159 protein-coding genes, 1 tRNA gene, 6 pseudogenes and 1 riboswitch (1 of these 167 only partly in view) are annotated in these 194017 nt (G+C 67.8%); of the genes and pseudogenes, 94 read left to right on the top strand and 72 right to left on the bottom strand.

Annotated elements, in window-relative coordinates; translation table 11 throughout:
* Window positions 1-434 precede the first annotated feature (434 nt).
* Window positions 435-1412 (top strand): hypothetical protein, encoded by a 978-nt coding sequence (locus tag BS329_RS30640; protein ID WP_143253271.1) that lies wholly within the window; start codon window positions 435-437, stop codon window positions 1410-1412.
* 316 nt (window positions 1413-1728) lie between these two features.
* Here BS329_RS30640 and BS329_RS30635 read toward each other — a convergent pair whose 3' ends face one another.
* The 5 genes from BS329_RS30635 to BS329_RS30615 form a co-directional block, all read right to left on the bottom strand.
* Window positions 1729-2244 carry a Mov34/MPN/PAD-1 family protein gene (locus tag BS329_RS30635; protein WP_076164994.1) on the bottom strand — a complete coding sequence of 172 codons (516 nt, stop codon included), beginning with the start codon at window positions 2242-2244 and terminating at the stop codon, window positions 1729-1731.
* The gene (locus BS329_RS30630) at window positions 2229-3527 is read right to left on the bottom strand and encodes a HesA/MoeB/ThiF family protein (RefSeq protein ID WP_076164993.1); all 1299 of its coding nucleotides are present in this window, start codon (window positions 3525-3527) and stop codon (window positions 2229-2231) included. The genes BS329_RS30635 and BS329_RS30630 overlap by 16 nt, the downstream gene beginning before the upstream one ends.
* Complete coding sequence (locus BS329_RS30625; RefSeq protein ID WP_076164991.1) at window positions 3524-4114, bottom strand: ubiquitin-conjugating enzyme family protein; 591 nt, start codon at window positions 4112-4114, stop codon at window positions 3524-3526. The genes BS329_RS30630 and BS329_RS30625 overlap by 4 nt, the downstream gene beginning before the upstream one ends.
* 8 nt (window positions 4115-4122) lie before the next feature.
* Window positions 4123-5103 (bottom strand): nucleotidyltransferase family protein, encoded by a 981-nt coding sequence (locus BS329_RS30620; protein WP_076164989.1) that lies wholly within the window; start codon window positions 5101-5103, stop codon window positions 4123-4125.
* A 184-nt stretch (window positions 5104-5287) separates the two neighbouring features.
* Entirely contained in the window at window positions 5288-6373 is a 1086-nt protein-coding gene (locus tag BS329_RS30615; RefSeq protein ID WP_076164988.1) for an SAVED domain-containing protein, read from the bottom strand.
* A gap of 417 nt (window positions 6374-6790) precedes the next feature.
* On the opposite strand from BS329_RS30615, the gene BS329_RS30610 reads away from it, so the two are divergent.
* The 11 genes and pseudogenes from BS329_RS30610 to BS329_RS30560 all read left to right on the top strand — a co-directional run bounded on the left by BS329_RS30610 (window position 6791) and on the right by BS329_RS30560 (window position 25272).
* On the top strand, window positions 6791-7090 hold the full coding sequence (locus tag BS329_RS30610; RefSeq protein WP_244197350.1) for a hypothetical protein: 300 nt from the start codon (window positions 6791-6793) through the stop codon (window positions 7088-7090).
* Window positions 7091-7104: 14 nt separating this feature from the next.
* Window positions 7105-7898: pseudogene (locus tag BS329_RS30605) on the top strand (hypothetical protein).
* Between the two features lie 409 nt (window positions 7899-8307).
* Window positions 8308-9264 (top strand): alpha/beta hydrolase, encoded by a 957-nt coding sequence (locus BS329_RS45580; protein ID WP_084750371.1) that lies wholly within the window; start codon window positions 8308-8310, stop codon window positions 9262-9264.
* 325 nt (window positions 9265-9589) lie between these two features.
* Window positions 9590-10618 carry an aminotransferase class I/II-fold pyridoxal phosphate-dependent enzyme gene (locus tag BS329_RS30595; protein ID WP_076164985.1) on the top strand — a complete coding sequence of 343 codons (1029 nt, stop codon included), beginning with the start codon at window positions 9590-9592 and terminating at the stop codon, window positions 10616-10618.
* Between the two features lie 228 nt (window positions 10619-10846).
* On the top strand, window positions 10847-12478 hold the full coding sequence (locus BS329_RS30590; RefSeq protein WP_084750365.1) for an MBL fold metallo-hydrolase: 1632 nt from the start codon (window positions 10847-10849) through the stop codon (window positions 12476-12478).
* 32 nt (window positions 12479-12510) lie between these two features.
* Window positions 12511-14316, top strand: coding sequence for a carbamoyltransferase family protein (locus BS329_RS30585; protein WP_158075840.1), 1806 nt, complete (start codon window positions 12511-12513; stop codon window positions 14314-14316).
* Window positions 14317-14321: 5 nt separating this feature from the next.
* Complete coding sequence (locus BS329_RS42890; RefSeq protein WP_076164980.1) at window positions 14322-15113, top strand: type 1 glutamine amidotransferase family protein; 792 nt, start codon at window positions 14322-14324, stop codon at window positions 15111-15113.
* Window positions 15110-16987 carry a non-ribosomal peptide synthetase gene (locus BS329_RS30575; RefSeq protein ID WP_076164979.1) on the top strand — a complete coding sequence of 626 codons (1878 nt, stop codon included), beginning with the start codon at window positions 15110-15112 and terminating at the stop codon, window positions 16985-16987. Before BS329_RS42890 ends, BS329_RS30575 begins: the two co-directional genes overlap by 4 nt.
* Window positions 16984-21426 (top strand): AMP-binding protein, encoded by a 4443-nt coding sequence (locus BS329_RS30570; protein ID WP_076164977.1) that lies wholly within the window; start codon window positions 16984-16986, stop codon window positions 21424-21426. The genes BS329_RS30575 and BS329_RS30570 overlap by 4 nt, the downstream gene beginning before the upstream one ends.
* Complete coding sequence (locus BS329_RS30565; protein ID WP_076164975.1) at window positions 21423-24233, top strand: condensation domain-containing protein; 2811 nt, start codon at window positions 21423-21425, stop codon at window positions 24231-24233. Before BS329_RS30570 ends, BS329_RS30565 begins: the two co-directional genes overlap by 4 nt.
* A gap of 22 nt (window positions 24234-24255) precedes the next feature.
* The gene (locus BS329_RS30560; protein ID WP_076164974.1) at window positions 24256-25272 is read left to right on the top strand and encodes an ornithine cyclodeaminase family protein; all 1017 of its coding nucleotides are present in this window, start codon (window positions 24256-24258) and stop codon (window positions 25270-25272) included.
* A gap of 9 nt (window positions 25273-25281) precedes the next feature.
* Here BS329_RS30560 and BS329_RS30555 read toward each other — a convergent pair whose 3' ends face one another.
* A complete protein-coding gene (locus tag BS329_RS30555; protein ID WP_076164972.1) occupies window positions 25282-26229 on the bottom strand; it encodes a pyridoxal-phosphate dependent enzyme in 948 nt (315 codons plus the stop codon).
* A gap of 679 nt (window positions 26230-26908) precedes the next feature.
* Between BS329_RS30555 and BS329_RS30550 the strand changes: the two genes are divergently transcribed.
* On the top strand, window positions 26909-27190 hold the full coding sequence (locus tag BS329_RS30550) for a hypothetical protein (RefSeq protein ID WP_076164970.1): 282 nt from the start codon (window positions 26909-26911) through the stop codon (window positions 27188-27190).
* Window positions 27191-27229: 39 nt separating this feature from the next.
* A complete protein-coding gene (locus BS329_RS30545; RefSeq protein WP_143253269.1) occupies window positions 27230-29986 on the top strand; it encodes a hypothetical protein in 2757 nt (918 codons plus the stop codon).
* Here the strand turns inward: BS329_RS30545 and BS329_RS30540 are convergent.
* Both BS329_RS30540 and BS329_RS30535 read right to left on the bottom strand, forming a co-directional pair.
* Window positions 29964-30923: pseudogene (locus BS329_RS30540) on the bottom strand (IS30 family transposase). The gene BS329_RS30545 and the pseudogene BS329_RS30540 overlap by 23 nt on opposite strands.
* 489 nt (window positions 30924-31412) lie before the next feature.
* Window positions 31413-32363 (bottom strand): hypothetical protein, encoded by a 951-nt coding sequence (locus tag BS329_RS30535; RefSeq protein ID WP_076164967.1) that lies wholly within the window; start codon window positions 32361-32363, stop codon window positions 31413-31415.
* Window positions 32364-33712: 1349 nt separating this feature from the next.
* Between BS329_RS30535 and BS329_RS42885 the strand changes: the two genes are divergently transcribed.
* From BS329_RS42885 to BS329_RS30495, 7 genes and pseudogenes are all read left to right on the top strand, one after another.
* On the top strand, window positions 33713-34069 hold the full coding sequence (locus BS329_RS42885) for an SAV_915 family protein (protein WP_143253268.1): 357 nt from the start codon (window positions 33713-33715) through the stop codon (window positions 34067-34069).
* A gap of 4 nt (window positions 34070-34073) precedes the next feature.
* A complete protein-coding gene (locus tag BS329_RS30520) occupies window positions 34074-34421 on the top strand; it encodes a hypothetical protein (RefSeq protein ID WP_076164964.1) in 348 nt (115 codons plus the stop codon).
* A 59-nt stretch (window positions 34422-34480) separates the two neighbouring features.
* The gene (locus tag BS329_RS30515; RefSeq protein ID WP_076164962.1) at window positions 34481-35485 is read left to right on the top strand and encodes a WXG100 family type VII secretion target; all 1005 of its coding nucleotides are present in this window, start codon (window positions 34481-34483) and stop codon (window positions 35483-35485) included.
* Complete coding sequence (locus tag BS329_RS30510; protein ID WP_076164961.1) at window positions 35485-36360, top strand: hypothetical protein; 876 nt, start codon at window positions 35485-35487, stop codon at window positions 36358-36360. The genes BS329_RS30515 and BS329_RS30510 overlap by 1 nt, the downstream gene beginning before the upstream one ends.
* A gap of 179 nt (window positions 36361-36539) precedes the next feature.
* Window positions 36540-36695, top strand: a pseudogene (locus BS329_RS30505) (IS256 family transposase); the annotation flags it as partial.
* A gap of 67 nt (window positions 36696-36762) precedes the next feature.
* Complete coding sequence (locus BS329_RS30500; protein WP_084750349.1) at window positions 36763-36927, top strand: site-specific integrase; 165 nt, start codon at window positions 36763-36765, stop codon at window positions 36925-36927.
* A 298-nt stretch (window positions 36928-37225) separates the two neighbouring features.
* The gene (locus BS329_RS30495) at window positions 37226-37735 is read left to right on the top strand and encodes a hypothetical protein (protein WP_143253266.1); all 510 of its coding nucleotides are present in this window, start codon (window positions 37226-37228) and stop codon (window positions 37733-37735) included.
* Window positions 37736-37896: 161 nt separating this feature from the next.
* Here BS329_RS30495 and BS329_RS30490 read toward each other — a convergent pair whose 3' ends face one another.
* Entirely contained in the window at window positions 37897-38244 is a 348-nt protein-coding gene (locus tag BS329_RS30490; RefSeq protein ID WP_076164957.1) for a hypothetical protein, read from the bottom strand.
* 368 nt (window positions 38245-38612) lie between these two features.
* Between BS329_RS30490 and BS329_RS30485 the strand changes: the two genes are divergently transcribed.
* Window positions 38613-39179: a hypothetical protein gene (locus BS329_RS30485; RefSeq protein ID WP_143253265.1), complete on the top strand. Its 567-nt coding sequence runs from the start codon at window positions 38613-38615 to the stop codon at window positions 39177-39179.
* Window positions 39180-39244: 65 nt separating this feature from the next.
* Here BS329_RS30485 and BS329_RS30480 read toward each other — a convergent pair whose 3' ends face one another.
* Entirely contained in the window at window positions 39245-39433 is a 189-nt protein-coding gene (locus BS329_RS30480) for a hypothetical protein (protein WP_076164954.1), read from the bottom strand.
* A gap of 335 nt (window positions 39434-39768) precedes the next feature.
* Here BS329_RS30480 and BS329_RS30475 point away from each other — a divergent pair, with 335 nt between their 5' ends.
* The 3 genes from BS329_RS30475 to BS329_RS30465 all read left to right on the top strand — a co-directional run bounded on the left by BS329_RS30475 (window position 39769) and on the right by BS329_RS30465 (window position 41684).
* Window positions 39769-39957, top strand: coding sequence for a hypothetical protein (locus BS329_RS30475; protein ID WP_076164952.1), 189 nt, complete (start codon window positions 39769-39771; stop codon window positions 39955-39957).
* 256 nt (window positions 39958-40213) lie between these two features.
* Window positions 40214-40417, top strand: coding sequence for a cold-shock protein (locus BS329_RS30470; RefSeq protein ID WP_076164950.1), 204 nt, complete (start codon window positions 40214-40216; stop codon window positions 40415-40417).
* 211 nt (window positions 40418-40628) lie between these two features.
* Window positions 40629-41684 (top strand): hypothetical protein, encoded by a 1056-nt coding sequence (locus BS329_RS30465; protein WP_143253264.1) that lies wholly within the window; start codon window positions 40629-40631, stop codon window positions 41682-41684.
* A gap of 779 nt (window positions 41685-42463) precedes the next feature.
* Here BS329_RS30465 and BS329_RS30460 read toward each other — a convergent pair.
* From BS329_RS30460 to BS329_RS45225, 3 genes are all read right to left on the bottom strand, one after another.
* On the bottom strand, window positions 42464-42763 hold the full coding sequence (locus tag BS329_RS30460) for a hypothetical protein (protein ID WP_143253263.1): 300 nt from the start codon (window positions 42761-42763) through the stop codon (window positions 42464-42466).
* Window positions 42764-43167: 404 nt separating this feature from the next.
* Window positions 43168-43240 (bottom strand) — tRNA-Ala (locus BS329_RS30455).
* Between the two features lie 229 nt (window positions 43241-43469).
* The gene (locus BS329_RS45225) at window positions 43470-43595 is read right to left on the bottom strand and encodes a hypothetical protein (protein WP_279628208.1); all 126 of its coding nucleotides are present in this window, start codon (window positions 43593-43595) and stop codon (window positions 43470-43472) included.
* Window positions 43596-43720: 125 nt separating this feature from the next.
* Between BS329_RS45225 and BS329_RS30445 the strand changes: the two genes are divergently transcribed.
* The gene (locus BS329_RS30445; RefSeq protein WP_076164943.1) at window positions 43721-44275 is read left to right on the top strand and encodes an HdeD family acid-resistance protein; all 555 of its coding nucleotides are present in this window, start codon (window positions 43721-43723) and stop codon (window positions 44273-44275) included.
* Here BS329_RS30445 and BS329_RS30440 read toward each other — a convergent pair.
* On the bottom strand, window positions 44262-44990 hold the full coding sequence (locus BS329_RS30440) for a hypothetical protein (protein ID WP_076164941.1): 729 nt from the start codon (window positions 44988-44990) through the stop codon (window positions 44262-44264). The genes BS329_RS30445 and BS329_RS30440 overlap by 14 nt on opposite strands.
* A gap of 32 nt (window positions 44991-45022) precedes the next feature.
* Between BS329_RS30440 and BS329_RS30435 the strand changes: the two genes are divergently transcribed.
* From BS329_RS30435 to BS329_RS30405, 7 genes are all read left to right on the top strand, one after another.
* A complete protein-coding gene (locus BS329_RS30435) occupies window positions 45023-46678 on the top strand; it encodes an NAD(P)/FAD-dependent oxidoreductase (protein WP_076164939.1) in 1656 nt (551 codons plus the stop codon).
* The gene (locus BS329_RS30430; protein ID WP_076164938.1) at window positions 46675-48096 is read left to right on the top strand and encodes an ATP-binding protein; all 1422 of its coding nucleotides are present in this window, start codon (window positions 46675-46677) and stop codon (window positions 48094-48096) included. The genes BS329_RS30435 and BS329_RS30430 overlap by 4 nt, the downstream gene beginning before the upstream one ends.
* A gap of 460 nt (window positions 48097-48556) precedes the next feature.
* On the top strand, window positions 48557-49645 hold the full coding sequence (locus BS329_RS30425) for a hypothetical protein (protein WP_076165040.1): 1089 nt from the start codon (window positions 48557-48559) through the stop codon (window positions 49643-49645).
* Complete coding sequence (locus BS329_RS30420; protein WP_076164936.1) at window positions 49645-50811, top strand: toxic anion resistance protein; 1167 nt, start codon at window positions 49645-49647, stop codon at window positions 50809-50811. The genes BS329_RS30425 and BS329_RS30420 overlap by 1 nt, the downstream gene beginning before the upstream one ends.
* Window positions 50808-52433 carry a substrate-binding domain-containing protein gene (locus tag BS329_RS30415; protein ID WP_076164935.1) on the top strand — a complete coding sequence of 542 codons (1626 nt, stop codon included), beginning with the start codon at window positions 50808-50810 and terminating at the stop codon, window positions 52431-52433. The genes BS329_RS30420 and BS329_RS30415 overlap by 4 nt, the downstream gene beginning before the upstream one ends.
* Entirely contained in the window at window positions 52430-53023 is a 594-nt protein-coding gene (locus BS329_RS30410; RefSeq protein ID WP_076164934.1) for a hypothetical protein, read from the top strand. The genes BS329_RS30415 and BS329_RS30410 overlap by 4 nt, the downstream gene beginning before the upstream one ends.
* Before the next feature lie 134 nt (window positions 53024-53157).
* Window positions 53158-54249, top strand: coding sequence for a peptidase inhibitor family I36 protein (locus tag BS329_RS30405; protein ID WP_076164933.1), 1092 nt, complete (start codon window positions 53158-53160; stop codon window positions 54247-54249).
* A 30-nt stretch (window positions 54250-54279) separates the two neighbouring features.
* On the opposite strand, the gene BS329_RS30400 is transcribed toward BS329_RS30405, so the two are convergent.
* From BS329_RS30400 to BS329_RS30370, 7 genes are all read right to left on the bottom strand, one after another.
* Window positions 54280-55074 (bottom strand): hypothetical protein, encoded by a 795-nt coding sequence (locus BS329_RS30400; RefSeq protein WP_076164932.1) that lies wholly within the window; start codon window positions 55072-55074, stop codon window positions 54280-54282.
* A 45-nt stretch (window positions 55075-55119) separates the two neighbouring features.
* Complete coding sequence (locus BS329_RS30395) at window positions 55120-55374, bottom strand: hypothetical protein (protein ID WP_076164931.1); 255 nt, start codon at window positions 55372-55374, stop codon at window positions 55120-55122.
* A gap of 111 nt (window positions 55375-55485) precedes the next feature.
* A complete protein-coding gene (locus BS329_RS30390) occupies window positions 55486-56394 on the bottom strand; it encodes an ornithine cyclodeaminase family protein (RefSeq protein ID WP_076164930.1) in 909 nt (302 codons plus the stop codon).
* 225 nt (window positions 56395-56619) lie between these two features.
* Window positions 56620-57210 carry a maleylpyruvate isomerase mycothiol-dependent enzyme family protein gene (locus BS329_RS30385; RefSeq protein ID WP_076164929.1) on the bottom strand — a complete coding sequence of 197 codons (591 nt, stop codon included), beginning with the start codon at window positions 57208-57210 and terminating at the stop codon, window positions 56620-56622.
* A 6-nt stretch (window positions 57211-57216) separates the two neighbouring features.
* Window positions 57217-58626 carry a M20/M25/M40 family metallo-hydrolase gene (locus BS329_RS30380; protein ID WP_076164928.1) on the bottom strand — a complete coding sequence of 470 codons (1410 nt, stop codon included), beginning with the start codon at window positions 58624-58626 and terminating at the stop codon, window positions 57217-57219.
* A 74-nt stretch (window positions 58627-58700) separates the two neighbouring features.
* On the bottom strand, window positions 58701-59345 hold the full coding sequence (locus tag BS329_RS30375; RefSeq protein WP_076164927.1) for a TMEM175 family protein: 645 nt from the start codon (window positions 59343-59345) through the stop codon (window positions 58701-58703).
* Entirely contained in the window at window positions 59342-59857 is a 516-nt protein-coding gene (locus BS329_RS30370; RefSeq protein ID WP_076164925.1) for a DUF6790 family protein, read from the bottom strand. The genes BS329_RS30375 and BS329_RS30370 overlap by 4 nt, the downstream gene beginning before the upstream one ends.
* 56 nt (window positions 59858-59913) lie before the next feature.
* Here BS329_RS30370 and BS329_RS30365 point away from each other — a divergent pair, with 56 nt between their 5' ends.
* Complete coding sequence (locus tag BS329_RS30365; RefSeq protein WP_076164924.1) at window positions 59914-60333, top strand: MarR family winged helix-turn-helix transcriptional regulator; 420 nt, start codon at window positions 59914-59916, stop codon at window positions 60331-60333.
* Window positions 60334-60589: 256 nt separating this feature from the next.
* Here BS329_RS30365 and BS329_RS30360 read toward each other — a convergent pair whose 3' ends face one another.
* The 5 genes from BS329_RS30360 to BS329_RS30340 form a co-directional block, all read right to left on the bottom strand.
* Complete coding sequence (locus BS329_RS30360) at window positions 60590-61822, bottom strand: RNA polymerase sigma factor (RefSeq protein ID WP_076164922.1); 1233 nt, start codon at window positions 61820-61822, stop codon at window positions 60590-60592.
* On the bottom strand, window positions 61819-62142 hold the full coding sequence (locus BS329_RS30355) for a YciI family protein (protein WP_076164920.1): 324 nt from the start codon (window positions 62140-62142) through the stop codon (window positions 61819-61821). Before BS329_RS30355 ends, BS329_RS30360 begins: the two co-directional genes overlap by 4 nt.
* A gap of 40 nt (window positions 62143-62182) precedes the next feature.
* On the bottom strand, window positions 62183-62803 hold the full coding sequence (locus tag BS329_RS30350; RefSeq protein ID WP_076164919.1) for a dihydrofolate reductase family protein: 621 nt from the start codon (window positions 62801-62803) through the stop codon (window positions 62183-62185).
* A gap of 126 nt (window positions 62804-62929) precedes the next feature.
* On the bottom strand, window positions 62930-65296 hold the full coding sequence (locus BS329_RS30345) for a helix-turn-helix transcriptional regulator (protein ID WP_076164917.1): 2367 nt from the start codon (window positions 65294-65296) through the stop codon (window positions 62930-62932).
* Window positions 65293-66432 (bottom strand): Hsp70 family protein, encoded by a 1140-nt coding sequence (locus BS329_RS30340; protein WP_076164916.1) that lies wholly within the window; start codon window positions 66430-66432, stop codon window positions 65293-65295. The genes BS329_RS30345 and BS329_RS30340 overlap by 4 nt, the downstream gene beginning before the upstream one ends.
* A gap of 290 nt (window positions 66433-66722) precedes the next feature.
* Between BS329_RS30340 and BS329_RS30335 the strand changes: the two genes are divergently transcribed.
* The 5 genes from BS329_RS30335 (at window position 66723) to BS329_RS30315 (ending at window position 72868) form a co-directional block, all read left to right on the top strand.
* Window positions 66723-67766, top strand: a complete 1044-nt coding sequence (locus BS329_RS30335) for an IniB N-terminal domain-containing protein (protein ID WP_076164914.1) — start codon at window positions 66723-66725, stop codon at window positions 67764-67766.
* 120 nt (window positions 67767-67886) lie between these two features.
* On the top strand, window positions 67887-69650 hold the full coding sequence (locus tag BS329_RS30330) for a dynamin family protein (protein ID WP_076164912.1): 1764 nt from the start codon (window positions 67887-67889) through the stop codon (window positions 69648-69650).
* Window positions 69647-70852 carry a P-loop NTPase family protein gene (locus BS329_RS30325; protein WP_076164911.1) on the top strand — a complete coding sequence of 402 codons (1206 nt, stop codon included), beginning with the start codon at window positions 69647-69649 and terminating at the stop codon, window positions 70850-70852. The genes BS329_RS30330 and BS329_RS30325 overlap by 4 nt, the downstream gene beginning before the upstream one ends.
* A 91-nt stretch (window positions 70853-70943) precedes the next feature.
* Entirely contained in the window at window positions 70944-71504 is a 561-nt protein-coding gene (locus BS329_RS30320) for a TetR/AcrR family transcriptional regulator (protein WP_076165039.1), read from the top strand.
* Window positions 71501-72868 carry an MFS transporter gene (locus BS329_RS30315; protein ID WP_076164909.1) on the top strand — a complete coding sequence of 456 codons (1368 nt, stop codon included), beginning with the start codon at window positions 71501-71503 and terminating at the stop codon, window positions 72866-72868. The genes BS329_RS30320 and BS329_RS30315 overlap by 4 nt, the downstream gene beginning before the upstream one ends.
* Window positions 72869-73110: 242 nt before the next feature.
* Here the strand turns inward: BS329_RS30315 and BS329_RS30310 are convergent, their stop codons facing one another.
* On the bottom strand, window positions 73111-73512 hold the full coding sequence (locus tag BS329_RS30310) for a PPOX class F420-dependent oxidoreductase (RefSeq protein ID WP_076164908.1): 402 nt from the start codon (window positions 73510-73512) through the stop codon (window positions 73111-73113).
* A 139-nt stretch (window positions 73513-73651) separates the two neighbouring features.
* Between BS329_RS30310 and BS329_RS30305 the strand changes: the two genes are divergently transcribed.
* The 5 genes from BS329_RS30305 to BS329_RS30285 all read left to right on the top strand — a co-directional run bounded on the left by BS329_RS30305 (window position 73652) and on the right by BS329_RS30285 (window position 79376).
* Entirely contained in the window at window positions 73652-74869 is a 1218-nt protein-coding gene (locus BS329_RS30305; RefSeq protein WP_076165037.1) for a family 8 glycosyl hydrolase, read from the top strand.
* Window positions 74870-75043: 174 nt separating this feature from the next.
* On the top strand, window positions 75044-76006 hold the full coding sequence (locus BS329_RS30300; protein ID WP_076164906.1) for an ABC transporter substrate-binding protein: 963 nt from the start codon (window positions 75044-75046) through the stop codon (window positions 76004-76006).
* A complete protein-coding gene (locus BS329_RS30295; protein ID WP_076164904.1) occupies window positions 75993-76892 on the top strand; it encodes an amino acid ABC transporter permease in 900 nt (299 codons plus the stop codon). Before BS329_RS30300 ends, BS329_RS30295 begins: the two co-directional genes overlap by 14 nt.
* Window positions 76885-77652, top strand: coding sequence for an amino acid ABC transporter ATP-binding protein (locus tag BS329_RS30290; protein ID WP_076164902.1), 768 nt, complete (start codon window positions 76885-76887; stop codon window positions 77650-77652). The genes BS329_RS30295 and BS329_RS30290 overlap by 8 nt, the downstream gene beginning before the upstream one ends.
* Window positions 77649-79376 (top strand): aminotransferase class V-fold PLP-dependent enzyme, encoded by a 1728-nt coding sequence (locus tag BS329_RS30285; protein WP_076164901.1) that lies wholly within the window; start codon window positions 77649-77651, stop codon window positions 79374-79376. Before BS329_RS30290 ends, BS329_RS30285 begins: the two co-directional genes overlap by 4 nt.
* Before the next feature lie 77 nt (window positions 79377-79453).
* Here the strand turns inward: BS329_RS30285 and BS329_RS30280 are convergent, their stop codons facing one another.
* Entirely contained in the window at window positions 79454-80626 is a 1173-nt protein-coding gene (locus BS329_RS30280; protein WP_143253262.1) for a macrolide family glycosyltransferase, read from the bottom strand.
* Window positions 80627-80912: 286 nt separating this feature from the next.
* Between BS329_RS30280 and BS329_RS30275 the strand changes: the two genes are divergently transcribed.
* The 7 genes from BS329_RS30275 (at window position 80913) to BS329_RS30245 (ending at window position 87855) form a co-directional block, all read left to right on the top strand.
* Window positions 80913-82469, top strand: a complete 1557-nt coding sequence (locus tag BS329_RS30275) for an alpha/beta hydrolase (RefSeq protein WP_076164898.1) — start codon at window positions 80913-80915, stop codon at window positions 82467-82469.
* A 144-nt stretch (window positions 82470-82613) separates the two neighbouring features.
* The gene (locus BS329_RS30270) at window positions 82614-83516 is read left to right on the top strand and encodes an ABC transporter ATP-binding protein (protein ID WP_076164896.1); all 903 of its coding nucleotides are present in this window, start codon (window positions 82614-82616) and stop codon (window positions 83514-83516) included.
* Complete coding sequence (locus tag BS329_RS30265) at window positions 83513-84244, top strand: ABC transporter permease (protein WP_076164894.1); 732 nt, start codon at window positions 83513-83515, stop codon at window positions 84242-84244. Before BS329_RS30270 ends, BS329_RS30265 begins: the two co-directional genes overlap by 4 nt.
* A gap of 20 nt (window positions 84245-84264) precedes the next feature.
* Window positions 84265-84894 (top strand): hypothetical protein, encoded by a 630-nt coding sequence (locus BS329_RS30260; RefSeq protein ID WP_084750347.1) that lies wholly within the window; start codon window positions 84265-84267, stop codon window positions 84892-84894.
* A complete protein-coding gene (locus BS329_RS30255; protein WP_076164893.1) occupies window positions 84891-85214 on the top strand; it encodes a transcriptional regulator in 324 nt (107 codons plus the stop codon). Before BS329_RS30260 ends, BS329_RS30255 begins: the two co-directional genes overlap by 4 nt.
* Window positions 85201-86517, top strand: coding sequence for a DNA polymerase IV (locus BS329_RS30250; RefSeq protein ID WP_076164891.1), 1317 nt, complete (start codon window positions 85201-85203; stop codon window positions 86515-86517). The genes BS329_RS30255 and BS329_RS30250 overlap by 14 nt, the downstream gene beginning before the upstream one ends.
* Before the next feature lie 192 nt (window positions 86518-86709).
* A complete protein-coding gene (locus tag BS329_RS30245; protein WP_076164890.1) occupies window positions 86710-87855 on the top strand; it encodes a CapA family protein in 1146 nt (381 codons plus the stop codon).
* 61 nt (window positions 87856-87916) lie between these two features.
* On the opposite strand, the gene BS329_RS30240 is transcribed toward BS329_RS30245, so the two are convergent.
* A complete protein-coding gene (locus BS329_RS30240; RefSeq protein WP_076165034.1) occupies window positions 87917-88942 on the bottom strand; it encodes a family 2 encapsulin nanocompartment cargo protein polyprenyl transferase in 1026 nt (341 codons plus the stop codon).
* A gap of 487 nt (window positions 88943-89429) precedes the next feature.
* Here BS329_RS30240 and BS329_RS30235 point away from each other — a divergent pair, with 487 nt between their 5' ends.
* The gene (locus BS329_RS30235) at window positions 89430-90194 is read left to right on the top strand and encodes a bestrophin-like domain (RefSeq protein WP_076164888.1); all 765 of its coding nucleotides are present in this window, start codon (window positions 89430-89432) and stop codon (window positions 90192-90194) included.
* 14 nt (window positions 90195-90208) lie between these two features.
* Window positions 90209-91459 carry a DUF6923 family protein gene (locus BS329_RS30230; protein ID WP_244197347.1) on the top strand — a complete coding sequence of 417 codons (1251 nt, stop codon included), beginning with the start codon at window positions 90209-90211 and terminating at the stop codon, window positions 91457-91459.
* 1 nt (window position 91460) lies between these two features.
* Here the strand turns inward: BS329_RS30230 and BS329_RS30225 are convergent, their stop codons facing one another.
* Window positions 91461-92477 (bottom strand): autoinducer 2 ABC transporter substrate-binding protein, encoded by a 1017-nt coding sequence (locus BS329_RS30225; RefSeq protein ID WP_208619297.1) that lies wholly within the window; start codon window positions 92475-92477, stop codon window positions 91461-91463.
* Window positions 92478-92746: 269 nt separating this feature from the next.
* On the opposite strand from BS329_RS30225, the gene BS329_RS30220 reads away from it, so the two are divergent.
* Window positions 92747-93172: a DUF4396 domain-containing protein gene (locus BS329_RS30220; RefSeq protein WP_208619301.1), complete on the top strand. Its 426-nt coding sequence runs from the start codon at window positions 92747-92749 to the stop codon at window positions 93170-93172.
* A gap of 464 nt (window positions 93173-93636) precedes the next feature.
* On the opposite strand, the gene BS329_RS30215 is transcribed toward BS329_RS30220, so the two are convergent.
* Window positions 93637-94863, bottom strand: coding sequence for a hypothetical protein (locus tag BS329_RS30215; protein ID WP_076164883.1), 1227 nt, complete (start codon window positions 94861-94863; stop codon window positions 93637-93639).
* A gap of 123 nt (window positions 94864-94986) precedes the next feature.
* Window positions 94987-97926 (bottom strand): BTAD domain-containing putative transcriptional regulator, encoded by a 2940-nt coding sequence (locus BS329_RS30210; RefSeq protein ID WP_143253261.1) that lies wholly within the window; start codon window positions 97924-97926, stop codon window positions 94987-94989.
* Window positions 97927-98069: 143 nt separating this feature from the next.
* Here BS329_RS30210 and BS329_RS30205 point away from each other — a divergent pair, with 143 nt between their 5' ends.
* Entirely contained in the window at window positions 98070-98726 is a 657-nt protein-coding gene (locus BS329_RS30205) for a hypothetical protein (RefSeq protein ID WP_076164880.1), read from the top strand.
* Between the two features lie 42 nt (window positions 98727-98768).
* On the top strand, window positions 98769-100340 hold the full coding sequence (locus BS329_RS30200) for an alkaline phosphatase D family protein (protein WP_076164878.1): 1572 nt from the start codon (window positions 98769-98771) through the stop codon (window positions 100338-100340).
* 682 nt (window positions 100341-101022) lie between these two features.
* On the opposite strand, the gene BS329_RS30195 is transcribed toward BS329_RS30200, so the two are convergent.
* Together BS329_RS30195 and BS329_RS30190 are read right to left on the bottom strand one after the other, a co-directional pair.
* Window positions 101023-102027: a winged helix-turn-helix domain-containing protein gene (locus tag BS329_RS30195; protein ID WP_076164877.1), complete on the bottom strand. Its 1005-nt coding sequence runs from the start codon at window positions 102025-102027 to the stop codon at window positions 101023-101025.
* A gap of 50 nt (window positions 102028-102077) precedes the next feature.
* Window positions 102078-103268: a glycoside hydrolase family 88/105 protein gene (locus BS329_RS30190; protein WP_076164875.1), complete on the bottom strand. Its 1191-nt coding sequence runs from the start codon at window positions 103266-103268 to the stop codon at window positions 102078-102080.
* Window positions 103269-103492: 224 nt separating this feature from the next.
* On the opposite strand from BS329_RS30190, the gene folP reads away from it, so the two are divergent.
* Window positions 103493-104359, top strand: a complete 867-nt coding sequence (folP, locus tag BS329_RS30185) for a dihydropteroate synthase (RefSeq protein ID WP_084750386.1) — start codon at window positions 103493-103495, stop codon at window positions 104357-104359.
* Between the two features lie 110 nt (window positions 104360-104469).
* Here the strand turns inward: folP and BS329_RS30180 are convergent, their stop codons facing one another.
* On the bottom strand, window positions 104470-105990 hold the full coding sequence (locus BS329_RS30180) for a sensor histidine kinase (protein WP_143253260.1): 1521 nt from the start codon (window positions 105988-105990) through the stop codon (window positions 104470-104472).
* A gap of 258 nt (window positions 105991-106248) precedes the next feature.
* Between BS329_RS30180 and BS329_RS30175 the strand changes: the two genes are divergently transcribed.
* The 4 genes from BS329_RS30175 to BS329_RS30160 all read left to right on the top strand — a co-directional run bounded on the left by BS329_RS30175 (window position 106249) and on the right by BS329_RS30160 (window position 110046).
* Window positions 106249-107310 (top strand): ABC transporter substrate-binding protein, encoded by a 1062-nt coding sequence (locus BS329_RS30175; RefSeq protein ID WP_076164874.1) that lies wholly within the window; start codon window positions 106249-106251, stop codon window positions 107308-107310.
* A gap of 16 nt (window positions 107311-107326) precedes the next feature.
* On the top strand, window positions 107327-108109 hold the full coding sequence (locus tag BS329_RS30170) for an ABC transporter ATP-binding protein (RefSeq protein WP_076164872.1): 783 nt from the start codon (window positions 107327-107329) through the stop codon (window positions 108107-108109).
* Window positions 108096-108998, top strand: coding sequence for an ABC transporter permease (locus BS329_RS30165; RefSeq protein WP_076164869.1), 903 nt, complete (start codon window positions 108096-108098; stop codon window positions 108996-108998). Before BS329_RS30170 ends, BS329_RS30165 begins: the two co-directional genes overlap by 14 nt.
* Window positions 108999-109113: 115 nt before the next feature.
* Complete coding sequence (locus BS329_RS30160) at window positions 109114-110046, top strand: acyl-ACP desaturase (RefSeq protein ID WP_076164866.1); 933 nt, start codon at window positions 109114-109116, stop codon at window positions 110044-110046.
* Window positions 110047-110177: 131 nt separating this feature from the next.
* Here the strand turns inward: BS329_RS30160 and BS329_RS30155 are convergent, their stop codons facing one another.
* A complete protein-coding gene (locus BS329_RS30155) occupies window positions 110178-111869 on the bottom strand; it encodes a DEAD/DEAH box helicase (RefSeq protein ID WP_076164864.1) in 1692 nt (563 codons plus the stop codon).
* A 274-nt stretch (window positions 111870-112143) separates the two neighbouring features.
* Here BS329_RS30155 and BS329_RS30150 point away from each other — a divergent pair, with 274 nt between their 5' ends.
* Together BS329_RS30150 and BS329_RS30145 are read left to right on the top strand one after the other, a co-directional pair.
* A complete protein-coding gene (locus BS329_RS30150) occupies window positions 112144-113424 on the top strand; it encodes a serine hydrolase domain-containing protein (RefSeq protein WP_244197346.1) in 1281 nt (426 codons plus the stop codon).
* Between the two features lie 80 nt (window positions 113425-113504).
* On the top strand, window positions 113505-115235 hold the full coding sequence (locus tag BS329_RS30145) for an acyl-CoA dehydrogenase family protein (protein WP_076164863.1): 1731 nt from the start codon (window positions 113505-113507) through the stop codon (window positions 115233-115235).
* Window positions 115236-115304: 69 nt separating this feature from the next.
* Here the strand turns inward: BS329_RS30145 and BS329_RS30140 are convergent, their stop codons facing one another.
* Entirely contained in the window at window positions 115305-117692 is a 2388-nt protein-coding gene (locus tag BS329_RS30140) for a Tex family protein (RefSeq protein ID WP_076164861.1), read from the bottom strand.
* Window positions 117693-117854: 162 nt separating this feature from the next.
* On the opposite strand from BS329_RS30140, the gene BS329_RS30135 reads away from it, so the two are divergent.
* Window positions 117855-119351: a chitinase gene (locus BS329_RS30135; RefSeq protein WP_076164859.1), complete on the top strand. Its 1497-nt coding sequence runs from the start codon at window positions 117855-117857 to the stop codon at window positions 119349-119351.
* 111 nt (window positions 119352-119462) lie between these two features.
* Here BS329_RS30135 and BS329_RS30130 read toward each other — a convergent pair whose 3' ends face one another.
* Complete coding sequence (locus tag BS329_RS30130; protein ID WP_076165027.1) at window positions 119463-120563, bottom strand: winged helix DNA-binding domain-containing protein; 1101 nt, start codon at window positions 120561-120563, stop codon at window positions 119463-119465.
* A gap of 78 nt (window positions 120564-120641) precedes the next feature.
* On the opposite strand from BS329_RS30130, the gene BS329_RS30125 reads away from it, so the two are divergent.
* Entirely contained in the window at window positions 120642-121670 is a 1029-nt protein-coding gene (locus tag BS329_RS30125) for an AraC family transcriptional regulator (RefSeq protein ID WP_076164858.1), read from the top strand.
* Here the strand turns inward: BS329_RS30125 and BS329_RS30120 are convergent.
* Window positions 121597-122277 carry a TetR/AcrR family transcriptional regulator gene (locus tag BS329_RS30120; protein WP_076164856.1) on the bottom strand — a complete coding sequence of 227 codons (681 nt, stop codon included), beginning with the start codon at window positions 122275-122277 and terminating at the stop codon, window positions 121597-121599. The two genes, BS329_RS30125 and BS329_RS30120, sit on opposite strands and share 74 nt — an antisense overlap.
* Window positions 122278-122402: 125 nt before the next feature.
* Between BS329_RS30120 and BS329_RS30115 the strand changes: the two genes are divergently transcribed.
* The gene (locus BS329_RS30115; RefSeq protein WP_076164854.1) at window positions 122403-122672 is read left to right on the top strand and encodes a hypothetical protein; all 270 of its coding nucleotides are present in this window, start codon (window positions 122403-122405) and stop codon (window positions 122670-122672) included.
* An 85-nt stretch (window positions 122673-122757) separates the two neighbouring features.
* On the opposite strand, the gene aztA is transcribed toward BS329_RS30115, so the two are convergent.
* The gene (gene aztA, locus BS329_RS30110) at window positions 122758-123468 is read right to left on the bottom strand and encodes a zinc ABC transporter ATP-binding protein AztA (protein WP_076164852.1); all 711 of its coding nucleotides are present in this window, start codon (window positions 123466-123468) and stop codon (window positions 122758-122760) included.
* 47 nt (window positions 123469-123515) lie between these two features.
* Here aztA and aztB point away from each other — a divergent pair, with 47 nt between their 5' ends.
* The 4 genes from aztB to aztD are packed head-to-tail and all read left to right on the top strand — an operon-like array spanning window position 123516 to window position 127655.
* Complete coding sequence (gene aztB, locus BS329_RS30105) at window positions 123516-124367, top strand: zinc ABC transporter permease AztB (protein WP_076164850.1); 852 nt, start codon at window positions 123516-123518, stop codon at window positions 124365-124367.
* A complete protein-coding gene (locus BS329_RS30100; RefSeq protein ID WP_076165025.1) occupies window positions 124364-125560 on the top strand; it encodes a hypothetical protein in 1197 nt (398 codons plus the stop codon). The genes aztB and BS329_RS30100 overlap by 4 nt, the downstream gene beginning before the upstream one ends.
* Window positions 125557-126456, top strand: coding sequence for a zinc ABC transporter substrate-binding protein AztC (gene aztC / locus BS329_RS30095; RefSeq protein WP_076164848.1), 900 nt, complete (start codon window positions 125557-125559; stop codon window positions 126454-126456). The genes BS329_RS30100 and aztC overlap by 4 nt, the downstream gene beginning before the upstream one ends.
* Window positions 126457-126482: 26 nt before the next feature.
* Window positions 126483-127655 carry a zinc metallochaperone AztD gene (gene aztD / locus BS329_RS30090; protein WP_076164846.1) on the top strand — a complete coding sequence of 391 codons (1173 nt, stop codon included), beginning with the start codon at window positions 126483-126485 and terminating at the stop codon, window positions 127653-127655.
* A 73-nt stretch (window positions 127656-127728) separates the two neighbouring features.
* Here the strand turns inward: aztD and BS329_RS30085 are convergent, their stop codons facing one another.
* From BS329_RS30085 to paaI, 3 genes are read right to left on the bottom strand one after another with little or no spacing between them, the layout of a single operon-like run.
* Window positions 127729-128322: a TetR/AcrR family transcriptional regulator gene (locus BS329_RS30085; RefSeq protein ID WP_076164844.1), complete on the bottom strand. Its 594-nt coding sequence runs from the start codon at window positions 128320-128322 to the stop codon at window positions 127729-127731.
* Window positions 128319-129605, bottom strand: coding sequence for a phenylacetate--CoA ligase PaaK (paaK, locus tag BS329_RS30080; RefSeq protein WP_076164842.1), 1287 nt, complete (start codon window positions 129603-129605; stop codon window positions 128319-128321). Before paaK ends, BS329_RS30085 begins: the two co-directional genes overlap by 4 nt.
* Window positions 129602-129991, bottom strand: a complete 390-nt coding sequence (paaI, locus tag BS329_RS30075) for a hydroxyphenylacetyl-CoA thioesterase PaaI (RefSeq protein WP_076165023.1) — start codon at window positions 129989-129991, stop codon at window positions 129602-129604. The genes paaK and paaI overlap by 4 nt, the downstream gene beginning before the upstream one ends.
* 201 nt (window positions 129992-130192) lie before the next feature.
* Between paaI and paaZ the strand changes: the two genes are divergently transcribed.
* Genes paaZ through paaE form a run of 6 tightly spaced genes read left to right on the top strand, consistent with a single transcriptional unit; the run spans window position 130193 to window position 135880 of the window.
* On the top strand, window positions 130193-132232 hold the full coding sequence (gene paaZ / locus BS329_RS30070; RefSeq protein ID WP_076164841.1) for a phenylacetic acid degradation bifunctional protein PaaZ: 2040 nt from the start codon (window positions 130193-130195) through the stop codon (window positions 132230-132232).
* The gene (gene paaA, locus BS329_RS30065; RefSeq protein WP_076164839.1) at window positions 132229-133188 is read left to right on the top strand and encodes a 1,2-phenylacetyl-CoA epoxidase subunit PaaA; all 960 of its coding nucleotides are present in this window, start codon (window positions 132229-132231) and stop codon (window positions 133186-133188) included. Before paaZ ends, paaA begins: the two co-directional genes overlap by 4 nt.
* Window positions 133185-133469: a 1,2-phenylacetyl-CoA epoxidase subunit PaaB gene (paaB, locus tag BS329_RS30060; protein WP_005168080.1), complete on the top strand. Its 285-nt coding sequence runs from the start codon at window positions 133185-133187 to the stop codon at window positions 133467-133469. The genes paaA and paaB overlap by 4 nt, the downstream gene beginning before the upstream one ends.
* A gap of 1 nt (window position 133470) precedes the next feature.
* Complete coding sequence (paaC, locus tag BS329_RS30055; protein ID WP_076164837.1) at window positions 133471-134328, top strand: 1,2-phenylacetyl-CoA epoxidase subunit PaaC; 858 nt, start codon at window positions 133471-133473, stop codon at window positions 134326-134328.
* Window positions 134322-134810: a 1,2-phenylacetyl-CoA epoxidase subunit PaaD gene (gene paaD / locus BS329_RS30050; protein WP_076164834.1), complete on the top strand. Its 489-nt coding sequence runs from the start codon at window positions 134322-134324 to the stop codon at window positions 134808-134810. The genes paaC and paaD overlap by 7 nt, the downstream gene beginning before the upstream one ends.
* Window positions 134810-135880, top strand: a complete 1071-nt coding sequence (gene paaE / locus BS329_RS30045) for a 1,2-phenylacetyl-CoA epoxidase subunit PaaE (RefSeq protein ID WP_076164833.1) — start codon at window positions 134810-134812, stop codon at window positions 135878-135880. Before paaD ends, paaE begins: the two co-directional genes overlap by 1 nt.
* Before the next feature lie 401 nt (window positions 135881-136281).
* Here paaE and BS329_RS30040 read toward each other — a convergent pair whose 3' ends face one another.
* Both BS329_RS30040 and BS329_RS30035 read right to left on the bottom strand, forming a co-directional pair.
* Window positions 136282-137847 (bottom strand): ATP-binding cassette domain-containing protein, encoded by a 1566-nt coding sequence (locus tag BS329_RS30040; RefSeq protein WP_076164831.1) that lies wholly within the window; start codon window positions 137845-137847, stop codon window positions 136282-136284.
* 588 nt (window positions 137848-138435) lie between these two features.
* Entirely contained in the window at window positions 138436-138690 is a 255-nt protein-coding gene (locus tag BS329_RS30035) for a hypothetical protein (protein WP_076164829.1), read from the bottom strand.
* Between the two features lie 170 nt (window positions 138691-138860).
* Here BS329_RS30035 and BS329_RS30030 point away from each other — a divergent pair, with 170 nt between their 5' ends.
* Window positions 138861-139949, top strand: coding sequence for a dihydrofolate reductase family protein (locus BS329_RS30030; protein ID WP_076164827.1), 1089 nt, complete (start codon window positions 138861-138863; stop codon window positions 139947-139949).
* Window positions 139950-140159: 210 nt separating this feature from the next.
* Here the strand turns inward: BS329_RS30030 and cobN are convergent, their stop codons facing one another.
* The 4 genes from cobN to BS329_RS30010 form a co-directional block, all read right to left on the bottom strand.
* Window positions 140160-143741 carry a cobaltochelatase subunit CobN gene (gene cobN / locus BS329_RS30025; RefSeq protein ID WP_076164826.1) on the bottom strand — a complete coding sequence of 1194 codons (3582 nt, stop codon included), beginning with the start codon at window positions 143739-143741 and terminating at the stop codon, window positions 140160-140162.
* Between the two features lie 53 nt (window positions 143742-143794).
* Window positions 143795-143869, bottom strand: a riboswitch (cobalamin riboswitch).
* 202 nt (window positions 143870-144071) lie between these two features.
* The gene (locus tag BS329_RS30020; protein WP_076164824.1) at window positions 144072-144314 is read right to left on the bottom strand and encodes a helix-turn-helix transcriptional regulator; all 243 of its coding nucleotides are present in this window, start codon (window positions 144312-144314) and stop codon (window positions 144072-144074) included.
* Window positions 144315-144317: 3 nt separating this feature from the next.
* A complete protein-coding gene (locus BS329_RS30015; protein WP_076164822.1) occupies window positions 144318-145169 on the bottom strand; it encodes an ABC transporter permease in 852 nt (283 codons plus the stop codon).
* A complete protein-coding gene (locus BS329_RS30010; protein WP_076164820.1) occupies window positions 145166-146074 on the bottom strand; it encodes an ABC transporter ATP-binding protein in 909 nt (302 codons plus the stop codon). The genes BS329_RS30015 and BS329_RS30010 overlap by 4 nt, the downstream gene beginning before the upstream one ends.
* A gap of 98 nt (window positions 146075-146172) precedes the next feature.
* Between BS329_RS30010 and BS329_RS30005 the strand changes: the two genes are divergently transcribed.
* The 5 genes from BS329_RS30005 to helR all read left to right on the top strand — a co-directional run bounded on the left by BS329_RS30005 (window position 146173) and on the right by helR (window position 152266).
* On the top strand, window positions 146173-147270 hold the full coding sequence (locus tag BS329_RS30005; protein ID WP_076164818.1) for a precorrin-3B synthase: 1098 nt from the start codon (window positions 146173-146175) through the stop codon (window positions 147268-147270).
* Window positions 147267-147890, top strand: coding sequence for a precorrin-8X methylmutase (locus BS329_RS30000; RefSeq protein WP_076164817.1), 624 nt, complete (start codon window positions 147267-147269; stop codon window positions 147888-147890). The genes BS329_RS30005 and BS329_RS30000 overlap by 4 nt, the downstream gene beginning before the upstream one ends.
* Window positions 147887-149395 carry a precorrin-2 C(20)-methyltransferase gene (locus tag BS329_RS29995; protein ID WP_076164815.1) on the top strand — a complete coding sequence of 503 codons (1509 nt, stop codon included), beginning with the start codon at window positions 147887-147889 and terminating at the stop codon, window positions 149393-149395. Before BS329_RS30000 ends, BS329_RS29995 begins: the two co-directional genes overlap by 4 nt.
* On the top strand, window positions 149395-149985 hold the full coding sequence (locus tag BS329_RS29990) for a WD40 repeat domain-containing protein (protein ID WP_076164813.1): 591 nt from the start codon (window positions 149395-149397) through the stop codon (window positions 149983-149985). The genes BS329_RS29995 and BS329_RS29990 overlap by 1 nt, the downstream gene beginning before the upstream one ends.
* A 109-nt stretch (window positions 149986-150094) precedes the next feature.
* Window positions 150095-152266: an RNA polymerase recycling motor ATPase HelR gene (gene helR, locus BS329_RS29985; protein WP_208619296.1), complete on the top strand. Its 2172-nt coding sequence runs from the start codon at window positions 150095-150097 to the stop codon at window positions 152264-152266.
* Between the two features lie 358 nt (window positions 152267-152624).
* Here helR and BS329_RS29975 read toward each other — a convergent pair whose 3' ends face one another.
* The 5 genes from BS329_RS29975 to cbiE are packed head-to-tail and all read right to left on the bottom strand — an operon-like array spanning window position 152625 to window position 159407.
* Window positions 152625-155744, bottom strand: a complete 3120-nt coding sequence (locus BS329_RS29975) for an arabinosyltransferase domain-containing protein (RefSeq protein WP_076164809.1) — start codon at window positions 155742-155744, stop codon at window positions 152625-152627.
* Between the two features lie 33 nt (window positions 155745-155777).
* Entirely contained in the window at window positions 155778-156521 is a 744-nt protein-coding gene (locus BS329_RS29970; protein WP_076164808.1) for a cobalt-precorrin-6A reductase, read from the bottom strand.
* The gene (locus tag BS329_RS29965) at window positions 156518-157513 is read right to left on the bottom strand and encodes a Gfo/Idh/MocA family protein (RefSeq protein WP_076164806.1); all 996 of its coding nucleotides are present in this window, start codon (window positions 157511-157513) and stop codon (window positions 156518-156520) included. The genes BS329_RS29970 and BS329_RS29965 overlap by 4 nt, the downstream gene beginning before the upstream one ends.
* Window positions 157510-158271: a precorrin-4 C(11)-methyltransferase gene (cobM, locus tag BS329_RS29960; RefSeq protein ID WP_076164804.1), complete on the bottom strand. Its 762-nt coding sequence runs from the start codon at window positions 158269-158271 to the stop codon at window positions 157510-157512. The genes BS329_RS29965 and cobM overlap by 4 nt, the downstream gene beginning before the upstream one ends.
* Window positions 158268-159407, bottom strand: a complete 1140-nt coding sequence (gene cbiE / locus BS329_RS29955; RefSeq protein WP_076164803.1) for a precorrin-6y C5,15-methyltransferase (decarboxylating) subunit CbiE — start codon at window positions 159405-159407, stop codon at window positions 158268-158270. The genes cobM and cbiE overlap by 4 nt, the downstream gene beginning before the upstream one ends.
* 61 nt (window positions 159408-159468) lie before the next feature.
* On the opposite strand from cbiE, the gene BS329_RS29950 reads away from it, so the two are divergent.
* The 4 genes from BS329_RS29950 to cobC are packed head-to-tail and all read left to right on the top strand — an operon-like array spanning window position 159469 to window position 164387.
* The gene (locus tag BS329_RS29950; protein WP_076164801.1) at window positions 159469-161433 is read left to right on the top strand and encodes a putative cobaltochelatase; all 1965 of its coding nucleotides are present in this window, start codon (window positions 159469-159471) and stop codon (window positions 161431-161433) included.
* Window positions 161433-162047, top strand: coding sequence for a cob(I)yrinic acid a,c-diamide adenosyltransferase (gene cobO, locus BS329_RS29945; RefSeq protein WP_076164799.1), 615 nt, complete (start codon window positions 161433-161435; stop codon window positions 162045-162047). The genes BS329_RS29950 and cobO overlap by 1 nt, the downstream gene beginning before the upstream one ends.
* Window positions 162041-163375, top strand: coding sequence for a cobyrinic acid a,c-diamide synthase CobB (locus BS329_RS29940; RefSeq protein ID WP_076164797.1), 1335 nt, complete (start codon window positions 162041-162043; stop codon window positions 163373-163375). Before cobO ends, BS329_RS29940 begins: the two co-directional genes overlap by 7 nt.
* Window positions 163368-164387: an Rv2231c family histidinol phosphate aminotransferase CobC gene (cobC, locus tag BS329_RS29935; RefSeq protein WP_076164795.1), complete on the top strand. Its 1020-nt coding sequence runs from the start codon at window positions 163368-163370 to the stop codon at window positions 164385-164387. The genes BS329_RS29940 and cobC overlap by 8 nt, the downstream gene beginning before the upstream one ends.
* Here cobC and BS329_RS29930 read toward each other — a convergent pair.
* The gene (locus BS329_RS29930) at window positions 164368-164697 is read right to left on the bottom strand and encodes an imine reductase family protein (protein WP_341866347.1); all 330 of its coding nucleotides are present in this window, start codon (window positions 164695-164697) and stop codon (window positions 164368-164370) included. The two genes, cobC and BS329_RS29930, sit on opposite strands and share 20 nt — an antisense overlap.
* 156 nt (window positions 164698-164853) lie before the next feature.
* Between BS329_RS29930 and BS329_RS29925 the strand changes: the two genes are divergently transcribed.
* Window positions 164854-165480 (top strand): hypothetical protein, encoded by a 627-nt coding sequence (locus BS329_RS29925; RefSeq protein ID WP_076164793.1) that lies wholly within the window; start codon window positions 164854-164856, stop codon window positions 165478-165480.
* A 168-nt stretch (window positions 165481-165648) separates the two neighbouring features.
* On the opposite strand, the gene BS329_RS42865 is transcribed toward BS329_RS29925, so the two are convergent.
* The 6 genes from BS329_RS42865 to BS329_RS29900 form a co-directional block, all read right to left on the bottom strand.
* On the bottom strand, window positions 165649-165939 hold the full coding sequence (locus tag BS329_RS42865; protein ID WP_143253257.1) for a hypothetical protein: 291 nt from the start codon (window positions 165937-165939) through the stop codon (window positions 165649-165651).
* 396 nt (window positions 165940-166335) lie between these two features.
* On the bottom strand, window positions 166336-169422 hold the full coding sequence (locus tag BS329_RS29920; protein ID WP_158075839.1) for an RHS repeat-associated core domain-containing protein: 3087 nt from the start codon (window positions 169420-169422) through the stop codon (window positions 166336-166338).
* A 188-nt stretch (window positions 169423-169610) separates the two neighbouring features.
* Complete coding sequence (locus BS329_RS43540; RefSeq protein WP_279628204.1) at window positions 169611-170168, bottom strand: RICIN domain-containing protein; 558 nt, start codon at window positions 170166-170168, stop codon at window positions 169611-169613.
* A 557-nt stretch (window positions 170169-170725) separates the two neighbouring features.
* Complete coding sequence (locus tag BS329_RS29910) at window positions 170726-171472, bottom strand: adenosylcobinamide-GDP ribazoletransferase (RefSeq protein ID WP_244197345.1); 747 nt, start codon at window positions 171470-171472, stop codon at window positions 170726-170728.
* Window positions 171469-172488, bottom strand: coding sequence for a nicotinate-nucleotide--dimethylbenzimidazole phosphoribosyltransferase (gene cobT, locus BS329_RS29905; RefSeq protein WP_076164787.1), 1020 nt, complete (start codon window positions 172486-172488; stop codon window positions 171469-171471). The genes BS329_RS29910 and cobT overlap by 4 nt, the downstream gene beginning before the upstream one ends.
* A gap of 9 nt (window positions 172489-172497) precedes the next feature.
* On the bottom strand, window positions 172498-173103 hold the full coding sequence (locus tag BS329_RS29900; protein WP_076164785.1) for a bifunctional adenosylcobinamide kinase/adenosylcobinamide-phosphate guanylyltransferase: 606 nt from the start codon (window positions 173101-173103) through the stop codon (window positions 172498-172500).
* 36 nt (window positions 173104-173139) lie between these two features.
* Here BS329_RS29900 and BS329_RS29895 point away from each other — a divergent pair, with 36 nt between their 5' ends.
* Both BS329_RS29895 and BS329_RS29890 read left to right on the top strand, forming a co-directional pair.
* Complete coding sequence (locus BS329_RS29895; RefSeq protein WP_076164783.1) at window positions 173140-174072, top strand: cobalamin biosynthesis protein; 933 nt, start codon at window positions 173140-173142, stop codon at window positions 174070-174072.
* Window positions 174069-175526 (top strand): cobyric acid synthase, encoded by a 1458-nt coding sequence (locus BS329_RS29890; RefSeq protein ID WP_076164781.1) that lies wholly within the window; start codon window positions 174069-174071, stop codon window positions 175524-175526. Before BS329_RS29895 ends, BS329_RS29890 begins: the two co-directional genes overlap by 4 nt.
* Window positions 175527-175565: 39 nt before the next feature.
* Here BS329_RS29890 and BS329_RS29885 read toward each other — a convergent pair.
* Window positions 175566-176120, bottom strand: a pseudogene (locus BS329_RS29885) (TetR/AcrR family transcriptional regulator); the annotation flags it as partial.
* 59 nt (window positions 176121-176179) lie between these two features.
* Here BS329_RS29885 and BS329_RS45575 point away from each other — a divergent pair.
* Window positions 176180-176458: pseudogene (locus BS329_RS45575) on the top strand (SDR family NAD(P)-dependent oxidoreductase); the annotation flags it as partial.
* 329 nt (window positions 176459-176787) lie between these two features.
* Here the strand turns inward: BS329_RS45575 and BS329_RS29875 are convergent.
* Both BS329_RS29875 and BS329_RS29870 read right to left on the bottom strand, forming a co-directional pair.
* Window positions 176788-177570, bottom strand: coding sequence for a CbtA family protein (locus BS329_RS29875; protein ID WP_076164777.1), 783 nt, complete (start codon window positions 177568-177570; stop codon window positions 176788-176790).
* Between the two features lie 14 nt (window positions 177571-177584).
* Window positions 177585-177791 (bottom strand): CbtB domain-containing protein, encoded by a 207-nt coding sequence (locus tag BS329_RS29870; protein ID WP_076164775.1) that lies wholly within the window; start codon window positions 177789-177791, stop codon window positions 177585-177587.
* A gap of 207 nt (window positions 177792-177998) precedes the next feature.
* Here BS329_RS29870 and BS329_RS29865 point away from each other — a divergent pair, with 207 nt between their 5' ends.
* Window positions 177999-178892, top strand: coding sequence for an ROK family protein (locus BS329_RS29865; RefSeq protein WP_084750339.1), 894 nt, complete (start codon window positions 177999-178001; stop codon window positions 178890-178892).
* On the opposite strand, the gene BS329_RS29860 is transcribed toward BS329_RS29865, so the two are convergent.
* The 4 genes from BS329_RS29860 to gltB all read right to left on the bottom strand — a co-directional run bounded on the left by BS329_RS29860 (window position 178882) and on the right by gltB (window position 187624).
* Window positions 178882-179667, bottom strand: a complete 786-nt coding sequence (locus BS329_RS29860; protein ID WP_076164772.1) for a DeoR/GlpR family DNA-binding transcription regulator — start codon at window positions 179665-179667, stop codon at window positions 178882-178884. The two genes, BS329_RS29865 and BS329_RS29860, sit on opposite strands and share 11 nt — an antisense overlap.
* 300 nt (window positions 179668-179967) lie before the next feature.
* The gene (locus BS329_RS29855; RefSeq protein ID WP_076164770.1) at window positions 179968-181380 is read right to left on the bottom strand and encodes a Dyp-type peroxidase; all 1413 of its coding nucleotides are present in this window, start codon (window positions 181378-181380) and stop codon (window positions 179968-179970) included.
* 258 nt (window positions 181381-181638) lie between these two features.
* The gene (locus tag BS329_RS29850) at window positions 181639-183090 is read right to left on the bottom strand and encodes a glutamate synthase subunit beta (RefSeq protein ID WP_076164768.1); all 1452 of its coding nucleotides are present in this window, start codon (window positions 183088-183090) and stop codon (window positions 181639-181641) included.
* Complete coding sequence (gltB, locus tag BS329_RS29845) at window positions 183083-187624, bottom strand: glutamate synthase large subunit (protein WP_076164766.1); 4542 nt, start codon at window positions 187622-187624, stop codon at window positions 183083-183085. The genes BS329_RS29850 and gltB overlap by 8 nt, the downstream gene beginning before the upstream one ends.
* A gap of 550 nt (window positions 187625-188174) precedes the next feature.
* Here gltB and BS329_RS29840 point away from each other — a divergent pair.
* Entirely contained in the window at window positions 188175-188843 is a 669-nt protein-coding gene (locus BS329_RS29840) for a YigZ family protein (protein WP_076164764.1), read from the top strand.
* Between the two features lie 21 nt (window positions 188844-188864).
* Here BS329_RS29840 and BS329_RS29835 read toward each other — a convergent pair whose 3' ends face one another.
* The 3 genes from BS329_RS29835 to BS329_RS29825 form a co-directional block, all read right to left on the bottom strand.
* Window positions 188865-189434 (bottom strand): GNAT family N-acetyltransferase, encoded by a 570-nt coding sequence (locus BS329_RS29835; RefSeq protein WP_076164762.1) that lies wholly within the window; start codon window positions 189432-189434, stop codon window positions 188865-188867.
* A gap of 41 nt (window positions 189435-189475) precedes the next feature.
* Window positions 189476-189745: a hypothetical protein gene (locus tag BS329_RS29830; protein WP_076164760.1), complete on the bottom strand. Its 270-nt coding sequence runs from the start codon at window positions 189743-189745 to the stop codon at window positions 189476-189478.
* Between the two features lie 131 nt (window positions 189746-189876).
* Window positions 189877-190356, bottom strand: a complete 480-nt coding sequence (locus BS329_RS29825; RefSeq protein ID WP_076164758.1) for an Lrp/AsnC family transcriptional regulator — start codon at window positions 190354-190356, stop codon at window positions 189877-189879.
* A gap of 111 nt (window positions 190357-190467) precedes the next feature.
* On the opposite strand from BS329_RS29825, the gene BS329_RS29820 reads away from it, so the two are divergent.
* Entirely contained in the window at window positions 190468-191526 is a 1059-nt protein-coding gene (locus tag BS329_RS29820; protein ID WP_076164756.1) for a Glu/Leu/Phe/Val dehydrogenase dimerization domain-containing protein, read from the top strand.
* 227 nt (window positions 191527-191753) lie between these two features.
* Here the strand turns inward: BS329_RS29820 and BS329_RS44785 are convergent.
* Window positions 191754-191861 (bottom strand): annotated as a pseudogene (locus tag BS329_RS44785) (DNA-binding response regulator); the annotation flags it as partial.
* A 184-nt stretch (window positions 191862-192045) separates the two neighbouring features.
* Between BS329_RS44785 and BS329_RS29815 the strand changes: the two are divergent.
* Window positions 192046-194017 carry the 5' portion of an FAD-binding and (Fe-S)-binding domain-containing protein gene (locus BS329_RS29815; RefSeq protein ID WP_244197344.1) on the top strand. Its footprint extends 809 nt past the window's final position, so 1972 of the gene's 2781 nt are visible here — the first part of the coding sequence; it begins with the start codon at window positions 192046-192048; the stop codon falls past the right edge of the window.

Genomic DNA, 194017 nt, shown 5'->3' with positions numbered 1-194017 from the left:
CACTGTCTGGGATCAGGGTGTCCGGTCCACAGGGGCAACCTCACCCTGGGCACGAAACTCGAACTGGCCACCGCCACCGCAACCAGAGCAGAGGCGGCCGAACGCGTCGCCACGCTCGCGCCCAAAGTGACTGAACAAGAGAAACTTCTCGCCGATCATCGAAGTGAGATCCTTCTCCGCTTGAACAAAAACGCGACGAAGCCTGGAAGTCCCACGAGACCGCGAAACGTGTCCTAGCCGACCGGGACAGCAACTTCAATCGCCTCGGCGACACCATTCGCGGAACAGGCGATCGCCTTGGTAAGAAGGACGCGGAGATCGAGCGTCTGACGCAAGCAGCTCGACCAGAAGACGCCGTACTGGCCGCCTGGGGCCGAGGCAGGGATGCCGCACGTACCGAGCTAGGCTGGCCGCCAGGGGTGCCGGAATCGGCAATGCCGGATCGACTGATCGAGGAGGCCACAGCTCCTCCAATCTCGGCAGAATTGGTCACGGTCGAGCGCCGCCGAGCCATCACGCTGGCGGAAGCTGCGCGCACGCAGCTAGCAACGGCGCTAGCAGCGTTCGAATACCACGCAGAAGGAGTAGGAGGCCCACCGTCAGACCTTCGTCTTGCGGCTGATTTGTACCTGAAGGCACGCGAGGCCGGAGAGGAGGATCCGGCGGGCGACCTGTTCGAGACGACGTTGGCCAATCTACAGGCGTGGCTCGATGACGATGACGATCGAGACCGAAATGCGCACGAACAAGTTCATGCAGCCAGAGCTAGCCGAGCGGCGACCACTGAATTCGTCACCTCCCAGACGAGACAGCTTCAGGAGGCGTTGAACCAGACACAGGAAGCGATCACCCAGCGCGCGGCCAGCGCCCTTGACGGAATCAGCGCGGCACTTGACAACCTCAACCGAGGTTCAGGCGGTATCGGTGCTCAACTTGCCTACGACGTAATTCCTCCCGGTGCGCCGGATCAAGACTGGACATGCCGCGTCACCCCCCGGTGGCGCAGGAATCCGGGTGGCCCCCTGCTTCCCTACGACAATGTCACCAACACGGCGCAGGAGAAGCTGTTTTCGATCCACCTTGTCCTTGCGGCTCTGCTCGCCGCGCCTCACCCGCGTGGACGGGTACTCATTCTTGATGAACTCGCCGATTCACTCGGAGCAGAACATCGGCGCGAGGTCCTTGACGCTATTGCCACCGTGGCCAAAGATCACGGCATCACCATTCTGGCGACCTGTCAAGACGCAATCATGACAGAGGCGCGCCCCTACTGTGGCGAGGTTCTCTACTTCCACTATCCCTCGAAATCCGCACCCCTGAACCGTCCGACGCGGATGTTCGGCTTCGACCCGAACGGAAGCCGCGTCGAACTCACTGCCGAGGCCCTTACCGAGGGCCGTAACCCAGTTTAGCGCGCCCAGCCAGACCCAAATGACAGTGAGCACCAGACGTGGCTTGGGATCGTAACCTTCCCATGTCGTGAACTGGGCTGTCGAGCGCGTGGCTCACCGGCCAACCGCGCATCGTGCCGCGCACCAGAAGCCGATTCGGTGAAACCCTCCGTGTTCAGTTAGGCATAGGCGCGACTCCGGCGCGGCGACTGGTCAAGGCCGTACGCTCCGAGTACCAGGAACCTATTGAAGGCGATCAACGGCTGAGCCGTTCACCGCGTGACGCAGAGTAGGGCAACCCCTTGCAGCCTGATCTACAGACCGCCCCGAACGTCGCTCATCGGTTGGGTCGATCGTCGTTGGCTACACCGCCGTAATCTGCTATTACGGCTTGGGCCTGGGCGGATGTGATGAGCCATGTTGCTATTTGTGGTTGCTCCCATTCGTTTGTTGGATCAGCGAGGATGATCGCTACGAAGACGTCGAAGGCGAGCTCGGGGTCGGCGAGCAGGCCCTGGTAGGTAGCGAGATCTCGGGAGCTCGGCACTGCCGGAACTCGGAGGTGGGTGTGCCATTCTCCGACCCACACGCTTCCGTCCTGTTCGAAGGCCCAATCGCCGAGCGTCTGGGCATAGTTGAGATCGCGTTCGAAGGATGTCGCTCGTCGAGTGGCATGTCGACCGGGTCCACCGGCATGACGGATAACGAGGCCGCTGCGCTCTGTCGTGCCGAGTAGAATCCCGCCAGTTTCGGTGCCGTCACGGGAAGCTCGTGCCTCGTGGGCGATGGCGTTGACGGCAGGCGTGGTAACGATGATGGCGGCGGGGACGGCGTCTGTCACGGCTTGCCGCACGTAGGACAGTCCTCACGCGGCGGCGCGATGGCGGATGCCCAGCGAGCGTTGCCGGTGTAGCCGAGATCGAAGGGGCCGGTCCATCCGCGGCGAGCTTGGAGGGCAATGGTCAGCTGTTCGCCGGGAAGGCGGTGTGCGTAGTGGCCAGCCGTTTCCAGCGCAGTTGCGGTAGTGATCTTGGCGGCGAGATCGCCCACGAGGGAGAGGTCAGAGCCTACGGCCGTCATCGGTTGATGCAAGGTTCCCGTGCCGTAACCGGCTTCGAGCGCGGGTTCGGGATCGAGGGTGCCGTCGTCGATGAGCGCCTGACGCCGGCATAGGAGGCAGCCGTGGTCTGGGAACGGGCGCAGCCGGATGATCTCTCCGACGCCGCCATCGGCGAGGACACAGGCTAGGACTGCTGGCTTTCCGGCGCGGCGTGCGAGGTGGCTGACTGTTCTTCGCGGAGCAACGCCATCGGCGCAGCAGAGGACGATGTCTGTTGCGGACAGTAGGCCGCGGATTTCGTGCGCGTCATCGACGACGTCGTAGCGGTACGGAACGATCCTCGTGTCGCTGCGCTGGTCTGCGAGGTGCTCGCGGAGCGCATCGACTTTGAAATGGCCTACATGGCGGTCGGGAAGTACGTGGCGGATCAGGTTGTGCCACATCAGTCGATCTGGGTCGACCAGCAAGAGTCGACCGACGCCGTAACCTGCGAGCGCCGTAACGGCTGCGCCGCCGATGCTGCCGACGCCGACAACCATGACCGTCGTCTTGGCGAGATCATCTATCGGCCAGTGGGCCGCGAGTTGTCCCGTGCCGACTTCTGCGGGTTCGACGGCCACGCTGACGCCGAAAACGCCGTCGCGCGTGACCCACCACGCTGCGAACGTCGGAATGGGTGTGACGTCGTATGGTGGGAACTCGGCGCCGGGGGCGTACGTGAGGACGACGTAGCCGAGTGCACCCGGATCGGTCAGGGGTTTGGGAAGTCGCTTGGCGAACTCGTCGCGCGGCACGCCGAACTGATCGCCACGCCGGACGAGCTCGTACCACCAGCCGTGCAGTTCCACCGGTGCCTGGAACCAAAGCCCGTCACCGCCGGCCTCGCCCTGATTGATTCGGTGCGTCTTGGGAGCCAGAGTGACCTGGTAGCCGGCCTCACCGATCTTGACGTAGCTCAGCAACATCAGATCGTCGGTTGACGAGCGCTTGAACTTGATCGCCCCCGACGTCCCAGCGTTCGGGGCCATGAGGCGCCGGAGTCCGTTGCGCGGAAGCAGGAGGACGGTACTTGTCATCGTTCCTCCCCAGAGTCGACGCTCTCCGCGGATTCGGCACCCTTCGGGTGCGCGTCGGTGCTATCGAGATGCTGGCCGGTGATCGTGATCAAGTCGTCCAGGGACGAGTCGCTCACGATTCCGTGCAGGGTCATTTGGTCCAGCGCACCGGCTTTCATGAGCGCGTACTCGATGCGCCACGCCGCCGCCTTGACGATGAGGTCGCAGACCGAGTCGCGGGGATCCCAGGCGGTGTCGGTTTGGAACTGGCACAAGCTGCCGTCGCCGTTCACGTGCCATCGGTGCTGGGTGCACTCCACGGGTTCCGGTCGTGGATCGACGGGAAAGATCCGCGGCGGCACCATCGGGTACGCCTGGCGATAGGCGATCTCGATTTGCATGCCATGCCCGCCGAGGAGGAATGTCAGCCCGGCTGGTTCGGGCCGCTGCAGCGGCCACATGGACAGTCGGCCGCTCCACACGCCGGCCCCGGCGCCGTGCCAGTCCAGCTCAGGAAAGGAGTCGGCGATCTCGCGTTGATCCCGGGCGAACCGCGAGGGTTCGGCCTCCCACCAAGGAATTGCCGCGAACTCCGGTCGATCGATCATGTCGGTAGTCAGCCTTGGGGCGCGTCCTTAATCGGCCGCTTGGTGACTGCGGGAACGATCAGTACGGGGCCGGTGGTGGCCTTGCCCTTCGGCGCGGGGAAGTCGCTGCCGAAGACGTCCCGCCAGAGCTTCTTCGCGTCATCGGTGTAGCCGTTTGCCGCGGCGTCGCACGCTTGATCGGCGAGGTCAGCGGCATCGAGCAGCGACTCGCGCAATCCCACACGGTCGAGGTCGGGCTGGATTTCCCCGCAGACGTCGGCAGGATCAGTGACCGGCCCGTTGCCGACCGCGGTCGCCGCCGCGGTGAAGAACCGGCGAAGTGCGTTGGGCCGGGTGTCGACGGGGAGGTGGTGAAGGGCGAGAACCTCCATCACCAACGACTTGACCTTACCCTCCACCTCGGCGCGTTTGCGCCACTTCTTGACCACGCGCACCAGACGGAGGAAGTAGTCCCAGTCCGCGCTGCGCTGTGCGATCTCCCGCACCAGGTATTGAGGGTTGGAAGGAACCCACAGCGAGGTGTCGCCGTCGGTTTTCTCGGGGATGAGGAGCGCGCCGTTGTCGTCCAGCGCAGGCATGGCGTCCACGGTGAACCCCTCGGGGGCGCCCGGGAGGTCAATGAAGCACTTCACCGCGTGCCGGCGCGGGTCGGCGCGTCGGACTAGCTTCTCGACCGTGCCGCTGTTGCCGAGCAACTTGGTGATCTTGTCGTGCAGCACATCGAGCGAGTCGGCGGCGGTGTTGTTGCCCGGCTCGCCCCAGCCGGGGTGGTCGTCACGGTCGAACACGACCACGAGGTCGACGTCGTGGATCAGCGGTCCGGTGTGCGTGCTGCGGCGCAGGGAGCCCGATCCCCACACCTCGACAACGTCGGCCTCGGCGCCGAGGGCCACCTTGAACGTGTCGCGGCGGTCCCGTGCCTCCTTGACCTGGGTAGGGTCAGCATCGACCGTCTTCTGGTATTCGTCGAACGCCTCGGTCAGACTCATCGGGCTCTCCTTATCGCCTCGGACAACCGCGCCGCTACGAAGCAGCAGGTCACAGCGCTGCCGTGACCTGCTGGTCCCGCTGAGCGGAGCCCTTCTCGACAGCGTAAGCGTCACCACCGACAATTCCGCGCGTCCAGGGGCGTGGCCCTCGACGTGTCGACCGCGATCCGCACTGCGCGGTGCGTCAGGCAGGAGCCAGGGCGGGGAACGGCTCGTAGGTGTTTGTGGCGGCGTCGAAGGTGAACGCGGTCCACCGACCGTGCTCCGGTGAGGCCAAGCGAGCACCCAACGCGACTGCAATGGCGACTGGGCCGCTGAGGAAGATGACGTGGCGACCGGTCCTCGCGGATGCCGCCAGCGGGGCGTCGCGCCACGCTTTGCAGGTCTGCTCGACCACCGCGGTGAAGGTGTCCTGGTTCTCGGCGAGCCTCGACGATGTCGTCCGCATCCCGAGGAGCAGGCCGACACCATGCTGACGACACGCCGCCTTGACGTGGTCGAAGAACTGATCGCCGCGTCCCTGCAGGTCCAGCGCCAATGCGACCACGGTCGGATCTCCCTCATCGAAGGCTTCGGGTCGATCGACGATCAACGGTTGATCGATGGACTCCACGGCACGCAACGCCGTCGCCGGGAAGTAGGCCGGAGCGCCGTCGGCCTGCCGAATGGCGTGCACGGCGACCTCACGCGCGTGGGTGTAGCCCAGGCGGGCGCCGAACCAGAACGCGACGTGCAGTGGCATCGTCGGGACCAGGTTGATCCGAGCCGCATCCGGGGTCAACCGCTCTGCCATGGTGGTCGCGGAGAGCGTTTCGTCGGCCAAGGCGTTGACCAGTTCCTGGTCCCATCGACCGTCGCCTGGCAGTTCGATACTCGTCTTCAGCGTTACCGTGCACGTGCGCCGGCAGAACATCTCTGCTTGCTGGTCGAGTTGAAGTGCCCGCGCTTGGCCTCGGCGAGCGTCGCTCGCGGTCACGACAATCCCGACGCGAACGCGTCGACGAGCCCGTTCGCGCAGCAAGATTCCGATACCTACCAGCGCAAGACCCACCGCGAGGCCGACAACAAACCACCACCGACCCGCCGTCTCGCCGGTGACGAAGGACTTCACCGCTTCGACTCCGAACCCACCCGAGACGATGCCGCCGATCGCAACGGCTGCGGTGCCGTCGAGCACCGCCTGCCAGCCCTGACTCTTCGCGGGCTCCGCGGATCCGACCACGGTGAGCCGCGGCTTGCCTGGCTGTTCCTGTCCGACCACGACAACCATCCACCATCTGTTCGTAACCGCCTCACCGCCGACCGGCAGGAAGCAGCACAACTCTAGGTGCGACTGCGTTGGGACAAAGCGCGCCGAGGGTAGCGACACGCGGGCTTCCGTTCATCGTGGCCGGCCTTGGCCGCGCACCCGCTCATCGCAAGACGAGTTCTAGTTGGACCAAAATCGACAACAACCGATCGGTAGCCCCCCAACCTGGCAAAAACGCAGGTCAGAGATAGTGAGGGGGCTACCGATGCTTCGGTCCCGGTGGAGGTTAGGGGACCTTACTCGAACATAAAAGACCAGGTCAGAGCCCTAGAGGAGCTCCGTGAGAAGCTCCCCAGCCTCGATACCCCCGAGCCGACCTTGATCAAGCGCGACCGACCTCGCCGGGCCCGGCAACTACGTGCCGATCAAGTCGAGCAGTTGATCGCTGACTACCGGTCCGGCGCGACGGTGTACGAACTCGGTGACCGGTTCGGCATCGAGCGGCGGACGGTCAGCACCATCCTCCACCGACACGGCGTGCCGATGCGCCGCCGCGGCCTCTCCCCCGAGCAGGTCGACGACGCCATCCACCTCTACAACCTCGGCTGGTCACTGGCGCGAGTCGGCGACCACCTGGGCGTCAACCACACGACAGTGCTGAACAAGCTCCGTGAACGTGGCATCCCCACGCGAGACTCCCACGGGCGTCCGCGAGTCGAAGCCGGCGGTGGTCGATGACCAGGCGCGCAGATATGTCGACGCAATCAGCTTCGGACGAGGCTTCCGTCGTGCGGCCCGTCACCGTGATCATGGGCGTCGTCGTCGGCCTCACCTTCCTCTTCGGCTTCGGCAACGTCCTCAACCTCGCCCTCCGGCTCGGAGTCCCGATCTGGGTCGCACCGCTCGTCGCACCTGCGGTCGATCTGTCGATCTTGGTCTGCTGCTGGGTACCCGGCACCTGGCGCTCGCAGGCGCGTCCGCGGACGTACTGCGGCCGGCTCGCCGCCTCCTGATCTTCGCGAGCGTGGTCACGTTGGCGTTGAACGTGGCCGACCCGATAGTGGCGGGTGAGTACGGAAAGGCAACTTTCTACGCCGTCGGCCCGTTTCTCTTGATCGGCTGGGCTGAAGTGGGCCCGAGCTTCCTCCAGGCGCTCGGTGAGTTCAGTACTTCGACGGCCACGCGCAGTGCGGTTGCTGAAGAGCAGTTGGAGGAGCTCGTGCGAGAGAAGCAGGAGGCGAGCTCGGTGGGCAGTGGGACCAAGCGGGACGAACCGGCCGGTCGGAGTAGGCCCCACCTGCCGCGGAAGAAGCGTTCGTCGGAGACGCTCTTGGGATTGGCGCGGGAAGCGGACGCTGCGCATCGAGCTGTGCACCAGAAGCCGATTTCGGCGGACACGCTTCGTGTTCAGCTGGGCATAGGTGCGACTCAGGCCCGGCGGCTGGTCAAGGTTGTGCGCTCTGAGTTCCAGACTCGGACCGAAGGCGGTCAGCAACTGAACAGCGATCAGCAAGACGCACAGCGTAGCGAACCTCTTGCAGCCTGATCCGGGGTGTCGGCGCGGGCAAGGAGGTACGGCAGGCGTCGGGTCTTCTCGGCGTGCACTGACGGGTGCAGGGACCCGCGCGCCATCCAAGAAAGGACTACAAGAAAACCGGGACATGGCGACGTCGGGTGATTGGCGATCCGAAAATGGATGCCGAACTTTCTAACATCGAAGAGCGTCTTCCGTTCGTACTAGGCAAGCGGGCGGCGGCACTCGGAATTGCATTCTAGAGTACTGTGGCGCCCATGGAGGGCGTAGCTAAGCGGTCACCGTGCGTCTGACTCAAATAATTATCGATCAATTCGAAAGCTTTATGCCACTGGTGGGAACGTTGCGTGTTCTATGGGAAATCAACCGCTACGATCGCCAAAACTGGTTTCGCCGATAATTTCAACCTTGTGTAGAATGTATGAGTATGGCAGAACTAAGCCCACATGCGGCAGCATTTCTCCAAGAGGAAGCGGTGAGTCGGCCAACGGTTGGCGACGCAGAGATCTGTAGGGCCGCACTCCGACGTAATTCGGCTATTATCTCCGGCGAACCGCCAACGGTGGCCACGATCAGGGATTATGTGATAGATGGCGATACACCCGTCCCTGTTAGGATCTATAACGAGCCTTCCAAAGGGTCATCGCCTGTAATAGTCTATTTCCATGGGGGCGGCTTTGTAATCGGCGATCTTGATACTGTTGACACATTGTGCCGCCACTTAGCTCTCGCGGCTAGTTGTGTAGTGGTGAGCGTGGATTACCGTCTCGCACCAGAGTACCCTTACCCGGCCGCTATTTCAGATTCCGACTCAGTAGTGCGCTGGATTTTAGGCGGCGGATTAGCCTCGTGTGACACAACGCGGCTCGCCCTCGGCGGCGATAGTGCAGGTGCCAACTTGGCAACCGTGACAGCATTACGTATGCGCGATCGCGGCGAAGCCGCCGCGGTAAACTTTCTGGCGTATCCTTTTGTTGACCTAAGGGTGGACAGTCGCCCCTCACGTGTTCGATACGGGCAGGGATACGGTCTCGACGGCGAAATGATCGACTGGTATAAGTCGTGCTACTTGCCGTCCGAAGATTTATCGAAATCACCATTTGTCAGCCCAGTTTGTGCAAATTTGAAGGGGTTGCCGCACACGCTAATTATGACAGCTGAGTGCGACCCACTTAGGGACCAAGGCGAGGACTATGGAAGATTGCTCGCAAATGCTGGCGTAACGGTTACCCTAGTCTGCTATGCCGGCGAATTGCATGGGTTTCTCAGAGCGATTTCTGTGACACCCGCCGCGTCGGCGGCAATAAGTCAGATCGCGTCAACCGTTAAACGGTCTTGGAATCTCGGGGCGCACATCGAATACGGCCTTCACGAATAGGGTGACACTGTCATCTAAATGACGTTTCTACCTGCTGCCATCTGGAACTCTCCGACTGTAACCTGACGGCATTCTGAGTCGCCTACCGAAGAACATCTCGGCGTGTCCAAACTGCCAGGGCGCGGACCCTGCAATGCTATCAATCTACATCGCCAGCAATTTGATGTATACTGGCTGAGTGTCCACTGGCGGCGATGGCTTGGCCGCCAGGTCGACGTAGCCGATCGGAGGAATTTCGTTGTCGTTGGGGTCAAGACCGTCTCAAGGTTCAGACGACCGCGAGCTTCTGTATTCTGAACTCGCAGCACATGACCGCCTTGGCGAGGTGTTGCGAAAGGACCCTGAGCGGACGTTCGTATCCGATTGGAATGGCGACCACCCCTTCACACAGATCTTCCTTGGCGAATTTGCCCAAGTATCGATCAGCTCTCTCGGCCGACTCGGTGCATACAGCCACATGGACGAAGATCCCGACCTGGCGGCGGCGATAGCCGACCTACACGTGCATCGATACGGTGAACATTCGGTCACCGCACATCGATGTGTGCCAGGGGCTGGTGCGACCAGCTTCCTGACGACACTTCTAATGTATCAATTCCTCGACGGAGTCAGGGAGCTGGCTTACCTGCCACCGGTCTACTACAACGCCGGCTGGTGGATCCGAAAGCTGGGCTTCACCGTGCGCCGGGTGGCTTCGGATGTCGACTTCGCCGAGGATGTACGCCTGTCGCTTCCATCGGGTCGATGCTTGTTGTGGCTGACCGATCCGGTGTGGTTCGCTGGCGTGCCGGTCCGTCGCGAGACAGTTAACGCCATAGCGGCCTGGCAACACCGGACCGGTTCGACGGTCATCGTGGATGGCACATTCCAGTACATGGGGTGGGACGGCGCGAGTACAGAGGCGACCGAGCAGCTGGATCCTGATCTGACTTATAGGCTCGTGTGCCCGACCAAAACATTGGCACTGCATGGGTTTCGCTTCGCGTACACGCTCGTTCCCGAGCAGCATGCATCTGCGTTCTCGGAGTTGCACGGCAGGTTGCACGGGGCCGCCGGGCTGGCTGATCGAAGATTTGCCCATCGAGCGATTGCTGCGCTTAGTACCGATGACGGAGCATTGCCGCTGATGAACTTCGCACATACTCGGTACCTCCGGTTGTGCGCGTCAGACGCCGTACCGAATGCCATTGAGCCGTTCAGCGGCTATTTTTTGTTCGGCCGTCCGGCCGTACCTGCTAATCGATTTGCCGGAATGGACATTGCTTGTTTTGGCGGAACTGGGCATCCGGGGTTTGTGCGAATCAACCTCCTGAATTCGGCGGCTGTGGAGTGTCTCATAGGCCATGAGGGCTAAGCCCGATGCCGGGCGGTTAAGCCCGCACGAGATCAACCTTGCATCCGGCGATCAGGACAAACAGGTGGGATCAAGATCAATGGGGGACATTCTGGTATTTAAACGACCAGCATTGGGTTTAGGCCGTCCGGGCATGACTGACGACTGACTGTTGACTGTACTGGCGAGCATCGAGTTCGCTGATGAGTAGAAGGCGAACCGACGTGGCTGCGTCGGCGGTTGAGTCCCATGCACACCCCCGGCCTGTCGACAGGATGTGAGCTGATGGTCCGCCCGTCCACCGTCGCAAGGGCCGGAACTGGAATGGTCCGCGGGCGCCAGGTCGTCCTCGCCCCAGATGTACGGATCGAGCCGCTGATCCGCCAATGGGCAGCGTGGCTCATGACGCTCGATCCGGTGAACGCCGCCATGTACCTGGTAGGACACCAGCGGCCGATCCTGCAGTCCTTCCTACGTCACCGAGACCGGCACGTTGCGGCGGCGAAGGACGACCGTACGGCAGGCGGATTGTTCGCCAATCTCAGCGCCCAACAAGGTGGAAATGTTCAGCGGTGGCTTGACGATGGTGAAGTCACCGATTCTTCCACGCTCGTAGTCGGCGCGGCGCTGCTGGACCTAGTGAAATCTGGTGGTGGGTCAGCCGCATCGGTGCTAAGCGGCGGAGTCGAGCGCGTACACGACCCGACGGGAGGTGAGTCCAGCCAGTCCATCCGACTACTCCGTCCCGTCCTGCAGCGATCCATCGAGCCGGGTACGGAGAGTGTGGCGGTCTGGCCGGGGGTAGCACGGCCGCACTTCCTCAACACGCCCCGGTTGACCGACGACCAGCGCCTACTGCACGTGGACTCCGCCTTCGATAGTGACCAACTCGGCGAACTCCTACGCCTGCGGCACTCCCCAGCCCCCATCGAGGTGGCGCTTGCCGCCCTCGGGCTCGACCGGGCGGGTGACCACTCGGCCGTGGCGGCGCTGCTCCGGCCTGTCGAGGCGCCGGCCGCGGAGGGCGAGCACATTGCTCAGACGTGCATCGACTTCTTGGGGCATTGCAGCGTGCTCTTCCGCGACAGCGGCACAACGCTCCTGGCTGATCCGATCACACCGCCGGTGCAGGACCATGTCGGGCTGCCACAGCGGCTCGATGCGGTGTTGATCTCGCACGGACACCCCGACCACCTCGTTGCCGAAGCGTTGCTGGCACTGCGAGATCGAATCGACCTGGCCCTCGTTCCCGCAACCCGCTCCGACAGCTTCGCGGATCCCAGCCTGCGCGACTGCTTGCTCCGGCTCGGCATACGCAACGTCGTCGAACTCCGACCCTACGATCAGGTCGCGGTCCGGTCCGCCACCGTGACGGCGCTGCCGTTTCAAGGTGAACACGGCGGTCTCGATATCGGAGGCAAGACCACCTGGCACATCCGGATGTCCACCACAACCCTTATGCTCGCTGCCGACTGCGCGTGCCAGGAACCGGCAGCGTTCGACGGCGTCGCAGACCAGTTCGGCGCCGTGGACATCCTGCTGACCGCAATGGAACCGCGCGGAGCTCTGGCACGGTGGCTCTATGGTCCACTCGTAGGACGTTCGGGCATTCAGGACCGTCTCGACGGCGCCGACGCTGACGCAGTGTTGCGGTTGGCCGCCGCGGTAGGCGCCCGGCAGGTGGGCATCTACGGCTGCGATGGGCCTACGGACGCTGGGCACCTGTTCGGTCGGCCGGCTCCGCAAGGCGGATACGAGCGTACCCTCGACACTGGCGAGCGCGAGGTCGACCGTTTACGGCGCCTTGCCGCCGCCCGGAAGCTACCGATTTTCACTCTCGACAGGCCCCGCAGAATTACGCCTCCGCCGGGTGAACGGTGACCGGCCGGCTTGTTGGGCCCCCGTATCCGAGGGTGGTCGTCGGTTACAGCGGCTTGCACGGCAGCGCCGAACATTATCGTTGGTCGTTTCCTGGTGCCAGTGCCGCCGAGCACAGGCATTTCCAGGGATACGACGCCGCGGCTGCGGTGTTCGTCGACGGGCACTTGGTCGCCGCCGGTCAGCAGGAGCGATGGTCCGGGCGCAAGTTCGATCATGCGTTCCCCGGTACCGCGGTCCACCAGTGTCTGCGCCTGGCGGGGCTGTCGATCACGGACGTCCACGCTGTGGCGCACAATTTCGACCATGGTGGGTTGCGCAAGCTGTACGCGCGCAACCCGCTGGCAGTCGACCGGTATGACGCGGTGCTCGATCCATGCCTGCAGGGCCGTTGGTTCGGTGAGCATTTCGGTCACGTCCCGCCCTTTTTCCCCGTGCGTCACCACATCGCACACGCCACATACGCAGTCGCCGCAGCGGGCCGAGACCGACTGACTGTGGTCATTGCGGACGGCCTGGGTGAGACGGATGCGCTCACTGTCTTCGCCTACCGCGATGGTCGGCTGGACCGGGTCCGCTCCTGGCCTTGGCGAGCCTCACTCGGGCTCTACTACAGCCTTGTCACCCAGCACCTCGGATGGCTGGCTAACAGCGACGAGTACAAGGTGATGGGCTTGGCCGCCTATGGCGATCCCGACCGTTACCGGCAGGTCTTCGACGATGCTGTTGTGCTGCGCGACGACGGCGGCGTCGACGTAACGTTTCTCGGCCTGCCTGACGAGCCTGCCCTGCGGGGACTGCATCGCCCGGCCAGCGCTTGGCTCATCGACCACCTCGGCACTACCCGCATGCCAAACGTTTCCGTGGAGCAACGCCACGCCGATGTGGCAGCCGCAGCCCAGCAACGCCTAGAACAAGCTCTCCGACATGTCATCACCGCAGCGGTGACGGAGACCGGAATCGGAGATGTCGCGTTCGGTGGCGGAGTAGCCCTCAACTGTCTGGCCGTCGGGCGCCTCGCTGGCCGTGCCTGTGACACCCTGCTGGTGCCACCCGCCCCAGGTGACGACGGCACCGCCATCGGGGCCGCCCTCGCCGTGCTCGATCTCGATGCGGCCAGCGCGTCATGGCCACCACTGCCCCTGCTCGGACCGGCACCGAAAGCCCCGATTGCCCTGGCTAATCGCTCAGACCACATTGCCGCTGTCGCTGACCCACAGGTCCGAGCACACGTGGGCGCCCAAGTCTTGGCTGCAGGTGCCGTGGTTGGGTGGGCGCATGGGCCGATGGAGTTTGGACCACGGGCCCTGGGCAACCGCTCGATCTTCGCCGATCCGCGCACGAAAGCCAGCCGAGAGCGGGTCAACCGAGCGATCAAGCAGCGCGAAGATTTCCGCCCATTGGCTCCCGTGGTCAAGGCCGAAGCCGCGCCGCGGTACTTCGATCTCCCCCCGGCGCAACTGCGACACATGACCGCCGTGGCACGCGCGCGGCCGACAGCCTTGCACGACGTGCCAGCAGTGGTGCACGCCGATGGCACGGCCCGAGTCCAGATCGTCCACCGGGCCGAGCATGCCGTTCTGTGGCATCTGCTCGACGCGTTCGAGGAGTTGACCGGCGTCCCGGTATTGCTCAACACATCACTCAACGTCAACGGTCGGCCAATGGCGTGCACCGCCGAAGACGCTGTCGCGACCTATGAGGCCGGGGCTCTCGACTTGCTGGTGGTCGACAATCACATTCTGGCGACCACGGCATGGCGCCCGCGCGTGATGGACGCCCTGCGGCGGGCGGTTACCGGAGCCGAGCGCCAGCCGCGCGCCAGCCGCGGTGAGGTGTGACCGCAATGGCGGGTACATATCTAATCGGCGGCGGCTGGCCACCCGACCCGCTGCACGACGTGTACGCGGCGTTCGCAGATGAGGTGTCTGATCGCCCAGGCGACTTGGTCTACCTGCTCCAGACTGGCGTCAACCCACGGGGGTGGCGTCGTCACTTCAGGGATCTCGGCCTGCCTCCCGCCCGGCAGGTGACGGTGCGTACGGGCAGGGCTGTTCAGCTTGACGATATCGAAGCTGCCGCCGGCGTGTTCGTGTGTGGCGGGGACAACCCGCTGTACCAAGCCGCGCTGTCCGAGCACACCCACGCGATACGTGCTTACCTCGCCGAACATGACATCCCGTATGCCGGGTTCTCTGCCGGCGCTGCTGTGGCCGGTGCCGATGCGGTCGTCGGCGGTGCCGTGAGGATCCGACCGGACGGCAGGCAGGTACCGGTCGCGCCGAGTGAGCGGGATGAGGGCGTACCGCTCCTTACGATCGTCCCCGGCTTGGGGCTCGTGCCGTTCGGCGTGGACGTCCACGCCACTCAATGGGGGACTCTCACCCGGTTAATTCACGCCGTCGCCAGCGGCGTTCTCGATGACGGATGGGGGCTGGATGCCCACGCCGCAGTTCGTATCACCGCCGACGGCCGAACCGACATCTTCGGGCCAGGCAACGTCTACCGCGTCCGTTCTGCCGGGACGGGCAGCGCCGATGTCAGCGTCGACCGCAGCGTGCAAGTCGAGATCCTGGCGTCGGGGAAAGGACCTGTCGTGTCACCGCGCCTGACGAAGGACAGGAGGACCTTGCCATGACAAGTGTGGTGCTGCCGTCGCCGCATACGCAGATGCAGTGGTTGTTTGACCATCTTTCGGCCCGAAGCCCGGGCAGCGGCGCGCTTGTCGGAGTGGCGTACGAATGGACCGCCAGCGAAATCCGCGCCGCCATGGAGGCCTGTGCGGCTGCACTGTGGCCGAGCTTGGCCGCCTGCCCAATCGGGGCCCCCGTTGTACTCAGGGCGCCTCGCAGCCGACCAGACGCTGTCGTGGCACTCCTGTCGATCTGGCGGCTCGGCCTCGTGCCCGTGCTGAGCGAAGCGGACTGCACGTGGACACAGGACGGCACGCTGGTCGAACCACCCATCCTGTCCCCTGCAAGTCCCGCTCGCACTGTGCAAGCGGACGAGACTGCCGAGTTCGAGGTTCTTGGGCAACACTGGATGCTCAACGGCACGCCAGTGTCGACGCCCTTGCCGTGCGCCCGGCCTGGGTACGTCATCGGCACCAGCGGCACGACAGGCCCATCTGCTCCAGTGCTCAACCACGCCGACGGATTGCAGGGCACCGTCACCGGGCTCGTAGAGCGATACCACCTGAGCGCGAACAGCAGGGCCCTGCTGTTCGCACCATTCGGCTACGACGCTGCGCTGGCCGATCTGCTCCCAGTTCTGCTGGCCGGAGGTGCCGCTGTCTGTTGCGACGACGGGTCATGGCAGCGGCCGTCCGCGCTTGCCACCCGAATTCGATCAGCCGGCGTGACCCACGCGGTCGTCCCCCCGAGTGTGCTACGCAGCGTGCTGCCTGCCCTGGAAGCCGCCGACATCCGATTCAAAGTGCTGGTCAGTGCCGGAGAGCCGCTTGAGCCGGCACTGGCTGATCGACTGACGGCACTCGCGGAAACGGTAGTCAACGCCTACGGACCGTCAGAGGCAGCGATCTGCGCAACCACGTTCGAGGTGGGGCCGGAGGTGGCGAAAAAGATCGACCATGGCGCTGTGCCCGCGTCCGTCCCAGTCGGTCAGCCCCTGCCTGGCGTCGCAGTGCAGGTGATCGACGATGCCGGCACACAGGTCGGTCCGGGTGTGGTCGCGCGGGTCATGGTGCGTGGAGCCAGCGTGGCGCACGGTTACCTCGATCCGGTGGGCGGCAGGGCTAGGCCTGAGCGGTTTCAGCCGCAAGGCCCGTCATCCGACCTGTGCCCGCCACAGGTGCTCGACACGGGCGACATCGGGCTGCTGTCCGGCAATGGCGATCTCGTGCTGGTGGGGCGCTCCGACGACGAGACCAAGCTGCACGGTCGCAGGATCCGGCTGACCGCGATCGAGGCCGCGCTGCGCACGCTGCCCGACGTTGCCGACGCAGTGGTCGCAGTCCATGAGGACCTTCTGCACTGTCTGTGGGTCTCGGCACCGAGCGACACGACCGACCGCGGATCCGCCCATGGCGCGATCGCCCACGTCGGTCCACCTGCCCAAGTGGGCGCGCTGCCACCACCGGTGCCCTCTATCTGGCATCGGGTCGCCACCCTGCCAACCACCGCGAGCGACAAGATCGACCGTGCTGCTGTGCTCAGCCAGATAATGGCGTTGACCGGCTCGCATGTGAGTACGGTTCGACCAGTAACCGAGAGCTCGCTTTGGTCGGACGGCGATGCTGTTGGTGCCGTGGTCGAACGGCTGTGGCGACGGCACACGTCCTCACCCGGTGAGTTGGACGAGGACTTCTTTGCCGTCGGCGGTGACTCGCTGCGGGCGATGGAGCTGCTCGACGACATTGAGACCGAGACCGGTCGCTACATCGACCTCGCCGACTTCCTAGAGGCACCGACCATGCGCCACCTCGTGACCCTGCTGCATGCACGTGAGCTGGCTAGCTCAAGGCCCAAGTCAGCTGGCGAGGAGATGCGGTGAACACGGTCACCCTTACACCGGCCCAGCGTGACATCTGGGCCGCTCAGCGGTTGGGTCCCCAGCCCGCCCACCACCTGTGCCGGGTGCTCGACCTGACCGGCGCTGGTACACCTGCGGCGCTCCAGGGTGCCGTGGACAGGCTCGTCGCCACCTGGTCAGCGCTGCGGCTAGGAGTAACGGATCAGGGCGGCCAGCCACACCCATTCGTCCGATCCGAAGCCTCGGTCGTCGTGCATGTGGATCGACTGCCGACAGATGGTGATCTCCCGGCCACCGTAGCTGCGGCCATGGCGGAGCCCTTCGACCTCGGCGAACCGCCACTCCTACGGGTCCAGCTACTTGAGGGCCAGCGCGACGGCCGGTCCGCGTCCATTCTGGTCGTGGTAGCCCACCATTTGGCCGTGGACGGGGTTGGCTTCAACCATCTGGTGTCGTGCCTCGTCCGAGATTGGGCATGCCATCAGCAGGGAGTGGACGCCGTGGCGGTCCCGCCACACGTCGCCATCGAGCACAGCACCGACGTCGATGTGGCGTACTGGACGTCCGAGTTCGGTGATGCCCTTGAACAAAGCCTGCCTGACCGGGACTGCCGGACACCACCGGGAGGTCGGCTCCACCGACGCGACGTCGTCAACGGTGACCTCGATGCGCAGGTGCGGATCTGGGCGCGGCAACACGGGCACAGCCACGCCTCGGTTCTGCTGACCGTATTCACAGCCGCGCTACATCGCTGGTGCGACACCGACAATGTGATCCTCACCAACCAGGCCAGCCTTCGCCGCCGAAGGGACGCCGAGATCTCGATGGCGACCACGACGGTCCCGTTACGTAGTCGGCTCCACGACGAGGACGGCCCCATATTCGCTCGCCGGACCCGTGAACGTTTCGTCGCCGCGTTGCGGCATCGGGATGAGCCGTTCGCCGACGTCCTTGGCGTACTGCGACCAACCCGGCGGACCGATGGTACGAGCGTGTTCAGCGACTACGAGTTCAACCACATGGTCGCGTGGCGTCCACCGGTGGAGCTCAAGCAGGTCGGTTGGCAGGTCACCGACGTGCCAGTGCCCGACCCGGCGACTCAATATGCCGTCACGCTGTCTGTAGTCGACGGTGGGGACCACACCGTGCTTCGCTGGCACGCCGACGGAAGGCGGCTCGACCAGGTCGACCTGGACAGCGTGGCCGCAGTCTTCACCGAACTACTCGGCGCCATAGTCCATGGAAACGCTGACACGACCCCGCTGGCGGCACTGCAAGTCGTGGACCAGGCCCAGCATGACGCCCTGCACCGACTGGGAGCCGGCCCAGTCGCAGCGGTATCGCCGATGACCGTGACCGAGCAATTCCTGAGCCAGCCCGCCACGCGAACGGCTGTCCGTCTTGGTGCCGACAGCCTCACCTACCAAGTGTTGGCAGGCATGGCTGGCGGCGTGCAACAGGCGCTGACCGAGCACCGAGTTGCTGCGGGAGACCGGGTTGCCGTCCACCTGCACCGCGGACCGACATTGATCGCCACGCAGCTGGCGATCTGGGGCCTGTGCGCCGTGTACGTACCGATCGACATCGCCAACCCCGGAACACGGATACTCCGGATGCTCGACCAAGTCCGACCCAAGGTACTGATCACCGACCAGCAGCTTGATGCCGACGTACAGACGTGGCTTCAGTTGGCCGGGGTGACGGCGTTGGCGGCCGACCAGCCACCCGCAACGCTGGTCGCCCGACCCGCACCGACCCCAAGGCACCCCGCTTATGTCGTGTTTACGAGCGGGTCGACGGGCGCACCGAAGGGAGTCGAGATCGGGGTCACCGCCATGAACAACCATCTTGAGATGATGCTCGAAATCGGCATCGGTGCTGGCGACTGCGTTGCACAGAACGCGCCCCTTGGCTTCGACGTGCATGTATGGCAGTGCGTGGCGGCACTAACCGTCGGTGCGGCAGTGCGTATCGTTGACGACGCCGAGGCGCGCGACCCGCCACTGCTGGCGCAGGCCGTGGCCGCCGACCAGATCACCGTCCTGGAGGTCGTGCCTTCCCTGCTCGACGTTCTCGCCGCGCTAGCCGCCGCCGGTGCGTTGAACCCGACGATGCTGCGCCCACTGCGGCACCTGCTGCCCACGGGGGAGGCAATGCCGATGGCACTGGCCCGCCGCTTGCTGAAACTGCTCCCCGGAGTCCAGATCACCAACGCGTACGGTCCCGCCGAGGCTGCCGACGATGTAACTCTGCACCGGGTTCGTGGCGACGAACCACAACACACAGCACCGCTGGGACCCGCTGGCCGCAACGTGCACCTCGCCGTGCACGACCGGTGGCAGCGGCACCGCCCGCACGGATATGTGGGTGAGATCGCCGTTGCCGGGCTCTGTGTCGGCAACGGCTACGTCGGACCCGGCACCCTGCCGGCCTTCAGCGTCGATCCCTGCGGCGCCGGACCGATGTACCGCACCGGCGACATCGGCTTTCTCGACGACGGCGGGGTGGTCCATTACCTGGGCCGACGCGACCAGCAGGTCAAGGTGGGCGGTCGGCGGATCGAGATCGGCGAGGTGGAGGCCGCCCTGCGGACTGTAGCCGGGGTCGACGCCGCCGCAGTCGTGTGCGTTCAGCGCCGGGGCCATGCCACTCTGGTCGCCTTCGTGGCGACCGACGCCTCGCCATTGGAAGGTGACCTCAAAGCCGACCTGGCCGCCAGGCTGCCCGCCTACATGGTCCCAGCCAGGGTGCTCGTTGGCTCGGATCTGCCGACAACCGACAACGGCAAGCTTGATCGTCGGACGCTGCAGGAGCGCGCCGCGGCCATCGTCGACACCGACACCGCCCCGACGGATCAAACGGGCCTTCATGCCTCGTCGGCGGAGGCGTCAACGGTCGAAGCCGTATGGCGAGTGGTGCTTGGGATCGACGGAGACCTTGACCGCGGGGCAGGCTTCTTCGCCCTTGGCGGCGACTCCTTCACAGCCCTGGAGCTGATTGCCCGCCTTGACGCTCGCGGTGTTACCACTGACCTCGCCACCCTGTACGCCAACCAGTCCCTAAATGCCTTCGAGCGGGTCGTCGCCACGCCGACCACGGTCCTGTCATCACCAGTGCCGACACAGGGCCTCCTGCCGTCCGCGGTGCTCCAGACTGCCACCGCATCGGCGACCATTTGCCCGCCAGTTGTGGCCGTCCGGTTCGACCCGTGGATGGTTGACGTGGACACGCTCGTTGCGGCGCTGAATCGGGTCGTGACCAAGATCGTCGCACTGCGACTGGCAATCGGGCGGCGCCCCGACGGTCGGTGGCACTACGCGCTGCTGGACCATCCAGCTTCGGTGCCTGTCGTCGAAGCTGACGTTGACGAAGACGGTGTCCTGCTGCACGTTGCAGCGGGCGCACTCAATGCAGCGGCTGGGGTCAACCTCGCAGTCGCGTACTGTCAAAGCGCGGACGGCCGCTTGGAGATCGTGCTCGCCGCCAGCCACGTGGTGGTAGATGTCGCCGCCGTTCCGCAGCTGGTTCACGCACTCGGGGACGCCTTGTGTGATGACGCGCAGGACGCTCAGGAACCTATAGCCCATGTCGATGCGCATTCAGGATTTCTGAGCTGGCTCGCCGCCCTCCACGACGCGGAACTGGCCCGGAAGGCAGCGTCCGACGCCAACACGGCAGCGGTCGGAGGAAAACCGAGTATCTACAACAGCTCCTCCGACCGGGAGCCGCCGCTACCGGTCACGCAGCTGCAGGTTGAGATTCCGGCCTCGCTGAATCTGGACGACCTCGACGCTGCGGTGCTCACGGCAGCAGTTCTCCTGTCCGGTCAGCCCGCCACCGCGGTCGATGGGATCTGGCGAGAATTCGACGGGCGTCCACTCGTTGCCAACCGTTCTGGTCACATCGACGTCGGCTGCTACACGTTGTTGACGCCCGCACTGGCCCGGACCGAACTGATCAATCATGTCCGGGAGCTGCCGCCGGCCCAAGCCCTGCCCTTGGTGCGCGACGCCAGGGTCGCCGGAGTGGACCGTGGCCGCCTGTTCCAGGCGGTTGAGTCTCCGCAGGGTGCCGGCGCTGTGGTCAACACCCTGCATCAACCGATTCGGTTCGGTGCAGCTGCGCTACCGGCAGCTAGGCTGGTGCCAGCAGTCGCCGCTCACAACGCGGTGACGAGCCCGCATCTTGTCCACGTCGACGCCCATCTCGACACCGCAGGGCAGACCCTCACACGGCGGTCAGCGACGCTAACCGTCACATTCCATCCCGCCACGACCGCCCAGTTCCGGCAGGCGTGGATCGACGGGCTGCGCGACTGCGTGACCGACGGGCTGGCCGCCGCCTCGCCGCAATCGGCGTCGGCGGGCACAGTCGCGGTGCCACCCGGCGCCGAACTGCTGAACCTCAGCCTGGCGTCACTGGAGGACTTGGTGGACGAGCTGGAGAACCGAACACCGTGACCGCGGCAGCCAAAAATAGTATCGAGGCGTTGCTGCCCTGCACGGCGGCGCAGGCCGCCATTGCTGAGGCGAGTCAGGATGCGTACCGGGAACAGACCGTTGTGCGTGTTACAGGACCGTTGGAACCAGGCCGAATGCGGTTGGCATGGGCGCAGGTGCAGCACGATCACCAGGTCACTCGTCTGACGTTGCACCGCCATGACGGTCGCTGGGTCCAGGTCGTCCGGACCGAGGCCCACCCAGCGAGCTGGGCCGTCCACGACCTCCGCCGCATCCCGGCGGCCCAGCACAGGCTGATCGTCACTGAGTTGACACACACAGCAGGGCAGGCACTCGACATGCGGGCCGGGCCGCTGCTGCGGCTCGATCTGCTGATCGAATCCGATAATACCGCGCTGCTAGTGCTGACCCACCACCACGCCGCAGCGGACGGCAGCACCATCGGGCTCCTGCTCCAGGCCCTGGTAACCGGATACGCCGGACAGCCCGACCCGCCACGACTAGATCTCGTGTCGGCTACCCGCCGGCTATGGGCCAGGACGAGCGGCTCTCCGCTCGCAGATTTCGCCGACGACATCGCCGACATGCCCGCGCTGTTGCCGACCTGGTCGGAACCAGTCGGCCTGACCGAACTCGTCACCGAACACCGCACCGTGCCGATCGACATCACCCAGATCAAGTCGGTCGCCGCTACCTATGACGCCACACTCGCTATGGTGGTCCAGGCTGCGCTGCTGGCAGTTCTCGCCCACGGCCGGAGCGAGCCGTCGGCATGCCTTAGCCTGGCAGTCGACCTGCGTGCACTGGTTCCCGAGGCGTTACACACCGGAGGGCTGTTTCTGACCACCCTGCCGATCACCGCGCGGATCGGTCCCACCGACACCGGCCTCACCATCGCCGCGCAGCTCGGACAACGGGGCGGGCACCGGCGGCTCCATCCTGACATCTCGCTGCCGCAGGTGCTGATGGCAGCGTCAGCCGCTGGCCATCAAGGCATGCCGGACACGCTGCTCACCATCCAGGGTTCAACACGCCTGCCGCCCGCGCCACCTGGGCTGTCGTGGCATCGAGTCCGGAGTACCGAGCGCACCGAGTTCGCGTTGAATGTCGACGTCGAGTGGAGCGACGACATCGTGCTGCGGGTGCAGTTCGACCGTGCCCGAGTCCCTGTCCACCAGGTCAGCGAACTGCTTGACCGTGTCGTCGCTGTGCTCACCGAACCGTCCCGACCGGTGGCCACACTGCTGCGCGAGCCTGGATGGCTGCGGATGGTCCGCAGTCAGTCCGAGGTTGGCAGCCCTGAGCTTTCTGACCTGCTCCCTCGGGTCTTGACCACTATCCGGCGAGTCACGCAGGAAGAGGTCGGCCCCGACGACGACCTGCTTCGAGCCGGGCACAGCTCGCTGACTCTGATGTCGATCGTCGTGGGCCTCGCCGAGCAAGGCGTTCCATGCACGGTTGGTGCGCTGCTCGACCAGCCGACCGCGCGGGCGGCGGCGGCATACTCGGCCCAGCGACTGAAGAAGAACCAGGTGCTGACAACAGCAGACGGTATTGCGGCGTCGGCCTTCACCCCGATCGAGGCGGGCCTGCTGGCGCGAACCGACCGCATCGAATGGGGACCACAGCCCATGCACGAGCAGTCGGTCCTGACCTTCGCAGAGGTGCTGGAGCCGATAGCCGCCCGGCAAGCATGGCGGTGGGTCATCGAACGATACCCAGCGCTAGGGCGCAACTGGAGCGAAACCGTCCAGCTGACAGTGCCGGAGCTGGCCACCGCCAAGGCCGCAGACGCCCACGCCGCTGCCCGCAGCTGGCTCACTGCCCAGCTTGGTACCCCATTCCGGCCTGACGCCCCGCTTCTGCGGGCTGCGTTGTTCGTCGATGCGCGCAGCAGCAGCCTTGCGCTGGCCTTCCACAATGCCTTGCTGGACGGATGGTCGTTTCCGACACTGATCCGTGAGCTACAACGGTCCTACGCGGCCGTGGCCGCTGGCACCGAACCTCCTCCGCCGCTGGGGGACGACGGCCACGTGTACCGGAGGTGGCTCGCCGGACGGCAAGACGGTGATCACGAATTCTGGGGTCAGGCGCTGGCCGGATCGGTGTTCCCGCCGCGTTGTGAGACACCACCACCGGGCGAACGGGCCGTCGCACGGTGCCGGCGGGCCCTGCCAGACCTGGCCGCCGTAGCCAGCGAAGTGGGCAGCACCCCAAACATGGTCGCCGCCGCACTTACTGCCGCCGCATTCGCCCACGTTACCGGGCAACCGCCGGACGAACCGCTCGGAGTGCGGACCTCCGCGCGCCCGACCGAGCTTCCTGGCGCGATGCGCATGGTCGGCCAGTTCACCGCTGAGCTGCCGATGCCCCAGCTCACCAGTACACCCCAGCCGTGGTCGGAGGCGATACGACACCTTGCCGCTTCCATCGAGGCCGCCCGCCGCCACTCCCATCTCGGAGAAACCGGTATCCGATTCGCCGCAGCATGTCCGCCAGAGGCGGACCTGTACCGCAATCTGCTGGTCGTCGAGGAGTACCTCCCGATCGACGAGTGGGCCGCGCAGGCGGGACCTGATGCCTGGACCCACAGGAACCAGTGGCGCCGGGAGGTGTCTCCCTCGGTCCGGACGCTGTACGTCGAGCCCACCGTCGGCGGATACGACCTGGTGCTGTCCACTTCGGCCCGTGAGAACTCAGCCGATCTGCTTGCCGCCGTCGCCGCCCAGGCGAGCGCCATGCTCGACTCGCCTGCTCGCACCATGCCTACCGTCTTCGGTCTCGCTCCCGCTCTCACCACATCCTGACCCCACCAATTCGGGAGGTCCTGTGCCCGACGAGATCTGCTACATCGACACGCGCACCGTCGCAACCCTGCTCGAAGAAATCGCCGTCGTCGACGTAGTGGAGGAGGCGTTGCGCAGCCACGCGCTCGGACGAACGGTCCTGCCCGCCGAGGCATACCTGCGCTGGACCACCGACGACGGGTGGGCCAGGAGTCTCACGTTGCCAGCCGCACTTGGCATGCCAACCGGGACGGCTGGGATCAAGGTGATCAACGGCAACGTGGCTAACCCCGGCAGGGGCGTCGCCCGCGCCAGCGGCCTTGTCCTTCTGTTCGACGTGCTCACGGGGCAGGTGAGGACGGTGATGGCAGCGGCGAACCTGTCGGCGATGCGGACTGCCGCGGTCAGCATCATTGGAGTCCGTCGGCTCGCCCCACGCCCAGTCGAGCAGGCGCTGGTGATTGGTGCCGGGCCGATCGGCGCGGCACATGTCCGACTCCTGTGCCAAGAACCCACGGTCCGCACTGTGTGGGTGCATGACCTCGATGGCGATCGGGCTGCTGCGGTCGCGGCTCTCACCAGCGACGTTCGGGTCCGCGTTGATCCGGTCCGGGACCGGGCGTCGGTGATTGGCGACGCTGACGTCATCGTGGCGGCCACCACCAGCGTCAACGCCCACCTGGGGCTCCGGCATATTCGTCCTGGCACGCTAGTGGTCAATGTAGGTCTGGACGACTGTGCGCAAGACCTCCTGCTCGGTGCTGACCACTTGGTGGTGGACAGTTGGGCGCTAGTGGCTGACGACGACAAACGCCTGCTAGGCCAGCTCATCCGCAGCGGGCGGGTGACCGCGGCGGGGGATTCGACGTCGGCAAGGGCAGAGCAGGTGGTTCGAGCTGAACTCGGACAGCTCATTGCAGGTTCGGTGATGGTAAGCCCAAGACAGGACGACCGGGTGGTGCTCAATCCCTTCGGCATGGCCGTGAATGACATCGCCTTGGCAACGGCAGTCGAGCAGTCGACCGCAGCCAAGGGCTTCGGTCTGCCGTTACCGCGGTAACCGAAGGTCTCACGGCACGTATCGCATCGCGGGCAGCAGGTCCGCATCACTGATCAGCACGTCGCGGTCGGCAAGCCAGTGGTCGTCGTAGATCGTGTTGGCGTACCGGTCAGCGCCGTCGGCGCAGAGGCAGACTACTGTCACATCGTCGGTGGCAGTGGCCAGATAGCGGGCGCATGCGGCGAGGATCGCCCCCGCCGACCCACCCACGCCTACACCGGTCTGGTCCCTTAGCCGGCGCGCGTGGGCGAAGGCTTGTCGGTCGTGGACCCGGGACACAATCACATTATCTGCCAGGGGGAACCCGATCCGTCGACTGCTGCCAATCCCGGTAAGCAAGCGAGGCCCCGGTTCACCTCCAGTGGCCAGCGAACCTACGACATCAACAGCGACCACCGTCGTCTGCGGACTGAGTAAAGCTAGACGTCTGGCGAGCCCGCTCACAGTACCGCCCGTGCCAACAGCAGCGAACACCACGTCTGGAGGCTTGGGGCACTGAGCGAGGAGCTCCGGCGCAGTCTCAGAGTAGTGGGCTAGCGGATTGTCCGGGCTGTCGTATTGGTTGGTCCAGACGGCTCCAGGCAAGGAGTCCCGCCACTCGAACACACGCTCCAGGCGGGCAGATAGGTGAGAACCATCGTCGTCACAGCAGTCAACGATGTCGACCCGAGCTGGCGTGGTGGCCAACAGGGCGTGGATCGCCGAGGTGGTCTTGGAGTCGACAACGACGGTGAACGACACACCAAGTTCGGCCGTTAGCAATGCCAACGCGACCGCGAGGTTGCCCGATGAGGACTCCACGATATGATTGCCAGCATGCAGGCGCCTGCAGCGAAGCAAACCCAGCAGCAAGGCCCGGGCCGTGCGCCCTTTCGTTGATCCGGAAGGCGAGCGACCTTCCAACTTGAGCAGCAAGGGGAAGATCCGAGCTCCCACTTGCACTCCGACCTGCACCATTGGGGTAACATGCTGGCGGTTCAGCGCACGTGCCGCGTGGGCGCGCCATGCCGTGTCAATCAACGGCGGCTCGGAGTCACGCGATCCATAGCACGAGGGCGAAAACCTGGACTTGCGGCGTAGTCCCATCGCCCCGTTCCTCCCCTGCCAGCCTGCCTGCCAGTGGGGTGCATTCTCTCAGCATCACCCTCCGACCCGCTAGCGGCGCGCTGCGGCGGTCGGCGCGGGGGATGCGCCTGTCAAAAGTGCTGTCTCCTCTTGATCGGCTGCGCCGAAGTTGCCTCAGGCCTCCGACAGTCGATCGCCGAAACCAGCGCACTGGTCGGTGCCGAGGGCGATGCGGGTGTCGAACAACCGGCGCCGGCACGGCGGCTAGTCAAGATCATTCGTGCCGAGCTTCAGGCAGAGATCGCAGGCCACCCAGCTGCTGGGACGCATAAATTGAGTTCGTGATCGCGCTGCCACGTTGGCGGCTTGACGTTGGCAACGACCTGTGCAGCAGCACGGGGGCCTCGTCAACGCCGCCTCGCCGCTGCTCCCGACGGTCAGGTGGATAAAATACGGAGCTCAGCCTCTGCGGTTGATCTTGAAGCGGCCCTTGTCAAGTCGCTGCGACGAGGCGCCTCATGACGCGTGGGTTGTACTGGAAGCGCGGTGTTCGGAAGCTCGGGGTAAGCAGATGCCAGGAGTCGAGGAGACGAGGGCGGAGATCCGCTTCGCTCTGAGCCAGTTGAGTGCTCAGAACCGCCATCATGAGTTCGAGCATCTTGCTCGTGCTCTCGCACGCATGACGATCAGCGTGAACATTATTCCGGCGACCGGCCCGGTTGCCGCCGGCGGTGATCAAGGGCGCGACTTCGAGACATACCGAAGCGAGCTACCTGAGCAGGTCCAGCTACTCGGCCGCGAGCTCGGCATCCGAGATGAAGACGGCGTGGGTTTCTGCTGCACGCTTCAGTAGGACAACGTCTCGTCGAAGTTCGCTGAGGACGTCGCGACGATGGCGTCCAAAGGTACACAACTGTCGTTCGTCGTCGCATACTGTGAGGCGAACGTTCCGACAGCTGCCCAACATCGACTTCAGGAGCGCGTGTCGGCCGAATATGGCATTCACGTTGAAGTGTTTGACGGGACCACCATTTCAGAGCTGCTCGCACAGCGGCACACCTTCTGGATCGCTGAGCAGTACCTGCATCTTTGCGCGCGGGTCATGCCCGCCAATCCGGACCGGCCCGAGTGGTACGAGGCGGATTTGGACCGCTGGCGGTCCGACGATGAGCCACTCATTAGCATGGGACAGTTCGTCGATCTGGCAGGGTGTCTACGATACGCAACCTCTCATCGAGAAGTGGTAGAGGACCTGCCATTCTGGATTGCGAAAATGGAGCCGCTGCTGGATGGAACGCCACTTCTAATCAAACGCAAGGCTCAATACGAGATCGTCGTCGCCAGGTTGCGTGGTCTAGGTGACATGCGTCCTGTCGATCCCCTTGCGGCCGACTTCATCGAGAGTGCCCTTGAGACAGATGAAGCCCCTGTTCTGCGCGATGCAGCCGTTCTTCTCATGTACTGCATTGGCGCACGGGCCAGGGGAGTAACAGCCCATTCCGACGAGCGACTCATGACTTGGAACAGGCAGCTGACCGACCTGGTTCAAGTGCTCCTGGGCCACGACCCGACACCGAGCCGTAGGTGCGCCTTGCTCGACGTTCTAGCCACTCTCAAGCTCCAACCGGATCTGGACGCAATCAGGGAATCCGGTGCCACGTACGCACTGGGGCCCAGTGTTCCTCGGTGGTCCACCGCTGACTGGAACGCAGCGGTCAGCAGTGGCGAGGTTCGGGTAGTCGACGTTCTTGCTGTTGACCGGACAGGGGCACTCGACGCATTAGCCGAACTCGTCACCTACCTCGACCAAGCACCTCTGTTTCCGGTAGCAACCATCGCAGAAGAGCTGCGTCTGCGCGCAACTCAGTTAGTCGATGACAGCCGATACGACGCAATCGTCATGGCAATTGACGGCCGTAGCGCCGAAGTCGAGGGAGGTCATGCGACTGCCGAGCGGGCACGCGACCGGGCGATAACGTTCTTAAATGCCGGCCGATTGCTGGAATCCCTGCGCGACATTCATCGTGCCCGATCGGGCTGGTTCTCCGGCGAGAACAGTCGCGGCATGCTCCTTTCCGCATTGATGACGTCGGAAATTTACGGTCGACTACGCCTGCATGCGGCATCAAAATACTACGCTCTTGTTGCGGCGGCAATCGTTCAGCATGGCGATCTTTATCTATTTCCTCAAGCCTTGGTCAAAGCTGCTGCCGCCGACTATCACCAGGGAACATGGTTCGCGGCGACACATCTCAACCAGGCGGCGATCATCGCACACATGCACTTGACGGAACAGCCGTTCGACCTGAGCAGGCATGTCCCCCTTCAGCACGCGTTGTTCGAGCTGAGCATTATCGAAGCATTGGCCACCAAGGCCGGACCGCCGTACGAACAATTTGTGAAGGATGCAATTGCGAATGCTGGCGTCGAAGAGCTCCATCGGGAAATAGTCGCCGACATACAAGATGGACCTTGGTGGACCGACCTCAGTGCCGACGAACTCAGCTCGAAGATCTTCAGCGAACTTGAGCGTCCGCCGTTTGCAGACTCGGGCACTAAGCGGTCAATCAAGTGGAGCGCTCTTGGTGTCCGTTGGTCGGTTGAGTTCGACAACACATACGCCGACACTCTCGTAGGAGAGCGACTTGCCGCCACCGCACAGATCATGCTTGCCGATCTCGCGCTTCGCGACCCGGTTCTTCTGCCTGGAGCTGTAACCTTCAGCGTCGCCGCCGGCACGCCGGCCAGCGAGATGGACTTCCAATATCAGAAGGGCTCCGACGGCGCACGGTGGGAAGTTGTACTGCCGAGTATCCACATGCGCGACCGAGATGAATACGATCGGATCGCACGGGAGACGCTCACTGTTGTCCACTGCGCCGTGCGCGAAGCTTCCGTTCTGCCCGACGAGCGCCTCGAAAGCATGCTCTTTGAGGCACTCGATGCCGGAGTGCTCAGCAACATCCTCTTTGGCGTCCCGTTCGCTATTGCATATGCCGACTCGGTTAAGGCCGACGATTTTGCCCGAATTCCTCGGAGCGAGCGTGCGCTTGTGGTTGACGACGGCCGCACCCCGGCGCCAGTGTCGATTCTCTCGTTTCCGGAGACGGCAGGCCCCGGGCACTCCCTCGAAGAGGGCGCTAACCAGGCAGCTAATCGTTACGAGGCAATTCCTCGATTGTTGAGGTCGACACTGCCGAGCTTGCGCCGTGATCGTCAGTTCCAGGAAACAGTGCGGACATTGCGCGCGGACGGATGGCTGGATTGGCAGATCCTTGTCGCAGTCTTCAATGTGGCAGCCAACGCCCGCATGAAGGCGACGCCTCCGCCGCGGTCTGCGGAGGAAGCGCAGCGCTTACAGGAGCGCTTTCTTGCACCAGAACCTGTCGACGATCCGCTTGACCCGAGCATCTTCGCGCCAGAGCTTCTTCATGAAGCGTTGATGAGGTCGCTCGGTTCCACCTTGCACAATTGGGGACTGGAAATTCCCGTAAACGGGGTCCACTTCGAGGCACTTCGTGAGTTACTTACTCGCAGATACAACTACGGCGTCGACGACGTATCGCATATCGATCCTTTCGAGCCTTCATCCAACTGGGTGGTTTCAACTGGTGAGTGCACCACCTCTAGTCTAGCAACACTTTGCTGAACGCTTCGATCGGCTTAAGCCAGCCCAGCGTCTGCCGCGGCCGGTCGTTGAGTTCGTCTGCGATGGCATCGAGTTCGTCCTGTGAATACCCGGATAGGTCGGTTCCTTTAGGCAGGTACTGGCGCAGCAATCCATTGGTGTTCTCGTTGCTGCCGCGTTGCCAGGGCGAGCGCGGATCACAAAAATACACCGACATGCCGGTGGCCATGGTGAACTTCCTGTGGCCGCCCATCTCGCCACCCTGATCCCAGGTGACGCTGTTCTTGAAAACGTCAGGCAAGGTGTTCATCTTGGCGGCCAGCCGTGGGGCCACATTCTCGGCCGTGCGATCGTGAGGAATGCGCACCAGCATGACGAATCGAGTGCGTCATTCGACCAAAGTCGCGATCTGCGATTGATTGTTCGCACCGACGATCAGATCGCCTTCCCAGAACCCAGGCACGGCACGGTCCTCGGCCTCGGCCGGCCGCTCGCTGATCAGGACCATGTCCTTGATCTTGCCCCGCAGTTCCGCCCCTCGAGACCAGGCCCGTCGCTTGATCCTGCCTTGGCGTAGCCCATCGGCCACCTCCGCCCGCAACGTCCCCTTCGCCTGCACGAACAACGCCTGGTAAATCGCTTCATGTGACACCCAGCGAGAATGATCCATCGGATGGTCGAGCCGCAACCTGTACGCGATCTGCATCGGCGACCACTTCTTCCGCAGCCCCTCATACACCACGCGAGTCAGAAACGGCGATTTCAGCACCTTGCGTACCTTCGGGCGCTTCCGCAGACGATCAGCCCGGCGCTGCGCGACCAACGGCGAATATTTCTCCCGCCCACCGTTTCGATCAACCTCGCGGGACACCACCGAATGATCCCGCCCAATCCAAGCCCCGATCTCCCGAAACGACTTCCCCTGCCTCAACCCGAGCGCGATTAACTCGCGCTCCACCGACCGCAACGGAACACCACGCGACACGGAACACCCCTTCGCTACCCAGAACGATCATTATCCCCCAGCCGGTGCACTGACCATCTGAAGCCAAGAGGTGAACACATTGACAATGCGTACGGGCAGCTCTTGCGTCGAATATCGCGCAACTCTCCTCGGGACGGTCGGGCTGTTAACGTCGATGTTTACTATGCACTCGTGATCGAGAAGACAGATGCATGTATCAAGGCGGCTCGACGGGTATCGCAAGCTGTTCGGGAACTTCTCCGCATCACAGTCTTCACCGTAGATGGCGATGGCGCGGTCTATGAGATGACTGATGACGATCTCATACGACGGTAGACGGGCTCCAGCTAGTTCGGGGGCGACCTGCTTTACGCCGTCCAGAGCGCGGTCTCACTGGACCGCAAGCGCTCAACCTTGATGTGACATCCGGCCCGAGCGAACCTGGTAGCCCAGCTCGCGCAGAGCCCTACAGCGCCAGTAGTCTCACCACTCCCAGTAAAAGCCAACGACTGTCCTTTCGATAGCTTCGACGTATCGGTGCACGGCGGAATGTTCATCAAGCGCGTGTTCATCGCGGTCAATCAGTTTGTTGCCAGGGCCCGTGTAGTGAGCCCACTCGCCCCAAAAGGCGCCGCTAGGCAGCTTCTCCGGATGGAATTCGACGCGTATGTCCAGGTGTTCTACGCGCTCATGACTGCCGCGTCGCATCTCCGGCGGAGGTGCGACGTCGTACTTCAGGAGTGTCCAGAACTCGATATAGTGATCCTCCCCGGCCTTCAGCGCATGGGGAAATTTGAGATCCACTGCCCAGATACCTGGTCCCAACTGGTGAAGGACTCCGCCTTCTCCGCCGCGAACTGATCTAACGCGAGCATGGGGAGTATCGATGCGGTACTGATATACCGACAGCCCGTCGACACGCGCCCGAATCATGATCTCCGTGCGGTGGCGCGACGGAAGTCCGTCTGCCCCTAGCCAGTGGTGCTCTTGCAACTTGAGCGTGTCGTAGTCGTGTGCCCGATACTCAGGCATCTGCTCAGGTGACGGTAGCGTCCCCACGATGACAGCCGGCCGCTGATCTCCTCGATACAATGCGCGGACATGTGTCACCGCCTTGTCCGAGAACATGAAGGCACCAAGGAAGCACCGCAGCAGCCGTGGACTAAACCCGAGACCGCGAAGCGCCTTACTCACGGGGTCCTTGAGCCTGCGTGGCAAGCTCTGATCCGTCTCTGGCTCGATCGCCTGGTCCCACATGTGCAGTGCGAGCACTTGACAGATGGCGGACTGGGTGATGTCTCCGGGCTTGATCTCATCGGCGACCTCTTCCCACTGGTCACGTGCTGGGCCCGGCTCAGTCAGAAGCTCCCTGAGGTACAGGCCGGTTGCCTGCTCCGCACGTCGCTGTCGAGCCGTTTTGCCTGTTCGGGGCATATGAAGCCGGTCTCCTCGTTTCGAGCGACATCCGCGCGACAGGGCGTCCGTACCGTCTACCTACGAAGGTACTGGATCGAGTGAGCGAAGGAGGTGGCAAACATGAGCAGCCCTGGTTACGGCCTTCGTCCCAACGAAACCGGTTGTCGATTACTTCCTGGGACGGCCTGTGCGACAGGGACGCCGGCCGTGTGTCGTGGCGTCCGGGGGACACACTATGGATGTTTGTAGGAATAGATCCGGTGTTATTCATCCAGCTCATGCTCAGCGAAGGGCAGACTTGCTCTCGATCCGTGAAGGGGCTGGAAATTGAGGCGACAGGAGGTCCTAACATGGGTGTTCGGAATTGGTTGAGCGCAGCGGCCGTCACGGTCATGATCACGTCAGGATTGGCCGTCATGGCTCCGCTGGCCTCGGCGGCCACCCGCCTCGGCGGCATCGACCTGGGCGCCTACTGTCAGAAAACAGTCAATCCGGGGGACGGCAGTGTCGCCTACTTGGTTGAGAACCACGCGAGGGGATGGCCCTGCGTGGACTCGACGTGGGTGGGCCCGCCCTTTGGCTGGGCGACCTACCGCGTGCGAGACATGGATCTCAACCACGCCTGTAGTTTGCAGTACGGGGGCGGGGCGTATGCAGTACTTGAGCAGAACCACGCGCGAGGCTGGGCGTGCTATCGATAGCACACGCGGACACATCGACTGGATGAGGCTGACCGGCTCGACCGCCCTTTGAAGGCTCGGGTGCGGCGCTCTCCTGATCGCCGCTCCGGTCTACTTGCCCCTCCAGTCAGGCCGCTGGCCGCCGCACGAGCGGCGTCGGCCTTGCCTCGATCACCCGTTGGTGTCGGCACCGTGGCTGGCTACGCGCGGTGAGGAGGCCATCTGCCATCTCCAGCAAGCCCTCATCCTGTTCCGCGATCTCGGAACGCCTACGAACTCGCCCAAACTCTCGACGGGCTGGGCAGTCCGCACATCACTCTCGGCCAGCACGCACACGCCGGCGCGGTGTGGAGGGAGGCGCTGGAGCTGTTCCGGGAACAAGGCCGCGACGCCGCCGCCCGCCTGCGACTGCAACTCGACGACCTTGATTCGGCCGCGGACAACGACCCAGTGCGTTCATGCTGAGTCCAGAAGAAATTTGATCTTCATGGTGGTTGAGCCGGGCGTATTCGTACTGGTAGCAGGACTTTAGTCAGCCTGTTGACAGGGAAAGAGGATCTTGCCCTGCCTGGCTGTGTGACTGATCAGTAACCTTAAATCTTCCCTTAGGACGCGCTAATCAAATAGCGGTGCCGCCTGGCTGCGTCCATGATGGCACCACACACTTAGACTGGTCGGAGTTGACCGATGAGCCAGCGGGATCAGACATTTTGGGATGAAGGCTTGCCCAAGGCTTTCGACCCTGCGGAATTGGAACGTGTAGCCGAAGACCCGGTCGTTTTGGTTGCTGGCTCAACGTTTCTTCCTGGAACCATCGGCGCGGACGGCAACGCCGTAGTGGAAATTTTCCCCCTGGAGGACGGACGCTCGGCTCTGCTGGCTTTCTCATCGCTAAATTGCCTGGTGTCCTGTATGGGGCAAGCCCAACCGTGGATTGCCGTCAAAGCCGAACTTCCCGTAGAGCGGTTGCAGATGATGGCCCACGCGGATTTGATCATCTGGGACACCGAACTTCCGCCTGAATCCCGTCGAACTGAGGTATAGGAAAATGAGTCACGGCTTCGAAGTTGACATCAGTGAATTGCATGCGATCTCGGAGCGGCTTCGCGGCGCCGGTGACATGCTGAACCAGCAGAGAAACCATCTTCCGCCGGGGCCGGCTAACGCGGGGATCAGCACTGAGAGCCTCAGCGAGGCTATGGTCCGCGTCATCGCGAGGGCTTCGGCGCAGCTTGACGACCTCGAGGACCTGATCGGCAGCCTCGGGCACTCCCGCGCTTGGTACGAAAGCGCCGATGCGCGAGCCCGAGGGGATGTGCTGCGGACGCTCACCGGCGCTAGTTCGCCGCCAGGGCTCTATCCGGCCCCTAATGATCCCGAGAGGCAGCTTCCGTGACCCAGCCCGCCAGTCTGTTCCATGTGCCTGCCGCGCCACGCGGTGCCCAGAGTCTTAGCGTGATCGTCGACGGCGACGCGGGCCAGCTCCACACCGCGGCGGCCTGGCTCGCCGCTCTCGCGCGGGCCGCCGCCACGCTCGTCGACGACTTGGCAGCCTCGGCCCGTCAATCGGAGTCCGGGTGGCGCGGTGCCGCCGGCGACGCCTTCCGGGGCAAGCTCGCGCGTGACCGCGAACGCGCCGATCAGCTCCACTGCGCCGCGGCCGATTACTCGAGGGCGATCCACACCTTCGCAGACGAGATCACAGCGGTCCGAAACGCCATGGCGGACGCGAAGGCCCTCGCCAATAGCACCGGAGCCCGCGTCACCGACACGGCCATCCAGTTCCCGATCCCGCTGGCGAATCCCGCGCTCGGTGGCCCCAGCGGCGCCGTGACTGCGCTCGTCTCGGCCGCCCGGGTCCGCGAACAGGCCGCGCACCACGCGCTGACGGCGGCACTGAAGAAGCATCAGACGTTCCTCGACGCACTGTTTTCCGCGACACGGCCCTACAACGTCGGCAAGAGCATCTTCACTCTGTCCACGGGCACGCAGACCTATCTGGATGAGGTCACGGACCGCGCTCGGTCGCTGCGCGCCGCAGCGTTCGTCGCCGACAACTCCGAGGGCGTCCTGCGTTCGGCGTCCTACGACTCTATTTTCTCCACCACCCCCGCTGCCGCCGCCGACGAGGCCGCCCGGGCGGTCCGCGGGCCCTTGACCTATGGGCTGGGCAACTACGTCGAACCCGCTGGAGCCGGGCTAAAGTCCCTCGCCGGGTCCGTGTCGGTCTCCAACGGGGCGCTGGCGGCGGTGGGTGTCGGCCTCGACGTCGCCTCCGGCACTCCGCCGGTCAAAGCCGGTGTCAAGGGCGGCGCCAGCTTCGCCGCCTCCAGCCTGGCCACCGCAGGGCTCGTCGCGCTCGGTGTCGGTACCGGTCCAGTGGGGATCGCAGTGCTGATCATCGCCGGTGCAGTCGCCGGTGCCGGCACCGGATACGCCATCGACCAGGTCTGGAAGTAATGGCCGACGAGCAGCACCCAGCCACGCCACCCGTGGGTGTCCCGGACAATGCCGAGGCACTCACGACCGATCAGGCGGAGCGATCCAGGCTCGACAAGATCAAGGAGATCGCCCCGATCGTCACGGTACTGGGAGCTTTTCCGGGTGCCGTGACCTGCCTCAACTTCGCCTCAGCCCACAACATCTATCCCTACAGCAGCAACCCACTTCATGGGTTGTTCGTCGGCACCGGACTGGTGATCACCAGCCTCGGCTTCGCGATGTGGGCGATCGTGAGAAAGACGCTGAAGATCTGGAAAGTGCTTGGCTGTCTTGTCGCGGGATCCGTGGGCAGCGTGCTGGCCACGGCGGCGATTATCGGCCTCGGCGCGACCCCAACGCCGGTCCCCGGGGCCAGTCTCAGCGCACAGACCGCTTTGAAGATCGAATCGCCTACGGACAATCAGCGGATGACCGGCGGCTTCGAACTGTGGGGCAGGCTCCTGAACCCCTTGCGCACCGGAGACACCCTGTGGGTGTTCGCCAATGACGGAGGCAACCCCGACGCCGATCGATCCGGCAAGTTCACCCTCCTACGCGGGCCGTGCACCGTCGACGCCGGCAGCAACCTCTCCACCTGCCCCGTCAACCTGGCTCAGGATGCGAACAACAACCGCCTGGTCACTCTCACGGTGCTCAGCGTCACCGCGGCCCAGGCACGACACTTCGTGGAAGATCTGTACGCCGGGGCGCAACTTGACCAGAACCGACGTGACTGCGGAGACGGCCGGTGCCCATTGGTGAGCCGGCCTGACCCCCGAAACAAGAACGGTTTACCCGGAGGTAAGGAAATTACTGTTACTGATCACCGAACTGTCACCATTCCCAAACCCTGACCGGGTCGGTGATCCACCAGCTAGATCGAGACATGCTCGCAGACAAAACCGGTAGATCTGGCAAGTGCCGACGTACAGGTCGGCCGTACTTGACACCCGTGGAACGAATGACGGCGCGAATCCGGTGTTCCGGGACTGTAAAACGAGCGGTGTAACTCCCAATCATGGAAGTGCACCTGATGACCGACATGATGTGCGGCGTGGAGAACGCCGAGGACCCGAAGCCGGTGACCGGCCTGGACGGCCTGGACGGCCTGGATGAGCAGCTCGTCGCGCAGTTGCTGAGCCGCGCCAAAGCCAGCGGGCTGAAACTGACCTGTGAGGGCGGGGTGCTGCAGCTGAATGCGTGAGTGAGCCTGTGAAAACCACTGCGCTCATCGGGATGGCTGCGGCCGCGACCGGGTGCTGTGGGCGCTGCTGTACGAGACCACCGCCCGCGCCGACGAGATCCTCGCCCTCAACGTCGAGGACCTCGACCTCCGGAACTCCCGGGCCGGCGTTATCCGGAAGGGCAGCGCGCCGGACATCGTCACCTGGGACCGTGGCGGGCTGGCCGCCCGGCTGTAGATGTCCGGAGTCGTCTGCACCGATGTCCTGAAGTCCTCTGCACGCCCCGGTGGATACGGCTCTTCCCCGCTGCAGCTTGACCGCTCCTTGGCGTTGAGGCTGCCTGGTCGCTGGCGGCTCTCGCTCCACGAGAATTGGTGGTCGGGTAGTGCCTGGTAGAGGGCTCTAGAGACCTTTAGAGCCGGTGGGACGACGACGCGGCCCGCGCGGTGCTACTCCGCATCGATCCGGCCCAGACATCCCTGTTCTGAGGGTTCACGCGCGCCGCTGCCGATAGCTCGGCCGGTACCGTTTCGACGTGAGCACATCTAACGAGCACCACGTGCGGCAGGGCCCGAACCTCAATTGGCTGGCCGACATCGTGCTGCAGGTCCACGGCAAGTCGAACGAAGTGGTGCTGCGGGTTACCCCAGCCCATGTCGACGAGCTCCGCGAGCTACTCGAAGCCGAAGGTCTTCGTGCGTACCCCGCGCTCGAACATTCGATGGTCAACGGCCCCATGCTGGAGATGCTGACGGTGCCGGCCGCCGTGACCGGAGGGTCTGTGGTGTGGGCCATGCGGGGCGTCGTGCTGGCGTTCATGGCGCGGAACAAGGATAAGGAAATCACCTTCGGCACCGCGAACTTCATGGCCACGTTCAAGGGGACGTCTGTCAAGGAAGCCGAGCGCTTCACCGTGGCAACGTTGGAGAAGGTGGAACAGCAACGGATGAAGTTGGAGCCGTTGCCACAGGCGAGGAAGTCCGACGATGAAGTGCCTGACACGGAAGCCAAAGAAGAGGTCGAAGCGAAGCAGGACACCGAGTAACCCGGAAGGCGGCAGTAAAGCGAAGTGGGCCAAAAGATCAAGAACCTCATCGGATAGGAATAGTCAGGCCCGCGCTCTCCGGGGAACCAGTGGGTGCGGGTCTGGGTGGGCTCGGAGGAGGAATTCCCAGCTGGCGCTATGCGGCTCGTCCGCGCGATCGCTCAAGGTGTTGGTGACGCGAGTTGGCTCAAGGCGTGAGCGAGCGCTGTTGCGGTGAGGTGCCACGACGTTTCTGCGCTTAGGCTCGGGCCGTTCGCCAGTTTCGGTGTCCACAGGACGTGAACCCGGTCGACAGCGGGATCACCGTCGATGAGGAATTGTGGTTGCACCTCGCCGACGACGATATTTCCGCGTCGCGCGGTGATGCGGCCGCGGTCGTGGTCGGGCCACGCGGTGAGCTGGTGTGTGCCCCAGGCGGCGCCGGCGCCGCTCATCGCGGTGGTGAATCCGGGTGCGTCGTCGGTGGGGAACCATTGGCGGGAGGGCACGAGGATGTGCGCCTCGGCCATCACCAGCGCGTGTTCACGTATGCGGCCGAGACTTGGACCGCACGAGGCGGCGCCGGGCTCATGGTGGATCAGGTGCCAACCCGGAGAGGTGCCCTGCTCGTCCGCGCCGCGCCAGCTTCACCATCTCGTGCAGTTGCCCGCCGTGCCGGGCTTGCCAGCTCTCTGCGCCGCGCCGCCACGACAAGATCGCCCCGAACCACTGAACTCGTCATCGCGGGATTCCCTTCAGTGTGTAAATCAGTTGGAGCAACGGGCAGAGGGTAGCTGCGGGCGCCGACAATCGCGGTGGTCTCACGCGGCCAACTCGGCAAGGGCCGACGGCGGACGGAGTTGACGGTGCCCCTGGCTACAATTCGGATGCTCACGCGATGAGAAGGTCCGGAATGCCGGAGTACCAGGGGATCGAGATTTACGCCGTCGGGAAGATCGAGCACAAAGGCTGGCGCAACCAGCTGCTACCGGTCTTCGACGATTACGACTACAGCAACGATCAGACGGGAGTGCAGTGGCCTTGGCCAGCGAACCCGATCCGTGACCTTCCGGGCGCGATGTACGTCGGCCCCCACTTCCTGGGCGACGACCACGGCTGTTTCCACGGCGAGAACACCCACGGCGTGGCCGCCGGAGATGCCGCCTGTGGCGGTGCATATCGAGGTCTCACACGCCCGGACGTGGTCAAACGATGCCTGATGGCAATCGAGCAGGCCACGCATGTGTTCGCGTGGATCGACAAGGGCGACGCCTACGGCAGTCTCGTCGAACTCGGCTACGCCCGCGCGCTGGGCAAGCACATCTACCTCTACCTGGCCGAGGATCTGCCGGAAGAGAACGACCTGTGGTTCGCCACGCAGGTCAGCAGCTTCGCCGGCCGCGCGAAAACCGCCCGCGAAGCCTGGGAAGACCTCACTCTGCGGTTGCCCGGATCCCGACTCTGATCAGTAACTGCCCCACATGACACTGCCCGGCCGCCTGCAGAGGAGGCCGGGCAGTTTCGTGAGGGTCAGTAGGTCGGGGGCTCCCAGCTGCCGGGCCGACAGAAGCGAAGGTTGCTGCCGTCGCTGTCGGAGGTCTTCCTGATCCCCGCTGAGATACCGCCGTCGCGGTGCCCGGAACGGGTGCGCGTATCTACGCCGCAGGCCTCCGCGAACTCGTACACGTCGAATTCCGCCAAGAGCTTGAGATTGATCATGGTGGAGTGACCGCGAGACAACCGAGAACGCCCAGGTCGTGCAAGATCGACATGTCACGAGCGGCGAGACCCTACAGGCGCACCCTGGAGATCCCGATCCGCCCCCGCACCGGGACACCGGCACGATGCCCGTGGGGCCACGACCTCGCGATCGCCGGAGTCCGGCAGAGCTGGTCCCAGGACCACCGAGCACCGGAATGGCTCTGCGAAGCCTGCTACGCCCTCCCCGGCCGATCGGGCACCTGGGCGCTTATCGATCCGTCGCCGACGCGACACGTTACTAAGGACCAGGTCGATGAGTACGGACTCCGCCTCGTCCTGCTCCGTCCACCAACGTGGCCGGGATCGGATCCATCCAGCTGCGACTGGGACACACGACCTTCGGTGAAGTCGAGCTCTCGCTCTGCTCGATCGACCGGCGCGCGATCCTCGTCCACGTCGACATCGAAGAGAAACACCGCCGACGGGGAGCGGGCTCCGTTCTCGTCGCCGCGGCTGCCGCACGAGGTCCGCGCTACCAGTAGACGACCCTGCCGGTCGGCGACCCCACGTCGCTCGCGTTCTGGGCCCGGACCGGTGCGCCAGGGCCAGCGACGCCGCACCCCTGCGCGCATCAATTGAGGCGAATGTGGTGCGCCCTGCCGCGCGATGGTCCAAGTGGTGGTGATCGCGCCAGCCTCGGCTCTGACGGGTGTCCTGATGATTTGGTGCCTGCGAGAATCGCTCGCAAGATCAGGGCATCGTCAGAGCTCTGACACGATGAAGAGCAGGTAGAGAAGTATGGCTCAGGGCAGTGTGAAGTGGTTCAACAGCGAGAAGGGCTTCGGCTTCATCGAGCAGGACGGTGGCGGGCCGGACGTTTTCGTGCACTACTCGGAGATTCAGGGCAGCGGCTTCAAGTCCCTGGACGAGGGGCAGCGCGTCGAGTTCGAGATCGGCCAGGGGCAGAAGGGCCCGCAGGCCCAGCGCGTCACCGCCATCTGACGCTTCGGTACCGACGGTCCTGGTCTGAATCAGGCCAGGACCGTCGGGCGCCTGAAGGCATGGAGCACGGCACGACGGGAACTCTGTTCCAGCGCGGCCCGCCGACTCGTCCGCTGCTCGGGGTGGAACCAGTTTCGAAAGAATTTTGACAGTTGGTGCGTCTGACCCGGCTAGTAGGTGAAGGCACCTGCAACCGAGAAGGAACATGATCATGAAAGCCGCACCTGACACCCCTGAACCGATGTATTGGGAACTGCTAGCTCGGCCTCCTCACTACGAGTGCAGCCGTATAACGTGGGCGATGATGCGCAGCCAGAACGAGACATCGTCGCTCGAGAAGTCAGCGCATTCGTTCGATCCGGCGGAGGCGACTCGTCGGGCGACGAAGCTGTTTCTCAAGAATCAGCCTGGGGTGTGGCTACCGGCGAAGCTGGCCAGGTACGCGGGCTTCACGCGTAAGAATGCAATATGGCGCTGGCGTAAACGCTCCGGCTCGGATCCCGTCATCGAGGCCCTGGTTCCGCTCGAGTACACACACGTCGGCACGGACGCGCCACGGCAGCATGTGCATCGCTGCGGCAGTGGTAAGTCATCGATCATCCTCGCCCTTCAAGAGCTGCTCGGCCACTGGGAGGAAGTGGCGAAAGCCTCGCCTGCTGACGACGTTCCTCGAGATTCGATTCTGGCTGCACGCGACGTAACTGCGGCTGCGCGAGAAGTGCGCCGGTCGATGTTCCTGGATCCGCCGGAGGTCAGTGAAGCGAGCATCGGAGCCTTCGCCGTGACGTGGCTGGGGCGGAAGAAGAACCCGAGGACGATCGCCGACGTCGGGGACGCGATCCTGTTCGCCGACCTTGATGGAGAGCTCACGGTCGACCTCCTCCGAAAGCAAGCCGAGCTCTACGGGCGCCGAAACGAACTGCTGACCGCGAGACCGTTTTGCCGTCGGCGGGTGGAGTCGCTGGAACAGGTCGGGCGACTCGACATCACCAGGTGCGTGGTTGTCGGCAGCTCGGGCCCGATTTCGCCGGACGTCGAAGTTGAGCGTCGTCTGGAGCCCTTCGCCGACGACCGGATCGGCCGAGTGCTTGCCCAACTTCAGCCCGACGAACTCAAAGTTGCCCAGGCATGGGCTCATGACCCGAAACTGAGTTGGGTCGGCGCAGCCGAAGCATGCGGCCGGGTAGCTGCGTTCGGGACTCGAGTCCAGCGCAAACTCACCCGCCTTGGCCATCAGTTCCGAAGTCGAACGGCGGCACTTGCCTGACTGGTTCGTCTCCACCGGTCGACAACATGCTCGCGGGGCTCGACACGCCGGTGTCCGACCACCAATCTCAGTTTTTCTTACCGAGAGCCTACGCGCGCGCTCGCGCGCGTGTGCGCGTGACGCGCGCGCTCGCGCGCGTAGCGGTCCGGCTCCGACATCCAGTAATACATGTCTTTGCTGGTCAAGGCCTGATCGGCGGAGGTGCGGCGGCTTGGTTCGCCTGCAACGCCAGCAGGTGTCCCGGCGAGTTGACTTCCACGTGTTCGTCGGCGTGCGCGGCTATGGTTCTTGCCAAGGCCTTACGGGTGTCGTCGGCGCGATCCGCCGGCGCCACCCAGCCAGCCGGACGCGGCTGGAGACCATCAGGACTTCACACATCCGTGGAGGACAAATGGCCAAACGGCCGAAACGAAAGAAGAAGGTCCGGCACCACCAGGTGAGAAGCGCAGTAGTGGCAACTGCCGCGCTTCTCTTCGGCCTGGCGGCGCTGGTACACGAGGTCGTCAGCCTCGTGCAGCTGATGGTTGGGTAACCACCGAATGAGGGGTCGGGCCAGAAGGTCCGGCCCCTCTTTCGTGCACGGCCACTGTGTTGCAGTCCGGCACTGCAACGCAGTATCGCACGCTTGACGCCGGTGGCAAGGGCTCATACGAGGCGGCTGCCTGCGGAAACACGTGGTCAGTGGGCACTTATCTGCGCAGATATTCACGCATGGGAGACATGTTCCTGGCGTGTCGAGCCATGACACCCCACCACTTCACGGCTGCCAGCTCAACTCATCACCCGCAAGGACCTCTGCCAGAACCGGAGCGGATCGCGCTGCTGGGCCGGTTACTCTCCGGCCATGACCTCAATCGCGGGGTCAGCCGGGCGCGCCGATTCGAGCGCTGCAACGCCACGACCTCGTTCGCGGCCCGGGCCTGCTCCTCGGCGGCGATACGCGACTCTTGCGCTTCGGCGGCCTGCGACTGCGCGGCTTTACGGGATGCCCGAGCTTCCCGCGCCTGCCAGATCGCGATGCCCGCCGCAATCACGGCGACCGCGGCTGCGGTCCAGCCGGCGTGGTCGCTGATGGCCATGAGCACAGCAGGAAGAACGGAGACATAACGGAGACCAGAACTCGCGCTGGCAGTCGCAAACTTGATCTAGAAGTCAATGAAACCGCAGGTAGGGGCCCTGCGTTCGACTGCCGGTTCAAGATCACTGCGATCGAACCCGCTGGCTTTTAATCCGAGGGAATCTGCAACTTATCGGCGTTGACGGGTTCGTACGGCTGCGGGGTCATGGGTAGACCACCCGGTCGGGTTACATAGCTGGAGCAGACGGTGTGACCCCATTTGGCGGGGGTGGGACGTAGTGCTCCAGATTTGCTCCAACTACTGAACAGTAACTGAAGTTCGGCGTGCCAATTCTCAAAGTGAGGTGGAACGAAAAAACCGCCCTACCTTGGCTGATCTGCCAGGTGGGCGGTGCTTCGTCACTGTGGAGCTAAGGGGACTCGAACCCCTGACCCCCTCACTGCCAGTGAGGTGCGCTACCAGCTGCGCCATAGCCCCGGAGCGAAGTTGTACTCCGCATCTCGTGTTTCCATACATTACACCGCCCTTGTAGGCCGTTCGCGCGGGGGTCGTTCTGTGCGGTCTCGTTCGACGTCGTGACGTCTACCTGCATCTTTGAGCCTTATTTTTAGTCATTTATAGATCCTGACTATGACTGCCGTTACGTTTCGACCCTCGTGACACCGAGGTCCCCATCCGCTACGCCGCGTCTCCACTGGACTCCGCCTCAGCTCGCCCGCCCGCCGAACAACCCGAACGTGCGGTTCCGCAGCTTGGTCGCCGTCTCGCTCGGCGGGAACGGGACCATCAGCCGGGTCGTCAACGACCGCGGCGTACCGGCCAATTCGGGCACGAACGTGGCGTACCTGGTCGCGTATCCCTGACCAGGCCCCGGTGCGCGCCGTGATGGCGGTCGCGGCGTCACCCCAAAGGGTGGCGTGCCGCGCGGGCTCTCGCTGACGCTTCGATACTCGGCACATGCCTCTCGTCGGACTCACCGTCGTCGAACCTCGCCTGGCCTGGCCGCTCGCCGCCGTCCGCGGGGTTTTCGCCATCCTGTTCGGCGTGCTCGCGCTGATCTGGCCGGGAGCGACCGTCCTCGCCCTGGCGATCATCTACGGCATCTACGCGATCTTCGACGGCATCGGCGCCCTGATGCAGGCCTTCCGGCCGGGCGACGCCGCCCATCGCGCCGCCTACGGAGTTCTCGGCGCGTTCGGCATCATCGCCGGGGTGCTGGTCCTGATCTGGCCTGGCATCACGGTGCTCGTGCTGGCCCTGCTGGTCGGTTTCTGGGCGATCTTCACCGGCATCATGGAGATCGTCGCCGCGATCCGGCTGCGTAAGCAGATCGAGGGCGAAGCCTTCCTCATCGCGGCAGGCGCGCTCTCGCTCGTCGCGGGCATCGTGATCGTGTTCAACCCGCTGGCCGGCGCGTTCGGAATCGCGTTGCTGGTCGGGATCTATGCCCTGCTGCACGGCGCGATGCTGCTCGTCCTGGCCTTCCGGCTGCGGAAACTCACGCAGGCCTGAAAGCCTGTCGCAGGTGGACCTGTGCCCCGGCGCAGCGCAGGTTCGACAGGCTCGGTGACCCCTCGACCGCGGTCGCGACGGCGAAGCGATGACCTCCCCGGGAGGCCTCGGCCAGACCGTGGAGCAGCAGCCGTGCCTGCGCGCCCTTGCCACGATGTGCCCGTGGCGTGGCCGAGCCGCCGAGGAGGACGCCGGGTCCGTGCGAACTCAGGGCCGCCGCGGACACCGGCACACCGTCCTCGATCAGGAGCGACCGCCGGATCCGCGGATCGGCGTGCTCGGCGGCGATGAACGCGGTCACGGCGTCGCTGGTTTCGTAGCCGTCCAGCAGGATCCTCAGGAACACGTCGACGTCCGGAGAGTCGTCGACATCGGCGCCCGACGGAGGGAATCCGGTGAGCGGGAGGACCGCGACCGGGCGGACGCCGTCGGGGACGAGTCCCGTGTCGCGTGAGATCAGGTCTGGCGGGAGTACGAGCGTCGGCCGGTCTCCGTCCCAGCACGACGCCGTCGTGAACCGGACGGCCTGCGCCAGGTTCGCCTCGGTGACGCCGGAGATCGTGCGCAGGAACCGCAGCTCCGGCGCCGTCGCCAGCACCGCGAGCAGACCGTCTTCTCGCCACGCTTGGAAGGTGCCGGGAAGCCCCGCCGTGGTGGCCGCTTCGCACGCGACGACGGTACGGTCGTGGATCACTTCTTCGGTTTCGGACAGCATGACCCGAACGTAGGAGGACGTAGGCTGGGCCGGTGAGCCAGCCGATCCTGTTGACCGTCGACGACGATCCCGCCGTATCCCGTTCGGTCGCCCGCGACCTGCGCAAACGGTACGGGAAGGACTACCGGATCATCCGGGCCGATTCCGGTGCCGACGCGCTCGACGCGCTGCGCGAGATCAAACTGCGCGGTGATGCCGTGGCCGCGATCCTCGCCGACTACCGCATGCCGCAGATGGACGGCATCGTCTTCCTCGAAAAGGCGATGGACCTGTTCCCGAACGCCCGCCGCGCGCTGCTGACCGCCTACGCCGACACCGACGCCGCGATTCAGGCGATCAACGTGGTCGACGTCGATCACTACCTGCTCAAACCGTGGGACCCGCCGGAGGAGAAGCTCTACCCGGTCATCGACGCGCTGGTGGAGACCTGGCGCGCGGTGGGGGAGCGGCCGGTCGACGAGATCAAGCTCATCGGCCACCGGTACTCGTCGCCGTCGTTCCACCTGCGAGACTTCCTGGCGCGCAACGCCGTGCCGTACCGCTGGTACTCCGTGGACGACGACGAGGGCCGCCGGATCCTGGACGCGGCGGACGCCGCGCCGCACGACATCCCGGTGCTGGTCACGCCGGACGGCACGGTGCTGCGCCAGCCGTCCGGGCCGGAACTCGCCGACGCGGTCGGCCTGTCCACGCGGCCCGCGCAGGAGTTCTACGACCTGATCGTCATCGGTGGCGGGCCGGCCGGGCTCGGGGCGGCCGTGTACGGCGCGTCGGAGGGGCTTCGGACGGTCATCGTCGAGCGCAAGGCCACCGGCGGGCAGGCGGGCACCAGTTCCCGCATCGAGAACTACCTCGGCTTCCCCGACGGCGTCTCCGGCGCGCAGCTCACCGACCGCGCGCGGCGGCAGGCGTTGAAGTTCGGCGCCGAGGTGCTGACCACGCGTGACGTCGTGGGCCTGGAGGCGCGCGGTTCGGCGCGGGTCGTGCTGTTCGGTGACGGGACCGAGATCGCCGCGCATTCCGTGGTGCTCGCCAGCGGCGTCACCTACCGGGCGCTGGAGGCCAAGGGCATCGCCGACCTCGCCGGCCGCGGCGTTTACTACGGCTCCGCCGCCACCGAGGCGCCCGAGTGCAAGGGCGAGCACGTCTACATCGTCGGCGGCGCGAACTCGGCAGGCCAGGCGGCCGTCTTCTTCTCCAAGCACGCCGCCGAGGTCACCATTCTCGTCCGCGGCCAGTCGCTCGAAGCGTCGATGTCGCACTACCTGATCGAGCAGATCGCGGCGATCGGGAACATCCACGTCCGCACCCGGACCACGGTGGTCGAGGCGCACGGTGAAGACCACCTCGAACTGCTGACCCTGTGTGAGAACGGCGGCGCGACCGAGACCGTGCCCACCGGTCACCTGTTCATCTTCATCGGCGCGGCGCCGCGCACCGACTGGCTCGGCACGGAAATCCAGCGTGACGACCACGGTTTCGTCCGGACGGGACCGGATCTGCTCACCGACGGAACCCCGCCGCCGGGCTGGCCGCTGGACCGCGACCCGCACTACCTGGAGTCGTCCGTCCCCGGGGTGTTCGTGGCGGGCGATGTCCGTGCGGCGTCGGTGAAACGCGTCGCCTCGGCCGTCGGTGAAGGCGCCATGGCGGTCACTTTGGTACATCGCTATTTGGAGGAGCAATGAGCGTTCTGCCCAGGGAGGAACTGCGCGGGCTCTTCCTTTTCGAGCACCTCGGCGAGGACCAGCTCGACTGGATCGACGAACACGCCGTGCTGGAGCAGTACGACGGCGGCACCACGGTCATGCGCGAGGGTGAACCGGCCACCTGCTTCTACGTCCTGCTGTCCGGCGCGCTGAGGATGACGCGGCTCGTCGGCGGTACCGAGGTCGAGACGATCCGGTCCGACCAGCGCGGCGCGTACTGCGGCGCGACCCAGTTCTTCGTGCACCAGGAGACCGAACACACCTACGGCGGTTCGGTGCACGCGGTCAGCGACCTCACCTTCCTCACCCTGCCCGCGGCGGAGTTCGCCACCGAGTTCCGCCGCTGGTTCCCGATGGCGACGCATCTGCTGGAGGGCATGTACCTCGGCTGGCGCAACAGCGACACCGTGATCGGCTCACGGCGGCGGCTGCTCGCGCTCGGCGAGCTTTCCGCCGGGTTGACCCACGAACTCAACAATCCGGCCGCGGCCGCCGTCCGGGCGACGGCGTCGCTGCGGGAGCGCGTCGCGGGGATGCGGCACAAACTCGCGATGCTGGCGAAGAAGAACGTCGACCCCACGCTGCTGGAGCAGCTGCTCGAGATCCAAGAACAGCTGGTCAAGCAGGTCGCGTCGGCGCCGAAGCTGACCGCGATGCAACAGGCCGACCGCGAGGACGAGATCGGCGACTGGTTCGACGACCACGGCATCGACCAGGGCTGGGATCTCGCCGACATCTACGTCCGCGCCGGGCTGACCGTGCCCGATCTGGGCAGGCTGCTCGACTCGGTCGGGGAGACCTTTCTCGACGGCGCCGTCCGCTGGCTGGCGTACGCGCTCGAGACCGAGATGCTGATGGGCGAGATCGAGGATTCGACGACGCGCGTCTCGGTGCTGGTCGGCAAGGCCAAGCAGTACTCGCAAATGGACCGCGCGCCGCATCAGTGGATCGACGTCCACGAAGGACTCGACTCCACGCTCGTCATGCTGGCCGGCAAGATCGCGCCGGGGATCCGTGTCGTGAAGGAGTACGACCAGACGGTGCCGAGGATCCCGGCGTACGCGGGCGAACTGAACCAGGTCTGGACGAACATCATCGACAACGCGCTCGGTGCCATGGGCTCCGAGGGCTCGCTGACCCTGCGGACGTCCAAAGTGGACGATAACGTGCACGTCGAGATCGGCGACACCGGGCCGGGGATCCCGGCGGAGATCCGGCAGCGGATCTTCGAACCGTTCTTCACCACGAAACCGGTGGGGCAGGGGACCGGCCTCGGCCTGGACATCTCCTGGCGCATCGTCGTCGAACGGCACCAGGGCGATCTCCGGGTCGACTCGGCACCCGGGGAGACGCGGTTCACCGTCTGCCTGCCGGTCTCGGAGCAGTCCGTGATCTGACGGGGGAGCCGGGCGAAGTCGTCTGAAGTACATGAAGGCCTCCTTGCTTGCGCCTAGCGCAGGGAAGGGGGCCTTCATGTACTTGCGGAAGGTGTGAAGGTCGAGTTACTTCGGCTGAGCCGAGGGAGGGGCCGTCACGCGCCCTCGTCGCGACTGGTGAGGCTCCCGGCGAGTGTTCCACCCGCCGTAGGTATCTAGAACACTGTTGGCCCTCACCCGAATCGTCACTCACCACTCGGACCGAGTCGCTTCGCGTGACTGGATGGACGGCACGCGGACACAACGGGGCCCACCCCGAGATGTCCCGCCAACCGCGCCGGTTTCCTTCTGTCTCACCATTTCGTCAGGATCTGACGACGTCTGCCGTTCATGGACCGTTCACTTCGAAATGGCTCGCCCGCGCGTCAAAAGAGGTGAACGGGCTGAAGGATCGGGCCTGTGAACGAGGGGGGTGGGGTCGGTGAAACGCCGTCTGTCGATCGGCCTGGCTGTGGTGCTGCTGCTGGCCGTGGTGGCCGTGATCGTGTGGGGCCCGGGCGGTGACGACGACACCGCGCAGGGTACCGATCTGACCACGGTGCGTGGGGTCATCGGCTCGGAGAAACTGGCGTTCTTCGCCGACAAGCGGGTGGCGGACGCCTTCGCCAAGCACGGGCTGAAGGTGGAGGTCGACACCGCGGGCTCGCGGCAGATCGCGAGCATGGACCTCGGCGAGTACGAGTTCGCGTTCCCGTCCTCGTCGCCCGCCGCACAGCGGATCCAGCGTGACCACAAGGTGACCGGCGTCCACACGCCGTTCCAGTCGCCGATGGCGATCGCGACCTTCGAGCCGATCGTGAACCTCTTGAGCGCCAACGGGATCGTGCGCAAGGGCGCCGGGGACTACCAGGTGCTCGACATCGCGAAGTACCTCGAACTCACGCAGAAGGGCACGCGCTGGGACCAGCTTCCCGGCAACACCGCGTTCCCGGCCCGCAAGAACGTGCTGGTCACGACCACGGATCCGCGTGAATCGAACTCGGCGGCGATGTACCTGTCGATCGTTTCCTTCGTCGCCAACGGGAACAACGTGGTCAGCACACCGGAAGCCGAGGCGAAGGTGCTGCCCGGGGTGTCGAAGCTGTTCATCGACCAGGGGTACACGCAGAACAGCACCGAAGGCCCGTTCGAGGACTACCTCGCCGCGGGGATGGGCAAGACGCCGATGGCGCTGATCTACGAGTCGCAGTTCGTCGACAGGCTGGTGCGCGCGGACGGCTCGATCCGGCCCGACATGCGCCTGCTCTACACCGCGCCGACGGTGTACTCGAAGCACACGCTGGTCCCGCTGAAGCCCGCAGGAGACCAGGTGGGCAGGCTGCTCGCGACCGACCCGGAGCTGGGGAAACTCGCCGCCACCTTCGGTTTCCGCACCGGCGACCCCCGGTTGTTCGCCGACGTCGTCGCCGCGGCCAAGGCGCCGGTGCCCGCCGATCTGGTGGACGCCGTCGAACCGCCGTCGTTCGAAACCCTGGAGCGCCTGCTCGACGCCGTGAAGAAGCAGTACTGATGGACGATTTCACCCTCACTCCCCCCGAACCGGTGGAGGCGATCCCGGCCGAGCGGGCCGCCGGGCTGGTCACCCTCGGCCCTGAGGTGCACGCCGAGTTCGCGAAGCGCGCCGAGAGTTTCGCCGCGCGGCTCGAAGCGCTCGACGTCCGATCGCCGGAGTTCACCCGCGTCCTGGACGAACTGCTCGCGGTCGGCGAGTCCGACATGCGTGCGGCGGCGTCGGTCGCGGGGGCACTGCTCGACCGGTCGACGCGGGCGCTCGCCGGGACTCGCGGGGAAATCTCGTCGCCGCAACAACAAGCGACGGTGAGCCTGGCCGGATTGCGGCGGGCCGTCGCGGAGATCGACCCGGCGAAACTGCCGATCACCGGCCGCAAGCTGATGGGACTGATCCCGGTCGCGGGCAGCGCGAAGAAGGCGCTGGACCGTTATCGCGCGGCCGGCGAACCGGTGAACGCGCTGGTCTTGGACTTGCGTGCGCGGCAGGACGTGCTGCGCCGCGACAACGCCGCGCTCAAGGGCGAGCGGGAACGGCTGTGGGGGACGCTCGGCAAGCTGTCCGAGGCGGCCGCGTTCGCCGAGGCCGTCGACACGGCGATCGACCGCCAGGCGGGGATCTTCGACTTCACCGATCCCGCGCGGGCCAAGTCCCTGCGGGCCGACGCGCTGCACCCGATCCGGCAGCGGCACCAGGATCTGCTGACCCAGCTCGCGGTCAGCGCGCAAGGCTATCTGGCGCTGGATCTGGTGCGGCGCAACAACGACGAGCTGATCAGGGGGATCGAGCGGGCGGTGTCGACCACGGTCGCGGCGCTGCGGGTCGCGCTGCTGGTGAGTGGCGCGCTCGCCGGTCAGCGTGACGTCCTCGACGAGATCCAGGCCGTGCGGTCCACCACCGACGGGCTGATCCGGGCCAACGCCGGGATGCTGGAACTGCACAGCGCCGAGATCCACCGCGCGGGCAGCGATCCGGCGGTGGCGGTGGCGACGATCCGCGAGTCGTTCGAGCGGATCTACCGCAGTATCGACGCGATCGACGAGTTCAAGGCGGGGGCCGTCTCGACGATGGCGGCGACCGTGGAGGCGTTGTCCGGCGAGATCCGGCGGGCCGAGGACCATCTGCGCCGGTCTCACGAGACGGCGACGGCCGAGGGGGCATCGTGAAACGCTGGGCGGTTTCGGCGATCAGCGCGATCTGCGCGTTGTCGCTGGTTTCCTGTGACGCGAGCGAAGGCGACACGCGGATCCTGGGGGAGGCCGAACCGGGCACACTGCGGGTGCTCGCGGGCAGTGAACTCGCGGACATGCAGCCGTTGCTGGAACAGGAAGCGGCGGCGACCGGGGTCAAGGTCAAGTTCCAGTTCACCGGGACGCTGGAAGGCACCGAATCGCTCTCGAGCGGGAAGGTGGACGGCCAGTACGACGCCGTCTGGTTCTCGTCGAACCGTTACCCCGCGGCGGTTCCCGAAGCGGCGAAGCGGCTGGGTGAGCAGGTGAAGATCATGAGCTCGCCGGTGGTGCTCGGGCTTTCCACGTCCGCGGCGCAACGCCTCGGCTGGGCCGGGCGACCGGTGGGCTGGGCCGAGATCGCCGAGCAGGCCGGGAAGAAGGCTTTCACCTACGGTATGACCGATCCGTCGGCGTCGAACTCCGGCTTCTCGGCACTCGTCGGGGTCGCAGCGGCGCTCGCGGGTGCCGGAAACGCGATCGACGCGCAGCAGATCGTTTCCGTCACCCCGAAACTGACCGAGTTCTTCAGCGCGCAGGCGATGTCGGCCGGTTCGTCCGGCTGGCTTTCCGAGGCCTACCGACGGCGCGCGACCGGGGCGGATCCCGGCAAGAAGGTCGACGGCCTGATCAACTACGAATCCGTCCTGCTGTCGATGAACGCGAGCGGCAAGCTCCCCGAACCGCTGACACTGGTGTACCCCTCCGATGGCGTGGTCACCGCCGACTATCCGCTGACGTTGGTACAGAGCGCGAATTCCGACGCGCGGGACGCGCACCGCAAGCTCGCCGAGCGGCTCCGGACACCGGACACGCAGCGGAAGATCATGGAGACCACGCAGCGGCGGCCCGTCGTCCCCGGAGTCCACTTAGGACAGCAGTTCGCACGGAAGGACCTGGTGGAACTGCCGTTCCCCGCGACTCAGCAGGCCGTCGACGCCCTGCTGGGCGCCTACTTCGACAAGATCCGGCGCCCGTCGCGGACGCTGTACGTGCTCGACACCTCCGGTTCGATGGCGGGTGACCGGATCGAATCCCTGCGCACCGCGCTGATCGGGCTGACCGGGGCCGACGGCTCGCTGACCGGAAGGTACCGCCGGTTCCGCAGCCGTGAAGAGGTCACGATGCTGCCGTTCGACACCGTCCCCCGCAGCCCGGAAACCTTCGCGGTGCCGGAAGGCGATCCCCAGCCCGCGTTGGACAAGATCAAGCGCTTCGCGGAGGGCCTCGACGCGAACGGCGGCACGGCGATCTACGACAGCCTCGAACGGGCGTACAGCATCATGGGCCCGCTGGTCGCGCGGGACCCCGACCGGTTCACCTCGATCGTGCTGATGACCGACGGGGAGAACGCGAGCGGGTCCACGTTCGAGGACTTCCAGCGGAAGTTCCCGGCGCTGCCGGAGGCGATGCGGCAGGTCCCGGTGTTCACCGTGATCTTCGGCGAGGGCGACTCCGCCGAACTCGGCGAGGTCGCGAAACGCACCGGCGGCACCGTGTTCGACGCACGCGGTGACGTGCTGCCCAAGGTGTTCCAGGAAATCCGCGGGTACCAATGATCCGGTACCTCGGCTCCACGAAGAACCTCGCCGGCTGCGTCGGCGGGCTGATCGGGCTCGCGCTGTACCTGACCGGAGTCGTCGGCGGGCTGTGGCCGGTGGTCGTCGCCGGGTTGTACGGGGTCTTCGCCCTGCTCGCGCCGCCCGAACGGGTCCGCCTGGTGCCGGTGGACGCCGTCGCCGAGGCCGGGCAGCTCCGGACGGACCTCGTCTCGTTGGTGGACAAGGTGACCGCGCACGCGCAGCGGATGCCGGAATCCTCTGTGGACAGTGTGCGGCGGATCACCGAGGTGCTCGACGACCTGCTCTCACGGCCGGATCGGCTGTCCGGCGATCCGGACGTCCAGCACGCCGTCACCAGGCTGGCGCGGACGGATCTGCCGCTTTCCGTGCAGACCTACCTCAACCTGCCGTGGTGGTTCGCCGCCAAACGGCGGGCCAGTGGCGAACCGAGCGCGTCCGACGAACTCCTCGCACAGCTGGAACTGCTGGAGACCGAAGCACACCGGGTCGCGGAACGGTTCTACGCCGGCGACGTCAACCAGTCGGCCGATCACACGCGATACCTGCGGGAGCGGGGCGAGGCCTGAGGCGGGTCCCGATCAGCGGAAAGCGGGAACCAGTCTGCCGGTCGTTCTGCGTGGGCAAGCCGGGTTTCCTGCGCTGGACTGAGTGACGCCGATCCGGTCGTGGTCGGATTCCGTCTCTCCTAGGGAGTTCAGGCGTGCGTAAGTACAGACTTGGGGCGGCCGTGCTGGCCGCGGTGATGGTATGCCTCGCCGGAGGTGTCCCGGCGAGCGCCGAGCAGCGCGGCGACCACTGCGTCGCCGACTCGGCGAGCGGAGCGTTCCGGTGCTTCGGCAGCGTCGGTGAATCGCTCGCCGCGGCGTCGGCGGGCAAGGTGGGTGTCTCCGCCACGGTGATCAGCGTGCTGTACGAACACGCGAACTTCGGCGGCGCGAGCGTCGCCGTCACCGGGTCGCCGTGCGTGGAGGGGACCAACCAGACCATCGGCTTCCTCGGCGGCTGGAACGACAAGATCTCTTCCTTCCAGACCTTCAACAACTGCTACATCACGATGTACTCCGCCGCCGAATACCAGGGCGCCAGCCAGGAGTGGTACGCCAACGACAGCGGCAACTACGGGTCGAACATGAACGACCTCGGCAGCTCGGTGGTGTATTCACGCGGACCCTCCCGCGCCGAATTGCTCAAGGACTGCGGCCGGGCCACCAAGGCCTGCAACGCGCACGTCGACCAGCGCGGCCAGGACTTCCACGGCGACTGGGGCCGCGTGGACACGGTGTTCAACTGCAGCTCCAACAAGATCACCCAGGTCATCGGCAAGCGGGACACCCGCAGCGGGAAGAACACGGTCTCGAACGAGATCAGCGTCAGCGCGGGCTTCCAGTTCCTCGTCGACTGGTCGGTCGCGTACAAGCGCACGTGGGGCCAGGAATGGGGTTGGGAGACCAGCGAGAGCGTCGAGACCCGGATCGAGGTCAACCCCGGCTATTGGGCGGGTCTGGACCGCTCGCCGGTGATGAAGGTGGCCAGCGGCTCGTACGACATGTGGTACGACAAGCGCAAATGGGGACACCACCAGTGGTACGTCTGGAACTTCAGTGGTGAGGGCCCGGCTCCCGGCGTCGTCGGCCAGACCAGGACAGTCGGCAAGAAGATGACCTCGGACGAGAAGAAGAAGGTCTGCGGGAAGTCGGCGGGCCTGGTGCGTTCCTCCGCCGGAACGCAGGCGGAAAGCGCCGCGGCGACCGCGCCCCCGGTGCGCGTCGCGGAGGGATCGCTGCACAGCTGATCCGTTCGGCGGCCGATGGTCACCGCGTGACTATCGGCCGCCGAGTTTCGGCAGGGTCAGCGTGGTGACCGCCGTCGTCACCCAGCCCAGCAGGTCGCCGAGCGGGATGGTGGACAGCTTTTCCGGCCATTCCTCGGCCAGCGCGTGCAGGACGAGGTGGCCGTCGTGTGCTTCGACCGCGGTGAGCCGGATGCCTCGCGGGAGTTCCGGCATGGGCAGCACGATCGGCTTGAGGCGGGACGGCGGGCCGAACCGGTGTCGTCCGATGTGGACGGCCATCGGCCGGAGGGCGACCGCTTCGTCCTCCACTGTGGACTCCAGGACTAGATGCCCCCAGCGGGGCCGCTTTTCCCAGCGGACGTGGAAGTGCCCGTCCTCGCCGGGGGTCACGATGATGCCGGGCCGGACCTCGGCCACGCGTGCGCGCAGGATTTCGGGGGCCACCCGGATCGCCATCTTCACCTGTTCGGGGATGGCGGCGGGGGAGGGCAGCGAGCGGAGCCGGACGTTCGACGCCAGCACGGTGACGCGGCTCAGCGGGGTCTCCGGCCAGTCGACGTCCTCCACGACGAGGCGGACGTCGCCGATCCGGCCGGTGGCGGCCAGGCTGAGGCTGTCGGCCTGGTAGTCGAGTTCAGTCAGGGTGAGCCCGACGTCGTGCCCGTCCACCTTCGCCGTCAGCCGCCGCCCGACCAGCTGTTCGGTCACGGTCTTCAGTACCGCGGCCGGGGTCACGGGCACGTTCGGCAGCAGCGCCCGCCCGGCGGCGGCCAAGCCGAACAGCTCGGGAAGGGGGTTCAGCTCGAACCATCTGCCTTCGCTCATCCGACCAGTGTCGCCGAACGGGACGCCGATCGCCGCCGCAGGGGGTCAGCGGGCCGCGAAACGGGCGATCACACCCGCCAGGATCACCCAGAACGCCGCGGCCAGACCGTAGTCGAGGATGACCGCGAGATTCGGGTCACTCACCGGGAAGAGTCCCGGCCAGAACAATGCCAGCGGCTTCGCCAGCGCCTGGATGAAGATGAAGAAACCGTTGCCCGCGTTGGCACCCGCGAGGACCATGACCATGTACAGCAGTTCGATGAAAGCGAACAGCGCGCCGACAGCGGTGATGACGCGCACGGCGGTGTTGCTCCTACTGGTGGTTCGCCATCTGGACATGGCTGAAAAGTTCCCCGATCGGGCGATGACAAACGTTTCACCGGTCAAGTTGCGCCGATCGGCCGTACCCACCTACTCCTCGTGGGCCGCCAGTGACCGTGCGATGGCCCAATCCTGGGCGGCGACGCCGACGGACTTGAACACGGTCCTCCCCGAGACCGCGGGCGGTGACGGCAAAACGGCGCCGAGTTCCACGATGGCGTCCCGGTCGAGAACGCCGTCCTCCACGGCCTTGATCACCTCGCCCGCCTCTTCGAGTGCGGCCCCGAGCTGATCGACGACCACGATCGACGCGGTCGCGAGCAACTCCGTGGGGAGTTCGCGCATCGACGGCCGGAACGAGCCGATCGCGTTGACATGGACGTTCTCCGGCAACGCCGACAGAGCGAAGAGCGGGGTCTCCGAAGACGTCGCGCAGTTCACGATCTCCGCGTCCGCCAAGGCGTCTTCCACGGACTCGGCGACACGGAAGGACACGGCCGGGAACTCTTCGCCGAGCCGTTTCGCCAGCGCGCGGGCGTTTGCGGTGGTGCGGCTGTGGATCGCGACCTCGCGCAGTTCCCGCACCGTGGCGACCGCGCGAACCTGATCGGCCGCCTGCGCCCCGGAACCGAGGAGGGCGAGCCGCCCGGCGCCCGCCGGGGCGAGCAGATCGGTCGCGACGCCGGTGACCGCGCCGGTGCGGAGGGTGGTCACGGCGGTCGCGTCGGCGACGAGCGGGGTGGCGGTGCCCGCCATGACCACGGTGCCGAGGATCGCCGGATCACGATCCAGCCGGACGCTGAGCGTCTTGACCACCGCGGTGCCCGACGGTGCGTGATGCGCCGTCATCACCAGCACCGCTCCGTCGCCGAAGACGAGGCGTTCCGGCTGGGTGAAGTGCCCGGCGGCGAGTTCGGTGAACGCGTCGCGGACCGCCTTGACCGCGTCCCGCATGGGGACGGCCGCGCGGACCTCGTCGTCGCCGAGGGTTCGGGGCATCGCGTCTCCTCTTCTCAGGAGTCACCTTGCCGGCGGGCGGTGCTGTCCCGCAGGACGACCCGGCCGCGGACCCCTCGACCCGGGCCCGTCCGGCGCGTTCCGGCAGCATCGCCCGCACACGATGGCCGCGCAGCACCCCGCGCGCGATGCCGGGTCCTGGTGATGACCGCGAGGCCGGGGACAGTGCGGGAACAGCTCCCGGCGGACCTGCCGGCGGCTGCTCGGTCAGGCGTCCAGCGGTGTGCCTCGCCATTGCCAGCCGGCGCGGGAGGGCCGTCCGGGAAGGCCGGTGCGGTCCGTCGCCCACAGCAACGCGGTCCAGGGGTCGACGTCGGCGGCGTCGACGTCCGGGAACATCCGTGCGAGGACACGGGAACAGACGTCGCGTGGCGGATCGAGCGTGACGTCGAGGCCCCTGGCCATGTCTTCGCCGTGCACCAGGACCTCGACGCAGCCCATCCCGGCGAAGCCCTCGATGTCGGCGTGGCCGCTCGGGTGGTATGCGCGCACGTCCGGGGCCGCCGTGCGCAGGGTGGCGCCCAGCAGACCGGCGCCGACGGTGATGAACTCCAGCATTTCCGAGGGCGTCGCCGCCTTGTCCGCGACGGATTCGAAGCAGACGAACCGCGGCGTCGACGGCCGGGCGATCAGCAGTCCGGCGTAGGAGATGAGGCAGTCGCCGAGGTGCTCGGCCGTCCGCCAGGCGTTCAGCTCACCGGTGCCCGGCGCTGACGACCAGTCACGGCTCGACGCCTCGTGCAGACCGCTCACCACGCTCGCCACCGCCGCGTCGAGGTCGTCGGGCGTGATCGTCATCAGGCATCAGCTCAGGGGTGTCGGAAACGCGACCGGGGAACGGTGGCCGTTCTTCCCGACCGCGCGAACGCCGAAGAACACGTTGTCCTTCGACAGATCCACTTTAGCCTCGGTCCTGTCGCCGACCCCGATCGAGTGCGTCCATTCGGCCTCCGTCGTCTGCCGCCAGACGACCTCGTAGCCGGCGAGATCCGGGTCGGTTCCGCGCCGCCACACCAGATCCGTGTCGTTCGTCAGCTGGTTCGTCCGGACGCGGACGTCCTCGGGGGTGCCGGGCGCGGTCGCCAGCGACCACATCGTGGCCGCGTTCACCCGCGCGACCCTGGCGATGAACGGGAAGTCGCAGAACTCCGGCAGGTCGCCGAACTGCTTGCCGTTCTCCACCCGGACGTCCTGGTGCTGGTGCGCGTAGTCCTCGTGCGGTTCGGTGAACCGCGCCGCCGGATACCCCTGCTCGAGGAACGGGATGTGGTCGCCACCCCGGAGGTAGCGGTCGCGCCGGTAGATCACCCGCACGGACATGCCGGTCGCGTCGTTCTCCGCGACCGACCGCACGAACCGCGCCAGCTGACGGGAAGGCGAATCGTTCTCGCCACCGACCGCGCGCCGGATCTCGGCCTGCGCCGGGGTTTCCGACGTCGGCACGCCCTCGGCGAACAACCGGATCGTGCGCGGATCCCGCGTCCCGTCGTCCGCCCGGCTCGACCCGACGATGTCGTTGGTGAACATCGCCTGCACGTTCGTGCCCGCCGCTTTGAAGAGGGTGGCCAGATGCCGCGCGCCGAACAGTCCCTGTTCTTCGCCCGCGACCGCCGCGAACACGATGGTCGCGGCCGGGCGGCGGGTGGCGAGGACGCGGGCGAGTTCCATCGCGACGGCCACCCCGGACGCGTCGTCGTCGGCGCCAGGCGCGTCCTTGGTCGCGTCGAGCGGATCCGAACACCGCGAGTCGTAGTGACCCGACACGACGTAGACCCGTTCGGGTGTGGACGATCCGCGCAACGTGGCGACGACGTTGGTGATCGTGGTGGCGACCGGGATCCGGGGCGGGGCGGGCGGTTGCACGTACGACTGCGACTCGACCGTCATCCGGCCGCCCGACTTTTCCGCGGACTTCCGCATCTCCGCGAGGATCCAGTCGCGGGCGGCGCCGATTCCCCGGACCGGATCGGTTTGCGAGGACAACGTGTGCCGCGTCCCGAAGGCGGCGAGCCTGCGCACGATGGCCTCGACGCGGTGCTCGTCGATCTCCCGCAGGATCGCCCGTAGATCCGCGTCGGGCCGTTGCGGTGGAAGGGAGCCGCCTGGCCCTCGATCACCCAGCTGTTCGGCACCGGCCGGGACCCCGGTGAGGGCGACCGCCGACAGCGCGGCCGACGTGGACAGGAACACTCGTCTGGACCTCTCCTGAGCCATCCCTCGTTCCTACGCGCCCTGCCATCGGGCGTCTACCCGCGAAAAGGATGAGCGCGGCGGGTGGCGAGCCCCGATCAGGCATCGGACGGCTTCCGGTCCTGGACACGGCGGGCGATGGCGAGGGCGATCGGCGCCGCGAGCCAGCACAGGTACGCGCTGGTGTTCCCGGTGAGGAACGAGACGGGAATGGACACACCGAACACGGCGGCCAGGCAGATGCTGCGCAGCAGGCTTTGGGCGAACACCCGGGGCGGGCCGTCCGTTCGGTACAGGTGCTCGCGCCGGATCTCCCGGATGATCAGCGCGAACGACGCGGACGCCAGGACCTGCACCATCGCGTACAGGCTGAAGCGGAGCGGGAAAGCGCCGTCCGCGGTGATCACCCGCGTCGCGAACGGCATCAGGACCTGCATGAACAGCCAGACGAGGGTGAGGCTGATCAGGCGGCTGCTCAGCGAGCGGACGTAGGGAAAGATCTCGTGGTGGGCGCGCCAGTGGGCGGCGATCACCACGAAGCTGAGCGCGAAGGCGATGTACTCCGTGCCGTGGGCCGACACCGAACTCAGCATGGCGTCGGTGGTGTCGCCGTGGGGGATGGGGAGATCCAGGGCCAGCAGGGTGAGCGCGATCGCGATCACCGCGTCGACGAAGATGGTGAGCCGCTCGGCGGCGGCCGCTCGTGTCGTCCCGGTCGCGTCGGGGCCGGCGGGGGTTTTCACGCCGCGACCGGTCGTGGGGCGGCCGCGAGTCGCCGCGATCGCACGGCCAGGACGATCATGACCGCCGGGATCAGGAGGTCGTTGACGAGGACGCCGCCGGTGTTTCCGGGGGAGTGGTCGCCGTTGGCGAACCATTGGTAGACGTGGCCGATCATGGCTCCCCAGAGGAACATCCCGCCGCCGAGGCCGATGGTGATGCGTTCGCGCGCGGAGGCCGAGGCGGCCCGGAAGCCCATGACGGCCAGACCGAGGTTGGCGAACGCGATTTCGACCATGAAGGGCGTCCGCTCGAAGCCGATCGCCGTGGCCATGACGTCCGGGAAGGCGAGGAAAGCGACCGTCATCCACAGGCTGCCGCAGCCGAAGGCGCCGATGGCCCACCAGCGCTGCCAGATCTCGAGTCGTTCTTGGGAGGACGTGGCGTGGCGGGCTCGGATGAAGGCTCCGAGGGAAGGCACCACGATCCAGACCAGCGGGAAGGCGGATTGGGCGAGGTAAGCGAGGTTGTCCATGGCTTCAGTCTTACCTAGTTAATATTAACGTGTCAACACTCTGGTATGGTGAGCTGGTGGATGACGGACTCGCAGACCTGCTGCACCGCGTGGTCATGCTGATGGGCGAAGCCGCCCGCCGGCGTGCCGATGGCCCCGACGGTTTGACCTACAGCCAGATTCGCCTTCTGGGCACACTGGAAGAGATCGAGCCGACGACTCAGCATCGGCTCGCGCAGGCGCTGTCGGTATCCGATCCGGCGATCAGCCGGGCGCTGCGCCCACTCGAAGCGGACGGTCTGGTGCGGATCACCGTCGACCCCGAGCACGCGCGGCGGCGGCTGGTTCGGCTCACCGAGTCCGGCAAGAAAGCCTTCCATGCCGCTGGGAAGCCGCTCTACGACGAGTTCCGCGCGGGGCTCGTCGCGGCCGGTTTTCCTTACGAGCGCTACCTCGAAGACACCCTTCGGCTGGCTGAGATCCTCGCGTCCGACTGAGGCGCCTCGACGCTCTCCGGCGAACTGCGCGTAGCGAATTACCACCGCCGCTGGTGAGGCGTGCGAAGACCACGTCCGCAACGCCGCGGCCACCGCGCTGCGCGAACTCGCCGCGCGGCCGGGAGTGTCTTAGGTACCTACTGGGTTCCGTGTCGCGAAAGCCACTTTCGGGACATCAGACGTCCCGAAAGTGGCTTTCGCGACACCCGGTCACGACCGCATCCCTCCTGGCAAAAGCGGGCCTGCCGACGTCCGGTCAGGCTGACGACAGTTGATCGCGGCGACGGGTCAGGTAGGCGGTCTCGGCGGTGTTGCCCGCCAGGTCGATGGCTTTGTCGTACGCCGCGCGCGACTGACGGCTCCGGCCCAGCCGTCGCAGCAGATCGGCGCGGGTGGCGTGGAAGGCGTGATAGCCGTCCAGTGCTTCGGCGAGGCTGTCGACGATGGCCAGCGCCACCTCCGGGCCGTCGAGTTCGGCGACCGCGATGGCCCGGTTGAGTGCGACGATCGGGGTGGGATCGAGGCGGACGAGCTGGTCGTAAAGGGCGACGACCTGCGACCAGTCGGTGTCGCGTACGTCGCGGGCCGAGGTGTGCACGGCGTTGATCGCGGCCATGATCTGGTAACGGCCCGGAGCGACCCCGGCGGCGAGGCGCTCACGCACCAGCCGGTGGCCTTCGGCGATCAGCGCCTTGTCCCAGGCTCCGCGATCCTGTTCGTCGAGGGTGACCAGTTCGCCGCTCGCCGAGACCCGGGCGGTGCGGCGGGCCTCGATGAGCAGCATCAGCGCCAGCAGCCCGGCCACCTCACCGTCGTCCGGCAGGAGGGCACGGATCAGGCGGGTGAGCCGGATCGCCTCGGCGGTCAGCTCGTGACGCACCGGATCGGTGTCGGGGCCGGTCGCCAGGTAGCCCTCGTTGAAGACGAGGAAGAGGACGGCGAGTACGCCGGAGACCCGCGACGGCAGATCCTCCGCGGTCGGCACGCGATAGGGGATGCGGGCCGCCTTGATCTTGCCCTTCGCGCGGGTGATCCGCTGCTCCAAGGTGGTTTCCCGCACCAGGAAGGCGCGGGCGATCTCGGGAACGGTCAGCCCGCCGAGCAAGCGCAGGGTCAACGCCACGCGGGCTCGCATCGCCAGTGCCGGGTGACAGCAGGTGAAGATCAAGCGGAGCCTGTCGTCGTCGATGGCGCCGAGCGGCTCGGGCGGGGCGTCGTCGTGCACCATCCGAGCCTCCTTCTGTTTGTCGTCGCGTTTGGTCTCACGCCGGATCCGGTCGATGGCCTTGCGGTTGGCGGTCGTGGTCAGCCAGGCGCCGGGGTTGGGTGGCACACCATCGGACGGCCATCGCTCGACGGCGGCCGCGAACGCCTCGGCTGCCGCCTCCTCGGCGATGTCGAGATCACCGAAACGCCTGGTCAGGGCGGCGACCACCCGGGCCCACTCCTCGTGGTGGACCCGGGTGATCGCCTGCTCGGCGTCGTTCACCGGAACGGCCGCACCTCGATCTTCCGATCGCAGACCTTCGACGCCTCGGTGGCGAGCTCGAGCGCCACGTCCAGATCGGGGGCCTCCCACACCCAGACGCCGGCGAGGTATTCCTTCGACTCCACGAAAGGCCCGTCGGTGAACACCGGCCGCTCGCCCCGGTTGTCGATGACCGTGGCCGTGTCGGTTTCCGCGAGCCCGCCCGCGAAAACCCAGTGGCCGTCGGCGATCAGTCGTTCGTTGAACTCGCTGATGGCCTGCTGCTTGTCCGTGCTGCCGGGATCGCTCTTGTCGTCGATCACGGAAACCAGGTACTTCATCGGCGGATCATCTCCTGTGGTGTCAAGACAACGGGGTCGTTCAAGCCGTCGCATACCGCGGGCGCCCGGCGGGCCGGTACTTCTGGATCGTCACGCCCTTCGAGTCGGCCCGCGACTCGACCAGGTCGAGCGCGAGATCCGGACCGGTCTCCGGGAACAGCCGCGCGCCCTGGCCGAGGATCACCGGGATCACGATCAGCGTCATCTCGTCGACCAGATCGTTCTCCAGCAGCCACGGGATCAGCGTGCCACTGCCGTGCACCTGCACCTCGCCGCCGGGCCTGGCCTTCAGCTCCCGGACGGCGGCCGCGACGTCTCCGGACAGGACACTGGTGCCCGGCCACGCCGGATCGGCGAGAGTGGTCGATGCCACGTACTTGGGCTGTGTGTTCAACGCCCGCACCACGGGCTCCCAGCCAGGGACATCCTGTGCGGTGGAGGAACCCCACGTGCCGGCGAACAGCTCGTAGGTCCGTCGGCCGAACAGGAACGCGTCGGCGCGCTCGTAAGCCCGCGCGATGAACGCCCTGGTCTCGTCGTCGCCCGCTCCCCGGGCCCAGCCGCCGCGCTCGAATCCGTTCCGTCTGTCCTCATCCGACGCGTGGCCGTTTCCCTGCACCACTCCGTCGAGGGTGACCTGAGTCATCGTCGTCAGCTTCATGATCGCGGTTCCTTTGCCTGGGCACCGCCCCTCGCGGGCGGCCTCATCCCTGCCACGAACGCCACCGGCCCGATCCGACAACTCTTCTCAGAATTTTTCGAGAGGTAGGCGCAGCTGGCGGGCAACTTATCGGATTCGCGTGTCCGCTTCGGTTGCCGGAAGCATTTCCCGCAGCATCGCCAGCAACTCCCGCCGGTCCCCGGCCCCGAGTTTCCCCCGGATCCGGGCCATATGGTGCTCCACGGTCTTCCCCGAGATGAACAGTTTGCTCCCGGCCTGCTTGTACGTCAGCCCGTCGACGACGAGCCGCGCGACCTCCAGCTCCCGTTCGCTCAAGGCGTTCAGCCCGGTGGCCGCGATGGGTTCCGGAGCGCGGCCCTGGAACTGCCTCGCCGCTTCGAGCAACTGGACCATCGCCTTGCGGTCCGAGGTCCGGATCGCCGCCTGCCCGGCCAGCCGGGCGGCGTCCCAGCAGAGCCCGAGTTCGTGCAGTTCCGACGCGGACGCGGTGATCGTCTCGGGGTCGAAGGTCCCGGTCAGGACCGCGAGCCAGCCTGTCGCGGCGGAGGCGAGCGCCGCCGGATACCGTCCGCAGGAGGCGAAGTCGTTCAGCGCGGCCAGATGTTCACCGGCCGAGGCGTGGTTCTCGACGGTGATGGCGGCGTGCAGTTCGTGCCAGCGCAGGGTGGCTGTCCACAGTGGAGGGTTGCCGAGCGCGTCGAGCACCGTATGCGCCCGCTCCAGCTGCCCGGCCAGTTTGGCGCTCGCCCCGCCCCGTGCGGCCGCGATCGCGAGTTCTCCCAGCGGCAGCAGCGAATACAGGTCCGGCTGCTGTCGCATCGAAGCCTGGTAGGCCCGGTCCCATGACCGTTGCAGCCCGGGAAGGTCGCTCGCCCGTCGCGCCAGGCCGAGTCGAAGGGTAGCGGCGAAAAGTTCGTCGCGGGCTTCGAGACCCTCCGGTGGCAGCAAGGCCTCGGCGGCCGTCTTGAGGTCGCCCGCGGTCATCGCGACCCAGCCGAGCAGCAGCCGGTGCCGTTTCGCGAGCAGGTCGCCGCCGATCCGCCCGCGCACCGCGCGGCTCAGCACCGACTCGGCCAGCGCGAGTTCGCCGGAATGCAGGCCCACCAACGCCGCGAGGGCCGCCGGGCTGTCCGGGAGCGGCGCCGGTGCCCCCGCCGACTCCAGCATCGACGCCGCGCCCAGCAGGGCCGACAGGGTCTCCGCGCCGCAGCCGGACACCGAGTCGGTGATGGCACGCGCGGTGCGTGAGGCGGCGCCCGCGAACAGGGTCGGGACTTCGGGCGTCTCCAACACGCCACGGGCGGCTTCGAGTTTTCCGGTGCCCAGCAGCGCGATCGCGGCGAACGCCTTCGAGCCTGCCCGGCCGGACCATTGGTACAGCTCGGCGCTGTGCGCCAGTTCGCCGCGATGCGCCAGCACCGTCGCGGCCACTTCGGCGCCCGCCGCCCTGGCGTCCGTGTCCGACGTGCTGCCGAGCATGCCGTCACCGAGCCGGAGCGCGGTGTCGAGGTCCCCGGCCAGCGCTGCGGCGTGCGCCCAGCCGACGGTGAGCGCCGCGCCGCGCCCACCGGCCTCGGACGCGGCTTCGTAAAGCCGCGCCGCGAGTTTCGTGTCGTCCGCCGTCGCCTCACGCGCGGCCGCCTCGAAGGCCGCCGCCGCGCTCGCGCCCGAACTTCCCGTCCCCAGCAGGGAACGAGCGAGATCCAGTACCGGGAGCCCGTCACGCAACTGGAGTTCCACCAGCCGTTGCAGCACGGTCAGCCGCCGCCCCGGCGATCCCCAGGTGCGGACGGCTTCGGCGGCGATCGGCAGCAGGACGTCGTCCTCGCCGAGGAGCCCGGTCGCCCTGGCGCCGTCGAAGATTTCGGGCAGGTCCTCGCGATCGCGGTTGAGCAGCGCCGCCAGCAGATCGAGATTCCGGCCCGCGCCTGCTTCGGCCGCGATCAGGAAGCGGTGCACGTCCTCGTCCAGTTGTTCCAGCTCACCGCGGAAGTCCGCGAGCCTGCCGGTGACCGCGCGGAGCACGAGCCCTGGCACGCCACCGGTTCTGCCGTGGACGTCCTCGGCCGTGGCCGCATCGCCACCGGCGTATTCGATCAGCCGGCGTACGTCATCGACGCCGAAAGCGCCCAGTGACACCGATCTGCCGAAGGAGTCGGCGAGGGCGCGCAACGCCTTGGTCCGCGCCGTCGCCCGGCAGGCCAGTACGACGGGTGTGGTCGTTTCTTCCGCCAGTGCCTTGATCTTCGCGATCTCGTCGTCGCCGAGCTGGTCGGCGTCGTCGACCAGCAGGGCCTCGACCCCGGCGCCCGCGTAGTGGCGTCCGAGCAGGCCGAGCAGATGGGTCTTCCCGTGCCCGCCGGGGGCGACGACGGTGACCCGCACCGGGAGTTCCGGGGCGGTGGTCACCTCATCGAGCAGGCGCCGGGCACCCGGATGGATGATGCCGGGCTTGTCGAGCAGTGCGTTCAACAGCGACCTTCGGGGGGTGTGACGGCGCCGGGGGTGGGCGGCGCGCAGGAACTCGAAGTGGTGGGAGGGGCTTCGGGACCCTTGCCCGCGGTGGCTTCACGAGTGGTCAAGGTGAGCAGCAGGGTGGTCGCGGCCAGCACCACGACCGCGGCTCCGGCGACGAGGGGTTTGCGCCGGGTGAGCAGTTTCGCCGCCCCGGTGCGTTCCGGCAAGGGGAACGGGGCGATGTCGACCGGCGGCCGTTCGGGCCGCTCGGTGAGTTCTCCCGGCACGTCGACCCGGGGGAGCAGGGTGGTTTCCACGGTCTCCACCGCGGCCAGGGCGCTCGGACGCGGGGGGACGTCACGTCGTGCGGCGATGTTGGCCGCGCCGGTCGCCACCGTCAGCACGGGGTCGCTGGACGCGAAGACGGGACACGGCGTCCGGCCCGGAACCGGTGGGGCCTCGCCGCAGAACACGATGCCCGCCAACGCCGTCGGCTGGATTCCCGCGCCGTGCGCGAGTTCGAAGACCTTGCCGACGGCCTCACCGGGGTCGGCGCCTTCCACCGTCTTGACCGGCTGCCAGCCGTTGACCCCGGCGGCGGCGATCGTGACCACCGCGCCGTCCGGGCCGAATTCGCAGATCCCGGCGGTGACGTCGTTTCGCGGGGCGAGATACGCGTGGAGTGCGGCGATGGGCGCCGGTACCAGCGCGGCGCGGGGATACCCGGCTTCGGTGAGGGCCCGGCGCAGGAGGTCGCGGCGGAACGAGCCCCAGCCGACGGGGTGCGTGATCACGATGTGCCGCGGTTCCTCCCCGAAGCGCTCGGCCGCCTGATCCACCGCGGCGTCCACGAGGACGGCGCTGAGGGATTCGGCGGGGAAGCGTTCGCCGCCGACGATCACCGGGACGTCGTCGCCGATCCGCTCGTGGAACCCGGTCAGCAGCCGAGCGGGTGCCGACCGGCCCGCTTCGACGGCGGCGTCCCCGGTGAGCAGGTAGCCGTCGTCGTCGAGGAACACCGCGGACGCCGCCGACGGGCCGCGCCCGCCGAGCCACGACGGCTCAGGCACGCCCCAGCCGTCACCGGTGTTCACGCAGGTGGCGGCGGTGGTGCGGGTCGAGGCGATATCGATGCCGAGGACGTAGGGCAACGCGCATCCTCCTTCGCTTGACCAGCCCCAGGGACATTTAGGGCCACTCACCCGAACGGCTTGACCCATCCGGGTGAGGGTTGGCATTAAACCCAACAAGGTGCGTCTCGGTTAAGCCCCTAACGCCCTAACGATGTCATACCGATCCCCTATCGGCTGAGTGAGTGACGACCGGGAGTGATCCCCGATGTGCTGACAGGTACCCCGTCGCTAGCTTCGGTGACCTGCGATCAGCCGTGCCTCCGTGCCGCTGCGCTTCCATCGACCCAGACCACCAGGAGAGTCCTTCCATGGGTTCCGTCCAGACCCTGCACGACTTCACGCTGAACCTGCTGAACGACACCGCCGCCCGCGTGGCGTTCGCCGACGACCCGCAGCAGGTCCTCGCCGACGCCGGCCTCGGTGACATCAACGCCGCCGACGTGCACGAGGTCGTCCCGCTGGTGCTCGACTTCGTCCCGGTCGAAACCGCCACCGACGTCTCCGGCACCGCCGCCTCCACCGCCGACAACCTGGCGGGCTTCGGCGGCGTCGCGAACGTCGTCAACGGCACCGACGGCGAGTGCGCCGACGGTGTCCAGGGCGCGATCGACCAGCTCACCGCGCTGACCGCGGGCCTGCCGGTCGACGTCCCCGGTGCCGGTGCGCTGCCGGGTCTCCCCGAGGCCGGTCTCCCGGGTGTCCCGGCCGTGCCGGGCCTGCCGGAGGTCGGCGTGCCCGCCGTCCCGGTCGTGACCGACGTGACCGACGTGTCGAACGCCGCCGCCGGCGTGACCGCCCTCGCGCAGAACACCGTCGGCAGCTTCGGCCTGACCGGCGACCTTTCGCACGGCCTCGACGCCGCTTCCCTCGGCCAGGCCGGTGGTCTCGCCAACGGTGCCGTCGACACCGCGACCGACCTCGCCCACGACGTCCCCGCCGTGGACGCCGTTCCGGTTCCGGCGCTCGACTCGGTTCCGGCCGTCGGCGACCTGCCCGGCGTCGACGGTGTCGCGGGCGGTGCCCCCGACTTCCTGTCGACCGTCGGCGACCTGACCAGCGTCATCGGCCAGACCGGCGTCGCCGACGTCACCACCAAGGTGCACGACGTCGCGAACAACTACGCCAACGGTGACCTCGCGAACAACCTCGGTAACCACGGCGACGTGACCGGCAACGTCGCGGGCAACGTGGCCAACGAGGTCGCCAACGTCGCGAACCACGCCGGCGTCTCCGACGTCCACGACGTGGTCTCCGAGGTCGGCAACAACATCGGCCACAACGTCGGCAACGTCGGCGACATCCACCTCGGTGCTGGTGACATCGCCTCGGGCAACGACATCCACATCGGCTGAGCTGAACATTTTTCACTTTCGTGCCAGGGCCCCGCGACCGCAGCAGGTCGCGGGGCCCCACGCTCATGTTGGCCCATGCCACATTGATTCCGCGCTTGGTTAAGGGAACACTGCATCCCCGTGACAGCCCCCGCCTGGCTCGACGTGCTCAACGAGACCCTGGACGCCTGTGCCGCCCATGGTCGCGCCGACCTGGCCGAACGCCTCCGGCGGAGACGGGACCAGCAGGTTCCGGGCACCCGGATCGCGGTGGTCGGTTTTCCCAAGCAGGGCAAGGGTTACCTGCTCAACGCGCTGCTGAACGCCCCGGTCTGCGCGGTCGGGGACGCGAGCACGCCCGCCGTCCCCACCGAGATCGGCTACGCCCCCGACCCCGCCGCCACCTTGGTCGGGCACGCCCGTGAACGGGTGCCGGTCGGAGACCTCGCCAAGGAACTCGAGGTCCGGCCGCCCGGTTCGCTGCGCCGGGTCGAGGTCGGCCTGCCGCGAGAACTTCTCGGCACGGGACTGGTGCTGGTGGACACCCCGGCGATCGGGGATCCCCGCTCGCCGCGGACCGCGGCCACCCTCGACGTCCTCGCCGACGCGCACGCGGTGATCCTCGTCTCCGACGCGACACAGGAACTCCAGCCCGCCGAACTCGCGCTGGCCCGGCACATCCGGACCTGGTGCCCGGCCTTGGTGCTGGCGCTGACCAAGATCGACGTCAGCCCGGACTGGCGGGAACTCGCCGCCCGCAACCGTGCCGCGCTTTCGCAGACCGGCGTCGTCGCCGACGTCTTCCCCGTGTCCGCGACCGTGCGCCAAGCCGCCGCGAAGGCCGGTGACGCCGACCTCAATGGACGGTCCGGTTACCCGGAACTCCTGAACTGGGTAGGAGAACAGGCCGCGCGCCCGATCGAACGCACCCGGGCGCTCGCCGCCGCGGTGAGCGTCCGCGCGGCGGCGGTCGAACTGGTCGAGACGTTGCAGGCGCGGCTCGACGCCTTCTCGCAGGACAGCGGGGTCGACCAGGTCACCCTGCTGCACCAGGCCCAACGGCGCTCCGAGAACCTGCGGCGGCAGAACGTCCGCTGGCAGAACCTGTTGTCGGACGAGATCACCGACCTGGTCTCCGACGCCGAATACGACCTGCGTGAGCGGACCAGGGTGATCGTGCGGCATATCGACCGCACCTTCGACGAAGGCGACCCGGTGCGGATCTGGCCGGATTTCCGGACCTGGCTGGAAGAGAACCTCGCCGAGGCCGTCGAGACGAACTACAACTGGGTGTCCGACCGGTCGACGTGGATCGCGCACGCGGTCGCCACCGGTTTCGGCGCGCGGTACGGCGCCCCGGATCTGCCGCTGACCGGGTCCGGAGTGGACTCGATCCCCGAAGTCGGCGCCCCCAAGATCGAGCGGTTCAAGATCGGGCAGAAACTGTTCACCGGATTGCGCGGTTCCTACGGCGGCGTGCTGATGTTCGGACTGGTCACCAGTCTCGCCGGGCTGCCGCTGATCAACCCGGTGTCCCTCGGCGCCGGTGTCGCGTTCGCCACCAAAAGTGTGCGTGACGAGGGCGGGATGCGGCTTCAGCGGCGCCAGGCGCTGGCGAAGGCCGCGGCGCAGCGCCACGTCGACGACGTGTTCATCCGGTTCAGCAAGGAGATCAAGGACGAGATCCGCCAGGTCCAGCGGCGGCTGCGCGACCATTTCACCGCGCTGTCGGACGAACTCGCGGAAGAGCTGACCCGCCGGCGGGAACTGATCATCGCCGGATCCGCCGAACGGGACCGGCGCACCCAGCGGGTCAAGAAGGAGATCGACCGGCTCGCCGCTCTGCACCGGAAGGCAGGCGCGCTCGGCACCAGCGCCGTGCCGCGCCGGGAGCTCTCCGCGTGACGGCGCTCGACGTCCGTGAACTGCTGAGTGACGCCGCCACGCTCTACCGGGACCGTCCGCACGCGGTGGCGATGCTGCGGGAATGCCTGGAACGACTGGAAGAACCGCTGCGGGTCGGCTTCGTCGGCACGCCGGGCACCGGGAAGTCCACTTTGGTCTCCGCGCTGGCGGAATGGCCGACGAGGGCGCTGCGTGAACTCGAACTGTTCGACACTCCGGCACCGGCCGAGCACGTCGACGCGACGGTGCGCCTGGTGCGTCACCTCGAACCGGACGAACTCGCCGGTGTCCGCCCGGCGGGCGGCTCGGCGTTCGCGCGGCAGAGCGCGGTGAACTCGGTACTGGTGCTCGGCCGGGCCGACGAGGTCGGCGCCGGCCGGATCGACGCCTTGCTCACCGCGAAACAGCTGGCGCGGCGGGCCTGGCGCGACGACCCGCATTGCGCGGGTTTCCAAGGCGTCATCGCGGTCGCCGGGCAGCTGGGATACGCGGGCCGGGCGTTGCGGGACGACGAGTTCGAGGTGCTGCGCGCGCTGGCGTCGATCTCCCGGCAGGACCTGGAACGGTATCTCCTGTCCGTGGACTCCTTTGTGGACGATCCGTTCCCGGTGCGGGTCCCGCCGGAGTCGAGGAAACATCTGGTGGCGCGGTTCGGGCTCTACGGCGTCCGGCTGGCGATCACCCTGATCCGCACCGGTTGCGAGATCAGGCTGAAGCTTTCGGCGGAACTCGTGCACCGCAGCGGTCTCGGCGACCTGCGGGACACGCTCGCGGGATGCTTCGTCGCCAGGGCCGAAGCGTTGAAGGCACGCACGGCGGTGCTGCGGCTGGAAGCCCTGCTCGCCGCCGAACCGGTCCGGCAGGGGGATCGGCTGGCCGCGCGCGTGGAGCGGTTCGCCGCCGCCGCGCACGATTTCCGGGAGTTGCGGCTCATCGCCGACGTCCGTGGCGGCCGTACGGCGTTGTCCGGGGAGATCGCCGGGGAGGCCGTCCGGTTGCTCGGCGCGCAGGGACTCGCGCCCACCGAACGGCTCGGCCTCGAACCCGGCGCGGACCCGGCCGAGATCCACGCGAGCGCCGAGAGCGCGCTCGTCCGATGGCGGCACGAGGCGGAACGGGCCGACGCCGCGCACGCCGAACGCGCCGCCGCGCGGGTGATCGTGCGCTCGGTGGAAGGACTGCTCAGCCTGTTCGTCGCCTGACGCCTGCTTACTGCGGCCCCTGCCTCACGGGAATTCGCCTTGCTTTTGTTAGTAGTTAGTGACTGGTAACTTAGGACGTATGGCCCAACGGATGAGTGGAACCGAACGGCGTGCGCAGGTGCTGGCCATCGCGGCGACCGAGTTCGCGGAACACGGCCTGCACGGGGCGTCGACGGAGACGATCGCGAGGCAGGCGGGGATCACACAGGCGTATGTCTTCCGGATGTTCGGCACGAAAAAGGCCCTGTTCCTGGAGCTGGTCCGGGCGGCGTTCGAGCGGGTCATCGGCGGGATGCGAGACGCGGGCGAGGGGAAGGCGGGCCTGGACGCGCTCTCGGCGATGGGCGCCCAGTACTTCGATCTGCTGGCCGACCGGACCGGGTTGTTGGTGCAGCTTCAGGGTTTCGCCGCGTGTGGCGACCCGGAGGTGCGGGACGCGGTCCGGGAGTGTTTCGCCCGGATGTGGGGTACGGCCGAGGACGGCACCGGACTCGAACCGGTGACCGTGAAGACGTTCCTCGCCTACGGGATGCTGCTCAACGCCGGTGCCGCGCTGGATGTGGGGGAGGTCGACGCGGCCTGGGCCGAGGGTATCCGCACCCGGATCCAGCCGGGTTTGTTCTCGCACATCACCACCGAGACGAACCGGTGACCGCCTCCGCCGGGCGCCTCAGTGCCGCGCTGATCTGTACGGCGTTGGCGGGCGCGGTGATCGGCAGTGTCGGCGCACCCCTCATCACCCCGGTCGCCACCGAGATGCACGTGTCCCTCGACGCCGCGCAGTGGACCCTGACGGTGACCCTCTTCACCGGTGCGATCGCGGGCCCGGTTCTCGGCAGGCTCGGCGGCGGCCCGTACCGCCGCGTCACCATCCTGGCCACCTCGGCACTGGTGACGGCCGGGGGACTGCTGACGGTTCTCCCGCTCCCGTTCGCGGCATTGTTGATCGGCCGCGGGCTGCAAGGGCTCGCGGTCGCGGTCGGGGCGTTGTTGATGAGTGTCGCCCGCGCCCACCTGCCACCGGAGCGTTCGACGTCGACGATCGCCGCGTTGTCGGTCGCGTCGACAGTCGGCATCGGGGTCGGCTATCCGGTGATCAGCCTCATCGACCAGTTCGCCGGACTCCGCGCCGCATACGGACTCGGACTCCTTCTCTCCGCGGTCGCGCTGGCCATCGCCTGGCGGACCTTGCCCGTCGAGGCGCCAGGGGAGCGGCCCCGGATCGACGTCATCGGCGCGCTGCTCCTCGCCGCCGGGACCCTCGGGCTCCTCCTCGTCATCGCCGAACCCTCGATCTGGTCGGCGCCTTGGCCTGCTGTCGGCGCCCTCGCCGGTGTCGCCGCGATCCTGGCCGGGTGGGCGTTCGTCGAACTGCGCACCACGACACCGCTGGTGAATCTTCGGCTGCTCGGCCAAGCGCCGATCCTGCGCGCGAACCTGGCGATCCTCATCGCCGGGGCGGGCCTGTATCTGCTGTTCAGCCTGTTCACCCGCTACGTGCAGACCCCCGACGGCGCCCACTACGGCTTCGCGCTCCCCGGTGTCGCCGCCGGCGCGGCACTGATCCCGTTCTCGCTGCTCGGGTTCGTAGCGGGAAAGTCGGTGCCGCGCCTCATCTCGCGCATCACCGAACGGTGGACGTACACGCTTTCGGCCGCGATCGCCGCCGCCGGTGCCCTGCTGTTCGTCGCCGGTGACCAGTCCCTGCTCGCCGTCCTCGCCGCGATCGCGCTACTCGGTTTCGCCGTCGGAGGTGTCTTCGCGGTGATGCCCAAGCTCGTCCTCGTCGGTGTGCCGCAAGAAGAAGCGGCCAGCGTGCTCTCGATCAACCAGATCGCCCGCAGCATGGGAATGAGCGTCGGCAGCGCACTCGCCGGTTTCCTGCTCGCCGCCACCACTCCGGACGGCGGACTGCTGCCCACCCGGAGCGGCTACGTCACCGCGGCGTTCTGGGCGCTGCCACTCCTCGCCGTCAGCGCGCTCGTCATCGCCGCGAGCAGGAGCGTGCGAGGCTAGACGGTTGAGTCCGTGAAGTTGGTGTGGCTGGTGAGGTGGTGGCGGTCGGGCTGGCTGCAGGGTGTTACTCGTGTCAGCGGCACCTTTGTGGACGCTCGGAGCACGCCCCAGCTGACATCCTTCGCGGACGAACGGCAAACCCGCCACTTCGCACGATCTTCACGAGTCCGGCGAACCGAGGCGGGCACGAGAGGTCGCCGTGCTCGCCCACCTGCTTTCGACACTGGCTACCGGCTCGCCCGCTAGGCGTTGCCGAGTACGCGGCTCACGGTGATCTCGATGACCACGCGCTCCGGGTTCGGCTTGGGCTGCCGGTAGCGCGCGGCGTAGCGGTTCTCGGCGTCGCGGACCGACTCCGGGTCTTCGCGCAGTACCGCGCGTCCCTCCAAAGTGGACCAGCGCGGTCCGTCGAGCTGGCAGGCGGCGACCGGAATGCCCTGTTCGCCCGCTTCCTTGATCATGCGGGCCTTTTTGGACGAGCGGAACGTGATCACGCGGGCGATCCCGGCCTCGAAGTCCACCGTGACCCCGACGGCGACGACATGCGGGGTCCCGTCGGGGCGGACGGTGGTCAGGGTGGCGAGGTGCCGCTCGGTCCAGAATTCCCGGAAGGTCTCGCCGCGCGTGCTCAGATCGATCGTCATACGCTCACGCTAGGGCACGTTCACGCAAGCGTCATTTGAGGTAATAGTAAGGAAACTTTCTTAACTCTCTTGTTTTTGGCCGATCCGGATGTCACGCTCGAAACGCGCCGCCGCCACCAACGACGTTTCCGGAGGAGCCATGAGAAAGACCGTTCGGACAGTGCTGGCCGCGGCCGCGCTGACCGCCGGGCTGGTCGCCACGACCGCCCCCGCCACCGCGGTGACCGCTCAGGGGACCCCTTATCTGCCGGGAGTTCTGCGCCCGTCGGTGTCCCAGGCGACGCAGGACGCGGCACTCGCGAAGTACTACGACTTCTGGAAGAAGAACTTCCTCACCACCAAATGCGGGTCGGGCACCTACGCGGTCAAGGCGCCGGACGCCGACCACGACTTCGTCGCCGAGGGCCAGGGCTACGGCATGACCATCGCGGCGATGATGGGGAACAAGGACTCGCAAGCCCGGACCGTCTTCGACGGCATCCTCAAGTTCGTGAAGGCGCACCCTTCGTCGATAGACAAGGACCTGCACGCCGCCGAGCAGGACGCGAGCTGCAAGAGCGTCAACGGCACCGACTCGGCGACCGACGGCGACCTCGAAATCGCCTACGGTCTGCTCCTCGCCGACAAGGTCTGGGGCAGCGGCGGTTCGGTGAACTACAAGGCCGAGGCACTGCGGATCATCAAGGCGATCAAGCGCAGCGAGGTGCACCCCACCACCAAGTTCATGCGGCTGGCCGACTGGGCCGACAGCGGCAAGTACATCAACAGCTCGCGGTCTTCCGACTGGATGCCGGGGCATCTTCGCGCGTTCGAGAAGGTCACCGGCGACTCGTTCTGGGGACAGGTCCGGACCCGGCAGGAGCAGGCCGTCAGCCAGCTCCAGCAGCAGTACGCGCCGAAGACCGGCCTGATCCCGGACTTCGTCGTCAACACCAACTCCACGCCGAAGCCCGCCCCCTTCGACTTCCTCGAAGGCAAGGACGACAAGTACAGCTACAACGCCTGCCGCGACCCGTGGCGGCTCGGCGTCGACGGCATCACTGTGGCGGGCAGCCCGGCGCAGGGCCAGGTCCGGAAGATGAACACCTGGATCCAGCAGAACACCGGTGGCGACCCGGCCAAGATCACCACCGGCTACCTGCTCTCGGGCGTCAAGATCTCCGGGCAGACCGGTCAGCACCCGTGCTTCACTGCGTCGTTCGCCATCGCGGCGATGAACGACCCTGGCAGCCAGGCCTGGCTCGACAAGCTGTGGACGTCGATCACGACCTGGTCGCCGAACGCCAAGGACTACTACGGCACCGGCATCACCCTGCAGGTCCTGCTTATTCTCTCGGGGAACTACATCGCTGTCTGACCTAACTCGCGTGAAGGCCCCCTTCCCTCGGCTGGTCACTTAAAACCATGGCCGCGTGAAGGGGGCCTTCACGCGCGAAACGGACATCCACCGGACAGGATTTCAACTGCCAGTTGACCACTTCAACAGGCAGTTGTAGCGTCGGCGACCATCTGAAGCCTGTGGAGGTCCGTCATGCCGTCGACGCCGCTCATCCTGACCCGAACCTGGCGCCTGGCCGTGGTCACCGGCCTGGCCGCGCTCGTCACCGCGGCCTGCGGAGGCGGGCCCGACGGGGCGGGCGGCCAGGAACCCGCGGCCTCGGGGGCGCCCGCCGCGATCCCGGACACGACCACACTGATCGAAGGCATCCAGAAGGACGCTGCCGTCACCTTGCCCGCGAAGTACGCGCAGGCCGGGATGCTGCACCTGGCGTCGAACCTGCAGTCCGCGCCCAACAACTTCTACGCCGCCGACGGCAAGACCCCGATCGGCTACGAGGTCGACCTCGCCAAGGCCCTCGGCAAGAAGCTGGGCGTCACCGTGCACCACCAGGACATGGCGTTCGGTTCGCTGATCACGAGCCTCCAGTCCGGCCGCGTCGACCTCACGATGGCCGCGATGAACGACACCAAGACCCGTCAGGCGCAGATCGACTTCGTCGACTACTTCTCTTCCGGCATCACGATCATGGTCCGCAAGGGAAACCCGGACCAGATCGCCGGCCCGGACACGTTGTGCGGCAAGAACGTCGCGGTCGTGCAGGGCACGAGCCACCAGAAGTTCGCCGAAGAACAGAACGGCGAATGCACGCAGGGCGGCAAACCCGCGCTGACCGTGACCGCGACCGACAGCGACACCCAGAACCAGAACCAGCTCCGCACCGGCCGGGTCGCCGCCATCCTCAACGACCTGCCCAGTGCGGTCTACATCTCGCGGACCGCGGGCGAGGGCAAGTTCTTCGAGGTCGTCCCCGGTGAGCCGATCAACGGCGGGCCGTACGGGATCGGCGTCAACAAGGAGAACAAGCCGCTGGCCGAGTCCGTCCAGAAGGCGTTGCAGTCCCTGATCGGCGACGGCTCCTACGGCAAGATCCTCCAGGCCTGGGGCGTCGAACAGGGCGCGGTCAAGGAGGCGAAGCTCAATGGCGGAAGTTGAGCCGCTGCCGATCGTCCGGCTGAAGCACTGGGGCCGCTGGGTCAGCGCCGTCGTCATCCTCGTGCTGCTGGTCCTGCTCGGGATCGCGCTCGGCAACGCCCAGATCCACTGGGATTCCGTCCCGGAGTTCCTGTGGTACCGGGTGATGGCGGTCGGTCTGCTCAACACCGTGCTGCTCGCGGTGATCGCGCAGGGTTCGGCGATCGTCATCGGGATCGTGATCGCCCTGATGCGCCGGTCGGCGAATCCGGTGGCGCGCTGGTTCGCGGCGGGCTACATCTGGCTGTTCCGCGGGCTTCCGGTGCTGTTGCAGATCCTGATCTGGTACAACCTGGCGCTGGTCTTCGAATTCGTCTCGATCCCGCTGCCGTTCGGCGGCTACCTGCTGCACGAGCAGAGCAACGTGCTGATCACCGCGTTCACCGCGGCGCTGCTCGGCTTGGCGCTCAACGAAAGCGCGTACATGGCGGAGATCGTCCGCGCCGGCCTGAACAGTGTCGACAGTGGACAGACGGAGGCGGCGAAGTCGATCGGGATGTCGCCGGGCGCGACGCTGCGCCGGGTGGTGCTGCCGCAGGCGATGCGGGTGATCATCCCGCCGACCGGCAACGACTTCATCAACATGCTCAAGGGCACGTCGATGGCGTCGGTGATCGGCGTGACCGAACTGATCCACGCCGCCAACAACATCTCGTCCAACAACCTGCTGGTGATGGAGACCCTGCTGGCCGCCGCGGTCTGGTACATGGTCGTGGTGACCGTCGCCGGTGTCGGACAGCACTATCTGGAGCGCGCCTTCGACTCCGAAGACCGGTCGCGAAGTCCGTTTTCCCGTGCCGCCAAGGCCTTGCGCACCGTGCCGCTGGTGAGGAGTGAACGTGGCTGAGCCGTTGCTCAAGGCCGTCGGCGTCCGTAAGAGCTACGGTCACACCGAAGTGCTGAGCGGGATCGACCTCGAAGTTCGCAAAGGACAGGTGGTCTGCCTGCTCGGCCCGTCGGGCGCGGGGAAGAGCACGTTCCTGCGCTGCATCAACCATCTGGAGACGATCGACGCCGGACAGGTCTGGGTCGACGGCGAGCCGATCGGCTTCCGGCTGCGGGGCGGCAAGCTGTACGAACTGAAGGAACGCGAGGTCGCCCGGCAACGGCGCGACATCGGCATGGTGTTCCAGCGGTTCAACCTGTTCGGGCACCGGACGGCGCTGCAGAATGTCGTCGAGGGGCCGGTTCGGGTGCTCGGAGTTCCGCCGGAGGAGGCGCGTGTCCAGGCGCTCGACCTGCTCGATCGGGTCGGCCTCGCGCACCGCGCCGACGCCTACCCGGCGCAGCTGTCGGGCGGGCAGCAGCAGCGGGTCGCGATCGCCCGGTCGCTGGCGATGAAACCGAAGCTGATGCTGTTCGACGAGCCGACGTCGGCGCTCGACCCGGAACTCGTGGGCGAGGTGCTGGCGGTGATGGGTACGTTGGCCGCGGAGGGGATGACGATGGTCGTGGTGACGCACGAGACGGGGTTCGCGGCCGAGGCGGCGGACGAGGTGGTGTTCATGGCCGACGGCGCGGTCGTCGAGACCGGGCCTCCGGGGGAGATCCTGAGCGCCCCGAAGCACGAGCGGACCAAGCAGTTCCTGGCCCGGGTCCTCGCATGACGCGAATCTCGCCGCGGTACCTGCTGCAGTTCGGCGAACCGGCCGGGTACCTCGACTTCGCCCGGTTCGGTCCGCCGTCGCACGCCGTGCTCGACACGACAGCGAGCCTGCTCGACCGGTCCACCAAGGCCGGTCCGTCCACTGTGGACGACCTGATGCGGCAGGAGACCCGCGCCAAAGCGGCCGCCGCGCGGCTTTCCGGCAGCGACACCGATCACACGGTTTTGTTGCCGCACACCAGTCTCGGGTTGTTCCAGGCCGCGTTCAACGCTCCGGGCGGCGAGGCGCTGGTCTCGGCGTCGGAGTTCCCGGCCAACACCTACCCGTGGGCGCGTGCGGAACAAGCGGGGCGGTTGACCGTGCGGCGGCTGCCGCTGGGGAACGTCACGCCGGACGCGGTCAAAGCGGCCCTGACGCCGGAGACGTCGCTGGTCAGCGTGAGCGCTGTCGACTTCCGCACCGGGTATCGCGCCGATCTGGCGGCGATCCGCGAGGTGGCGGGGGACAGGCTGCTCGTCGTCGACGGGATCCAGGGCTTCGGGGTGACCGCGGCGCCCTGGGAGGTCGCGGACGTCCTCGTCGTCGGCGGTCAGAAATGGCTGCGGGCGGGCTGGGGCACCGGATTCGCCGTGCTTTCGGATCGCGCGCTGGAGCGGATGGAACCGATCCTGTCCGGCTGGACCGGCGCCCGTGACCCCGGCCTCTTCGACGACGAGATCCATCCGGCCGACGACACCGCGGCCGCGTGGTCGATCTCGAACCTGAGCCCGATCACCTCTGGCGCGTTCGCGGCCGCGCTGGAACTGGTCGAAGAGGCGGGCGTCGAGGCCATCGCCGGGCGAATCGCCGAACGCGTCGGCGAACTCGAAGAAGTCGTGGAATCTGTTGGGGGAGAGGTGGTTTCGGCCGTCGAACGGCGGGCCGGGATCCTCGCCTTCACCCTGCCCGGCCACGCCGCCGAGCAGGTGGGGGCCGCACTGGCGACCGCCGGGATCGCCGCGACCGTGCGGCCGGAACACGTCCGGCTGTCGCCGCACGCGTCGACTCCGGCGAGCACGGCGGAGCTGGTGCGGACGGCGTTGGAACGGCTGACGAAACCGGTCCGCTTCTTCGAAGCGCCGGTCGTCGCGTCGGCGACTTCGGGTGATCTGCTCACGGCGCTCGTCCCGGCGGTCCACGCGCTTGCGGCGATGCTGGGGCCGGGCAACGAAGTCCTGTTGCACGACCTTTCCCGGCTGCCGGACTCGATCGTCGCGATCGCGGGCGACCTCACCGGCCGGACGGTCGGCGGCCCGATGACGGATCTCCTGCTGGGCCTGGTCCGCCGCGGCACCACCCAGGACTTGACAAACTACGAGACCCACGGTCCCGACGGGCGCGCGATCCGGTCCTCGACGCTGTTCCTGCGGGACGCCGACGGGGTCGCGATCGGCTGCCTGTGCGTCAACCGGCTGTCCGACGGCGCGCCGAAGGCCAACGGGCACGAACCCGAGACGTTCCCGCCGGACGTCGACAGCCTGCAACGGTTCCTGATCGGGCGCGCGGTGGCGAAGGCCGGGATCCCGGTGGACCTGATGAAGAAGCGGCACAAGGCGGCCGTGGTCCGGGAACTGGACGAGGCGGGGTTCTTCCTCATCAAGGACTCGGTGGACCACCTCGCCGGGGAACTCGACGTCACGCGGTACACGATCTACAACTACCTGAACGAGATCAGGGCCACCTGAACGCCCCCCCCGGCGTGTTATGAACGGACCTTTCATAACAAAATTTGTTATGAAAGGTCCGTTCATAACAAGTGGAGCTACTTCAAGAAGGACTCCACGGCGTCCACCGCCCGGTCGATCCCGCCGTTCCCGCGCGTCTCGGCCCGGACCTCGGCGAGGCGGGCCGCGACCGAGGGCGACCCGGCCACCCGTTCGACAGCGGCCCGCAGCACGGACGCCGTCACGTCCGGGGCCGCGAGTTCCTCACCGACGCCCAGTTCCGCCAGTTTCGCCGCGTTGGCGAAGCCGTCGGTGGCCAGCGGGATCGCGACGGTCGGCACGCCGTACCACAGCGATTCCGTGCTGCCGCCCATACCGGCGTGCGTGATGAACGCCGACGCGGCCTCCAGCACGGCCAGTTGCGGGACGAACGGGTGCACTTCGATGTGCTCCGGAAGCGGCCCGAGGTCGGCCGGATCGGTCTGCCCGATCGAGATGACCACGTGCCAGTCGGAGTCGCGGAACCCGTCCACGCACGCGCGGAACAGGTCGATCTGGTCGGTGAACGCCGTGCCGAGCGACATCAGCAGGACCTTCTTGCCGTTCGACGGCGGGGTCCAGCTCCGGTCGGCCAGCCGTTCGGGATCCAGCGCCGGGCCGACGAACCGGACCGACGACGGAACCCGCTCGACGTGGGGCTGCATCGCCCTCGGCAGCAGCGCGAGAACCTGCTCCGGATGGGAGATCCAGTCCCAGGCGTCGGCCTCGATCCCGTTTTCCTTCAGCCACCGGGTGAAAGTGGCGAAATAGTCCTTTCCGGACGGTGAGCCGCGAAGCGAGTCGAGGATCTCGCGCATGTCGTCTTCGTAGCCGTCCCAGGCGACGTACGTCGGGGAGAGCTGCACCGCCGGAACGTCATAGCGCTTGCCGAGCAGGGGCGCGGTCAGCCCGCCGATGTCGTACAGCAGCAGGTCCGGGCGGTTCTCGTCGTAGAAATCGGTCAGCACCGGCATCACCTGGATGCCCTCGTCGAGGAAGACCCGCATCTGCGAGCCCGGGTCCTCCGGCCACGCCGCCTGGTCGCCGAGCGGGAGGATCGACGGATGCGACACGACCTCGGCCCCGGTCGGTTCGATCAACCCGGTGAGCGGTTCGCCCACGACGTAGCTGACGCGGTGCCCGCGAGCGACCAGCTCACGGATGATGGCCAGCGACGGGTAGATGTGGCTCGGCGCGGTGCAGCCGATCATCGCGATGTGCTTCTGCATGATGTCCTGTCTGGATCCGTGAAGGGATGTCAGACGGCGCGCGGAAAAGGGGCCTCCCGATCGCGGGCGGCCCGGCGGTCACGCCGTCTCAGGCGGTGCGCATACGGATTCGGCAGATCATGATCGACATCCTAGCGCGCCGGCCGAGGCCTCCCAACCGATTAACCGGTTGCCCGGTTTGCCGCGATCGGGACCCGCCGTTGGTAGGGACCTTCGCCGGAAGACTTCCCCAGGTCGCGACCGTGGATAGGGTTTCGGGGCTTCACCTTTGGAGGGAAAGGGAGAAACCGTGAGACGTGTTCTCATCACCGCGCTGGCCGTGGCCACACTCGCCTCGGTCGCGGTGACCGCGCCGGCCGGTGCGGAAGAGGCGGCGCGACCCGCCGAGACGATCACCTGGGGGGCGTGCACCGACCCGACGTTGATCAACGCCGGTGCCGAGTGCGGCTACCTGTCCGTTCCGTTGGATTACTCGCGTCCGCGCGGCGAGAAGATCCAGCTCGCGCTCAGCCGCGTCAAACACAAGACATCCGAGGCGCGGTACCAGGGCGTCATGCTCACCAACCCCGGCGGCCCCGGCGGCTCCGGGCTGCTGCTCGCGACCCGCGGGACACGCGTGCCGAACCACGCGGGCGACGCCTACGACTGGGTCGGCTTCGACCCGCGCGGCGTCGGCTCCAGCAAACCCGCGCTCTCGTGCATCCCGAACTACATGGACTACAACCGGCCGAACTACGTGCCGACCACGCGGCAGCTGGAGAGGACCTGGCTGGAGCGCTCGAAGTCCTACGCCGAGGCGTGCGCGAAGAACAACAGCCGCGCGCTGCTCGACAACATCAAGACGACCGACACCGTCCAGGACATGGACAGCATCCGCAAGGCTCTCGGCGCGGAGAAGCTGAACTTCTACGGGTACTCCTACGGCACTTACCTCGGCCAGGTCTACGGGACGCTGTTCCCGCAGCACGTGCGCCGGATGGTCCTCGATTCCACTGTGGACCCGCGCAACGTCTGGTACCAGGCGAACCTGAACCAGGATCTGGCGTACGACGTCAACCTCAACATTTGGTTCGGCTGGGTCGCGTCGCACGACGACGTGTACCACCTCGGCAAGACCCAGGCCGCGGTGAAGCGGGTCTTCGACGAGCAGCTGAAGAAGCTGGCCGCGGTCCCGGCAGGCGGCTACATCGGGCCGGACGAGTTCCTCGACGTCTTCCAGCAGGCTTCGTACTACCAGCTGCGCTGGACACTGCTCGGTGACGCGCTGGCGAAATTCGTCAACAAGGGTGACTGGCAGACGATGAAGGGGCTCTTCGAGAACTTCGGCGGACGCGGCGACGACAACGGGTACGCCGTCTACCTCGCCGTCCAGTGCACGGACGTGAAGTGGCCGCAGAGCTGGCAGCAGTGGAAGCACGACAACTGGCGGACCTACCAGAAAGCGCCGTACTTCACCTGGCAGAACGCTTGGTACAACGGGCCTTGCCTGTACTGGCCCGCGAAGCCCGGCAAGCCGGTCAAGGTCGACGGCAAGAAGGTGCCGAGTGTGCTGATGATCGGTGAGACGCTGGATGCGGCGACGCCGTACGAAGGCAGTCTCGAGGTCCGTAGCCGGTTTCCCGGCGCTCGCCTGATCGGTGAGCCGGGCGGCACGAGCCACGCCATCACCCCGCGCGGCAACGCGTGCGTCGACAACCGGATCGCCGACTACCTGGCGACCGGTGCGCTGCCCGACCGCAAACCGGGGCGGACAGCCGACGTCGAATGCGCGCCGCTGCCGCTCCCGGTGCCTCCTCCGGCACCCGCGGCCGCACCTGACATGGCTACCTCCCGGTTGCCCGCCTAGCTCCAAGTACATGAAGGCCCCCTTCCTTGCGCCCAGGTACGTGAAGGGGGCCTTCATGTACTTCCGGGGTTTTCAGGGCAGGGGACTTTGTGTTACAAAGTGAAAGTGAGCTTTGTGGTTCAGAGTGCTCGAAGGGGGAAAGTCATGGCGGACGCGTTCAGCCTCGAAGGGCTGGTGAAACGCTTCGGTGACGTCCTGGCCGTCGAAGACGTCAGTGTGCGGGCCGCGCCGGGGGAGGTCGTGGCGCTGCTCGGGCCGAACGGCGCGGGCAAGTCGACCACGATCGACATGCTGCTGGGCCTGACCAGGCCCGATGCCGGCCGGGCGCGGGTCGCCGGGCTCAGCGCCGCCGAGGCGATGGACCGGGGCCTGGTCGGCGCGATGGCGCAGAACGGGACGCTGCTCAGGGACGCCACGGTCGCCGAACTCGCCGGCCTGTTCGCCTCGCTGCACCGGAATCCGCTGCCGGTCCGCGAGGTGCTCAAACGTGCCGGGGTCACCGAGTACGCGAACCGCCGCTGCGGGAAGCTCTCCGGCGGTGAGCAGCAGCGGGTGCGGTTCGCGCTCGCGCTGGTCGGCGATCCGGATCTGCTGGTGCTGGACGAGCCGACCGCGGCCATGGACGTCGACGGGCGCCGCCGGTTCTGGGCCTCGATGCGCGAGTACACCGAGACGGGCCGGACGGTCCTCTTCGCTACGCATTACCTCGCCGAGGCCGAGGACTACGCGGACCGCGTCGTGCTCATGCGGCACGGCCGGGTCGTCGCGGACGGGCCGGTCGGCGAGGTCCGGGCCGCGGTCGCGGGCCGGATGCTTCGTGCCGTCGTCCCGGACGCCACCGAAGCCGCGCTCGCCGCGTTGCCCGGAGTGTCGCGCGCGGTGCTGCGGGCCGGGCACGCGGAGCTGAGCTGCGCCGATTCCGACGCCGCCCTCCGCGGTCTGCTGCGCGAGTTCCCGCTCGCCGCGAACATCGAAATCACCGCCGTGGGACTGGAAGAGGCCTTCATCGCGCTGACCGCCGATGTGGCCGAAGGAGCGTCACGATGAACACGACCTATCTGGCGCTGGAGATCAAGCGTATCGTCCGCAGCCCGCAGTTCGCGTTGTTCACCATCGGGATGCCGCTGGCGATGTTCCTGTTGTTCGGCGGGATCTTCGGCGCCCGCGAGATCGCTCCCGGCATCTCGACCGCGACGGTGACCATGGTGAACATGGCCGCGTACGGCGCCATGACCGCCGCGCTGTTCACCGGCACCCGCGTCGCCACCGAACGCACCGACGGCTGGCAGCGCACCCTCAGGCTGACGCCGATGCGGGCACCGGGCTATCTGATGGTCAAGGTGTCGGCGGGGTTGTTCGTCGCGCTGCCCGTCCTGCTGGTGATCTTCGCGGCGGGCATGATCCGCGGCATCCGGCTCGAAACCGGCCAGTGGCTGACGATCTTCGGCACGCTGTGGCTCGGGACGCTGCCCTTCGCGGTGCTGGGCCTGATGATCGGCCTGTTCGGCAAGGGCGACACCGTGCAGGCGGTGACCGGTGCGCTGATGCTGCCGCTGGGCATGTTCGGCGGGCTGTGGATCCCGTTGCAGGTCCTGCCGGGCTGGATGAACACCGCCGGGCACCTCATGCCGACCTACTGGCTCGGCGAGATCGGCCGTGCGCCGGTGCTCGGCGGTTCCGGCACGCTGACCGCCGTCGGAGTGCTCGTCGCCTGGCTGGTGGTACCCGCGCTGGTGGTGATGGCGAGGTTCCGGCTTGACACGGCGAGACTGTGAACCCGTGTTAGCTTTCCGAAGTGGTGGAGGATGAACGGGACGACGACGCCCGGCCGATGACGCCCGAGGAGTCGCTCGCGCTCATCGCCAGGCAGACGGAGGAGACCCGGCGTGGGATCGGGCCGAATCCGGCGGTGCTGCTCGCCGTCTGGGGTCTGGTGTGGCTGTTCGGTTTCGGCCTCGTCTACGTCTCCGCCCCGCCGACCGCGTTGCTGCCGCTCTGGGCCGCAGCGGTGATCACCGTCGCCGGTTTCGCCGGGGCCATGGCGTATTCGGCGGTCTACGGCATCCGGGCCAGCCGCGGCGTACGCGGGCCATCCCGGCTCGTCGGGGCGATGTACGGGTGGAGCTGGATGATCGCGTTCGGCGGGCTGACGGTGGTGAACACCGCGCTGATCCGCCTCGGCCTCGACACCGAGCTGATCCCGCTGCTGTGGTCCGGGACCGCACTCGTGCTGACCGGGCTGATGTATCTCGCCGGCGGGATGTTGTGGCAGAGCAGAGTGCAGTACGGCCTCGGCGTGTGGATCATCGCGTGCGGCGCGGCGAGTGTGCTGGCCGGGGGACCACACAACTTCCTCGTGCTGAGCGTGGCGGGCGGCGGTGGCTTCCTGGTGGCGTCGCTGGTCTTCCTGGTGCGGGCGCGATGAGCGAAGACGGGCTGCCCCAGCTCGATCCGGTGATCCACGCGCAGGCGCGGCTGCGGGTCACCGTGGCGTTGACGAGCCTCGGGCCGGGGGACCGCATCACTTTCCCGCGGTTGCAGCAACTGCTGGACATGACACCGGGCAACCTGTCGACGCATCTGCGCAAACTCGAGGACGCCGGCTACGTCGAGATCACCAAGGCCTTCGAACATCGGACGCCGGTGACGCTGGTCGAGCTGACCACCCGGGGGCGGGCCGCGTTCGAGGAGTACACGAAGGCCCTGCATCGTCTTCTCGAGGTGCCGGGCGATGGGCGGGCCTGACCGGTGGGTCATCCACCTCGACATGGACGCGTTCTACGCCTCCTGTGAGCAGCTGACCCGGCCGACCCTGGCGCGGCGTCCCGTCCTCGTCGGTGGCGCGGGCCCGCGCGGCGTGGTCGCCGGGGCGAGTTACCAGGCGCGCGAGCACGGTATCCGGTCGGCGATGCCGATGTCGCAGGCCCGGCGGTTGCTGCCGTCCAACGGCGTCATCCTGCCGCCGCGGTTCAAACTGTACGAACTGCTGAGCACGCGGGTGTTCGACCTCGTCGCCGAGTACGCGCCCGTGCTGGAACGGATTTCGCTTGACGAGGCCTTCGCGGAACCGCCTTCGCTGGCGGGGGCGTCGTCGGACGAGGTGCGCGAGTTCGGTGCCCGCCTGCGGGAGCACATCCGGTCCGAAATCGGCCTGGTGGCGTCGATCGGGGCGGCGTCGGGGAAGCAGGTCGCGAAGGTCGCGTCGGACGAGGCCAAACCGGACGGGCTGCTCGTCGTGGACCAGGGCACCGAACGGGACTTCCTCGCGCCGCTGCCGACCAGGGCGCTGTGGGGGATCGGCCCGGTCGCGGAGGGGAAACTGCGGGCGATCGGTGTCCGGACGCTGGGGCAGCTGACCACGCTTTCCGACGCCGACGCGGTGTCCACTTTGGGCAGTGTGGTCGGGCGAGACCTGCGGCGGCTGGCCACCGGCGTCGACGACCGGCCGGTGTCCGGCCGCGCGGAACTTAAGCAGGTCAGCGCGGAAACGACCTTCGACCGGGACCTGATCGACCTGGCCAGTCTGCGGCGCGAGGTCCGCGATCTGGCCGTCCACGCGCACAAACGGCTCGTCAACGCCGAACGGGTCGCGCGGACGGTGGTGGTGAAACTGCGGCACACCGATTTCAGCACGGTGACGCGTTCGGAGACGATGGCCTCGCCCACCGACGAATTCGACCAGCTCGCCTCGATGGCGGAGCGGCTGCTGATCGACCCGGCCGAATTCGGCGGGGTGCGGCTGGCCGGGGTCGCGTTCTCCGGGCTTTCCGTGCCGCATCAGGATCCGCTGTTCACTCTTTCCGTTCCGGTCACCGAAGCGCCGTCGGTCTCGCGAGCGCCCGCGCCGGTGCCCGTGGTCTCCTCGAACTGGCGGCCCGGCGACGACGTGGCGCACGACACGCACGGCACCGGCTGGGTGCAGGGCGCCGGACACGGCAGGGTGACCGTCCGGTTCGAGACGCGCTCCAGCGGCCCGGGCGTCGCGCGGACCTTCCTCCAGGACGATCCGGCGCTGCGCCGCGGTAACCCTTCCGATTGCCTCGCCTGACCCTCGCGTTTCGTCCTCTAGTTGCGGTAGTTGCGCGTGCAAGGACCGCAACTAGAGGACGAAACGCGGTCGTACGAATCGCTCGGTCTCCGACGTAGGAAGCCTGAGGGTTCATGGTGGCTTCGGTGGAGTGTCATGCCCGATCGGCATAAGGCAGGATGAGGAAGGCATGTCACCCGATCGAGGGAATCGATGTTCACCTCCCGCGCCCGTCAGACCACCGCTCTCGTCGGCGCCGCCGTACTGCTCGCCGCGTGCAGCGCCACCCCCGGGCAACAGCAGCAGCAGCCCGCCGCGTCGACCACGCGGTCTTCAACACCGGAAGGGTCGTTCACCGTGGTCGCGACCGGTGACGTGCTGATCCACCCCGCGCTGACCGACCAGGCGAAGGAAGACGGCGACGGCGAGATCGACTACCGGCAGCTCTTGGCCGGGATCAAGCCGCTGATTTCCGGTGCCGACCTCGGCATCTGCCATCTCGAGACCCCGCTCGCGCCGAAGGGCGGGCCGTACAGCGGCTATCCGTCGTTCAGCGCGCCGCCCGAGATCGTCGACGCGCTCAAGGACACCGGGTACGACAACTGCTCGACTGCGTCCAACCACACGATCGACCAGGGCGTGGCGGGTGCGACCCGGACACTTGACAAACTCGACGAGGCGGGGATCAAGCACACCGGTTCGGCGCGCTCGGCCGAAGAGGCGAAGAAGCCGCTGATTGTCGACGTCAACGGCGTCAAAGTCGCCCAGATTTCCTTCGCCTACGGGTTCAACGGGATCAAGGTGCCGCCGGGGAAACCCTGGCTGGTCAACCAGATCGACGCCGAAAAGGTGATCGCCGAGGCCAAGGCCGCGCGGCAGGCCGGTGCCCAGGTCGTCCTCGCGAGCCTGCACTGGGGCACCGAGTACCAGCACGAGCCGAACGCGGAACAGCGCCAGCTGGCGAAGAAACTGCTCGGCGACGACTCGATCGACCTGATCATCGGCCACCACGCGCACGTGGTGCAGCCCTTCGAGCAGATCAACGGCAAATGGGTCGCCTACGGTCTCGGCAACAGCGTCGCCCGGCATTCGGAGCCGAAGGGTTCGACCGAACAGGGCGCGGCCGCGCGATTCCGGTTCGTGCGGGAGGGTGAGCGCTGGAAGGTCGACAAGGCAGAGTACGTCCCGACGCTGGTCCAGCTCGGCCCGCCGATCCGGCTGCTCGACCTGACCGCGGGACAGAGCGGGGACGCCGCCCTCAAAGACACCACTCTCAAAAACGCCGCTCTCAAAAACACCGACGAGGTCGTCCTCAGTCGTGGCGCCGGTGACCAGGGCCTGACCCGTCCCGGTCGCTGAGCGGCACACGGGCGGGCCGAGCTGTGCGCCCGGCCCGCCCGTGCCCTCTCCGCGCCCGCCTTCAATATCGTCGTCGCACCACCAGGTTCGCGAGGGCCGCGAGCTCGGCGCCTGGGCGGGGCACCGGGTTCGCGACGGCGAGATGGTGCAGCGCGCCGGTCAGGAGTGCGTCGGCCTGCTCCTGGCTCCACGTCCGGCCGCCCGCCCGTTCCACCAGTTCCGCCGCGTGGGGCAATTCCGCGGCATCAAGGTTTTCCTTGCGGTACAAGACATCCAGTTCTCGCCCGGCATCCGTCCCGGAGTGGAGCGCGGCTACCACCGGCAGGGACTTCTTCCGGTTGGAGAGATCCGAGTGGACCGGTTTCCCGGTCACCGCCGGATCGCCCCAGATCCCGAGCAGATCATCGATGTGCTGGAACGCCAGCCCGAGTGCCCTCCCGTACTCGGTCAGCCGGTCGACTTGATCCTGCCTCCCTTCCCCGGCGAGCGCGCCGAGCGTGCAAGACGCCCCGAGCAACGCGCCGGTCTTCCCCTCGGCCATCCGTACGCATTCGGCGGTACCGACGTCCCCGCGTTCTTCGAACTTCAGATCCGCGCTTTGTCCTTCCAGCAGGTCGATCACGGCCGTGCTCAGCACACGCAGCGCCGTCTGCCCGAACGGGGACAGCACCTCGAAGGCCTGGCTCAGCAGGGCGTCCCCGGTGAGGATCGCGGCGCCCGTGCCGAAGACGGTCCATGCCGTCGGGCGGTGCCGCCGGGTGGTGTCGGAGTCCATCACGTCGTCGTGCAGCAGGGAGAAGTTGTGCACCATCTCCACCGCGATCCCCACCGGGACGGCGACTTCGGCGTCACCGCCGACGGCCTCCGCGGCCAGCAGGGCGAGCGCGGGCCGCAACGCCTTGCCGCCGTCCGAAGTGGATGGACGGCCGTGCTCGTCCCACCAGCCGAAGTGGTAGCCGGCGATCAGCCGCAGGGACTCCGGCAGCTTCCCGACCTCGTGCCGCAGTGCCGGGTCGAGCAGGTTCCGGCTCCAGGTCAGAACTTCGACGGCGGGCCGCGCACCGGCGCGGGTGTCGATGGTGGTCAACGGACTCCCTCTCAGCCACACGCCCGAGTTCGGCGTTTTCCAGGATTCCCGGTGCGCCGGGGCACCGCTGAATTCACAAATCGCGGATACCCACTCGAAGGGGGAGGCGCGAAATGAACATAGCAAGCGGCAATGCCCGTAAAAACACACGATCGGGTAGCCGGGTACGTTCACCTGTTTGCCGGATCGGCCAGAGTGGACGTTCCCACTGCGGCCGTTCGGGCGACAAAGTTGTGAAGAACTTCGGCATCCGCCAGGTCGGTGACGTGCTGTGGTGGCTGATCACTCGGTCGTGAAGCCGTGCTCTCACAGCGGTGACAGGTCTTTCCGGCGCGTGCCGAAAATCGTTTCGCGGTATGGGAAATTGCGCCGAGACGGTGATGATCGACTTTCTCTCCTGCATCGCCAGTGTGAATTGATTCCCTTGACCTTCTCGGCGCGTGGACGGTGAACTAGTTTCAACAGTCTTCACGGGGTAAGGAGTCGAATGGGCATTTACCTGACCGGCATCGCCTGGGTCGTCGGGGCGGCGGTGGCCGCGGGCTTCGTCGGCTATCTCGTCCGCAAGTTCGGCTGGGACGAAGGAAGGCCGGACAACAACGACGCCGCCGGCCAGGTGTACACCATCATCGGCGGGCTGCACGCGGTCCTGGTGGCGTTCATCCTGATCTCCCTCTTCGACTCCACGAGCGCCGCACGCGAAGGCTCCTATCACGAGGCGGACAGCCTGGTCGCCGCCGTCTGGGCCGCCGATTCGCTGGGTGCGGACGTCAAGGACGAGGTCCGGAAGCTGAGCAAGGAGTACGTCTCCACGGTCGAGCAGAAGGAGTGGCCGTTGATGGCCGCGGGCGGGGAGACCGTCCCCGACAACGGCTGGACCCAGCTCGACCAGTTGCGGAAGGCGGTGGACAAGGCCCCGTCGGACGACGACTGGGTCCGGGAGCGCAAGGCCGAGGCGGCCGCCCAGCTCTGGCAGGTCTACGAGGCGAGGCAGGATCGGCTCAGCGCCGTCGAGGACGGCAAGGTCGGCGGTGTCGTCTGGTTCGCGCTCATTCTCGGCAGCCTCATCTCGGTGCTGCTGCCCAACCTGTTCGGCGGCACCCGGCTGGCCGCGCATCTGGTCGTCGTCTCCACGCTGGCGGGTACGGTCACGCTGCTGCTGTTCGCGATCTACCAGCTGCAGAACCCGTTCGGCGGCGGGGTGCGGATCCCGCCCGACGCGTTCACCTCCGCGCTGGCAAGAATCTCCTGAGCACCGTGGACGGAGTGACGCGGGCAGCCGCGGTGGTGGCCGTCTCCGGGCTGGTGGGCGGGTCGGCGCTGCTGGCCCCGATGACGGCGCGCGCCGCCGAGACCTGCCTGGTGGTGCAGGCCGAGACGGGTTCGCACGGGAAGTCGAAGCTGCGCTGGCTCGACGTCGGTTCGGGGACCACTTCGCGGGTGACCGAGACGAGGTACCGGCTCAACGCGCTCGGCTATTCCGCGACCCGGGACCTGGTCTTCGGTGTCGCCGAAGGACTCAGCCGGGGCGCGCACGCCGTGACGATCGATCGTGACGGCGGCACCCGGGATCTCGGCCCGATCACCCGTGCCGGGAACCGGCTGCCGGTGTGGAGCCCCGTCGCGGGGGTGACCGCCGGCGCGATCGGCGGGAATTCCTGGTATCTGCTCAGGAACGGCACACTGTACACAGTGGACTTGACGCCGGGGGAGCGGTACCTGCGGGTGATCCGGACGGTGTTCCTGCGGCCGATCACGCTCGCCCACGACGTCAACGACTTCGCGTATCACAACGGATTGCTCTACGGGGTCTCCACCACCTGGCGCGGAAAAGGCGCCGTGATCACCATCGACCCGGCGTCCGGCAAGGTCCGTGAAGCCGACGACGCCCGGTTCCCGCCCGCCGACGTCTACGGTTCCGTCGTGCTCGCTCGCGACGGCGCCTTGTACGCCACGGCGAACCGGATCGGCGGGCGAAGCGTGCTCTATCGCCTGGATCGAAGCGGGCAGGTGACCGTGGTGCGTTCGGCCGCGCCGCTGGCAAGCTCAGACGCCGCGGGCTGCCTCACCATCCCTGAAGCCCCCGAGCCGCCGGACCCGGAACCGCCTAAACCGACACCGACACCGACACCGACACCGACACCGACACCCACTCCGACACCGACACCGACACCGACACCGACACCGACACCGACTCCTGCCCCCACTCCTGTTCCCCCGCCGAAACCGACGCCGACTCCCAGTCCGACGCCCACCCCTTCACCGACGCCGAGCCCCACTCCGAGTCCGGCACCCACGTCGTCGCCGGGTCCGGCGCCCACTTCCGCGCCCAAGGTCGTCCCGCCGCCAGCCCCGGTGCCGAAGCCGACCCGTGCCGCCCCGCCAAGGGAACGTGAGGAGGCGGAGAAGATCGACCCGCACGTCCGCACGAAGGAAAAGCGCCGGTGGGGTCTGACCGCGCTGGTGCTCATCCTCGGCGGCGGTGCGGCGGCGAGTGCCGTCCGGCGGAGCCGGTGAGTCAGTACTTGAACTGGTCCACGTTCTCGCGCGTGATCAGCAGCGGGTCGCCCAGCAGCACGGTCTTCTTGGCCTCGTCGTACTTGATGGCCGGCAGCTCGAGGTTGACCTTGTTCGACGGGCCGAGCCGCTTGTCCTCGGCGATCTGCTTGCCTGCCCAAGCGGTGAGGTAGCCGAGCGATTCGACGTTCCACAGCACGGAAAGCGACGCGGAACCGTCCAAGAGGTACGGCTTGATCGCCTGCGGTGTCCCGACACCGACGGTGAAGACGCGGCCGATCTTCTGCTGGGAACGGACGGCCTCGGCGACTCCGGGCGCGGACGTCGTGCACTCGCCGACGAGGCCGGTGAGGTCCGGGTACTTGGCCATCAGGGCCTTGGCCATCGAGGTGGCGGTGTCCTTGTTCTCACCGGCGTAGACCGTCTCGACGAGCTGCGCATGGGGGTACTCGGTAGCGGTATAGGCACGCTGAACGGCGATCCACGCGTTGAGGTTCTCGGCGGTCTCGCCGCACGAAACGATCGCGTACTTGCCCGCTTTGCCCATCTTCGTCATCAGGGCGTCGGTGAGCGCCTTGCCGATGCCCTCCGGCGTCGCCTGGTTGACGAAGAGTTCGCGATCGGTGCCGGGCGCGTCGGTGTCCGAGGTGATCACATGGACGCCTTTGGCCCGCGCGTCGGTGATCGCCGGCGCCATCGTGCCGGGATCGTTCGGGGCGATCGCGATGACGTCCACCCGCTGGTCGACGAGGCCGCGCACGATCGAGACCTGCGCGGCGGGGTCCACCGTCGCCGGACCGGTCGAAGTCCATTCGACACCGAGTTGCTTGGCCGCGGCGATTCCGCCGGTGTTCATCGCCTCGAAGTACGGGATGCCCGCGACCTTCGGCACGAACGCGATCCGGATCGGCTTGGCCGCCATCCCGGCGGGCTCCTCACCGCCGCAGCCGGTCAGCCCGGACACCATGCCCAAAGCGAGCACAGTGGCAACGACGAGCGTCTTCGTCGGCCCTCGCATCTCCACCCCATAGTCACGGAACAACCTGAACCAGCCGATCGGTCTGCGCGCGGTGGAGACCTCCGGCGAAACTAGGGTCTTTGGTTACCCCGGTCAACCGGATGAGCGCAAAGGGTTACTGAAGTGAGTTCATCGACCAGGCCCGATTACCGAATCCGCTTACGGAGGTGACGGTCAGCGACCGCGAGATGCGGCTCACGGTGGCGTACATACGGGTGGGGGGTATATTGCTCCGCATGAACGACACACGGCATGGAGCAAGCTGGTCGATGGCGACGTCGGCGACCCTGCACTGCCTCACCGGCTGTGCGATCGGCGAGGTCCTCGGCATGGTGATCGGCACGGCGCTCGGCCTGCACAACGCGGCGACGATCGCCCTTTCGGTCGCGCTGGCCTTCGTCTTCGGTTACGCGCTGACGATGCGCGGCGTGCTGAAGTCGGGTCTCGCGTTCGGTGCCGCGCTGAAGGTGGCGCTGGCCGCCGACACCGTGTCGATCGCGGTCATGGAGATCGTCGACAACGGGATCATGGTGGTGGTGCCGGGCGCCATGGACGCCGGGCTCGGGAGCCTGCTGTTCTGGGGCGCGCTGGCGTTCGCGCTGGCTGTCGCGTTCGTGCTGACGGTGCCGGTGAACAAGTGGATGATCGGCCGCGGCCTGGGACACGCGAAGGTCCACGCGCACCACGGGCACTGAGCCGTCGCGAATGGTGAGTCGCGTCAGGGCAGAGGTTGCTTCAGGTATCTCCTGCGATGCGCGGGTGGTGGCTCTCGTGCTGTCCAGTCAGTCACGCGAAGCGGCCAGTGGGCTCGCGGCAGGGCGGCGAGCGTCCTCTCGCTCTTCCCCTGCGGCTACTCGACCGCAAGTAGTCCTCTGGTTGCGGTCGCGAGAGGGGGTCCTGGAGGTCACCTGCGACAGGCACCACAACCGGGCCGTGTCGCGAAAGCCACTTTCGGGACATCAGACGTCGCGAAAGTGGCTTTCGCGACATCCGGGGGTGACGGCCGCGCTCAACGCCTGAGTCACGTCTCGGCTCGTCAGACGCTCGAGAGGTCGATCTCCTTGGGAAGACCATTCAAGGTGTGAACAACTGTGCCGCTCAAAGGAACAAAGCGAAGGCCCGGCGTTATGGGGTACGCCGGGCCTTCGCGTTCAGGGGGTCACGCGCACTTGGGCGCGACGGGCAGATCCGATCCGGTCTTCAGGTACGTGTCGGAGATGTAGTGTCCCGGGCCGATCCGGTCCCAGATGTTGCTGGTGCCGAACTTGCCGGTGACGGTCTCGCCCTCGACGTAGCATTCGATGTTGACCTTGGCGTAGTTCGCCGCGAGGCCCTTGATCGCCGCGGTGGTGCTCGCCGACGCCCGGACGTTCATCGGGTCGCCCGCCGTGCTGACGACGCCGGTCGGGCCGGAGCCGGTCCACAGGTAGGAGACGTTGACCCAGCCGTTGTCCGTCATCTTCAGGCCGTCCCAGAAGGTGCCGTCGGCGAGGTCGATGCCGGCCGGGTTTGCCACCTTGCGGCCGAACTCGTCCTTGCCGCCGTTGTAGCCGTCCTGGTACGCGGCCTGCGCTTCGGGCTTGCCCTGCGGCAGGTTCTTCCACATCTGACGGGTGGCCGACGGGTTCCAGTAGTCGTCCTTGGTGTTCCACGGGCCGACGTCCCACACCGGCGCGTACTCGCAGCGGCTGTTGTCGGTGCGGCAGATGCGGACCGTGTAGTTGCCGGTGTTCTTGGGCGCGAGGCCGCGGCCCGAAGGCAGGGCGACGAAGTGGTCACGGGACTTGATCACGTGTCCGTTGGCGGTGGTGCCGCCGACGAGACCTTCGCGGGTGCCGAACACCTTGTACGTCAGCGGGGCGGCGGCCGCGCCGATCGCGTTGGCCTGCGGGCCGAGTTCGCCCTGGAGCGTGACGTCACTGACCTTCGCGGTCACGCCGTCGGTCACGGTGCGCAGTCCGATCCGGACCTGGACCGTGGAGACCGAAGTGGACAGCTGGGCGGCGCCACCCTCGGTGGGCGTCCATTCGGTCCAGTCGTTCGAGTTGAGCTTCCCTCGGACGTCGACCTCGACTTCGGTGCCCTTGGGCGCGTTCGCGGTCACCTGGGCGGTGACCCGGTTCACCGGCTTCCCGAGGTTCTGTTCGCCGAGCAGCAGGTAACCCTGGCTACCGATGGAGTCGGGTTTTCTGTGCCAGGCGGTGTTTTCCAGGCTGAGCACCCCACCGTCGCTGCGGACGTTGACGTCATCTTCGTCCACAGTGGACAGGTCGGCGTGCCAGCTCCCTTCGGGTGCCGCGTTCGCGGGGCTGGCGGCCAGCGCGGTGACCGCCCCCATGGCCAGCACGGCCGCCATCACACGGCGGGCCTTCACGGTCCGGACCATTCCGGTCTCCCTTCGAGCACTCTCGGTTGCTTCGAAGGGAGCTTCTCCGGGACCTGTACACGATCGATACAAACGCGATCCGGCCCCTGGTATCGCCACCAGGGGCCGGATCGGTCAAGAGGGTCAGGCGGAAGCGGGCTTCCCGTAGGAGGCCTCGGCGGATTCCTGAAGACGCGAGGCGAGCGCGGATTCCTGTGGCCGCGCGGAGAGTTCCCGCCACAACGCCAGCGCGCGTTCCGAGTACGTCCGCGACCGCTCCGGCTGGCTCAGTGCCTCGTGCAGTTCCCCGAGCAACTGCGACACCTCTGCCTCGGACCGGCGGTCCCCGTTGCGCCGGTGCACGCTCAGCGAATTGACCAGCAGCAGTTGCGCGTGCGCCAGATCGCCGCTGTGCAGATAAAGTTCGCCGAGATTCTGGTTCGCGTACCCGACGCAATGGTCGTCGCCGAGTTCGTTGAAGATCGCGATGGCCCGGTCGACCTGCTCACGTGCCCCGGCGAGATCGCCCTGATGCTGCCGCAGCATCGCGAGCCGCTTCAGCGCGTGCGCCTCCCGATGCCGGTCGCCGATGCCCGCGGACTGTTCGAGCGCTTCGGTGAACCAGCGTTCCGCCTCGGCGAACCGGCGCCGCGCCAGCCACGCCGCGCCGATCGCGATCCGCGCGACGGCCTCGCCGTGCGGGTCACCGGCCGCCGAGAACTGGTCGAGTGCGGCGTGACAGTGCTCCAGAGCGACGGTGTCCTCGCCCTTGATCCGCAGTACGGTGCCGAGCCCGGCCAGCGCGATGGCCGCGCCCCGCGCGTCGCCGATCTTGTCGAACAGCAGTTGCGACTGCTCGAAAGCGACCAGCGCTTCGGCGTAGCTGTCCTGGTACAGCTGGACCTGGCCGAGGTTGCGCTGGATGATCGCCTCGCCGCGCAGCTCGCCGGACCGGCGGGCGGCGGCGAGTGCCACGGCGTGCGTGTGCAGCCAGTCGTCCTGGTGCCCGCGCTGGTCGAAATACGGCGCCAGCGCGGCGGCGAGGCGCCAGGCGAGCGCGTCGAAACCGAGGTCGGCGGCCAGCGAGACGGCGGCGACGCAAGTGTGCCGCTCGGCGGAGAACCACGCGGCCGGATCCTCGACCAGCCGCTCGGTTCCCGGTGGAAGCGCGGGCTGGGCGACCGTGTCGTCCCGGTACAGCCCGAAGAAATGGATCGGCATCCGGTCCGCGGCTTCGACCGCGAGCGCGAGATATCCTTCCAGTACCCGTTTCGTGGCGTCGCGGGCCTTCGCCGGGACGTCCTGCGCACGCAGTTCGGCGGCGTAACACCGCAGCAGGTCGTGCAGGCGATAGCGGGGTTCGCCGGTGCCGTCCGAGCCGATGAGATCGACCAGGTGGGCGTCCACCAGCACGTCGAGGACGTCGTCCGCGTGGGTGCGGCCGAGCAGGGCCGCGACCACCCAGGAGGGGAACTGGACCGAGCCGAGCCCGCCGAGGCCGCGGAACGCGGACGCCGCCGACATCGGCAGCAGGTCGTAGCTGAGTGTGACGCTGGCCCGGACGGCCAGATCGCCGACGCGGAGTTCGTCCAGTCTCCGTCTTTCGTCCCGCAGCCGGTCCGCCAGCACGCGCAGCGTCCAGCCCGGCCGGTGGGTCAGCTTCGCCCCGGCGACCCGGATCGCCAGCGGTAAGTGGCCGCAGTGGCGCAGGATCGCGGTCGCGCACTCCGGCTCCGCGGCGACCCGATCGGTGCCGACGATCCCTTCGAGCAGTTGCGCGGCTTCCGCTTCGGGCAGAAGGTCGACGTCGACCGGGGTGGCCCCGGCCAGATCCGGCATCCGCGTCCGGCTGGTGATCAGCACCGCGCAGGCGCCCGCGCCGGGCAGCAGCGGCCGGACCTGCGCCGCGCTGCCGGCGTCGTCGAGGACGACGCACATCCGGGTGCTCGCCAGCCGGGACCGCAGCAGCGCCGCGCGTTCGGCGAGGTCACGCGGCAGACCCGCGTCCGGCACGCCCAGCGCGCGGAGCAACTCGGCGAGCACGGTCATCGGCGGCCTCGGCGAGGTCGACGTCCCGGCGAGGTCGACGTGCAACTGGCCGTCGGGGAAGTCTTCCCGTACCGCGTGCGCCACCCGGATCGCGACCGTGGACTTGCCGACCCCCGGCGCCCCCGAAAGCACCGCGATGGTGGGTTTTCCCTGGTCACGGCGGTCGCGGAGCAGGCAGACGAGCTCGCCGACCACCTCTTCGCGGCCGGTGAAGTCCGGCAGGTCCAGTGGCAGCTGGCAGACCGGTGTCATCGGCCGGGTGAGGGCGATGGCCACCGTGTCCGGAGGCATGACCAGCGAAGCCCGTAACTCCCGCAGCCGAGGCCCCGGTTCGGTGCCGAGTTCCTCGGCCAGCACCTTCTCGGCCGTTTCGTACGCCTCGATCGCGTCGGTCGTGCGGCCGTCGGCCCGCAGCGCGACGATCAACCGCTGCCAGAGTTCTTCACGCAGCGGATGCTCGGTGACCAGGCCGCGCAGTTCGGCGACGGCTTCGGAGGTGCGGCCGAGTTCGATCCTCGCCCGCAGCCGCTGTTCCTGGACCGCGAGCCGCAACTCCGTCAGCCGGGCCACGGTCGCGCCCCAGCCGTGGTCGTGGGGGAGCCCTTCGAGGACTTCGCCACGCCACAACGCTTCGGCTTGGTCCAGCAGGTCGAGGGCGGATTCGGCCTGCCCGTGGCCGAGCGCGTCCTGTGCGCGGGCGGCCAATTCCCCGAATCGGATGTGGTCGATCTCCTCAGGAGTGGCTTTGAGGATGTAGCCGGACGCCCGGCTGCCGATGCGTTCTCCCAGTCCGGGATCGCGGTCGGCGAGACGTTTGCGGAGTGAATGGACGTAGGTGCGGATGTTCGCCGCCGCCGAACGCGGAGCCGACGAGGGCCACAGGACCTCGATCAGCAGTTCGGTGGAGACGACGACGTTGGGCTGGAGCAGCAGTGCGGCGAGCAGCAGACGCGGTTTGGGGCCGCCGAGCGGCACCACCTGTCCATCCACCGCCACTTCCAGCGGACCGAGAACGCGAAACCCGAGAATTGTCACCTAAACCGCCAATACGGCAGGAGCCCCATATCCGCCGATAATATTGCCGTCCCGCCATGGTTGGCTAGATCCATTCGCATGCATGTGCGGACAGCGGTCGGCGTTTGTACGGGATGTGTACGACTCCGGTTGACGCTGAAGCCATGAAGCGTTCAAGTGTCCGGCGACTCGCCGGTTTCTTCCTCGTGCTGGCGGCGGCGGGCGCCTTGGGGCTCGCCGGCGCGACTCCCGCGCTGGCCGCGGCCACCGGGACGGTCAAGACGGCGGGTGATCCGCTGAACGTGCGGCGCGCCCCGAGCACCGCTTCAAGCGCGGTGCGCACGGTCGCCAACGGCGCCACGGTGACCATCGACTGTCAGACGCAGGGGACCGAGGTCACCGGGCCCCTGGGCAAGACGACGTTGTGGGACTACGTTCCCGCGCTCGGCGGCTACATCTCGGACGGCTACGTCTACACCGGCTCCGACCAGCGGATCGCGCCCGACTGCGGGGTCGGTTCCGGCAGCGCCGAATGTTCCACCGGAGTCTGCGCGGGTGAGGGTCAGTTCCGTTCCTCGGATGCTCATTTCCTCGTCTACGACAAGGACGCCGACGGCAAGTCCGCCGTGGTCGCCTACTGGCTGAAGGGTGGCGCCGGCCCGTTCTACGTCTGGGCTTCCGGCGGTAACGGCACGCACGTCGACAAGGCCGTTCCGGTCGCGAAGGGGTCTTGGGTCTATTACAAGGTCTGCGTCGCCAACGCTTCCGCGAATCCGGTCCTCGAGGCCTGTAGTGGCGGTATCACCGATTACGCCGCGTGAATCGCTCCCCGTTCTTTCCCCACTTCGAAAGGTTGAATTCTCATGGGTCAGGTGAACCGGCGGGCGGTACTCCTCGGTGGAGCCGCGGCGGTTTCGACGGCGGCGTTGTCATCGACGGTGCCCTCGTGGGCGAACGCGAGGACGATGGCGGCGGCGCCCGCCATCCGCGACCCGTTCCAGCTCGGTGTCGCCTCGGGTGATCCGCTGCCGGACAGCGTCGTGCTGTGGACTCGGCTCGCTCCCGCCCCGCTGAACCCCGACGGTTTCGGCGGTATGCCGGACGCCGCGTACACAGTGGACTGGGAAATCGCGAACGACCAGGCGTTCTCCTCGATCGTGCAGAAGGGCACCGCCACCGCGGCCCGCGCCTCCGGGCACAGCGTGCACATCGAACCGGCCGGGCTCGAGCCGGGACGCGAGTACTTCTACCGCTTCAAGACCAGCGGCTTCATCTCCCCGGTCGGCCGGACCAGGACCGCCCCGGCCGCCGGTGCCGCCGTCGACCAGTTGAAGTACTGCTTCTCCTCCTGCCAGCACTGGGAGGAGGGCTGGTACCACTCGTACAAGGGGATGCTCGCCGACGACCCGGATCTGGTGCTGTTCCTCGGCGACTACATGTACGAGAAGAAGTCCGGCCGCGCCGCCGCCGAACGGAATCCGCGCAAACTCGCCTTCACCGACGACGTGACGACGCTGGCGCAGTATCGCGCCCGGCACGCCCAGCACAAGACCGACGCCGACCTGCAGAACGCGCACGCGATGGCGCCGTGGATCGTGGTCTTCGACGACCACGAGGTGATGAACAACTGGAACGGCACCGCCATCCCCGCGACGGCGGAGCGCAAGACCGCCGGGTTCCAGGCGTTCTACGAGAACATGCCGATCCGGGCGACCGCCAAGCCGAGCGGCGCGACGATCCGCCTGTACCGGCAGTTCGGCTGGGGGAACCTCGCCCGGTTCCACATGCTCGACACCCGCCAGTACCGCAACGCGCAGGTCCCCGACCCGTCCGGTTCTGCGGGCCCGGCGTGCACCGACATGCGGGCGACGTCGCGCAGCATCCTGGGCACGGCGCAGGAGGCATGGCTGTTGAAGGCGCTGGAAACGCACCCGGCGAAGTGGGACTTCCTCGGCCAGCAGGTCTTCTTCGCCACCCGTGACGGCGACGGCAACAAGGCGACCTGTGAGAGCCCGGATTCCTGGCAGGGTTACGAGGCCTCCCGAGACCGGATCGCGAAGGGCATCGTGGACCGCAAGGTGCCGAACCCGATCGTGCTGACCGGCGACGTCCACCGGCACTGGGCGGCCGACCTGCGCCGCGACTACTTCAACCACGGTGACCCGGTGTTCGGCTCGGAACTGGTGACGACGTCGGTCACGAGCAACAGCGACACCGCGACAGATCCGTCGTCGGCCTGGCTCGCGAACAACCCGCACGTCAAGTACTGCCGGGGAAAACGCGGTTACGTCCGGGTGACGGCTTCGCAAGCGCGGATGCGGGCGGATTTCATGACGGTTTCGGACACCACCGAGTACGACTTCTCGAAGGTGACCCTCGCCGCGGACCGCAGCTACGTGGTGGAAGCGGGGAAGCCGGGGTTGCAACGGGCCTAGGGAGCTGCGGCTGGGTCGCCAGCTCCAGTACATGAAGGTCCCCTTCCTTGCGCTAGGCGCCAATGCCAGGAACTCAAGGCGACCATCGCGTGGTGGAAGGAAGAACGCGGCGGCCGGGTCTTCATCGACTTCAACCAGGTCGCGTGTGACCGCGCTGTGGTCGAGCATGTCGCGAAAGCCACTTTCGGGACATCAGACGTCTCGAAAGTGGCTTTCGCGACACAGTCACCCGCCAGTCGCGAGAAGATCCAGACGCAGTCAGAACCCAGCCGTTACCCGCATCAGCCCCGAACTGCGGACGGCAGCTAAGCCCTCCCGACGCGACCCACACGTCGGCGGTATGGATGTGTTTCCGGCAGGTTCGCCCTGGTAGGGCCGTTTGTTTCGAAGGCTGCGGTCAGTCAAGTACATGATGGCCTCCTTCCTTGCGCCTAGCGCAAGGAAGGAGGCCATCATGTACTTCAGGTGGGCAAGGCTGCGCAGAAAAGGTCGCTTTCGCCCCGTGCGCCTCAGCTGGGAAGGCCTCCTTCGCAGCCGCGGGGTCACACCGGTTGCACAGCTTGATCAACAGGGAATCCTTCCCCGCGGCCCCTAACCGGCACCAGCGATGTCAAGGACTACCAAAGACAGCACCGATCAGCAGCTCTTCGCTACTTTGGTGAGCCAAAACTGCGATGACGAGTCAGGACAGCAGGTCCACCAGCGCGTCACCGCGAGGAGTCCGGACCACGAGGACGACCTGGCCCTCGCGGTGCCGCTGGATCAGGCCCGCCGACACGAGCTGTTCACAGTGGTAGGTCGCGGTGCTCGCGGCACAGGACAGGAGATTCGCGATCTCGCCCATCCGGGCGGGTTTTCCCAAATGCCGCAACAGTTTCGCGCGGTGGGCGCCGATCACCAGGTCGAGCCCTTCGACGCCGGGGCCCGGTTCGGCCTTGCCGTTCTCGAGCAGGCCGTCCAGCCCCGGCAGGGGATAGCCGATCCAGATGGCGTCCTCTTCGTCGAAGTTGGACACCACCGACCGGCAGCCCGCGAGCATCGGGACGAGGATCAGTTTGCGGCCGCGGACGGCGTACCGCGCCGGTTCGGCGTCGGGCAGCAGCAGTGCGCCGCTGCTGAACCGGAAATGGGGTCGCAGCAGGCCGAGCACCGCGTCGGTCCCGCCGCGGACGGAGGCGACGCCGATCCGTTCGATCTCGCGGTCGAGCAGGGGCCTGGCCTTGGTCCAGAGGTTTTCGGTCGCCAGCCTGGTCGCGGTGAAGGCGTCCGCGAGCGAGGCGACCCAGCGTCTCGGATGGTCGGCGGCCTGCCGCCACTGCGCCGGCAACCGGTCGCCGAAGACCTCTTCCAGGCCTTTCAGGACGTCTTCCTCGGTCAGGTCGCGCAGCATTTCCGCCTGTGCGGCGGCGGAAGCGTCCCCGGCGGGACTGATCGGCACGATGAAGTCCGGCTGCACGGAGGTGCCGCGCCGGGCGAGGGCGCTCGCCGCGCGGTACCCCTGCTCCGGGATCGCCGAGCCCACCTGGCGGCGCCAGGGAGCGGGAAGGCCGCGGTCGTAGCCGCCGACGACTTCGACGAGCAGGGAGACCAGTGAGATGTGCGGGGAAACCGTCACACTGACCGGGATCGTGCTGGTGTCACCGAGTTCGAGCCGGGTATAGGAGGCCTGGGGCGGCGTCTCGCGCATCCGGTCGTCCCTCCTGGGATTGGGGCGTCGCAGCACGCGATGTTAGCGCCTCAGGTCAATACCCGGCACCGCCCGGAAAAACCCAGTTGCTCGTTCATGATGAGGAACGCGCCGAGACCGTGGAAATCGTTGGTGTTGCGCTTACGCCCGTAGTAATACGTGGTGTCGCCGATATTGGTGCCCTCGGAGATGTTCTCGATATCCGCCAATCCGCCGGAACCGGTCGAGACCTGGGACAAGACCCCGCGGTAGCCCTTCGCGGCCACCGGCCCGTACTCGGTGCCGACGTAGCCGCGTTGCACGGCCCGGGAGAGCAGGAACGTGTACATCGCCGACGCCGAGGTCTCCAGCCAGTTGTCCTTGTCGCCGCCCCGGTCGACGATCTGGAACCAGCGGCCCGAAGCCCGGTCTTGCCACCGCGTGTACCCCGCGGCGAGGAACTTGACGACGTCGACGAGACGCCGTCGCCGCGGATGGCCCTCGGGCAGGATCTCGAGGAGGTCGATCGACGCCATCCCGAGCCAGCCGATCGCGCGGGCCCAGTGGTACTTCGAATGTCGTCCCTCGCCCGAAGCCCACGATTCCGAGCCGTCTTCGTCGTAGGCGTGGTAGAGCAGGCCCTTGGCGGGTTCCTTGAGCTGGTCGAAGTACACGACGACGTTCTTCGCGGCCTCTTCGTAGCAGTAGCCGGGATCGCCGAAGGTCTTGCCGTAGAGGGCGAGGAACGGCTGCGCCATGTACACGCCGTCCGCCCACAACTGCCCGGTCTTGCTCGTGGCGTGGAACATCCCACCGTCGGACGTCCGGGGATACGTCGGGAACCGGCGGCGCAGCTGGTCCGCGGCGGTCCGGTACTTCGCCTGCCCGGTTGCGGTGTACAGCAAGGGGAACATCTGCCCGGAGCGCATCGCGTCCAGGTCGGTGAAGCCGTTGGAGATCCCGCTTTCGGTGACGAACCGGTCGTACCAGGCGAGGATGTAGTCGAGATAGCGCCGTTCGCCGGTGCGCCGGTACACCAGATACTGGCCGTAGAGGTACAGGCCGCGGGTGTAGCCCCAGCCGCCGAGGGTGGCCGGGGTGTAGCGCTTCATCGTCGAGTCGACGACCGCCCGCGACCAGTCCACGGATCCCGGTGTGGCGGCGGCGGCACCGGGGACGGCCAGCGAGCCGAGGGCGCCGGCGGTTCCCGCCAGCACGGTGCGCCGCGAAAGCCCTGCCGCGCGAAGAGGAGCTGAGGACATCCGTGGCCTTTCCTGTGCCGGGAACACCGGGAGCGGGCGGCTCTGAGGGCCGAACTTTCGTTGCGGGACAACGTCTACCCGGCTTCTCGACGGTGAGTCAAGAGAGATCCGATCTCTTGCCTCATATATCAGATCTGCCACTCGAATGGTCGCTCCCGATACCCGGGACGGTCCCGGTGGGCGGCACTCTCTCCGAAAGCGGCCCGCTCGCCTACGATCGGTACGTGAACGAGCTGACCTTCCGCGGGCGCCACGTCGCCCGGGACCGCGCACTGGTCATGGCGATCGTCAATCGCACCCCCGATTCCTTCTACGACAAGGGCGCGACCTTCTCGGATCCGGACGCGCTCGCCGCCGTCGCGCGGGCGGTGGCGGAGGGGGCCGACATCGTCGACATCGGCGGGGTGAAGGCAGGCCCCGGCGCGGAGGTCGACGTCGAGGAAGAGATCCGACGGGTGGTCCCGTTCGTCGAGCGGATCCGCGAACTACACCCCGACCTGGTGATCAGTGTCGACACCTGGCGGCACGAGGTGGGCAGGCGCTCGGCCGAGGCCGGCGCGGACCTGATCAACGACACCTGGGCGGGCGCCGATCCGAAACTGGCCGAGGTCGCGGCGGAGTTCGGCACCGGCTACGTCTGCTCGCACACCGGGAACGCCGTCCCGCGCACCCGCCCGTTCCGGGTGCACTACCCCGACATCGTCGCCGACGTCGTCGCGGAGACGACGGCCCACGCCGAAGCGGTCGTCGCGCTCGGTGTCCCGCGCGAGGGAGTGCTGATCGACCCGACCCACGATTTCGGCAAGAACACCTGGCACAGCCTGGCGCTGCTGCGGCACGCGCGGGACCTGGCGGGCACTGGCTGGCCGGTGCTGATGGCACTGTCCAATAAGGACTTCGTCGGGGAGACGCTCGGGGTGGAACTCGCGGAGCGGGTCGACGGGACCCTCGCCGCGACGGCCTGGGCGGTGGCCGAGGGGGCGAAGGTGTTCCGGGTGCACGAGGTGAAACGCACCCGGCAGGTACTGGAGATGATCGCGTCGATCCAGGGGACGCGGCCACCCGCACGCGCGATCCGCGGGCTGGCCTGACCCGCCGGGTAGGTGTCTCACAGGGGCCCTTCGAGACGTTCATCGTCCCCAAGGTGGCCTTCAGGACGGCTGGCTTGAGCTGCGCGCCTCCGCGGGCCCAGGACGCTGGCCTAGCCGTCCAACGGAACCACCGCCGAGACCGTGCTCCCGGATCCGGGCTCGCCGGCGACGGTGAGTTCGCCACCGAGTGCGCGGACCCGGTCGCGGAGGCCGTGCAGCCCGGAGCCGCCGTCGAGGTCCGCCGCGCCGGTGCCGTCGTCGTGGACGTCCACCCGCAGGCGGTCCTCCTCGACGCCGATCCGCACGCGGACCTCCCGCGCCCGCGCGTGCTTCAGGGCGTTGGCGACCGCCTCGGAGACCACGAAGTACGCCGTCGCCTCGACGGCGCCGCTGAGCCGGGGCACGTCCGCGGCGTCGAGGCCGACCGCGAGCGGGATCCGGTCCAGCAGCGACCGGACCGCCGCGATCAGCCCGGCGTCGGTGAGGATCGCGGGCCGGAGCCCGTGCGCGAGTTCGCGCAGTTCGGTGACGGTGCCCTGCAGTTCGTCGATGGTGCCTCGCAGCAGGGTCGCGACGGCCGGGGTCAGCTCGCCGCCGAGTCGCCGTTCGGCCATGCGCAGCAACAGCACGACGCTCACCAGGCGCTGCTGCGCGCCGTCGTGCAGATCGCGTTCGACGCGTCTCCGCTCGTCGTCGGCGGCGGCCACGATGCGGGCGCGGGAGGCCTGGACCTCGACGAGGCGCTCCTCCAGTTCCGCGGCGAGGCGCTGGTTGTCCAGCACCAGCCCGGCGGCGGCGTTGAGCGCGTCGATCGACCGGCTGTCCTTCCACACCTCGTCGTCCTGCACGAGCGCGGCCAGCCCGGTGCCGTCGCGTTCCAGCAGGAGCCGGATCATCTCCGCGTTGCCGACCCGCGCCCGCAACACCCCGATCAGGAACGCCAGCGGCCACAGGCAGAACGAGACGCGGTAGACGTCCAGCAGCGGCTCGGACGCCGGATGCCCGGAGCCGAGCGCGCTGCCGACCGTCGTGCTCACCGCGCCGATCACGGCGATCGCGACGACCGGGGAGAGCAGCCGCCGCTGCGGGAGACGGCCCGCGAGCCAGCGGTAGAGCAGCACCGCGACGACGCCGCCGCCGATCAGCGCGCCGACCAGTTCGAGGAGTCGTTTGACCAGCTGTTCGGCCTCGGCGGAGGCCGCGACCGCGGCGAGGTTCTTCGGATCGTCGTTGACCAGCAGGCTGAGCACCGCCGCCCCGAAGACCACGGCGTAGGCGGAGAGGACGAGCACGCGTTCCCAGCGGGACCGCAGTTTCCCGTGCGGGAAGACGACCACGAGATGCGCGATCACCGGACTGGACGCGGCCGTCAGCGCCAGGCCGACGGTGTGCGCGAGCGGGTCACCGGCGAACTGCAGGTCCTCGGTGAACAACGCGAGCCCGGCCAGCGCGATGAGCAGGCCGATCGGGTTCGAGGCGCGGCGGACGTGCGCGACGGCGCCGGCCAGGAGGAAGAGGAACCCGGTCGCCGTCGACAGGGTGGTGTCGAGCGCGGTGTGGGTGCCGTCGGCGAGCTTGAGCGTCATCGCGAGGACGCCCATCCCGATGCCGGCGGTCAACACGCCGGCCATGGCGACGGTCCGAGGGTGGTTCACCACTAAGCGTGGTTCGCCCGTTCGGCCCGAACCGTTACACCGGGAAGACCCCCGATCGGGCCTCCCGATCATGGGACGCCCGTCCTGAAATGTGGAACGACTGTTCCGCCTGGTGTCAAGGTTTCTCAGCATCTTTCCCGTCATGCGGATGGCGATGCGGGTAATCCGCCGAACGTGTCACTCTCGCGGCCACCACCCGAGGCCGAGCCGTATCCCCCGAAAGGCGACACCCCCGTGAACACCCACCACAGAACCCGCTTGCTGGCCGCGGCCTTCGCCGCCCTGACCCTGGCCGGTGGGATCGCGGGGTGTTCACGCGCGGACGACGCCGCGGCGCCGTCGGAGCAGAAGAGCCAGGGCGCCGCGGGTGAGGTGCGCGTCGGGTACTTCCCGAACGTGACGCACGCGCCCGCGCTGATCGGGGTGGAGAACGGCTTCTTCGCCAAGGAACTCGGCTCGACGAAGCTCACCACCCAGACGTTCAACGCCGGACCCGAAGAGGTCAACGCGCTGCTCGGCAACTCGCTCGACATCGCCTTCATCGGCTCCGGCCCGGCGATCAACGCGTTCACCAAGTCCAAGGGCGCCATCCAGCTCGTCTCCGGCGCGGTCAGCGGGGGCGCGCAGCTGGTGGTGAAGCCCGAGATCACCACCCCAGAGCAGCTCACCGGCAAGAACATCGCGACGCCGTCGCTGGCGAACACCCAGGACGTCGCACTCAAGAAGTTCATCGCCGAGAAGAAGCTGGCCGACGTCAAGATCACGAACCTCGACAACCCGAAGACGTTCGACGCCTTCAAGAAGGGCGAGCTCGACGGCGGCTGGCTGCCGGAGCCGTGGTCCTCGCGGCTGGTGCTGGACGCGGGCGCGAAGGTCTTGCTTGACGAGAAGACCCTGTGGCCGGACGGCAAGTTCCCGACCACCGTCGTGATCGTCCGCAGCGAGTTCCTCCAGCAGCACCCGGAGACCGTCACCGCCGTCCTCAAGGGTGAGCTCGCCGCCATCGACTGGGCGAAGACCAACCCCGCCGAGGCGAAAAAGGTGGTCAACGGAGAACTCAAGGCGCTCGCGGGCAGCACACTGAACGAGGCCGTTCTCGACCGCGCGTTCTCCGGCATCGAACTCGGCATCGACCCGGTGGCGTCGACGTTCACCCAGCTCGCGCGGGACTCGGTGACCGCGGGCGTGGTGAAGTCCGCGGTGGACCTCAAGGGGTTCGCCGACTTCGGCCCGCTCAACGCCGTGCTCTCCGAGCAGGGCAAGCCCGGCGTGGACGCGCCCGGACTGACGAAGTGACCGGAGGGGATCAACGATGACGACCACCTTGGAACCCGGCCTGTCCACCGGTGTCGCCGTGCGCCTCGACGGCGTCCGGAAGGCGTTCGGCCCCACCGGCCGCGCCGTCGTGGCCCTCGACGGGATGGACCTGACGGTCGCCCCCGGCGAGTTCGTCTGCCTGCTCGGCGCCTCCGGTTGCGGCAAGAGCACCCTGCTGAACCTGGTCGCGGGCCTTGACGAGCCGACCTCGGGATCGATCACCTTGGAGACCTCGCGGCCCGCGGTGATGTTCCAGGAGGCCGCGCTGATGCCGTGGCTGACCGCGGCCCGCAACGTGGAACTGCCGCTGCGGCTGGCCGGTTTCGGCCGGACCGAACGCCGCGAGAAGGCTGCCGAGCTGCTCGAACTCGTCCGGCTCGGCGGCGCGGGCGACAAGCGGCCGCACGAGCTGTCCGGCGGGATGCGGCAGCGCGTCGCGCTCGCCAGGGCGCTGGCCGCGACCCTGCGTGTCGGCGGCGATCCGGAGCAGTCGCTGCTGCTGATGGACGAGCCGTTCGCCGCGCTCGACGCCATCACCCGCGACGTCCTGCAAGGCGAACTGCTGCGTGTCTACCGCAGCACCGGCACCTCGGTGCTGTTCGTGACGCACGACGTCCGCGAGGCCGTCCGGCTCGGCCAGCGCGTCGTGCTGCTCTCGTCGCGGCCGGGCCGGGTCGTGCGGGAATGGCGCGACGTCCAGGCCGCCGACGCCGAAGAGCTGACGCTGGAGATCACCGGTCACCTCCGGGAGGTGATCAGTACCCATGCCGCGGCTTGACCGCCCCGACGCCGGGGCGTCCGCGGCGGAGGAAGCGGACGAGGCCGTCGGCGCGGGGCTCGATTCGCTCGACACCCCCACCGGCGAGCGCCGGGAAAGCCGGGGGAAGCGGTTCCTTCGCGGTTTCGTGCCGCCGTTGGTCTTCCTCGTCTTGCTCGTCGTGCTCTGGCAGATCCTGTGGGCAGCCGCGTTCTGGCCGGAGGCGATGCTGCCCTCGCCGCTGGCGGTGTGGGACGAACTCGTCGACATCACGAGCACGGGTGAGATCTTCGAGTTCGTCTGGACGTCGGTGCACCGGGCGGCGCTGGGCTTCCTGATCGGCGTGGTCATCGGCACCCCGCTCGGCCTGCTGGTGGCGAAGGTCCGGATCGTCCGGTCGGCGGTCGGGCCGTTCCTGACCGGGTTGCAGAGCCTTCCGTCGGTGGCCTGGGTGCCGGCGGCGATCCTGTGGTTCGGGCTGAACGACGCGTCGATCTACTTCGTCGTCCTGCTGGGCTCGGTGCCGTCGATCGCGAACGGCCTCGTCTCGGGTATCGACCAGATCCCGCCGATCCTGCCGCGTGTCGGCCAGGTGATGGGGGCGAGCCGGTTCTCCGCGGCCCGCCACATCCTGCTGCCCGCCGCGCTGCCCGGCTTCCTGGCCGGGCTCAAGCAGGGCTGGGCGTTCTCTTGGCGTTCGCTGATGGCCGCCGAGCTGATCGCGCTGTCCCCGGCGCTGGGCAAGGGGCTCGGCGCGTACCTGAACGAGGGCTCGTCGTTCAACAGCATGGAAGGCGTGATCTCGGCGATCTTCCTGATCCTGCTGGTCGGCGTCGGCATCGAGCTGCTGGTGTTCCGCCCGCTGGAGCGTTCGGTTCTGCGGGCTCGTGGTCTCACGGCGTCCCTTTAGGACTCCTGGCATGTGAAGGTTCGCGCGTTCATCTTCCGGAGGTGGCCTACCTACGACACCGTAAGTTACGGTGTCGTAGGTAGGCGTTTTCCGCTGTCCCGGAAGGACGAAACGTATGGCGGTCCCCGAAAGCACCCGGTTGATGCTCGAACTCGAAGGAACGGTCGAGGAGAACCTCAACCGGCATCTCGGGGTCGCCAAGGAATGGATGCCGCACGAGTACGTGCCGTGGAGCGAGGGCAAGAACTTCGCCGAACTGGGCGGCGAGCCCTGGGATCCCGAGCAGTCGCGGGTGTCGCCGATCGCGCGGACCTCGCTGGAGGTCAACCTGCTCACCGAGGACAACCTCCCGAGCTACCACCGCGAGATCGAGCGGGCCTTCGGCCGTGACGGCGCGTGGGGCACCTGGGTGCACCGCTGGACCGCGGAAGAAGGCCGTCACGGCATCTGTATCCGTGACTACCTGCTGGTGACGCGCGCGGTGGACCCGGTCGAGCTGGAGCGGGCGCGGATGCAGACCATGCAGGCCGGGTACGACAGCGGGGACAAGGCGTTGCTGAACGTCTTCGCGTACGTGTCGTTCCAGGAGCTGGCGACGCGGCTTTCGCACCGCAACACAGGGCGGTACACGGAGGATCCGTTGTGCGAGAAGCTGCTCTCGCGGGTCGCGATGGACGAGAACCTGCACATGATCTTCTACCGCAACCTGGTGAAGGCGTCCCTGGAGCTTTCACCCGACGCGATGATGCGCGCCATCACCGACGAGGTCGTCCAGTTCCAGATGCCGGGCGCGGTGATCCCGAGCTTCGTGCGGAAGGCCGCGCTGATCGCGAAGGCGGGCATCTACGACCTGCGGATCCACCACGACGAAGTGATCTGGCCGCTGCTGCGGCAGTGGAAGGTCTTCGAGCTGGAAGGGCTCGGTGAGGAAGGGGAGAAGGCCCGCGACGAACTCGACCAGTTCCTCAAGGCCCTCGACACCCAGGCCTCCCGCTTCGAAGAGCGCCGGGCGGCCGCCGAAGCCCGCGCCGCCGCCCGAAACGCGTGATCAACCGGACATCACGCGTGATCAGATGGACATCGCACGTGATTAGACGGCCAACTCCGTGATGTCCATCTGATCACGTGAGTTGGCCGCCGGATCACGCGTGATGTCCATCTGATCACGCGAGTTCGGAGTTAGCGCGAGCGGCGAGAGCCGGCGCGCGTCCCCGACGAGAAGGCGGCGGCACCGCCGCGGCGGGCCGGAGCGCCACCGGACTGGTTCCGCGAGGACTGCGACTTCGCGGCACCGGAGCCGCGACGCGGCTGGGAGTCCGAGGTCCCGCGACGAGCCTGGCCGCCCTTGGGGGCACCTTCGCGACGTCCGGTGCTTTCGGCCGCACGACGGCCCTGACCGGTGGGCGCGCCGCCACGGCGGTCGCCTTCGGCCCGGGGCTGACGCGAACGGCCTTCCGAAGAATTACCAGCACCACCAGCACCACCGACGCCGCCGCGACGCCCGCCACCGGAGGAGCCACGGCCACCACCGGAAGCGCCACGGCCACCGGCGGAGGGGCCCCGGCCGCGACCGGCGCGGTTACCCCGGCCCCGGTTCGCCGGACGGTCGTCTTCGTCGTCGCCCTTGCTGGAGATGGCCTCGCCGCTGGCGCTGACCTTCTTCGGCCGCGTGTCCACGATCGGCCGCCGCGGTGACGCGGTGAACGAACGCTCGCCGGGGGCCAGTTCCGACAGCAGCGGGTGGCCGGGGCCGAGCTGCGTCGTGGTCGGCTTGATGCCGGCCTTGCGGGTGAGGTCGCGGACGTCGCCGACCTGCGCGTCGGTCATCAGCGTGACGACGGTGCCGGACGCCCCCGCCCGCGCGGTCCGGCCGGACCGGTGCAGGTACGCCTTGTGCTCGACCGGCGGGTCGGCGTGGATGACGAGGGTGACGTCGTCGACGTGGATGCCGCGGGCGGCGATGTCGGTCGCGACCAGCGTCTTCGCCGCGCCGGAGGAGAACGCCTCCAGGTTGCGCGTGCGCGCGGTCTGGCCGAGGTTGCCGTGCAGTTCGACCGCCGGCACACCGGAGGCCATGAGCTTGCGCGTGAGCTGCTTGGCGCGGTGCTTCGTGCGGGTGAACACCAGCGTGCGGCCCGGCGCCGCGGTGAGGTCGATCAGCACCGGCAGCCGGTGGGTCTCCTCCAGGTGCAGCACGTGGTGCCGCATGGTCGAAACCGGCGACTGGGCCGAGTCGACGCTGTGCGTGACCGGGTCGTGCATGAAGCGTTTGACCAGCACGTCGACGCCCGCGTCGAGGGTCGCGGAGAACAGCAGCCGCTGCCCGCGCTCCGGGGTCTCGGACATGATGCGCCGGACGTCGGGCAGGAAGCCGAGGTCGGCCATGTGGTCGGCCTCGTCCAGCACGGTGATCTCGATGTTGTCGAGCTTCACCTCACCCGAACGCATGTGGTCGGCGAGCCTGCCGGGACAGGCGACGACGATGTCGACGCCGTCACGCAGCCGGGTGATCTGCGGGTTGGGGCTGACACCACCGAAGATGGTGGTGACCTTGAGGCCGAGCGGTTTGGCCAGCGGCAGGAACGACGCCTCGATCTGGGTGGCCAGTTCGCGGGTCGGCGCCAGCACCAGCGCGCGCGGACGGCCGGGGCGGCGCCGCGTCGGACCGGCGGCGAGCCGGGCGAGGACGGGCAGCACGAAGCCGTAGGTCTTGCCGGAGCCGGTGCGGCCGCGGCCGAGGACGTCCCGGCCGGCCAGCGAATGCGGCAGCGTGGCGGCCTGGATCGGGAACGGGCTGGTGACGCCCTGCTCGGCGAGCGAGTCCACGAGGGTCTTGGGCAGGCCGAGTTCGGTGAAAGTAGGTGTGCTCATAAGCGTATGGGCGCGTGTGCGCCCTGGTGTCTCCGTAAGAATAGGAACGGTTGTCCTGCCCGGCGCAGACCTCGGGGGCCGCGGCGCGTGGTCATTCGACAACGAAACGCGGCCCGAGGCAGAACTGAGCGGACCGCATCCTCAGTGTACTTGGTCGTGATCTCCCGGGCTACGTGATATCGCCCGCACCGGTCCGCCGATGTTCGTCGGTTCGTACGAGCCGGACGCGGCGTCGCGGTGAAACGCTGGCCTGACCGTACGAAAGGGGACACGGGTGCCGAACGTTCAGGATCTGCAAGGCGTGCTCGACGAGGAGGCGCGCGGGGCGGGTGTCCCGGGCGCCGTGGTGGGGGTGCTGCACCGCGGCGAGGAGTCGGTGTCCGCCACCGGCGTGTCCAATGTGGACATCGGATCGCCGGTCGATGCCAGAACGCTGTTCATGATCGGCTCGACGAGCAAGACGTTCGCCGCGTCCGCGTTGTTGTCGCTGGTCGAAGAGGGTGTGCTGGACCTGGACAAGCCGGTCGCCGAGTACCTGCCCGGCCTTCGGCTGGCGGATCCCGTGGCACGGAAGACGGTGACGGTGCGGCATTTGCTCACGCATTCCGCCGGATTCCTCGGCGACGTCGACCTCGACACCGGCTGGGGCGACGACGCGCTGGCATTGGCGGTCGAGAAGTTCGGCGACCTGCCGCAGATCTTCCCGCCCGGTGAGGTCTTCTCCTACTGCAACGCCGGATTCCAGCTGGCCGGCCGCGTCGCGGAGGTCGTCTCGGGCCGCACCTTCGAGGACCTGGTCCGTACCCGGTTCCTGGAACCGCTCGGCATGACCGAGTCGTATTACCTGCCGTGGGAGGTGCTCACGCGCCGTCACGCCGTCGGTCATGTGGTGGACGACAGCGGCCCCTCGGTGGCGCACACCGTGGGCCTGACCCGCGCGGACAGCGCGAGCGGCGGGCTGTGGTCCACCGCGGGCGACCAGCTGAAGTGGGCCCGGTTCTTCCTGACCGGGGAGTCGGCTGGCGAACCGCCGCTCAGCGCCGCGACCCGCGACCTCATGCGGGCACCGCAGCGCAAGGCCGCGCTGCGGTTCGAAGAGGTCGGGCTGAGCTGGCTGCACACCACGCACGGGGCCGCCCGGCTCGTGCGGCACGGCGGCAACGTCAGCAACCTGCAGCTTTCGGAGTTCGTCACGCTGCCGGAGGCGGACTTCGCGGTCACCGTGCTGACCAACAGCGCGAGCGGTGCGGCGCTGGGCCGGAAGATCGTCGACTGGTGCCTGGAGCATCTGGTCGGCCTGCCCCCGATCGAGAGCCTGCCGCCGCGGCCGACGCCGTCGCTGGTCGAGTACACCGGCCGCTACGAAACCGGGCAACTCGCGGTCGAGATTACCGACCGCGACGGCGCGCTGTGGGCCCGGCTGGTCGCCGATGTCGAGGACTTCCCGTCGCCGCCTCCGTTCGAGGCCGTCTTCGTCGCCGACGACGCGATCGCCCCGGCCGCCGACACCCGCGCGGCCACCGGCCGCTTCCTGCGGAACGACCACGGGAGGTGACGTCGGTCGAGTTCGGTGGCCGGACGGCGAAGCGGCGCGCTACGGTTACCGAGTAGTAACTTCGGCGACCAGGAGTGACGATGAGCGAAAAGGCGACCGCGTTGTTGCTGAACCCGGGTGGGTACGACCCACGGCAGTTCGACCCGGAGACGCGTCGCCTGCTGCGTGCCACCATCGAGTGGTTCGAACAGCGTGGCAAGCGCAAGCTCACCGAGGACTACCACGAGCGGACCTTCTACGCGGACTTCATCGAGTTCGCGGGCAAAGAAGGCCTGTTCTCGACGTTCCTCACTCCAGGCGCCAACGCCGACGGCGACCCTGACAAGCGCTGGGACACCGCGCGGGTCGCGGCACTGTCGGAAATCCTCGGTTTCTACGGCTTGAATTATTGGTACCCGTGGCAGGTCACCATCCTCGGCCTTGGCCCGGTGTGGCAGAGCGCGAACGAGGCCGCCCGCAAACGCGCGGCGGACTCGCTCGCGGCAGGCGGTGTCGCCGCGTTCGGACTGTCCGAAAAGGAACACGGCGCCGACATCTACTCGTCGGACCTCGTGCTGACCCCGGACGGCAATGGCGGCTACCGCGCCAATGGCTCGAAGTACTACATCGGCAACGGTAACTGCGCGCGGACGGTGTCGGTGTTCGGCCGCATCGACGGCGTCGAGGGCCCGGACCAGTACGTGTTCTTCTACGCGGATTCGGAACACCCGAACTACCGTGTGGTGAAGAACGTCGTGCCGTCGCAGATGTACGTCGCCGAGTTCGAACTCAACGACTATCCGGTGTCCGAAGAGGACATTCTGCATGTCGGCGCCGAGGCGTTCTCCGCCGCGCTGAACACGGTCAACATCGGCAAGTTCAACCTGTGCTTCGGCGGCATCGGGATGTCGACGCACTCGCTCTACGAAGCGATCACGCACGCGCACAACCGGGAGCTGTACGGCAAGAAGGTCACCGATTTCCCGCACGTGCGCCGGGAATTCGTCGAGGCGTACGCGCGGCTCGTCGCGATGAAGCTGTTCTCCGACCGTGCCGTGGACTACTTCCGCAGCGCGAACCCGGACGACCGCCGGTACCTGCTGTTCAATCCGATCACCAAGATGAAGGTGACCACCGAGGCGCAAAAGGTCATCGGCCTGGTCGCGGATGTGGTGGCGGCCAAGGGTTTCGAGGCCGACACCTATCTCGCGATGGCCAAGAACGACATCGACGGCCTGCCGAAGCTGGAAGGCACGGTGGCGGTGAACCTCGCGCTGATCGCGAAGTTCGTGCCCGCGTACCTGTTCGCGCCGCAGGCCTACGAGCCGGTACCGACGCGGTCCGACGCCGCCGACGACGAATTCCTGTTCCGCCAGGGACCCGCGCGCGGGCTGTCCAAGGTGCGGTTCCACGACTGGCGCGAGGCATACGCCAAGGCGTCCGCGATCCCGAACGTCGCGCGGTTCACCGAGCAGGCCGAGGCGCTGGTGAAGTTGTTCACCGACGCCACCCCGGACGAGGCGCAGCAACAGGACCTCGACTTCGGGCTGGCGCTGACCGAGCTGTTCACGCTGGTCGTCTACGGGCAGCTGGTGCTGGAGCAGGCGGAGATCACCGGTATCGAGACCGAGGTCGTCGACCAGATCTTCGGTGTCCTGGTGCAGGACTTCAGCGTCGCCGCGATCGACCTGCACGGGAAGTCGTCCTCGACCGAGGCGCAGCAGGCGCTCGCGCTGGCTTCGGTGCGGAAGCCCGTCGTCGACGCGGCCCGCTTCGACCACGTGTGGTCGCTGGTCCGTGACCTCTCCGGCGCCTACGCCATGAACCCGTAGTCCAAGTACATGAAGGCCCCCATCCTTGCGCCTAGGTACAGGATGGGGGCCTTCATGTACTTCTGAGGCCTACTTGCCGAAGCCGGCCTTCCGGAGCGCGTCCGCCATGGAACCGCCGCCCCCGGAGTTCCCGCCCCGGTTGCCGCCACCGCCGCGCTGGCCGCCGCCCTGACGCTGACCGCCACCGCCTTGACGCTGGCCGCCGCCCTGACCGCGGTCACGGCCGCCGCCGCCACCGCCGCCCTGCTCGCGAGCGGGCTTGCCGGGCTCGTCGTCCAGGCGCAGCGTCAGCGAGATCCGCTTGCGCGGCACGTCGACTTCCAGGACCTTCACCTTGACGATGTCGCCGGGCTTCACAACCTCCCGCGGGTCCTTGACGAAGTTCTTCGACAGCGCCGACACGTGCGCGAGCCCGTCCTGGTGCACGCCGACGTCGATGAACGCGCCGAACGCGGCCACGTTCGTCACGACGCCTTCCAGCCGCATGCCCGGCTTCAGGTCGCCGATCTTCTCGACGCCGTCGGCGAAGGTCGCGGTCTTGAACGCCGGACGCGGGTCGCGGCCCGGCTTGTCGAGTTCGGCGAGGATGTCGGTGACCGTCGGCAGGCCGAAGGTGTCGTCGACGAATTCGGACGGCTTCAACGCCTGCAGTGTCCGCGAGTTGCCGATCAGCGAGCGGAGGTCGGTCCCGGTCGAGGACAGGATCCGCCGCACCACCGGATAGGCCTCCGGGTGCACCGAGGACGAGTCGAGCGGGTCGTCGCCGTCCGGGATCCGCAGGAAGCCCGCGCACTGTTCGAAGGCCTTGGGGCCGAGCCGCGCGACCTCCTTGAGCCCGGTCCGCGTCTTGAACGGACCGTTCTCGTCACGGTGCGCCACGATGTTCTCGGCCAGGCTCGTCGTGATGCCCGAGACGCGGGTCAGCAGCGGCGCCGACGCGGTGTTGACGTCCACGCCGACCGCGTTCACGCAGTCCTCGACCACCGCGTCGAGTGACCGCGACAGCGAGATCTCGGACAGGTCGTGCTGGTACTGCCCGACACCGATCGACTTCGGGTCGATCTTCACCAGTTCCGCCAGCGGGTCCTGCAGCCGCCGCGCGATGGAGACCGCGCCACGCAGCGAGACGTCCATGCCTGGCAGTTCCTGGGACGCGAACGCCGACGCCGAGTAGACCGACGCGCCCGCCTCGGAGACGACGGCCTTGGTCAGCTTCAGTTCCGGGTGCTTCTTGATCAGCTCGCCGGCGAGTTTGTCGGTCTCGCGTGAGGCGGTGCCGTTGCCGATCGAGATCAGGTCCACCTTGTGCCGGGCGCACAGCGCGGCGAGTTCGGCGATGGACTGGTCCCATTTGTTCGCGGGCTGGTGCGGGTAGATCACGTGGGTGCCGACGACCTTGCCGGTGTCGTCGACGACGGCGACCTTGACACCGGTGCGGAATCCGGGGTCGAGGCCCATCGTGGCGCGGGTGCCGGCCGGCGCGGCGAGCAGCAGGTCGCGCAGGTTCGCGGCGAACACGCGGACGGCGTCGTCCTCGGCCGACTGACGCAGCCGCATCCGCAGGTCGATGCCCAGGTGCAGCAGGATCTTCGTGCGCCACGCCCAGCGGACGGTGTCGCCGAGCCACTTGTCACCGGGGCGGCCCTCGTTCGAAATCCCGAACTTGTGCGCGATGCGGGTCTCGTAGTCGGTCGGGCCGGTCCTGGGCTCGTCCGACGGCTCCTCGGGCTCCATCGTGAGGTCGAGGATCTCCTCCTTCTCACCGCGCAGCATCGCGAGGATCCGGTGCGAGGGGAGTTTCGTGTACGGCTCGGAGAATTCGAAGTAGTCGGAGAACTTCGCGCCCTCTTCGGCCTTGCCGTCGCGGACCTTCGAGGCCAGGCGGCCCTGTGACCACATCTTCTCGCGCAACTCGCCGATCAGGTCGGCGTCTTCGGCGAAGCGCTCCACGAGGATCGACCGGGCGCCGTCCAGCGCGGCCTGCGCGTCCGCGACGCCCTTGTCGGCGTCGACGAACACCGCGGCGGCGGCCTGCGGGTCGGTGTTCGGGTCGTTCAGCAGCCCGTCGGCGAGCGGCTCCAGACCGGCCTCACGGGCGATCATCGCCTTCGTCCGCCGCTTGGGCTTGTACGGCAGGTAGATGTCCTCGAGACGGGACTTGGTGTCCGCCGCCATGATCGACGCTTCGAGCGCCTCGTCCAGCTTGCCCTGGCCGCGGATCGACTCCAGCACCGCGACCCGGCGCTCGTTGAGTTCCCGCAGGTAGCGGAGGCGTTCTTCGAGCGTGCGAAGCTGGGTGTCGTCCAGCATCCCGGTGACCTCTTTGCGGTACCGGGCGATGAACGGCACGGTCGATCCGCCGTCCAGCAGGTCGACGGCCGCCTTGACCTGCCCCTCGCGCACGCCGAGTTCTTCGGCGATCTTCTGCTCGACTGTCTGCAGGCCCTGCACGCTCACTCCCACGCTCCTGAAATCCGCCCTCGGGTGCTCTCGGACCCTGCATTCTGCCGCTTCCGCCGAGCCGACTTTCGTATGGCCTCCTTTAATCGAAACCTTGACAGGTGGATTGGTCTGTACCATTTTGATGTGGCCGACGTCACCTGTTCGTGGAGGCCAGCTGTGAAAGTCAAGCCGAAACACGCGTTCCTCGCCCTGCTGTCGTCACTGGCCGTGTGCCTGGGGGTGACTTTCGCGGTCTCGGGCAGCGCCTCGGCCGCCAACATCCTGACCAACCCGGGCTTCGAACTCGGGACCACGAGCGGCTGGACCTGTACCGGCGCGTCCTCGGTGGTCACCACGCCGGTCCACTCGGGCACCCGCGCGCTCAGCGCGACCCCGGCCGGTCAGGACAACGCCCGCTGCTCGCAGAGCGTGCCGGTGAAGGCCAACACCGCGTACACGCTTTCGGCCTGGGTACAGGGCAGCTACACCTATCTGGGCGTCACGGGCACCGGGACGGGTGACAAGAACACCTGGACCCAGGGCGGCGCCAGCTGGAGCCAGCTCTCGCTGAGCTTCACCACCGGCGCGTCCACCACGAGCGTCGACATCTACCTGCACGGCTGGTACGGCCAGCCCGCCTTCTTCGCCGACGACGTGAACCTCGACGGCCCCGGTGGCTCGCCGACCACGACGCCCACCACGACCACGTCGTCGCCCACCACCAGCACCTCGCCGACCACGTCGAGTTCGCCGACGACCACGACGACCAAGCCGAACCCCGGCGACCTGCCCAAGCACGTCATCACCGGGTACTGGCAGAACTTCTACAACGGCGCGAAGGCTCTCAAGCTCGCCGACGTGCCGACGAAGTACAACGTCATCGCGGTGTCCTTCGCCGACGCGACGGCCACTCCAGGCGCGGTCACCTTCACCCTCGACTCGGGGCTGTCGAGCCAGCTCGGCGGCTACACCGACGCCCAGTTCAAGGCCGACATCAAGACGGCGCAGGCACGCGGGCAGAAGGTCATCCTGTCCGTCGGCGGTGAGAAGGGCACGATCCGCGTCGACTCCTCGGCCGCGGCGACGAACTTCGCCAACAGCATGAAGTCGCTCATCGCCACCTACGGCTTCGACGGCGTCGACATCGACCTGGAGAACGGGGTCAACGCGACCTACATGGCGCAGGCGCTGCGGTCGATCCACGCGGCGGGCGGCACGGTCATCACGATGGCGCCGCAGACGATCGACATGCAGAACCCGGCGGCGGAGTATTTCAAGCTGGCGCTGAACGTCAAGGACATCCTGACGATCGTCAACATGCAGTACTACAACAGCGGCTCGATGCTCGGCTGCGACCAGAAGGTCTACTCGCAGGGCACGGTCGACTTCCTCACCGCGCTGGCCTGCATCCAGTTGCAGAGCGGGCTGCGTGCCGATCAGGTCGGCCTCGGCCTGCCCGCCTCCGGTTCCGCGGCGGGTGGTGGCTACCAGGCCCCCGGCAACACGGTCAACGCGCTGAACTGCCTGGCGAAGGGCACGAACTGCGGTTCGTTCAAGCCTTCGACGACGTACCCGACGATCCGGGGCGCGATGACCTGGTCGATCAACTGGGACGCCTCGCAGGGCTACGCGTGGTCGAACACGGTGAGCGCGGGCCTGGCAGGCCTCCCGTGATGATCCGCCGCTAGACCGGGGCGGGTGCCGGCGTCGCGCGGGCGACGGCACCCGCCTCTTCCACGCGTTTCGTCCTCTAGTTGCGGTAGTTCGCGCTGCCAACTACCGCAACTAGAGGACGAATTGCGTTGTGTGGGTCTCGGCGTTGGGGTGGGCCCAGGACAGGAGGCGGTGGGCGGAGCTTTCGAGGGCGTCCAGGTCGCGCTTCGGGATGCTTTCGAACGGCGTGATCACCACCGAAGCGGTCTTCTTCGCCGTCTTGATCTCCCAGAAGCCTTTCACGAACCCGCCGACCAGGATGGTTCCCTTGACCAGCCCGTTCTGGGTGATGACGACCTTGCGGTGTTCGTCGCTGATGATCCGGGTGCGGTCGGCGTAGGACAGCACGGTCTGGTCGAACGGCCCCAAGAGCCGCGCCGGCGCCGGGGTGTCCGGATCGGGGCGCGGAGCGTCTTCGAGGTCGAACAGCTCACGTCCGTTCTCGTCGCGGAACGTCCGCAGTTCCGGCCGCAGCCGCTCGGCGACCGCGCCCAGCTTCGTGATCCCGGCCCACGCCTGCGCGTCCTGGACGCTCGCGGGCCCGAACGCGGCCAGATAGCGCCGGAACATCCGCTCCGGCGACGGCGTCGCGTCCGGTTCGTCGCCGAGCCAGTCGCCGGTGGTCTGATACGTCGGCTGGCCGGACTTCCCCCAGATCCCCCGCGGCGGGAGCTGCACCAGCGGCACCAGCGCCCGCGCGACATGCACCAGCGCCGACGGCCGCACGCCTTCCCAGCGGTTCGCGAGTTCCGCGCCGAGTTCGGCCGCCGAATGCGGCCGCTCGCCCAGCAGTTTGCGGGCGGTGCGGGCGATCTCCTGGTGATCGAGACCCTTGATCTCCGGGGTGAACTGGGTGTTGTCCATCGAACGGTCGTAGAGCGGCTGCACGACCGGCCGCCATGCCAGCGCGTCCGACGGCGTCACCAGGTGCACCGTGCCGCGCATGAGCGCGATCCGCACGACGCTCTTGTCGAGCAGCAGGCTCGCCAGATCTTCCTGGCGGAAGCCGTGCAACCGCGTCCACAGCGCGAAGTACGGCGGGTTCGGCGCCTGTGCCTGCAATCCGGCGAGATGCTCGACCGCTTCGAGCGCGGTCATTTTCGAACGCCGGAGCAGCAGCTGCCGGTCCAGCATGGCACGGTTCAGCGCGCGCCTGCTCAACGTGTCGGACATGCCGCCCACCTTAATCGGGATCGAGGACAGTTACGGTCCTCGATGCGAGCGCCGCTGGCGGGATCCATAATCCCGGCCATGGAACTACCGCCGCCGGTGATCCGGGACTGGGACTACCCGCGCGGCACGGCGAGCATCGTGCTCATGGCCCGGTTCGCGGCCGAGAACGGCGTCAAAGGGCTGGAGGCCTACGAGAACGCTCCGGTGGACGGCCAGGTCGACGCGCGCCAGGAACTCGCGGTGGTCCGTGACCTGATCCGCGGGCTCGGCGGCGGGGACGACGTCGCGCTGCGGCTGAGCAGGCGGTACCGCGTCAGCGCGTTCGGCATCTTCGGCTTCGCGTGCATCAGCAGCCCGACGCTGGGCGAGGCGATGCGGTTCGCCCTGCGCTACCTGGACCTGAGCTTCACCTTCTGCATCCCGCACGTGACCGTCGAGGCGGGGCGGCTCGCGCTGACCATGGACGACAGCCGCGTGCCGGGCGACGTCGCCCACTTCCTGGTCCTGCGCGACCTCGGTGCCATCCACACCGTCATGCGCGACATCCTGCCGGACATCTCCTTGCGCTCCTTGGCGTTCCGTCACGACAGACCGTCCACAGTAGACGAATACGTGCGGACCTTCGGGCTCGCGCCGTCGTTCTCGGCGCCGTCGGACGTCGCCACCCTCGACCCGCTCTTCCTCGGTAAACCGCTGCCGCAGGCCAACGACCAGACGGTCGCGGTCTGTGCCGCGCACTGCGATCTGCTGGTGTCCCGGAAACGCGAGCGGCCCGGGGTCGCCCAGCAGGTCAGGGAACGGCTGGTGCGGCTCGGCGGGGTCGATGCCGGGATGGACGAGGTCGCGCGACGGCTCGCGCTCAGCCCCCGCACGCTGCGGCGACGGCTGTTCGAGGCCGGGACCGGCTACCGGGCGCTGCTGGACGAGGTCCGCCAGGCGCTGGCGGAGGAGATGCTCGACACCGGCGCGCTCAGCGTCGAGGACGTCGCGCTGCGGCTGGGCTACGCCGAGGCGTCGAGCTTCATCTACGCGTTCAAACGCTGGAAGGGGATGACTCCGGCGGCCTATGCCCGGCGGAACGCGTTGCGAGCACGGCCGGGTAGGTGACCCGCAGCAGGTGCAGGATCGAATCGGTGAGGAACACGCGCAGTTCCTCCCGGCCGAGGGTGCCGCGGATCAGCCACTCGCGGGACGCGGCACGCAGCATCCCGCCGTAGGAGCGGATCATCGCGCGGAGTTCTTCGCGGCCCTCGGTGAGGTCGCTCATCAGCGCGGCCGCGAGCACGCGGTCGGCGGCGATCTCGTCACCCTCCAGCATGATGCGCTCGATGTCCGGGTCGCGGCCGACGGCCTCCTGTCCGATCGCGGTCAGCCACGCCTGCTCGTTGCGTTCGACGACCTCGATCCAATGCCGGACACTGATCGCGAGCCGGTCCTCGGTGGTCGTGTCGGGCAGGTTCTCGATCACCGGCGCCGGCACGATCATCATCTGCCGGACGACTTCCAGGTACAGTTCCCGTTTACCGCCGAAGTAGTGGTTGATCAGCGGCCGCGCCACCCCGGCCGCCTTCGCGATGTCCGAGGTCGACACCGAGGCGTAGTTGCCCGCGCCGAACAGCCGCCGCGCCGCGGCCAGGATCTCGGCACGCCGGGCGGCCGGTTCGAGGCGGCGCCGCCGGCCTGAGTGCACGAGCGTCTCCGGATCGGTGCTCATGGGCCGAGCGTAACCGTTTCACGTGACCGCTTGCCGTTACTGAACCGGAACAACCGGCAGGTAACCCTCCGGGCTCCGGCGGCGACGTTGGGGGCGGGGGGACCGTGTGGCATGGGCAGGGACGAATGACCAGTGCTGAACGCGATCCGGCTCGCCGTGCGGGACGGTGGGTCAGCGTGCGTCTCCAGCAGCGTGACGTCCTCATCCAAGGTGACATCGGGGACGAACGCGTCTCCTACGCGGGGATCGTGATCACCAATTTCGAGAACGGTAGCGAGGTCGGCGAACGCTGGATCCCGCTCGGCGTCGATCCGTCGGAGGCGGACGACGAACGGCTCATCCAGCAGTTGCGGGACGCGCTGATCTGGCAGGCGCGCCGCCCGCCGGAATGTTGACCGCGAGCAGGTGACTAAAGGACGTGTCTCCCGAACTGAGCGGCCCGGCCGCGGAAATCCGAAAGCGCGCTTAGAGAGACACCGCCTAAACGCGGATGGGAAGGCCCCAGGCCTCCGCCACGTGTTCCGGGGTCAGTACCGAAGCCGGAGCGCCTTGGCCGACGAGGCGGCCGTCATGGAGCAGCAGGCAGTGATCAGCCCGGCCCGCCACCTCGAGGTCGTGCGTGACGCGCAGGATCGTCGTGCCTTCGGCGAGTGTGGTGCGCAGTGCTTCGTCGATCAGGCCTCGGGCGTGCAGGTCGAGACCTGCCGATGGCTCATCGAGCAGCAGCAGGCCGGCTTGCTGGGCCAGACCCTGTGCCACCAGCGCCCGTTGCCGCTGCCCGCCGGACAGCGTGCCGATCAACCGGTCCGCGATCGCGGTGATGTCCAGCCGCTCCAGACACTCTCCGACGATCTCCCGGTCCATCTTGGTCAGTCGTCGCCAGTGGCCGCGGTGTGCCCAGCGCCCCATCGTGACGGTGGCGCGCACGGTGATCGGCAGTGATCGTGACACCTCGCTCTGCTGGGTCACGTAGGCGACGCGTCCCGGGTCTCGGCGGGTCACCGAACCGGAGGTCGGCGGCAGGACACCGGCGACGAGGTTGAGCAGCGAAGACTTTCCGGCGCCGTTCGCACCGGCTATCGCGGTGAGCCGCGCCGACGGCACTTGGGCGGTGATCCCGCGCAGCACTTCGCGGGAGCCGTAGTGGGCGTGTGCGCGGTCGATCGTGAGCGCCGCTGTGTCCGGGGTCATCGCACCTCTTTCAGATAATGACAATCATTACCACTATAGTGTGACGCGTGGACTGGTTGCTGATCCCCTTCGAGGTGTCGTTCGTGCAGCGTGCGCTGGTGGCGGGAGTGCTCGTGTCAGTGGTGTGCGCCGTCGTGGGCACGTGGGTGGTGTTGCGCGGCATGGCCTTCATCGGCGACGCGATGTCGCACGGCATGTTGCCCGGCGTGGCGATCGCCTCGCTGACCGGCGTGAACCTGCTGATCGGCGCGGCGATCAGCGCCGGGGTGATGGCGCTCGGCGTCACGGCCCTCGGGCGTTCGCGGCGGCTGTCCGAGGACACCACCATCGGGCTGCTCTTCGTCGGCATGCTCGCGAGCGGCGTGATCATCGTGTCGCACTCGCGGTCGTTCGCCGTCGATCTCACCGGATTCCTGTTCGGTGACGTGCTCGCCGTCGGATCCGGCGACTTGGTGGGGCTCGCGATCACCCTGGTCGTCGTGGGGGCGGTGGCTCTGCTGGGACATCGCGCGTTCACCGCGCTCACTTTCGACCTCCGCAAGGCACACACACTGGGGCTTCACCCCCGTCTGGCCAACGCGATGCTGCTCGGGCTGGTCACGTTGACGATCGTCGCGTCGTTCCGCGTCGTGGGGACCCTCCTGGTGTTCGGACTGCTCATCGCCCCGGCCGCGGCGGCGCTCTTCTGGTCGCGGCGGATCACCACGATCATGCTCATCGCGGCATTGTTCGGCGTCGCCGCCACGGTCGGCGGCTTGCTCGTGTCCTGGCATGGGGGTACCGCGGCGGGCGCGACCATCGCCGCCGTCGCGGTCCTGCTGTTCTTTCTGTCCGCGTCCCTGTCCTTCGTACGACAGCGATTCCGTTCCCTGACACCGGAGATCGAGTGCTCACGATGAAAGTGAAAGCAGTGGCGGCCGTCGTCACGGCGCTGACCTTGGCGGCGTGCGGCGCGGAGCCGCGGGGGGAGGTGACCGCGGAAGTCCCGCACGGCTATGTCGAAGGCGCCGAAGAGACGGCCGAGGCGCAGTCCCGGCTGATCGTCGCCGACCCGGACACGGGTGCCGTGCGCGTCGTGGACCTGATCACCGAGGAGGTATACGACGCCGGACGAGTCGACAGCGTGCGGTCCATGACCGGCGACGGCCGCTTCGGCTACCTGACCGCCCGCGACGGCACGACCCGCGTGATCGACAGCGGCTCCTGGATGGTCGACCACGGTGACCACGTCCACTACTACCGGGCGAAGGTCCGTGAAGTCGGCGTGGCACCGGGCAAACAACCTTTGGCGGCCTACAGCGACCCCGTGGTCTCGGTTCTGTCCTATTCGGACGGTACGGCGACGGTGCTCGATCGAGTCGCGCTCGACAGGGGGTCCGTGAGCGAACTCGGGAAGATCGCGCGCGAGCCGCACGCCGGTGTCGCGATTCCCTTCGGCGGGCACCTCATCGCCACGGTGGCGGACCCGGGGAAGCCGCTCGCCCGGGGAGTGCGCGTCCATGACCGTCAAGGGAAAGCCGTGGCGGACATCGATCAGTCGTGCCCCGAACTCCAGGGCCAGGCGGTGACCCGGCGCGGGGTCGTCTTCGGTTGCGCGGACGGCGCGTTGCTCGTGACCGAAAAGGACGGTGCGTTCACCGGGGTGAAGATCCCTTACCCTCGAAATGTCACCGCGCAGGAACGTGTCACCGCCTTCTTCCATCGACCCGGTGCCGCCACGCTCGCGGCCAGGGCAGGGGAGTCCGCGGTGTGGTCACTGGACGTCGCCCGCCGTAGCTGGCAGTACGTCGAGACCGGTCCGGTCGCCGCGGTGAACGCCGTGGGGGAGGGCGGCCCGCTGCTGGTGCTCGCCCGGAACGGACAGCTGCGTTCCTTCGACGGCGCCGGAAAGGAACAGACGGCCATCCCGCTCATGACGCCGGAAGCGGCCGCCGCCGACATGCCCACGATCCAGGTCGACTCGACCCGTGCCTACGTCAACAACCCGCTCTCGGCCGAGGTGTACGAAATCGACTACAACGACAACCTCCGTCGCGCCAGGACACTGAGGGTCGGCGGCAAGGCGGGCCACATCGTGGAGACCGGCCGATGAAGTGTCGCGTACTCGCCCTGTTCGTGGTGGCGCTGCTGGCGGTGGCCGGATGCTCGGGAAGCGGCGGGAAAAGCGCGTCGGTCGTCGTCACCACGAACATTCTCGGCGACATCACCCGCGCCGTCGTCGGCGATCAGGCCGAGGTGACCGTGTTGATGAAGCCGAACGCCGACCCGCATTCCTTCGGTATTTCCGCGCAGCAGGCGGCCAAGGTCGAGCGTGCCGGTCTGATCGTCTACAACGGACTCGGACTCGAGGAGGGCATGCTGCGCACTGTCCGCACAGCCGAGGAAAGCGGCGTGCCGTCGCTTCCCGCCGGGGAGCGGGCCAACCCGATCAGCTACGCCGACAACAAGCCGGATCCCCATTTCTGGACGGATCCCGCACGGGTGCGTGACGCGGTGAAGACGATCGCCGACGAGGTCGTCGCGCATGTCGACGGGGTCGACGAAGCGGTGATCCGCGCCAACGCGGAACGCTATCGCGGGGAGATCGAGACGCTCGACAAGATGATGACCGCGAAGTTCGCTGGGATCGCGCCCGAACGCCGGAAGCTGGTCACGAATCACCATGTGTTCGGCTACTTCGCTCAGCGGTTCGGCTTCCAGGTCGTCGGCGCGGTGATCCCCGGCGGGACGACGCTCGCCTCACCCAGCTCCTCGGATCTGAAAGCACTCGCCGACACCGTTCGCGCGGCCGGGGTGCCGGTGATCTTCGCCGATTCCTCGCAGCCGGACCGGCTCGCACGGGTGCTGGCCGAACAAGCCGGGCTGCACGTCCAGGTGACCCCGCTGTTCTCGGAATCGCTCAGCGAATCAGGCCAGGGCGCGGCCACCTATCTGGAAATGATGCGCGCCAACACCGAATCGATCACCACCGGTTTGACCCGTTCCTGACCGGAACAGACGAAAGGCACAGTGAAATGGCACGAAAAACCCGATACTTCGCGCTGATGGCGACGACGACGAGCGCGCTCGTGCTCGCCGCCTGCGCGACCGAGCAGCCGGCGGCGGAAGCCGGAAAGGAAGCGGCGCCGGCACCGGTCGTCGCCGATCCGGTCGGTGTCACCTATGCCGGTGGAATCGTCCTGCTCGACGGGAAGTCCTTGAAGGAAGCCAAGAACATCCCGCTGGAGGGCTTCAACCGGCTCAACCCCGCCGGGAACGACCGGCATCTCCTGGTCTCGACCTCCACCGGGTTCCGGGTCCTCGACGCCGTCGGTGCCGTGCTGACGGACAACGAGGTGAAGGCGGCCAAGCCCGGTCACGTCGTCCGGCACGCCGGCAAGACGGTGCTGTTCGCCGACGGGACCGGTGAAGTGACCGTCTTCGATCCGAAGACGATCGGTACCGCTGCGCTGCCCTCGCCGAAGCACAAGACGCCGGAAGCGCATCACGGTGTGGCCGTCGAACTCGAAAACGGCGAGCTGGTCACCACCGTCGGGAACGAGGACAAGCGGTCCGGGATCGTGGTGCTGGACAAGGACAAGAAGGAGATCGCGCGCAACGAGCAGTGCCCCGGCGTACACGGTGAAGCCGCCGCGCGCGGCGAAGCGGTGGTGGTCGGATGCCAAACCGGTGTGCTGATCTATCGGAACGGCACCATCACCAAGGTGACCAGCCCGGATCCCTACGGACGCATCGGCAACCAGGCGGGCTCGGACGTCTCCCCGATCACCTTGGGCGACTACAAGGTCGATGAAGCGGCCGAGCTGGAACGGCCGAGCCGGGTGTCCTTGATCGACACCGAGAAGGCCACGCTCAAGCACGTCGACATCGGGACCAGCTACACCTTCCGGTCCTTGGCCCGCGGCCCTCAGGGCGAGGCCCTGGTGCTGGGGACCGACGGGCAGATCCACGTGATCGACCCGGTGGCCGGTTCGGTGACGCGGAAGATCCCCGTGCTCGGCTCCTGGCAGGAACCGATCGAGTGGCAGCAGCCGCGTCCGGCGATCTTCGTCCGTGGCGGAACCGCCTACGTCACCGATCCCGGCAAGAAGGAGATCCATGCGGTCGACCTCGCCACCGGCACGAAGACCGCGACCGGCACGATTCCTGGAACGCCGAACGAGGTGAGCGGCGTACTCGGGGGCTGAAGGGGGCCATGACCGCACGCGACGCGGTGAAGGGCGCTTTCCCCGCGTGACATGCGGGGAAAGCGTCCTTCGGCTACTGGGTCCGGAGGCCCTCGAACGCGATCTTGCACACCGCGTCCGCCAGTTCCGTCCCCGCCGAACCCCGGCGCGGCCGGTACCACTCGATCAGCGAGTTCACCATGCCGTACAGCAGCCGCGCGGTGACCGCGGGATCGATGTCGGGCCGCACGTCGCCTTCGGTTTCGGCCTGTTTCACCAGGTCCGTGACCAGCCGGTCGAATTCGCGCCGCCGCGCCAGTGCCGCCCGCTCGATCTTGGTGTTGCCGCGCACGCGCAGCAGCAGGGTCACGAACGGCAGTTGCTCGACCAGCACGAGGACGCTGCCCCGCACCAGGTGCTCGAGTTTCTCGATGGCCTTGCCCTCGAAGGATTCCGTCTCGGCGGCGACGGCGAACAGGCCGTTCAGCGCGCGGTCGACGGCGAGCCGCAGCAGCTCCTCCTTGCTCGGCACGTGGTGGTAGATCGCGGATTTCGTGATGCCGAGTTTGCGGGAGAGGTCTTCCATGCTGGTGCCGTCGTAGCCGCGTTCGTTGAACAGCCTGACCGCGACCTGCAACAGCGACTCGAGGTCGTAGCCGGGACGGCCCCGGCGGGCGGGGGCCGTCACCCGCGGTCCCGCTCGTCGAGGACGCGGCGCATCTTGCCCAGCGACCGCTCCAGCGTGTCCGGGTCGACCACCTCGACGCCGACGCTCACGCCGACACCGTCCTTGACCCCGGCGATCAGCCGGGCGGCGGCCTGTTCGCGCTGCTCGGCGGGCACGTCCGGACGTGCTTCGACGCGGACGGTCAGGTGGTCCATCCGGCCCTTCGTGGACCGGATCAGCTGGAAATGCGGCGCGAGCGCGGGGGTCACCAGCACGACTTCCTCGATCTGCGTGGGGAAGACGTTGACGCCACGCAGGATGATCATGTCATCGCTGCGCCCGGTCACCTTCTCCATCCGCCGGTACGCCGGCCGCGCGGTGCCCGGCAGCAGCCGGGTGAGGTCGCGCGTGCGGTACCGGATGATCGGCATCGCCTGTTTGGTGAGCGAGGTGAACAGCAGTTCCCCGGTGTCGTGGATGGGCTTCTCGGTGAACGGGTCGATCACTTCGGGGTAGAAGTGGTCCTCCCAGATGTGCAGCCCGTCCTTGGTCTCGACACATTCCTGCGCGACACCGGGGCCCATCACTTCGGAGAGGCCGTAGATGTCGACGGCGTCGATGCCGACGCGTTCCTCGATCTCCGTGCGCATCTGCTCGGTCCACGGCTCCGCGCCGAAGATGCCGACCTTGAGCGAACTCGCCCGCGGGTCGACGCCCTGCCGTTCGAATTCATCGAGCAGCGTGAGCAGGTACGACGGGGTGACCATGATGATCTCGGGTTTGAAGTCGGTGATGATCTGCACCTGGCGCGCTGTCATCCCGCCGGACGCCGGAATCACCGTGCAGCCCAGTTTCTCGGCGCCGTAGTGCGCGCCGAGGCCGCCGGTGAACAACCCGTAACCGTAGGCCACGTGGACCTTGTCGCCCGGCCGCCCACCCGCCGCGCGGATCGACCGCGCCATCACCGTCGCCCAGACGTCGATGTCCTCGGCGGTGTAGCCGACGACGGTCGGTTTACCGGTGGTGCCGCTGGACGCGTGGATCCGGCTGACCTGCGCTTCCGGTACGGCGAACATGCCGAACGGGTAGTTGTCGCGCAGGTCCTGCTTGGTGGTGAAAGGGAACTTCGCCAGGTCTTCCAGCGCCTTGCAGTCGTCCGGGTGAACGCCCGCCTCGTCGAACTTCTTTTTGTAGAACGGCACGTTGTCGTAGGCATGCCGCAGCGTCCACCGCAGGCGCGTCAGTTGCAGCGACTTGAGTTCGTCGATGGTCAGGTTCTCGGCGTCGTCGCTGAAGGCGCTCATCGGGATGCTTTCTGAATGGTGCGGCTGCGGCCGCGGAATTCGGCGACGACTTCCGGCCCACCGGGGGTCTCCCGGTGCACGGTGACGTCGTAGATGCCGTTGCGGCCGTAGCGGGTCCGCTCGGTGGCGGTGGCGATGAGGTGGTCGCCGAGGCGTCCGGCGGTGACGAAGGAGATCTCCGCGCCGGAAGCGACGGTCACCGGTCCATGGCTGTTGCAGGCGCAGGCAAAAGTCGTATCGGCGAGCAGGAAGACGTAGCCGCCGTGCGCGATGTCGTGGCCGTTCACCATCGTTTCGGTGATCTTCATGGTGGCGACGGCGTGCCCTTCGGCGGCCTCGACCAGCTCGATACCCAGCGCGTTCGACGCCCGGTCGCCGGTGAACATCGCGTTGGCCGCGTTGGTCGTCATCGCACCGCCTGGTTACTGACCGAATGGACGGTTGTTAAAGGATGTCGCCAGTAAAGGCGCGACTTCGCGCAGATGTCAAGGGTCCACCGCCGTCCGGGGGTTTGCAAGCGCCGGGTCACGAGCTACAGTGAATTACTGAACGGATGGTCTGTTAATCCACCATTGAAGGGTCGCCCCATGGCATTGCTGCGCAGCTACGTCTCCGGCGGATGGCACACGGCGGACAACGGTGATGCTGTCGGCGTACCGCTGCACGACGCCTCGACCGGCGAGGAGGTCGCCCGGGTCTCGTCCGACGGCATCGACTTCGCCGCCGCGCTGGAGTACGGCCGCCGCACCGGCGGCCCCGCGCTGCGTGAGCTGACCTTCCACCAGCGTGCCGCGCTACTGAAGGCACTGGCCTCCCACCTGCGCGAACACCGCGACGAGCTGTACGCGCTCTCGGCGCGGACAGGCGCGACCAAGGGCGACTCGATGGTCGACATCGACGGCGGCATCGGCGTGCTGTTCGCCTACTCCAGCAAGGGCAAGCGCGAACTGCCGAACGACACCGTCTACGTCGACGGCAACGTCGAGCCGCTGAGCAAGGGCGGCACCTTCGTCGCCCAGCACATCGCCGTCCCGCTGCGGGGCGTCGCCGTCCAGATCAACGCGTTCAACTTCCCGGTCTGGGGCCCGCTGGAGAAGTTCGCGCCCGCGTTCCTCGCCGGGGTGCCGAGCCTGATCAAGCCCGCCAGTCAGACTTCGTACCTGACCGCGCGGCTGGTCGAGATCATCATCGACTCCGGCATCCTGCCCGAGGGCACGCTGCAGTTCGTCGCGGGCAGCGTCGGCGACCTGCTCGACCACGTCACCGCGCAGGACCTCGTCTCGTTCACCGGCTCCGCGTCCACCGCGCGAAAGCTCCGCGCGCATCCGGCGATCGTGCGCGACTCCGTCCGGTTCACCGCCGAGGCCGACTCGCTGAACTGCTCGATCCTCGGCCCGGACGCCGAACCCGGCACCACCGAGTTCGACCTCTTCGTCAAGCAGCTCACCACTGAGATGACGGTCAAGGCGGGCCAGAAGTGCACCGCCATCCGCCGCGCTTTCGTGCCCGCCGGCCTGCTGGACGCCGTCGCCGAGGCCGCGAGCGCGCGTCTGGCCAAGGTCACCGTCGGCAACCCCACCGCCGAGGGGGTCCGCATGGGTGCCCTGGCCAGCCTGGAGCAGCGTGAGGAGGTCCGGCGGTCGCTCAAGGCGCTGCTGGACGTCGGCACCGTCGTCTTCGGCGACCCGGAGCAGGTCGACGTCGTCGGCGCGGACGCCGAACGCGGCGCGTTCCTCTCGCCGGTGCTGCTGAAGGCCGACCCGGAGCGTTCCGAGCCGCACGAGGTCGAGGCGTTCGGCCCGGTGGCGACGCTGCTGCCCTACACCTCGACCGAGCAGGTCATCGAGCTCGCCGCTCGCGGCGGCGGCAGCCTGGTCGGCTCGATCGTCACCGCCGACGCCGAATTCGCGCGCGAGGTCGTCCTCGGTGTCGCGCCGTACCACGGCCGTCTGCTGGTGCTGGACGCCGACGACGCCAAGGAGTCGACGGGGCACGGTTCTCCGATGCCGCAGCTGGTCCACGGCGGTCCCGGCCGCGCCGGTGGCGGCGAGGAGATGGGCGGCGTCCGCGGCGTGCTGCACCACATGCAGCGCACGGCCGTCCAGGGCAGCCCGAAGGTGCTCAGCACGGTCACCGGCCGCTGGGTCACCGGCGCCCCGCGCACCGAAGGCGACGTCCACCCGTTCCGGAAGTCGTTGGCGGAGCTGAAGATCGGTGACTCCGTGGTCGCCGGGCCGCGCACGGTCCTGCGGTCCGACGTCGACCACTTCGCCGAATTCACCGGCGACACCTTCTACGCCCACACCGATCCCGAGGCGGCCGCGGCGAACCCGCTGTTCGGCGGCATCGTGGCGCACGGGTACCTCGTGGTCTCGTTCGCCGCGGGCCTGTTCGTTTCGCCGGAACCCGGCCCGGTGCTGGCCAACTACGGCCTGGAGAACCTGCGGTTCCTCACCCCGGTCAAGGTCGGCGACTCGTTGACCGTGACCCTGACCGCGAAGCAGATCACCCCGCGGATCGACCAGGAGTACGGCGAGGTCCGCTGGGACGCCGACGTGACCAACCAAGACGGCGACTCGGTCGCCAAGTACGACGTGCTGACCCTGGTGGCGAAGGAGCAGTCATGACCGCGACGGTTTTTGAAGGAACACAGTCCGAGGAAGACCTCGAACGGCACTTCGAAGCGACCATCGAGCGTGACCAGCGCATCGAGCCGCGCGACTGGGTGCCCGAGGGTTACCGCAAGACGATGATCCGCCAGATCGCGCAGCACGCGCATTCGGAGATCATCGGCATGCAGCCGGAGGGCCACTGGATCACCCGCGCGCCTTCCTTGCGGCGCAAGGCGATCCTGCTGGCCAAGGTGCAGGACGAGGCCGGGCACGGGCTCTACCTGTACTCGGCCGCGGCCACCCTCGGCGCCGACCGCGCGGATTTGACCGACAAGCTGATCAACGGCAAGCAGAAGTACTCGTCGATCTTCAACTACCCGGCGTTGACCTTCGCCGACGTCGGTGTGGTCGGCTGGCTGGTCGACGGCGCGGCGATCTGCAACCAGGTCCCGCTGTGCCGCAGCTCGTACGGGCCGTACGCCCGCGCCATGATCCGCATCTGCAAGGAGGAGTCCTTCCATCAGCGGCAGGGTTTCGAACTGCTGATGACGATGATGCGGGGCACCGAAAAGCAGCGTGCGATGGTGCAGGAGGCGGTGAACCGCTGGTGGTGGCCGTCGCTGATGATGTTCGGCCCGCCGGACGCGGACTCGCCCAACACCGCGCAGTCGATGGCGTGGAAGGTCAAGCGCCACACCAACGACGAGCTGCGGCAGCGGTTCGTCGACATGTCCGTCCCGCAAGCCGAGGCGCTGGGCGTCACCTTCCCGGACCCGGACCTGAAGTGGAACGCCGGACGCGGGCACCACGACTTCGGCGCCGTCGACTGGGACGAATTCAAGAACGTGTTGAAGGGCAACGGTCCCTGCAACGCCCAGCGCGTCGCGCACCGGCGGCGGGCACAGGAAGACGGCGCTTGGGTGCGGGAAGGCGCGGCGGCCCACGCCGCCAAGAAGGGGGCTTCGGCATGAAGCACGACTGGCCGTTGTACGAGGTGTTCGTCCGGGGCAAGCGCGGCCTGAACCACGTGCACGTGGGTTCGCTGCACGCGGCGGACGACGACATGGCGCTGCACCACGCCCGCGATCTCTACACCCGCCGCAACGAAGGCGTGTCGATCTGGGTCGTGCGCGCGTCGGACATCACGGCGTCCTCGCCGGACGAGAAGGACCCGTTCTTCGCGCCCAGCGGCGACAAGGTGTACCGGCACCCGACGTTCTACGACATCCCCGACAACGTCCCCCACATCTGACATGAGCTTCGACAACGCCTACGAGGCGATCACCGAGGAGAACGACTCCCGCTGGGCCTTCGGCACCGGGTTCGAGGATCCACTGTCCGGAGTGGACACCACGGTCCCGTCCGGTGTGGACGGTGCCAGGCTGGCGGCCTACTGCCTGATGCTCGGCGACGACGCGCTGATCTTCTCGCACCGGCTCCAGGAGTGGTGCACGAACGCGCCCGAACTCGAGGACGAGGTCGCGCTCGCCAACATCGCGCTCGACCTGCTCGGGCAGGCGCGGCTGCTGCTGGCCCGCGCGGGCAAGGCCGACGGCGGCGACCGGAGCGAGGATTCCTACGCGTTCTTCCGGAGCGAGCAGGAGTACCGCAACGTCCGGCTCGCCGAACTCGGAGGCGGGCACTTCGGGCATCTGATCGCCCGGCTGCTGGTGTTCTCGATCTGGCGGCTCGCGCTCCTGCAGCGGTTGCAGTCCTCTGTGGACCCCGTGCTCGCGGCCATCGCGGACAAGGGAGTCAAGGAAGTCACCTACCATCGGGATTACGCCGCGCAGTGGGCGGTCCGGCTCGGCGACGGAACCGAACTGTCGCGTGAGCGGATGCAGGAAGGCATCGACGCGGTCTGGCCCTACCTCGGCGAGCTGTTCACCGCGCACGAGGTCGAGTTCGTCGATGCGCCGTCGCTGCGGCCCGAGTTCGACGCGATCCTCGACGAGGTGCTCGCCGCCGCGACCCTGACCCGGCCTGAAACCGGCGCGCTCGCCGGGGTCTCCGGCCGGATGGGCCGCGACGGCGTGCACACCGAGCGGATGGGCCTCCTGCTGGCGGAACTGCAGAGCGTCGCCAGGGAACACCCGGACGCGACATGGTGACCGCGTACGCCGTGGCGGCCACGGTCACCGATCCGGAACTGCCGATGCTCACCCTCGCCGACCTCGGCGTGCTGCGTGAAGTGACCGAATCCGGCGGTCGCGTGGTCGTGGCGATCACCCCGACCTACACCGGCTGCCCGGCGATGGACACCATGCGCGACGACCTCGTCCACGCGCTGACCGGCGCGGGCTACGCCGAGGTCGAGGTCCGCACGGTCCTCCAGCCTGCCTGGTCGACGGACTGGATCACCGACGACGGCAAGCGGAAACTGGCCGAAGCGGGGATCGCGCCGCCGGGGGCCGCGCCGCGGCGGACCGGCCCGATCCCGCTCACGCTGAGCCCGCCGGTGTCGTCGGTCCGCTGCCCGCACTGCGGTTCCGCGGACACCGAGGAACAGTCCCGGTTCAGCGCGACGGCGTGCAAAGCCCTGCGCCGCTGCCGGTTCTGCCTCGAACCGTTCGAACACGTCAAGGAGATCTAGTGACTGCCACGCTCCGCCGCACGGGTTTCCACACGCTGACGGTGGCCGACGTCCAGCGTTTGTGCGACGACGCCGTCGCGGTGACCTTCGACGTGCCCGAAGACCTCGCCGAAACCTTCCGCTTCAAGGCCGGTCAGTCGCTGACCCTGCGCCGCGAGGTCGACGGCCGCGACGAGCGCAGGTCGTACTCGATCTGCGCGCCTGCCGGTGCGGCTCCGCGAGTCGGCGTCCGCGAGGTGCCGGGCGGGCTGTTCTCGTCGTGGCTCGTGCACGACGTGCGGCCCGGCGACGAGATCGAGGTCGCGGCGCCGACCGGGCAGTTCACCCCGGATCTGGCGGCCGCCGGGCACCATGTGCTGGTCGCGGCCGGGTCCGGGATCACGCCGGTGCTGTCGATCGCGTCCTCGCTGCTCAGCGATTCCGAGGCGACGGTGACGGTGCTCTACGGCAACCGCCGCACGGACACCGTCATGTTCGCCGACGACCTCGCGGACCTCAAGGACCGTTACCCCGCCCGGCTCGAACTCGTCCACGTGCTCTCCCGCGAGCCGCGCGAGGCCGAACTGTTCACCGGCCGGCTGGACGTCGAGAAACTGCGGCGCCTGTGCACCGTGCTGATCCCGATCGAAGACGTCGCGCACTGGTGGCTGTGCGGGCCGTTCGAGATGGTGACCGGCGCGCGGGAACTGCTGCGCTCGCTGGACGTCGCGGGCGAGAACATCCATCAGGAACTGTTCTATGTGGACACTCCGCCGGAGCCGGTGCACCACGTCGATCCGGCCGTCGTGGGGTCCTCCAGCGAGGTGACACTGGTCCTCGACGGCCGGTCGACGACGATGACGCTGCCGCGGAACTCCTCCCTGCTGGACGGCGCGCAGAAGTACCGGCCGGACCTGCCGTTCGCCTGCAAGGGCGGGGTATGCGGGACCTGCCGGGCGAAGATCTGCGACGGCACGGTGGACATGCGGCGCAACTTCGCGCTGGAGAAGGCCGAAGTCGACGCCGGTTTCGTGCTCACCTGCCAGTCGGTGCCGGTCTCCGAAGCCGTCACCGTGGACTTCGACGCCTGAACGGCGATCACGCGTGCTTGGACGGCGACCTCGCGTGCTTGAATGACGATCACGTGTGTCTGAACGGCGATCTCGCGTGTTTGGACGGCGATCTCGCGTGTTTGAATGGCGATCTCGCGTGTCTGAACGGCGATCACGTGTGTTCGGGCCCGTAACTCGCCACTACAGGTGTGTTGCGGGTCCTGGCACGCGAGTTACGGGTCTGAACACGCGAGTTACGGGTCTGAACACGCGAGTTTCGGGCCGAGTACGCGAGTGCGGACCTTCGGGGCCACACCACCTGCACCGGGCATGTCGCGAAAGCCACTTTCGGGACATCAGATGTCCCGAAAGTGGCTTTCGCGACACCCAGATCAGCACTCGGAGCCAGCATGTAGGACGCCACCTTTGCCTCACCCCGGCTAGATCTCCAGCCATCGGGTGATGCCGAGGTCCGTCAGGAACGGCCGGTCGTGGCTCGCCACGATCAACGCGCCCCGATAGGCCCGCAACGCCTCGGTGAGCCGTCGCACGCTCGCCAGGTCGAGGTTGTTCGTCGGCTCGTCGAGCAGGAGCAGTTTCGGTGTCGGTTCCGTGAGCAGCAACGCCGCCAGCGCCGCGCGGAACCGCTCCCCGCCGGACAGTGACGCCACCTCGCGGTCGGCCGTCGCGCCCCGGAACAGGAACCGGGCCAGCCGGGCGCGGATCTCGTTGTCGGTGAGCGACGGCGCGACCCGCCGGACGTTGTCCACTATGGACAGTGTGTCGTCGAGGACGTCGAGCCGCTGGGGAAGCAGCCGGGCGGGGACGAACAGCCCCACCTCACCCGAGCGCGGCGGGAGTTCGCCGGTGATCGTGCGGAGCAGGGTGGTCTTGCCGGAACCGTTCGGGCCGACGAGCGCGATCCGCTCCGGGCCCATGACGTGCAGGTTCACCGGCGGGCCGAACCGGGGAACGGCGTCGATCCGGAGCACGTCGTTCCCCTGGAATACCAGGGTTTCCGGGAGTTCGACGCGGATCTCGGCGTCCTCGCGCACCAGCTCTTCGGCGGCTTTCAGCGTTTCGACAGCGCCCTCCAGTCTGTCGGTGTGCAGATTCCGGTGCTTGCCCGCCGCGATTTGCGCGTCCTCCTGGCGTTTACGCATCCGGACCTTGGGTTCGCGTTTCTGGTCCCACATCTTCTGGCCGTAGCGGGCCCGCCGGTCGAGTTTCATCCCGGCCTCGACCAGTTCCCGCTTCTGTCGTTTGACGTCGGATTCCGCGGCCCGGACATGCCTGCGCGCGGCTTCCTGGGCCACCTCGACGGCGTGCTCGTAGTCCGCGAGGTTGCCGCCGTACGTGATGACTTCGCCGTTGCGGACCTCGTCGATCCGGTCGACCAGCTGGAGCAGCTCGCGGTCGTGGGAGACCACCACGAGGATCCCGCTCCAGCCCTCCACCTCGCGGTGCACGAGTTCGCGGGCCCGGAGGTCGAGGTTGTTCGTGGGCTCGTCGAGCAGCAGCACGGCGGGACGGCGCAGGAGCAGGGCGGCCAGCCCGAGCAGTGTGAGCTCGCCGCCGGACAGGTCCCCCGCCCGCTCGTCCAGGCGGACGGCGCCCAGGCCGAGCCTGTCGAGGATCGCGCGAGTGCGTTCCTTGACGTCCCAGTTGTCGCCGATGGTGGCGAAGTGCTCCTCAGTGGTGTCACCATTCTCGACGGCCTTGATCGCCGAGCGGATCGCGGTGACGCCGAGCACGTCGTCGACGCGGCGGCCGGTGTCGAGGACGAGGTTCTGCGGCAGGTAGCCGATTTCCCCCGGTGCGGTGATCGAGCCGGACTCGGGCCGCAGCCCGCCCGCGAGCAGCCTGAGCAGCGTGGACTTGCCGGACCCGTTCGTGCCGACGAGGCCGGTGCGGCCGATACCCACGGTGAGCGAGAGGTGTTCGAAGACCGGGCCGCCGTCGGGCCAGGTGAAGGTGACGTCGGAAAGCGTCAGTGAAGTAGACATGAGACTCCCTGCGAAGGAGGTGGGATAAGGGCGCAGGTTCGTCTCACAAGAACATAAGGCCAGGGTAGCCCGCACGCGGCTTCGATGCGACCGAATTTCTCCCCGGGCATCCTGTTGTCCGCCGCGGTCTCGCTGGGGCGCGATCACGGTCCGCGCGGTTTCGTGCTAGTTGCCGTTTCGCGGCAACGGAGCGGTCAGGAATGGTGGGCCTGCCCGGCGCGACTTCACCGCCGCCGCGCGGAATGTGAAAGCCATCGCCGAACACTGCGCAACGAAAGCTGTATTCATGCGGAAGCAAGGCAGTCCCGTGGCTCGCCTGAACAAGCGTCGTCGTTTCGCGGCGACAGGATCAGAACGGTGGCTCCTCGGCGCGGGGTGTGTGCAGCGGCGGAGGCGTGCTGTCGTAGGTTGGGCCGGTCGGTGTTGGCCCGGAACTGCCACGGGATGGAGTGGTCGAGGTCGCAGGCCTGGGCGGGCCGGTGGCATCCTCGTCGGACAGCCATGCTGTGGCCGTAACGACTCTCATCACGCCGAACCCGTCCACCTGGCCCTTGTCCATTAAGCCAAGGGTACGGGGCAGCCTGATGATCAACGCCTCGGTGGCGGCGACGCGTACTTGGCGCCCACCGACAGGGCGAACGCGGCTTCATGGGTGACGCTACGCGTGCCTTCGCGATGCCGGTTCAGCTGGGCCAGGGCGATCCCCGCCGGCGCCGCTTGCGCGAGGGCAACGGATGCGTTGTCTTCCAACGAATCCACGGCGGTATTCATGGCCTTCAGATTGTCGGAGTCGGTGATTTCCTCGCCACCGTCGCCGATATTCGGTAGTGCCAGTCGTGGCAAGGGAAATCCGGGATGTGTGCTGACCGTTATTGCGCTCTCTTGGTGCTCCGTGGGTTCCGTGCGGTTGTCGCCGAATTTCGGTAATCGAGGACCTGGCACAAGCCCCAAACGCCCCGAGCGACGGTCTGTCACCTCGGCGACCCGCGACTGGCCGGGGCATACTGGCGGACGTGATCGAACGCCCTCACGTCCTGTTGTCCGCCGCGGTCTCGCTGGACGGTTATCTCGACGACGCGACCGACAACCGGCTCGTGCTGTCCGACCAGGACGACTGGGCCAGGGTGGACGGGCTGCGGGCGGCCTCGGACGCGATCCTGGTCGGCGCGAACACCGTCCGCACCGACAACCCGCGGTTGCTGGTCCGCTCACCCGACCTGGTCGCCGAGCGGGTCGCCGCCGGGCGTCCGGAACAGCCGGTCAAGGTCACGCTCACGCGGAGCGGGTCACTCGATCCGGCGGCGCAGTTCTTCACTGTCGGTGACGCGGAGAAGCTGGTCTACGCCCCGCCTGGCGTCGTCACGGGGGTCAAAGCGACGGTTGTCGAGCTGATCGGCCTGCGGGAAATGCTGGCCGACCTCCACTCCCGCGGCGTACGGCGGCTGATGGTCGAGGGCGGCGGCGCGATCCACACGCGGTTTCTCACCGAAGGACTGGTCGACGAGCTGCATCTGGCGATCGCGCCGTTCTTCGTCGGCGACCCGCGAGCGCCCCGGTTCACCGGGCCCGGCGCGTTCCCGCGTGGGTTGACGCTGACCGGCACGACGAGGCTGGGCGACATCGCCGTGCTGGAGTACCACGCCACGCCCGAACCGTCCGAAGTGGACATTCTGCGGTTGCGTGAGGCCATCGCCCTGGCCGAGAACTGCCCGCCGCGGACGTTCCGCGTCGGCGCGGTCATCACCGACGCCGACGGCGAAGTCATCTCCACCGGCTACTCCGGCGACGGTGATCCGGCGAACCACGCCGAAGAAGCCGCGCTCGCCAAGCTCGAACCAGGAGATCCGAGACTGGCGGACGCGACCATGTACACGTCGCTGGAGCCGTGCAGCTCCCGGACCTCACATCCGAGGAGCTGCACCCGGCTCATCCTCGACGCCGGTATCCCGCGTGTCGTGTTCGCCTGGCGCGAGCCGTCGGTGTTCGTCGACTGCGTCGGGGCCGAAACGCTGGAAGCGGCCGGACGCCGGGTGATCGAGGTGCCTGCCCTCGCCGCCGACGTCCGCCGCGCGAACACCCATATCCCGGGTGTCCGCCCTTGAGCTACTTGCAGGCGTCGCAGCAGCCGCAGCCCAGACCGGTGCACGCCGAGCAGCAACCGTGGCGAAGCACGACCTTCAACAGACGCTTGATCATCGCTGTCCTCCCGATCGTTGTCGTCCCACCGCCCCTGCCACGCTAAGTTCCGCGCATACGACAGTGGTACCGCCGGGAGTGCCAAGCGGCTGCTCCAGCGGGTGACAGCGAGGCTCTCAGGATTCGAGGTCGCCCTCCAGCGAGAGGTAGACCTCGCGTAGCTGAGCCAAAAGATCGGCGTCCGGCTCCGCCCACAGTCCCCGATCGGCCGCCTCGTTCAGTCGCTCGATGATGCCGCGCAGCGCCCACGGGTTGGCCTGGCGCAGGAACTCCTGGTTGACCTCGTCGAGCACGTAGGACTCGGTGAGCTTCTCGTACATCCAGTCGCCGACCACCCCGGCGGTGGCGTCGAAACCGAAGAGGTAATCGACCGTCGCCGCCAGTTCGAAGGCGCCCTTGTAGCCGTGCTTGCGCATCGCGGCCAGCCAGCGCGGGTTGACCACGCGGGCGCGGAAGACGCGGGCGGTCTCCTCGCCGAGGGTGCGGGTGCGGACCGCGTCCGGGGTGGTGCTGTCGCCGACGTAGGACGCCGGAGCGGTCCCGGTCAGCGCGCGGACCGTCGCGATCATGCCGCCGTGGTACTGGAAGTAGTCGTCGGAGTCGGCGATGTCATGCTCACGGGTGTCGGTGTTCTTCGCCGCGACCACGATCCGCTTGTACGAGTTCTCCATGTCCTCGCGCGCCGGCCTGCCGTCGAGGTCGCGGCCGTAGGCGAAGCCGCCCCACACCGCGTAGACCTCGGCGAGATCCTTGTCGTCCCGCCAGTTCCCGGAGTCCATCAGCGGAAGCAGGCCCGCGCCGTACGCGCCGGGCTTGGAGCCGAAGATCCTCGTGGTGGCCCGGCGTTCGTCACCGTGCGCGGCGAGATCCGCGCGGGTGTGGGCGCGGACGAAGTTCTGCTCGTCCGGTTCGTCCAGGTTCGCGACCAGGCGCACGGCGTCGTCCATCAGGGCGATCACATGCGGGAAGGCGTCGCGGAAGAAACCGCTGATCCGCACGGTGACGTCGACCCGCGGGCGGCCGAGTTCGGCGAGCGGGATCGCCTCGATCCCGGTGACCCGCCGTGACGCCTCGTCCCAGACCGGCTGGACACCCAGCAGGGCAAGGACTTCCGCCGCGTCGTCACCCGACGTGCGCATGGCCGACGTGCCCCAGACCGAGAGGCCGACCGAACGTGGCCAGTCACCGGTGTCCTCCTTGTAGCGGCGGAGAAGCGAGTCGGCGAGTGCCTGCCCGGTCTCCCAGGCGAGGCGGCTCGGGATGGCCTTCGGGTCGACGGTGTAGAAGTTGCGGCCGGTCGGCAGCACGTTGATCAGGCCACGCAGGGGAGAACCACTGGGACCCGCCGGGATGTAGCCGCCGTCGAGCGCGTGGAGCACGGCGTCGATCTCGGCACCGGTGCCCGCCAGGCGCGGCACGATCTCGGTGGCGGCGAAGGTCAGCACGCGGGCGACCTCCTGGTGTTCGGGGGTGTCGGCGACGACCTCGGCGACGGCGGCAGGGGACCAGTCCCTGGCCTCCATCGCCTCGACGAGCGAGCGGGCCTTCTGCTCGATGGCGTCCACTTCGGACAGTGGAGCGTCGCTGTTCTCCTTCAGCCCCAAGGCGGAACGAAGGCCCGGAACAGCACCTTGCTTGCCGCCCCACATCTGCTGGGCGCGCAGCATCGCGAGCACGAGGTTGATCCGCGCCTCACCCTCCGGCGCGGCACCGAGGATGTGCAGGCCGTCGCGGATCTGGGCGTCCTTGACCTCGCACAGCCAGCCGTCGATGTGCAGCAGGAAGTCGTCGAACTCCGCGTCGTGCGGGCGTTCCTCGACACCGAGGTCGTGGTCGAGCTTCGCGGCCTGGATCAGCGTCCAGATCTGCGCGCGGACCGCGGGCAGCTTCGCCGGGTCCATCGCGGCGATGTTGGCGTGCTCGTCGAGAAGCTGCTCCAGGCGGGCCATGTCGCCGTAGCTCTCGGCGCGGGCCATCGGCGGGATCAGGTGGTCGACGATCGTGGCGTGCGCGCGCCGTTTCGCCTGGGCGCCCTCGCCGGGGTCGTTGATCAGGAACGGGTAGATCAGCGGCAGGTTGCCGAGGACGGCGTCCGGCGCGCAGGAGGCCGAGAGGCCCGCGGTCTTGCCGGGCAGCCATTCCAGCGAACCGTGTTTGCCGAGGTGGACGACGGCGTGCGCGCCGAACTCCTGCTCCAGCCAACGGTAGGCGGCGAGATAGTGGTGGCTCGGCGGGAGATCCGGGTTGTGGTAGATCGCCACCGGGTTCTCGCCGAAGCCGCGGGGCGGCTGGATCATCAGGATCACGTTGCCGGACCGCAGCGACGCCAGGACGATGTCGCCGTTGTCGACGTACAGTTCACCGGGGGCGGGACCCCAGTGCTCCTCCATCCCTTCGCGCAGCTCCGCGGGCAGCTCGGCGAACCACTCGCGATACTTGTCGGCCGGGACGCGGATCGGGTTGCCGGACAACTGTTCCTCGGTCAGCCACTCCGGATCCTGGCCGCCCGCGGCGATGAGCGCGTGGATCAGGGCGTCGCCGTCCGGTTGATCGGTGCCGGTGGGCTCGACGCCGGGGAACGGGTCTTCGCCGAGGTCGTAACCCCGGTCGCGCATGCGTCGCAGCAGCTCGATCGCGGACGCGGGAGTGTCGAGACCGACGGCGTTGCCGACGCGGGAGTGCTTCGTCGGGTACGCCGACAGCATCAGCGCGATCTTGCGCTCCTGAGGCGGCGTGTGCCGCAACCGGGCGTGCGCCAGCGCGATCTTGGCGACGCGGGACGCGCGCTCGGCGTCCGGCACATACTTGGGGAGGCCGTCGTCGTCGATCTCCTTGAACGAGAACGGGACGGTGATCAGGCGGCCGTCGAACTCCGGGACGGCCATCTGGTTGCCCGCGTCGAGCGGGGAGAGCCCGTCGTCGTTGGCCGACCAGGTCTCGCGATCGCTGGTGAGGCACAGCGCCTGGAGAATCGGGATGTCGAGCGCGGCCATCTCGGCGACGTCCCACGCCTCGTCGTCCCCGCCCGCCCCGACCTCGGACGGTTTGGTGCCGCCCGCGGCCAGCACGGTGACGAGGAGCGCGTCGGCCTTGGCCAGCTCGGCCATCATCTCCGGCTCGCGGGTGCGCAGGGACGCGCAGTGGATCGGGAGCGCGCGGCCACCAGCGTCCTCGATGGCGTCGGAGAGGGCGTGGACGAACTCGGTGTTCCCGGACAGGTGATGCGCGCGGTAGTAGAGGATCGCGATGACCGGGCCGTCTGTTCGCTTCGGTGTGCGTTGGAGGACTCCCCACAGCGGCTGTACCGCGGGCGGCTCGAAGCCGTCACCGGTGAGCAGGAGCGTGTCGCTGAGGAAGCGGTGCAGCTGGGTGAGGTTCTCCGGCCCGCCCTGCGCCAGGTACGCGTGGGCCTCGGCGGCCGTACCGGCCGGGACCGTCGAGAGCTTCATGAGCTGCGCGTCCGGCGTCTGCTCGCCGCCGAGGACGACCACGTGCGCGCCGCTCGCGCGGACCGTGTCGAGCCCGTCGGACCAGCTGCGCTCGGACCCGAGGATCCGGACGACGACGATCTGGGCGCCGTCAAGCAACGCGGGCAACTCGGCCAGGTCGAGCCGGGCCGGGTTGGCCAGCCGGTAGTCGGCCTCGCCGGCGCGGGCGCTGAGCAGGTCGGTGTCCGAAGTGGACAGAAGCAGGATCACGGCAGTCCTCACTCGGGGTGTCCGCGCCCCGGGTCGTGCGGTCGCGACGGCCGGAGTTCCTGGCTTCCCCTCTTTCGGCCGGAGGGGTGACAGTGGCGGGACCGCCCCGGAGTCTCACCGGGTTCCTCCGCTTGCCGACGCGTGGGTTCCCGCTCACTCTCCGGTGCGGTCCGGCGGGAGTCAAGGTGATGTGTCCGGCAGGGGCGAGTGCCCGGGTCGACCTGGTCACCCTGAAGTACGTGAAGGCCCCCTTCATTGCGCTAGGCGCAGTGAAGGGGGCCTTCACGTACTTGGGACGGGGGTGAAGGGCGAGTTTCCTCTTCAGCAGGCTCATGCCGTCCGCTCCGAGGAATCGCCGATGCGCGGGAAAGGGGCGGTGGAGAAGATGATCTCCACCGCCACCTCGAAGAACTCCGCGATCCGCAGCGCGAGGTAGAGACTCGGGCTGTACTCGCCGCGTTCGAGGTAGCCGATGGTCTGGTAGTGCACGCCCAGCGCATCGGCGAGCTCGCGGCGGGAGATGCCCCGTTCCGCCCGCAGCATCGCGATCCGGTTGTAAACGACCTCGCTCATGAACTAGCCAATTCGCTGCATCGCCTTTTCCCGTCGTGCCGCCACCGAGGACCCGGACTCGCGCCGCGCCATGCGCCGCAGGACGACCGGGGCCAGTGCCAATCCGATCACGGCCCACGCGGTCAGCACGCCGAGGGTCTCCCACGGCCGCCAAGATTGCCCGATCTCGATCATCACCGTCGAGTCCGGCAGCAACGAGGACCGCATACCGAGGCCGAGCCAGTACATCGGGAACACCTGCCCGATCCCTTGAAGCCATTCCGGCAGCGCGGTGATCGGGTAGAAGATCCCCGAGATCGCGCCGATTCCCAGCGTGGGCAGCATGATCAGGCCGATGCTGCGCGCGTTCGTGGTCAGCGAGCCGAAAATCGCGCCCATCGGCATGGTGGCGAGCAGGCCGAGCGCCAGCACCCACAGCAGACCCAGCCACGACGCCCACCCGCCGGGTGCGATGCCGTCGAACAGGAACAGGCTGGGGATCAGGACCAGCAGGATGCCGATGACCGTGCTCAAGGACACCGTGACGACCTTGCCGACGAGATAGCCGACCATGCCGTTCGGGGTCGCCTTGGCACGCAGGAGGGTGCCGTCCTCGCGTTCGACGGCGAGGACGCCCGCCATCCCGAGCATGCCGCTGAACACGATCGACGCGCCCAGCACACTCGGCACGGTGGCGGCGCCGAGTGAGAACTCCGTGCCCGGCAGTTTCGCGTCGCGCATGAAGAACATGACGATGATGAAGATCACCGGGAACATGAAGGTATTGAACAGGTCCTCGCGGTTGGTCATCATCTGGCGGGCTTCGAGCCAGCCTCGTCGGATGCCCAGCCGGACGCTGTGCTGAACCGACCTCATCGCGCGCTCACCTCCAAGCTGGGAGCTTCGGCCTTACGGACCAGGGTCATGTAGGTGTCCTCCAGCGACGCCCGCCGGACCTCGAGGTCGCCGATGGCGTCCCCGTGCTGCTTGAACAGTTCGTGCACGTACTTCGTCGATTCGGTCGTCGAGTGGACGAACCGCTGGCCGTCCAGCGTCCAGCGCACCTCGGCCTCGCCGGCGATCTGCCTGCTCAGCGCGTCGGCGGAACCGTCGGCGACGATCCGGCCGTGGTTCAGGATCAGGATCCGGTCGGCCAGTTTCTCGGCCTCGTCGAGGTCGTGCGTGGTCAGCAGGATCGTCGTGTTGTCGTCGTCGGTCAGCCGGTGCACGAGTTCGTGGAACTCCCGCCGGGCCTCCGGGTCCAGCCCGGCCGTCGGTTCGTCGAGGAACAGCAGTTCCGGACGGCCGACGATGCCGATCGCGACGTCCAGCCTGCGCCGCTGCCCGCCCGAGAGCATCCGGACCTTCTTGTCCGCGTGCTCGGTCAGCCCGACCGCGGCGACCAGTTCGTCCGGATCCCACGGCCGCTTGATGCGGTCGGTGGAGTACGGCGCGTAGTAGCCGCCGAGGTGCTCCAGCAGTTCCCGCACCCGCCACTTCGCGTGGTCGCGCCAGGCCTGGAGGACGACCCCCAGTCGCGCCCTCCAGTTCTCGTCCGCGTGTGCCGGGTCGGTGCCCAGCACGCTGACCTCGCCTTCCGAGCGCATCCGGAAGCCTTCGAGGATCTCGATCGTCGTCGTCTTGCCCGCTCCGTTCGGCCCCAGCAGGCAGATCACCTCGCCGCGGTGCGCGGTGAAGTCCACGCCGTGGAGGACGTCGTTCGTCCCGTACCGCATCCGAAGATCTTCGACGGAGATCATCAGGTCTTGTGGATCTCTCATTGGTCACCCCCATCTCAGTGATACGACTGAATGTAGCACACCTACTACGTATGATCTGAGAAATACTCTCGCCCGAGGGCGCCATCTACAGTGAGCGCATGTCCACGAGCACGCGTGTCCGAGCCGACGCGTGCCCCGGCGTTTTCGCCACGCACGACGCGGCCGACGGTCCGCTCGCCCGGGTCCGGCTGCCCGGCGGCGCCATCACGAAAAACCAGCTCAGTGCGCTCACGGACGCCGCCGACGACCTCGGGGACGGCGCTCTCCACCTGACTTCCCGCGGCAACGTCCAGCTGCGCGGCGTCACCCGTCCCGGGCTCGCGAGCAGGCTCTCCGCAGCAGGGCTCCTGCCCTCGCCGTCGCATGAACGAGTCCGCAACATCCTCGCCTCGCCCCTGAGCGGCGTCGCCCAAGAACTCGCCCCGGCGCTCGACAGGGCCCTGTGCGCCGTCCCTGAGCTGGCCGAACTCCCCGGCCGCTTCCTCTTCGCGTTCGACGGCGGTCGCGGCGACGTCTCAGGGGAGGGTGCCGACGTCTGCTGGCGCGACGGCGCGTTGCTGCTCGACGGCGCCGACACCGGCCTGCGCGTCACCGCGGAGCACGCCGTCGAGGCGCTGATCTCGGTCGCGCGCGCCTTTGTCCGCATCAGGGGAGCCGCCTGGCGGGTCAGCGAACTTCCCGACCTGGAACCACTTCTTCACGACATACCGGGTGAAAAGGAAGAACCGCGGGTCTTCGACACGAACCCGGGCCTGCCTATCGGGTCCCTCAGCGACGCCATCGGGGTCGCGCCCGTCTTCGGCCGCCTGACCGCCGGACAGGCGCGCGCGATCGCGAAGGCCGGGGACGCCGTGGTGACGCCGTGGCGTTCCATCCTCGTCCTCGGCACCTTGGACGAGGACGCGGGATTGATCGTCGATCCCCAGGCGCCGTCGCTCGGGATCAGTGCCTGCATCGGGCGTCCGGGCTGCGCGAAGTCGCTCGCCGACGTCCGGGCCGACGCGGCGCGGGTCGGCGAGACCCCGAGGGTCCATTTCGCCGGTTGTGCGCGGCGGTGCGGAAAGCCCGCTCGCGAGCACGTCGACGTGCTCGCGACGGAGGACGGTTATCTGGTCGACGGGGCATGGGTCCCGGTCGGCGATCTGGCCAGGACGTTGGCGCGAAAGGGCAGTGCCGAAGTGAAAGGACAGCAGTGATCGACTACATCCGGGACGGGGCCGAGATCTACCGGCATTCGTTCGCCACCATCCGCGAGGAGGCGGATCTCGCGATCCTGCCCGACGACGTGGCGGTGCTGGCCGTGCGGATGATCCACGCGTGCGGGATGGTCGACCTGGTCGACGACCTCCGCTACAGCCTGGACGTGGTGGAGTCCGGCCGGGCGGCGCTCGAAGCGGGCGCGCCGATCCTCTGCGACGCGAACATGATCGCGTCCGGGGTGACCCGCAAACGTTTGCCTTCGGCCAACGAGGTGTTGTGCACGCTGTCCGATCCGAAGGTGCCGGGCCTGGCCGAACGGATGGGCACCACCCGTTCCGCGGCCGCGCTGGAGCTGTGGCGCGACAAGCTGCCCGGTTCCGTGGTGGCGATCGGCAACGCGCCCACCGCCCTGTTCCGCCTGCTGGAACTGCTGGACGAGGGCGTCGGCGCCCCGGCCGCGATCATCGGTGTCCCGGTGGGCTTCGTCGGCGCCGCCGAGTCCAAAGTGGAGCTCGCCGGGCGGGCCCCCGCGCCGTATCTGGTGGTGCACGGACGCCGCGGCGGCAGCGCGATGGCCGTCGCCGCGATCAACGCGATGGCGAGTGAGGTCGAATGAGCGGGCTCGGGAAACTCTGGGGGGTCGGGCTCGGACCCGGCGATCCGGAACTGATGACGGTCAAGGCCGCGCGGCTGATCGGCGAGGCCGACGTCATCGCCTATCACAGCGCCCGGCACGGCCGGAGCATCGCGCGTTCGGTCGCCGAGCCGTACCTGCGGCACGGCCAGCTCGAAGAGAAGCTGGTCTACCCGGTCACCACCGAGACCACCGACCACCCGGGCGGCTACGAAGGCGCCATCGCCGACTTCTACGAACTGAGCGCGAAACGGCTCGCCGAACATCTCGACGCCGGACGCGACGTGGTCGTGCTCTGCGAAGGCGACCCGTTCTTCTACGGCTCCTACATGTACATGCACGAACGGCTCGCCGACCGCTACGAGGCGACCGTGGTGCCCGGCGTGACGTCGGTCAGCGCGGCCTCGTCGGTGCTCGGCCGCCCGCTGGTGCAGCGCGACGAGGTCCTCACCATCCTGCCCGGCACGCTGCCCGCGCCGGAACTCGCGCGCCGCCTCGCCGACACCCAGGCCGCGGCCGTGCTCAAACTCGGCCGCACGTTCGGCAACGTCCGCGAGGCGCTGGCCGAAGCCGGGAAGCTGGACGACGCCGTCTACATCGAACGCGCGACCTGGCAGGCGCAGCGCGTCGAACCGCTCGCCGACGTCGACCCGGACTCGGTGCCGTACTTCTCGCTGGCGCTGCTGCCCAGCCCGGCCTACGCGTCGCGTCTCGCGGGAGAACAGGAGCCGGTCAAGCCCGTCGAAACCCACACCGGTGGCGAAGTCGTGGTCGTCGGCCTCGGCCCGGCGGGACCGGACTGGCTGACCCCCGAAGCGACCGGGGAACTGGCCGCGGCGGAACACATCGTCGGCTACGGCCCGTACGTCGCGCGCGTGCCGCAGCGCGCGGGCCAGCAACGGCACGCGTCGGGGAACCGGGTCGAGGCCGAACGCGCCGTCGAGGCGCTGGAACTGGCCGCGAAGGGCGCCAAGGTCGCGGTGGTGTCGTCGGGTGATCCCGGCGTGTTCGCGATGGCGTCGGCCGTGCTGGAGCAGGCTGGGAGCACCCTGCACGGCACGGGGACGCGGGTGCGGATCGTGCCGGGGGTGACCGCCGCGCAGGCGGCCGCGTCCCGGGTCGGCGCCCCGCTGGGGCACGACTACTGCGTGCTGTCGCTGTCCGACCGGCTCAAGCCGTGGGAGATCATCGAGAAACGGCTCGACGCGGCGGGTGCCGCGGACCTCGTGCTCGCGCTGTACAACCCGGCGTCGCGCACGCGGACCACGCAGCTCGCGAAGGCCCGTGACGTCCTGCTCCGGCATCGCGCGCCCGAGACGCCGGTGGTCGTCGCCCGCGACGTCGGGGGCGCGGAGGAGGACATCCGCGTCGTCACCCTCGGCACGCTGGATCCGGCGACGGTGGACATGCGCTGCCTGCTGATCGTGGGCTCGTCGAAGACCAGAGCCGAGAACGGAGTCGTCTGGACGCCGCGCACTTACGAGTGATGGCGTTAGCCCGGCGTTGCGCGCCTGCCCGAGCAGCACCGCGCGATCGTCCGTGCCGACCTTGGCGTGCACCGCCGAGAGGAAAGACCTTCGCCTTCCGCCACGACGACGGGCCGATCCAGCTGTGGGACATCGGCGATCCGGCCCGGTTCGCCGAACCGCGGGTCCTTCCGGTCGGCGGCGGGACCGCGTGGTCGCTCGCGTTCACCCCCGACGGGCGGACGCTGGTGGCGAGTCAGGGCCTGGACTCTTCCGCGGTGACACTCTGGGATATCACCGACCGCGTGCACGCCGTGCGGCTGGCGAAACTGGGCGGCAGTCCCGAAGGCATCGGACATCTCGCGTTCGGGCCGATCCGCGGAATCCGGTCGACCAGGCGCGGATCAGCGGGCTTCGCCGCGACGGTCAACTCGCTGGCGTACTGGCAGGACGGGCGCACGCTCGCGATCGGCGGCAGCGGTGTGCAACTGTGGCAGACGGACACGGGCCACGTCGGCGAGGAGATCTGCGCACTGGCGACGCCGAGGATCACGAGGGAAGAGTGGGAGAGGTGCTTTCCGGGGCTCGAGTACGCGCCACCGTGCGGATGAGGTGATTCCCTCCGTAATAAACATATAGCGCATAGGGGGACTTGCCACAAGACCCCGGTCATGCTTCAGACTCACTCGCCGTAGCCGAAACCTGGCGAAATGGGAGTCTGTGTCAACTCAGGGTCATGAAGAAGAGCTGCTGTCCGAGCGCGAGTACGTCGCCGGGCTCTACGCGCGCCTGGACGCCGAGCGCGCGCGGGTGAAGGGCGAGTACCAGGCGGCACTGGGGGGAACCGGCGGGACGGCCATGGAACGCGACGTCGAGGTGCGGGCGCTGGCCAGGGAGTCGCGGCGGCTGGACGTCGTGGACAACGGACTGTGCTTCGGCAGGCTGGACAGCGTCGCGGGGGAGACCTCCCACATCGGCCGGATCGGGCTTTTCGACGAGAAGAACGACTACGAACCGGTGCTGCTCGACTGGCGGGCACCGGCGGCACGCCCGTTCTACACCGCGACCGGCGCGACGCCGGAGAAGATGCGCCGTCGCCGTCAGTTCCACACACGCGGACGCGAGGTGCTCGGGTTCACCGACGAGGTGTTCGGCCGTCCCGGCGGCGACGTGGAGGGTGACGCCGCGCTGCTCGCGGCCGTCAACGCGCCGCGCGGCGACGGCATGCGCGACATCGTCGCGACGATCCAGGCCGAACAGGACGAGATCATCCGGCACGAACATCCCGGCGTGCTGGTGATCGAAGGCGGGCCGGGTACCGGCAAGACCGTGGTGGCGCTGCACCGCGTCGCCTACCTGCTCTACACCCAGCGCGAGCGGATGGAGCGCCACGGCGTGCTCGTCGTCGGGCCGAATCCGGCGTTCCTGCACCACATCGGCCGGGTCCTGCCGTCGCTGGGCGAGACCGACGTGGTGTTCATGACCACCGGCGACTTCGTTCCCGGCAAGCACGTCACCGCCGAGGACGGTCCGGAGGCGGTGCGGCTCAAGGGCTCGTTGAAGATGCTGGACGTGCTGGCCGCGGCCGTCGCCGATCGGCAGTCGCTGCCGGCGGAGCCGCTGCCGGTCGACCTGTCCGACGTCACCGTCCGGATCGACGCCGAGACCGCGGAATGGGCGAGGGAGGAGGCCCGCAAGAGCGGACTGCCGCACAACGAAGCGCGTGCGGTGTTCACCGACATCGTCACCTACGTCCTGACCGAGCGGGCGATCGCGCGGATCGGCCGCGGCTGGCTGAGCCGGGACGACCGCGACGAATGGGAGCGGCTGCGCAAGGACCTGCTCAAGGAACTGGCGGAGAGCGAGACGTTCACCGCCGCCCTCGACGCGCTTTGGCCGATCCTGACCCCGGAAAGCCTGCTGGGTTCGCTACTCGCGTCCCCGGAACGGCTTCGCGCGGCGGGTGCCGACCAGGCGCTGCTGCGTGCCGACGGCGAGGCCTGGACGGTGTCGGACACGCCGCTGCTCGACGAACTCGTCGACCTCCTCGGCCGTGACACGGCGGCCGAGAAAGCGGCCGAGGCAGCCGTCGCGCGGGAGAAGAAGGCCGAGGCTGAGTACGCCGAAGGTGTGCTGGACACGATGAAGCTGGACCGTGAGGAGATGGACGAGGACGTCCTCCTGTCCGCCGAAAACCTGCTCTTCGCCGACGAACTCGCCGATCGTTTCGTCGAGCACGACACGCGCAGCCTGGTCGAACGCGCTTCCGCGGACCGGGACTGGACCTACCGGCACGTCGTGGTCGACGAGGCGCAGGAACTGTCCGAAATGGACTGGCGGGTGCTGATGCGGCGAGCACCCAACCGGTCCTTCACCGTCGTCGGCGATCTGGCGCAACGCCGGTCCGAGGCGGGGGCGCGGTCATGGGGCTCGATGCTGGAGCCGTACGTGCCGGGCCGCTGGGTCTACCGATCGCTGACGGTGAACTACCGCACCCCGGCGGAGATCATGGCCGTCGCCGCCGCGGTGCTCGCCGAATTCGCGCCCGAGGTGCGGGCACCGGATTCGGTCCGCTCCAGCGGTGTCCTGCCGTGGGCTCGTCAGGTGGATTCCTGGGCAGCCGCCATCGAGGAGTTCGTCAAGGACGAAGCCGGGCGGGAGGGGACCAGTGTCGTGATCGGGCCGCCGGGGGTGCCGGGCACCGTGCCCGCCTCGGAGACGAAGGGCCTCGAGTTCGACGCCGTCCTCGTCGTGGACCCGGCGCGGATCCTCGCCGACGGCCCGCGCGGCGCGGCCGAACTCTACGTCGCGCTCACGCGCGCTACGCAGCGGCTCGGCGTCCTGCACGACGGCCCGCTGCCGCCTGCGCTGGCCGCGCTGGACCGCGACTAGAGGACTACTTGCGCCAGGTGGCGTCCAGCAACTCATCGACGACGGCTACCTGAAGGAGATCTTCTGAGGGACGTCCGGCAGATGCTCGCGGAGCTGGACGCGCGGGTCGTTCGGCGCCGAGGACGAGGCGTGCCGCTTCCTGTACGACCCGCTCACCTGGAAGGCGCCCGAGCCGAACCGGCAGACACCCGAGGAGGCCGAAGCCTCGCGCCTCCACAACGAGCGCAGGCAGGCCGAAGACCGGCGTGACAGGAAAGAACGGTACAACGATCTCCAGGGAGAGCTGAAGGGGCCCATCACCGCGTCTCATGCGGTGATGGGCCCCTTTGCGTCTCACGCGGGAAAGTTTCTTCAGCTCCTAGCGCGTCGGGTCCTTGCCGTTCGGCTGCCGCGGTCCCGGACCCGGCGACCACCAGCCGGGCACGACCTTCTCACCGTGGATGATCGTCGGAGCGATTCCCTCGGTGAACGGTTCGACCTGCAGCAGCTGTCCCCAGGACTGGCTCGGCTGGCCGATCAGGTAGCTGGGCACCTCGGGTTCGGCGGCGACCTCTTCGAGCCAGCCGATCGGCCCGCCGTTGGTGCTGGACGCCCAATTCGCCTCGTCGGCGACGGCGCCCGCGGTGATCCGGTAGTCGGGCATCTTCGAGATGCCGTCGTGCGAGGTCACCGGCTGCACACACGGGTAGACGAACGACGCGGGCCAGTCGACGTACACCGGTTTGCCCGCGATCTTCTCGGTCAGCGTGGTGAACGTCGGCACGCGGGGCGCGGACGCGGCGATCCAGCCGTCCTCGGTGAGGTCGTTGTCGACGATGTTGATCCGCACGGACGTCGTCTCGGCGGGCAGGTCACGCAGGTTGATCCGGGTGTCGTTCCAGCCGTTGGTCCCCGCGCCCGGCGGAAGCACGAACTGGCTGCGAAGCACCTCCACGCCTTCGCCGGTGTTCACGCCGTAGTCGAGGCTGACCGACGTCGGCCGCCGCGAGGCACCCGCGGTGGCGACCACGATCTGGCCGTCAGCGGGCTTCTCGGCGAGGGCGTACCAGTCGCTGCGCAGCCGCCCTGCCCGCGTTTCGGGGTCGAGGAAGCTGCTCCACATCGGCACTTCGTCGGGTTTGAAGCCGTGCGGCGGTTCGGCGAGCGGATCCTTGTCGTCGATCGCACGGGTGTGGAACCCGGTCTGCACGCGGCCGTTGTCCTGTTCCGGATCGGGCAGCGGCGGCGGGGTCTGCCCGGCGGGCGGCTCCTCCTTCTTCACCGGGACGGTCCGCTGTTCGGGCTGGGCCCGCAGGATGCTGGTCGCGGCGTCCCGTTCCACCATCACTTGATCGGAGAGGTTGCAGCTCTTGCCGGACAGGTGCCCGAAGTTCGCGGCGCCGAGACTGTAGGAACCGGCCTGGTTGTGGATCGCCCACGCCATGCTGACGAACTCGCCCGTCGCCATCAGGCCACAGACCACCACCAGCGAGAGCGACCCGAGCCGCAGCGACCGGCCCCGCCTTTCCTGCGGTCCCGCTGGCAGCCCCGGCCGGTGCGCGCGGACGTTCTCCACGAACGCGTAGATGCCGGAGATCGCGGCCGCGACCAGCAGGATCGTCGACAGCGGGAGCCCGCCGATCGACGGCGCCACCGCGGTCCACTGCACACCGAGTTTCGACACGAACCAGAACGAGTTCGGCCCGGTCGCGGCGAGCGCGCCGACCACGAGCAGCCCGGCGAGGAACGCCGCCCGGTTGCGTTTGGACCGCAGCACCGTCGAACTGGTCGCCAGCGCGGTCAGCGCCGCCATGGCCGCGCCGACGGCGGCGAACGCGCCGAAGTGGTGCGTCCACTTGGTCGGGGTCAAGGCCAGCAGGAGGAAGAAGAGCGCGACCGTGCCGATCAGGCGGCGGCTGGGGCCGAGCGCGGCACCCGGGATCCGGCCGCGGCGCAGCAGCACCACCAGGCAGGTGCCGGTGCACAGCAACACGAGCAGGACGGGGAAGCGGCGCGGCATCGAGCCGTCCGGCAGGCTTTCGAAGAGCAACTGGTAGCGCGCGAGTTCCTGGAACCAGGACAGGTTCGGCCCGACCTGGGTGCGGATGCGGGTCGCCTCCTGCACGGTGGCGAAGGTCTGGTCGGCGAACACCACGACCAGCACCAGCAGCCCGGCGGCCAGCACCGGCGCGAGCACCGGCAGCCAGCCGTTCTCGGCGCGCTGGCGGACCAGTTTGAACAGCGGGCGGGCGGCGACCAGGAACGGCGCGACCGCGATCAGCCCGGTCGGCGTCGCGGCCAGGGTGAATCCGGCGGCGGTGAGGCCGAGGGCCAGCGGCAGCAGGCGGCGGGTCACGAGCGCGCGCTCCACGGCGCAGATCGCCAGCAGCGAGCCCAGCGCGGCGACCGGTTCCGGCCGGACACCGTTGTTGAACGGCATCCACCAGACCAGGAAGACCGCGGCGGCGGCCCAGCCCGCCGCGCGGCTCGTCCGGACCTGGGGGCCGAGGCGCGGCATGACCTCGCGGCTGATCAGCAGCCAGCTCAGCACGCCGAGCACGAACGACGGGAGCCGGATCCACGGCGGCACCGTGCTGACGTGCGCCATCAGCTGGAACACGTGGTAGAACCAGCCGAACGGCGCTTCGGCGACGCCGAACCAGCGGTGGTAGTTGGTCAGGTAACCGGTGTCTTCGGCGACTCTGGACATCGTGAGGATGTAGCCGTCGTCCGAGGTGACCGGGCCGATGAACACCCACGCGCCGAGCGCGATGATCACCGTCGCGTCGCGGGCGGTCAACCGCCACCAGCCGACCGGCGCCCAGCGGGGCGCGCGGCGGGCGAAACCGGAGTCCATCCGCCACACCGCGATCAGGCAGCCGATGAACGACAGTGCCGCGATCAGGCCGATGATCCACTTGAGCACCGTCGGCGAAGTCTGGTAGCGGGTGTCCGGGACGACCGAGACGTGCAGACCGCCGATCGGGTCCTTGCCCGCGTTGATCGACGAGTAGATCCCGACCAGCCGCGGCCGGACGTCGCCCTCGGCGTGGAAGACCACGGTCTCGGCGACGGTCAGCGTCATCTGGTTCGCGTCCGCCGACAGCTTGACGTCGCAGTTGTTCGGTGAAGTTGACGGAGGAGGCAGCGGCTGCTGCACGATCTGCTGGCCCTGGCTCGACGCGAGCAGCACACCGTTGTCGATGCGCAATTGCAGGCCGACCCCCTTACCCGCGCGCGGGTCGGTGCGGCCGTCGGGCACGGTGGAGAACAGCAGGGCCTGACCCTGCGAACGCGCGTCCAGCGAACGGACGGTCGTGCACGGGAGATCGACGCGCAGGTCCTGTGCCCAGTACCCGGTCAAGGGCGCGTTGACGGAGCGGGTGTCGCCGCCCGTTGGCCAGACGACCTCCGCTGTGTCCTGCACCACCGGCAGGAAGGGGAAAGCCAACGCGCACAAGGCGGACAGCAACCCCAGCGTGACAGCGATCAGACGCATCGGCGCAACGCTAACGGGTCTGGTCCGAACGGCTTACGCAGGGCTGCCCTTCGTCGTGACGCTGAGCCAGGTTAAGGCGCCCTGAACTGTCGTTACGCCGGCCGTGCCGGGTCGCCACGGCCGCCGGACGACGACCACGGGGAGGGCGAGTTCGCGGGCCGCGGTGAGCTTCGCCGCGGTCATCGCACCGCCGCTGTCCTTCGTGACGAGAACCTGGATGCCGTGCCCTTCCATCAGCGCGCGTTCCTTGGCGGGCTCGTAGGGTCCTCTGTCCAGCAGGACCTCGTGACGGCGGGGGAGCGGCGCCGCGGGCGGGTCGACGCAGCGGATCAGGAACCAGAGATCGAGCCCGGCGAAGGCGGCGAGCCCTTGTCGTCCGCTGGTGAGGAAGACACGTTCGCCGAGATCCGGAAGCAACCGCGCGGCGTGGCCGAGGTCGTCGGCCCAGTGCCAGGTGTCGCCGGGCTGTTCCGTCCAGCCGGGCCGGGCCAGCCTGAGCAGCGGTGTGCCCGTTTCGCGCGCGGCTTCCGCCGCGTTGGCGCCGATGCGTTCGGCGAACGGATGCGTGGCGTCGATCATCGCGGTGACGGCGTTCTCGGTCAGCCAGCGCGCGAGCCCTTCCGGGCCTCCGAAGCCGCCGACACGGACTTCGCCGTCCGGCAGCCTCGGACGCGCGACACGGCCCGCGAGTGACGAAACGACATGCTCGCCGCGCGCCACCAGCTCCTTCGCGAGTTCTCGGGCTTCGCCGGTCCCGCCCAGGATCAGCAGCGTCATCGGGCTACGGCGGCACGCCAGCGCTCGAGGGTGCGCAGGTTGGCGAGCGTCTCCGCCCAGGTGAGCTCGGGTGCCTGCCGGTCGGCGAGATGCGTGGCGACGTGGTCGGCTTCGCGCGCGAAGAGGCCTTGCGTCGCCTCGACTTCGATCACCTCGGGCTCGCCGCCTTCCGGCGTGAGAATGATCGGCGACGTCTTCGGTTTGCGCATTTCGTGAATCCACGCCGGCTTCGGCACGTACAGCTGTCCTTGCGAGCCGTACACGCGGATGTGGTCGTCTTGCGTGAGCTGGAAACCGCAAGCCAGCTGCGCGAGGATCCCGCCCGGCAGCCGCAGCAGGCCGAACGCGACCTCGTCGACGCCGTTCTCGTCGAGCCTCGCCATCCCGAGCACCTCTTCGGGCTCGACGGCGTCCTGCCCGGTCGCCGCCTGGGAGACCAGCCGCGCGAGCGAGGTGCAGTAACACCCGACGTCGAAGATCCCGCCGCCGCCCAACGCGGGATCGGTGAGCCGGGGGACGGCGAAGTTGTAGCTGAAGGCGACGTCCACGGCGCGGACCTCACCGATGGCGCCGCAGGAGATCAGTTCGGCCAGCCGCCGGATCTGCGGGTGCAGCCGGTACATGAACGCCTCCATGAGGAAGACGTCGTTGACGCGGGCCGCTTCGATGACCTTCTCGGCCTCGCTGATGGACACGGTCAGGGGCTTCTCGCACAGGATGTGCTTGCCCGCCTCGGCGGCGCGGATCGCCCACTCGCCGTGCAGCGGATGCGGCGTCGAGATGTAGATCGCGTCGACGTCCGGATCGGCGAGCAGGTCCTCGTAGGAGCCGTAGCACTTCGGGATCTCGAAGCGGCTCGCGAACTCGGCCGCCCGGTCGCCGGAGCGCGCGGCGACGGCCTCCAGCACGCCGTGCTTGCTCTCTTCGACACCCGCCGCGAACTCGGCGGCGATGGTCCCGGCGGCCAGCAGGCCCCAGCGAAGGTTCTTCACAACGACTCCGGTTGGTTGGCGCGATCACGGGTGGCCGAGTACAGGAAACTGTCGGGAAACCCCTCGGCGGCAAGGACTTCCCCGACGAAGATCATGGCGGCGCGGCTGATGCCGGCCTCGCGGGACTGGGCGGCGATGGTGCCGAGCGTGCCGCGCAGCACCTGCTCACCGGGCTGACTCGCCAGCGCGACCACCGCGGCCGGGCAGTCGTCCCGATAGAAGGGACGCAACTCGCCGACTACTTGCTCGATGCGGTTGATCGCCAAGTGCAGCGCGAGGGTGGTGCCGGTCCGCGCGAAGTTCGCCAGCGTCTCACCCGGAGGCATGGCCGTGGAGCGGGCCTGTGCCCGCGTGATGACCAGGCTCTGTCCGACCTCGGGCACGGTCAGTTCGCGGTTGAGCAGCGCGGCCGCGGCGGCGAACGCGGGGACGCCGGGAGTGACGTCGTAGGGGACACCGGCGGCGTCGAGCCGGCGCATCTGCTCGGCGACCGCGCTGTAGATCGACGGATCGCCGGAGCAGAGCCGCGCGATCTCGTGGCCGTTCCGGTGGGCCTCGACCATGCGCTCGACGATCGCGGGGAGATCGAGGTTCGCGGTGTCGATGAGGTTCGCGTCATCCGGGCAGTGGGCGAGCAGGTCGGTCGGCGTCATGCTGCCGGGGTACAGACAGGTCTCGCAGCGGCCGAGCAGGTCACGGCCCCGCACGGTGATGAGGTCGGCCGCGCCGGGGCCCGCGCCGATGAAGTGCACGCTCAAGGTTTGCTCCACTGTGTGACGACCCGCGCCGGGGTCCAGCCGGTGAATCCGCCCAGCGGCGCTGCCTGTTCGACGCCGACGCGGATCAGCTCGCCACCGTGTTCGGTGTAGGCGCGGGCCAGTGCCTGCTCGGATTCGAGGGTCACGCCGTGCGCGACCAGCCGCGCTCCGGTCGCCAGGCAGGCGTCCAGCACACCGGGCACGGTCACCCCGCCGCCGAGGAAGATCGCGTGCGGCCTGGTCAGTCCTTCGAGTGCTTCCGGCGCGGCACCGATCACCACGTCGAGTTCCGGGACGCCGAGCGCGTGCGCGTTCCGGGTGATCCGGGCGGCTCGCTCCGGTGACCGCTCGATCGCGATCGCCCGGTTCAGCGGATGCACTCGCGACCACTCGATCCCGACGCTGCCCGCGCCCGCGCCGACGTCCCACAGCAGCTCACCGGGCGACGGCGCGAGCCTGGCCAGCGCGGACGCGCGGAGGTCGCGTTTGGTGAGTTGCCCGTCGTGGTCGAAGGCGTCGTCCGGCAAGCCGGTCAGCGGCAGTGCGAGCCCGTCGGCCTCGATGGCGAACACGGTCAGCGAGCCTGGGCCGATCCGCTCGTCGGGGCCGCCTAGGTCGGACAGCGCGGTGACGCGGCTCTTGCCGTAACCGCGGGCTTTCAGCAGGTCAAGCAGGTCTTCGGCGTTCGCCCCGAGGACGAGGATCCGGCGGCCGGGCGCCAGCGCCCGGCTCACCCGGCCGATCGCGCGGCCGACGACGGTGACGACCTCGGTCTCCTCCGCCGCCCATCCGAGCCTCGCGCGCGCCAGTGTCACTGAAGAGAGCGCGGGCAGGACCTCGACGTCGTAGCCGCGCTGGACGAGCGTCGTGCCGATGCCGGACAGCAGGGGATCGCCGCTGGCCAGCACACAGACCCGGCCTTCTCGTTCGGCGAGGAACTCGTCCAGCCCTGGCAGGAGCGGGCTGGGCCAGGGTTCGCTTTTCATCCCGGCGGGCAGGTACGCGAGTTGTCTCGGCGAGCCCACGACCACGTCGGCGTTCACCACCGCTTCCCTCGCTCGCGAGGACAGACCGGGCCAGCCGTCGGCCCCGATCCCGACGACCGTCAGGGGTGATTTTTCGCGCACGTTCGTCACCGTAGATGAAGGTTTTCCTATGCGATGATCGGCCAGAGGTCGTCGACGATGAGGGAGTGCTGTGAAGCCGTACCCGTTCACCGCCGTTGTGGGGATGCCGGATCTGCGCCTGGCGCTGGTGCTTTCCGCCATCTCGCCCGCCGTCGGCGGGGTGCTGGTGCGAGGGGAGAAGGGCACGGCGAAGTCGACCATGGTGCGCGCGCTGGCCGGGCTGCTGCCCGGCGTCGACGTCGTGGACGCGTGCCGGTTCTCCTGCGATCCCTTCGCACCCGATGCGGCCTGCCCGGACGGTCCGCACGCCGAGGGCTCGCCCGCGCACCGCCGTCCCGCGCGGCTGGTGGAACTGCCGGTCGGCGCCGCCGAGGACCGCGTGATCGGCTCGCTGAACCTGGAACGCGCGCTGGCCGACGGTGTCACCGACTTCCAGCCGGGCCTGCTCGCGGCCGCGCATCGCGGGCTCCTGTACGTCGACGAGGTCAATCTCCTGCACGACCACCTGGTCGACACGCTGCTCGACGCCGCCGCCATGGGACGCGCGACCGTCGAACGCGAAGGCGTCTCGGTGTCGCACGCCGCCCGGTTCGTCCTGATCGGCACGATGAACCCCGAGGAGGGCGAACTGCGGCCACAGCTGCTGGACCGTTTCGGCCTCACCGTCGAGGTCGCGTCCAGCCGGGATCCCGAACTGCGGGTCGAGGTCGTCCGGCGACGGCTCGCCTACGAGGCGGATCCCGACGGTTTCGGCGGTCAGTACGCCGCGGCCGACGCCGAACTGGCCGCGGACATCGAGGCGGCACAACGACTTCTGCCGTCGGTCAAGCTTCCGGACGACGCACTGCGGCAGATCGCCGAGGTCTGCGCGTCCTTCGAGGTCGACGGGATGCGCGCGGACATCGTGACCGCGCGGACCGCCGTCGCGCACGCCGCCTGGGCCGGGCGGACCGAGGCGACCACCGAGGACGTCCGGGTCGCGGCCCGTCTAGCGCTGCCGCACCGTCGTCGCCGGAATCCCTTCGACGCGCCCGGAATCTCCGAGGAACAGCTGGAGCAGGCGTTGCAGGACGCCGAGCCGGAAGGTCCCGGTCCCGACGACGACGGCCCCGGCTCGGGCACTCCTCCGGAGGGCGGCGAGGCTTCTGGACCTCCTCCGTCGGAAGGCGGCCAGGAGCCTTCGGGGGGCGGCAAGAGCGGCGGTGACCAGAAGCCGGTCGGCGCCGGGGAAGCCTTTCGTGCCCGGCGTTTCGAGGTGAAGGGCACCGGTGAGGGCGCTGCCGGTCGGCGCTCTCGCGCGATCACCGACAACGGACGGACCATCGGCGTCCAGCCCGCCGGGACCAAGGACGGTCATCCGCATCTGCTCGCGACCGTGCGCGCCGCCGCGCCGCACCAGCGGTCCCGGGGTCGCAGCGGCGCCGGGCTCGTGGTGCGGGCCCAGGATCTGCGGTTCGCGCGGCGGGAAGGGCGCGAGGGCAATCTGGTGCTGTTCTGTGTCGACGCGTCCGGCTCGATGGGCGCTCGCCAGCGGATGCGCGAGGTCAAGACCGCCGTGCTGTCGCTGCTGCTCGACGCCTACCAGCGACGCGACAAGGTGGGCCTGGTGACCTTCCGCGCTTCCGGCGCCGAACTCTCGCTTCCGCCGACGATCAGCGTCGACGCCGCGGCGTCCCGTTTGGACGGTCTCGCGACCGGCGGCCGGACGCCACTGGCCGAGGGACTTCTCGAAGCGGCAAGGGTTCTGCGAATCGAAGCGGTTCGCGATCCGCTGCGGCGTCCGCTGCTCGTCGTCGTCACCGACGGCCGCGCGACAAGCGGTGCCGACGCCGTCCAGCGCGCGAAGCAGGCGGCCGGACTGCTGGCCGGGAACGTGACTTCGGTCGTGATGGACTGCGAGAGCGGGAAGATGCGCCTCGGGCTCGCTGGGGAACTGGCGGAACACCTTGGCGCGGAACACGTTCCGGTCGCCGAAGTCGCCGCCGACACACTCGCCGGTGCGGTCCGCAGCCGCATTTCCGGGAGGGCCGCGTAATGCCACAGGGCAAACCGGACACCGTGCCCGCCGACGGGCTCACCACCCGTCAGCGCCGCAACCGGCCCCTGCTCGCCGTGCACACCGGCGAGATGAAGGGGAAGTCCACGGCCGCGTTCGGAATGGCGCTGCGGGCGTGGAACCAGGGCTGGTCGATCGGGGTGTTCCAGTTCGTCAAGTCGGCGAAGTGGCGCGTCGGCGAGGAAGCCGCGTTCCGCGCGCTCGGCAAACTGCACGAGGACACCGGTCAGGGCGGGCCGGTCGAGTGGCACAAGATGGGCGAGGGCTGGAGCTGGGCACGCAAGTCCGGCTCCGAGGAGGATCACGCCGCCAACGCCCGCGAGGGCTGGGCCGAGATCAAACGCCGCCTCGCCGCCGAGACCCACGACTTCTACGTACTCGACGAATTCAGCTACCTGCTCAAATGGGGCTGGCTCGAGGTGGACGACGTCGTCTCGACGCTCACCACGCGCCCTGGTCACCAGCATGTGGTGATCACCGGCCGGTACGCACCGCCGGAACTGATCGAGGCCGCGGACCTGGTCGCCGAGATGACCAAAGTGAAGCATCCGATGGACACCGGGCAAAAAGGCCAGCGAGGCATCGAATGGTGAATCGCGTGGTCATCGCCGCGCCCGGCTCCGGACACGGCAAGACCACGATCGCCGCGGGCCTGATGGCGGCGTTGCGCGGACGGGGACTGAACGTGTCCGGGCACAAGGTCGGACCCGACTTCATCGACCCGAGCTATCACGCCCTCGCGACCGGGCGGCCCCCACGCAACCTCGACCCGTTCCTGCAAGGCGAGGAACAGCTGCTCCCGTTGCTGCTGCACGGTTCCGCCGGGGCCGACATCGCGATCATCGAAGGCGTGATGGGCCTGTTCGACGGCGCGCTCGGCACCGAGGGCTATGCCTCGACGGCGCATGTCGCCCGGCTGCTGGACGCTCCGGTCGTGCTCGTCGTGGACGCCTCGGCCGCGTCGCGCAGTGTCGCGGCGACCGTGCTCGGCTTCGCGCAGTACGACACCCGCGTCCGGCTCGCCGGCGTGATCCTCAACAAGCTGGGCTCGCAGCGGCACGCGGACGAGATCGTCACCGCGCTGGAGGCGACCGGCGTCCCGTTGCTGGGAACCTTGTACCGCAACGAAGAGATCCACGCACCCAGCCGTCACCTCGGCCTGGTCCCGGCGGCCGAACGCGCGAGCGAGTCGGAGCGGCTGCTGCCGGAACTGGCCGGATGGATCAGCGAAGGCGTGGACCTCGGCGCTGTCGTCCAGGTCGCGCGGTCGGCTTCGCGGCTGTCGGGGAAGCCTTGGCGGCCGGAGTTGTCCCATGACGGCCCGCGCACCGTGGTCGCCGCCGCGGCAGGCCCGGCCTTCACCTTCCGCTACACCGAAGCGGTGGAACTGCTCACCGCCGCCGGTGTGGACGTCGTCGAGATGGACCCGTTGCAGGACAAGGAACTTCCCGAGGGCTGCGCCGGACTGTACTTCGGCGGCGGATTCCCCGAGGTCCACGCCGAAGAGCTGTCGGCGAACGTCCCGTTGCGGACGGCCGTGGCGCGGGCCGTCGGCGACGGGATGCCCGTCGTCGCCGAATGCGCCGGGCTGTTGTACCTGTGCCAGGACATCGACGGGCTGCCGATGACCGGTGTCCTCGACGCCTCGGCCACCATGACCAAGCGCGGGAAACTCGGATACCGCAAGGCTTTCTCGCCCGCGGACACCGTGCTGACCGTCGCCGGGCAACGCGTCACCGGCCACGAATTCCACCGCACGATCGTCGAACCCGGCAGCGGGCCGACGCCCGCCTGGGGTTGGGATCGGACGCCCGACGGCTTCGCGTCGCCGTCACTGCACGCCTCCTATCTGCACGTCCATTGGGCGGGCTACCCCGAACTCGCCGAGCGGTTCGCCGCCGCGGCCCACGCCCATGGCTGACTTCGATCTCTGGCACCACGGCGATCGCGAAGTCGGGGAGGGGCTCGTCGACCTGGCGGTCAACGTCCGGCTCCCCGCCCCGCCCGCCTGGCTGCGCGCCGAACTGGCGGCGGCCCTGGACGATCTGGCCGCGTACCCGGACGTCACCGCCGCGACCGCCGCGGTGGCCCGGCGCCACGGGCTTCCGCTGTCCCAGGTGCTGGTGACTTCGGGCGCGGCCGAGGCTTTCACGTTGCTGGCCACGGCGTTGCGGCCTTCTCGTGCCGTGGTCGTGCATCCGCAGTTCACCGAGCCCGAAGTCGCCTTGCGGGCGGCAGGCCATCCGGTGCATCGTGTGCTGCTGTCGCCCGAAGACGGCTTTCGCCTGCGCTCGGTTCCCGAAGACGCGGATCTGGTCTTCGTCGGCAACCCCACGAACCCGACTTCGGTGCTGCACCCGGCCGCGGATCTGCTTGCCCTGGGCCGCCCGGGTCGTCTGGTCGTCGTCGACGAGGCTTTCCTCGACGCCGTCCCCGGCGAGTCCGAAAGCGTTGCGGGGCAACCTGGCTTCGTCGTTCTCCGCAGCCTGACGAAAACCTGGGGAATCGCCGGGTTGCGTGCCGGGTATGTGCTGGCGGAAGAGTCCGTTGTGAACAGACTGCGTGCGGTCCAGCCGCCGTGGTCGGTGTCGTCGCTCGCCGCCGTCGCCGTGGTGGCGTGCTGCCGTCCGGCGGCGTTGGAGGAAGCCGAAAAGCTGGCGGTGGCGGCGGAAGCCGACCGGGAGTACCTCGTGTCCGGGTTGAGCGCGTTGGGTGTCGAAGTGCTGGGGGAGCCACGCGGTCCTTTCGTGCTCGTGCGGCTGCCCGGAGCGGACGGGATCCGGGAACGGTTGCGGAAGCACGGGTTCGCGGTCCGGCGCGGCGACACCTTCCCGGGGCTGGACGCGCGGTACCTGCGGATCGCGGTGCGGGACCGGGAGACGGTGGACGGTTTCCTGGCGGCGCTCGCCGCGGTCAGGCGCCTCCCTTCTTGAGGGCTTCGATCACCGACGAGTAGCTGTTCTTGCCGTACCCGGCGGCGACGGCCTGCTCGGCAAGTTTCTTGTTCCGGGCCGGGATCTCGGTGTCCACGTTCCGCTCGTCGCTGGTTCCGATGATGTGTTTGAGCGCTGTGGGATTCATTTTTCGGGAACCGACATCACCGGGATACGCACCCTTGTCGATGGCGGGTGCCTCGGCCTTGATCATCTCGCCGACCACCGAGAACAGGAACCAGTCCACGGCGAGCTTCGTGGGCTCGGTCGCCGCGACCCCCGCGCTGCCGACCGGGGCGGCGGCGTGCAGGAACCGGCTGGGTCAAGTGGGTCGTGAATGGCGATTCGGTTGAGGCCGACCGCGCGACAGGACCGCGTGTGTCGGGGCTCGTGCGTGTTAAGGACGGTTGGAACACGAATCGCCACTCACGACCACCCCAGCGGCCGCGAGTGGTTGGATGAACCGGTGAACTTCGCGATCGGCGTCTTCGATCTCTTCGCCTACACCATTCCCGGCGCACTCTACCTCGCCTTCTTCGGCTACCTCGGGGCGAAGCTCCATGTCCTGACGGCCGCGTCCATCGGCGGCGTGCCGACCGTGGTGCTGGTCGTCGTGATCGTCGTGCTGAGCTTCCTGCTGGGCTACCTGGCCTATCCACTCGGCGACGCGATGGAGCGGATCGTGCCGCGCCGTCGTCAGAGGATCCTCTCCGAAGAGTTCCTCCGTCGCACGCCCTCGGCCAAGGACCGTGCCTTCGTGCACCAGAACCAGCATCTCCTGCTGTGCGCGTTGCAACTGCACGACAAGGAGGTCGCGGTCGACGTCACGCGGCTGCGCGCGTCCGGCCTCATGGTGCGCAACTGCGCGCCGCCGTTGCTGTTCGCCGCGGTCGCCGCGATCGTCGAGATCTTCACGGGCAAGCACCCGTTCGTCGCCGCCGGTCTCGCGGTGCTGCTCCTGCTCGCGTCGCTCACCCTGGTTTCGCAAGGCCGCAAACTCGGCCTCTGGGCGGGGATGAAGACCCTCGAACTGTGCTTCTGGATTCCGGAAATCGACGAGAAAGTGGCGGCGGACGACGCTCGTGTGTCGTGATGCCGTGTGGCCAGCCCCGAGTCAAATCGGTGACGCGGCGGTGTGGCTTGGCTCAACTCGACCGAGGTTGAGTTCGCCAGGCCCGTTGTTGCCGTGAGACGCTCTCGTGTTCCGTTCTGTGGGTGCCCAGGGGTGAGATTCTCTGGGCACCCAGTCAGCTTAATCTCTTTATTGACGCTTTCTTTTCTTGAGGCCGAAAATTGTACTGAGCACCACGGCGGCAAGCAGTACCGAAGTTACCGCCGTGCCGTTGACACTGAAACGTCCTGCTCGGATCGAGGGCAAAACAAAGCCCAGCACGACGAAGGCGAGCACGACGATTACGGAAACGATAGTAAGTTTTGTTTTCAATGAAGCTCCAAGCATGAATCCGCCGGCGCGAGCGCCAGCGGATTCGCCAAGCGACTTTCCTTGTCCATTGATGTTGTTTGGTACTACATCGGAAACACTTTCCTTCACGCGTCCGCCAACACCTACGCCGACAACTCCGCCGATGACTGGAGTAGACGACGACGTTTCTTCGACTTCGACGCTTTCTCTTCCGAAATGAAGTCCTGGTGGGTTCGGTGTCCGGAAGATCAGTGGCCCTTAACGGCTCCGGCCCCGAAGGAAATATGCATCGGGGCCGGAGCCGTCACTTCTGCTTATTGCGAATCAGAAGTATTCCCGCGATCACGAAGACCGTGACTCCGATGAAAATCATTATTCCTGAGACTAGATCCAGTGTATCGCCGAACTGCGGATGCAATTGCAATACGATAAATGCCAGCGCGAACAGCAATAAGATTGCCCCAATGATCAATATTAATGTACGTAAATGCCTTCGATCCATGGGGTCCCCTTGTTGTCGCTTTATTACTTCGTTTTCTTGCCTTTGAATTCCTGATATTCTTTATCTGCGTCATTGATGGCTGTTAGGCCCGCCCCGACGGCTGCTACTCCAGCGCCGATTCCGGCGACACAACCGGCGACAGTAACAGCGCCGACCGTGCAACCAGCCACCACGGCAGCACCGCCGACCATGGCTGCTCCAGCTGCCACAACCAATTTGCCGACCATGCCTAGCAACGTATCGCCGTTGGGGTCGCTGTAGTTGACCGGGTCCCCTTGGGCATAGTTGTAAGGGTTGGGTTCTTGTCCGGTGGGGTCGGGTTGGGTGAAACGACCCCACGTGGGGTTGTAGTAACGATAGCCAGTCAGGTTTTGGCCGCCGCCGAGTTGGTAGGTGCCGATCCAGCGAAAGTGATTCTGGTTTGCGGCCGGTCCGGTGGCGGTGGTGGTGCCGTAGGGGCTGTAGGTGTAGGTGGCGGCCAGGTCGCCGTTGCTGTCGATCAGGCCGAGGACGCTGCCTTGGTAGTCGGTGATGAGGTTGTGGCGTGCTCCGGTGGCGGTTTTCTGGGTGATGGGGGTGCCGTCGGGGTCGCGGGTGTAGCTGGTGCGGGCTCCGTTGTCGGTGACCTGGGTGGTGCCGAGTGCGGTTTCGCCGAAGACGTGGGTGGTGCTGGTGCCGTTGACGGTTTCGGTGATGGTGCGGCGTTGGGTTTGGTCGATGGTGTCGTAGCTGGCGGAGAACACCTGCTGTCCGCCGGTGGTGGTGCGGGTGAGCTGGTTGGTGGGGCTGTAGGTGTGGCTGGTGTTGCCCGCGGTGTTGCTGGTCAGGTTCCCGGCGCCGTCGAAGGCCAGGTTGTCGTTGCCTGCTGTGGTGGACTGGTTGGCGGTGTTGATGGTGAACGCGGTGCCGGCCAGGTTGGTCAGGTTGCTGGCGTTGTCGTAGGCGAAGGTGCTGTTGCCGGCTTTGGTGAGCCGTCCGAGGCTGTCGTAGGTGTAGGCGGTGGTGTCTCCGTTGATGTTCTTGGCCTGCAGTTGGTTGCTGTCCCCGCCGCCGGTTTTGGTGTAGTTGTAGGTGTGGCGCAGGAGTGGGATTCCGCCGGTTTTGTTGACGGTGATGCTGGTTTGCCGGCCGCTCTTGTCGTAGCCGGTGTACTGCACGGTGCCGCCGGCGAAGTTGCTGCGGGTACGGCGGTCGGCGTCGTCGTAGCCGAAAGTGGTGCTCTGCCCGAACGGGTCGGCCAGCGTGGTGAGCCGGTTCGCGGCGTCGTAGGTGTAGGTGGTGGTGCCGCCCGCGTCGGTCAGGGTTGTGAGGTTGCCGACCTTGTCGTAGGTGTAGCCGACGGTCTCCACCGAGGTGCCTTCGGTACGTTTGACTTGGATCGGCTGGCTGGCCGCCGGGGTTTTGGCCCACTGGAACGAGGTGGTCACCGCACCGAATCGGCGGGCGGTCAGGTTGCCGATCGCGTCGTAGGTGTTGGACTGCGAGGCTTGTCCGTTGCGGCTGACGGCGACCACGCGGTCGAGTTTGTCATAGCTGTAGTCGAGGCGCACGCCGTTGCCGTCGGTGATACTGGTGACCCGTGACAGCGAATCGTAGCCGTACCGGGTGGGTTGGATCGGCCCTGCCGGGTCCATCGAGGTCAGGTTGCCCGCGGCGTCGTAGCCGAAGGTGGTGAGCTGTCCGTTTCCGTCCTTGCTGGACGCCACGGTGCCTTGGGGATGGTTGTAGGTGAGGACCTGCAGGTCGGCGTTTAGACCGGTGGAACGCACCTTGGTGAGGTTGCCCGCGTTGTCGTAGTCGCGGGTGACTTCGTTGCCCTGGGGGTCTTTGGCCGAGGTGGGCAGGTGTGGCTGCCCGGACTTGGTGTAGCCGATGGCGTTCTTGGCGCCGGTCGGAAGTTCGGTACCGATCAGATTGTTGAGGCTGTCGTAGCTGCGGGTGGTGTTGTTGGTGAGCCCGTCCGTGGTCACCTGGACATCGCTGTTGGCGGTCCAGGTCTTCTTCTGGGAGTGGCCCAGCGCGTCGATGCCTTCGGTTTGGCGGCCTTGGTCGTCGAACTTGTAGGTGATCTTGTTGGTGTTGGCGTCGGTTTCGGTGGTCTGCTTGCTGCCGTACTCGAACAGTGTGGTCAGCGGACCCGCCTGGCCGGGGACCCGTACCTCGGTGACCCGGTCGGACGAATCGTAGAACAGCTGGGTCTTGCCCTTGTTCGGATCGATGAGTGCGCTGAGGTTGTTCGCGGCGTCGTACTGCAGCGTGGTTTGGTTGCCCGCCCGATCGGTGTAACCGGCCAGCTTGCCCGTCGAGTCGTAGACGTAGCTCGCAGCGGTGGAGCCGGTGTGGTCGGTGATGGCGGTCAGGCGCTGAGCACCGTCATAGGCGAAGGTGGTGACCCGCCCTTGGGAATCGGTGATCGACGCGAGGGTGCCGTTGCCGTGGTAGCGAGGCGTGGTGCTGTTGCCGTTGCGGTCGGCCTGCGACAGCAACCAGCCCTGTGCGTTGAACGACCATTTCTCGTTGGAACCGTTGAAGGTCAGCGCGTACGTGCCGCCATCGAGCTTCGCGAGTTCCGCTCCGACCCCAGGAGCAGGTTTGTAGCCGCCGGAAGCGTTTTTCGTGAACGTCGCGCAGTATGCGCTGTCGCCGTGCAGAATAACGTTGTCGCCCTCGAACGTCAGGCCGACGTCTCGACCGGTGTTCAGCGACCACCCGGTACCCAGCGCTCCACCGTCGGCGAGCTTGCTGTTGTAGACGTGGTCGAGCGACAGATTCTGCCCGGTGCCCTTCACCGTCAAATCGCTGGCATTGACCACGACGTTGCCATTGGCGGTATTCACAAGGAGCTCGGACCGGTCCGAGACCGGGAAACGCTCCAGCGGATATTGTTTCATGATCCCGGTGGCGACCCCAGAGGAACAGGTCACCGCCTCGGCTCGTATCGCATCGGCTATCGCCTGACCCCGGCTGCCGGGACCCTGCCACAAGACTGCCGGGGGCGCATCCCCGACCGGTAACCGGTTCACCTGCGCAGGCGGTACCCACGCCGATGCCGGAATCGACACCCCCGCATCGACCGGTCCAGACGGTGCCTCAGCAGCCTGGACCGCCACGGCAGGAATTGTTGCCACCAGCGCGGAAATAGCGGAAATGGATATCCCGCGTAATATAAGTCTTTGTGCGGTTCGGGATCTCATGATGGACTGATCTCCTTTGCAAAGCCAGCGCTCGATAGTTTCAGTGCACGCTTCAGCGAAATAGTCAGCCGGGCGTCACTGTCCGATCTTTGGTAGACTAAAAATCAAGAATTCTTCCACCGTTGATTCGGTGTGCGGTTGTAGTCCCATAGTTGCACCATGGTGCCTTTGCCTTGGTCGTAGACGTCCCAAACCTGATTCGGGCTTGTGGCGCTCTCGAACACCAGCGCCGAGTCGATCGGGTAGACGTTGAACCGCTGACTGGCGACACCGGTGCAGGGCTGATGCTCCAGCGACTCGCCACGGCCGTTACGGCTGTCGACACACCACGTGTCCGCGCTGCGGACCTCCCAGTTGTGGGTGTTGTCGTACCACACGAAATACCATTGCTGGTTCGCTTGGCCATTACACGTCCAAGCCTGCACCCACGGGCCTTGGCCACTGGCGTAGACATCGAGACACTGATTCGAGTTTGACATGGGCCGGAGCACAAAGGTGTTGGACTCGACAGTCCGGCCAAGGAAGGCGCCCAACTCGGTCGGAGTCGCCGGAACAACGCCGGAAAGCGATGATTCTTCGGGAACCGCCGCTATGGCCCCGGGTGTGAAGCAAGTCAGAGCCGCAACGACGGTCGCCGTGGCAGCGATTACGCGAGAGAACATCATTGAATTCCCGGTAGGTGCACATTTCATTCCGCGCGGCAAGAAGCCGCGCCCAGGCATGCTACTCATTGATCGGCCTTTCCCCACAGTGTCCACCCACGACAAAAGTCACTCGACCCCCTGGACGTGATCCACACGCTACCGCGTTCCTCGTGCTCAAACGGCGGTCCGCCAGAGAATCACTCGATAAGTCCAACGCGTGACTGTGGCTAACATTGAAGTGCGCTAACTAGGCCATTCAGTCGTACTCGATCCACCTGATGGGCCCGCAGAGTGATAAAATGCCCGGCGGGTGACTGCGGCACAGTCCATGAGGATCCGAAACCGTGGCATCGTGCTGCATCTGGTTCGAGATTAGTAAAATCAGGAGGCGGCACTCAACGCTCTCAGGCCTCTTTACCTACACTCGGCAGGCTGCCTTGCGGTATGTAGTCCATATGGACAGTGGCTTCCGTCGAGCGGAGCGGGACTGAGAGGCCGCGCAGCCCGCGAAACTCCGTAGACCTCGTTTCTCGAACTGTGCTTCCGGCTTCGAAATCGATGAGAAGCTGAAGCGGTCAAAGCGACAAAGCCAGCAAAACCCCCGTGACGGAGACCTCGACACAGCCTCCGAGCACGTCCCCGGTGACCCCGCCCAGCCGCTGAACGCACCGCGCCAGCAGCGCCGACGCGGCCAGATAGCCGAGCACTATCGCGGTCAGGCCCTGCCACCACGGAAACACCAGCACCGCCGAGCCCGCGAGCACGGCGAACACCACCGCGGCCGCCCATCGTGGCACCGAACCGGCGACGGTCGCGCCCAGCCCCTCGGGTCGTGCCGAGGGGACGCCACGCGCGCAGCACAGCGAAAGCACGCCGCGTCCGGTGAGAATCGCGATCGCGGCCGCCGCGATCCCGTGCCCGGCCGAGATCGCCCCTGCCAGCGCCCCGGTCTGGACGAGCAGCACCAGCACCAGGGTCGCGACACCGGTCGGCCCGGAATCCCCGCGGCGCATGACGTCCAGTGCCCGCGCGCGGTCGTATGAAGCGCCGAGCCCGTCAGCCGTGTCCGCGAGGCCATCCAAGTGAAGCCCGCGACTGCCCAGCGCCACCGCGCCGAGAGCCAAGGCGGCCGACGCGAGGGCCGGCAGCCCGGCCAGATCTCCCAAGAAGACGAGCAGGGAAGCGAAAGCCGCGAGAGGAAGTGCCGCCAGGGGAGCGAGCACCATCGCGCCACCCGCCACGCGCTTGTCGATCACGCCCGGCGCCGGAACCCGCACCGTGGTCAAGGTTCCGACGGCCATCTTCAGCGCGTCCAGGATCAAGTGAGTTCCGCCAACAGGCCCATGTCCGCGAGGATCGCTCGTGCCGCCCTCAGTGTCGGCACCGCCTGCACGGCGCCGCTGCCCTCACCGAGCCGCAGCCCGAGGTCGAGGATCGGTTCCAGCCCGAGCGACCTTAACGCGTACGCCTGCGAAGGCTCTGTCGAGCGATGTCCGGCGAGCCACCACTGCTCGGCACCCGGTGCGATTTCACGCGCGACGAGTGCCGCGGCACCGGAGAACACGCCGTCGAGCAGCACTGGCGCACCGCGAACACCCGCCTGCACGAGAAAACCCGCCGTCGCGGCGAGACAAGCGCTGCCTAGCGCGGTCAACAACGCGAAGGGGTCCTTCACCTCGCCAGCCCGCTGAAGCGCCGCTTCGACGACCGCGACCTTCCGCGCCCGCCCCTCCTTGTCGATCCCGGTGCCCGTGCCGACGACGTCGTCCGCCGCCAGGCCGAGCACCGCGGCGACCACGGCCGCGCAGATCGTCGTGTTGCCGATCCCCATGTCGCCGGGGATGAGCAGATCCGCGCCGCCGTCGATCTCCTCGTCCGCGATCGCGAGCCCGTGGTCGAACGCCGTCCGCGCCTCACCCTCGGCAAGCGCGTCCTCGACGTCGATCGAGCCGGAACCCCGCCGCACCTTGTGCGCGAGGACCGCGGCGGGTACGTCCGCGCCGTCCCAGTCCACCGCGATGTCCAGCGCCCGCACCTTCGCTCCGGCCAGCCCGGCCAGCACGCCGACGCCACTTTTCCCCGCCAGGAACACCCGGACCATGGCCGCGGTGACTTCGCGCGGATACGCGGACATGCCGGAAACCCCGTGGTCTCCGGCGAACACCACCACCCGGACGTCGTCGAGCGGCCGTGGCGGCACGGCCCCGTGCGCGGCGCTGAGCCACGCGGCCAGGTCTTCCAGCCGTCCGAGCGAACCCAGCGGCTTGACCAAACCGTCCAGTCTGGTGCGTGCGGCGGCCGAAGCGTCGGCGTCCGGCGTGGCGATGGCGAAACGCATGGCGGCTCCCTAAGGCAGGTCGAGCATCCGCCCGGCGACGACCAGCACGGTCCGGTCGGAGACGGCGGAGACCCGGTTGTTCAACGCGCCCAGCACATCACGGAACACCCGGCCGGACACCGTCGCAGGCACCACACCGCTGCCGACCTCGTTGCTCACCGCGATCACCGGCACACTCGCCTGCTCCCACGCGGCCAGGAAGTCTTCGAGCCGGTCGTCGAGCCGCCGCTCCCAGCCCTTCTTCTGGTCCCAGGCGCCGACCTCGTCGAGCACCCGGGCGATCCAGGTGCCGAGACAGTCGATGAGCAGCGGATGCGTCGCGGTGCGCAGCACGGTGGCCAGATCGGTGGTCTCGACCGTCTTCCAGGTGCTCGGCCGCCGTGCGCGGTGCGCGGCCACCCGAGCTGCCCATTCGGGATCGTCGGCGCTCGGCGGCAGCCCGGGCGCGAGGTAGGTCAGGTGCGGGTGACGGGACGCGAGCCGCTCGGCGTGGTGTGACTTCCCAGAGCGGACGCCGCCCAGTATCAGCACCTTGCCGTCGTCGCGCGAGTAGCGGCGAAGTGCCCGCGCGAGAGTCTCCAGAACCCCCGCGAGGCGATGCGTCAGCTTGGTCATACCCCGCATTCTCGTGCACGCGCTACGGTTCGCCACGTGCCACTCCGACAAGCCGCCACCGCAGCCGGACTCGTTACCGGTTACGTCGCCGACGCCGTGTTGGGAGATCCACGACGAGGACATCCGGTCGCCGGCTTCGGCCGCGCCGCGCAAGCCCTTGAACAGCGGGTTTGGGCCGATTCGAAGGTTCGGGGTGCGGCGTATACCGCCGTTTGCGCGGGAACCGTCACCGGAATGGGGGTCATCGCCCAATTCTTGACCCGGAAGCGGCCGTTCGCGCGGTTCGCGCTCACCGCGGTGTCCACCTGGGTGGTCCTGGGCGGGCGCGGGCTCGCGGCCGAGGGCACACGCATGGCCCGGCTGCTCGACGACGGCGATCTGCCCGGCGCGCGGCAGCGGCTCTCACACCTGTGCGCCCGTGACGCCACTGGCCTCGACGCCGGACAGCTCGCGCGCGCGACCACCGAGTCCCTCGCCGAGAACACTTCGGACGCCGTCGTCGCGCCGTTGCTGTGGGGTGCGGTCGCCGGGATCCCCGGCCTGCTGGGGTACCGCGCGCTCAACACCCTGGACGCGATGGTCGGCTACCGGTCGCCGCGCTATTCCCGGTTCGGCTGGGCGTCGGCCAGGGCGGACGATCTGGCCAACCTGGTCCCGTCCCGCGTCGCTGCGGCGCTCACCGTGGCGTCGGCGCCGCTCGCGGGCGGCTTCGCCGAATCCGCGTTCCGGATCTGGCGCCGCGACGGGAAGCACCACCCGAGCCCCAACGCCGGCCAGGTCGAGGCCGCCTTCGCGGGTGCGCTCGGGATCCGGCTGGGCGGGACGAACAGCTATGGCGGCCGCACCGAACGCCGCGGCGTGCTCGGCGACGGCCGCGAGCCGGAACCGGTGGACGTGCGTCGCGCGGTCCGCCTGTCGAGAGCGGTCGGTCTCGCCGCGCTCGCCGTCGCGGTGGCGGTCACGCGGTGAGCGGCCTGCTCGTCGCGGGGACGACGTCGGACGCGGGCAAGAGCCTGGTCACCGCCGCGTTGTGCCGCTGGCTCGCGCGCCGGGGCGTGCGGGTCGCGCCGTTCAAATCCCAGAACATGTCGAACAACTCGATGGTGTGCGCGGACGGTGCCGAGATCGGCCGCGCGCAATGGCTGCAAGCACGCGCGGCCCGCGTCGAACCCGAAGCCGCGATGAACCCGGTACTGCTGAAACCCGGGAGCGATTGCCGCAGCCACGTCGTCGCGCTCGGGAAACCGTTCGGCACTCTGGAAGCGGGGGAGTACGCGACCGGCCGGGCCGGGCTCGCCGAGATCGCCTTCGACACCTTCGCCTCACTGCGACGGCGATTCGACGTCGTGCTCTGTGAGGGCGCGGGCAGCCCGGCCGAGATCAACCTGCGCCAGGGCGACTACGTCAACATGGGGCTGGCGCGGCGGTTCGGCCTGCCCGTGGTGGTCGTCGGCGACATCGACCGCGGCGGTGTCATGGCCGCGATGTTCGGCACTCTCGCTCTCCTTTCCGCCGAAGACCAGGCACTGGTTTCGGGTTGGCTGGTCAACAAGTTCCGTGGTGACGTCGGCCTGCTGCGGCCGGGGCTGGAAACGCTGGAGAAGCTCACCGGCCGGTCGGTCTTCGGCGTGCTGCCCTGGCTCGACCAGGTGTGGATCGACTCGGAGGACGCGCTGGCCGCCGCGGGCTGGGGCGCGACCGGTGGATCCCTGCGCATCGCGGTCGTGCGGTTTCCCCGCGCCTCCAACGCGACCGACGTGGACGCGCTCGCCGCCGAGCCCGGTGTCTCGGTCGCTTTGACGGCTGATCCGGACACGGTCCTTTCCGCCGACGTGGTGATCCTGCCGGGCTCTCGTGCCACCGTGGACGATCTGGCGTGGTTACGCGCTCGCGGTCTGGCGGACGCTGTGCGGGCGAGGGCCGCGGACGGTTGTCCGGTGCTGGGAATCTGCGGCGGCTACCAGATGCTGGCCGCCGAGATCGAGGACGACGTCGAGTCCGGCGCGGGAACGGTCCCCGGCCTCGGCCTGCTGCCGACCCGTGTCTCGTTCAGCGCTGACAAGGTGCTGGCCCGGCCGTCGGGTGAATGGCGGGGTCAACCCGTGGAGGCGTACGAGATCCACCACGGCGCTGTGACGACCACCGGTCCCACCGAGTCCTTTTTGGATGGATGTCGGCAGGGTTCGGTGTGGGGCACGATGTGGCACGGCGCCTTCGAGAACGACGGTTTCCGCCGTGCCTGGCTGGGCGAAGTGGCTGACTGGTCACCCGCCCCCGGGGCGCAGGGGTTCGGCATGCTCCGGGAGAGCATGCTCGACAGGCTCGCCGACGCCGTCGAGGAGCACGTCGACACCGCTCGTCTCCTGCGCCTGATCGAAACGGGTGTCAATGTCGATCTGCCTTTCGTCCCGCCCGGTGCTTGAGCCTGGCCGCAGCGCGCGCAGCATCAGCCGGACCACCGAGTCGCCGAACTCCTCGGTGAGCGGTCCGGTCCGCAGCAGCCACCGGTAATAGACCGATCCATAGAGCAAATCCACCGCGGCGTCGATGTCCGCGCCGTCGATCTGACCGGCTTCCGAAGCGCGGTGGAAGCGTGCCCTGGTCGCCTCCAGCCACGGCCGCATCAGCCGCTCATCGAGTTCCGCAGACAGTTTCGCGTCGCCTTGGATCGCGGTCAGCAGTGCGCGGTAGAACGCCTCGTAACCCTTGTCCGCCAGGGGGTTCACCGTGGACCGGAGCGCTGTGCGCAGGTCCGCGCCGAGGTCGCCGGTGTCCGGGAAGGTCAGCTCGCCCGCACCCTGGACGAGCGTCAGGTACGCGTCCAGCACCAGCGCGCCCTTGTCCGGCCACCACCGGTAGATCGTCTGCTTGCCCACCCCCGCCCGCGACGCGATCGCCTCCACCGCCAGCTTCGGGTAGCCGACCTCGCCGAGCAATTCGGTCGTCGCGGTCAGGATCGCCTGCCGTGAACGTTCGCTGCGCCGAGTCGGATCCGGGGACTTGACGTTTCCAGCCATGCCGGTATCGTAGCACAACGAGACGAGACGGTTCGTCTCGTGACCCGAAGGAGCTGGAAATGCGCACTTGGTTCATCACCGGAGCAGGCCGCGGTCTCGGGCGTCTCGTCGCCGAGCACGTCCTCAACGCCGGGGACAACGTCGTCGGCACCGCTCGCCGCCCCGAGGTGCTCGACGATCTGGCCGCCGCGAGCGAAGGCAGAGTGGTCATCCTGCCTCTTGACGTCACGGACAGAGCCGCCGTCTACGAGACGGTAGAGGGTTTCGGCCTGATGGGCGCGGTCGAAGAGGTCGGCGAGGACGACGCGCGGGCGATCATGGAGACGAACTTCTTCGGCGCGCTGTGGATGAGCCAGGCCGTGCTCCCCGTGCTGCGGAGGCAGGGTGAAGGCCGGGTCGAGCCGCGGATCTACGCCACCGACTTCATGGGCGCCCGCCTCAAGACGTCACCGATGAACCCGGCCTACAATCCGGTACACGCGGCGCTGATAACGAAGTACGCCGATGATGTCCCCGGCGACCCGGTGAAGGTCGCCGAGGCCGTCCTCGAACTGGGGCCAGTGACGCCCCGCCCCGCCCCGCCGCCTGTTGCTCGGCGACGGGGACTTCGACGTCATCGTGGACCTGCACCAGAGCCGCGTCGCGGAATGGCGTTCGTGGGAGTCCGTCAGCCGGGCTGCGGGCTAGTGACTTCCTTACGCGCCAGCACCTTCTCGGCCAAGGTGCCGAAGGTCAGGCCGAGCACGGTCCACAGCACCAGCTGGGTGCCGACAGAGGCCAGCCGGAAGCTCCACAGCGTGGAACCGGGAAACCCGCCGGGGACCTCGTCGATCGACGGCAGCAGCGCCGCCGCCACCGCGATCAGCACGACATACCCGCCCGCGGCGCTCAGCCCGCCGCGCCAGGCGCCGAGCTTGTCGGCCAGCTTCCGGCCGAACGCCGCGGCGAGGATGCCGATCAGCAGCGAAAGCGCGACGAAGCCGAAATACAGCGAAGTCCGGCTTCCGATCGTGCCCGCCTGCCCGACGGCCGGCGGATTCGCCGGGTATTTCAGGAACGGCACCAGGAACACGACCACGAAGGCGCTCGCGGTGAGCAGCGCGGCCGTCACCCGGGGCCGGAGGGTGCCGATGCGTCCATAGACGAAAGCGAACGCCAGCGAGAACAGGCCACCGACGGCGACGCCGTAGAGCCCGACACCGGTCAGCAGGCCGACAGTGCTCTGCACACCACGGGTGACCAGCTCTTCCTCCTCGGCCTCAGCGTCGGCAGGAGGGTGCTCGTGGGCGTCGGGAGCGGCGTCGGGAGCGCTGTGCGAATGCGCGGCGCCGCCTTCGAGACCGATGGCGGTCTCGACCGAAGGCTCACCGAAGAAGTACGCGAAAAGGGTCGCCAGGACACCGGCGATCAGGCCCGCGAGCATGCCGCGGACCAGCAAGGACCTCATCATGGGGCGCGTGCCGCCTAGTGGCAGGGGAAGGCCAGCAGGTGCCGGCCGTCGTGGACGAACTCATGGACGTACGAGTTCGCGAACACCGACACCGCACCCTGCTCGGCGCTGACAAAGTACAGCGTGATCAGCGAAAGGAGGATGACGAGCACCGCCCAGGGCAGGATTTCTCGGACGGGGATCCGGATCGGGACGGGTACTGCGGCTACCGCTTCGGACATGGCGGTGGGACCTCCTCGGGCTAGCGCGGCCTCTTCAGGGGTGACACGACGGCTCCGGGTCTGGCTTCCCCGAACCGGATGGTTCGAGGTCACAGTGGCGCGACCGCGCGGAATCTCACCGCGTTCCGGGTGCCGACGTCTGGCCGGTCGAGCCTAGGTCTCCGCAAAGCGTCCGGTCAATGTGACAATCCAGCTATGACACCTGCGGTGGCGGCACTCGATGTCGGCGGCACGTCCATCAAGGCGGCCTTGTACGACGCGGACCTGAAGGACTTGGCCAGCTTGCGCGAGCCGACGGCGCGCGGAGCGGATGGCGAGGCGCTGGCGGACCAGGTCGCGCGGATCGTGGAAACACTGGGCAAGCAGGCGGGCACCGGCACGCCGGACGCCGTCGGCGTGGTCATCCCCGGCATCGTCGACGACGTCGAGCGAGTGGCGCGGTTCTCGGCGAACCTCGACTTCCGGAACGTCCCGTTCGGTGAACTGCTCGACAGCAGGCTGGGGTTGCCGTTCGCGTTCGGGCACGACGTCCGCGCCGGCGGGCTCGCGGAGTTCCGTGTCGGCGCCGGCAAGGGCTGCACCGACGCCGCCTTCATTCCGGTCGGTACCGGGATCGCGGCCGCGCTCCAGCTCGACGGGAAGCTGTACGCCGCCGGTGGGCAGGGCGGCGAGATCGGGCACATCGACGTCGGCCACCGGCTGCCGTGTGGCTGCGGCGCGACTGGATGCCTTGAGGCGATCTCCTCGGCGTCGGCCATCGCCCGCCGCTACAGCGAGCACACCGGGCGTCCCGCCGAAGGCGCCGAAAAGGTCGTCGACGCCGCCCGGCACGGGGACGAGGCCGCGATCTCGGTGGTCAACGACGCCCTCGACGGACTCGGTCACGGCATCAAGACCCTGGTCACCTTGCTGGCACCGGAGGTCGTCGTGCTTGGCGGCGGCTTGTTCACCGCCGGTGACTACGTACTCGAACCGGTCCGTGCCTGGCTGGCCGCGAACCTGCAATTCCAGCGGATGCCGGAACTGCGGATCGCCCAGCTCGGCGACGAGGCGGGCAGGCTCGGCGCGGCTTTGCTGGCCCTGGACCTGCTCAAGCCTTGACCACCCGCACGCCTTCCTCCTCGAAGGCGTGCACTCGCTCGGGATCCGCGCGGCCGTCGGTCACGAGAACGTCGACATCGGCGGTCGCGCAGATCTTCGCGAAGGCGTGACCGCCGAGCTTCCCGCTGTCGGCGAGTACGACGACCTGCCTCGCGCGGGCCGCCATCAGCCGGTTCGTGCTCGCGTCGCCTTCGTGGTGTGCCTGCGCGCCGTGCACCGGGTCGAACGCGTCCACCCCCAGGAACACCAGATCCAGCGAGATCTGGTCGAGGAACAGATGGGACAGCGGCCCGGACAGGTCGAACGACTGCTGCCGTGCGACCCCGCCGGTCACCACGATCTTGATGTTCGGCCGGACGGCGAGTTCGTGGGCGATGTTGAGCGCGTTCGTCACCACGGTGAGCAACGGGCCGCCGCTCGGCTCGCCCATATCCGGCCGGGTGGCGAGAGCCCTGCCCACCTCGGTGCTCGTGGTGCCGCCGTTGAGGCCGACCACCATGCCGGGATCGACCATTCTCGCCGCGGCCGCCGAGATCCGTTGCTGCTCCGGTGCGTTGCGCGCGGCCTTGTGCCGCAACGGAAGGTCGTAGGCGACGTTGCTCGCGACGGCGCCACCACGGGTGCGGACCACGAGATTGCGGCCTGCGAGGTGATCGAGATCCCGGCGGATCGTCGCGGGGGAGACCCCGAGTTCGCCCGCGGAGACTTCGACGTCGACTTTCTCCCGCTCCCCCACCATGTCCAATAAGGCCGTCAGCCGTTCATGCCGATTCATCTCCAGCTCCCTCCCCGAAGCGCGATAAGTCGCTCACCGCATCGGACAAAGTACTACGCGTCGTGATACGGGCGGAGAGAAGAGGCAGGTTTGGGACGGCAAGGAGAAAAAGGGAAGAGTGGGCGCCGGCCACCCCCAGTGTGACCGGCGCCCACCGATGGCCGGCACGCCCAGGACCGGCCCGTCTCGCGGGCTATCGGCGTCGACTCCGAACCGATATCCGTTTTGCGTCCGTTCCGGTGACGTTCGGCGGACAACCCGCCGCCCGATCACCGGAACCGGCCACAGTGCGTGAGGAAATCAGCCCTTCCCGCCCAGTCCGCGCAGGAAGGCGAGTGACGGCATGAAGAAGTATTCGCCGCCCTTCAGTGTCACCGCCTGCGGGAACGGATCCGCGGTCACCGTCTGGGTGCCCGCCCATTCCTTGGCGTAGACGGATTCCGGGCGCGGCCCCTGGCCGATGACCGGATCGAGGCCCGGAGGCTTGACCCCGGCGTCCGGAATCGGGAACGACGGGTTGTTCGCCCAGGACGCCTGGGTGAACTCGAACTGGTTGTCCAGCGACGAATTGAACGCCATGAACAGCAGGCCGACCCCGCCGCTCGGCCGGGCCGACGGCGGCAGGTCGCCGTTCGGGTCGTCGGCCCGTTCGCCATAGGGCACCCCCCGCCGCGCCATCAGGTGCAGGCGCTCCTGCGGGGGTTCCTCGGCGCCGCCGCTGCCCCGCGGGTTCGTCTTCCGGATATGGGCCTGGAAGGGGCATTTGGCGCCGGCGTCGTCACTTTCGTAGTCGAAGTTGTTCGGTACCGGGCTTTCCTCCCCGTCTTCCCGTTGCGTGGTCAGCGGTGTGCCGTCCTCGAACCGGCCGACGATCATCGCACCCGCGCGCTCACGATCTTCACCGGCGAGGCCCAATTGATCCGCCAAGGCCTCCTCGGCCTGCTTGAATCGCCGTACATTCTGTTCCAGTTTGCGGAAAACGAAGTAGCTGCCGAAATGCACGCCGGGATCGGGAGCCGAGTGATCCGGGACGAGTACCTGGTTCAGTGGAGCGGTCGGGTCCCAGGTGGTGATCCCGTCCGTTCCGGACTTTTCCGCGAGGATGTCTTCGATCAGGAAGAGCGGCTGGCTCCGGCCGTCGACGTATCCGAAGTGTTCGATCCCCTCGCCCTGGGCGTTCACCCGGCCGAGTCCGGTTTCCTCCGCGACAACGGAAACCGTCGGCGGAATCAGCGCGAGAACCTCGTTCCGGCGCGCGGTCATCGGAGCGTCCGCACCGTCACCGATGATGACGACGGCGTGGATGTCGTGGTGGTATCCGCCATCGAACGTGGAACGAGGCGGGTCGTTCAGCTTCTCGCGGGTTTCCTGGTCACGCATGCCGCGGAGGAACGATTCGTCCTGCGGCGCCTCGATCTTCAGGAACCGGTAGCCCGCCGCGGTCAGCCCGGTGCCGACGTAGGGCGATCCCTTCACGCCCTCGGCCTTGAAGCGGTCGACCTCGATCAGATGCGTTTTCGCGGACTTCATCAGCGGAACGAGTGACGCGAGGAACTTTTTCGCGGCCGCCGCCTCTGAAAAACGTAGGAAAAGCGCGGAGAAATGGTCGCGAGCGTGTGCCTTGAGGATGTTCGGCTGAAGTTCGTCGAGCATCTTCGCGGCGCCGCCGGTGGCCTTCTTCCATTCCAAAGGCACGCTCAAATCAACGGTCATAGCAAGGAACCCCCTCATCGGGACCCGCTCGACGGCTCCGGCAGGTCTTGCCGGTCCCCGCCGCCGCGCGGGTCTTACCCCTTGATACAACCGATACCGAAAGCTCGGCGTCTTCACTCGCAAGTACCCTCTTTCGGCGGTTTTATCACCCGAAAGAACCAACGAGGCGATTACGCCACGCAATTAGTCCTCTACTTGCGATAGTTGCGCGCGCAACCAACGCAAGTAGAGGACTAAACGCGGCGGGAAGAGCGACCGCTAGGAGAGGGGCCGGTCGGTGGGGGCGATGGGGGCGGGCAGGACGTCCCGTCCGGTGAGGAACGCGTCGACCCCGGCCGCGGCGGAGCGGCCTTCGGCGATCGCCCAGACGATGAGCGACTGGCCACGGCCCATGTCCCCGGCCACGAACACGTTGTCGACACTGGTCTTGAACGCCTTGTCGCGGGCGACGTTGCCACGCGGATCCAGTTCGACGTCGAGCGCCTCCAGCAGGCCATCCCGCTCCGGGCCGACGAAGCCCATCGCGAGCAGCACCAGCTGGGCGGGCAGTTCGCGTTCCGTGCCGGGCACCGGGACGAACTTGCCGCCCTCGTTGCGCACCTCGACCAGCTTCAGCGCGCGAACGCGCCCTCCCTCGTCAGCGGCGAAACTTTGGGTGTTGACCGAGTACAGCCGCTCGCCACCCTCCTCGTGCGCGGACGAGACGCGGTAGATCATCGGGTAGGTCGGCCACGGATGCGCGTCGGACCGCGAAAGCGGCGGCTTCGGCATGATCTCCAGCTGCGTCACCGACTTCGCGCCCTGGCGGTGCGAGGTCCCGACGCAGTCCGCGCCGGTGTCGCCGCCACCGATGACGACGACGTCGAGGCCCTCGGCGCTGATCGGTGAGACGTCCAGTTCACCGGCCGCGACGCGGTTCGCGTGCGGCAGGAACTCCATCGCCTGGTAGATGCCCTGGTGCTCGCGGCCGTCGATCGGCAGGTCGCGCCACGCCGTCGCGCCACCGGCGAGGACCACGGCGTCGTACGACGACTTGAGTTCCTCGACGGTGAGGTCGACGCCGACGTTCACCGACGTCCGGAACTCCGTGCCTTCCGCCCGCATCTGCTCGAGGCGGCGGTCGAGGCGGTGCTTCTCCATCTTGAATTCAGGGATGCCGTAGCGCAGCAGCCCGCCGATCTTGTCGGCCCGCTCGAAGACCACGACGCTGTGGCCCGCGCGCGTGAGCTGCTGCGCCGCGGCGAGTCCCGACGGGCCGGATCCGACCACCGCCACCTTCTTGCCGGTCTTGACGACCGGTGACTCCGGCGTGACCCAGCCTTCTTCGAAGGCCCGGTCGATGATCGAGATCTCGACCCGCTTGATGGTGACGGGATCGTCGTTGATCCCGAGCACACACGCCGTCTCGCACGGCGCCGGGCAGAGGGTCCCGGTGAATTCCGGGAAATTGTTGGTCGCGTGCAGCCGTTCGGCCGCCTCACGCCAATCGTCGCGCCAGGTCAGCGTGTTCCACTCGGGGATCAGGTTCCCGAGCGGGCAGCCCTGGTGGCAGAACGGGATACCGCAGTCCATGCAGCGCCCGGCCTGCTTCTGCAGCTTCGTCGTCGCGAAGTCCTCATACACCTCGCGCCAGTCCATCAGGCGCAGGTCGACGGGACGGCTCTTCGGCGTCTCGCGAGTGGTGGTCAGAAAGCCCTTGGGGTCAGCCATGTGCGGCCTCCATGATCGCCTCGTTCACATCGCGCCCATCGCGCTCGGCTTTCGCCTGCGCCGCGAGCACACGCTTGTAGTCCTTCGGCATGACCTTGCCGAACCGGTCGACGGCGGCGTCCCAGTCGGCGAGCAGCGCACGCGCGACCGCGGATTCCGTTTCGTCGTAGTGCTTTTCGAGCACCTCGCGCAGGAAGTCCACATCGGACGAATCCAGCGGGTCGACGTCGACCATCTCCGGGTTGATCCGGTACGCGGGCAGGTCCAGCACGTAGGCGACACCGCCCGACATCCCGGCCGCGAAGTTGCGGCCCACGTTGCCGAGCACGACGACACGGCCACCGGTCATGTACTCGCATCCGTGGTCGCCGACACCTTCGACGACGGCCAGCGCACCCGAGTTACGCACGCAGAACCGCTCGCCGACCTTGCCGCGGATGAAAATCTCGCCGCTGGTCGCGCCGTAGCCGATCACGTTGCCCGCGATGATGTGCTCTTCGGCGTTGTACCGCGCCACCTCGGGCGGCCGCACGATGAGCCGCCCGCCGGACAGTCCCTTGCCGACGTAGTCGTTGCCGTCACCGTAGAGCCGCAGGGTGATGCCCTTCGGCACGAACGCGCCGAACGACTGACCGGCGGTCCCGGTGAAGGTGACGTCGATGGTGTTGTCCGGCAGGCCTTCGCCGCCCCACCGCTTGGTGAGCTCGTGGCCGAGCATGGTGCCGACGGTCCGGTTCACGTTGCGCACCGGCAGTTCCAGCCGCACCTTGTCCCCGGACGACAGCGCGCCCTCGGCCAGCTGGATCAGCGTGTTGTCGAGCGCCTTCTCCAGCCCGTGGTCCTGCACCGTCTGCTGGTGACGCAGACCGGCGGGTGCCGTGTCGGGCACGTGGAAGATCGGCGACAGGTCGAGTCCGGCGGCCTTCCAGTGGTCGATCGCCTTGCGCTTGTCGAGCATCTCGGCGTGGCCGACGGCCTCGGCGATGGACCGGAAACCCAGTTCCGCCAGATACTCCCGGACCTCCTGCGCGATGAACTCGAAGAAGTTCACCACGTACTCGGCCTTGCCGCTGAACTTCTCGCGCAGCTTCGGGTTCTGCGTCGCGACGCCGACCGGGCAGGTGTCGAGGTGACACACGCGCATCATGATGCAGCCGGACACCACCAGCGGCGCAGTCGCGAACCCGAATTCCTCGGCTCCGAGCAGCGCGGCGATGACGACGTCGCGGCCGGTCTTGAGCTGGCCGTCGGTCTGCACCACGATCCGGTCGCGCAGCCGGTTGGCCAGCAACGTCTGCTGCGTTTCGGCGAGGCCGAGTTCCCACGGTCCGCCGGCGTGCTTGATGGACGACAGCGGGGAAGCGCCGGTGCCGCCGTCGTGCCCGGAGATGAGCACGACGTCCGCGTGCGCCTTGGAAACGCCCGCCGCGACCGTGCCGACGCCGACCTCGGACACGAGCTTCACATGGATGCGCGCGGCCGGGTTGGCGTTCTTGAGGTCGTGGATCAGTTGCGCCAGGTCCTCGATCGAGTAGATGTCATGGTGCGGCGGCGGGGAAATGAGACCGACGCCGGGCGTGGAGTGCCGCGTCTTCGCGATCCACGGGTACACCTTCGCGCCGGGCAGCTGGCCGCCCTCGCCGGGCTTCGCGCCCTGCGCCATCTTGATCTGGATATCGTCGGCGTTGACCAGGTATTCGCTGGTGACGCCGAACCGTCCACTCGCGACCTGCTTGACCGCGCTGCGGCGCTCGGGATCGTAGAGCCGGTCCGGATCCTCGCCGCCCTCACCGGTGTTCGACTTGCCGCCGAGGCGGTTCATCGCGATGGCCAGGGTTTCGTGCATCTCCGACGAGATCGACCCGTACGAGATCGCGCCGGTGGCGAACCGCTTGACGATCTCGGAGACCGGTTCGACCTCGTCGATCGGCACCGCGGGTCGCTGGCCGATCTTGAAGTCGAACAGCCCGCGCAGCGTGTACAGCTTCTGTGCCTGGTCGTCGACGGACTTCGTGTACTCCTTGAAGACCTCGTACTTCCCGGCGCGGGTGGAGTGCTGGAGCTTGAACACCGTCTGCGGGTTGAACAGGTGCGGCTCGCCCTCGCGGCGCCACTGGTAGTCCGCGCCGGTCTCCAGCTCGCGGTGGTTCGCGCGGAACCCGTCGGCGGGGAACGCGCGGCGGTGCCGCTGCGCGACTTCCAGCGCCAGCGTGTCGAAACCGACGCCGCCGAGGCGGGAAGTGGTGCCGGCGAAGCAGTTCTGGATGACCTCGTCGCCGAGCCCGACCGCTTCGAAGATCTGCGCGCCGGTGTAGGAGGCCACTGTGGACACTCCCATTTTCGACATCGTCTTCCGGACGCCCTTGCCCAGCGCCTTGATCAGGTTCGTGGTCGCCTGCTTGGCGGTGGCTCCGGCGATCAGGCCCTGGTCGGCCATCTCCTCGACGGTCGCCATCGCCAGGTACGGGTTCACCGCCGCGACGCCGTAGCCGATCAGCAGCGCGATGTGGTGGACCTCGCGCGCGTCACCGGCCTCGACGATGAGGCCGGCCTGGGTGCGGGTCTTCTCGCGCACCAGATGGTGGTGCACCGCGCCGGTGAGCAGCAGCGACGGGATACCGGCGTGGTCCTCGTCGATCCCGCGGTCGGACAGCACGATCAGCCGCGCGCCCTCGGCGATGGCCGCGGACACCTCGGCGCGGATCTCGTCGAGCCGCCGCACGAGCGCCTCGCCGCCACCGTGGACGTCGTAGGTGCCCTGCACGGTGACCGACTGGAACTCGGGCAGGTCGCCGTCGTCGTTGGCGTGCACCAGTTTCGCGAACTCGTCGTTGTCGAGCACCGGGAACGGCAGCACGATCCGGCGGCACGACGACGCGTCGGCCTCCAGGAGGTTCGGCTCCGCGCCCAGCTGGGTGCCGAGCGAGGTGACCAGCTCCTCGCGGATCGCGTCCAGCGGCGGGTTGGTCACCTGGGCGAAGAGCTGGATGAAGTAGTCGAAGAGCAGCCGCGGACGGCTGGACAGCGACGCGAGGGGGGAGTCGTTGCCCATCGAGCCGATCGGTTCCGCGCCGGTGCGGGCCATCGGTTCGAGCAAGACGTCGAGTTCCTCTTCGGTGTAGCCGAAGGCCTGCTGGCGGCGCACGAGCGCGGCGTGCGCCGGGATCTCGCGTTCGCGATCGGGGAGCCCCGCCAGCGGCAGCAGCCCGTCCTCGACCCACTCGTCGTACGGGTGCTCGGTGGCGAGCTCGTTCTTGATCTCCTCGTCCTCGATGATCCTGCCTGCCTCGGTGTCCACGAGGAACATGCGGCCCGGCTCCAACCGTCCTTTCCGGACGATCGTGGACTGCTCCAGCTCCAGCACGCCGACCTCGCTGGCGAGGACGACGAGGCCGTCTTCGGTGACCCAGTACCGGGCAGGGCGGAGGCCGTTGCGGTCGAGCACCGCGCCGATCTGGGTGCCGTCGGTGAAGGAGACCAGCGCGGGGCCGTCCCACGGCTCCATCAGCGTCGAGTGGAACTCGTAGAACGCGCGGCGCGCGGGATCCATCTCCTGATGGTTCTCCCAGGCTTCCGGGATCATCATCAGCACCGCGTGCGGCAGTGACCGGCCGCCGAGGTGGAGCAGCTCCAGCACCTCGTCGAAGGACGCCGAGTCGCTCGCGCCGCGCGTGATGACCGGGTAGATCCGCTTGAGATCACCCGGGATCAGGTCGGATTCGAGCAGCGCCTCACGGGCGTCCATCCAGTTACGGTTGCCGCGCAGGGTGTTGATCTCGCCGTTGTGGGCGACGTACCGGTACGGGTGCGCCAGCGGCCACGACGGGAAGGTGTTGGTGGAGAACCGGGAGTGCACCAGGCCGATGGCGCTGGTGACACGCTCGTCGGTGAGGTCGGCGAAGAACTTCTCGACCTGCGGCTCGGTGAGCATTCCCTTGTAGACGATCGTCCGTGAGGACAGGCTCGGGAAGTAGACGTCGTCCTCGACCAGCTCGTGCTCGGCGCGTTTGCGCACCACGAACGCGGCGCGTTCCAGCGCCAGTCCCGACAGTCCGTCTCGTAGCCCGGCCAGGAACAGCTGGCTGAAGTGCGGCATCGTCTCGGCCGCGCCGGTGCCGACGTGTTCGGTGTGGACGGGCAGATCACGCCAGCCGAGTACACGCATGCCTTCTTCGGCGGCGATGCGCTCGATGGTGGTCATCGCCCGGCCGCGCGGTTTTTCGTCCTGGGGCAGGAAAGCCGTGCCGACGGCGTACGCGCCGGGTTCGGGCAGGTCGAAGCCGACGACGTCGCGATAGAACTCGTCGGGGACCTGGATCAGGATCCCGGCGCCGTCGCCGGTTTCCGGGTCGGCGCCGCGGGCCCCGCGATGTTCCAGGTTCCGCAGCGCGATCAGTGCTTTGGCGACGATGCCGTGATCGCGTTTTCCGGAGAGATCGGCGACGAACGCGACACCACAGGCGTCGTGTTCGAACTCCGGGTCGTACAGGCCTTCGGGGGCCTTGCTGCCCTTGTTGCCGGCATGGTGGGTCACGGCTGGCCGCCTCCCAAGGCGTCGGCGCGACCGGTAGCACTCCGTTCGGGTGGTTCGAAGCTGAACCAGTTAACGAAGTGGTCCGGGACCGCGATGGTCAGTCGAGAGGGAACGAATCCGCCCCGCGAAACGGGGGCAGGGTTCGTAGAGCCGCACTGCACTGGGCGGCCGATGCGCTTGTCTGTACTGCGGTGCGCCGTGTGCCGCCAGACCGTTGTGGTGGATGGCAGGCGGGGCGCACGTGTTACTCCCGGGTTCGCCGGTCTTATGACGATAGTGTGAAATCGCTGTTATCGACATACGTCGCCGGGTCGGGGTGGGAAATGCCACGCGGGCGTTGACTTCACTCATCATCTGCTCACTGGTTGGAACGACCGTTCCACTGAGTGGGGCACCCGGGTCCTGACCTGCGTGAACGCTCGCTCACGTCACTCGATAGTGTGACCTGCATCGCGCAGTGGAGTGGGTTTACCGGCGTCGCGGCTACCCCAGGTGACCATCGAATCGCCCGAACGGCAGAGCGTCCCGCCCGGTTTGAGAGGCTTGGCCGATGGCGGATCGTTATCTCACCGTGGCGGGCACCGGGGTCCACGAGATCGAAATCCGGCGTTCGCGGTTCCTGTGCGCGCTCGCCCCGGTGACCTCGGAAGAGGCCGCCCGCGAGGTGATCATTGCCCGGAAGAAGGCCGATCCGGCCGCCCGGCACCACTGCCACGCGTTCGTCCTCGGCGCCGACGGCAGGGGCGACTCGATGGATTCTCGGCGGGAAAGTGTGCCTCGAATCGAGCGTTCGAGTGACGACGGCGAGCCCTCCGGGACGGCGGGCACCCCGATGCTCGAGGTGCTCCGCCGCCGGGAGCTGACCGACACGGTCGCGGTGGTGACCCGCTACTTCGGCGGGGTCCTGCTCGGGGCGGGCGGCCTGATCCGCGCCTACGGGCAGGCGGTCTCCGAAGCCGTCGACGCCGTCGGGGTGCGGGAGTACCGGCGGCTGCGGCTGGTGGAGGTCGTCGTCGACTACGACCGGGCCGGACGGCTGGAGAACGACATCCGCTCGTCGCCGTACCTGCTGCACGCGACGCGGTTCGAGGACGTCGCGCACTTCGACGTCGGGCTCGCGCCGGACCAGGGCGAGGCGTTCCACGCGTGGCTGGCCGACCTGACCGGTGGCGAGGCCCGCACCGGCGAAATCGGCGAAACCTGGCTCGCCACCCCGTGACCGGACGGCGAACTCGCGTGCTCAGAGGCGGACCTCGCGGGACCGCCACTCCTCCAGGGTGATGGCGTACTCGACCTCGCCCTCCTCGGTGCCGGGGATCGGGTCGTCGAAGTCCTCGTGATAGGTCCGGACGTGCCGCATGCCGATCTTCTCCATCACCCGGCGTGACCCCAGGTTCACCGCCATGGTGGCCGCCCAGATCCGCCGTGCCCCGAATTCGGTGAAGCCCTTCTCCAGCAGCGCGAGCGAGCCTTCGGTGGCATAGCCCTTACCCCAGGACGAGCGATTCAGCCGGTAACCCAGTTCCGGGTCGTCCGTGTGATGGCCGCGCAGCGGCCGGAAATGGAACCACCCCAGGAAAGCCCCGCTGGACTTCTCGATCGCCGCCCAGAACCCGTAACCGGGGAAACGCTCGTAGTAACCGAGAAAAGCGGGAAGGTCACCCTTTTCGATCTCCGCTCGGTCGGCGGGTTTGCCCCCATTGAGGTACCGCATGACTTCGGGGTCGTCGTAGAGCGCGAACAGTTCATCGACGTCGGCGTCGGTGAACTGCCGCAGCAGGAGCCGTTCGGTCTCCAGAAAGACACGCATCAGCAGATCGTGGCGTCCTTCGCACGTCCCGGCAAACGCTTTTAAGCGGCGGCCAGCGGCGGGAACGCGCCCTCCAGCGCCACCGCCCCGGCCTCGGTGAGCCGGGCGGGGACGCGTTCGCCCCAGCGGCCGCCGCGCGCGGGTGCCACCAGGCCGAGGTGGGCCAGGCGGTGCGCGGTGTGCTGGTCACAGCAGGCGAGACCGTCGACGAACAGGTCTGGCTCGCAACTGCGACTGATCTCGGCGTGGCCCTCGGCCACGGCTCTCAGGGTGGCCCGCTCACGATGGTTCAGCTCTGTCCGAACGTCCATGGCGTCCCTCCTTTCTGTTCCACTGTGACCAGTCAAACCCATACCCCCGACAGTTTCCGTCTTCTCCGGTGCGAAGTCTGGGATTTCGGGCGGACTTAGGGGTGGCGTGTCGGGTATTCCAGGGTGAGAACCTAGGGATTGTCACCAGGTATTCGCAGCGGAAGCGATTCCAGCTCGGTCTTGCGCAGATGCCGGAAAATGATCGAACTCCGGAACCCGACGATCTCCTTGCGCTTCGACAACCGATCCACCAGGAATGAGTGGAGCTGTTCGACGTCCTGTGCGGCGACGTGGATCAGGAAATCGTCGCTGCCGGCGGTGACGAAGACCGAAAGGACCTCCGGCAATTCGGCGACCGAGCGCTGGAAGGAGTCGATCACCTCACGGCTCAGCGGCCGCACCTGTGCCGAGACCATCGCCTGGACGCCGCGATTGAGGCTGCGCAGGTCGATGTCCGCGTGGTAGCCGCGGATGACACCACGTTCCCGCAGCAGCCGTGTCCGTTCGAGACAGGTCGACGGCGCGACGCCGACCTTCCTGGCGATGTCGCGGTTCGACTGCCGCGCATCCGCCTGGAGTTCCCGGATGATCGCCGAATCAAGTTCGTCCACCTTGCCCCTTTCCCCAGATCTGCCGAATATCGTTCGGCAGGCCATCGATCAGCCTGACGATCAGCCTAACTTCAACGCAAGTAGCCGACTAATTGCGTGAAGGGGAGCGAGATGTCTGTACAGGAGTTGGTCGTCCGGCGGGGGCGCCGATCAGGGGTGACCACGATGGTCGCCGTGCATTCCCGTGTACTCGGCCCGGCCGTCGGCGGTTGCCGGTTCAAGGTCTATCCGGGCCTTCGCGACGCGATCGACGACGTCCTGCGGCTTTCCGCGGCGATGACCCGTAAATGCGCCGTCGCGGGCCTGGACTTCGGCGGCGGCAAGAGCGTCATCGCGCTCGACAGCCCGCCGGCACCGGAGCAACGACGGGAGATCCTGCTCGATCACGCCGACCTCATCGCGTCACTCGACGGTGCGTATCTCGCCGGTCCGGACGTCGGCACCGGCCCGGACGACATGCTCGTGCTCCGCGAGCGGACGCGGCACGTGTTCTGCCTCCCCGAGGAGCAGGGCGGCACCGGGTCTTCCAGCGGACCGACCGCGATCGGGGTACTCGCCGCGCTGCGGGCCGGGGCGAAGGCCGTTTTCGGCGATCACGAGATGAAGGGCCGCAAGGTGGTCATCAGCGGCTACGGCTCGGTCGGCGCGCATCTAGCCGCGGACCTGGTCGCTCAGGGCGCCGAGGTCATCGTGTCCGATGTGGACGAACGACGGCTCCTCGCCGCCGAAGAACAGGGGCTGAGCCGGGTCCGTCCGGAGCGGGTACTCGACATCGCGGCCGACGTCCTGATCCCGGCCGCCGTCGGTGGGGTGTTCGGCCCCGCCACCGAAGTCGCGGTGCCGCTCGTGGTCGGCCCGGCCAACAACCAGCTCACCGAGGACGCGGTGGCGGACAACCTCGCCGCCAAAGGGGTCGTCTGGGTTCCGGACTTCGTCGCGAGCGCCGGGGGAGTCGTCTACACCCTCGGGCGCGAAGCGGAGAACCTGACGCACGCTGAGGCACTCGCCCGGGTCGAAAGGTTGGAAACGACCACGCGACAGATCCTCGACGCCGCTTCGGCCAACGGCACCACACCGCTGACCGAAGCGAACGCGCTCGCCGAAGCCCGGCTCACTTCTGATGCGGAGCCACGTACTCCTTCGCCTCAGGAGCCTCGAACAGCGGCTTGACGTAGCGGACGCCGCCCTCGGCCGACGCGTCCGGTGTCGCCGCGTACCCCTGACGCATCGCCGGGGTGCCCACAACTACCGCAACCAGAGGACGAATCGCGTCGGGCGGTTCGCGTGATCGAAGGGACGACACGCGTGATTGGATGGACGAAACGCGGGCGGGGTTCGCGTGTGCAGAGGAGGCTGGCTTCGGAGCCTTCCCGATGGCCGTGACGCCGTTACGGGCGTCTGCCCTGTGCCGCCAGCCGCAGGACCTCGTACTCGCGTCGCGTCAGGCCGCTGCGGGCCAGCGCGTCGGGCCGATCGTCGTCGGGGGAGATCCGCGGGTCGACGACCAGGGTGGTGAGCGGCTCTTCGCGCTCGCGCAGAGCCCGCCGAGCACCGCGCTGTGCTCGGCGGCGAGGTCTTCGGCGGCGTGCCGTCTGGCCGTCACGCGCTCACGATCGCACACTGGGCGTGGTTTCCGACACACCCGGCTGGAGAGGTTCACCGATGCTTTCTCGCCCCCGGTTGTCTTGAATGGACTCCGTGGAGATCCTGGCCGACGCCGCGACACTGGCGCTGTATACGACCGACGCCTCCAACTACCGGCACGTGCCCCGGGGGGTGGTGCTGCCGCGGAGCGTCGACGAGGTGATCGCGGCCGTCGCCGCCTGCCGTGCGGCCGGGCTGCCGGTGATCGCCAGAGGCGGCGGCACCAGCGTGGCGGGCAACTCGTGCGGTCCTGGCGTCGTGATCGACACGTCACGCCACCTCGGCGGCGTCCTCGACCTCGATCCCGTGGCGCGGACGGCGAGGGTGGCGCCCGGCACCGTCCTCGACCACCTCCAGGCGGTCGCCGCGCCGCACGGCCTCCGGTTCGGGCCCGACCCGTCGACGCATTCACGCTGCACGATCGGCGGGATGATCGGCAACAACGCCTGCGGTTCGCATTCGGTCGCCTATGGTCGCACGGTCGACGTCGTCCGCGAACTGGACGTGCTGCTCTACGACGGCACCCGGCTGACCGTCGGGCCGACCTCACCGTCCGAAGTGGACTCGCGAGCGGCCGGACCCGGTACGGAAGGCAGGGTCTTTTCGGAGTTGCGGGCGCTCGTCCGCGACAATCTGGCGTTGCTGCGCACCGAACTGTCCACGTTCAGCAGGCGGGTGTCCGGATACGGGCTCGAACACCTGTTGCCGGAGAACGGTTTCGACGTCGCCAAGGCGCTCGTCGGCAGTGAGGGCACCTGCGTCACCGTGCTGGAGGCGACGGTCTCCCTCGCCGAGATGCCGGAACGCAAGGTGCTCGCGGTGCTCGGTTTCGAGTCCGACATCGCCGCGGCCGACGCCGTCCCGGCGATCTTGCCGTGGTCGCCGCTGACCGTCGAGGGTGTCGACGCGGACCTCGTCGCACTGCTGGAACCGGGCCGCGCGGACGGACTGCCGCCGGGTGGAGCCTGGTTGTTCGTCGAGATGACCGATCCGGGCCGGGCCCGCGGGCTGATCGCGGAACTGCGCGGCGCGTTGACCGGATCCACGCTGCTGGACGACGCGGCCGCGCAAAAGCGGTTGTGGCGGATCCGCGAGGAAGGCGCCGGTCTCGCGACGCGACTGGCCGGCGGCGAGGAAGCCTGGCCCGGCTGGGAGGACGCGGCCGTCCCGCCCGCGCGTTTGGGCGCCTACTTGCGCGAGTTCAAGAGCCTCATGCGGAAACACGGCCGCAAGAGCGTGGTCTACGGCCACTACGGCGAGGGCTGCCTGCATCTGCGGCTCGACTTCGACCTGCTTTCCCCGCGGGGGATCGCCGGGTTCCGGTCGTTCCTCGAAGAAGCGGCCGACCTGGTCGCCGCGCACGGCGGCTCGCTGTCCGGGGAACACGGCGACGGCCAGGCTCGGTCGGAACTGCTGCCCCGGATGTACAGCCCCGAGATTCTCGCGCTTTTCGCGCGGTTCAAGGGAATCTTCGACCCGGCGGGCAAGATGAACCCCGGCATCCTCGTCGCTCCGCGGCCGGTCGACGCCGATCTCCGGGTGCGGCGAGCGCCGCTGGACCTCGAAGACGTCACCGTACTCGCGTATCCGGAGGATCAAGGAAGTTTCGGGCAGGCGATGCGGCGCTGCGTCGGTGTCGGGAAATGCCGCGACACCACCGGCGCGGGTGTGATGTGCCCGAGTTACCGCGCCACCCGAGAGGAGAAACACTCGACACGGGGCCGCGCGCATCTGCTCGCCGAGATGGTGAACGGAGAACTGATCACCGACGGCTGGCGTTCCGAAGAGGTCGCCGAGGCGCTGGATCTCTGCCTGTCGTGCAAGGGCTGCCTGTCCGATTGCCCGGTCGATGTCGACATGGCGACCTACAAGGCGGAGTTCCTGCACCAGCACCACAAGGGACGGCTGCGCCCGGCGTCGCACTATTCGATGGGCTGGCTGCCGGTGTGGCTGCGCGCGGCGTCACTGGCGCCGCGGCTGGCGAACACGATGTCACGCCGGTTCCCCGGCCTGCTGA

The sequence above is a fragment of the Amycolatopsis coloradensis genome (genome assembly GCF_001953865.1).
GTDB classification, from domain to species: Bacteria; Actinomycetota; Actinomycetes; order Mycobacteriales; family Pseudonocardiaceae; genus Amycolatopsis; species Amycolatopsis coloradensis.
Note: the sequence above shows the minus strand (reverse complement) of the source record. Positions and strands in the feature narration are given on the sequence as shown.

Bases quoted from the DNA above. Each gene is read 5' to 3' on its own strand.
- BS329_RS30640 (WP_143253271.1), top strand. From the start codon at position 435: ATGCCGGATCGACTGATCGAGGAGGCCACAGCTCCTCCAATCTCGGCA.
- BS329_RS30630 (WP_076164993.1), bottom strand. From the start codon at position 3,527: ATGACAAGTACCGTCCTCCTGCTTCCGCGCAACGGACTCCGGCGCCTC.
- BS329_RS30625 (WP_076164991.1), bottom strand. From the start codon at position 4,114: ATGATCGATCGACCGGAGTTCGCGGCAATTCCTTGGTGGGAGGCCGAA.
- BS329_RS30620 (WP_076164989.1), bottom strand. From the start codon at position 5,103: ATGAGTCTGACCGAGGCGTTCGACGAATACCAGAAGACGGTCGATGCT.
- BS329_RS30615 (WP_076164988.1), bottom strand. From the start codon at position 6,373: ATGGTTGTCGTGGTCGGACAGGAACAGCCAGGCAAGCCGCGGCTCACC.
- BS329_RS45580 (WP_084750371.1), top strand. From the start codon at position 8,308: ATGAGTATGGCAGAACTAAGCCCACATGCGGCAGCATTTCTCCAAGAG.
- BS329_RS30590 (WP_084750365.1), top strand. From the start codon at position 10,847: ATGCACACCCCCGGCCTGTCGACAGGATGTGAGCTGATGGTCCGCCCG.
- BS329_RS42890 (WP_076164980.1), top strand. From the start codon at position 14,322: ATGGCGGGTACATATCTAATCGGCGGCGGCTGGCCACCCGACCCGCTG.
- BS329_RS30575 (WP_076164979.1), top strand. From the start codon at position 15,110: ATGACAAGTGTGGTGCTGCCGTCGCCGCATACGCAGATGCAGTGGTTG.
- BS329_RS30555 (WP_076164972.1), bottom strand. From the start codon at position 26,229: ATGGTGCAGGTCGGAGTGCAAGTGGGAGCTCGGATCTTCCCCTTGCTG.
- BS329_RS30550 (WP_076164970.1), top strand. From the start codon at position 26,909: ATGCCAGGAGTCGAGGAGACGAGGGCGGAGATCCGCTTCGCTCTGAGC.
- BS329_RS30545 (WP_143253269.1), top strand. From the start codon at position 27,230: ATGGCGTCCAAAGGTACACAACTGTCGTTCGTCGTCGCATACTGTGAG.
- BS329_RS30535 (WP_076164967.1), bottom strand. From the start codon at position 32,363: ATGCCCCGAACAGGCAAAACGGCTCGACAGCGACGTGCGGAGCAGGCA.
- BS329_RS42885 (WP_143253268.1), top strand. From the start codon at position 33,713: ATGAGCCAGCGGGATCAGACATTTTGGGATGAAGGCTTGCCCAAGGCT.
- BS329_RS30520 (WP_076164964.1), top strand. From the start codon at position 34,074: ATGAGTCACGGCTTCGAAGTTGACATCAGTGAATTGCATGCGATCTCG.
- BS329_RS30510 (WP_076164961.1), top strand. From the start codon at position 35,485: ATGGCCGACGAGCAGCACCCAGCCACGCCACCCGTGGGTGTCCCGGAC.
- BS329_RS30490 (WP_076164957.1), bottom strand. From the start codon at position 38,244: ATGGCCGAGGCGCACATCCTCGTGCCCTCCCGCCAATGGTTCCCCACC.
- BS329_RS30485 (WP_143253265.1), top strand. From the start codon at position 38,613: ATGAGAAGGTCCGGAATGCCGGAGTACCAGGGGATCGAGATTTACGCC.
- BS329_RS30480 (WP_076164954.1), bottom strand. From the start codon at position 39,433: ATGATCAATCTCAAGCTCTTGGCGGAATTCGACGTGTACGAGTTCGCG.
- BS329_RS30470 (WP_076164950.1), top strand. From the start codon at position 40,214: ATGGCTCAGGGCAGTGTGAAGTGGTTCAACAGCGAGAAGGGCTTCGGC.
- BS329_RS30465 (WP_143253264.1), top strand. From the start codon at position 40,629: ATGAAAGCCGCACCTGACACCCCTGAACCGATGTATTGGGAACTGCTA.
- BS329_RS30460 (WP_143253263.1), bottom strand. From the start codon at position 42,763: ATGGCCATCAGCGACCACGCCGGCTGGACCGCAGCCGCGGTCGCCGTG.
- BS329_RS30445 (WP_076164943.1), top strand. From the start codon at position 43,721: ATGCCTCTCGTCGGACTCACCGTCGTCGAACCTCGCCTGGCCTGGCCG.
- BS329_RS30440 (WP_076164941.1), bottom strand. From the start codon at position 44,990: ATGCTGTCCGAAACCGAAGAAGTGATCCACGACCGTACCGTCGTCGCG.
- BS329_RS30430 (WP_076164938.1), top strand. From the start codon at position 46,675: ATGAGCGTTCTGCCCAGGGAGGAACTGCGCGGGCTCTTCCTTTTCGAG.
- BS329_RS30420 (WP_076164936.1), top strand. From the start codon at position 49,645: ATGGACGATTTCACCCTCACTCCCCCCGAACCGGTGGAGGCGATCCCG.
- BS329_RS30410 (WP_076164934.1), top strand. From the start codon at position 52,430: ATGATCCGGTACCTCGGCTCCACGAAGAACCTCGCCGGCTGCGTCGGC.
- BS329_RS30400 (WP_076164932.1), bottom strand. From the start codon at position 55,074: ATGAGCGAAGGCAGATGGTTCGAGCTGAACCCCCTTCCCGAGCTGTTC.
- BS329_RS30390 (WP_076164930.1), bottom strand. From the start codon at position 56,394: ATGCCCCGAACCCTCGGCGACGACGAGGTCCGCGCGGCCGTCCCCATG.
- BS329_RS30385 (WP_076164929.1), bottom strand. From the start codon at position 57,210: ATGACGATCACGCCCGACGACCTCGACGCGGCGGTGGCGAGCGTGGTG.
- BS329_RS30380 (WP_076164928.1), bottom strand. From the start codon at position 58,626: ATGGCTCAGGAGAGGTCCAGACGAGTGTTCCTGTCCACGTCGGCCGCG.
- BS329_RS30370 (WP_076164925.1), bottom strand. From the start codon at position 59,857: ATGGACAACCTCGCTTACCTCGCCCAATCCGCCTTCCCGCTGGTCTGG.
- BS329_RS30355 (WP_076164920.1), bottom strand. From the start codon at position 62,142: ATGAAGTACCTGGTTTCCGTGATCGACGACAAGAGCGATCCCGGCAGC.
- BS329_RS30350 (WP_076164919.1), bottom strand. From the start codon at position 62,803: ATGAAGCTGACGACGATGACTCAGGTCACCCTCGACGGAGTGGTGCAG.
- BS329_RS30335 (WP_076164914.1), top strand. From the start codon at position 66,723: ATGGGTTCCGTCCAGACCCTGCACGACTTCACGCTGAACCTGCTGAAC.
- BS329_RS30320 (WP_076165039.1), top strand. From the start codon at position 70,944: ATGAGTGGAACCGAACGGCGTGCGCAGGTGCTGGCCATCGCGGCGACC.
- BS329_RS30310 (WP_076164908.1), bottom strand. From the start codon at position 73,512: ATGACGATCGATCTGAGCACGCGCGGCGAGACCTTCCGGGAATTCTGG.
- BS329_RS30305 (WP_076165037.1), top strand. From the start codon at position 73,652: ATGAGAAAGACCGTTCGGACAGTGCTGGCCGCGGCCGCGCTGACCGCC.
- BS329_RS30300 (WP_076164906.1), top strand. From the start codon at position 75,044: ATGCCGTCGACGCCGCTCATCCTGACCCGAACCTGGCGCCTGGCCGTG.
- BS329_RS30295 (WP_076164904.1), top strand. From the start codon at position 75,993: ATGGCGGAAGTTGAGCCGCTGCCGATCGTCCGGCTGAAGCACTGGGGC.
- BS329_RS30285 (WP_076164901.1), top strand. From the start codon at position 77,649: ATGACGCGAATCTCGCCGCGGTACCTGCTGCAGTTCGGCGAACCGGCC.
- BS329_RS30270 (WP_076164896.1), top strand. From the start codon at position 82,614: ATGGCGGACGCGTTCAGCCTCGAAGGGCTGGTGAAACGCTTCGGTGAC.
- BS329_RS30265 (WP_076164894.1), top strand. From the start codon at position 83,513: ATGAACACGACCTATCTGGCGCTGGAGATCAAGCGTATCGTCCGCAGC.
- BS329_RS30255 (WP_076164893.1), top strand. From the start codon at position 84,891: ATGAGCGAAGACGGGCTGCCCCAGCTCGATCCGGTGATCCACGCGCAG.
- BS329_RS30250 (WP_076164891.1), top strand. From the start codon at position 85,201: ATGGGCGGGCCTGACCGGTGGGTCATCCACCTCGACATGGACGCGTTC.
- BS329_RS30245 (WP_076164890.1), top strand. From the start codon at position 86,710: ATGTTCACCTCCCGCGCCCGTCAGACCACCGCTCTCGTCGGCGCCGCC.
- BS329_RS30235 (WP_076164888.1), top strand. From the start codon at position 89,430: ATGGGCATTTACCTGACCGGCATCGCCTGGGTCGTCGGGGCGGCGGTG.
- BS329_RS30225 (WP_208619297.1), bottom strand. From the start codon at position 92,477: ATGCGAGGGCCGACGAAGACGCTCGTCGTTGCCACTGTGCTCGCTTTG.
- BS329_RS30220 (WP_208619301.1), top strand. From the start codon at position 92,747: ATGGCGACGTCGGCGACCCTGCACTGCCTCACCGGCTGTGCGATCGGC.
- BS329_RS30215 (WP_076164883.1), bottom strand. From the start codon at position 94,863: ATGGTCCGGACCGTGAAGGCCCGCCGTGTGATGGCGGCCGTGCTGGCC.
- BS329_RS30205 (WP_076164880.1), top strand. From the start codon at position 98,070: ATGAAGCGTTCAAGTGTCCGGCGACTCGCCGGTTTCTTCCTCGTGCTG.
- BS329_RS30200 (WP_076164878.1), top strand. From the start codon at position 98,769: ATGGGTCAGGTGAACCGGCGGGCGGTACTCCTCGGTGGAGCCGCGGCG.
- BS329_RS30195 (WP_076164877.1), bottom strand. From the start codon at position 102,027: ATGCGCGAGACGCCGCCCCAGGCCTCCTATACCCGGCTCGAACTCGGT.
- BS329_RS30190 (WP_076164875.1), bottom strand. From the start codon at position 103,268: ATGTCCTCAGCTCCTCTTCGCGCGGCAGGGCTTTCGCGGCGCACCGTG.
- BS329_RS30180 (WP_143253260.1), bottom strand. From the start codon at position 105,990: ATGGCCGGCGTGTTGACCGCCGGCATCGGGATGGGCGTCCTCGCGATG.
- BS329_RS30170 (WP_076164872.1), top strand. From the start codon at position 107,327: ATGACGACCACCTTGGAACCCGGCCTGTCCACCGGTGTCGCCGTGCGC.
- BS329_RS30165 (WP_076164869.1), top strand. From the start codon at position 108,096: ATGCCGCGGCTTGACCGCCCCGACGCCGGGGCGTCCGCGGCGGAGGAA.
- BS329_RS30160 (WP_076164866.1), top strand. From the start codon at position 109,114: ATGGCGGTCCCCGAAAGCACCCGGTTGATGCTCGAACTCGAAGGAACG.
- BS329_RS30155 (WP_076164864.1), bottom strand. From the start codon at position 111,869: ATGAGCACACCTACTTTCACCGAACTCGGCCTGCCCAAGACCCTCGTG.
- BS329_RS30145 (WP_076164863.1), top strand. From the start codon at position 113,505: ATGAGCGAAAAGGCGACCGCGTTGTTGCTGAACCCGGGTGGGTACGAC.
- BS329_RS30130 (WP_076165027.1), bottom strand. From the start codon at position 120,563: ATGTCCGACACGTTGAGCAGGCGCGCGCTGAACCGTGCCATGCTGGAC.
- BS329_RS30125 (WP_076164858.1), top strand. From the start codon at position 120,642: ATGGAACTACCGCCGCCGGTGATCCGGGACTGGGACTACCCGCGCGGC.
- BS329_RS30120 (WP_076164856.1), bottom strand. From the start codon at position 122,277: ATGAGCACCGATCCGGAGACGCTCGTGCACTCAGGCCGGCGGCGCCGC.
- BS329_RS30115 (WP_076164854.1), top strand. From the start codon at position 122,403: ATGACCAGTGCTGAACGCGATCCGGCTCGCCGTGCGGGACGGTGGGTC.
- aztA (WP_076164852.1), bottom strand. From the start codon at position 123,468: ATGACCCCGGACACAGCGGCGCTCACGATCGACCGCGCACACGCCCAC.
- BS329_RS30100 (WP_076165025.1), top strand. From the start codon at position 124,364: ATGAAAGTGAAAGCAGTGGCGGCCGTCGTCACGGCGCTGACCTTGGCG.
- aztC (WP_076164848.1), top strand. From the start codon at position 125,557: ATGAAGTGTCGCGTACTCGCCCTGTTCGTGGTGGCGCTGCTGGCGGTG.
- aztD (WP_076164846.1), top strand. From the start codon at position 126,483: ATGGCACGAAAAACCCGATACTTCGCGCTGATGGCGACGACGACGAGC.
- paaK (WP_076164842.1), bottom strand. From the start codon at position 129,605: ATGAGCGCCTTCAGCGACGACGCCGAGAACCTGACCATCGACGAACTC.
- paaI (WP_076165023.1), bottom strand. From the start codon at position 129,991: ATGTTCACCGGCGACCGGGCGTCGAACGCGCTGGGTATCGAGCTGGTC.
- paaZ (WP_076164841.1), top strand. From the start codon at position 130,193: ATGGCATTGCTGCGCAGCTACGTCTCCGGCGGATGGCACACGGCGGAC.
- paaA (WP_076164839.1), top strand. From the start codon at position 132,229: ATGACCGCGACGGTTTTTGAAGGAACACAGTCCGAGGAAGACCTCGAA.
- paaB (WP_005168080.1), top strand. From the start codon at position 133,185: ATGAAGCACGACTGGCCGTTGTACGAGGTGTTCGTCCGGGGCAAGCGC.
- paaC (WP_076164837.1), top strand. From the start codon at position 133,471: ATGAGCTTCGACAACGCCTACGAGGCGATCACCGAGGAGAACGACTCC.
- paaD (WP_076164834.1), top strand. From the start codon at position 134,322: ATGGTGACCGCGTACGCCGTGGCGGCCACGGTCACCGATCCGGAACTG.
- BS329_RS30040 (WP_076164831.1), bottom strand. From the start codon at position 137,847: ATGTCTACTTCACTGACGCTTTCCGACGTCACCTTCACCTGGCCCGAC.
- BS329_RS30020 (WP_076164824.1), bottom strand. From the start codon at position 144,314: ATGAGCGAGGTCGTTTACAACCGGATCGCGATGCTGCGGGCGGAACGG.
- BS329_RS30015 (WP_076164822.1), bottom strand. From the start codon at position 145,169: ATGAGGTCGGTTCAGCACAGCGTCCGGCTGGGCATCCGACGAGGCTGG.
- BS329_RS30010 (WP_076164820.1), bottom strand. From the start codon at position 146,074: ATGAGAGATCCACAAGACCTGATGATCTCCGTCGAAGATCTTCGGATG.
- BS329_RS30005 (WP_076164818.1), top strand. From the start codon at position 146,173: ATGTCCACGAGCACGCGTGTCCGAGCCGACGCGTGCCCCGGCGTTTTC.
- BS329_RS29995 (WP_076164815.1), top strand. From the start codon at position 147,887: ATGAGCGGGCTCGGGAAACTCTGGGGGGTCGGGCTCGGACCCGGCGAT.
- BS329_RS29990 (WP_076164813.1), top strand. From the start codon at position 149,395: ATGGCGTTAGCCCGGCGTTGCGCGCCTGCCCGAGCAGCACCGCGCGAT.
- BS329_RS29975 (WP_076164809.1), bottom strand. From the start codon at position 155,744: ATGCGTCTGATCGCTGTCACGCTGGGGTTGCTGTCCGCCTTGTGCGCG.
- BS329_RS29970 (WP_076164808.1), bottom strand. From the start codon at position 156,521: ATGACGCTGCTGATCCTGGGCGGGACCGGCGAAGCCCGAGAACTCGCG.
- cobO (WP_076164799.1), top strand. From the start codon at position 161,433: ATGCCACAGGGCAAACCGGACACCGTGCCCGCCGACGGGCTCACCACC.
- BS329_RS29940 (WP_076164797.1), top strand. From the start codon at position 162,041: ATGGTGAATCGCGTGGTCATCGCCGCGCCCGGCTCCGGACACGGCAAG.
- cobC (WP_076164795.1), top strand. From the start codon at position 163,368: ATGGCTGACTTCGATCTCTGGCACCACGGCGATCGCGAAGTCGGGGAG.
- BS329_RS43540 (WP_279628204.1), bottom strand. From the start codon at position 170,168: ATGTTCTCTCGCGTAATCGCTGCCACGGCGACCGTCGTTGCGGCTCTG.
- cobT (WP_076164787.1), bottom strand. From the start codon at position 172,488: ATGCGTTTCGCCATCGCCACGCCGGACGCCGACGCTTCGGCCGCCGCA.
- BS329_RS29900 (WP_076164785.1), bottom strand. From the start codon at position 173,103: ATGACCAAGCTGACGCATCGCCTCGCGGGGGTTCTGGAGACTCTCGCG.
- BS329_RS29875 (WP_076164777.1), bottom strand. From the start codon at position 177,570: ATGATGAGGTCCTTGCTGGTCCGCGGCATGCTCGCGGGCCTGATCGCC.
- BS329_RS29870 (WP_076164775.1), bottom strand. From the start codon at position 177,791: ATGTCCGAAGCGGTAGCCGCAGTACCCGTCCCGATCCGGATCCCCGTC.
- BS329_RS29860 (WP_076164772.1), bottom strand. From the start codon at position 179,667: ATGAATCGGCATGAACGGCTGACGGCCTTATTGGACATGGTGGGGGAG.
- BS329_RS29855 (WP_076164770.1), bottom strand. From the start codon at position 181,380: ATGACCGTTGATTTGAGCGTGCCTTTGGAATGGAAGAAGGCCACCGGC.
- BS329_RS29850 (WP_076164768.1), bottom strand. From the start codon at position 183,090: ATGGCTGACCCCAAGGGCTTTCTGACCACCACTCGCGAGACGCCGAAG.
- BS329_RS29840 (WP_076164764.1), top strand. From the start codon at position 188,175: ATGGCGGATCGTTATCTCACCGTGGCGGGCACCGGGGTCCACGAGATC.
- BS329_RS29835 (WP_076164762.1), bottom strand. From the start codon at position 189,434: ATGCGTGTCTTTCTGGAGACCGAACGGCTCCTGCTGCGGCAGTTCACC.
- BS329_RS29830 (WP_076164760.1), bottom strand. From the start codon at position 189,745: ATGGACGTTCGGACAGAGCTGAACCATCGTGAGCGGGCCACCCTGAGA.
- BS329_RS29820 (WP_076164756.1), top strand. From the start codon at position 190,468: ATGTCTGTACAGGAGTTGGTCGTCCGGCGGGGGCGCCGATCAGGGGTG.